The organism is Streptococcus mitis (assembly GCA_001560895.1).
Classification (GTDB): domain Bacteria; phylum Bacillota; class Bacilli; order Lactobacillales; family Streptococcaceae; genus Streptococcus; species Streptococcus mitis_Q.
In genome coordinates, this window is record CP014326.1 from 779,043 (window position 1) to 1,009,728 (window position 230,686).

The following is a 230,686-nucleotide window of genomic DNA, read 5'->3' on the forward strand; positions in this document are numbered from 1 at the left end:
AAAAAGCAGCGCAAGCCGAAAAAGCAGAAATCGCAGTAGATAAGAGCTTAACAGAAGCTGAGCGTAAAGAAAAAGAAAACGCAGTAGATACTAAGAAAGCAGAAGAAGAAGCTAAGATTACAGAAGCAGAAAACGCTGATAAAGTAGCCGAAGCTAAAACAGCAGGTGAAGCTGCAGTCAAAGCAGTGCACACACCAGGAAACTTAGATACTGTAAAAGAAGCAGCGAAAGCGGACTTAGAAAAAGCAGCGCAAGCCGAAAAAGCAGAAATCGCAGCAGATAAGAGCTTAACAGAAGCTGAGCGTAAAGAAAAAGAAAACGCAGTAGATACTAAGAAAGCCGAAGAAGAAGCTAAGATTACAGCAGCCGAAAACGCTGATAAAGTAGCCGAAGCAAAAACAGCAGGTGTAACAGCCATTAAAGGAGTGCACACACCAGGAAACTTAGATACTGTAAAAGAAGCAGCGAAAGCGGACTTAGAAAAAGCAGCGCAAGCCGAAAAAGCAGAAATCGCAGCAGATAAGAGCTTAACAGAAGCTGAGCGTAAAGAAAAAGAAAACGCAGTAGATACTAAGAAAGCAGAAGAAGAAGCTAAGATTACAGCGGCCGAAAACGCTGATAAAGTAGCCGAAGCAAAAACTGCAGGTGAAACAGCCATTAAAGGCGTGCACACACCAGGAAACTTAGATACTGTAAAAGAAGCAGCGAAAGCGGACTTAGAAAAAGCAGCGCAAGCCGAAAAAGCAGAAATCGCAGCAGATAAGAGCTTAACAGAAGCACAACGTACAGAAAAAGAAAAAGCAGTAGATACTAAGAAAGCAGAAGAAGAAGCTAAGATTACAGCAGCAGAAAACGCTGATAAAGTAGCCGAAGCAAAAACTGCAGGTGAAACAGCCATTAAAGGCGTGCACACACCAGGAAACTTAGATACTGTAAAAGAAGCAGCGAAAGCGGACTTAGAAAAAGCAGCGCAAGCCGAAAAAGCAGAAATCGCAGCAGATAAGAGCTTAACAGAAGCACAACGTACAGAAAAAGAAAAAGCAGTAGATACTAAGAAAGCAGAAGAAGAAGCTAAGATTACAGCAGCAGAAAACGCTGATAAAGTAGCCGAAGCTAAAACAGCAGGTGAAACAGCCATTAAAGGAGTGCACACACCAGGAAACTTAGACACTGTAAAAGAAGCAGCGAAAGCGGACTTAGAAAAAGCAGCGCAAGCCGAAAAAGCAGAAATCGCAGCAGATAAGAGCTTAACAGAAGCTGAGCGTAAAGAAAAAGAAACAGCAGTAGATACTAAGAAAGCCGAAGAAGAAGCTAAGATTACAGCAGCCGAAAACGCTGATAAAGTAGCCGAAGCTAAAACAGCAGGTGAAACAGCCATTAAAGGAGTGCACACACCAGGAAACTTAGACACTGTAAAAGAAGCAGCGAAAGCGGACTTAGAAAAAGCAGCGCAAGCCGAAAAAGCAGAAATCGCAGCAGATAAGAGCTTAACAGAAGCTGAGCGTAAAGAAAAAGAAACAGCAGTAGATACTAAGAAAGCAGAAGAAGAAGCTAAGATTACAGCAGCCGAAAACGCTGATAAAGTAGCCGAAGCTAAAACAGCAGGTGAAACAGCCATTAAAGGAGTGCACACACCAGGAAACTTAGACACTGTAAAAGAAGCAGCGAAAGCGGACTTAGAAAAAGCAGCGCAAGCCGAAAAAGCAGAAATCGCAGCAGATAAGAGCTTAACAGAAGCTGAGCGTAAAGAAAAAGAAACAGCAGTAGATACTAAGAAAGCCGAAGAAGAAGCTAAGATTACAGCAGCCGAAAACGCTGATAAAGTAGCCGAAGCTAAAACAGCAGGTGAAACAGCCATTAAAGGAGTGCACACACCAGGAAACTTAGACACTGTAAAAGAAGCAGCGAAAGCGGACTTAGAAAAAGCAGCGCAAGCCGAAAAAGCAGAAATCGCAGCAGATAAGAGCTTAACAGAAGCTGAGCGTAAAGAAAAAGAAACAGCAGTAGATACTAAGAAAGCCGAAGAAGAAGCTAAGATTACAGCAGCCGAAAACGCTGATAAAGTAGCCGAAGCTAAAACAGCAGGTGAAACAGCCATTAAAGGAGTGCACACACCAGGAAACTTAGACACTGTAAAAGAAGCAGCGAAAGCGGACTTAGAAAAAGCAGCGCAAGCCGAAAAAGCAGAAATCGCAGCAGATAAGAGCTTAACAGAAGCTGAGCGTAAAGAAAAAGAAACAGCAGTAGATACTAAGAAAGCCGAAGAAGAAGCTAAGATTACAGCAGCCGAAAACGCTGATAAAGTAGCCGAAGCTAAAACAGCAGGTGAAACAGCCATTAAAGGAGTGCACACACCAGGAAACTTAGACACTGTAAAAGAAGCAGCGAAAGCGGACTTAGAAAAAGCAGCGCAAGCCGAAAAAGCAGAAATCGCAGCAGATAAGAGCTTAACAGAAGCTGAGCGTAAAGAAAAAGAAACAGCAGTAGATACTAAGAAAGCAGAAGAAGAAGCTAAGATTACAGCAGCAGAAAACGCTGATAAAGTAGCCGAAGCTAAAACAGCAGGTGAAACAGCCATTAAAGGAGTGCACACACCAGGAAACTTAGACACTGTAAAAGAAGCAGCGAAAGCGGACTTAGAAAAAGCAGCGCAAGCCGAAAAAGCAGAAATCGCAGCAGATAAGAGCTTAACAGAAGCTGAGCGTAAAGAAAAAGAAACAGCAGTAGATACTAAGAAAGCAGAAGAAGAAGCTAAGATTACAGCAGCAGAAAACGCTGATAAAGTAGCCGAAGCTAAAACAGCAGGTGAAACAGCCATTAAAGGAGTGCACACACCAGGAAACTTAGACACTGTAAAAGAAGCAGCGAAAGCGGACTTAGAAAAAGCAGCGCAAGCCGAAAAAGCAGAAATCGCAGCAGATAAGAGCTTAACAGAAGCTGAGCGTAAAGAAAAAGAAACAGCAGTAGATACTAAGAAAGCAGAAGAAGAAGCTAAGATTACAGCAGCAGAAAACGCTGATAAAGTAGCCGAAGCTAAAACAGCAGGTGAAACAGCCATTAAAGGAGTGCACACACCAGGAAACTTAGACACTGTAAAAGAAGCAGCGAAAGCGGACTTAGAAAAAGCAGCGCAAGCCGAAAAAGCAGAAATCGCAGCAGATAAGAGCTTAACAGAAGCTGAGCGTAAAGAAAAAGAAACAGCAGTAGATACTAAGAAAGCCGAAGAAGAAGCTAAGATTACAGCAGCCGAAAACGCTGATAAAGTAGCCGAAGCTAAAACAGCAGGTGAAACAGCCATTAAAGGAGTGCACACACCAGGAAACTTAGACACTGTAAAAGAAGCAGCGAAAGCGGACTTAGAAAAAGCAGCGCAAGCCGAAAAAGCAGAAATCGCAGCAGATAAGAGCTTAACAGAAGCTGAGCGTAAAGAAAAAGAAACAGCAGTAGATACTAAGAAAGCAGAAGAAGAAGCTAAGATTACAGCAGCAGAAAACGCTGATAAAGTAGCCGAAGCTAAAACAGCAGGTGAAACAGCCATTAAAGGAGTGCACACACCAGGAAACTTAGACACTGTAAAAGAAGCAGCGAAAGCGGACTTAGAAAAAGCAGCGCAAGCCGAAAAAGCAGAAATCGCAGCAGATAAGAGCTTAACAGAAGCTGAGCGTAAAGAAAAAGAAACAGCAGTAGATACTAAGAAAGCCGAAGAAGAAGCTAAGATTACAGCAGCCGAAAACGCTGATAAAGTAGCCGAAGCTAAAACAGCAGGTGAAACAGCCATTAAAGGAGTGCACACACCAGGAAACTTAGACACTGTAAAAGAAGCAGCGAAAGCGGACTTAGAAAAAGCAGCGCAAGCCGAAAAAGCAGAAATCGCAGCAGATAAGAGCTTAACAGAAGCTGAGCGTAAAGAAAAAGAAACAGCAGTAGATACTAAGAAAGCCGAAGAAGAAGCTAAGATTACAGCAGCCGAAAACGCTGATAAAGTAGCCGAAGCTAAAACAGCAGGTGAAGCTGCAGTCAAAGCAGTACATGACAATGGTGACTTAGAAGCAAATAAAGAGAAAGCCCTAGAAGCCATCCAAACAGCGTCAGAAACTAAGATTGCGTCAATTGATAAGAATTCTAAATTGTCAGACGATGAAAAAGCAGCAGCTAAAGCCGAAGTAGCGAAAGCCGCTATCGCAGCCGTAAATGCTATCAATGAAGCGAAAGATCAAGATGGTGTAGACGGTGCTCAAACTACAGGAGTTAAAGCAATTAACGCAGTAACTCCAGTAGGCAAAGAGAAAGCCCTAGAAGCCATCCAAACAGCGTCAGAAACTAAGATTGCGTCAATTGATAAGAATTCTAAATTGTCAGACGATGAAAAAGCAGCAGCTAAAGCCGAAGTAGCGAAAGCCGCTATCGCAGCCGTAAATGCTATCAATGAAGCGAAAGATCAAGATGGTGTAGACGGTGCTCAAACTACAGGAGTTAAAGCCATTGAAGCAGTAACTCCAGTAGGCAAAGAGAAAGCCCTAGAAGCCATCCAAACAGCGTCAGAAACTAAGATTGCGTCAATTGATAAGAATGCTAAATTGTCAGACGATGAAAAAGCAGCAGCTAAAGCCGAAGTAGCGAAAGCCGCTATCGCAGCCGTAAATGCTATCAATGAAGCGAAAGATCAAGCAGGAGTAGACAGTGCTCAAACTACAGGAGTTAAAGTAATTAACGCAGTAACTCCAGTAGGCAAAGAGAAAGCCCTAGAAGCCATCCAAACAGCGTCAGAAACTAAGATTGCGTCAATTGATAAGAATTCTAAATTGTCAGACGATGAAAAAGCAGCAGCTAAAGCCGAAGTAGCGAAAGCCGCTATCGCAGCCGTAAATGCTATCAATGAAGCGAAAGATCAAGCAGGAGTAGACAGTGCTCAAACTACAGGAGTTAAAGCAATTAACGCAGTAACTCCAGTAGGTAAAGAGAAAGCCCTAGAAGCAATCCAAACAGCGTCAGAAGCTAAGATTGCGTCAATTGATAAGAATGCTAAATTGTCAGACGATGAAAAAGTAGCAGCTAAAGCCGAAGTAGCGAAAGTTGCCATCGCAGCCGTAAATGCTATCAATGAAGCGAAAGATCAAGCAGGAGTAGACAGTGCTCAAACTACAGGAGTTAAAGCAATTAACGCAGTAACTCCAGTAGGTAAAGAGAAAGCCCTAGAAGCAATCCAAACAGCGTCAGAAGCTAAAATTGCGTCAATTGATAAGAATGCTAAATTGTCAGACGATGAAAAAGCAGCAGCTAAAGCCGAAGTAGCGAAAGCCGCTATCGCAGCCGTAAATGCTATCAATGAAGCGAAAGATCAAGCAGGAGTAGACAGTGCTCAAACTACAGGAGTTAAAGCAATTAACGCAGTAACTCCAGTAGGTAAAGAGAAAGCCCTAGAAGCAATCCAAACAGCGTCAGAAGCTAAGATTGCGTCAATTGATAAGAATGCTAAATTGTCAGACGATGAAAAAGCAGCAGCTAAAGCCGAAGTAGCGAAAGCTGCCATCGCAGCCGTAAATGCTATCAATGAAGCGAAAGATCAAGATGGTGTAGACGGTGCTCAAACTACAGGAGTTAAAGCCATTGAAGCAGTAACTCCAGTAGGCAAAGAGAAAGCCCTAGAAGCCATCCAAACAGCGTCAGAAACTAAGATTGCGTCAATTGATAAGAATTCTAAATTGTCAGACGATGAAAAAGCAGCAGCTAAAGCCGAAGTAGCGAAAGCCGCTATCGCAGCCGTAAATGCTATCAATGAAGCGAAAGATCAAGATGGTGTAGATGGCGCTCAAACTACAGGAGTTAAAGCCATTGAAGCAGTAACTCCAGTAGGTAAAAGTATCACGGATGGCGAAGGCAACTTGATTACCCCACCAACTGTAGAAGTTCCAGCTTATACAGAACCAGTAGGAACAAGTAGTACGGATGGCGAAGGCAACTTGATTACCCCACCAACTGTAGAAGTCCCAGCCTATACAGATCCAGTCGGCACAAGTAGTACGGATGGCGAAGGCAACTTGATTACCCCACCAACTGTAGAAGCCCCAGCCTATACAGATTCAGTCGGCACAAGCAGTACGGATGGCGAAGGCAACTTGATTACCCCACCAACTGTAGAAGTTCCAGCCTATACAGATCCAGTAGGTACAACCAGTACAGCTGGCGAAGGCAACTTGATTACCCCACCAACTGTAGAAGTCCCAGCCTATACAGATCCAGTCGGCACAAGTAGTACGGATGGCGAAGGCAACTTGATTACCCCACCAACTGTAGAAGTCCCAGCCTATACAGATCCAGTCGGCACAAGTAGTACGGATGGCGAAGGCAACTTGATTACCCCACCAACTGTAGAAGTCCCAGCCTATACAGATTCAGTAGGCACAAGCAGTACAGATGGTGAAGGCAATGTTATTATTCCACCAACAGCAGAAGTCCCATCCTATACAGGTAGTGTGAATGGTATTTCAGAAGAAATGCCAGCTCAGCCACATAAGGACGGCAGTGCTAATGAAATGTCAGATAGAACTCCAATATCTGAAACTACAATAAATAAAGATCGACAACTTCCAAACACAGGTACAGCAGACTCTACAGTAACTATGGTAGCAGCTGCAGCAAGTGCAGTACTTGGACTTAGTCTTGCAGGCCGTCGTCGTAAAGAAGATGAAGAAGTATAATTTATATATGAATTAATCTAATTTTTTAGTACAATTTATATTTGATTTTATAGCTTATATAGAATTTCTTAAAAAATCTCCTAGTAGTCCATTGATTGCTAGGAGATTTTGGTTCTTTGTCAATTATATAGAGTATTGAAACTGGAATAGTAGGACATGACTTCTGAAGCATTGTTAGCAATTAATTTGACTTTCCTAATCTCTTTGTTCACATCTTATTTCAATATACTATAATTCCCCAATCAATTTGCTTATATTTTATTTCAATTTACTATACTTCTCTTCTATAATGAAAAATGCGATTATTAATTTTTACGAATAATATAGAAAAGGAGGGAAATCATGTTTGTTGCGAGAGATGCTAGGGGAGAGTTGGTAAATGTGTTAGAGGATAAGCTTGAGAAGCAGGCATACACCTGCCCAGCTTGTGGAGGTCAGCTCCGTTTGCGGCAAGGACCAAGTGTCCGAACCCATTTTGCCCATAACTCTTTAAAAGACTGTAATTATTCCTCTGAAAATGAAAGTCCAGAACACCTGTCCAATAAGGAATCCCTCTATCACTGGTTGAAAAAAGAGGCAGATGTACAATTAGAGTACCCGATTCCAGATCTTAAACAGATTGCGGATGTGTTTGTAAATGGTAGTCTAGCTTTAGAAGTCCAGTGTAGTCCCTTACCACAAAAACTTCTTAAAGAGCGCAGTGAGGGCTATCGTAGTCAGGGTTACCAAGTACTGTGGTTGCTGGGAGAAAAACTTTGGCTCAAGGAGCGATTGACTCGTCTACAACAAGCTTTTCTTTATTTCAGTCAAAATATGGGCTTTTATGTTTGGGAAGTAGACAAGGGAAAACAGGTTTTAAGGCTTAAATATCTCATTTACCAGGATCTCCGCGGTAAACTCTATTATCAGATCAAGGAATTTCCCTATGGTCAAGCTAGTTTATTGGAAATATTGCGTCTTCCCTATAAGAAACAAAAAATATCTCATTTTACAGTTTCTCAGGACAAGGACATTTCTCGCTATATTCGGCAACAGCTTTACTATCAAAATCCCTTTTGGATGAAAGAACAAGCAGAAGCCTATCAAAAGGGGGAAAATCTCCTGACTTATGGGCTAAAAGAATGGTATCCACAAATTCGACCATTAGTAGGTGAGTTTTGCCAAATTGAGAAGGACTTAACCAGCTATTATCAGTATTTTCAAACCTATTACCAAGAAAATCCTCAAAATGATTGGCAAAAGCTTTATCCACCAGCCTTTTATCAGCAATATTTCTTGAAAAATATGGTAGAATAGAAAGGATGGAGGAATCTAATGGTATTACAAAGAAATGAAATAAATGAAAAAGATACATGGGATCTATCAACGATCTACCCAACTGACCAGGCTTGGGAAGAAGCCTTAAAAGATTTAACAGAACAATTGGAGACAGTAGCCCAGTATGAAGGCCATCTCTTGGATAGTGCGGATAACCTACTAGAAATCACTGAATTTTCTCTTGAGATGGAACGCCAAATGGAGAAGCTTTACGTTTATGCACATATGAAGAATGACCAAGACACACGTGAAGCCAAGTACCAAGAGTACTATGCTAAGGCCATGACACTCTACAGCCAGCTAGACCAAGCCTTTTCATTCTATGAACCTGAATTTATGGAAATTAGTGAAAAGCAGTATGCTGACTTTTTAGAGGCTCAACCAAAATTGCAGGTTTATCAACACTATTTTGATAAGCTTTTGCAAGGCAAGGATCACGTTCTTTCACAACGTGAAGAAGAATTATTAGCTGGAGCTGGAGAAATCTTTGGTTCGGCAAGTGAAACCTTTGCGATTTTAGATAATGCAGATATCGTCTTTCCATTTGTTAAAGATGAAGATGGTAATGAAGTACAATTATCACATGGCGTTTATATGCGCTTGATGGAGTCTAAAAATCGTGAGGTACGCCGTGGTGCCTATCAAGCCCTTTATGCGACTTATGAACAATTCCAACATACCTATGCCAAAACCTTGCAAACAAATGTTAAGGTTCAAAACTACCGTGCCAAGGTTCGTCACTACAAGAGTGCTCGTCATGCAGCCCTAGCAGCGAATTTTGTTCCAGAGAGTGTTTATGACAATTTGGTAGCAGCAGTTCGCAAGCACTTGCCACTCTTGCATCGTTACCTTGAGCTTCGTTCAAAAATCTTGGGGATTTCAGACCTCAAGATGTACGATGTCTACACACCACTTTCATCTGTTGAATACAGTTTTACTTACCAAGAAGCCTTGAAAAAGGCAGAAGATGCCTTGGCAGTCTTGGGTGAGGATTACTTGAGCCGTGTTAAACGTGCCTTCAGTGAGCGTTGGATTGATGTTTACGAAAATCAAGGCAAGCGTTCAGGGGCCTACTCTGGTGGTTCTTACGATACCAATGCCTTTATGCTTCTTAACTGGCAGGACAATCTAGACAATCTCTTTACTCTTGTTCATGAAACAGGTCACAGTATGCATTCAAGCTATACTCGTGAAACGCAGCCTTATGTTTACGGAGATTATTCTATCTTCTTGGCTGAGATTGCCTCAACTACCAATGAGAATATCTTGACGGAGAAATTGTTGGAAGAAGTGGAAGACGACGCAACGCGCTTTGCTATTCTTAATAACTTCTTGGACGGTTTCCGTGGAACAGTTTTCCGACAAACTCAATTTGCTGAGTTTGAACACGCCATCCACCAAGCGGATCAAAATGGGGAAGTCTTGACAAGTGATTTCCTAAATAAACTCTATGCAGACTTGAACCAAGAGTATTATGGTTTGAGCAAGGAAGATAATCCTGAAATCCAATACGAGTGGGCACGTATTCCACACTTCTACTATAACTACTATGTATACCAATATTCAACAGGTTTTGCAGCAGCCTCAGCTTTGGCTGAAAAAATTGTTCATGGTAGTCAGGAAGACCGTGACCGTTATATTGATTATCTCAAGGCTGGTAAGTCTGACTACCCACTTAATGTCATGAGAAAAGCTGGTGTTGATATGGAGAAGGAAGACTACCTCAACGATGCCTTTGCAGTCTTTGAACGCCGTTTAAATGAGTTTGAAGCCCTTGTTGAAAAATTGGGATTGGCATAAGATGGTTGAATCGTATAGTAAAAATGCTAACCATAATATGCGTCGTCCTGTTGTTAAGGAAGAAATTGTAGACTTGATGCGCCAGCGTCAAAAGCAAGTCACAGGTTCTTTGAAAGAATTGGAAGATTTTGCCCGCAAGGAAAATATTCCCATTATTCCTCATGAAACGGTTGCTTACTTCCGTTTTCTTATGGAAACCATACAACCTAAAAACATTCTGGAAATTGGGACGGCTATCGGTTTTTCAGCTCTTTTAATGGCGGAACATGCACCAAATGCCAAGATTACAACCATTGACCGCAATCCAGAAATGATTGGTTTTGCCAAGGAAAATTTTGTTCAGTTTGACAGTCGCAAGCAAATCACGCTTTTAGAAGGAGATGCGGTAAATGTCTTATCTACACTGACAGAGTCCTATGATTTCGTCTTTATGGATTCAGCCAAGTCTAAATACATCGTCTTTCTGCCAGAAATCCTCAAACATTTGGAAGTTGGAGGTGTGGTTGTTTTGGATGACATTTTCCAAGGTGGTGATGTTGCCAAGGATATTATGGAAGTCCGTCGTGGCCAGCGAACTATTTATCGAGGCCTTCAAAGACTGTTTGACGCAACTTTAGATAATCCAGGACTCACCGCAACATTAGTCCCTCTGGGAGACGGTATTCTCATGCTTCGTAAAAATCTAGCAGATGTTCAATTGCCTGACAGCGAATGATTTTCAGAATAATTTAAGAAAATATAGTAAAATAGATAGGGTAACACTTATCTCAAAGGAGTAGACATGAAGAAAAAATTATTGGCAGGTGCCATTACACTATTATCAGTAGCAACTTTAGCAGCTTGTTCGAAAGGTTCAGAAGGAGCAGACCTTATCAGCATGAAAGGGGATGTCATCACAGAACATCAGTTTTATGAGCAAGTGAAGAGCAATCCTTCAGCTCAACAAGTGTTGTTGAACTTGACCATCCAAAAAGTATTTGAGAAACAATATGGTTCGGAAGTAGATGACAAAGAAGTCAACGATACTATTGCCGAAGAAGAAAAACAATATGGTGAGAACTACCAACGTGTTTTGTCACAAGCAGGCATGACTCTTGAAACACGTAAAGCTCAAATTCGTACAAGTAAATTGGTTGAGTTGGCAGTTAAGAAGGCAGCAGAGGCTGAATTGACAGATGATGCTTATAAGAAAGCCTTTGATGAATATACTCCAGATGTAACGGCTCAAATCATTCGTCTTGATAATGAGGATAAAGCGAAAGAAGTCCTCGAAAAAGCTAAGGCAAGTGGGGCAGATTTCGCTCAATTAGCAAAAGATAACTCAACTGATGAAAAAACCAAAGCAAACGGTGGAGAAATCACCTTTGACTCTGCTTCGACAGAAGTACCAGAACAAGTTAAGAAAGCAGCTTTCGCTTTAGATGTAAACGGTGTTTCTGATGTGATTACAGCCGCTGGTACACAAGCCTATAGCAGCCAATATTACATTGTAAAACTCACTAAGAAAACAGAAAAATCATCTAATCTTGATGACTACAAAGAAAAATTAAAAACTGTTATCTTGACTCAAAAACAAAATGATTCAACATTTGTTCAAAGCATTATCGGAAAAGAATTACAAGCAGCTAATATCAAGGTTAAAGACCAAGCCTTCCAAAATATCTTCACTCAATATATCGGTGGTGGAGATTCAAGCTCAAGTAGTTCATCAAAAGAATAAAAACAGAAAAGGGCCAAGTGCTCTTTTTCTTATGACAAAAATAGTCTATCTGATGGATAAGAGTTTTTTTCTTTCGGAAAAAATGGTATAATAGCAATCAAAACTAGAAAACAAACGGAATTTGGGAAGCAATTGTGTTGTTCTCATTAGAGTGGTGATACTATGAAGATTAGTAAAAGGCACCTATTAAATTATTCTATTCTAGTTCCTTACTTACTTTTATCTATTTTGGGCTTGATTGTGGTTTATTCGACAACCAGTGCTATTTTAATTCAAGAAGGCCAAAGTGCACTGCAATTGGTCCGAAGTCAGGGACTGTTTTGGATATTTAGTTTGATACTGATTGCCTTGATATACAAATTGAAACTGAATTTTTTAAGAAACGAACGTCTTTTATTTATCGTTATGTTCGTTGAGCTGATTCTATTAGCTATGGCTCGGATAATTGGTACGCCAGTCAATGGAGCCTATGGTTGGATTTCAGTAGGACCTTTGACCATTCAGCCAGCCGAATATTTGAAAATTATTATTATTTGGTATTTAGCAAACAGATTTTCCAAACAACAAGAGGATATAGCTGTTTATGATTTCCAAGTTTTAACACAAAATCAGTGGCTTCCTCGTGCGTTTAATGACTGGCGCTTTGTCCTCTTGGTATTGATTGGGAGCCTTGCTATTTTCCCAGATTTGGGGAATGCTTCTATCTTAGCTTTGGTTGCCTTGATTATGTATACAATTAGCGGAATCGCTTATAGATGGTTTCTTGCTTTTTTTGGAATTTTAGTCGGAATTTCTGCCCTATCCTTATCATTTATTTCTTTTATAGGGGTTGATAAGTTTTCAAAAGTTCCAGTATTTGGTTATGTTGCCAAGCGTTTCAGCGCCTATTTTAACCCTTTTGCCGATTTGGCAGGAGCAGGCCACCAACTTGCAAATTCCTACTTTGCCATGGTAAATGGTGGTTGGTTTGGTCTAGGTTTAGGAAATTCAATTGAAAAACGTGGCTATTTACCAGAGGCCCATACAGATTTTGTATTTTCAATTGTCATTGAAGAATTTGGCTTTGTGGGAGCCAGCTTGATTTTGTCACTTGTCTTTTTCCTTATTTTACGAATTATCCTGGTGGGAATTCGTGCTAAGAATCCCTTTAATTCTATGATGGCGATTGGAGTTGGGGGGATGATGTTGGTACAGGTCTTTGTTAATATCGGTGGAATTTCTGGTATTATTCCTTCAACAGGAGTTACCTTCCCCTTCTTATCGCAAGGAGGAAACAGTCTCCTAGTCTTATCTGTAGCCATCGCCTTTGTCTTAAATATTGATGCAAGTGAAAAGCGTGCTCAATTGTATGAGGAGTTAGAAGCTCACTCATCAAACTATATGTAGAGCTGATAGTGGAAAGGATTACCTATGTCTCTTCAAAAATTAGAAAACTATAGTAATAAAGCTGTCGTGCAAGAAGAAGTATTGATTTTAACAGAATTGTTAGAAGATATCACTAAAAACATGCTTGCCCCAGAGACTTTTGAAAAAATCATGCAGTTGAAAGAATTGTCAACTCAGGAAGATTATCAAGGCTTGAACCAATTGGTTACTAGCCTGACAAATGATGAAATGGCTTATATTTCACGCTATTTCTCTATCTTGCCTCTCTTGATTAATATTTCAGAAGACGTGGATTTGGCCTATGAAATCAACCACCAAAATAATATAGATCAAGATTATCTTGGTAAATTGTCAGCAACAATCAAAATGGTTGCAGAAAAAGAAAATGCGGTTGAAATTCTAGAACACTTGAATGTTGTCCCTGTTTTGACTGCCCATCCAACACAAGTACAACGTAAGAGTATGTTGGATTTGACCAACCATATCCATACCCTTTTGCGTAAGTATCGTGATGTAAAATTAGGCTTGATTAACAAGGAAAAATGGCATAATGATCTCCGTCGTTACATTGAGATTATCATGCAGACAGACATGATTCGTGAAAAGAAATTGAAAGTTACCAATGAAATCACGAATGTTATGGAATACTACAATAGTTCATTTCTGAAAGCTGTTCCTCATTTGACTGCTGAGTACAAGCGCCTGGCTAAAAAACATGGCTTGGAGTTGAAACATCCTAAACCAATTACCATGGGAATGTGGATTGGTGGAGACCGTGATGGGAATCCCTTTGTTACAGCAGATACATTGAAACAATCTGCCATGACACAGTGTGAAGTCATCATGAACTACTATGATGAAAAGATTTATCAGCTCTATCGTGAGTTCTCTCTCTCAACAAGTATTGTCAATGTCAGCAAGCAAGTCAGAGAAATGGCTTGTCAATCTAAGGATAATTCGATTTACCGCGAAAAAGAGCTGTATCGTCGTGCCCTGTTTGATATTCAATCAAAAATTCAAGCAACAAAAGCCTATCTGATTGAGGATAAGGAAATTGGGGCTCGCTATGAAACAGCCAATGATTTTTATAAGGACTTAATTACTATCCGTGATTCCCTCTTGGAAAACAAGGGTGAGGCACTAATTTCTGGTGATTTTGTTGAGTTAATTCAAGCAGTTGAAATTTTTGGTTTCTATTTGGCATCCATCGACATGCGTCAAGATTCAAGTGTTCATGAGGCCTGCGTAGCTGAACTTTTGAAATCAGCAGGAATTCATTCGCGTTATAGCGAACTAAGTGAAGAAGAAAAATGCCAGCTTCTCTTGAAAGAATTGGAGGAAGATCCACGTATTCTTTCTGCCACTCATGTTGAAAAATCAGAGTTACTTGAAAAAGAATTAGCAATCTTTAAGGCTGCTCGTAATTTGAAAGATAAGTTGGGTGATGATGTCATTCGTCAGACCATCATTTCACATGCAACCAGCGTATCAGACATGCTGGAATTGGCTATCTTGCTAAAAGAAGTAGGGCTAGTTGATAAAGAAAGAGCCCGTGTCCAAATCGTTCCTCTCTTTGAGACAATTGAGGACTTGGATCACTCAGAAGAAACTATGAGAGAATACCTTTCTCTTCCTCTTGCTAAGAAATGGATTGCTTCGCGCAATAACTACCAAGAAATCATGCTTGGCTACTCTGATAGTAATAAAGATGGTGGTTACCTTTCATCATGTTGGACTCTCTACAAGGCTCAACAACAATTGACTGCTATTGGAGATGAATTTGGCGTTAAGGTTACCTTCTTCCATGGCCGTGGTGGTACTGTTGGTCGTGGTGGTGGACCAACTTATGAAGCTATCACATCTCAACCGCTCAAGTCTATCAAGGATCGTATCCGTTTGACGGAGCAGGGTGAAGTAATTGGCAATAAATACGGTAATAAAGATGCTGCTTACTATAACCTTGAAATGTTGGTTTCTGCAGCCATTAACCGTATGATTACGCAGAAGAAGAGCGACACCAATACATCCAATCGCTATGAAGCTATTATGGATCAAGTAGTGAACCGTAGTTACGATATCTACCGTGATTTGGTCTTTGGTAATGATCATTTCTATGACTATTTCTTTGAGTCAAGTCCAATCAAGGCTATTTCAAGCTTTAATATTGGTTCTCGTCCAGCCGCTCGTAAGACCATTACTGAAATCGGTGGTTTGCGTGCTATCCCTTGGGTCTTCTCATGGTCACAAAGCCGTGTCATGTTCCCTGGCTGGTATGGTGTCGGATCAAGCTTCAAGGAATTTATCGATAAAAATCCAGAGAATATCGCTATTCTACGAGATATGTACCAAAATTGGCCTTTCTTCCAGTCACTTCTTTCAAATGTTGACATGGTCTTGTCAAAATCAAATATGAACATTGCTTTTGAATATGCCAAACTTTGCGAAGATGATCAAGTAAAAGCAATCTATGAGATTATTTTAAATGAATGGCAAGTTACCAAGGAAGTCATCTTGGCTATCGAAGGTTACGATGAACTCTTGGCTGAAAATCCATATCTAAAAGCAAGTTTGGATTACCGTATGCCTTACTTTAATATCCTTAACTATATCCAGTTGGAGTTGATTAAACGTCAACGCCGAGGAGAATTATCAAGCGACCAAGAAAAATTAATCCATACAACCATCAACGGAATTGCGACAGGATTGCGTAATTCAGGTTGATACCTATCAAGCTTCCTCTTTTCCACAGGGGAAGTTTTTGAATATTTCAAAAAAATACTCAAAGAGTCTTGACAAGTAATTGAAAAATGATATAATTTAAACATTCAGAAAAGTAATCATACAAACTTTTTAGAGAGTCTGTGGTAGCTGAAAACAGATAAGTGGTGATGATGAAAATTGGGCTGGATGTTATTTAGAATTTGAAATCATAAAAATTCGGTGAGCACACCTTATAGTGCATCTCGTAATTGCGAGACAGAGCGATAGGGAAATTCCCTATAATTGAGGTGGTACCGCGCATCGACGTCCTCACACAAGTTTTTGTGTGAGGACTTTTTTGATGGAGGTTAGTATGGAAAGAAAACGATGGCGTCGCTTGTTCAGATAAGTGAAGTAGTTTAAAGGAATTAAAAAGGAGAAATAGAATGAAAAATAAACGTTTAATTGGAATTATCGCTGCATTAGCAGTCTTAGTAGCAGGAAGCTTGATTTACTCTTCAATGAATAAACCAGAAGCTAAGAATGAGAAGACAGTTGCCAAAGTTGGTGTCCTCCAGTTTGTAAGCCATCCGTCTCTTGACTTGATTTATAAAGGGATTCAAGACGGACTTGCAGAAGAAGGCTATAAAGATGATCAGTTGAAAATTGACTTTATGAACTCAGAAGGTGATCAAAGTAAGGTTGCGACAATGAGTAAACAGTTGGTTGCAAACGGCAATGACTTGGTTGTCGGTATTGCAACACCAGCTGCTCAAGGATTGGCTAGTGCAACAAAAGACCTACCAGTTATCATGGCCGCGATTACAGACCCAATTGGTGCTAACTTGGTTAAAGATTTGAAAAAACCAGGTGGCAACATCACAGGAGTATCTGACCACAATCCAGCTCAACAACAAGTTGAACTCATCAAGGCTCTAACACCAAATGTGAAAACAATAGGAGCTCTTTACTCAAGTAGTGAAGACAATTCAAAAACACAGGTCGAAGAATTTAAGGCTTATGCTGAAAAAGCAGGTTTGACAGTAGAAACATTTGCAGTTCCTTCAACAAATGAAATTGCTTCAACACTTAACGTTATGACTAGCAAGGTCGATGCTATCTGGGTTCCAATTGATAACACCATTGCTTCAGCCTTCTCAACTGTTGTATCAAGCAACCAATCAGCTAAAAAACCAATTTACCCAAGCGCAACTGCCATGGTAGAAGCAGGTGGTTTGGCATCCGTTGTAGTTGACCAACATGATCTTGGTGTGGCAACTGGTAAAATGATTGCGCAAGTTTTGAAAGGTGCAAAACCAGCTGATACACCAGTCAATGTCTTTTCAACTGGTAAGTCAGTAATCAATAAAAAATTGGCACAAGAACTAGGTATTACTATTCCTGAATCTGTTCTAAAAGAAGCAGGACAAGTGATTGAATAATCTACAATGGAGGAGTTGGGGACATCTCCTCCAATTTTTTACAATAGAAATCATATAGAAAAGGTTAAGAAACAGATGATATTATCTATTATTTCTCAAGGATTTGTCTGGGCTATTTTAGGTCTGGGAATCTTTATGACATTTAGGATTTTAAACTTTCCAGATATGACGACAGAAGGTTCCTTCCCTCTTGGGGGAGCTGTTGCTGTCACTCTGATAACCAAAGGTGTAAATCCCTTTTTAGCGACACTTGTTGCTGTAGGAGCAGGTTGTTTGGCTGGAATGGCAGCAGGGCTTCTTTATACAAAAGGGAAGATTCCGACTTTACTTTCAGGGATTTTGGTGATGACTTCTTGTCACTCTATCATGCTCTTGATTATGGGACGTGCGAATTTAGGACTGCTTGGAACTAAGCAAATCCAGGATGTCTTACCTTTTGATTCAGACTTGAACCAACTCTTGATAGGTCTTATCTTTGTCAGTCTTGTCATTGCTCTCATGCTCTTTTTCTTGGACACCAAACTCGGACAAGCCTATATTGCTACAGGTGACAATCCTGATATGGCTAGAAGTTTCGGAATTCATACTGGGCGCATGGAGCTCATGGGCTTGGTCTTATCCAATGGTGTGATTGCCCTTGCAGGAGCTCTTATTGCCCAGCAAGAAGGCTATGCCGATGTATCTCGAGGAATCGGGGTTATCGTTGTGGGACTTGCAAGTTTGATTATTGGAGAAGTTATTTTCAAGAGTCTGAGTTTGGCAGAGCGTCTGCTTGCCATCGTTGTGGGTTCTATCGCCTATCAATTCTTAGTGTGGGCTGTCATCGCGCTTGGCTTTAATACAAGTTACCTTCGTTTATACAGTGCCTTGATTTTGGCAGTCTGCCTCATGATTCCAACATTTAAGCAAACAATCTTGAAAGGAGCCAAGTTAAGCAAATGACAGCAATTGTAGAATTAAAAAATGCAACCAAAGTTGTTAAAAATGGCTTTGATGAAGAAAAGATTATTTTAAATGATGTTTCTTTAGAAATTTTTGAACAGGATTTTATCACGATTTTAGGTGGAAATGGTGCTGGGAAATCGACCCTCTTTAACACCATTGCAGGAACCTTATCACTAACCAGTGGAACTATCCGTATTTTAGGTGAAGATGTTACCAAGTTTTCACCAGAGAAGAGAGCCAAGTATTTGTCTCGAGTCTTCCAAGATCCAAAGATGGGAACAGCTCCTCGTATGACGGTTGCTGAAAATCTCCTGATTGCAAAGTTTCGTGGTGAAAAGCGTGGATTGTTACCACGACGCTTGAATAGCTATAAGGATGAATTTCAGGCAACCATTGAAAAAGTAGGAAACGGTCTTGAGAAACACTTGAATACACCGATTGAGTTCTTATCAGGTGGCCAAAGACAGGCTTTGAGTCTCTTGATGGCAACCTTGAAGCGACCTGAATTACTCCTATTAGATGAGCATACTGCAGCCCTTGATCCAAAGACAAGTGTCGCTCTCATGGAGTTGACAGATGACTTTGTCAAGAAAGATCAGCTGACAGCACTTATGATTACTCACCATATGGAGGACGCGTTGAAGTACGGAAATCGTCTGATTGTCATGAAAGAAGGACGGATTATCCAAGATTTTACCCAAGAAGAAAAAGCAAAAATGAAAATCTCAGACTACTATCAATTATTTGAATAGATAAACTTTATTTTCATCAAAAAATAGAGAAGAAAAACTTAGAAGCGTTAAAGTGTTTCTGAGTTTTTTTAACTTTCTTTTCTATCTAGAAAAATAAGGCAAAGATAATTACGGAAAGCGTATGAAATGGTTTACTTTTTTTCTGAAATAAAGTATACTATATAAAGGAAACTATGATAACATGGAGGTATTGTGTATGGTTGACAAACAAGTCATTGAAGAAATCAAAAACAATGCCAACATTGTGGAAGTCATAGGAGATGTGATTTCTTTACAAAAGGCAGGACGGAACTATCTAGGGCTCTGTCCTTTTCATGGTGAAAAAACACCTTCTTTCAACGTTGTAGAGGATAAGCAGTTTTATCACTGTTTTGGTTGTGGTCGCTCAGGTGATGTCTTTAAATTCATCGAGGAGTACCAAGGGGTTCCCTTTATGGAGGCTGTCCAAATCTTAGGTCAGCGTGTTGGAATTGAGGTTGAAAAACCGCTTTATAGTGAGCAGAGGCCAGCCTCGCCTCACCAAGCTCTTTATGATATGCATGAAGATGCTGCCAAATTTTATCATGCTATTCTCATGACAACGACCATGGGGGAAGAGGCCAGAAACTACCTCTATCAGCGTGGTTTGACAGATGAAGTGCTCAAGCATTTTCGGATTGGTTTAGCACCTCCAGAACGAAACTATCTCTATCAGCGTTTGTCTGGTCAGTATCGTGAAGAGGATTTCCTGGATTCAGGGCTATTTTATCTCTCGGATGCCAATCAATTTGTAGACACCTTTCACAATCGCATTATGTTTCCCCTGACAAATGATCAGGGAAAGGTTATTGCCTTCTCAGGTCGTATCTGGCAGAAAACGGATTCACAAACTTCTAAGTATAAAAATAGCAGATCGACTGCAATTTTTAACAAAAGTTACGAATTATATCATATGGATAGGGCAAAAAAATCTTCTGGTAAAGCCAGTGAGATTTACCTCATGGAAGGGTTCATGGATGTCATTGCAGCCTATCGGGCTGGAATCGAAAATGCTGTGGCGTCTATGGGAACGGCCTTGAGTCATGAGCATGTTGAGCATCTGAAAAGGTTAACCAAGAAGTTAGTTCTGGTATACGATGGCGATAAGGCTGGACAAGCTGCGACATTGAAAGCCTTGGATGAAATTGGCGATATGCCTGTGCAAATCGTCAGTATGCCTGATAACTTGGATCCAGATGAGTATCTACAAAAAAATGGCCCAGAAGACTTGGCCTATCTATTAACGAAAACTCGTATTAGTCCCATTGAGTTCTACATTCACCATTATAAGCCTGAAAACAGTGAAAATCTGCAGGCTCAGATTGAGTTTATTGAAAAAATAACTCCCTTGATTGTTCAAGAAAAGTCTATCACTGCTCAAAATAGCTATATTCATATTTTAGCTGACAGTCTGGCGTCCTTTGATTATGCTCAGATTGAGCAGATTGTTAATGAGAGTCGACAGGCACAAAGACAGAATCGCATGGAAGGGATTTCCAGGCCGACGCCAATCACCATGCCTGTCACCAAGCAGTTATCGGCTATTATGAGGGCAGAAGCCCATCTACTTTATAGAATGATGGAATCCCCTCTTGTTTTGAATGATTACCGTTTGCGAGACGACTTTGCATTTGACACACCTGAATTTCAGCTCTTATATGATTTGCTTGGTCAGTATGGCAATCTTCCTCCAGAAGTTTTAGCAGAACAGACAGAGGAAGTTGAAAGAGCTTGGTATCAAGTCTTAGCTCAGGATTTACCTGCTGAGATGTCACCGCAGGAACTTAGTGAAGTAGAAATGACTCGAAACAAGGCTCTCTTGAATCAGGACAATATGAGAATCAAAAAGAAGGTGCAGGAAGCTAGCCATGTAGGAGATACCGACACAGCCTTAGAAGAATTGGAACGTTTAATTTCACAAAAGAGAAGAATGGAGTAACAATGGCAACAAAACAAAAAGAAGTAACAACATTTGACGTGCAAGTAGCAGAATTTATCCGTAATCATAAGCAAAAAGGGACAGCAACAGATGATGAAATCAATGCTAGTCTGGTGATTCCTTTTACCTTGGATGCTGATGGGATTGAAGATCTCTTGCAACGGATTCAGGATGCAGGGATTTCTATCACAGATAATGAAGGAAACCCAAGTGCGCGTGTTCTTAGCACTGAAGAAGAGCCAGAACTTAGCGATGAGGATTTGATTGGTTCAACTTCTGCTAAGGTCAATGACCCTGTCCGTATGTACTTGAAAGAAATCGGGGTCGTTCCTCTCTTGACCAATGAAGAGGAGAAAGAATTGGCACTGGCTGTTGAAGCTGGCGATATCGAAGCTAAACAACGCCTTGCGGAAGCCAACCTTCGTTTGGTTGTTTCCATCGCCAAACGCTATGTTGGCCGTGGTATGCAGTTCCTTGATTTGATTCAAGAAGGAAATATGGGCTTGATGAAGGCGGTTGACAAGTTTGACTATTCTAAAGGGTTCAAGTTCTCAACTTATGCAACTTGGTGGATTCGTCAGGCTATCACTCGTGCTATTGCGGATCAAGCTCGTACTATCCGTATCCCAGTCCACATGGTTGAAACCATTAATAAATTGGTTCGTGAACAGCGGAATCTCCTTCAAGAATTGGGACAAGATCCAACACCAGAGCAAATCGCTGAACGTATGGATATGACTCCTGACAAGGTACGTGAAATCTTGAAGATTGCCCAAGAACCAGTATCTCTTGAAACTCCAATCGGTGAAGAGGATGATAGCCACCTTGGGGACTTTATCGAAGATGAAGTGATTGAAAATCCAGTGGACTATACAACTCGTATTGTCTTGCGTGAGCAGTTGGATGAGGTCTTGGATACTCTTACAGACCGTGAAGAAAATGTTTTGCGTCTTCGTTTTGGGTTAGATGATGGTAAAATGCGTACCCTTGAAGATGTGGGTAAAGTCTTTAACGTGACTCGCGAGCGTATCCGTCAGATTGAAGCCAAGGCTTTGAGAAAACTACGTCAACCAAGTCGCAGCAAACCGCTTCGTGATTTTATTGAAGACTAAGAGTGAGGATAAACATGGCTTATACAGAAGAGCAAATTGAAAACATCAAAACACGAATTTTATCAGCCTTGGAAGAGGTTATTGACCCTGAGTTGGGAATCGATATTGTCAATCTTGGTTTGATCTATGAGATTCGTTTTGACGGTGATACAGGGCAAACAGAGATTGATATGACTTTGACAACTATGGGTTGTCCCCTAGCTGACCTTTTGACAGACCAGATTTATGATGCCATGACAGAGGTGCCAGAAGTAACGGATACTGAGGTCAAATTAGTCTGGTATCCAGCCTGGACCGTTGAAAAAATGAGTCGCTATGCCCGTATTGCCCTAGGCATTAAGTAAACATATAAAAGCATGTGAGAGACCGTTGGAAAAGCGAGGAAATTTACTCCTCTTTTCCTCTAGTCTCTCCTTTCTTTTGCTGATTTTATTCAAAGAAAATGATATAATAGTAGTTATGGAAAAAAAGAAATTACGCATCAATATGTTGAGTTCAAGTGAGAAAGTAGCAGGACAAGGAGTTTCAGGTGCCTACCGTGAATTGATTCGTCTTCTTCACCGTGATGCCAAGGACCAATTGATTGTTACAGAAAATCTTCCAATCGAGGCAGATGTGACTCACTTTCATACAATTGATTTCCCCTATTATTTATCAACATTCCAAAAGAAACGCTCAGGGAGAAAAATTGGCTATGTGCATTTTTTGCCTGATACACTTGAGGGGAGTTTGAAGATTCCATTTTTCTTAAAGGGAATTGTTAAACGTTATGTATTTTCTTTTTACAACCGGATGGAGCACTTAGTTGTGGTCAATCCTATGTTTATTGAGGATTTGGTGGCAGCTGGTATTCCACGTGAAAAAGTGACCTATATTCCTAATTTTGTCAACAAGGAAAAATGGCATCCTCTATCACAAGAAGAGATAGTCAGACTGCGAACAGAGCTAGGTCTTAGTGACAATCAGTTTATCGTAGTAGGTGCTGGTCAAGTTCAGAAACGCAAAGGAATTGATGATTTTATCCGTTTGGCTGAGGAATTGCCTCAGATTACCTTTATCTGGGCTGGTGGTTTCTCTTTTGGTGGTATGACAGATGGGTATGAACGCTATAAGAAAATGATGGATAATCCCCCTAAAAATTTGATGTTTCCAGGTATTGTATCGCCAGAGCGTATGCGCGAATTGTATGCCCTAGCGGATCTTTTCTTGTTACCTAGTTACAATGAGCTCTTTCCTATGACTATCCTAGAAGCTGCCAGTTGTGAAGCTCCTATTATGTTGCGTGATTTGGATCTCTATAAGGTGATTTTAGAGGGAAATTATAGGGCGACAGCAGATAGAGAAGAGATGAAAGAAGCTATTCTGGAATATCAAGCGAATCCTGCTGCCTTAAAAGATTTGAAAGAAAAAGCTAAGAATATTTCTAGAGAGTATTCTGAAGAGCATCTGTTGCAAATCTGGTTGGACTTTTATGAGAAACAAGCCGCTTTAGGGAGAAAGTAAAAAGTGAGGTAATCTATGCGAATTGGTTTATTTACAGATACCTATTTTCCTCAGGTTTCTGGTGTTGCGACCAGTATTCGAACTCTGAAAACAGAACTTGAAAAGCAGGGGCATGTTGTTTTTATCTTTACGACGACGGATAAGGATGTCAATCGCTATGAAGATTGGCAAATTATCCGCATTCCAAGTGTTCCTTTTTTTGCTTTTAAAGACCGTCGTTTTGCCTATCGAGGTTTCAGCAAGGCGCTTGAAATTGCTAAACAGTATCAACTGGATGTTATCCATACTCAGACAGAATTTTCTCTTGGCTTGTTGGGGATTTGGATTGCGCGTGAATTGGAAATTCCCGTCATTCATACCTATCACACCCAGTATGAAGACTATGTCCATTATATTGCCAAGGGGTTTCTGATTCGTCCGAGTATGGTCAAGTATCTGGTCAGAGGTTTCCTGCACGATGTGGATGGGGTTGTTTGCCCTAGTGAGATTGTTCGTGACTTGCTAGCTGACTATAAGGTCAAGATTGAAAAACGCGTCATTCCGACTGGGATTGAATTAGCCAAGTTTGAGCGTCCAGAAATTAAGCAGGAAAATTTGAAAGAACTGCGTAGTAAACTAGGGATTCAAGATGACGAACAGATGTTGCTGAGTCTTTCTAGAATTTCCTATGAAAAAAATATTCAAGCAGTATTGGCAGCCTTTGCAGAAGTTCTGAAAGAAGAAGACAAGGTCAAATTGGTGGTAGCGGGTGATGGTCCTTATCTGGATGACCTCAAAGAGCAAGCCCAGAAACTAGAGATTCAAGACTCCGTTATCTTTACAGGGATGATTGCTCCTAGTGAGACGGCTCTTTACTATAAGGCGGCAGATTTCTTCATCTCGGCATCGACAAGTGAAACGCAGGGTTTGACATACTTGGAAAGCTTAGCTAGTGGAACGCCTGTCATTGCTCACGGAAATCCTTATCTGGACAATCTTATCAGTGATAAAATGTTTGGAACCTTGTATTACGGTGAACATGATTTGGCTGGAGCTATTTTAGAGGCTCTAATTGCAACGCCAGATATGAATGAGCATACCTTATCAGAAAAACTATACGAGATTTCTGCTGAGAACTTTGGAAAACGGGTGCATGAATTTTATCTGGATGCCATTATTTCAAATAATTTCGAGAAAGATTTAGCCAAAGATGACACGGTCAGTCAGCGTATTTTTAAAACAGTTTTGTATCTACCGCAACAGGTGGTTGCTGTACCCGTAAAAGGCTCTAGACGGATGCTAAAGGCATCAAAAACACAGCTGATTAGCATGAGAGATTATTGGAAAGACCGTGAAGAATAGAAAGAGGAAAAGCTATGAAAAAACAATTAATGAGAAGTGGTCGTGATAAAAAGATTGCTGGTGTTTGTGCCGGGGTGGCCTATTATCTAGATATGGATCCGACTATTGTTCGAGTTATTTGGGGTGTCCTTGCTTGCTGTTACGGAGCTGGAATTGTAGCTTATATCATTTTATGGATTATTGCACCAGTAGCAAGTGACTATTGAAAACTAGCTCAATTCATGCTAAGATAATAGAAAATAGAATGTAACGAAGGAGATAAAAATGGCATTTGGAGATAATGGAAAACGTAAAAAAACTATGTTTGAGAAATTAACCTTGCTTATCGTGCTTATCATGTTAGTAGCAAGTATTTTGGGAATTTTTGCAACTGCAATTGGTGCCCTCAGTAATCTATAAAATAGATTCAAGAAAATTTTGTGACTGGGATTTCCCAGCCCTTTTTTAAAGTGAGAAGAAAAAATGAGTATGTTTTTAGATACAGCCAAGATCAAGGTCAAGGCTGGTAATGGTGGTGATGGCATGGTTGCCTTTCGCCGTGAAAAATATGTCCCTAATGGCGGTCCTTGGGGTGGTGATGGTGGTCGTGGAGGAAATGTGGTCTTCGTTGTAGACGAAGGTTTGCGTACCTTGATGGATTTCCGCTACAATCGTCATTTCAAGGCTGATTCTGGTGAAAAAGGAATGACCAAAGGGATGCATGGTCGTGGTGCAGAGGATCTTAGAGTTCGAGTACCACAAGGTACAACTGTTCGTGATGCAGAGACTGGCAAGATCTTGACAGATTTGATTGAACACGGTCAAGAATTTATTGTAGCCCACGGTGGTCGCGGTGGTCGTGGAAATATTCGCTTTGCGACACCAAAAAATCCTGCACCTGAAATCTCTGAAAATGGGGAACCAGGTCAGGAACGTGAGTTACAATTGGAACTAAAAATCTTGGCAGATGTTGGTTTGGTAGGTTTCCCATCTGTTGGGAAATCAACACTTTTAAGTGTTATTACCTCAGCTAAACCTAAAATTGGTGCCTACCACTTTACCACTATTGTGCCAAATTTAGGTATGGTTCGTACCCAATCAGGTGAATCCTTTGCAGTAGCTGATTTACCAGGTTTGATTGAAGGTGCTAGTCAAGGTGTTGGTTTGGGAACCCAGTTCCTCCGTCACATCGAGCGTACACGTGTCATACTTCACATCATTGATATGTCAGCTAGCGAAGGACGTGATCCTTATGAGGATTATCTTGCTATTAACAAGGAGTTGGAGTCATACAATCTTCGTCTCATGGAGCGTCCACAGATTATCGTAGCCAATAAGATGGATATGCCTGAGAGTCAGGAAAATCTTGCAGAATTTAAGAAAAAATTAGCTGAAAACTACGATGAATTTGAAGAGTTGCCAGCCATTTTCCCAATATCTGGTTTAACCAAGCAAGGGCTGGCAACGCTTTTGGATGCGACAGCTGAATTGTTAGATAAGACACCAGAATTCTTGCTCTACGACGAGTCAGATATGGAGGAAGAAGCTTACTACGGCTTTGACGAGGAAGAAAAAGCCTTTGAAATTAGCCGTGATGACGATGCGACATGGGTACTGTCTGGTGAAAAACTCATGAAACTCTTTAATATGACTAACTTTGATCGTGATGAATCTGTCATGAAATTTGCTCGTCAGCTTCGTGGTATGGGGGTTGATGAAGCCCTTCGTGCGCGTGGTGCTAAGGATGGGGACTTGGTCCGCATTGGTAAATTTGAGTTTGAATTTGTAGACTAGGAGACTGGCATGGGAGATAAACCGATATCTTTCCGAGATGCGGATGGTAATTTTGTTTCCGCCGCAGATGTTTGGAATGAAAAGAAATTGGAAGAACTATTTAATCGTCTCAATCCAAATCGTGCCCTGAGATTGGCACGAACTAAAAAAGACAATCCATCTTAAATACGTAAGATAAAACTCCAATTATCAGTCAAGTTAACTGTAACAAATAGAAGATAAGATCAAGAAAGGGCAAAATTTGTCCTTTCTTTTTGTATGCTTATACTCTTCGAAAATTTCTTCAAACGATGTCAGCGTCGCCTTACCGTACTCAAGTACAGCTTGCGGCTAGCTTCCTAGTTTGCTTTTTGATTTTAATTGAGTATCAGTTATAGTAGAGTGGAATAGAATATGGACAAATAGATTAGGGAATTCAAATCAAATGTCTAACAAGGCTCTAGAAGTTATGTTATTCTATTCTAGATTCAAAAAACTACACTTTTTCTGTTAAAAAAAGAATTTTTTTACAAAAATGATTGGTTATTTAGTTTATTTATGCTATAATAGGAACAATTATTTTTAGGAGGTGCTAGTATGTCTTATTTGTTTGAGATATTACCGAGTTTATTGAGCGGTGCAAGCATGACTTTACAGGTGTTTGCACTGGTCTTGATTTTTTCTATTCCTTTGGGCGTTTTGATTGCCTTTGCCTTGCAAGTCCATTGGAAGCTCCTCCATCATCTGATTAACATTTATATCTGGATTATGCGGGGCACACCCTTGCTCTTACAATTGATCTTTATCTATTATGTGCTCCCGAGTATTGGGATTCGTTTGGATCGCCTTCCTGCGGCCATTATTGCCTTTGTTCTAAATTATGCGGCTTACTTTGCTGAAATCTTCCGTGGGGGAATTGATACCATTCCTAAAGGTCAATATGAAGCTGCTAAGGTTTTGAAGTTTAGTCCCTTTGACACAGTTCGCTATATTATATTACCTCAGGTAACCAAGATTGTTCTTCCTAGCGTGTTTAATGAAGTTATGAGTTTGGTCAAGGATACCTCTCTGGTCTATGCTCTAGGTATTTCTGACCTTATCTTGGCTAGTCGAACAGCTGCCAACCGTGATGCTAGCCTGGTTCCTATGTTCTTGGCAGGAGCCATTTACTTGATTTTGATTGGTATTGTGACCATTCTTGCCAAAAAAGTTGAGAAGAAGTATAGTTACTATAGATAGGAGGCAACCATGTTAGAATTACGAAATATCAATAAGGGATTTGGTGAAAAGCAAATTTTGTCCAATTTTAGTTTAAGAATTCCTGAAAAGCAAATCCTGGCTATCGTTGGGCCTTCTGGTGGAGGTAAGACAACTCTCTTACGTATGCTTGCGGGTCTTGAAACCATTGATTCAGGGCAAATCTTTTATAATGGAGAACCTTTAGAACTGGATGAATTGGAGAAGCGGAATTTACTGGGATTTGTATTCCAAGATTTTCAACTGTTCCCTCATTTATCAGTTTTAGATAATTTGACCTTATCACCTGTGAAGACTATGGGGATGAAGCAGGAAGAGGCTGAGAAGAAGGCGCGAGGGCTTTTGGAACAGTTAGGACTGGCTGGTCATGCAGACGCCTATCCCTTCTCACTATCTGGTGGGCAAAAGCAACGGGTGGCCTTGGCGCGTGCTATGATGATTGACCCAGAAATCATTGGCTACGATGAACCAACTTCTGCTCTGGATCCAGAATTGCGCTTGGAAGTGGAAAAACTGATCTTGCAAAATAGGGAACTTGGCATGACCCAGATTGTCGTTACCCACGATTTACAGTTCGCTGAAAATATCGCAGATCAGATTCTCAAGGTTGAGCCCAAGTAGGAGGTGCCAATGACTAATAAGAAAATTGCTTTAGTATTGGTTTCTCTCCTGACACTCTTTTTAACAGCTTGTACTCAGAAGGCTAGTGATCCAAAGCAGGATAACTGGGATAAATATCAAGAGCAGGGGACTATTACTATTGGTTTTGATAATACCTTCGTACCTATGGGATTTGAAGAAAAGAATGGACAGTATACAGGCTTTGATATTGACTTAGCACAAGCTGTCTCTGAAAAATTGGGTTTTAAGGTGCAATTTCAGCCAATTGACTGGGATATGAAGGAGACGGAACTGCAAAATGGAACCATAGACGCCATCTGGAATGGTTATTCTGCGACTGATGAACGCCGAGAGAAAGTTGTCTTTAGCATTCCTTATATGGAAAATCAGCAGGTTTTGGTTGCTAAGAAAAGCCAGCAGATTCATTCGGTAGAGGATATGAAGGATAAGACCTTGGGAGCGCAAGCCGGTTCATCTGGTTATCTTGACTTTGAGGCCCAGCCAGATTTACTGAAAAATCGTGTCAAAGACCAGAAGGCTAATCAGTACCAGAGTTTTAATGAGGCCTTGATTGATTTGAAAAATGACCGGATTGATGCTTTGTTGATTGACCGAGTGTATGCTAATTACTATCTCCAGTCTGAAGGTATATTAAGTGATTACAATGTTTTTTCAGCAGGATTTGAAAGTGAATCTTTTGCGGTCGGAGTTAGACCTGCTGACAAAAGATTACTACAAGCTTTAAACCAAGCTTTTGTTCAACTTTACCAAGAAGGGAAGTTCCAAGAAATCAGCCAAAAATGGTTTGGAGAAGATGTAGCAACCAAAGAAGTGAAAAGTAGAGATTGAGTGTTACCTCAGTCTCTTTTTGCATCGAAAAATCCCCTAGCAAGTACCAGAGGATAAGGGATTATTTCATTGTTGGGAAGAGCAATACGTCACGGATAGTGGTTGTATCAGTAAGGAGCATGCAGAGACGGTCGATACCGATTCCCAAACCACCTGTTGGTGGCATACCGTATTCAAGAGCTTCAATGTAGTCATAGTCGATACCTGTCGCTTCATCGTCACCAAGTTCTTTAGCTTTAGCTTGGGCTTCGAAACGGCTAAGCTGATCGATTGGGTCGTTCAACTCAGTAAAGGCATTACCGTACTCCTTAGTCATGATAAAGAGCTCGAAACGATCAGTAAAGCGTTCGTCTTCAGGATTTTTCTTAGCAAGTGGAGATACAGCTACTGGATGTCCATAGACAAAGGTTGGTTGAATCAAGGTTTCTTCAACAAACTCTTCAAAGAAAGCATTGATGATGTGGCCAACTTCAGTGTAGTGTTTCTCAACTGGAACTTTCTTCTCAGCAGCGATAGCTTTAGCTTCTTCCAAAGTCATATCTTGCCAGAAGTCTACACCAGTAATTTCTTTGATAGCATCCACCATGTGAACACGTTTAAATGGTTCGTTAATCTTGATTTCAGTACCTTGGTAGTTAACCGGACCATCGCCCTTAACTGATTTAGCAGCGTGTTGGATAATGCCTTCAGTCAAGTCCATGATGTCTTGGAAGTCTGCATAAGCTTGGTAGACTTCGATAGAAGTAAATTCAGGGTTATGAGTGGCATCCATTCCCTCATTACGGAAGATACGGCCAATTTCATAGACGCGTTCCATACCACCAACGATAAGGCGTTTCAAGTGAAGCTCAGTCGCGATACGAAGTACCATGTCAATGTTTTGGGCATTGTGGTGGGTGATAAATGGACGGGCCGCCGCACCACCAGCTTCGTTGTGAAGAACAGGTGTTTCCACTTCAAGGAAACCTTTTTGGTCAAGGTAACGACGGATTTCAGAGATGATTTTTGAACGAGTGACAAAACGCTCAAAGCTTTCACGGTTAGAAATCAAGTCAAGGTAACGTTTACGGTAAATTGTTTCAACGTCTGTCAAACCGTGGAATTTCTCTGGAAGAGGACGAAGGGCCTTAGACAAGTGTGTAATGTGAGTCGCCTTGATAGAGAGTTCTCCCATATCTGTACGCATCACTTCACCTTCGACACCAAGGAAATCACCTAGGTCTGCTTTTTTGAAGATTTCGTAGTTTTCTTCACCGACAGCATCTTTACGTACGTAGATTTGGATTTGACCTTCGCGGTCTTGAAGGTGGGCAAAGCCAACTTTTCCTTTACCACGTTTAGTTACCAAGCGTCCTGCGATAGTAGCTGTTTCGTTTTTATCGTGTAATTGTTCTTTATCAAGGTCAGCAAATTTATCTTTTAATTCTTGTGAATTTGCAGTGCGTTCAAAGCGTTTTCCGAAAGGATCGATTCCTTGTTCACGAAGCGCAGCCATTTTTTCACGGCGAACGATCTGCTGGTCATTTAGTTCTTCCATATGTTCTGTTGACATGGGATCCTCCTAGTTTTACTCAAAATTGAATACGATGAGTCATTTTTGCGATACTTCTATTTTATCATAAATAAGCAAGAAATTCACGGATAATCTTTCAAAACTAAAAAGAACTTGACGCTATAATCAAGTCCTGTTATTGATAGGAAGTATCATTCCAAGTATCGAGAGTAAATGTTTCAAAATCATGGGTTTCTAGAATTGTCAGGCTGGCATTTGCTAGACCACCATCTTTACGAAGAAGTGGTTCTTGATAGCCTAGAAGAGTACGAAGACTGGCAGTAAGATTGGCACCGTGGCCGACAATTAGAATACGCTCAGCCGGACTATCTTTGAGTGATTTGATAAATTGGATGGTCCGTTGAGTTGTGCTATGGAGGGATTCAGCTTCAAACATTTGAGTGTCAAACTTGGCAAGATTCGTACGGAAAGCCTGGATTTGTTGCGGGTAAATAGCTTCCAAAGTTGCGATTTTCAAACCTTCTAATTTACCCAGCTGCCATTCACGGAGATTAGGAACGCATTTTAAAGGACAGGGAGTCTGGAGTTGACTTTGGATAATTTCGGCAGATTTGACTGCTCGAGGTAAATCACTTGCATAAATATGATCAAAAGGAATTTCCTTGAGATACTGACCAAGTTTTTTAAGGGTTTCAATAGATTCAGGAAGTAGGGGAGAACCGCCACTAGCACCTTGAAAGCGTCCTTCTTGGTTCCAGACCGTACGGCCGTGGCGGACAAAGTAGAGTTTCATTACTTGCTGTCCTCCAAAATATCTGCAAAGTCAGCCTTTACAAAGCTAGCTAAGTCTTGTGGTGCGACGATAATGCTGTGACCAACTTCCCCAGCAGAGACAATCATTTGATCCAAGTCTAGGGCAATCTTATCGATAAAAATGGGATAATTGTGTTTCTGACGAATACCGACAGGATTATTGGCTCCATGAATGTAACCTGTTGTTTTTTCTAAGTCCTTTTGTGGAATCATGCTCACTTTTTTATTGCCAGAAATTTTAGCTAATTTCTTTTCCGATAGGTGTTGAGTGATAGGTACAATTCCGATAATCGGTCCGGTCTTATCTCCTAAAAGAGCCAAGGTTTTGAAAATCTGATCTCGTTCATAATCTTTCGGAAGTTCTCCTTCCAGGGCATTGATTTGAATCCCTTGATGTGGGATACCTGCTTTGGACAGGATTTGTTCCACCAATGTTTTTTTGATTTTAACTTTTTTTGCCATTATTTATACTTATCCTCCAATTGGCTCATCCAAATACCAAGCCAGATTCCTAAAGCAAAGAAGAAGGCGATGATGACATAACCAACAAGTGAAATACCGGTATATTGAATGCTTTCAGCGTTTCCTGCATTTGGAATCAAGATCAAAAGAGTACTTGATAAGACGATTCCAATGATGAAATGATAGACGCGTGAGTGGTAGTTATTTAAGGCATAATCCATCAATTTTGAAAAAACGATGAGAGTGGCACCCGCCCCAATTCCAATCGGGAAGAAGGTTCCCAAGAGGTCAAAGGTTTTAAAACCAGTCAACATAGGAGCATAGAGTCCCAAAATCAAAAGTAGATTTGATGGACTGAGACCAGGAACCAATACTCCAAGAGCCAATAGTAGCCCTGCTAGGACGAAATTAAGAAAGCTGGCGCTTAAGGTTCCAACAACAAAATTTAAGGAATAGAGACCTAGTCCAGAAATGATAAAGGTGGCCCAGAACCAAGCTAAATCAATCTTGTCTCGGTCAGATTCTCGAGTTGATTCTTTTAGTAGGCTCGGAACAGTACCAATGATGGCCCCTGCAAAGCTCCATAAGACAAAGACCTGATAATTTTCAAGCAGGTATTCAATCGGATAAGAAAATAAGCCGATTCCCAGAAGCATACCGATGGCAACTGGAATAAAGTACAAAACATTTTCTTTAAAGTCTTTAAAGGGGTGGGCCAGAAAGCCAATCATTCGTTCATAAATCCCTAAGATTGCTGCTAGAACCCCTCCGGAAATTCCCGGTAGGATAAAACCAAGAGCAATCACAATCCCTTTAATAAGGCGTGCTAACCACGAGAGCATATTTTTCCTCCAACTATTTCTATTTCAAAAAATCCTTACTATATTGTATCACAATCAAACACAAAAGAAAAAGCAAATGATAAACAAATGCTTTTAAGGTTTTAAAAAGAGTTTTCTAAAAGTTTCTTCTTTGTTTTTTAAGGAAGAGATGACGTTGATATCTAAATCGTGGTCAAAGCCAGCAATTTTTCCTTTAGAAGTGTACTGGTGGATGTCGTAATCTAAGTCCGTATTAGGTTTGCTTTCGAAAAAGCCAGTATTTGAACCGTATGAAGGAATCCAAACAGAGGTAAACTTATCTGTATCAATACTGTGTTCTTCCATGAAGTAGACCCCAACGTAGATTCCGATATTTTTAGCACCTAGCGATTCTAGTTTTGCCCGAAAGGCTTCAACACCTTCGTTCATATTGGACATGGTTTTGTCTTCCACGTCTAGCCAATAGTAACTAGGAGTGTATGGTGAAGAGGCGTTATAAAATACTTCGGCAGCCTTTTCCATTTCTTGGACACTTTTTCCAGCTACAAAGGCATAGACCCCAACGGGTACATTTCGTTTTTGAAACTCGGTAATATGGGTCTTAAAGGCCTTATCTATCCCATTGATAAAGGAAGCATCGTTTTCTTTTAAAGACTGAGCGCCACTATGGACGCGAACGATAGCTCCAGAAATGTTTTGGGACAGAGTATCGTAATTAATTTCCTCAGGACGTTGCCAACCAGAAACATCAATTACTGGTTTATCTATATTATGTAGTGCTTGTGTCTGTACTTGGGCGATATTGGATTTTGTTTTTACAGGATGATCTTCAAAACGAGGGCGATTTAGGATTAAAATGAAAATTATAATCCCAAAAAAACCAAATAAAATAAGCGGATTAATTTTCTTTCTCATATCTCATAATTTTACCTTAAAAATGGGAAAAAATCAAAAAAAATACTCAAAAAATGGGTTAAGGAAAGGACTTTGGAGCATTTTTTCATTCAAGGGCGCGGAATGATTTGAAATATGGTATAATAAAAGGGAATTTCTAGAGAAAAGAGAAGATTATGTCAAATTATGCCATTATTTTAGCAGCGGGTAAAGGAACTCGCATGAAATCTGATTTGCCAAAAGTGTTGCACAAGGTTGCGGGTATTTCTATGCTGGAACATGTTTTCCGTAGTGTGGGAGCTATCCAACCTGAAAAGACAGTAACAGTTGTCGGACACAAGGCAGAATTGGTTGAGGAGGTCTTGGCTGGACAGACAGAATTTGTGACTCAATCTGAACAGTTAGGGACTGGCCATGCAGTTATGATGACAGAGCCTATCTTAGAAGGTTTGTCAGGTCACACCTTGGTCATCGCAGGAGATACTCCTTTAATCACAGGTGAAAGCTTGAAAAACTTGATTGATTTCCACATCAATCATAAAAATGTGGCCACTATCTTGACTGCTGAAACAGATAATCCTTTTGGATATGGACGAATTGTTCGTAATGACAATGCTGAGGTTCTTCGCATTGTTGAGCAGAAGGATGCTACAGATTTTGAAAAGCAAATCAAGGAAATCAATACTGGAACTTACGTCTTTGACAACGAGCGTTTGTTTGAGGCTTTGAAAAATATCAATACCAATAACGCTCAAGGCGAATACTATATTACAGATGTCATTGGCATTTTCCGTGAAGCTGGTGAAAAAGTTGGTGCTTATACTTTGAAAGATTTTGATGAGAGTCTTGGAGTCAACGACCGTGTAGCTCTTGCGACTGCTGAGTCAGTCATGCGTCGTCGCATCAATCATCAACACATGGTCAATGGTGTTAGCTTTGTCAATCCAGAAGCAGCTTATATCGATATTGATGTTGAGATTGCGCCTGAAGTTCAAATCGAAGCCAATGTTACCTTGAAAGGGCAAACGAAAATTGGTGCTGAGACTGTTTTGACAAACGGTACTTATGTAGTGGACAGCACTATCGGAGCAGGAGCTGTCATTACCAACTCTATGATTGAGGAAAGCAGTGTTGCAGAAGGCGTAACTGTCGGTCCGTATGCCCACATTCGTCCAGGTTCAAGTCTAGCTGCTCAAGTTCATATTGGCAATTTTGTTGAGGTTAAAGGGTCTTCAATCGGTGAAAATACCAAGGCTGGTCATTTGACTTATATCGGAAACTGTGAAGTGGGTAGCCACGTTAATTTCGGCGCAGGAACCATTACAGTCAACTATGACGGCAAAAACAAATACAAGACAGTCATTGGCAACAATGTCTTTGTTGGTTCAAATTCAACCATTATTGCGCCAGTTGAGTTAGGTGACAATTCCCTCGTTGGTGCTGGTTCAACTATTACCAAAGACGTTCCAGCAGATGCGATTGCTATTGGACGTGGTCGTCAGGTCAACAAAGATGAATATGCAACTCGCCTCCCTCATCATCCTAAGAATCAGTAGGAGTCTGTCATGGAATTTGAAGAAAAAACGCTTAGTCGAAAAGAAATCTATCAAGGCCCAATTTTTAAACTGGTTCAAGATCAGGTTGAATTACCCGAAGGCAAGGGGATTGCCCAACGCGATTTGATTTTCCACAATGGAGCTGTCTGTGTTTTAGCCGTAACGGATGAGCAAAAACTCATCTTGGTCAAGCAGTACCGCAAAGCTATCGAGGCTGTCTCTTACGAAATTCCAGCTGGAAAATTGGAAGTAGGAGAAAATACAGACCCTGTTGCAGCAGCCCTGCGTGAATTAGAGGAAGAAACAGCCTATACAGGGAAGTTAGAACTCTTGTACGATTTTTATTCAGCTATTGGCTTTTGTAATGAGAAGTTAAAACTGTACTTAGCAAGCGATTTGACAAAGGTGGAAAATCCGCGTCCGCAGGATGAAGACGAAACCTTGGAAGTCCTTGAAGTGAGTCTAGAAGAAGCTAAGGAATTGATCCAATCAGGTCATATTTGTGATGCCAAGACAATTATGGCTGTTCAGTATTGGGAATTGCACAAAAAATAGAGGAGGTCAGTATGGGTAAACCTTTATTAACGGATGAAATGATTGAAAGAGCTAATAGAGGCGAAAAAATTTCAGGTCCTCCTTTGCTAGATGATGAGGAGACAAAGATTTTACCAACTTCTTCTTCCCGTTTTGGTTATGCTAATCCTAAGGAACATGGTTTTAGCCAGGAAACCTTGAAGATTCAAGTCGAACCGTCTATTCATAAAAGCCGTCGCATTGAAAATACTAAGAGAAATGTCTTCAATTCTAAGTTAAATAAAATCTTATTTGCTGTCATCTTTCTCTTGATTTTGCTTGTCTTAGCAATGAAACTTTTGTAATAGAAAAGGAATTGAAATGAAAATAGGAATTATTGCGGCTATGCCAGAAGAACTGGCGTATCTGGTCCAGCATTTAGAAAATGCTAAGGAGCAAGTTGTTTTGGGGAATACCTATCACACAGGAAGCATTGCCTCTCATGAAGTCGTTCTTGTAGAAAGTGGAATAGGGAAGGTCATGTCTGCTATGAGTGTGGCGATTTTGGCTGATCATTTCCAAGTGGATGCTCTCATTAATACGGGCTCAGCTGGGGCAGTAGCAGAAGGTATTGCTGTCGGGGATGTTGTGATTGCTGACAAATTAGCCTATCATGACGTGGATGTCACAGCTTTTGGCTATGCTTATGGACAAATGGCGCAACAACCACTTTATTTCGAATCAGACAAAACCTTTGTTGCCAAAATCCAAGAGAGTTTATCTCAATTGGACCAGAATTGGCATCTTGGTTTGATTGCTACAGGAGATAGTTTTGTTGCAGGAAATGATAAGATAGAAGCGATTAAGTCCCATTTCCCAGAAGTTTTAGCTGTTGAAATGGAGGGAGCGGCTATTGCTCAGGCAGCGCATGCCCTTAATCTTCCAGTCTTAGTCATCCGTGCCATGAGTGACAATGCCAACCATGAAGCAAACATCTCTTTTGATGAGTTTATTATCGAAGCTGGACGTCGCTCTGCCCAAGTCTTACTAGCCTTTTTGAAGGCCTTAGATTAAGCGAAAATTTGACAGTTTTTCTAGCTTATGATAAGATTTAAGTAAAGAAAAGCTAGAAAACGTTTCAGAGGATATTATGAGTATTGAAATGACCGTCAGTGAGATTGCAGAGGTTTTAGGATTATCTCGCCAAGCAATCAATAACCGTGTCAAAGAATTACCAGAAGAAGACACAGATAAAAATGACAAAGGGGTAACAGTCGTTACCAGAAGTGGCTTGATTAAGCTAGAAGAAATCTATAAAAAAACGATTTTTGAAGATGAGCCTGTCAGTGAAGATGTCAAGCAACGTGAACTGATGGAGATTCTAGTGGATGAGAAGAACGCAGAAATTCTTCGTCTTTATGAACAATTAAAAGCAAAGGATCGTCAGTTATCAGAAAAAGACGAGCAGATGCGTATCAAAGACCGTCAGATTGCGGAGAAAGACAAACAACTCGATCAGCAGCAACAATTGACTCTTCAAGCCATGAAGGATCAAGAAAATCTTAAGCTAGAGCTGGACCAAGCAAAAGAAGAAGTCCAATCAACTAAGAAAGGCTTTTTTGCTCGTTTATTTGGAGGATAATCAAGGAGCTGTTTAGGTTATGTGCTAACCTAATGGCTTCTTTTATTTGTGAATAGTATAGTTGTTCAAATAAATAAGAAGATAGACAGTAGAGGAGAAGGATAGAATGGAACGATTAGAAGATTACATTGCTTTTGACTTAGAATTTAATCAGCACGAAGGACAAACACACTTGATTCAAGTTTCGGCAGTGCGTTTTAGAGATGGTCAGGAAATCGATGCCTATGATTCCTATGTTCATATAAGTGTGCCTTTAAAAAGCTTTATCAATGGTTTGACTGGGATTACGGCTGAGACCTTAAAAGATGCTCCTCCAGTGGAGAAAGTTATAAAAGATTTCCAAGAGTTTGTGGGTTCTTTACCGATGGTTGGATACAATGCTGCTAAAAGTGATTTGCCTATTCTAGCAGAGCATGGTTTAGACTACAGCCAGCAGTACAAGGTGGATTTGTATGATGAAGCTTTTGAACGTCGTAGTTCGGATTTACATGGTATTGCCAATCTCAAATTGCAAACCGTCGCCTCATTTCTTGGATTTCAAGGGCAGTCCCATAATAGCTTGGAGGATGCTCGGATGACGGCGCTTGTTTACGAGTCCTTTCTAGAGTCCGATCAAGCTAGAGAATTGTTAGGGACAGAAAGTAGCCTGTCGAACAATCCTTTTGGAGGCTTGGACTTGTCTCAATTATTTGACTAGGAGTGCCTATGAAACCTGAAAAACCTAAAAATCTAGGTTTTAAGCAGATATACTTTAATCTAGATAAAATACTTTTTCTCTTTTTCTTGATATTCATGATGATTGAGTTTGTCTGGTTACCACTTAATTCTTGGATTGCTGGACTGTTGCTCCGTCAGACAGGTTATCTCTTTCTTTCCTACAATAATATTTTTGCTATTATAAAGGGTTCTCCCTTTGTTAGTCTTGCTTTATTTGTTCTGGTAATCGTTAATTTACTAATCGCCTATTACCAGATAGGGCTTCTCTTTATCGGAGCTCGACACCTCCTCTATCATGAAAAGAGAACTCTGCTGGAGTACAGTCGCAAGGTCTTTCGTCAGAGTTTCTTATTCATGAGACAAGTGACGATTTCCAAAATGGCCTTTATCTTCTTTTATGTCATGATGCTTTTTCCATTGATTCGAAAGATTTTAAAGATTTATTATCTCAATAAAATTGTTATTCCTGATTTTATTGTGACATACTTTGAAGATAAGTATTGGCTGTTAGGATTAATTATTTTTATATTTGCTCAGATGATGTTTTATATTTCCGTTCGTTTAATGTTCGCTTTACCCCAGATTTTTTTTGATCGAAGAAGGGTTAAAGAGTCAATCAGTTATAGCTTGAAAAAAACGAAAAAACATTCTTGGTTTTATATCTGGAACTTATTTTGGATTGTCGTCAAAACCTACCTATTTTTCATTCTTTTATTGATTCCAATCTTAGCAGGTCAGGCACTGATGGATGGTCTGACCCATAAGGAATCTCTTGTTCTGGGAATTATCAACTTTGTCTTGATTAAGAATTTCCACTATATGGCCTTAACTTACTTTCTCATTAAGTTCGTTTCCTTCTTAACAGGAGAAGAACTAGAAATCACGCCAAGGAGAAAGAAAGATCACTGGATGAGATGGGGAGTGATGGGCTGTGCCGGTATTTTTTTCGCTCTTGAGGGTTATGTTTATTTGGAAGCTCCAGTTGCCAATAAACCTTTAGTTATTTCTCATAGAGGTGTCTCCAATAGGAATGGTGTGCAGAATACAGTTCAATCTTTAGAAAAAACAGCGCAGTTATCACCAGGCTTAGTTGAAATGGATGTCCAAGAAACCAAAGATGGCCAGTTTGTCATGATGCATGATGCTAATATTAAGAATTTGACAGGAGTCAATGCCAATCCTCAAGATTTAACCTTAGATGAATTAACCAAACTCGATATTTCGGAAAATGGCTATCACACCAAGGTGTCTAGTTTTGATGATTATCTTAACAAAGCCAATGAATTGCATCAAAAACTCCTCATTGAAATTAAAACCAGTCGAAAAGATAGTCCAGATATGATGAAACATTTTATGGACAAATATGGAGATGTTATTAAACGGAATAATCACCAAATGCAGTCCTTAGACTACCATGTTATTGACCAGGTGTTAGCCTATGACTCACAAATTCCAGTTTATTTCATCCTACCTTACAATAGTATTTTTCCAAGAACGAAAGCTACAGGTTACACCATGGAGTATTCTACCTTGGATGAAAATTTTGTCAACAAGCTTTGGAATACCGATCAGAAATTGTACGTGTGGACTATCAATAGTTCAGAGTCCTTTGATAAATCTGTTCATTTGGGAGCTGATGGCATGATAACAGATGACTTGGAAATGATTCAAGAACAAGTTACCATTGCCCAAGAAGACCCAGAGTATACGGATTTACTGTTCAAACAGGCCATGGAATTCTTTAATTTTTAGTGATCATAATCACCCGTCTAACGGGTGATTTGCGGGCTATCAGCTCAAAACCAGAGGCTGAGCAAAAACTCACCTTTAAGACAGAAAAAAACGAGCAACGTATCAGTTGGATATGCTCGTTTTTTCTGTTCTAGTTTATATAACAGATTGAATCTAGAGTGTACACCGTATATACTAAACATTTTTAGAAATTAATTAGAGTTTCTAAATCAATTTGTTTATATCTTATTTCAATCTATTATAATTAAAAAACAACAAAATAGAAACTAATATCTATGAAGTGGTTGAGATAGACTATTTATGTTAGATGTAAAGGCCTTACTAACTTCTGCATGAAGAAGGATTTCGAATATAAGGTAAATGAAAAATGGATCTTGCCCCCCTTTGGAGCAGATGAGAGAGTATTGTTGGCGCGTGCAGAGTTTATATTAGAGATAAATAAGTCATCACAACATAGCTAGGTTTCAATTATATGAGTATGAATCTCATAAAATTGGTCAAGAATCTACCCTCTAAAACATCAATTATATAAAAACACAGTCTCTCTTTGGCTTGATTGTGGTCAAGGCTGAAGTCACTGTGTAGTTTTATTTTTAAGTTAATTTTTTCTTAAATCATGTGCTTACTGAGGATTGCTTTTATTTTCTGAAGTTGGCGTCTTGCCCTGTTTTTCGTTTTCAGTAGCAGGTTTACTTGGAGCAGGAGTAGAGTCCTGAGTTGCTGTTTTATGCTCTTCTTTTTTCTCTTCCTTAACACTAGATTTTGGTGTTTCTTCTTGTTGTGTTTTTTCTTGAGTGGTGTTATTTTCCTTATTTGGACTAGTATTTTCCTGAGGGGATTCTTTTTGAATTTCTTTGACAATTGTTGTCTGGCTTGTCGTAGGTTCTTTTTTAGTATTTTTGTTATTATCCAAGGCGTTCATAATCGTGATACTCGCGGTAATCAAGCCAAGGATACTACCAATAGTAGCAACGGTTTTTTGGAAGACCGTAAAGCCTTTTTTGATGTGTTCTGTTTTTGGTTTTGAAGTTCTACGATAATTAGACATACATTCTCTCCTTTAATTAAAATTTATTATACCGCATTTCTTTAAAAAAATCTTAAAAAAAGAGGAATTGCCCTTTCTTGTCGCAGACTCTGTTTCATGATACAATAGAAGGAGTGATTTTAGAAAGCGTGAGAAAACATGATTTACTTTGATAATTCGGCGACGACCAAGCCTTATCCTGAAGCCCTTGAAACTTATATGCAGGTGGCTTCAAAAATTTTAGGAAATCCATCTAGTCTCCATCGTTTGGGAGACCAGGCAACACGAATCTTAAATGCTTCCCGCCAACAGATTGCCGATTTGATTGGCAAGAAAAGTGACGAAATCTTCTTTACCTCTGGTGGAACAGAAGGAGATAACTGGGTTATCAAGGGTGTGGCCTTTGAAAAAGCCCAGTTTGGCAAGCACATCATTGTATCAGCCATTGAACATCCAGCAGTCAAAGAGTCAGCCCTCTGGTTGAAATCTCAAGATTTTGAGATAGATTTTGCTCCAGTTGATGAGAAAGGATTTGTGGATGTAGAAGCTCTAGCAGATTTGATACGACCTGATACGACCCTTGTTTCCATCATGGCAGTAAACAATGAAATCGGCTCTATCCAGCCTATTAAGGCTATTTCAGAACTTTTGGAAGACAAGCCAACTATTTCCTTCCATGTTGATGCGGTTCAAGCACTTACCAAGATTCCAACTGAAAAATATTTGACAGAACGAGTGGATTTCGCGACCTTCTCGAGCCATAAGTTTCATGGTGTCCGTGGTGTTGGCTTTGTCTATATTAAGTCTGGCAAGAAGATTACGCCTCTTTTAACAGGTGGTGGCCAAGAGCGTGATTATCGTTCGACAACTGAAAATGTGGCAGGGATTGCAGCGACAGCTAAGGCCCTCCGTTTGTCTATGGAAAAGCTAGATATTTTTACAAGCAAAACTGAGCAGATGAAGGCAGTGATTCGCCAATCGCTTTTGGACTATCCGGATATATTTGTCTTCTCTGATGAGGAAGGCTTTACCCCTCATATCCTGACTTTTGGAATTAAGGGTGTTCGAGGTGAAGTCATCGTTCACGCCTTTGAAGACTATGATATTTTCATTTCCACAACCTCTGCTTGTTCGTCCAAGGCTGGTAAACCTGCAGGTACCTTGATTGCTATGGGGGTGGACAAAGATAAGGCCCAATCAGCTGTGCGTCTTAGCCTAGACCTTGAAAATGATATGAGTCAGGTAGAGCAGTTTTTGACCAAGTTAAAATTAATTTACAATCAAACTAGAAAAGTAAGATAGGAGCATTTATGCAGTATTCAGAAATTATGATTCGTTACGGAGAATTGTCAACCAAGCACAAAAATCGTATGCGTTTCATCAATAAACTTCGCAACAATATTTCAGACGTTTTGTCTATCTATCCCCAAGTAAAAGTAACAGCAGATCGTGATCGTGCCCATGCTTACCTCAATGGAGCTGATTACACAGCAGTAGCAGAATCGCTTAAGCAAGTCTTTGGAATTCAAAATTTTTCTCCCGTTTATAAAGTCGAAAAGTCTGTGGAAGTTCTTAAATCTGCTGTCCAAGAGATTATGAAAGAAACTTACAAGGAAGGGATGACATTTAAAATCACTGGTAAGCGTAGCGACCACACCTTTGAACTTGATAGTCGTGAACTCAATCAAACTCTTGGTAGTGCTGTTTTCGAGGCTATTCCAAACGTACAAGCTCAGATGAAAAATCCTGATATCAATCTTCAGGTGGAGATTCGTGAGGAGGCTGCCTATATTTCCTATGAAACTTTTCGTGGAGCAGGAGGATTACCTGTGGGAAGTTCTGGTAAAGGCATGCTCATGTTGTCGGGAGGGATTGATTCACCTGTGGCAGGTTATCTAGCTCTTAAACGAGGGGTAGATATTGAAGCCGTTCACTTTGCCAGCCCACCTTACACTAGTCCAGGTGCTCTCAAGAAAGCCCAAGATTTAACTCGTAAATTAACCAAGTTTGGGGGCAATATCCAGTTTATCGAAGTACCTTTCACAGAGATTCAAGAGGAAATCAAGGCTAAAGCTCCAGAAGCCTATCTTATGACCTTGACACGCCGTTTTATGATGCGGATTACTGATCGTATTCGTGAGGTGCGAAATGGTTTGGTTATCATCAATGGGGAAAGTCTTGGTCAAGTAGCTAGCCAGACCTTGGAAAGCATGCAGACTATCAACGCTGTGACCAGTACTCCAGTCATTCGTCCTGTGGTTACTATGGACAAATTGGAAATCATTGACATCGCTCAGGCAATCGATACCTTTGATATTTCTATCCAGCCTTTTGAAGACTGCTGTACGATTTTTGCACCTGACCGTCCTAAGACAAATCCTAAGATTAAAAATGCAGAGCAGTATGAAAAACGAATGGATGTTAAGGGCTTAGTTGAGCGAGCAGTAGCAGGGATTATGATCACTGAGATTACACCTCAAGCTGAAAAAGATGAAGTCGATGACTTAATTGACAATCTTCTCTAATCAGAAAATCCAAAAGAATTTAGAAAATTAAATGAAAAAGTTAGTTTTTAATCTAAATAAACAATAAACACTAGCTTAAAAATCATGACCACACAGTGATTTCGTCTTGAATGATTATCAAGTTGAAAGAAACACTGTGTGGTTTTTGAATAGTTTGTGCTTCAGAGATTAAATTCTCGGCTGATTTTTTGATATTTATAAAGATAAAACTCACCTCTGCTGAGACCTCTTACTGATCTTATATATGGATTCTATGTATGTCAAAACAAGTTCAGTTACTGAACAGATTGCACCAAACGATATAGGAGAATAATTTGAGTTTTTTATGTAATTTTTATATAGGATTCATTACGACAGATACCTTAGATTCTTTTTATTGAAGAAATTTTCTGAAAATTACAAAATATGCTTGCTATTTTAGAAAAATAGTGTAGAATAAAAGAAATAGGTTTTTAGAATAAGGAGTGGAATATGACAGTAACGATTGATTGGGAAAATCTCGGTTTTTCCTATATGAAATTACCTTATCGCTATATTGCTCATTTTAAAAATGGACAATGGAATCAAGGAGAGCTTACAGAGGATGCAACTTTGCATATTTCAGAGTCTTCTCCAAGTCTCCACTATGGTCAACAAGCCTTTGAAGGATTGAAAGCTTATCGTACTAAGGATGGTAGTATTCAACTTTTCCGTCCTGATGAAAATGCTAAACGCCTGCAGCGTACTTGTGACCGTCTTTTGATGCCACAAGTTCCGACAGACATGTTTGTAGAAGCTTGTAAGGCAGTTGTCCGCGCCAATGAAGAATACGTACCACCATATGGAACAGGTGGAACCCTTTATCTTCGTCCTCTTTTGATTGGTGTCGGAGATATTATTGGGGTTAAACCAGCAGAAGAGTACATTTTCACCATCTTTGCTATGCCAGTTGGAAATTACTTTAAAGGCGGTTTGGTTCCAACCAACTTCTTGATTCAGGATGAATACGACCGTGCCGCTCCAAATGGTACAGGTGCGGCTAAGGTTGGTGGAAACTATGCTGCCAGTCTCTTGCCAGGGAAATTGGCTAAATCGCGCCATTTCTCAGATGTTATCTATCTAGACCCTTCAACTCATACAAAGATTGAAGAAGTCGGTTCAGCTAACTTCTTTGGAATTACAGCTGACAATGAGTTTGTAACACCATTGAGTCCATCTATTTTGCCATCTATTACTAAGTATTCTTTGCTTTATTTGGCAGAACACCGCTTGGGCTTAACTCCTATTGAGGGGGATGTCCCAATTGATAACCTTGACCGTTTTGTAGAGGCAGGTGCCTGTGGTACAGCAGCGGTTATTTCTCCAATTGGAGGTATTCAACACGGTGATGATTTCCATGTATTCTATAGTGAAACAGAAGTAGGTCCTGTGACTCGTAAACTCTACGATGAATTGACAGGAATTCAGTTTGGTGATATTGAAGCGCCAGAAGGATGGATTGTAAAAGTAGATTAAAATTAACTAAAGGAGATTTTTTATGAAATCTAAAAAGTGGCTCTTAACAGCAGGAGTGGTCCTGAGCACAACAGCTCTTTTAGTAGCTTGTGGAAAAGCTGATAAAGAAGCAGATGCACCGACAACATTTTCATATGTCTATGCAGTAGATCCAGCATCTTTGGACTATAGTATAGCGACTCGTACATCTACAACAGATGTCATCGGGAACGTGGTTGATGGCTTGATGGAAAACGACCAGTACGGAAATGTTATTCCTTCCTTGGCTGAGGATTGGTCTGTGTCAAAAGATGGTTTGACTTATACCTACAAACTTCGTAAAGGAGTTAAATGGTACACTTCTGAAGGTGAAGAATATGCAGAAGTAACAGCCCATGACTTTGTAGCAGGATTGAAACACGTAGCTGACGGTAAGTCAGACGGTGTCTCTCTCATCCAAAATTCAATCAAGGGTTTGGATGCCTACATGACTGGTGAGACGAACGATTTCTCTACAGTTGGTGTCAAGGCCTTGGATGATTACACAGTCGAATATACCCTAAACAAACCAGAAAGTTTCTGGAACTCTAAAGTTACAACAGCGACGATGTTGCCTGTAAATGAAGAGTTTTTGAAGGCATCAGGCAAAGATTATGGAGCAGTTACTCCAGCAGGGATTCTCTACAATGGTCCTTATATCTTGAAGACTTTGACTTCTAAATCGTTGATTGAATACGAGAAAAATCCAAACTACTGGGATAAAGAAAAGGTAAAAATTGAGAAGATTAAATTGACCTACTACGATGGTTCAGATCAGGAATCCTTGATTCGTAGCTTCTCTTCTGGTGCTTATACGACAGCCCGTCTCTTCCCAAGTAGCTCAAACTTTGCTTCAACTTTGGAACAATACGGAGATAAAATCACTTATAGCCCACAGGATTCAAGTAGCTATTACTTCACATTTAACGTAAATCGTCAGTCATACAATAAAACTGCGAAAACAAGTGAAGAACAAAAAACTTCTACAAAAGAAGCGATGCTTAATAAGGACTTCCGTCAGGCTATCAACTTTGCCTTTAACCGCCATTCTTATGCTGCCCAGTTAAATGGTGAAGATGGGGCGGACAAGATTATTCGTAACAGTCTTGTTCCTGACAACTTTGTGCAAGCAGGTGGTAAGAACTTTGGTCAAATCGCTCAAGCAGAGTTGGTGAACTACGGTGACCAATGGAAAGGTGTTGAGCTAGTTGACGGTAAGGACTCTATCTACAATCCTGACAAGGCTAAAGCAGCGTTCGAAAAAGCTAAGAAAGACTTGGAATCTAAAGGGGTAACTTTCCCAATTCACTTGGATGTCCCAGTTGAACAAACAGATACCATCGCCGTTCAACAAAGCAACTCTTTCAAACAGTCAATCGAATCAACTCTTGGTGCTGAAAATGTTGTCATCGATGTTCTTCAAATGACAGATAATGAAAAGGAGACAATTACTTCACAAGCGCGTGTTCCTTCTCAAAAAGACTATGATTTGAACAGTACAGGATGGGCTCCAAGCTACCAAGACCCAGCATCTTATTTAACTATCATGGATCCTAAATCAGGTTCTGCTATGAAACACCTTGGTATTACTAAAGGAAAAGATAAGGATGTTGTAGCTAAGATTGGTTTGGATCAGTATAAGAAATTATTAGATGATGCGGATTCAGAAACTACTAATCTTGAAGAACGCTATGAAAAATATGCCAAGGCTCAAGCTTGGTTGACAGATAGTTCATTATTGATGCCAACAGCCTCATCTGGTGGTTCTCCAGTTGTAAGTAATGTTGTGCCATTCTCAAAACCATACTCACAAGTTGGTATTAAGGGTGACCCATATATCTTTAAAGGTATGAAATTGCAGAAAGATATCGTTACAACCAAAGAATATGAAGAAGCACTGAAAAAATGGCAAAAAGAAAAATTGGAATCAAACGGTAAATACCAAAAAGAACTAGAAAAACACATTAAATAAAGTAGAAAACTCTATATCAGACTTGGAATGATATAGAGTTTTTTCTTGCTAGTTTTAGGATTTTCTTGTAAAATAGAAAAAGTGAAGAGAGGTATGAAATGAGTAAGAAAGATAAAAAAATCGAAATTCAAGTAGCAGATGCAAAAGTTAATGTTGGTAAAGATAGTTTTGAAGGTTATACATTGACTATCGGTAAAAGAGTTATCGGAGAAATTGCCGAATTAGACGGACAATTTGCCATCATAAAGAATGGGAATGTCGATAGTTTTTATAAAAAATTGGAAAAAGCTGTGGAAATTTTGATTGAAAATTATAATTTAGCAAAATAAGTCTTGTTTTTTTGAAATTTTCATGATATAATAGTCCATGTTGATTGTAGGAGAGATAGCGAAGAGGCTAAACGCGGCGGACTGTAAATCCGCTCCTTCGGGTTCGGGGGTTCGAATCCCTCTCTCTCCATTTCATCAATGGGGTATAGCCAAGCGGTAAGGCAAGGGACTTTGACTCCCTCATGCGTTGGTTCGAATCCAGCTACCCCAGTTCTTAGGTAATGATCAAGATAAAAAGCAAAATATCTTAGGGTATTTTATTTTTATAATTGAAAGACGTGAACGATATGAACATGTCCTTGCGGGTGCTTAGGAAAAAAATTATAAGTATGTCAAGTTTAAGAAAAACTTGATTGTTGGAGGATTTTTTAGATGAACGAATTTGAAGATTTGCTAAATAGCGTTAGCCAAGTTGAGACTGGTGATGTTGTTAGTGCTGAAGTATTGACAGTTGATGCGACTCAAGCTAACGTTGCAATCTCTGGAACTGGTGTTGAAGGTGTCTTGACTCTTCGCGAATTGACAAACGATCGCGATGCAGATATCAATGACTTTGTTAAAGTAGGAGAAGTATTGGATGTTCTTGTACTTCGTCAAGTAGTTGGTAAAGATACTGATACAGTTACATACCTTGTATCTAAAAAACGCCTTGAAGCTCGCAAAGCATGGGATAAACTTGTTGGTCGCGAAGAAGAAGTTGTTACTGTTAAAGGAACTCGTGCCGTTAAAGGTGGACTTTCAGTAGAATTTGAAGGTGTTCGTGGATTTATCCCAGCTTCAATGTTGGATACTCGTTTCGTACGTAACACTGAGCGTTTTGTAGGTCAAGAATTTGATGCTAAAATCAAAGAAGTTGACGCTAAAGAAAACCGCTTCATCCTTTCACGTCGTGAAGTTGTTGAAGCAGCTACAGCAGCAGCTCGCGCGGAAGTATTCGGTAAATTGGCTGTTGGTGATGTAGTAACTGGTAAAGTTGCCCGTATCACAAGCTTCGGTGCTTTCATCGACCTTGGTGGTGTTGACGGATTGGTTCACTTGACTGAATTGTCACATGAACGTAACGTATCACCAAAATCAGTTGTAACTGTTGGTGAAGAAATTGAAGTGAAAATCCTTGATCTTAACGAAGAAGAAGGACGTGTATCACTTTCACTTAAGGCAACAACACCTGGACCATGGGATGGCGTTGAGCAAAAATTGGCTAAAGGTGATGTAGTAGAAGGAACAGTTAAACGTTTGACTGACTTCGGTGCATTTGTTGAAGTATTGCCAGGTATCGATGGACTTGTTCACGTATCACAAATTTCACACAAACGTATTGAAAATCCAAAAGAAGCTCTTAAAGTTGGTCAAGAAGTTCAAGTTAAAGTTCTTGAAGTTAACGCAGATGCAGAGCGCGTATCACTTTCTATCAAAGCTCTTGAAGAGCGTCCAGCTCAAGAAGAAGGACAAAAAGAAGAAAAACGTGCTGCTCGTCCACGTCGTCCAAAACGTCAAGAAAAACGTGATTTCGAACTTCCAGAAACACAAACAGGATTCTCAATGGCTGACTTGTTCGGTGATATCGAACTTTAATGGCTCTTTGTCAACTGTAGTGGGTTGAAGAAAAGCTAAGCTCGAGAAAGGACAAATTTCGTCCTTTCTTTTTTGATATTCAGAGCGATAAAAATCCGTTTTTTGAAGTTTTCAAAGTTCCGAAAACCAAAGGCATTGCGTTTGATAAGTTTGATGAGATTATTGGTTGCTTCTAATTTGGCATTAGAATAGGGTAACTGAAGGGCATTGACGATTTTCTCTTTGTCCTTTAGAAAGGTTTTAAAGACAGTCTTAAAAAGAGGATGAACTTTCTTTAGATTTTCCTCAATGAGTCCGAAAAATTTCTCCGGTTCCTTATTCTGAAAGTGAAAAAGCAAGAGTTGATAGAGATGATAGTGGTGTTTCAAGTCTTCTGAATAGCTCAAAAGCTTGTCAATAATCTCTTTATTGGTTAAGTGCATGCGAAAAGTAGGGCGATAAAATCGCTTATCACTCAGTTTACGGCTATCCTGTTGAATGAGTTTCCAGTAGCGCTTGATAGCCTTATATTCATGAGATTTTCGCTCAAATTGCTTCATGATTTGGACACGAACACGACTCATAGCACGGCTAAGATGTTGTACAATGTGGAAGCGATCTAGAACGATTTTGGCATACGGAAAAAGATGTTTAGCCAAGTCATAGTAAGGACTAAACATATCCATAGTAATGATTTTCACCTGACAACGAACAGAGCGATTGTAGCGCAGAAAATGATTTCTTATGATAGTTTGTGTTCTACCCTCAAGAACAGTGATAATATTGAGCTTATCAAAATCTTGAGCAATGAAACTCATCTTTCCCTTAGTGAAGGCATATTCGTCCCAGGACATAATCTCAGGGAGGTAAGAAAAATCAGACTTAAAACAGAAGTCATTGAGCTTGCGAATAACAGTTGAAGTTGAAATAGACAGCTGACGGGCAATATCGGTCATAGAAGTCTTCTCAATTAGCTTCTGGGCAATCTTTTGGTTGATGATACGAGGGATTTGGTGATTCTTCTTGACGAGAGAAGTCTCAGCTACCATCATTTTCGAGCAATGATAGCACTTGAATCGACGTTTTCTAAGGAGAATTCTAGTAGGCATACCAGTCGTTTCAAGGTAAGGAACCTTAGACGGTTTTTGGAAGTCATATTTCTTCATTTGACTTCCACACTCAGGACAAGATGGAGCGTCGTAGTCCAGTTTAGCGATGATTTCCTTGTGGGTATTCCTATTAATGACATCCATAATTTGGATATTTGGGTCTTTAATGTCTAGTAATTTTGTGATAAAATGTAATTGTTCCATAGGATTCTTTCTAATGATGGTTTGGTTGCTTTTCATTATAGATCTTATGGGACTTTTTTTCTACAACAAAATAGGCTCCATAATATCCATAGGGGATTTACCCACTACAAATATTATAGAGCCACTTTAATCAAATTGAAAATTCACAAAATCCTTTGTTTTCTAAACAAGGGATTTTTCTTTTGTCTGTAAGCCTTTTTTGATATAATAGTTCTATGTTAGAATCAGAAAAACAATCACGTTATCAAATGTTAAATGAAGAGCTCTCTTTTTTGTTGGAAGGTGAAACCAATGTTTTGGCTAATCTTTCCAACGCCAGTGCTCTTCTAAAATCACGTTTTCCTAATACCGTATTTGCAGGCTTTTATCTGTTCGATGGAAAGGAATTGGTTTTAGGTCCCTTCCAAGGAGGTGTTTCCTGCATCCGTATCTCACTAGGCAAAGGTGTTTGTGGTGAGGCAGCCCGCTTTCAGGAAACTGTTCTGGTTGGTGATGTAACAACTTATCCCAACTATATTTCTTGTGATAGTCGAGCTAAAAGTGAAATTGTTGTGCCAATGATGAAGAATGGTCAACTGCTCGGGGTTCTGGATCTGGATTCTTCAGAGATTGATGATTATGATGCTATGGATCGAGATTATTTGGAACAATTTGTCGCTATTTTGCTTGAAAAGACAGAATGGGACTTTACAATGTTTGGGGAGAAAGCCTAATGTATCAAGCACTTTATCGAAAATATAGAAGTCAAAACTTCTCCCAGTTGGTTGGACAGGAAGTTGTGGCTAAGACTCTTAAACAAGCAGTAGAGCAAGAGAAAATAAGTCACGCTTATCTTTTTTCTGGTCCTCGTGGAACGGGAAAAACCAGTGTAGCCAAGATTTTTGCCAAAGCTATGAACTGTCCAAATCAAGTGGGTGGTGAACCGTGTAATAACTGCTATATTTGTCAAGCAGTGACGGACGGTAGTTTAGAAGATGTCATTGAAATGGATGCGGCCTCTAATAATGGGGTTGATGAAATCCGTGAAATCCGTGATAAATCTACCTATGCTCCTAGTCTTGCCCGTTATAAGGTTTATATCATAGACGAGGTTCATATGCTGTCTACAGGGGCTTTTAATGCTCTCCTAAAGACGCTGGAAGAGCCCACACAGAATGTGGTCTTTATTTTAGCTACCACTGAATTGCACAAGATACCTGCCACTATTTTATCGCGTGTCCAACGATTTGAGTTTAAATCAATTAAGATACAGGATATTAAAGAACATATACATTATATATTAGAAAAAGAAAATATCAGTTCTGAACCAGAGGCTGTGGAAATCATTGCCAGACGCGCTGAAGGTGGGATGCGAGACGCCTTATCTATTTTGGATCAAGCCCTGAGTTTGACACAAGGAAATGAGCTGACGACTGCAATCTCTGAAGAAATTACTGGCACAATTAGTCTATCAGCCTTGGATGATTATGTGGCTGCCTTGTCTCAACAGAATGTTCCCAAGGCTTTGTCTTGCTTAAATCTTCTATTTGAGAATGGTAAGAGCATGACTCGTTTTGTGACCGATCTTTTGCACTATTTAAGAGACTTGTTAATTGTTCAAACAGGTGGAGAAAACACTCATCATAGTCCAGTTTTTGTAGAAAATTTGGCTCTTCCTCAGGAAAATCTGTTTGAAATGATTCGCTTAGCGACAGTTAGTTTAGCAGATATTAAGTCTAGTTTACAACCTAAAATCTATGCTGAAATGATGACCATTCGTTTAGCGGAGATTAAGCCGGAGCCAGCTCTTTCTGGTGCAGTTGAACATGAAATTTCTGCATTGAGACAGGAAGTTGCCCGTCTCAAACAAGAACTCGCCAATTTGGGAACCGTACCCAAGCCAACAAGTCCAGTACCTACCCGCCCAGCAGCAGGCAAGACAGTCTATCGTGTTGATCGCAATAAAGTGCAATCTATTTTACAAGAGGCCGTCGAAAATCCTGATTTAGCACGTCAAAATTTAATTCGCTTGCAGAATGCCTGGGGAGAGGTGATTGAAAGTCTAGGAGGCCCTGATAAGGCTCTACTAGTTGGTTCTCAACCGGTTGCGGCCAATGAACACCATGCTATTCTTGCTTTTGAATCTAATTTCAATGCTGGTCAAACCATGAAACGGGACAATCTCAACACTATGTTTGGCAACATTCTAAGTCAAGCAGCAGGTTTTTCACCTGAGATTTTAGCTATTTCTATGGAGGAATGGAAAGAAGTGCGTGCAGCCTTTTCAGCTAAAGCTAAATCTTCTCAAGCTGAAAAAGAAGCAGAAGAAAGTCTGATACCAGAAGGATTTGAATTTTTGGCTGATAAAGTGAAGGTAGAGGAAGACTAAAGAAAGATTTCATGATACAATAAGTTTATGAATAGACAACAATTTATTATCATCGCGCTGTTTACAGCTGCTGAGACCTATTTTTTCAATGAAGCCTGGATGACTGGTCGCTATATTATGGCAGCCTTTTGGGCCATTTTACTCTTTAGAAATTTTCGAGTCAGTTACTTGATGGGGAAAATAGTAGATGTCATTGACCAACACTTGAAGGGAAAAGACTAGTCCTCAGCTTCTAGACAAAATCAAAGCCTTTTAGGCTTTTTTTTGTTATACTATAAAAGTATATTTATTGACCTTTTACCGTGTTTTCTAGGGAAATCAAGTATGTTTCTAGTAAGTACTGTAAAGGCCTTGAAAAAGAAAGGAACTATCATGTCAGTATTAGAGATCAAAGATCTTCACGTTGAGATTGAAGGAAAAGAAATTTTAAAAGGGGTTAACCTGACCCTGAAAACAGGCGAAATCGCCGCTATCATGGGACCAAATGGTACTGGTAAATCAACTCTTTCAGCCGCTATCATGGGAAATCCAAACTATGAAGTAACCAAAGGTGAAGTTTTGTTTGATGGCGTAAACATCCTTGAGTTGGAAGTGGACGAGCGTGCGCGTATGGGACTTTTCCTTGCTATGCAATATCCGTCTGAAATTCCTGGAATTACTAACGCTGAGTTTCTTCGTGCCGCTATGAATGCGGGGAAAGAAGACGATGAGAAGATTTCAGTTCGTGAGTTCATCACTAAGCTAGACGAAAAAATGGAATTGCTTAACATGAAAGAAGAAATGGCAGAGCGTTACCTCAACGAAGGCTTCTCTGGTGGTGAGAAAAAACGTAATGAAATTCTTCAACTCTTGATGTTAGAACCAACATTTGCCCTTTTGGACGAGATTGACTCTGGTCTTGATATTGACGCTCTTAAAGTTGTTTCTAAAGGTGTTAATGCCATGCGTGGTGAAGGCTTTGGTGCTATGATTATCACTCACTACCAACGTCTTTTGAATTATATCACACCAGATGTGGTACACGTCATGATGGAAGGTCGTGTTGTCCTTTCTGGTGGTCCAGAATTGGCTGCGCGTTTGGAACGTGAAGGATACGCAAAATTAGCTGAAGAACTTGGTTACGACTACAAGGAAGAATTGTAATTCCCTCGTATCTTTTAGGAGAAGTAAATGACTAAAGAAAATATTAAACTTTTTTCAGAAATGCACGCTGAACCAAGCTGGTTGGCAGACCTCCGTCAAAAAGCTTTTGATAAGATTGAGAGTTTAGAATTACCAGTTATTGAGCGTGTCAAATTCCACCGTTGGAATCTGGGTGATGGAACGATTACAGAAAATGAGCCATCAGCAAATGTTCCAGATTTCACTGCACTAGATAATCACTTGAAGTTGGTGCAAGTAGGAACTCAAACTGTTTTTGAACAAATTCCAGTTGAGTTGGCTCAACAAGGAGTTGTATTTACAGACTTTCACTCAGCTTTAGAAGAAATTCCAGAACTCGTAGAAGAATTCTTCATGTCATCTGTTAAGTACGACGATGATAAATTAGCAGCTTACCATACAGCGTATTTCAACAGTGGTGCGGTTCTCTACATTCCAGATAATGTTGAAATTGCGGAACCAATCGAAGGAATTTTCTACCAAGATAGTGATAGCGATGTGCCGTTTAACAAGCATATTATAATTATCGCTGGTAAAAATTCTAAGATTAGTTATCTGGAACGTTTAGAGTCACGTGGCCAAGGAAGTGTCAAAGCAACTGCCAATATCACTGTGGAAGTGATTGCACGTTCTGGTGCGCAAGTGAAGTTTGCGGCTATCGACCGTCTAGGTGAAAATGTTACTGCCTACATTAGCCGTCGTGGTAAATTAGGCAACGATGCAAGCATTGACTGGGCGATTGGTGTTATGAACGAAGGAAACGTCGTTGCGGACTTTGATAGCGACTTGATTGGTAACGGTAGCCATGCGGATCTTAAAGTCGTAGCTCTTTCAAGTGGCCGTCAGGTGCAAGGAATTGATACTCGTGTAACCAACTATGGTTGCAACTCAATCGGAAATATCCTACAACATGGGGTTATTCTTGAAAAAGCAACCTTGACCTTCAATGGTATTGGCCACATTATCAAGGGTGCCAAGGGAGCAGATGCGCAACAAGAGAGCCGTGTTCTTATGCTTTCAGACCAAGCGCGTTCAGATGCCAATCCAATTCTTTTGATTGACGAAAATGATGTTACTGCAGGTCACGCAGCTTCTATCGGTCAGGTGGATCCAGAAGACATGTACTACCTCATGAGCCGTGGTTTAGATAAGGCAACTGCAGAACGTTTGGTTGTCCGTGGTTTCCTTGGCTCCGTTATCGTTGAGATTCCAGTCAAGGAAGTTCGTGATGAAATGATTGCAACTATCGAAGAAAAATTGTCAAAACGCTAAGGGGTAGCCTATGTTAGATGTAGAAGCGATTCGCAAGGATTTTCCAATTTTAGATCAGATTGTCAACGATGAACCACTGGTCTATCTGGACAATGCTGCGACGACACAAAAACCACTAGCAGTTCTGGAAACGATCAATCGCTACTATGAACAGGATAATGCCAATGTTCATCGTGGTGTTCATACCTTGGCAGAACGGGCGACAGCTTCTTATGAAGCTGCGCGTGAAACCATTCGTAAGTTTATCAATGCAGGGTCTACAAAGGAAGTTCTCTTTACCAGAGGAACGACAACCAGTCTTAACTGGGTTGCGCGTTATGCTGAGGAAGTCTTGACTGAGGGCGACCAGGTCTTGATTTCCGTCATGGAACACCATTCTAATATCATTCCTTGGCAGGAAGCTTGCCGCAAGACTGGAGCGGAGCTTGTCTATGCCTATATTAAGGATGGAGCTCTGGATATGGATGACTTGCGTTCTAAATTGACTGATAGAGTTAAGTTTGTCTCCCTTACTCACGCCTCAAATGTTCTGGGTGTGGTTAATCCAATCAAAGAATTTACTCAATTGGCCCACCAAGTTGGAGCCATTATGGTGGTGGATGGCGCTCAGTCTACGCCTCATATGAAGATTGATGTTCAGGACTTGGATGTAGACTTCTTTGCCTTCTCAGGTCACAAGATGGCTGGTCCGACAGGTATCGGTGTTCTGTACGGCAAAGAGAAGTATTTGGAACAAATGTCACCGGTGGAGTTTGGTGGTGAGATGATTGATTTTGTCTATGAGCAGTCTGCTAGTTGGAAGGAATTGCCTTGGAAATTCGAGGCAGGAACTCCCAATATGGCGGGTGCAATTGGACTAGCTGCTGCAGTAGATTATCTAGAAAAAATTGGCATGGATGTCATTGAAGCCCATGAACAAGAACTGATAGCCTACGTCTATCCAAAACTTCAGGCAATTGAGGGATTGACTATTTATGGTTCGCAGGACTTGGCTCAACGTTCGGGTGTTATTGCCTTTAACCTAGGCGATCTCCATCCTCACGATCTTGCGACTGCTTTGGATTATGAAGGAGTAGCTGTTCGTGCGGGCCACCACTGCGCCCAACCCTTGCTTCAGTATTTGGACGTCCCAGCAACAGCTCGCGCAAGTTTTTATATCTACAATACCAAGGCAGATTGCGATAAACTAGTCGATGCCTTGCTAAAGACAAAGGAGTTTTTCAATGGCACTTTCTAAACTAGATAGTCTCTATATGGCAGTGGTAGCGGACCATTCGAAAAATCCACATCATCAAGGAAAGTTAGAAGACGCTGAACAAATCAGTCTAAACAATCCAACCTGTGGGGATGTCATCAATCTCTCTGTCAAGTTTGATGCAGAGGAACGTTTGGAAGATATCGCTTTTCTAAACTCAGGTTGTACCATCTCAACTGCCTCTGCTAGTATGATGACAGATGCCGTTTTAGGAAAAACCAAACAAGAAATTTTAGAGCTTGCGACTATTTTTTCTGAAATGGTTCAAGGGCAGAAAGATGAACGCCAAGACCAACTCGGTGATGCAGCCTTCTTGTCAGGTGTTGCCAAATTCCCGCAACGGATTAAGTGTGCAACCTTGGCTTGGAACGCCCTTAAGAAAACAATTGAAGATCAAGAAAAACAGTAAGACAAGTTTCTTTTGTCTTATGAATCAGTAGAAATGAAGAATGAAAGAAAGGATATTATGGCTGAAGAAAGAGTAGAACCAAAACCAATTGACCTTGGTGAATATAAATTTGGTTTTCATGATGATGTAGAGCCTGTCCTATCGACAGGAAAAGGATTGAACGAAGATGTCATTCGCGAATTATCAGCTGCTAAGGGAGAACCTGAGTGGATGTTAGAATTCCGTTTGAAGTCTTATGAAACCTTCAAAAAAATGCCTATGCAAACTTGGGGAGCGGACTTGTCAGAGATTGACTTTGATGACTTGATTTACTATCAAAAACCATCTGACAAACCAGCTCGTTCTTGGGATGACGTTCCTGAAAAAATCAAAGAAACCTTTGAACGTATCGGTATTCCAGAAGCTGAACGTGCCTATCTAGCAGGGGCCTCTGCCCAGTACGAGTCAGAAGTGGTTTACCACAACATGAAGGAAGAGTTCCAGAAATTGGGGATTATCTTTACAGATACAGATTCTGCCCTCAAGGAATATCCAGACTTGTTTAAACAATACTTTGCCAAGTTGGTACCGCCGACTGATAACAAGTTGGCTGCACTCAACTCAGCAGTATGGTCTGGTGGAACCTTTATTTACGTACCAAAAGGGGTCAAGGTAGATATCCCACTTCAAACTTACTTCCGTATCAACAACGAAAATACAGGTCAGTTCGAACGTACCTTGATTATCGTTGATGAGGGAGCAAGTGTACACTACGTAGAAGGATGTACAGCACCAACATATTCAAGCAATAGCCTGCACGCGGCCATTGTAGAAATCTTTGCTTTGGATGGAGCTTATATGCGTTATACAACCATCCAAAACTGGTCTGACAACGTTTATAATTTGGTAACAAAACGTGCCAAAGCCTTGAAAGATGCGACGGTTGAGTGGATTGATGGAAACTTGGGTGCCAAAACAACTATGAAATACCCATCTGTTTACCTAGATGGAGAAGGGGCGCGTGGGACTATGCTTTCTATTGCCTTTGCCAATGCAGGGCAACATCAGGATACTGGTGCTAAGATGATCCACAATGCTCCACATACTAGCTCATCTATCGTGTCTAAATCAATCGCTAAAGGCGGCGGAAAGGTTGACTACCGTGGACAAGTAACCTTTAACAAAAACTCTAAGAAATCTGTCTCACACATCGAGTGTGACACCATTATTATGGATGACTTGTCAGCGTCAGATACTATTCCATTTAACGAAATCCACAACTCGCAAGTGGCTTTGGAACACGAAGCCAAGGTTTCTAAGATTTCAGAAGAACAACTCTATTACCTCATGAGCCGTGGATTGTCAGAATCTGAGGCAACAGAGATGATTGTCATGGGATTTGTAGAGCCCTTCACAAAAGAACTTCCAATGGAATACGCCGTTGAGCTGAACCGCTTGATTAGCTATGAAATGGAAGGGTCAGTTGGGTAAAATTTGATTCTAGGTTTACTCAAAATCAAGGACTTTGAAGATGAACTTGTAACAAAAAGAGACTGAGAAAAAATATTTTAAGAACAGAAAACGCATGATATCAGGTGCAGTTCAAAAAAACTTGATATTATGCGTTTTATTGTAGGAAGGTTTGTTGTGTTTTCTCATGAAATAGAGTTTTTCTAACCGATTTTGACTTTTAGTATACAATATATTGAAATAATATATAAACAAATCTATTAGGAAGATAAATGAATTTCTAAAAATCTTTTAGTAGTCATAGTGCACTATTCTAGTTTCAATAAACTATATTTTTGTGAGGACGAAGTAATACAATATATAAAATAGTCAGTTCAAGGCAGGATATAATGTCTAAGGAGTTACTAATGGCAAGTATGTCCTTTATTTTGATATTTTTCCTAATCCAACAGACACTTGCACTTTGAAACCCGTTCTCTAATCAATTCAAACACTATACTTATTCAAATATATCGTGCTCGATGCAGGTTATGGTAGCGAATAAAACTATGTTTTTATTTGTGAATGGTGAAAGATACTGCTTATTCCCTATACCATGTATCAGAAGGAATTAACTTAAAAGCATCAGACTAGCACAGATAACCTAATGAATTGGAAATATATTGAAAACAAAGATTAGTTTATAAGATTTGGAATCGTTTTCTGTCATAATCTTTCAGGAAAGTAGTTGCTAAAAGATCTAAAAATTGATAGAATAATGATTGTCTAAAAAATTTTAAGGAGAATCTATCAAATGGATTTCACATGGGCAATTAAATATGCCACTGAATTTTTGGCCACTGCTCTTTTGATCATTCTTGGAAATGGTGCAGTTGCCAACGTTGAACTTAAAGGTACGAAAGGTCACCAAAGTGGCTGGATCGTTATCGCTGTTGGTTACGGTATGGGGGTTATGATTCCTGCCTTGATGTTTGGTAACGTATCTGGAAACCACATCAACCCAGCCTTCACTCTTGGACTTGCAGTCAGCGGTCTATTCCCTTGGGCACAAGTTGCGCCTTATATCATCGCACAAGTTTTGGGTGCTATCTTTGGTCAAGCCTTGGTTGTGGCAACACATCGCCCATACTACTTGAAAACTGAAAATCCAAACAACATCTTGGGTACTTTCTCAACAATTTCAAGTTTGGATAATGGTTCAAAAGAATCACGCTTTGCAGCAACTGTTAATGGTTTTGTAAACGAGTTTGTTGGTTCATTTGTCCTTTTCTTTGCAGCGCTTGGTTTAACTAAAAACTTCTTTGGTGCTGAACTAGTGTCAAAAGCGCAAGCGGCTATCAATTCTCAAGTTGCTCAAGCAACTACTCAAGGTCAAACAATTCCTCAAGAACAAGTGACAGCAGCACTTGATCAAGCTAAAGAACAAGTAGCACCATTTATGACATCTGGTCTTGGAATTGCTCACTTGGCACTTGGATTCCTTGTTATGGCCTTGGTAACATCACTTGGTGGACCTACAGGACCTGCCTTGAACCCAGCCCGTGACTTGGGACCACGTCTCCTTCATGCTTTTCTTCCAAAATCAGTTCTTGGTGAGCACAAAGGCGATTCAAAATGGTGGTATTCTTGGGTACCAGTAGTAGCACCTATCGCAGCAGCAATTGCAGCAGTAGCTGTTTTCAAATTCCTTTACCTATAAGAAATTGAGTTCTCTATCCATTGTAATGGATTGAAGCAAAGATAAGATCTAGAAAGGGCAAATTTTGTCCTTTCTTTTTTGATATTGCGAATTGTAAAAAACTGTTTTTTGAAGTTGTCAAAGTTTCGAAAATAAAAGGTATTGCATTGGATAAGATTATTATTCTCTCCTAATTTTATGTTGGAACAAGGTAATTGAAGGGCGGTGATTATGAGGCTGGGACAAAAAGATTTTGATTTTAGGAATTCTTTATTATAAATTTTTAAAATCGATAGATTAGACAAAAAAGCGAACAATACAGAATTCTGAGTGTCAGATAACTCATTTTGTTCGCTTTTTATATTTAATGTTAGACTTTTGTCCTAGACCCAGCCTGAAAGCGAGGAAGAACTAGCTCTAGATTCTTCTCAATGAGTACGCAAAACCTTACTTTAGAAGTAAAAATGTAAGAGATTATAGTGGTGCTTTAATTCTTCTTAGTAACTCAAGAGTGTCTCTATAATCTCTTTAGTAGTTAAGCGCATACAAAAAGTAGGCGATACAATAGTTTACTGCTGTGCTGTTAGTAGAGGTTGATGATCATGTACTCATGAAATTTTTGATTAAATTGCTTCATGGTTTGGCATGACTTACAACTTGCCTTAAGTATTGAAGTAGAATAGTCTGGTGGACTGTTTTAGCCGGAATTTAGGAATATAATAACAAATGGTAAAAAGGATTAAGAATGATTTTAGCGTTTAGGACTTAGTATGAGAAAAAAAGTTTTCAATATCAAGCAGTTGTGATAAAATGTAATTGTCCCATAGGATTCTTTCTAATGATTGTTTGATTGCTTTTCATTATAGATTTTATGGGACTTTTTCTACATCAAAATAGGCTCCATAATATCTATAAGGGATTTACCCACTATAAATATTATAGAGCCTTTTTTATTAGAATGGCAATTTCCCGGCGAAAGCACCTAGTTTTTTCTTGGTAGTTTCATCGATTTGTTCAAGAGCAGAGTTGATAGCTTGAACAGTCATATCTGAAAGTGTTTCAAGGTCTTCTGGGTCAACGACAGCTGGATTGAAGTCAATGCTGACAACTTTCTTATCGCCAGTTAAGGTCGCTTGGACAAGATCTTGAGCAGATTTGCCAACAAATTGCATAGCAGCAAGTTCTGCTTGGCTTTGTTCCATTTGTTTTTGAAGTTTCTGTGCTTGACGCATCATATTTTGCATGTTCATCATGGTGATTTACTGTTTCCTTTTACAATTATTTTCTTTCCTATTTTATCAATTTTGAGGTTAAAAGTCTAATATTAGTTTAAATTTAAAACATTAAATTGTCTGAAAATTTATTGAAAAATGAGTGAAAACATGATATAATGAAACGTAAAATTAATTCAGGGAGCCTGAACCAATAGGAGTATACAATGAAAAAACTAGGTTTTGTCCTTTTATCTTCAGCCTTGCTATTGACTGCTTGTGCTAATAATCAATCTAAGCAAAGCAACACAAGTGATTCCTCTAAGGTGACAGCCTTGTCTGAAGACAAGCAAAAAATGCTTGATAAGGCCACAGCTGACTATAAGACTTTTGTGCAAGAGCAAATCGATAAACTGTTGACAGATACGGAAGGCTTTGTCAAACTGTTGAAAGAAGGCAAGTTAGAAGAGGCTAAGAAGGTTTATCCACTGATTCGTATGTCTTATGAGCGTTCAGAGCCGATTGCCGAGAGTTTTGGTGAGTCAGATGTCAAGATTGACTTCCGTTTGGCAGACTACATGGACGAAAACAAGACAGAGGAAGGTTGGTCAGGTTTCCACCGTATCGAACGTATCCTTTGGGAAGACAATACAACTAAAGGAACTGAAAGTTACGGCGATCAGTTGGTCAATGATATCAAGGAATTGAAAGCCAAGATTGCAACTGTAGATGTGGACTACAAGGTTATGTTGACTGGAGCAGTTGACTTGCTTAACGAAGTAGCGACAAGCAAGATTACAGGTGAAGAGGAAATTTATTCTCATACAGACTTGTATGACTTCCGTGCCAATATCGAAGGTGCTGAGAAGATTTTCCAACTCTTTAAACCTTTACTAGAAAAATCAGACGCTAACCTAGTTAAAGAATTGGAAGCAGATTTCAAGTCTGTTAATAGTTTGCTGGACAAACATATGACAGACAAGGAACACTACAAACTCTATACAGATTTGACAAAAGAAGATACCAAAGAATTGTCAGAAGCGGTGACAAAACTTGGTGAACCTCTATCACAAATGGGTAAATTTCTTAGTGGAGAATAAGAGTTATGACTGAAAAAGACGAAAAGTTTTTTGAAAAGAAAATGGACCGTCGAGAATTTCTAAAAAAAGCAGGGATTGGAGGGGCTGGTTTAGCGCTAGGGCTCTCTGGTGCTTCTGCTTTTTTCGCACCTAAGCTAGGAAGTCAGGAAAAAATCTCGTACGGAAATGAAAAAATTGCTTTTTATGGCAAGCATCAAGCTGGGATTAGTACGCCCATGCAAAAAAATATCTATTTTGTTGTCTTAGACTTGCATACGACGGATAAGGATAAGATTATCCAGTTGTTCAAGGATTGGACGGATTATAGTGCCAAATTGGTAGAGGGAGAATTGGTCAAAAAAGACGGCCAGAATACTCTCTTGCCTCCTAGCGATACTGGGGAAACAGTCGGGCTTAACCCGCATCGTTTGACCCTGACTTTTGGTGTCTCTGCCAGTTTCTTGAAAAAGATGAACTTGGAAAACAAGCGTCCTCAATTGTTCAGGGATTTACCGCCATTCCCTAAAGAGCAATTGCGTGAAAAATATACTGGTGGTGATATTGTCATCCAGGCCTGTGCAGATGATGAGCAGGTTGCCTTTCATGCGATTCGCAACCTCATCCGTAAGGGGAGAAATGCCGTGACCCTCCGTTGGAGTCAGTCTGGATTTGCAGCAATCGGGGATCGAATGGAGACTCCGCGTAACCTCTTTGGTTTTAAAGATGGAACAGCAAATCCAAGCAAGGAGAAAGACTTTGACCGCGTTATCTGGGCTGATAGTAAGGACTGGATGGAAAATGGTTCTTATATGGCAGTTCGTCGGATTCAGATGTTTTTAGAGACCTGGGACCGCACTAGTCTTGAAGAACAGGAAAATACCTTCGGTCGTTACAAGGAAAGTGGTGCCCCCTTTGGTAAGAAAAATGAATTTGATGAAGTGGATTTGAGTCTCTTACCTGATGATTCGCATGTTCGTTTGGCTAAGGAAGTGGACAAGCCACTTTTGCGTCGTTCTTATTCTTACTCTGATGGGATTGATGAAAAGACTGGCCAGTTCGATACGGGTTTGCTCTTCATTTCTTTCCAGAAGGATCCAGATAACTTTGTTAAGGTTCAAACCAATCTAGGTGCTACAGATAAGATGAATGAATACATTACTCACATCGGTAGTGGACTCTTTGCTTGCTTTGGTGGTGTGGAGAAAGGAGGCTACATTGGTCAGAAATTATTGGAAGGCTAGAAGCTGGTTATTGGTTTTAGTTCTGTCATTTTTAATTCTTTCCCCAGTAGGTGCCCAAGAAAGCTTGAGTTCTTACTTTGTAAAAATCACAGATGCTTCTAAAGCGGTCAAAAATGGGAATCAGTCTGAAGCCCAGAAACTCGTTCAGGAGATGGCAACAGACTTTGAAAGAGTAGAAGATAGCAATTCTGAGGCTGGTAAGGTTGTTAAGGAAAAGTTAGCTCAATCAGGCGAGATTACTGAAGACAAACTAACCGAAATATCTGCAGCCCTATTAGCCTTTGAAAAAGAACAAAATCCTGTTGACCTAGATGCGGAAAAGGAAAAGTTGGTAAACCGTCTAAGTCCTCGTTTTGAAGCCTTGGAACAAGCCATTGCCTCCAAAGATTTGGAAAAGGTTCGAGAAGCCTTTAAGAAAATGAATTCCACTTGGACCATCAATGAAAGTGTGGTTCGTGACAATAGTACAGCCCATTATGGCCGTGTTGAAACAGCTATTTCTTTCTTGCGTAGTAGTATGGAAACCGAGCCTACAGATTTTAACTCAATCCAGACTTCCTTTGAGAACTTAAAAAAGGCTATTGATGATTTTGTAACTGGAAAAGAAATAGCAGCAACATCTTCGGATTTGACTCTCAAAGACGGCATTGCCCTTTTGAAGAAGGCTTTGGAACAATTTCAAGCTGGTGATCAAGCATCAGGAGCCGCTAGTATGAAGGAATTCATCACTATCTGGCCAACAATTGAAGGTTCTGTTAGCACGACCAATCCTTCCCTCTATACTCGAGTGGAAAGTGAAAGCCCTGTGATTATGGTCAAGGGAAGTGAAAAGGAATACCAAGAAAAATTAGAAAAACTGATTGCAGATTTATCACAAATTGATACCAGTGCACGTTACAATGCCTTTGATGCTATGCTGATTCTCCTGAGAGAAGGTGTAGAGGCTCTTTTAATTGTCATGGCCTTGGTAACAACCTTGAAAGCAGCCAAGATGCGAAAGGGACTTAAGTGGGTTTATGGTGGTGCTATCACTGGAATTATGGCCAGTCTGGTCATTGCTTTCATCCTGCAAATTGCCTTTCCAGCAGTAACATCAGGTTCCAATCGTGAAATCATCGAAGGAGCAGTTGGGATTTTTGCAGTTGCTATGATGATTTTGATTGGAATCTGGCTTCACAGCAAATCCTCAGTCAAAAAATGGAATACCTTTATGGAGTCACAAATGGAAACGGTGACCAAGACAGGTTCCTTTATTTCCATGTTTGCTCTCAGTTTCCTAGCTGTTTTCCGTGAGGGAGCAGAAACCATTCTCTTTTATGTTGGAATTTTACCAAGGATTTCCAGTTTTGAATTTGTCTTGGGAATTTCACTTGCCTTGCTGATTCTAGTAATTATTGCCATCGTGATGAACAAGGCCAGTCAATTCTTCCTGCCACATAAGGTTTTCTTTATCTTGACATGGATAATTTATGCCTTAGCCTTTAAGATGCTTGGGGTTAGTATCCATGCTCTTCAGTTGACCAATATGGCACCAAATCACTTGCTGACAGGATTTCCAACAATCGACCTGCTTGGAATTTACCCAAGTTGGGAAGGTTTGATCAGTCAGCTAATCTTTATTATTATTATCTTGATTGTCACTTTCAGACAGGGTGAAGAATACGATGGATAGAAAAGAATTGACAATCGTTGAACATCTGGTAGAATTTAGAAAGAGATTATTGGAAGTGGTCATTTGTTTCTTTTTGGTATTCTGTGTCTCCTTGCTTTTCGCAGACCAGATTTACCAGTATGTGACCCAATCTTTTCAGCAAAAGTTGATTGTTTTAGGGCCAAATGATATTTTATGGATTTACATACGCTTAGCTAGTCTGATGGCCTTTACTATCACCCTACCTTACACGGTGTATCATATTTGGTCTTTCATTAAACCTGGTTTAAAGAAGGAAGAAGCTAGAGCTATTTTTGCTTATATTCCAGCTAGTTTCCTTTGTTTTCTAGTTGGACTGGCTTTTGGTTTTTACTTTGTAACACCAGCCTTACTTCAGGTTTTATTAGGGCTAGGAGAAGGACTATTTGAAACGCAGTTAACAGCCCAAAATTATCTGTCCTTTGTTTTTCAAACGACCTTGCCCTTGGCTCTGATTTTTGAATTGCCGGTTATCATTGCCTTTTTGACGTCGATTGGGCTCATTGGACCAGAATTGTTGATTGCTTATCGCCGATATGCTTATTTTATCTTATTGGTACTTGCAGTCATCTTGACACCAGCCGACTTTGTTAGTGATTTGGCAATGACTGCCCCCTTGATTTTACTCTATGAATTGAGTATTGCTATCAGCAAACACATTATGAAACGCAAGCAGAAAGGAGCGAGAAATGGGAATCTTACGTGATATCGGAGCACCAGGATTGATTATCATCGTTTTAGGAGCTCTCTTAATCTTTGGACCAAAACGATTGCCTGAACTAGGCGAATCAATTGGTAAAATGCTGTCCGAATTTAAAAAAGCAGTTAAAGGAACTGAAAATCAAGATAAAGAAGAGTAAATCTGGCCTAATTAAAAAACTTTGTACTCTGGTAACCATTGTGTGGCAATCGAGAGTGCAAAGTTTTTTTGAGGCTGGAACATGAAAACAGCAGTTAATTTCAAGAAACAAAAAAGAACAGCTGAAACTGTTCTTTTTATCATTATTTGAGACCGTATTTTTTGTTGAAACGATCCACGCGTCCATCTGCTTGAGTGAACTTTTGACGTCCAGTGTAGAATGGGTGTGAGTCTGATGAAATTTCCACACGGATCAATGGGTAAGTTTCGCCTTCGAACTCAACTGTTTCGTTAGAGCGTTTTGTTGAACCGCTAAGGAATTGGTAACCAGTAGTTGTGTCCATGAAGACAACTGGGCGATATTCTGGATGGATATCTTTTTTCATTTTGCAATATTTCCTTTCTGCCATGGTCTCTTTGCGAGCCATAGATTGTTACCATACTAGTCTATCAGATTCTGAAAAGTTTGGCAAGTATTTTATCAGTTTTTAAGCAAGTTTTTTAACTTTTGGTAGATGATTTCGTTTTCTTCTAGACTATAGGAATTGGCACCACTTGCTAGAGGGTGGCCTCCACCATCATGTTCTTTGGCAATTTCATTGATAGGATGGATTTTACTGCGTAAGCGAACGCGGTAGTGGCCATCAGTCTGTTCCACAAAAATTCCCCAAAGACTAACACTGTCAATGCGTCCAGGTGCACCCACGATAGCTGCAGTTTCAGCATCGGTCACATTGAATTGTTTCAAGATTTCTTGACTCAGGATAACTCGAGCTACACCATTTTCATCTACTTCCAGATGGTCGTAGATGTAGCCTTGAAGTTTAGCAATCTTGTAGCTCATAGTATCCATTTTACGAGTGAGAGCCGCAAAGTCAAAGTTCTGTTCTCTCAGATAGGCAGCAAGGCGAAGAGTCCGTGCAGTTGTAGAAGGGTAGAGGAAACGACCTGTATCACCAACAATTCCTGCAAAAAGTAGCTCAGCAGCTCGATCTGACAAGGCCAGATGGGTTGTTTCAGCAAATAGGGTAATCATCTCACTAGCGCTGCTTGAACTAGTATCCACCCAAGATAGGTCACCGTATACATCATCATTTGGATGGTGGTCAATCTTAATGAGAAAATCACCTTGACTATAGCGTTTATCATCGATTCGTGCAGTGTTAGCCGTATCACAGACGATGACAAGGGAGCCTTGGTAGGCACTATCTTCAACAGAATCCATTTCAGCCATCCAAGTAAGAGTTGGTTCATCAAAACCAACGGCTTTGATGGTTTTTTCGGGGAAATGATGTTCCAGTAAGGCTTTCAATCCCACCTGACTGCCTAAGGCATCAGGGTCTGGTTTCATATGGCGGTGAATGATAATCGTGTCGTATTCTTTGATTTTTTCTAAAATTTGATGGCAAATGTCCATAAATAACCTCAATTCTTTCTCATTTCATTGTAGCACAAGAATTTTTATTTTTAAAATGAAAAAGATGTGATATAATGGAGAAAGATAAATTGAGGAGGACGATATGGCATTAGCAAAAATTGTATTTGCCAGTATGACCGGTAATACCGAAGAAATTGCAGATATTGTAGCAGACAAATTACGTGACTTGGGCTTGGATGTTGATGTTGATGAATGTACAACTGTTGACGCTTCAGACTTCTTGGAAGCAGACATCGCTATCGTTGCGACCTATACTTACGGTGATGGAGAATTGCCAGATGAGATGATGGACTTCTACGAAGACTTAGCAGACCTCAACTTGAATGGCAAAATCTACGGAGTGGTTGGTTCAGGAGATACCTTCTACGATGAATTCTGTAAGGCTGTTGATGACTTTGACCGTGTCTTTGTGTCAACAGGAGCAGAAAAAGGTTCAGAGTGTGTTAAAGTTGATCTTTCTGCCGAGGAAGAAGATATCGAACGCTTGGAACAATTCGCAGAAGAATTGGCTGCTAAAGTAGGATAAGCATAAGAGTGCGCTGATGTAATCAATCAGTGCATTTTTCTTATCGTGAGTTGGGATTTTACTAGCCTATTTGGTGGCTTTTTGATACAATAATTCAAATAAAGGAGGAGACTGTATGGATTTAGATATTATTCGTCAAGAAATTGATCAAATCGACGACCAAATCGTAAAGCTCTTAGAAGAACGAATGCATTTGGTTGAGGGTGTAGTTGCTTATAAGAAAGCCTCAGGAAAACCGATTTTAGATACTAAGAGAGAAGAAGTTATTTTTGAAAAGGTTAGAAGTCGTGTAGAGGACAAGCGTTATCAGGAGACTATCGTCGCGACTTTTTCTGACATACTCAAACGTTCGCGTGATTACCAGGATCAAAACATCAAATGAAAAAAGAACAATTTTATCCGCTAGGAATTTTTCTAGCTGCCATGGTGGGTGGACTTGTCCGCTATCTGGTTTCTACTTGGTTACCAGCCAGTCCTGACTTTCCTTGGGGCACTCTCTTTGTCAACTATCTGGGAATTTTCTGCTTGGTTTATCTGGTAAAAGGCTATCTGGTCTATAAGGGTACTAGTAAGGGCTTAATTTTAGCGTTGGGGACGGGTTTTTGCGGAGGTTTAACAACCTTTTCTAGCTTCATGCTTGATGCTGTAAAACTGCTTGATACAGGGCGTTATCTTAGTTTGGTCCTGTATTTGCTTTTGAGCATCGGTGGAGGCCTGCTTTTGGCTTACTATTTGGGGAGGAAGAAATGGTAATCGTCTATCTTGCAATTGCTTGTGGTCTTGGAGCGCTCGTACGATATTTCTTTTCCCGCTATAATCAAACTTCTAAATTGCCACTCGGAACGCTTATAGCCAATCTTTTGGGTTGTTTTTTAATTGGATTATTCTACAATCATGTGGAGTCTAAGGAAGTCTATGCTATTCTAGCAACTGGATTTTGTGGAGGTTTGACAACTTTTTCGACTTTGAATGACGAACTCCAAAGGTTGCTAAGCGATAAGAAGGTATTTTATTCTTACCTGATTTTGACCTACCTAGGTGGTTTAGTTGCGATTTTTTTAGGAATTCTGCTATGTAAGTGTCTAGTGTTTTGAGATAAATAGAAAATATTGAACTAACGGAAAATCCGTTAGTTCTTTTTTGTATTTTGGGAGGAAAAATTATGAGACGAAAAAGTAAGGAGAGAATTTCAAGAGAGATGATAATCCAGTTTTTGATGAAGGAAACAGGTTCAACACGAAAAGAAATAATAGCAAGTATAGGAGAACTTGAGGCCTTTGGGTTGATAGGATTTACCATGAATGGTGACTTTAGACTGAAAGAGGTGTAATTTATGAAACAAATTCAGTTTATTAGTGCTAGCCATTACCAGACATCAGATCGCTTTTATGCCTTACCAAAGGTTTTGTTTGAAAATCCTATTTATGAGGATATGAGGTTAGATGCAAAAGTCGCTTATGCCATGCTTAAAGATAGACTAGATCTTTCTTTCAAGAATAATTGGATTGATGAGAATGGAAATATTTATCTGGTTTATTCCAACTCTAATTTGATGAAGATACTAAGTTGCTCGAAATCTACCCTATTAAGAATTAAAAAGCAACTCACAGAGTATGGATTAATTCATGAGGTTCAACAATCTACAAGTAAATCAGGAAATCTAGCTAACCGAATTTACCTTGGTCTCTTGCAAGATGACACCGTTGCTAGAATGGTTGATAAATCAGGTGACTCCAAATCTGATACTAGGGGGGTGTCAGATTTAGACCAGGGGGGTGTCAAAAAAACACCAGGGGGGTGTCAGATTTATACGGGCCTGGTGTCAAATTTAGACCCTAACGATACTGAATATAGTGAGACTAATAATAAAGACACTGAATTAGTTATTTATGAGGAGGACGAGGAGAGGTTCCCTAGAAATTCCCAAAATAATAAACAAGACAGACTTTCCAGAAAAGTTGATAAAGCTAGCAAGTATGATAAGGATTATATTTATGATTTAGTTTATTCTCAACTTTTAGAAGAAAATTACTCAGATACGATGGCAGCCTATATCATGATGCCATTTGAAGAACGCTATCGATATGCTTTAGAAAATATGCGATTTGCCCGTTCATCAGAAGTAATTGCTGAATATGTTTTTAATGGGTTACTTGCGATTTACAATAGTAACGCTCGAAAGTGTATTGAAAATCATTAAAAAAATTATTCAGAAAGTAATTTTTATATGTGATATCTGACCTGAGCAAGTCCTAAAACTACTCTTGTTCTTTGAAAATTGAATATCCCCACTGTCCCGATTAGCGCAGTCTAGGCATAAAAAGAAGAATAGGGGCGGTGTGTATCTAGAAAGTATATCTAGTGCTGACTGCATTATGTAAAGTCACGGTTGACTTGTCCCGTAAGACGAAAGAGTTTGCGATTTCTAAACTATAAATCGTGCGTAAAAAACACAGTAGAGATGCTACGGCATCAACTCGGCATGGCTGTAAATCAGCCTTTGATTCAAAAAGGAGGACAATATGAATCAAATAAAATCAACTAGTGAGGTTACACTCACTGACTTAAGACGACTAGGTTTGCAAGGTGATGTAACCGCACGGCTTGCAAGTGGTGAAGAAATGAAATTAACTAGTAAGTATGGTCTTATTCCAAAAAAAGGATATGTGGCAGGAAAACTTCAAACCGTTGAAATGATTGCAGAATACTCTAAAATCTATAGAGATATACGCACCATTAAACGTGGAGATATTTTAGTTGCCAGACGAATTAAGCAAGGTAATAAAACTATCTTACAACTAACCGGTAAAGGTTATCACCGACCTAGCGGTAAAATTTAACAGATAGAGTCCTCATCTATCTGTTTTGGGGAGCAAGGAACTGTTTCTTTGTTTCTGAAAGCAGATAGGTGATGTTATGAAAAGGTGAAGAAATGAGTATTATACAGATCATAGTTACAGCTATTCTTTTATCATCAGGGATTCTTGTATCTATGACTTTTATACCAAATAAATTGTCTGATAAAATCTTACGAAAACTAAAAGACTATTCAAATAAGCATTGTTTTAAATAGTATCAAAAAGGAGAAATCAAATGGAAATGATGAATGAAGTTAAGAAAGTTTTATTGGCTGGCGCAATCGTAACAGCAGCAGTTGGAGCAACGACTCAAGCTTCCGCTGAAGAATTAAAGCCTACAGAGCCAATTTCAGGGAGCCAACAGAAGAAAGCAACTAAAAAAACAGTTACAGAAACTGATGTTGCTATCTCCCAAGCAAATGTGGATCAGGCAAACACAGTTGTAAAAAAACATGAGGATATTGTAAACACAGCTCAAAATGAGGTGAACGATGCTGAGAAAGTAGTTGAAGAAGCTACAGAAGCTGTTACTCAAGCGGAGAAACTTGTCCAGGAAGCTACTCCTAAAAATATCCAGGATGCAAAAGAAGATGTTTCTGAAAAAGAGGTTGCTGAGAAGAAGGCTCAAAAAGAACTGTCCTCTGCTGAAGAGCAACAAAAGCTAGCTGAAAAGAATGTTACTGATCAGGAAGCAAATGTCAAAGAAGCTACTAGAAAACTTGTTGACAAAACAAAAGAAGTTACAGATGCAAAACAAATTGTAGTTGAAAAACAAGCTGTTTTAGACGGCACTGGAGTTTCAGGCATTGTTGCCAATGCTGAAGCAGCTAAGCGAAACTTAGAAATGAGCGAAGAAGCTGAATCACAAGCTCGAAAAGATTTGGTGACTGCTAAAAAAGCGGATGACCAACGTGCTTCTAAACTGAAACAGGCAGAAGCAGAGGTAATGAGTACTGAAGGAACTAGGTTGTTGAAAGCGAAGGAGCTAGATCAAGCAACCACTCAAGCTACTAACGCTGAAAATCAGTATCGAGTAGCTAAATATAATCTATCTAAGGCTCAAAGCATCCTGAATAGTTTGACAACAACCTCTATCACTTATCCTGCTGGCTATGTAGAAGCTTTAAAGGCTTACTTCAATAACCCCACTGAAGAAAATTCAAATAAGTTACAAGAAATTGCCAAGAAAGGAATGACTGCTGCTGGATTTAGCTCTCCAGATGGTGGTGAGACTTATTACGGCAATCCAACTTCTCCATTTAAGCAGAGTGAAGCAGATAAAAAGACTGTGATTGCTGATGTCAATCATTTGTCTGCTGAAGTTCAAGATGAACTTGCCATTTTCAATGCACATTTGATTAATGATTTCCGTCGATTGATGGGAACAGATGATATTCCAGTCTTAGTGAATCGAGATATGCAGAAAGTGGCACAGAAAGCAACTCAACTATCTACTAATCAGTACGGCCATGACCTAGATGCTTTGAATACTGTTGCGAAAGAAGTTGGTTTGAATCAAGGCAATCAAGGTCTGCTTGCTGAAAATATAGGCTTCCAAAATGCAAATGATGTAGTCACATTAGCTGATCTGAAACAACAGGCATACAACAACGTGGTTATGATGCTGTTTTATGATAAGCACGCTGATTGGGGCCATGCTTTAAACTTTGCAGGACTAGATCGTAAGTCAGTCACGCTACAATATATCGGTGTAGCAACTCGAAAGACAGATCTTGGTTTGATTGCGATGCACTATGTTGGAACAGATTCTAAAACAATTGATTTGCTGAAAAATGGTTTCCATCAAAATGTTAAAGTTGATACTAAGAACAATCTAGCTAGTCTTCAGGAAAGAATTCAAGAAGCTAGAAATTCTGTGGCACAGGTTCAGGATACTTATGATACTGCAAAAACGAATCATAAGGATGCTCAAGCTAGAAAAGAACAAGCACAGACAGAATATACTCAAGCAGAAGTTACTGCGCAAAATGCAGTGACTAATCGTAATGATATTCAGAATATTGCTTTAAAAACTCCTGAAGCAGAAGCTAAGTTAAAGAAGGCGGAGGCAAACCTTGAAAAAGCTGGTTTAGAAAACAAACAAGCGCAAGAGGCTCTGGAACAGTTGAATGCAGACGTACAAAACAAACGTGAAGTACTTGCGTTAGTTAAAGATAAACTAGCTGAAAAACAAACTGAATGGAAATCACTGAATGAAGCTTTGACTGCTGAGAAAGAGGCATTGATTACTAAACAAGGTGAACTTACTCGAATTAAAGAACTAATCCTCAATCGCCAAGCCTTACTTTCAGCATCAACGGAAGCCCTGAAAGCATCAAAAGAGCGAGTGGAAGTTTTGAAGAATGCCCCTCAGCTATTAGAAAAGGCAAAAGTTAATCTTGAAGCTGCTCAAGAAGTTTTGAAAGAAAAGAAATCAATTCTAGAGTTAGCACTAGCAAAACTAGAAACTGCAAAAGCAGAACAAAGAAAGGTATTAGAGGCTCATAAAGAGTTGTTGTCGGCTTATCGTGATTATCTGGAAGCACAACAAGAAATTGAGCATCAAAAAGAGTTGACTATTCAAAAAGCAAGCATTGAACAAGATGGAACTCATTCTACTCCAACAGTTCAAAATGGTAAGACTGCGAAGTATGTGCACGATCAAGTTGCAAAAGTCAAAGATCCAGTCTATCAAGCACCTGCTGCAAGATATGAATTACCTAAGACGGGGGAAAAATCTTCTAGTCATTGGCTCTTGGGGATGGTAACTATTTCACTTTTAAGTTTGTTGAAAATCAAACGAGAATCTAAGGAAAATTAAATTTATTAAAGTCATCAAGGTTTCTTGGTGACTTTTTGATTGGAGGAAAAATGATAATTGTATATTTTAGAGCAAGGGATCCATCAACTATATCCGAAAGAAAATATTCCAATGAACAATTAGAAAGGTGATACTATGAAAAAAACATTTAGCTATAGAAAATATGGGAAACGTTTATGTTCTGTAGCATTAGGACTCGTTGCAGTTGGGATTGTCGGTTCGGCAATGGCTCAAGCAGATGAATCTAAAAATGATTCTTCAGCTAAATCAGCTGTGACTGAAAAAACAGAGCAGAAGGATCCAGAATCTTCTGGGGTGGACGAAAAACAGGTTAACAATAATAAATCCGACAAATTCAAGGATTTGGAAAAGACCAAAATCGAAATTGAAAAGGTCAAGAAAGATGCGCCTAAGGTTAAAAATCCTAATCCAGAACCAGTTGATCCTAAACAACCTGATTTTTCTCCAGAACTAAAAACTATTGAAAATACAGTAGTAACTGGTGAAGATAAAGCAGGATCTAATGAGCTTCAGTTTAAGACAAAAGCTCCTACAAATACTAGTACAACAAATGAAATTGCTCCTCTTACGACTGTCCATGTATATGACTACTCTAGTTCTTATGCCGGTAAAGTAAAAGATTCACTTCGTTTGAGTAAGAAGATTATCGAGGCCAATAAGAACCCTCAAAGTCGTCATATCATTCAGCTTTACCCAGATAATTACGGTCAAACTTCATATCATGCAAGTACTAAAAAGGTTATGAACGACACTAAAGGAATTTCTTCAACTCTTCTAACAAAACAAGAAGCACTTGAAATTATTGATAACTTGTTGAAAATTAACGCACCATCAGAAAAAGATCCTACTTACCAAAACTATGGTCAATACTTCCAAGGTTTGGCAAATGCTCTAGGTTCACACCGTTACCTAGATGAGTCTGTAGATGTTGTTGTTCCATTTGAAGAGATTGTTGAAAAAATTACAAAACCTTCTGATACTGTATCTGTTATCCAATACACTGACGGTTGGATGGATAAAGGTAAACCAGAAGAAATGGACAAATCTTTCGCTGAGTGGGCTAAGAAACGTGCTAAAACATTTATGTCAGTTGTCAACCGTAACCAAGTTACGGATAACGACACTAACTCCATGCGTTCAATTGAGCAAATGAAAGAATTGGGTCATCCTAATATCTACGATATGACTGGTAAAGACAAGTCAATTTTAGATGCTGAAGTGGTTAAACAGTTTATGGAAACTGCTACTGTCAAAGTACAAACCTCTAAGGGCGCAGATCAAACAGCTCAAGTTGCCATCGGTGGAGATGGAATAAAAATCACTAAGGCTTTGTTAAAAGGTGGTAAAGTCAATAAAGAATTACCGGTCAAAGATGGGAAGGTTGATTTTTCAGAAAAACTACCTGATGGTGATTACTCAATTGTTTATAGCTTTACTGGAGAAGGTACTGCAACAGGTACAGTGTCATTAGATGGAAAAGAAGTAGCTAAGAAATCTGACTCTATCAAAAACGAAGGTGGAGCTGTTACTGCTGATTTCCGAACAGCGGACGGAAAAGAAATTCCTGGGCAAAGCGATATCACAATTATCGAAGCTGGTAAGGAGATTGGTAGTGAATGGAAGGCAACTGAAGTTAAGAAGGAACTGACTGTTGATGGTGAAACCTATGTATTGACTGGAGAACCTAAAGAATCTTCTGGAAAAGTTACTAAGGATACTGTTAAACTACATTATCTGTATGAAAAGAAACCAGCAGATAAAAAGGTTTATTCTTTAACAGTCAAGGTTCTGAATGCTTTAACGAATGAGCAGATTGATCAGGATATTCTTGTAGCTAAGGGATTCTCTGGGGATGATTATGATATCAAAGCTCCGACTGTTGATGGATTTGAAGTTACCCTTAAAGAAGGAGAAGAGAAAGGGAAGTTTGCTGAAAATGACCTTTTGCTGACTTACTTGGCACATGAAAAGGGCGAGGAAGTTAAAGCTATCTTTGTAAACGAAAAGGGTGAGGAACTCAAGAATTCTGAAGTTATTTCTAAAACTGGAGAGCTTGTAGGTAAAGACTGGAAATTTGATCGTGATGTTGAAACAGAAATTACAGTTAAAGATACAACTTATGTTTTGAAGGCAGTTCCGGAAGAATTGGAAGGGAAGGTTTCTTCGGATAAACAGACACTTAAGTTTGTTTATAAAGAAAAAGAGAAACCGGTTGAACCAAAGAAAACGGAAGAAAAAGCTGTTGAACCAAAGAAGGAAGAGCCTAAAAAACTTCCTAAAACTAGTGCTGTAAAGGATGTATTGAATGGGTAATAAAAAAGGAGAATGAATGAAATTTAATAATGAGACACGAGCTTTCGGTTCAATCCGAAAAACAAGACGATGGGGAACGTGTGGAGTAATTCTTGGTCTAGCTGCCTTAGGTTTGATGACTAGTCCAGTTAGAGCAGATGAACGAACTGAAAATCCAGCCACAAATGCTCCATATGCACAGACGAATCCAACGGTGGATTCTACAAACGACCAAGGTAGTGCAGAAAAATCAACAGGTTCTGTTGAAGTCACTGTTAACCGAGAAAAAGTAGAGTCAGCGGTATCTGCTGCTAAAGAAGCGGGTTTGACGGTTAAGGCAACTGAGGTTGATGGTGGTTTAGTTACTAACTCTGATGAGTTAGCTAAGAAAACTGCTGAGATTGAATCTAGTTACAACAAGCAAGCGACTACTATTGTAGAAGAGTCTAAGAAGTACAAAGAGGAAGTAGAAACTCGTACAGAAGAAATTAAAACGATTACTACTGAGAACAAGGAAAAGAAAGATTCTTATGACAAAGCTAAAGCTCAATATGATAAAGACTTGGCAGATGCTACTGCTAAAAACGCACAGATTGATAAAGACAATCAAGAAAAGAATGAGCGTTTGAAAGCGGAGAAAGATCGTGTAGCAAAAGAAAATGAGCGTATCAAACAAGAAAATGCTTTAGCTAAAACTAATTATGAGAAAGCTTTAGCAGATAAAGCTAAGCAAGATGATGATATTGATAAGGGAAATGCAGAAGCTAAGAAAGCTTACGAAGAAGCTCTAAAAACTTGGACCAATAACCAAAATCAGTCTGAGGCAGGTTTAACGAAATACAAAGAACAATTAGCTAAGTATGAAAAGGACTCAGCAGAATATAAACGAAAATTGGCAGAGTTACAAACACAACAAGTCCAAGGACGTACAAATGGGGTTACAATCTACGGTGAGTTTGACGAGTCTAAGCGTGGTTCATTAGATTACTATTCTAAGCTCACTGCAGTATTTGATGAAGACCCTACTCTTGAGGTAGTTGATGGTGCGCTTGGAGCTAACAAAAACACTACTATTACCTTAGATAAGAACCTTAGACTAGACCCAAATAGTTCAACCCCTCTCCATAATTGGATAAATGACTCAAGATATGGAGGTGCGCTTATTACAGGTATCGAACAGGGATCTGAGTTTACGCTACATAATGTTGGTCGTACTAAGTCAGGAAAAACGATTTCTGCTAAATTGACTTCTCGCTCTACCCCAGTCCCTGAACATAGGATAGAAGGTAGTGCAGAGACTTATACACGATTGGCTGTATGGTGGTACAAAGATGGTTCTACTGGACCTGTATCTCCAGTGGGTTTCAATCCATTTAATTACTTAAACGTTGAGTGGGATATCGCTTATTTCGATGAAGCCACTAATGAACCAATTAACTTGGGTACAATTGCTATTTATTCTGATCTTGATTATGGTCAAGCGGTTAGACATACTTATGGGGACAACAATGTTGGTATTGTAGTAAATCCTTGGGGATCTAAGGTAGAGGCTAATGTAGTCAGAGGAGAGACATACTGGCAAGGTGTCAAAACAGATGGTATTCATGATAGTGATGATCCTAGCGGTCTTAACCAGTGGAGAGCAGGTGAACCTTGGCTTGTTGGTGTAGACGATTTCCGAGGTACTCCTGAAGGAACTATCCTAAGTGTAGGTAAAGGTACTACTCACCACTTAACTTACTTAGCAAATGGTAAACGGTCTTTAGCTCCTTACACGGAGGCACAGTCACGTGCATATAGAGCTTATGTTCAAGATAATGACAGAACAGCGGGTAGAAAAATCTCCTCTGATTTGGAGATTTATGCAGCAGAATACGCCTTTCAACTTTGGGGTGGTCGCTCTGTCATTAATCAACTAGAGGAGCCGAAACCGCCGCTTAAACCAAGTGAATCTACAAAACCAAGACCTTTAGAACCTGAATATAAGGAGAAGAATAAGACTCCATTGACACCTCCTACGGAGAAACCTTTATTAGCCTCACCAAAAGATGAACCAGATACACCTCACGTTCCTACTCCGAGTGAACCTCCTAAACCAGATTTGAAACCTGTGCCAAATGAGGTCGCACCAAGAGAAGTTGAAGTTACTTACACTCGCTTGAGAACTACGCCTACTGTAGAAAAATTAGTTAAGAACTCTGCAGGTACAAATGTAAATAATTCATCAGTACCTAAGCTATCCGAAGTTGTTTGGGAACTGGAAACTAAGCCTCTTGCAGCAGACAGAAAAGAAACCACAATCTATGAGTTAACGGACAACTTACCTCAAGGCTATCTACTTGATTTAGCAAAAACTGTAGATCAAAACCAAGACTTTACTGTAACCTACGATAAAGATAAGCATCAGTTGAAAGGTTTACTTAAAGCTGAAGGTTTAGCGAAAGTAAATACTGATTTAAGTAAAGCCTATAAAGCCCCAGTTCTTAAGGTTTATGGTACAGTAACAAATGATGGTGCAACCTATAAGAATAATTTCCATTTGAACTTAAACAATGAGTTTGAGTCTTATTCAAATATTGTTAAGGTAACAACCCCAGGTAAACCGAACGATCCAGACAATCCGAATAACAATTTGATCAAACCTCTCAAACACAATCATAACAAGGATGGTGTTATTATTGATGGTAAAACAGTTCTAGCTGGTTCAACGAATTACTATCATATAACCTTGGATTATGATCAGTATAAAGGGATAAAGGCAGATCCATCTGCTATTCTAAAAGGCTTTGGTGCGATTGATGATTATCCAGAAGAGGCAGTGACTATTAATCAATCAGATATTCGTTATATTGATAGCGAAGGAAAAGAAGTTTCTGGTATTTCAGTGTATCAGTACAATTCTATTGAATCTGTTGATAATGATAAGGTTAAAGCCTTTCTAGATAGTTCTGAAATTAAGCCTAAGGGAGCTTTCCAAGTATTTTTAGTGGATGATCCAGAAGCTTATTTTAACCAATATATCAAAGCAGGCAAATCTGTTACAATTATTGATCCAATGGTAACTAAGGAAGAATTGCGAAATACAGGAAAATCATTTGAGAATACGGCTTACCAAGTTGATTTCGGTAACGGATATCAAACTGATACAGTTGTAAATAATGTTCCTACTGTTAAACCAAGCAAAAAGAATCTGAACAAGGCAGGTGTAGACATCGATGGGAAACAAGTCTTGGCAGGTTCTGTCAACTACTACAAGGTAACGGCAGATTATAGCCAATACAAGGGCATTGAAGTAGATAAAGACCGTATTGCCAAAGGGTTCTATATCGTTGATGATTACCCAGAAGAAGCTGTTACGATCAATCAAGACGGTGTTCAAGTAACCGATTCTAAGGGTCAAGTAGTTAAAGGTTTGAAAAAGGCTCTTTATGAGAGTCTAGATAAGGCACCATCAGGCGTACAAGAAGCTCTGAAGTCTAGCAATTTCACTCCGAAAGGAGCGATTCAAGTATTCGAGGCGGAGAATCCAGAGGAGTTCTACAAGACCTACGTTCAAACTGGAGAAGTTCTGACGATTACTAATCCAATGACTGTTAAGAAGGAATTGGGTCAAACAGGTGGTAAGTATGAGAATACAGCCTATCAGCTTGATTTTGGTTCAGCTTATATCACGGAAACAGTTGTAAATAATGTTCCTACTGTTAAACCAACTAAGAAGAATCTGAACAAAGCAGGCGTGAACATCGATGGGAAACAGGTCTTAGCAGGATCTGTAAACTACTACAAGGTGACGGCAGATTATAGCCAATACAAGGGCATCGAAGCAGATAAAGACCGTATTGGTAAAGGGTTCTATATCGTTGATGATTACCCAGAAGAAGCTGTTACTATCAATCAAGATGGTGTTCAAGTGACGGATTCTAAAGGTCAAGTTGTGAAAGGTTTGAAAAAGGCTCTTTATGAGAGTCTAGATAAGGCACCATCAGGTGTCCAAGAAGCCTTGAAGTCTAGCAATTTCACTCCAAAAGGGGCTATTCAAGTATTTGAGGCTGAGAATCCAGAGGAGTTCTACAAGACCTACGTGCAAGCTGGAGAAGTTCTGACGATTACCAACCCAATGACTGTTAAGAAGGAATTGGGTCAAACAGGTGGTAAGTATGAGAATACGGCTTATCAGCTTGATTTTGGTTCAGTTTATATCACGGAAACAGTTGTAAATAATGTTCCTACTGTTAAACCAACTAAGAAGAATCTGAACAAAGCAGGCGTGAACATCGATGGGAAACAGGTCTTAGCAGGATCTGTAAACTACTACAAGGTGACGGCAGATTATAGCCAATACAAGGGCATCGAAGCAGATAAAGACCGTATTGGTAAAGGGTTCTATATCGTTGATGATTACCCAGAAGAAGCTGTTACTATCAATCAAGATGGTGTTCAAGTGACGGATTCTAAAGGTCAAGTTGTGAAAGGCTTGAAGATGAGTCTTTATGATAGCCTGGATAAGGCACCATCAGGTGTCCAAGAAGCCTTGAAGTCTAGCAATTTCACTCCAAAAGGGGCTATTCAAGTATTTGAGGCTGAGAATCCAGAGGAGTTCTACAAGACCTACGTGCAAGCTGGAGAAGTTCTGACGATTACCAACCCAATGACTGTTAAGAAGGAATTGGGTCAAACAGGTGGTAAGTATGAGAATACGGCTTATCAGCTTGATTTTGGTTCAGCTTATATCACGGAAACAGTTGTAAATAATGTTCCAAAGATTGAACCGAAGAAAGATGTAGTGATCGACCATCTAAGCAAAGAAAGTTTGGATGGAAAAGAGGTCAAACTGAATCAAACATTTAATTACAAATTAGTTGGTTCCCTAGTGCCAAAAGATCGCTCAGAACAGTTATTTGAGTATAAATTTAGCGACGACTATGATGAAACACATGATGATTATCAGAGTGTCTATCAAGTGTTTACTGCTGTAGATTTTGAAACAAGTGACGGCCAAAAATTCAAAGTTGGTGATGAATTAACTAAGTTCACAAGTCAGGTAGTAGACAAGGCTAAAGGTAAAGTAGATATTAGCTTTGATGAAACTTTCTTGAAGTCAATTTTAGAGACATCAGAATTTCAAGCAGAAGTATATCTACAAATGACACGCATTCAGTCAGGAACAGTAGAAAATACTTACTATCATACTGTTAACGGTGTGGAGGTTGTTTCTAATACGGTTGTGACTCATACTCCAGAAGAACCAAAACCAGAAGAACCTAAAAAGGAAGAACCAAAACCAGAGCCAAAGCCGGAACCAAAACCAGAGCCAAAAACTCCTGAAGAAAATCCGCAGAAACCAGTAACTCAACCAGAACGAAGCTTGCCTTCGACAGGGGAGAAGGATTCTGCAGATTTACTTTTAGCTGCTCTAGCAATGGGAAGTGTTGCTACAGGCTTGCTCTACAGCAAGCGTAAGAAAAAAGAGGCTTAGAATACTCTAGGAACCTTTAAAATAAGCTATTTTTATGGTATAATAACGGTAAATCGTGGAGGAGTAGAGTTATGAAATTTGGGAGTGATTTTTCCTGGTTATGGGTAGCAATTATTAGGATTTTTACAGCTCCCTTTTATATCATTCTTTGGTGTATTAATGTTGTGAAGTCTGCTGTAGGTATGTTTTTATTCTGGATTATAGGAAAGATATGCCTGACACTTGTGTTACTTGCATTGTTAGCTGGTATACACTATCTTTTTAAAGAATCCAGTGAAAAATTTTTATCAGCTATTCTTGGATGGTACTATCCTAATATTATGGGGTGGTCCACTGAACCATGGATGACTTCTGGTCAAGTGTTTGAAGCTCCCAAAGGGGCAGTTAGTTTTTTCCCATATCCACATATTGAAGCTACCATTATGATAGTACTTACTCTTCTAGTAGCTACTGTTCGGACGATTTATCGTGAAGAATTTGATGAATTGTAAAAATAGTATTGTGTTTGGCACTGTAGAAATTTCTACAGTGCCTTTTGTTATAAAAAAAGAAATTAAAAGAGGTAAAACAAAATGGAAATTATTACAAAAATTATTACGGGTCTTGGTGTAGTTGGAACAATCACAGGTCTTATCTGGATCTGGAATGGTGCGGTCGATTATATTCAAGGAAGAAAGAACAAAGATAAGCAAAGGCAAGATGATGGGTCTGATTCTATGATTAATGGTGCATTTTTAGCTGTTGCTTCTGCTGGGATTGCGGCTGCAGTTGTTGCATCACTGTCTCAACTAAAATTTTAGGAGTAGCCTATGAATTTAGATATTAGAGAGCTGACAAGCTCTCTTTCTAGTTACAGCTCTGCGACAAACCAAGCTGTAAATATAATGGCTGATGCAGTCAGACCTATTGGGTATATCCTTTTAGGTCTTTTTTTCTGGTTTGAAATGGCATCGTGGTCACAAATGGTCAAGTCGAGGGGAGGTTCGCTAACCCAAAAGATCTGGTTAGAGGCTTTAATGAAATATTTATTTGCCTTAATCATGATCTCTGCCTCATCTCAAATTTGTGATGCCATTCTGGAATTACTTAATATTATTGTAAAGGTAATTGCGCATGTAACACCAACAGTCACAACGACAATTGATTCAAACATTTCTGGCGGAAAAGGTTGGTTTGAAAAACAAATTATTGGATTTGTTGGTTTTATTGTCGGTAAAGTTTCTAACATTATTCTAGGGATTATTGTTTTCCTACGTTACTTGGATTTGTATATGCTTAAAGCCATAGCTCCATTGTTAGTAGCGTTCTTTATGATGGATTCGTTGCGATCTGTTACGATTAACTTCCTGAAATACTTTGCAGCATCTGCCCTTATTGGTGTCATCCTAATTATTGTTTCTGTTGTATATGATTCGATTGTGGCAACAGATCTTCTCAAGGTTACGACTGCAGACAATGGTACTTGGGGAACGGCCTTTGCTTCAATTGCCAAGGGGGTTATCTATATCTTTGTAATGGTTGGCTCTAGTCGAAAAGCCAAGCAACTTTTAGGAGTATAATCCATGTTTAGAGAAATTAGAATTGATAAATGTTATGTTTTATGAAAGGAAACTAATTGAAAAAAATTGGATCAGAATTTTTAAGAGAATTTGAAAATGAGGACAAGCCAATTCTATTTGGCCTAACTATTAGAATGTTTGTTTTATACCTGTGTTTAATAATAGCTGTCTCAGGGACAATTGCTATTTACTTCTTTGGTTTACCTGATTGGTACATCTATCTTTGGGATGCTCTATTTGTCGTTCCTGGAGGAATGTACGGTACGGGAATGACTAAGCGAATGCGGATTAAAGAAAAAATCAATTTCTTTTTCCGAATCCAACAACGAACCTATGAGACAGAATTTGGAAAGGTAGGAATGTATACGAAAGATGAGTTTATTCAAAAGCAAAAGAGAAAAACTAGAAAACGCAGAAAAGAAAAGAATTGAGCGCTTGCGTCGTCAGATGAAACCTACGACACAAAATACCATCAATTATACGCTGCTCCATGAAGATGGATTAATGCACATTGCACGTGAGAAGTATTCTCGTAGCTTTATGCTGGGGGATGCTTCTTACTCTACAGCTCAACAAGATGAAAAAGAGAGCATCATTGATACAACGATGGATGCTCTTAATTCACTGGATGAGGGCAGTAACTATCAACTCTTAGTCATTAACCGTAGAGTATCGGATAATTCCTTGCAGAATATCTTGTTTGAGGAAACAAACGATGGCTACGATGACTATCGTGAAGAGCTAAATGAGATGATCAAGGAGCGATTTACGACACACGCTAACAACTTTGAGGTACATAAGTATGTGACCATTTCAACGAACGCTGATGATCGAAAACAAGCTCAGTTGTTACTACAAGATATTGGAGTTTCCCTGGGAACGCAATTTCAGGAATCCGATATTACATTTAAGGAAATGAATGGTTTGGATCGTCTAAAGGTCTTTTCTGAACTATTACGAGGAAACCCGTATGTCAATTTTGATTACAGAGAAATTGCCCTATCTGGGTTATCAACGAAATCATTTATTGCTCCAAACCGAATTGAGTTTCAAGAAAAACGGATGATTATTGATGATAGTTGGGCTAAGGTACTCTATGCTCACCGATATCCTAACTGGATGTCTGATCGTCTCATTCGTGATTTAACGACACTTGGATTTGAATTGGCTATTATTATTCATGCAGAACCCTATGAGAATGTTGAAATCTTAGAGAAGATTGACGATGCAGAAACAGATGCTGAAATTGGGAAGCTACGTTCTAAACGTAAGGCTGCTCAATCTGGTATCTTTGATGATGCAGTGGTTGCTGGTCGTGACCAAGAAATCTCAGAAGCTACCAAGAAGTGGCGAGATGAGATTACTGAGTATGATCAGAAAATCTTTTCTGGTTTGATTGCAGTGTATTTTAAGGCAGATAGCCAGGAGGAACTACAACGTAATGAGCAGAAGATTAAGCGTGCTGGACGGAAGCTAGGGGTAGAATTTGAAGATCTTTATTATTACCAGGAAGAGGCTCTAAATACGATTCTACCTATTGGAGAATGCTTCGTAAATGTGAAGAAGAATTTCATGAGAAAGATGACAACAGCTAATATTGCTACGCAAGTTCCTTTTACCAACGTGGACTTGAAGTCTGAAAGCTCACTCGCTCGCTACTATGGTCAAAATCAGTTATCAAACAATATCATTACACTAGATCGAAAACGTGATTTGAACACGGGTTCAGGAGTTGTGTTAGGTTCTTCAGGATCTGGTAAATCTACAACAATAAAGGGTGGAGAAGTTATTCCAACTTTACTGAAATATCCAGAAGACCGAGTTATCATCGTGGATCCCGAAGATGAATATTCTGATATTGGCCGTGCTTTCGGTGCTCAGATGGTGGATATTTCGATTGGTTCTAAAACACATATCAATCTTTTAGATTTACCAGACTTGGATCGTTTGGACGATGAGGATGACGATCCGATTGGAGATAAAGCAAACTTGTTGATGGGATTATTTGAATCGATTCTATCTGAGGTAACAGATGCACAGATTGGGATTATCGACCGGGTAACAGGTGTGACTTATGAGCGCTATTTGACAGATTATTTTACTCCAACGCTAAAAGAGTGGCATCAGGTATTGAAGGAACAACCAGAGCCAGAAGCTCAAGATTTAGCTTTGGCGGTAGAAACCTATACAACTGGTTCTCAGGATATTTTTGCTCACAATACAAACGTGGATCTTAATCATCGCTTTGTTATCTTTAATCTGAAGAAGTTGTCGCATAAATTGAAGCCGTTTGCTTTAATGGTTATTCAGGATTATATCTGGAATCAAATTGTAGAGAATCAAGGGAAATGTACTACATGGGTTTACTTTGATGAGATGCAGATTCTATTTAAAAATAAGGCTCAAGCAGACTTCTTTACTACGTTGTATTCACGGATTCGGAAATATGGTGCGATTCCAACAGGAATCACCCAGAACGTAGAAACGCTAGCTGCTGTTGAAGAAGGTCGGAAATTGCTCTCAAATAGTGAGTTTATGATTTTACTCAAACAAAAACCCCAAGATTTGGCTATCCTAAAAGAGATTGTCAATCTGACTGATAAACAGATTCGCTACTTATCGCGGCCAAAGGCTAAAGGTACTGGCTTAATCGTAGCTGGGCCAGTTGTAGTGCCATTTGAAAATCCAATACCAAAGAATACTAAGTTATATAACTTAGTCGCAACAGACGCTTAGGAGTCTCACTATGGATCAGGAGAAAGGCAGACCAAAAACAATCGGTCATAGGTTAGATCGAAAGCTAGAAAAAGTTCGTAAGAATTACCGAACGGTTCAACAAGATAGCGCAAAACAACTTACGAAGTTACAATCTCAGACTTACTCTAAACGTCAGTTGGTAAAGAAGAGTCGAAGCCAATTTCGAGCTTCTAAGAACAAGGTCAAGAAAATACAAAAAGAGTATAAGAGAATCCAAAAAGAGTACAAGAATATCCAGAAACAAGGAAGAAATCTTGGAAAAGAAGGAAAGGTACTTCGTCCAGAGGAAATTAAAAAGCAGGTTTTCCTTAAGCAGGAATTAGATAGAAACAATAAAAAACAGACATTCCTTAAGCAGGAATTGGATAAGGCGAAACTGGAGAAAAAAACTTCTAAAAGGACTTTTAAAGTCGCTCAAGAGGCTACTGGTGGTTCACGCAAGAAGAAGTTGCTCCGTGCTACTAAACAGGCTCTAGAACGATCAACCAGTCAACAGGCTAGCTCTGTTGCGCATCAGGATGATACACTATCAGATATAGCACGAGCTAAATATCGGTATCAGGATATTCAGATTCAAGGGAAACGAATCAAAACGATTGGGAAATATAGTGGTACACTTGGCCAAGGAATGGTTAAATCGAGCTATAGCTTTGGAAATAGAGCTTACAATAAGGCTAAAGGAAGAGGCTTCACTCGAACTCCAAGAGAATTTTCTTGGGAAGGAAAACTCTCTCGTCGTATTAAGGCCTATAAGCAACGCTTAGCTACTTCTAAAACAGGGAAAGTTGCTAAGAAAGCGAGGAAGTTCTACCGTGTAGGTTCTAAACCGCTTCAAGCTATTATCAAAAATCCATTTAGCTTAAAGGCTTATCTGATTGCTTTTGGTCTGCTTTTGTTTCTGGCTATACTTGGTATCGGTAGTTCAGGAATTACTCGTCAAGATGAATTTGATATGAATAATACCTGGTTGTATCTTTCAAAATTAGATCGTGAAAAATCGAATGACAAGGTAGATTATTGGACAAAAATTGACGATCCGCTTTTGTACTTGAATTATAAGTATGATGATATTTCAGATAAGCTTCGTATAGACGGGAATAAATATTTTTCACAACAGAATCGTGGAAAACTTTACTTAGATACCTTATGGAAGAATTTGAATGGGGATAAAGACAATCTTAAAACGATGGAAGAGCTTTATACCAAAAATAACCTCTATAAGCTTGATAAGGACGAGTTAGAGGAGTATAAAGAGCTCTTAGAAATTGCTAGAGATAGTGGAAAATATATGTTGCTTCAAGAACTAGATAATCCATTTTATACAGAAGAACAACCTGAATCGCAAGCACCGCTTCAGATTATTGAACGTTTTGGATATAAAACGAAGACGGAAGTTTTTAATGGATCTGTTTTGCAGGCCTCAGGAGGTCAGTCTCTGTTAGCTGTTTTAGATGGGAAAGTTGAAGTTAAGGGGAGTGACATAGAAATTAGTGATCAGGATTCCAAGTTTCTGTATAAGAACGTAGATACGATTCGCTATAAAACAGGTGATCATGTTAAATCTGGAGATATCATCGGGAAAGTAGCACCTGAAGGAAATCAAACTGTTTATTATCAAAAGCTAGAACCTGATCGTGCAAATAAGAAAGATAGAGATGGGAATATCAAGAAGAGCTGGACTTATGTCAATGTCGGTTTTTACTTCCAGCGTGTAGAATATACCCAAGCAACATCTGTTGTCAGTAATATTGAAACATCTGGAGATAAAGGAAGACGTGCAAGAGCTTTTGCGGATGCAATCAAAAAAAATATACCAGAAGCAACAGATGAAGGAATCGCAGCCATTTTGGGAGGATTTGATATTGAGAGTTCCATCACCTTTAAACGCTATGAAACAGACTTTCTAACCAATAATCAGTTCGATAAAGTTGCTAAAGAACCAACTGCAGAAAATCTAGTTGGTAACTGGGGAGCCTTTCAAGCTATGTACCCTACCTTGCCTCTAAATGAAAGAGGTTATCTAGTCAACGGTTTGCACTATATCGGGATTGGGATTGGTCAATTTACTGGCCCTCGTGCTCTTGCATTGTGGAATTTTGCAAAATCTGTGAATGGAGATATTTGGTCTGCAGAAGTCCAAACAAAATTTCTTCTGGAGGAAGATGATCCAACTAGACGTGCAGCATTCAGAAGAATTGTAACCTCAACAGGCTCCGTAGAAGCTCTTACGGAGGACTTTTTGAACGCTTGGTTAGGAGTCCCAGGAAACAAGCTATTAGAACGGCAATCTGCAGCCCGTCAATGGTTGAATTTCTTAAAAAATAAAGGAGGAGGTTCGACAGGTGTTTCTAGCAAGCAAGTTCCATCAGAATATAAAGATAAGCTACCTTATGGTCTACCTACCGATCAAGCAATTCTAGAGGGACAAGGTTATCCAGGTAATGCCTATGCACTAGGAAATTGTACTTGGTATGTCTATAACCGTTTTGCTCAGATTGGAATAGGAATTTATCCGTATTTAGGAAATGCCAATCAATGGGTTGATAGTGGTCAAGCTCAAGGATATGAAATTTCAACGACTCCTAAACCAGGTTCTGCAGTTGTATTCATGAACGGTGTAGCTGGAGCATCACCAATCTATGGTCACCTTGGATTCTGTGAGTACGTTAATAGTGATGGTAGCTTCTTAATGTCAGAAATGAACTTTACTGGTTTATACCTAATGAATTGGCGTACCCTGACACCGCAATCAGGCATCTATTTTGTTACCCCTAGATAAGAAAGGAAAAGAATGTATAATCAAAAGTTAATCAAAATGGTAAAGGGACTCTTTATGGGATTTGTTGCCGTTTTATGTATTGTATTGGGTTATTCTATTGCTCAAGTACAACAGAATTTGAGACAGAATAGTCAAATTCAGGAAGAGGCGAAGCAAAAAACAGAAGAGAACCAACAGGAACAACTATCTCTTACTGAACAGCAAGTCGAGGACTTTCTAATTGCTTACTATACCAAAAAGGATTTAGAAGAGAATCGTCCACGTTATAAGCCTTTTATGACCGATTCTATGTATCAGGAAACCATTCAAGAAGAACAAAAGCCAGTTAACCAGACCTATAAGGGGTATGTGGTTGACCAATCTTATGAATCAGGCTCTATCTACATTGATAAAACACATAAAGTTGCGTTGGCTCAGATTCAATATTCTAGCACAACCTTAGCAGAAAAAGATAATCGAGATTCTAAGGGGCTTACTGGTATCACTAAGGCTACCATTCGATTGACCTATGTAGAACAATCAGGTAAACTATTGGTCAATAAAATTGAGCCTATCGTCTTGACTGAAGCAAAGGGGCAAAGTATAGGTACCTATTCAGATACTAGCAGTTCAAGCTCGACTCCAGTATCCTCTACATCAACCACAACACCTACATCCTCTGAACAAACAACCGCAACCAGTAGTAACCAATAAGGAGAATTGAATGAATAAAAAAATAGAACAACTTGAAGCTAAGCTTGAGAGAGTTAGGAAAGATAAGAAAAAAGCACAACAACAAAAAGAAGCAGCAGATGAAAAAATCAAGAATTACATAAATCAAGAAAAAGATTTTGAAGCGCAGCTTTTTGTGGCACTATCAGAAGAAAGTGGCTTATCCTACCAGGAAATGAAGGAACTCATTCTTCCATCACAATCAAGTAACCAAGGAGTGAACCATGTATAAAATTATCAATCAACTGACTAATCAAGAGGAAACTTTTGAGTACCGAGATGAGTTGTTATCAAGGCTAGAAATCATCAATGAGCGAATGAAGAGTAATAAAATAAATGGAATCTATCGACTTTATTCTCTCAATTCTGAAGGTGAAATCCTACAAGAAGAAAGTCTTGAAATACCTTTTGTTGGAATCATTGATCAGTTGCTGGAAAATTTTGGTACGAGTGTTGGGAAGAAAAAGAAAGGTTTTCTTCATTTTTTAGCAAAACATAAAGAAAATACCTCCTTACCAGCCGAACGAGAAACCCAATCTCAACCAGAGCCTGAACTAGAAGAACTAACGTTAAAGAAAGAAGCAGACAGAAATCGACAAAGAATTGCTGAGCTAGTTTCTCAGAAGCCTCAAGATGAGGTTGGAGAAGATAATGTTACCTATTCTTCTAGTGAATGGACTACAGATCATTTCAGTAGATTAGATGAAAATGAGGAAGAACGAGTAGAGCCTTCACAAGATGAAAATACACAAGATGCAGCTACAGAAGAAGTAGTACCAGTTGTTGCAACATTTACTCAGAAAGAGAATAAAACGATTCCTGATCAAAAGGCTGAATCTTCCTTCTCTCTTTCTAATGCGACTACAGTAAATTTGCCTTCAGAGGTTATTGATAGCTTTGAGGCTCAGACGGTTACTTATAAGCAATCTATTAAAAATAAAATCAAATCTAACGAAGATTTTATCATGGAAGCCAATGAGGAAATTGCTCAGTGTCAAAATAGGATTGATGAGTTGAAACAACAGATTCTTGCGAAAGACTCTCAAGCTACTCAATTGAAAGATCTTTATTTCAAAATTGAAGAGGTGAGCTAAAATGGAACAAGAACAAGTGGTAGCCCAATTAGGACGGGCAACTCTTGTGACAGGAGAAATCATCTTAAAAGGCCTCTTTCTGGTGGGCTCTAAAGCAGTTGAAATTTATCAAGCCAGAGGAGAGAATGTAGTCTTTACTGGTGATACAGACTGGAATAAATTTATGGCAACGGCAGATGCTAAAGAAGTCCAGCAATTACTACATAATGAAGTCAATCTCGAGGCAGTTCGAAAAGAACTGGGCCAATACGGGATTGGCTTTTCTTTTTATACTCATCCAGATGGAAAGACAACCTTGGCTTTTAATGCAAAAGATAAAGGTGTTGTCGAACAAGCTTTTAAGGATGTCCTAGAAGGCATCACAAGAGATCCTAAAGGATTCAATGAGAGAAACCTTAAAAATGGGAAAACGACTTCTTTTGAGGAGAAATTGAAACATTTCAAAGCAGTTGAACAAGAGAAAATCAATTCCCTCCAGGTAAACATTCATACGAAGGAGTTTGTTCTTCCAGAAAATATCGAACCACAGATTGGAGGGAAAATGAAGTGATTACAGAAAAGAAGAAACGGAGATTTAGACCGTATTTGTTGTTAGGCATTGGTCTATTCTACCTCTTTCATTGGCTCTTTAAACTATGGCTGTTGGCACCTGATACAGACTCAGTAACGGATGTATTTGGTCTTGGGAAGTTTAACTGGATGAGCGATCATCTGAGCGATAAATCTTGGTTTGATTTTCAATTCACACCAACTTCTTTATTGATTGGTATGAGTGGGTTTTTGATTGCTTTTCTGTTGTATTTGAGAGTAACAGATACAGGTACATACAGGTATGGGGAGGAACATGGATCAGCTCGCTTTGCAACGAAAGAAGAGTTGGTGAGATTCCGAGATGAAGATCCTGAAAAGAATATGATCTTTACTCAAAATAGCCAGATGGGACTATTTAATAACCGATTGAGCTTTGAAAATCAGATTAATAAAAATATTTTGGTGTATGGTGGTACAGGGGATTCGAAGACTCGTAGTGCTGTAAAACCAAATATTTTACAAGGAAATTCTAGTTTTGTAACCACAGATACCAAAGGGATTTTGATTCATGAAACAGGGAAGTCTCTTATAGAAAAAGGCTATAAGATGAAGATTTTTGATTTGATTAGTTTCTTGAATTCAGATGGTTTCAATGTTTTTAGATATATTCATAATGAAATGGATATAGATCGAGTGGCAGAGGCTATTACAGAGTCTCTCAACAGAAATGGTCATGAGGGAGATCCTTTTTGGCCAGCAGCCAATAAACTCCTGATGCGTTCTCTAATTGGCTATCTTTATTTTGATGGTAAGCTCGATCACTATCTGCCTAATTTAGGGCAGGTTACAGATATGATTCGAGAATTGAGAAGAAATCATCCAGAAGCGGAGAGTCCTGTTGAATTGATGTTTGAAGACCTGGAGAGAAGGAGTCAAGGGAATTATGCTAGTAGACAGTGGGATCTATTCAATAAAAACTTTGATGGCCAAACACGGGCTTCTGTTTATGCTATCTTTGCAACAACCTTCTCAGTATTTGATCATGAGCAACTAAGAAAGATTATTGAAAAGGATACACTCGAGATTGAAAAATGGAATATTGAGAAAACAGCAGTTTTTATTCATATTCCAGAAGTGGATCCAGCTTACCAGTTCTTATCTGCCCTTCTTTTTAGTACCATTTTTGATGTGCTAATAAAAACTGCAGATGCAGTTATATTAGGTGAGCATCCAACAAAGACCAAGGAAGACTTATTGCATCTACAGGTGTGGGCGGATGAGTTTGGTCAGATTGGGAAGATTCCTAATTTACCACCAATTATCTCAGTTATTCGTTCTCGAGAGATTTCTATCAAGATGATGGTACAATCTCAAAGTCAGATTGAAGTATTATATGGTAAAGAAAATACGAAGACGATTATCAATAACTGTGGTGCTATTCTTTATTTAGGTTCAAATGACTTAGACACGCTTAAGTACCTATCTGAGCGATCAGGGAAGCAAACTTTGAATGATCAGAATTATAGTGAGAGCAGAGGAAGAAATGCCAGCAGTTCTAAGCAGAACTCTAAAATTGGTCGAGAACTGTTGACACCGCATGAGGTGGCAACGATTGGAACAACAGAAGCCTTACTCTTCCTATCCAAACAAAATGTCTTTCGAGATCAAAAATTTAACCTGGATACGCATCCAAGAGCTAATCTCCTAAGCAATGGCCCAAACGATGACAATTGGTATCGATATAAGCGCTATCTGAGTGATATTGATGAGTGGAAAGACCAGGTTGGGGAAGAAAATGTTATTCATATTGAGATTAAGGAAGTTTAGGAAGTTCCTCTTAAAGTCAGTTAGGAAAGAAAGGAAATCTAATGGAATTTTATGATTCTTATTGCGTTTTAATTGCTATAAATTGGGATCAGTATGTGTGGCTGCATCAGGAAGGCGAAAAAATAACCTGGCATGAAAATTTTGCTCATGCAGGTTTTTTTCGTGATTTTGATACAGCTAAAAGGGTAGCGGAAACTCATTTATTAGAAACTTTTGGAGCCATAGGCTTCTATAAGATTGTTGGTTTTTCTACAGACGAACTTGGCTATATAGAAACTAAGAACTAGATAGCACAATGTGTCTTAGTATTTTTTCATGAGGGATAGAAGCATTTATATAACTGTTTTTGTATTTTTTAAATGGCCCAAGATAATAAATAGTGAGTTCTTTCTTCTTTTTGTCAGCCTTTTTTAAAGTTTCTAGTCTTTGTTTGACTCCTTGTTGATTAGCTAGGCTCTCATTAATTATGAATGTTGGAGGTATTATTAAGTTGTCCATTTGGCAACTTTGTTTGATTCTAATTAAAAAATAAGAATCTTTTTCTTGATCAGCTTTAACGTATCGAACCGTAGCTTTTGCAAAGTAAACTTTTGTTTCATGCTCGTTGATGAGTGAGTTATTATCTAAATTTTGAAAGTACAAGTCAAGATTTAATTTGTTTCCTGAAGAATCTAAAAAGGTATATTTTTCTCCAGATTTAAACTCTTTATAAAGTTGAACCAGACGACTTAGAGATTTTACATGACTATTGAAGGTCTTTTCCGATATGTTATTAGAAGTAGTAGATTTTTTCGACCTTATTTCAGTTGAGACTTGTTCTTCTGTTTTTAATGAATTAGTTATTTCTGTAAATGTAGCTGTAACCAAATTAATATCTACTTTAACAGTATTTTTGTCCCGTTCAAATGTATAACTTTCTTCTATCGTTGTTTCCTGCGCCCGTTTCTCATATCGATTTTGTACTACGGGACAGTTGACTGAATGTACTTGGTCAAAGTTACTGGTTCGGAAATGTGGCTCCTTTGTATAAGGAGACTTACCAAAGTTTATTAGTGTAAGTCCAAATGGACAATTTTTGTCACACTGGAAATTATGCTTGTTTTTCAATATTTTATCTAAAGATAAATTGTAAGCATCCATTGGTTCAATATTGTGTTCTAATTCAATGCTGTATGCTTCGGGGTATGTATATGACATATCTTACCTCTTTCTTCTAATATTAAATTATCTCTTTCAGAGTTTATCTACCAACTATTATAACATTAAAACATATCACTTCAAAAATGAAAGGAAAAACTGTGAATACATTACCACAAAAACAATTTAAACGAATGAAGCGTGAAGTTGAGGAGGAGACTGCACGAGGGATTGGTTATTTTGAGGGGATTTTAGAACATATCCCTTCTTACCCTCTCTCTGAAGCAGTAAAAGAGTTAGCTTTATCTGGCTGGATTACTCCTCATACAGATGTCATCGATGTCCAGAATATGATTGTTACTGAATCTATAAAATGGATGAATTATCAAGATTTCAAAGAAGTTGCCCCCTACTTATTTTCATATCCTCAAGAGCAACGAGAGAAAGATTTATTGGTTCGACCAGTGAAGATCTCCAGAGAGTACTTTGAGGAATTACAAGTCAATGCAGAAGAATTATTTCACTTGAAACAAGACTTGCTTCAGGTTAATAATCAATTAGATGCTAAGATCCAGGAATTGGAGATGGATCAGCTACCGAATGGCGATCAGGTCATTGGAGTTGATCTAGAAGCTGAGGAGGTATTGTTACTACGAACTCCAGAAAATGCTCAGGTTGAGGAATGGGAGGTTCGTAAAGATGGCTTGATTACTGATTATCGTTCCAATCTTTCAGAATCAGCTCAAATTGTAGATGTTTTGTTTGAAATGAAGAATCCAGAGATTGATATGATTCTCTACGAAGAAGTAATCAACTATTCTAAGAAAACTTGGCCAGATTCAGAACCCATTCAACTTCCAGAAAATATCAAGGAACTGTTGAATCAAGAGGGTAAGCTTGATTCCTCATATTATCAAATAGCTCAGTTTGAAACATTAAAACAAGCTTATATTTATGGGATGATTTCACCTAGTTTTCAGGAGCGTTTCCCTCATTATTCAGATTTCGTTAGGAACTATGTAGAAGATAGAGAACAATATGAGTTTTTTAACTATGGTACAGAAGCCGTTTCACTAGCTCAGGAAATTCTAGTACCACGTTTAGGAGATATTAACCAAATTTTAGGAACGAATAATCAGGAGTTAATCGTTCAAGAGGTCACTGGATATTCTCAGGGTGAAAGCTGGGAACTAGCTTATTTACGGGATACAAAGACGGAAGATAGAGAATCCGTTCGGTTTTATCTTGAAAGTGAGATTGGAGCTTGGTATAAGGGAAGTTTGACAGAGTTGGCTGTTATCCGCTTTGATGATATTGATCTAGAGAAAGGATTTAATGGCCATCAGGAAGCAGTCTATCATATCGACGAGAACTTGTTAATTCATGATAAGCTAAAACAAGCCCAACTCCATTTTCCTGATTTAAACCGTTTTGTAGTAGCCAAAGAACTTGAGAAAGAACAGACACAAGATATAGTAGCAGAAAAAGAAGGGGCAGAATTTTCATTGTAGGGAGGTAACAGATGGCATTAAGCAAAGAGGAAGCCAAAAGATTATCTATTATTTCTGTTGCAGAGCAACTAGGCATAGAGTTAAAGCGTACAGGAAGCTATAGTTATACCTGGACGGAGCACGATTCATTTGTAATCGATACAAGGAAAAATGAATTTCACTGGAATTCAAGAACTGAATTTGGGGATGTCATTCAGTTAGTTCAATCCATAAAAGGAGTTTCTTACAAAGAAGCGATGCATTTTTTGGAAACTGGAGAATTTAAACAAGTTAATTCAGAAGCTCAGACGGCTTCAAAAGAGCCTTTTAGCTATCACTTGGAAAGATATGAGCGTCAGAATTTCAGCGCTTCTAGACGCTATTTGAAGGCACAGAGAGGCCTTTCAGATGATACGATTAACTTCTTTATTAGCCAAGGCAGTATAGCGGAAGCAATCCGAAAAAAAGGAGACTATTTTGAGCCTGTGATTGTCTTTAAGTATAAAGATAACACAGGCTTTTTAGCTGGAGCGAGTCTTCAGGGAATAGTAGAGAATCGGGAATACTATCCTGAACGTGGGCGCTTAAAACAAATTATGAGAAATTCAGACGGACAACTAGGCTTTTCAATTGATATTGGGAATCCTAAACGTTTAGTATTTGCGGAAGCTCCAATCGATCTAATGAGCTACTATGAGCTTCATAAAGATAGTCTTCAGGATGTCCGCTTAGTAGCTATGGATGGAGTAAAAGAAGGAATCATTAGTAGACGGTTTATGGAATTGTATGCAGAGATAAATGATAAATCCTATCAAGTCAATCATAATACCGGGAAAGCTCTAGAAGTAGTCGCTAGGACAACGAACTATTTTAAAGACGGTCAGCATCAGGATATGATTACCTTGGCTGTAGATAATGATATGGCTGGTCATAAATTTATAACTGGTCTGCAGGAAAAGGGGATTCCAGTACAGATTGCGATTCCCCCTATCCTTCAGAGAGACCAGGAGAAGGAAGATTGGAATGACTTTCTGAAGAGGGGGAATGAAGCTCCTACGGAGCTGGCGCATGTTTACACAGCAGATGAAAAGTCCTGGCATTACCAGGGCTTTTTTGAGAAGGAAATAGCTCTTACAAAAGCGCAAGAGCTAACTGCAGATGATGTAAAAGCTTTTGTGTCAGATAGGCAATTGACAAAGGAAGAAGTCCGTCAAGAATATCAAACAATCATTAATCAAGAAAGAGGGAGAAAAGATAGTATGTCGGAATCGTACGAGAATGAAACTAAGTATGAAGCAGAGGATGTACCAAGTAGTCCTAAAAAAGATGACGGATTCGTTATTCAACCAGAAGCACAGAATATAATTGATTCTGGAGAGGTCAAACAATGGGCTAAACATCCAAATATCTACTTTGTAAAAGGGCTACGTCAAGTAGCTTTAGAACTGACAGAAGAAGGAAAATTTGAACAATCATCTCAATATCTCCCTAATACGAAGGAGGAAAGAGAGGTGGTAAACAACTTGTTGTCCAAACAAAAAAAGCAATATGATCAGAGTTCTGAATTGAACATAGACACTAGTCATTTATCTCCCAAAGATGCAGAATGGCTGAGGCAGAACTGGCATAATATTAGCTTCTCAGTAGAACCTAAAAAACAGATGGTCATTGATGGAGATAAAACGGTAATCTATGAAAAGCCTTCCGATTCTGTTGGAGATACTTATGAAGCGCAAGAAGAAATTCAGAGCACAGAAAAAGCTCTTGAGACTTCTCAAGAGCAAACAAAGAAGACTGAGAACGAATTCGGGGATTTTTCTGAGATTTATCAGAAGGCAGCACCTCTACCTGAAGCGAAACAATCGCAACCTTTGGATGGCTCGTCACCGAACCAAACTCAGTCTCAATCTTTACTCCATTTTACTATATTGGATGCGGATAAGTCAATTTATAAACAGAATTATCACCCAATTAAAGCAAATGAATTACGAAAGTTGAATCGTTATGCACCTCAATTGCAACAGACAGCTAATTGGTATTTAAATACGCTAGCAGATAGTAAGGTGTACTATTTTTTTAAAGATGAAGAAGATATTAAAGTAGTATCTGTTTCTTTTTATAAAGAGAATTTCATGCACCTTACAGGAATTGCGCCAATAAAAGATGACCAAACCCCAGAACAAACACTACTTGATTTTGTGGAGGGAAGAGGGAGATTTGATAATATTATGATTGCTAATAGGGGAGCAGCATTTGAAAAACTACAAGTGTTACCTGACTTTGAAGCAATTATTGATGCAGGTTCTTTCTATTTTGATGATTTATCTCAAATTGAAAAATTCAATCGTATTGATTTATCTCAAGCAATCATGTCTGAGGATAAAGATTTGTTGCTTGCGCTAAGAGATATTGATGGGATTGGAGTTCCTGCTTCTTTGATGAAAGTAAAAGAAACATTATCATATGAGCTAGGAGGAAAAGAAAAGATAATTCTTGGTGTTTTTCGTGACCGCGACGGTCTAATCGAACAGCTATCGATCAACGAGGATTACATCAAGAATGATGGCAAAGAATTGCAATCGATTATAGAAAATGGCTTGTTTGAGGCAATTCAACCAAATGAGATTGACAAAAATAACTACAATGTCCGCCTTCAATGGGCAGAAAAGCATGATGGTGGGCCAAGTTTACTTTTTAGTGAAACAGAGTTAGTTGATTATCAGTCTTTTGCAACAGAGCTATATAAGCAGAATAATATCTATTACGAAAAGCATCATGCAAGTGTAAGTGATCGAATGAACCAGGTAGAAGGTGCTTCTTATACTCCTTTTACAAAGGTTCAATTTACTTTATACAGCCCTGATGGTGAACTGATTCAGGATGGTATCCGTTACAATATTGGTGAGGAGATTAACCCAATCGCTCATAAAGAAAGACTTGGTACACGAGAAATGAGAGAGCATCCAGAACTGATGAAGATAGATGGGGAATTATTTAATCAATATCATCTGGAGAGATTGGTGAGTGAACTAGATATTTCTCAGTTCAGTTACGCTTTGGAAGATACTCCTTATGCAGATCAACTATTATCTCAACTCCCTTATGGAGATTTAAAAAACAGTCCCATCGGATTTACAGATAGTAGTCAGGATAGTCGTCTAGGATTTATTTCTTTTGATGGAATGGATAGTGTTGAGGTAGTCAATTTATCTGCTTGGTTTGAGAAGTTAGGAGTTAGAGATTCGCCTCAAGAACAAGTAGCTCTTGTAGAAAAATGGCAAAAAGAAGTGAATGATTTATCAGAAAAAGTTGAACAAACTATTGCCAATGTTCGAGAAGAATTTGAAAAATTACAAGTCAAAGATTCGCAAGAGACACTAGATAATCCATATGAAAAAAATTATCAGTATAACCGAAAAGATGAGAGAGATCGTGATTTGGATGGTGATGGTATTTCCAATTCTGATGAGATGCTGCAGGGAACAGATCCATACAATAGTGCTTCTAACCTTCATCAAAAACAGGAAGATCGAGAAAGAAGGACAGATGCTGAAGCGGAAACTGGAGCGATTATCACCGATGCAATTGTTGCTAAAAGTTCAGAACAAACCATTTCCCAGTTAGTCGCAAATAAAGATACAAAAGCTTTAGCTGAACACTTGAAAGAAGGAATGAAGAACTATTTGGATTCAGAACAGTTTAAATCATTCTTGGATACGATGAGTAAGTTTCACAACTACTCACTCAACAATATTCATTTGCTGAAGATGCAAAATCCTAATGTTTCCCAAGTTGCAAGTTTTAATAAATGGAAAACGGATTTTGAAAGAACGGTTAAAAAGGGTTCTAAGGCTCTAAAAATTTGGGTTCCGTATCAAGTGAAAACTAAAATCTCTGCTAATCAAAAAGAGTTGAGTTTTTCTCCATCTGAGAATGAGATGGAAGAGAAGGAAGTCACAGTTACTCGATTTAAGTTAGGGAATGTCTTTGATGTTTCTCAAACAGAAGGAAAAGAATTACCAAAAGCAATTAATGAATTGACTGGTTCTGTCAAAGATTATGAAGATTTATATCGAGCAGCTAAAGCAGTTTCTATGGATAATCAGGTTTCTATCAGTTTTGAAGAAATTAAAAGAGAGGGCGCAAATGGTTATTACTCTCCAAATGAAAATCGAATAGTCATTTCAAAAGGATTGAAGGGGCAAGAACATATTCTAAAAACAATTTTTCATGAAATGGCTCACTCAGATTTACACAGAGGAACTAATGCACAATATGGGGACGACCAATATCGTAAGCAAGAATTACAAGCTGAAAGTGTAGCCTATGTCGTAGCTAATCATTTTGGTTTTGATACTAGTAGTTACAGTTTTGGATATTTAGCTATCTGGGCGAAGGATAAAAATGGCTTTGAAGATATGGTAGAACAACTGCAGATTGTTCAGAAAGAAGCAAAAAGTTTGATTGATCGGATGGATGCAAAGTTAGAACTGGTAAAAAATAAAAGCGTAAAGAAAGATAAATTTGCAGATAAACTTCAACAAGCAAAAGAAAAATCTGAGCAGTTAGGTAGTCAAAAGGCGGAGGCTGTAAAGCAGGTGGAAGAAAAAAAGTCCCTGAGCAGCCCTCGATAATGGAGGCATTAGTCCGTAGGAAGAAAAGCAAAAAAGGAGAAACGGAAGATGATTGAACATCTAAAACAAGAAACTTTTGATCTTTTAATGGAGATATTTTTTGAGGATGAGGCTACAGATTCGCCAAAAGTGAATGAAGTCAATCAGCACATTTCACGTAAAGAGTGTCTTTACATTCTTCGTAGAGATATGCGAATTAAAACAAACTATGAGCTAGAAGAAGTAGAAATGTATCCCATTGTACTTAAAGAAATTGAAGGGATGAGTGATGAACGATTTGAACAACTAAAAGACGAAATTCTTAAAATGGAGATGGTTGATACAATGGAGCTTCTACTGGAAGACTTAAAAGTTTAGTCAAACTTTTTCCTCGTGATAGGATAACATTCCTGCTTGCAGGGATTAGGGGATTGGGGATTTCCCCAAAGATTTAAAAAGTCAAGAATAGTCAGGGATGGCACCCTGACTAACTTTGACCTTTTTAAAAACAGCATTTGGGTACCCAAGTGCTAATCTTGCCAGAAGAAAAGGGGGCTAAGCCCCTCAAGCAAAATTGCCAGAATAGAGGTGAAGATTTTTTGAAAAATAAAGAAAAAAGAAAACGAATGATTCAGAAAAAAATTCGTTTAACGGAAGAAGAGGCACGGTTCATTTCAACAAAGGTTGCAGAATCCGGAATGACAAATTTTAATGCCTTTGCCCGAATTATGTTGATTATGGGTGAGGTCAAAATCTTAAATTTTGAAGAATTGAGAGAACTACGTAAGGAAATAAATCGGATAGGGGTCAATATAAATCAGGTCGCAAAAAAGGTAAACGAAGATGAACAGGCTAGTCTAAATGAATTGAGTCAGATTCTTGAATTGCAGAAACATTTGAAATATACAGTCAGCCAATTTATCCAAAAACAGGAAAATCAAACAAAGGAACAAGAGCGATGGTTGTAACAAAGGTTCTTCAGATAAAGGGTGTAGCTTCTTTAGGACGGTCTACAAAATATATTGAGGATGAAGCAAAGACGGTCGAGCTGACTGATACAAAAAGTTTAAATAATGCTTTACGCTATATCGAGAATCCATCTAAAACAAGTTTTTTAGAACAAGATGAACAGCTGGAATTTCCAGCAGTGGTCAAAGATGGCCGAGTAGTCAAACAACTTGTATCTACTTATGGAATTACAGATGCTAGCACAGCGACAGAAGAATTTCTTTTGACCAAAAAGAATGCGGCTCAACGAGCAGGGACAAAAGAGCTATCGGATATTCAAAATCCGAATCGAGTGTTGGCTCATCATATCATCCAATCATTTTCTCCTGAAGATGATTTGACTCCACAAGAAATTCATGAGATTGGTCGAAAAACGATTTTAGAATTAACTGGTGGACAACATGAATTTGTCATAGCGACTCACATGGATAAGGGACACATTCATAATCACATTATTTTCAATTCAACTAACTCTGTTACCTTAAACAAATTTCGTTGGCAGAAAAATACTGCTAGAAGTCTATTTAATATTTCCAATAAGTACGCTGACCTAGCTGGAGCTAAAATTCTCAAAGAGAGATTATGGACTAATCGAAAGACGTATCATGCTTACCGAAAGAAAAATTCATTTCGTTATGAAATTAAATCACGCATAGATTTTCTTTTGAAACACTCAACCTCTTTAGAGGATTTTAAAATCAAGGCACGAGCTTTAAATCTAATAGTTGATACTTCAGGGAAGGAAATAAAATATCGTTTAACTGACCAGGATCAAACCAGAAATGTTAGGGATCGAACTTTGTCAAAAAAAGGAAATTATTCTTTAGAGAAAGTTTCTGAGAGAGTGGTTGCTAACGAGGTGACCTTATCTGTCGATGAAATAAAATCCGAATATGAAAAAATGGTAGCAGAACGAGAAGATGATTTTGAAATGAGAATCACAGTTGAAGAATGGCAGGTGATGGAAGAAACAAAAAATGGAATCTATCTTGAAATGGAATTTGGGATTAGAAATAAGGGAACCATTCTTATTCCAGCTCATCAGATTGAAAAAGCAGAAGATGGCTCTTATGAAATTTTTATCAGAAAGAATGACTTCTACTATTTTGTTAATCCTGAACACGCTGATAAGAATCGGTACATGAAGGGAGAAACAGTCGCTTCCCAGTTGTCGTATGATAATGGAGAAATGATTGTCCGAAAAAATCCTAAAATCTCCAGTTTGGATCAGCTTGTTCGTGAATACAATTATCTATCTGCTCATGGAGTGACAGAAGGACAGCAATTTGATGAATTGTTAAATCGTTTTGAAGAGGAGCTAGAAGAAGTAGATAGCTTACTTGCTAAACTGGATCAACGATTGGGGGATCTTAATAAAATTCAGTCTGCATTTCTTGCATTGGAATCAAGCGATCCTCAGGAATCAACGTTAGCTATTTCCATTCTGAAAGATCTGAGAGTAGATCCTAGCACTCGAAAATCTGAAATCGATAAACTTGTTAAGGAGGTGACTTTTGAGCGCCAAGCTTTATATCAACGAGTAGAAACAATTACAAAAGATTATAAGTTACATCAAGACATTGAGAAAAATGTGGAACAGCGAAAGGAAAGAGAAACTTTTTTGTAAAATAATTATAAATATAATTATAAACATATTGACAAATATAATTATAATGGTATAATAGAAATATAGAAAAAGGGATGGAGAAATAGAATGAAGATTATCACATTTGCCGCTATCAAAGGCGGTGTTGGAAAAACAACTTTAACATTTAATTATGGGGAATGACTGGCTAAGAAAGGGCATAAAGTTCTCTTTATAGACTTAGACCATCAGTGTAATTTGACTCAGTGTTATAATATCTATGAGAGCAAGAATACAATTGCTAATGCTTTTAAAGGTGGCGATGTGTATATTAAGCAAGTCAAGGAAAATATTAGTCTAATTCCAGGTTCAGTTCAGCTTGACACGGTGGAAAGAGATCTGGAGAACAGTGATAAGAAAAATATGTTACTTTATCTTTGGCTAGAGGATAACTACGAAAAGAAGAAGTTGGATCAGTTTGACTATATCTTGATTGATTGTAGGCCAGATTTTGCGACAGCTACTAAAAATGCTGTTGCGGTCAGTCACGCAATCATTAGTCCTTTGACTCCTTCAGAGTTTGGTTATAATGCCAAATTCAATCTATCAACTCGGTTAGAAGCATTCAGAAAAGATGTAATTGACTATCGCACAAGAGAATCATACATTACTGCTGAGTTATATTTCTTAGCAAATATGATTCGACCAAACTATGGATCATCAAGAGAATTACTGGAGGCCCTTGGACTTGAAGCCAAAGAAAAGGGAACAGACAACCTTCTAGGGCTTGTACCAGCAAAAGAGCTATTCAATCATTCTACAATTGATAAGGTCTCTATTGCAGATATGAAGGAGAATCCTGAGCTTTATCAAAAACACAAAAAGTTTTTTACTGAGCTGGAGCAGACTTTTTCAAAAATTTATGATACAATATAATTATATTTATAAACACAAATACAATTATAAATATAATTAGAAGGAGATTGTCATGGCATTCACACCAAAAGAAAAAGAGATTTCGCAGATTATCGAAGCAACCCATCAACCTGAGCAGATTTCAGATGTAGCCAGCTTTGAAAGTTTTGAACGTAAGAAACAATTTCAGTTTACTTTGAAACCAAGCAATCGGAAAAAATTAGATGAGATTGCTAAAGCAGCTGGTGCAAAGTCTGCATCAGATTACCTTGATAAACTGATTGAAAACCTATCACTATAAATATAAATATAATTGTAATTATAATTTCAATCAAAAAACCTTTCCTTATAGGGAAGGTTTTTATCTTTGCTGACAAAAAATATTTGAACTCCTGAACTAAAATCTCTATACTTTTTTATTATGATTTTAGTTGGGAGTGTTTTTATTTTGGATACAAAAATTATTGATGAAAGAGAATTTGTAGAGAAATTTAAAGATAAAAATTTACAAGAATTTCATAAATTTGTAAGCGACTATGACAACTATATCGCACCCACAATGAGAGCTAGAGGGTACAAATTTGTAAACTATGCTGAGAGAACCGTTACTTTTACGTTTGGCCAGGTAACTTTTTCAAGAAGGCGCTGGTATAAGAATGGGAAATGTAGAATTCCAGTAGATGAGAAGTTAGGTCTAGAGAAACGTATTGCCTATTCCAAAGAATTGCTATATCAGATCACTAAACTAGCTACAATGTTACCATATCGGAAAGTAGTGGAAGTCATTGAACTAATGTACCAGGTTTATATCACTAAAGACACGGTGTTAAAAGCAATAAAGCTAGCAAGTCAGTTGTTAAATGAGAAAGAAGATTATCGATTCTATAGCGATGAAGTACCTGTCAAAAAAATTGAGACTCCTGTTATTTATCTTGAAGGAGATGGTGTCTGGATAAAGGTCAGTGGACGTGAAAAGGAACAACAGAATAAAGAGTTATCTCATTTTGTCATCCATACCGGAACGGAGGTGTACGGAAAGAGGAAAATTTTAAAAAATAAGGTCGAAATTGTGTCACCCAATAATCGAACAGCAAGAAAAAGAGTAGTAGATTATATTTATAATCATTTTAAAATTACGTCAGATACTCTACTTGTGACAAATTCAGATATGGGTCACGGATATACTCCACATTTATTTAAGGAAATATCACACGATCTAGGGATAAAGCATCATCAACATTTTTGGGATCGATACCATATAAACAAAGAAATAAAAAAGTTGGTCAAACCGTATTCTGTAGAGCTACTAGAGCAATTTATGAAAGCCATAGATAGCCATTGCAAGAAGACACTGAACACAGCTATTGATACACTAGAATCACTCGTCCTACTTAATCAGAACGAAAAGAAGATTGATACTTTTAAGGTTTTTAAGAATAGAATCCTTGGAAATTTTAAATATACGCAACCTCCTGAACAGAGGAATCTAGATACAGCAAGTTTAGGAATTATGGAAAGTCAGCATCGTAAAATCAGTTATCGGATGAAAAATAGAGGAATGTATTGGTCATTAAATCATGCAGATGCTATGTCCCATCTTATTTTGTTGTCTTACAATCAAGAACTCCGAGATTTATTTTTTGGTGATTGGAGAAATGAATATGAAAAATACCACTCAGAAGGAATGAGTAGTGCAAAAGTACGCAAAAAGATCGATCAAGCTCCAAGAAGTTTAGGGACGATTGTAAATTCTTCTTGGAAGGGCCGAAAACAGAGAGATAAACAACGATTTGCAGGCAAAAAAATCAATAAATAAAATGTCATAAACTCAGTAAACTCTTGACTTATAGTAATAAAAATTGTATAATAATTTTATCAATAAAAAAAGAGGCACGCAGCAACGTACCTCTCATAAAGATAAACAATTGGGTCTTGTTTATCAGTAAGATTAATACTATCAGAAATTTTAGTAGATGTCAAGGCTGAGCAAGTAAAATTGTTTAGCCTTGTTTTTACATTTCCGTTTTTGATGTATTTTTTTACTACCTCAAAAAAATAGACACAAACTTCTGCTATAAATTTCTTTACTTTTTTGTGGAAATTTGGTAAACTGTATCTTGTGTGTAATGGACGCACAAAAATACAGTTTATCCGCTGAGGAAGGTTCCTCAAGATTGACAAAGATAGGAGAAAAAAATGAATCCATTAATCCAAAGCTTGACTGAAGGTCAACTTCGTACAGATATCCCATCATTCCGTCCTGGTGACACTGTTCGTGTACACGCGAAAGTTGTCGAAGGTAACCGTGAACGTATCCAGATTTTTGAAGGTGTTGTTATCGCACGTAAAGGTGCTGGTATCTCAGAAAACTACACAGTTCGTAAAATCTCTAACGGTGTAGGTGTTGAGCGTATCTTCCCAATCCACACTCCACGTGTTGAAAAGATCGAAGTTGTTCGTTACGGTAAAGTACGTCGTGCGAAATTGTACTACTTGCGTGCTCTTCAAGGTAAAGCAGCTCGTATCAAAGAAATCCGTCGTTAATTCGACTAAAAAACTCTGCTTTTTCAGCAGAGTTTTTATCTAGCTCCCTTAGTTCAATGGATATAACAACTCCCTCCTAAGGAGTAGTTGCAGGTTCGATTCCTGCAGGGGGCATATAAACTATTGATTTTAATAGGTGTTTGAGGTGTTTCGCCCCAAATTCGCCCCTAATTACAAGAATTATATAAAGTGTTGACATAGGTTTGATAAGCAACCCCTAGAATTACTTTGACAAATTATCATGAATTATAAAATTTGGAGTACTAATGGTCGATAAAGATTTTTCTTTTGATAAGATAGAATCTATCTTAAACGGAACTAGCAATTTTTATATTTCTTCAAAAGAAGAATTGAATAAATGCTTAGATCATGTTGTTCAGTTGATTTCGGATTCATATGTTTTATATATAAATAATTCATATACCTCCTCCTCTTTTTTAGCTATTAGTGTGCTAGAAGAGGTTGGAAAAATTCAAATGGGAATATTTATTAAAGGTTCAGATTCCTATGTGAGAAAAGATAAATTAAGAGATCATAAGTCTAAACAAATTGTTGGAGCGAGCTACACTATTTGTATGGGCGAAAGGATTAAAAATGCAATTTCTAATGAAAATTTGGAAAAAATTTTTAAATTTATTTATTCTGGAGAATTGAAAGATTTAAGAGAACAAGTAATTTATTGTGATAGAAAAAATAACAATATCGTGACACCAAAAGATTTAATTACTCAAGAACTTGCAAGAAATCTACTTTTATTTGCGATAGAATCATTTGATGATAATCTGGTTGGATGGACAGATTACTCAATCGAGTTATCAAAGGAAACTGATTTATTTTTTGAAATTATTGCTAATTCTAAGATGAAATAGACAAAAAACCGCTCAGCTGAGTGGTTTTCGTTTATTCATCCCCTTTTACAGTACCCATGTACGGATGGCATGGGCAACGCCAGATTCATCATTAGATTTAGTGATGTATTTGGCGATTTTTTTGATTTCTGGATTTCCATTTTCCATGACAACGGGATTCCCAACGACTTCCAGCATGGCGCGGTCATTTTCTTCGTCACCGATAGCCATGGTTTCATCTTTGGTTAATCCGAGTTTTTCAGCTAGGTGAGTGATGGCTGAACCTTTGTCTACATTCTTTTTAAGGAGTTCGAGGTAGAAAGGAGCAGATTTGTTGATGGAGTAGCGCTCATAAAATTCTGCTGGAATTTTTTCAATCGCAGCATCGAGAATCTCAGGTTCATCGATGAACATACATTTGACAATTTCCTTGTCAGCCATTTCTTCAGGAGTGCGGTAAAAGATAGGCATGCTGACGAGGGTTGATTCGTGCACTGTGTATTTTCCGATATTGCGATTGGCAGTATAGATACCGTCCTTGGTAATAGCGTGCATGTGGACACCGAGCTTGCGACTGAGGAATTCCATATCCAGATAATCCTCATAGGTTAAGGATTCGCTGATAATTTCATGGCCTGTAGCAGTTTCTTGGACAAGGGCACCATTGAAGGTCACGACATAGTCACCCTCGTCCCTCAACTGCAAGTCGTCCAGAAGTTTGGCAACACCTGCGATAGGACGGCCAGTTGCAATGACGACTTTGACACCAGCTTCTTTGGCATCTTGGATGGCAGAAAAGACCTCAGGAGTGATTTCCTTTTGGCTGTTGACAAGGGTTCCGTCAATATCGACGGCAATTAGTTTAATACTCATAAATTTCCTCTTCTAGTTTTTATTTGGGGTAAAATGATCGTTCTCAATCAAGTGTAAAAATTGCTGGGTAATACTTGCGAAGATACTGTTTTGGTCTAACATTTCTTTCGGAAAATAGAAACGATTATCTCCGTGGCGACTTCCAGCAAGGGATTGGACGATAGGAGACAGGCTAGAGAGTTCTGCCAGTTCACCATTCTTTTGTAAAATTTCAATTTGTGTCCGTGGATTTTCAGATTCGGGACGATAGATATCATAAGGGAGGTCAAAGTTCTTATGAATGGCAGTATAGTAGTCTGGATCGAAGCCAATGTCCTCAACCAATTTTCTCATGCTAGCGAGTTGGTCTTGGTCCTCTTGTGAAAAGGTAATGGATTTAAAGACCTTGCGGTTGACAAAGCGTTGCGACAGGTCTGCAAGTATTTTGTCAGGACTGGTCATCCAGAGCTGGAAGTAGGTATTCATCACACCATCATCCAGAGCCAGATAGTCAGATAAATTCACATTTTTTTCAAAGAAAGGTAGGAGGTGTGGGCAAGTTCGTGCAAAGAAGTCTTTGTCCTCAGGATAGAGTTCCTTGGCGCGCTTGAGAAGATTCTGTAGGAGAACTTCCATGGCCCGTGTTGCTGGGTGGAAATAAACCTGCATGTACATCTGGTAACGACTGAGGACGTAGTCTTCGATGGCGTGCATGCCATTTCGCTGAAAGGCAATCCCATTTTCGATAGGACGAATGACCCGGAGGATGCGAGTCAGGTCAAATTCCCCATAAGATGCCCCTGTAAAATAGGAGTCGCGCAAGAGATAGTCCATACGGTCTGCATCAATCTGACTAGAAATGAGCTGCACGACCTGCTTATTAGGATAGGTGTGGTCGATGATACTGGCAACCTTTTCTGGAAAATCTGGCGCCACTTGTAGCAGGACTTGGTGAATTTCCGTCTCAGGACTTTGGATGATTTCCTGAGTAATGGCCTCATGATCGGTATCAAAAAGATGTTCAAAAGTATGGGAGTAGGCACCATGCCCAAGGTCATGGAGGAGAGCAGCGGTCATGGTGAGGAGTGATTCAGCAGGATTCCATTCTTCAGGATATTTTTCTTCAAAAATCTCCGTGATACGTCGTGCAATTTCATAGACTCCTAGACAGTGAGAGAAGCGACTATGTTCTCCACCGTGGAAGGTATAACTGGAAGTCCCAAGCTGTTTGATACGACGCAGACGTTGAAATTCTTTTGTATTAATCAAGTCATAGATGATTTGATTATTGACATGGATGTAGTTGTGAACTGGGTCACGGAATACTTTTTCGTTCATATGACCATTATAGCAAAATCCTGCTCTTTTTGGTAAAATAGTAGGACAAGAGAGAAGAAAGAGGACTTGATGTGAAGATTCGGATGCGAAATACGATTCAATTTGATGAACAGTTGGAAGTGATTGACCAACTCTATGATGTTGAAGTGCACGAAAAGGGAGATTATAGCTACCTGCTTTTTTATAATGAGGAAAAGGAAAAAGTAGTGATTAAATTTCATGGTCAAGAACTTGTGATGAGCCGATTTTCCAATCCCAAGACCATTATGCGCTTTCTAAAGGATAGCGATAGTTTAGCCTATATTCCTACACCTATGGGCATGCAGGAGTTTATCATCCAAACGAATCGTTATCAAGTGGATGGACAAAAGATCTATTTAGACTATCAATTACAAAATCAAGAGGGACAACTCTTTGCCAGCTATCACTTGGAAATTACTTGGGGTTAGTCTCTTGTCTTTTTCAAATTTACCTGACTATCTTCTTAGAGTGACTTCCTAGTGTGGTAGATTAGGCTATTTTTTGGTATAATAAAAGTTATGGAAATCGAAAAAACCAATCGTATGAATGCGCTCTTTGAATTTTATGCAGCGCTTTTGACAGACAAGCAAATGAACTACATAGAGCTCTACTACGCTGATGATTACAGCCTTGCCGAGATAGCTGAGGAGTTTGGAGTTAGTCGTCAGGCTGTCTATGACAATATCAAGCGAACAGAAAAGATTCTGGAAGATTATGAGATGAAATTGCACATGTACTCGGACTACATTGTCCGCAGTCAGATTTTTGATCAGATTTTGGAGCGCTATCCCAAGGATGACTTTCTGCAGGAGCAGATAGAAATTTTAACAAGCATTGATAATAGAGAATAAGAGGAAGAAAAATGGCATTTGAAAGTTTAACAGAACGTTTACAGAACGTCTTTAAAAATCTACGTAAAAAAGGAAAAATCTCTGAATCTGATGTCCAAGAGGCAACCAAAGAAATTCGCTTGGCCTTGCTTGAGGCCGACGTTGCCTTGCCTGTTGTAAAGGACTTTATCAAGAAAGTTCGTGAGCGTGCAGTCGGACATGAGGTCATTGATACCCTTAATCCAGCGCAACAGATTATTAAAATCGTTGATGAGGAACTGACAGCTGTTTTAGGTTCTGACACAGCGGAGATTATCAAGTCACCTAAGATTCCTACAATCATCATGATGGTTGGTTTGCAGGGCGCTGGTAAAACAACTTTTGCTGGTAAATTGGCCAACAAACTCAAGAAGGAAGAAAATGCTCGTCCATTGATGATTGCAGCGGATATCTATCGTCCAGCTGCCATTGATCAGCTTAAGACCTTGGGGCAACAAATTGATGTGCCTGTTTTTGCACTTGGGACAGAGGTTCCAGCTGTTGAGATTGTACGTCAAGGTTTGGAACAAGCCCAAGCCAATCACAACGACTATGTCTTGATTGATACGGCAGGTCGTTTGCAGATTGATGAGCTTTTGATGAATGAGCTTCGTGACGTGAAAGCCTTGGCTCAGCCAAATGAAATCCTGCTTGTCGTTGATGCCATGATTGGTCAAGAAGCGGCTAATGTTGCGCGTGAGTTCAATGCTCAGTTAGAAGTCACTGGGGTGATCCTTACTAAGATTGATGGGGATACTCGTGGTGGTGCGGCTCTATCTGTTCGTCATATTACTGGTAAACCAATCAAGTTCACTGGTACAGGTGAAAAGATTACGGACATTGAAACCTTCCACCCAGACCGTATGTCTAGCCGTATCCTTGGTATGGGGGATATGCTCACTCTGATTGAGAAAGCTTCTCAGGAATACGATGAGCAAAAAGCCCTTGAAATGGCTGAGAAGATGCGTGAAAACACCTTTGATTTCAATGATTTCATCGATCAGTTGGATCAGGTGCAAAACATGGGACCAATGGAAGACTTGCTCAAGATGATTCCAGGTATGGCCAACAATCCAGCCCTTCAAAATATGAAGGTGGATGAGCGTCAGATTGCGCGCAAACGTGCCATTGTGTCTTCTATGACGCCTGAAGAGCGTGAAAATCCAGATTTGTTAAATCCAAGCCGTCGCCGTCGTATCGCTGCAGGTTCTGGAAATACCTTTGTCGAAGTTAATAAATTCATCAAAGACTTTAACCAAGCTAAACAGCTTATGCAGGGTGTTATGTCTGGCGATATGAACAAGATGATGAAGCAAATGGGAATCAATCCAAACAACCTTCCAAAAAATATGCCAAATATGGGAGGAATGGATATGTCTGCCCTTGAAGGAATGATGGGACAAGGTGGTATGCCTGACTTGTCAGCTCTTGGTGGAGCAGGAATGCCAGATATGAGCCAGATGTTTGGTGGCGGACTCAAAGGTAAAATCGGTGAATTTGCCATGAAACAGTCTATGAAACGCATGGCTAACAAAATGAAAAAAGCAAAGAAGAAACGCAAGTAAGACAAAGGAAGGCCGCAGGGCTTTCCTTTTTTGGAAAGAAGAAAAAGGTCTATTTTGAATCTGCAAAGAATGATATAATAGTAGAAATAGTCTAACAGGGAGGAATTATGGAAATTGATAATAGATCAATTTGTCTTGGAGATGAGTTAAAGAAAGAATTGAAATCAGAAAGCCGAGTCAAGATTGCAGCAGCAACCTTTTCTATGTTTGCTTATCAGCAGTTGAAAGAGGAATTGGAGAATATTGAAGAGTTGAAATTTATTTTCACAAATCCGACTTTTGTAACAGATGAAACAAAAACAGATTTCCGTGAATATACGATACCCAAAAAAGAACGGGAACAATCGATCTTTGGTGGCAAGTATGAACTGAAATTGATGAATGAGCTGACCCAAAAAGCGATTGCTCGTGAATGTGCTGATTGGATCCGAAGAAAAGCGCAATTTAAGTCTATTAATATTGAAACAGATGAAATGCCAAATGGTATTCGAATTGAAAATGCGGATGATGTAGTGGCAGTAGATCGTTTGAAAAACTTTGATCGCAAAGAATTAGGATATGAGGTCTCTCTATTTAAAACGAGTAGAAACCTCTATCATGCACCACTTAGTTTAAATTATTTAGATGAATTTGATAATCTTTGGGAAGAAGAGGATTATTTTCGTGATGTTACTGAAGAGTTTTTGGAGAATTTAAACCTAGCTCACAAAGAACATTCACCTGAGTTCATTTACTATGTGATGCTATATAATTTATTCAATGAATTTTTAGAAGATATCAATGAAGACTTTTTACCAAATGAAGGGGTTGGTTATAAAGAAAGTAAGATTTGGGGGCTGTTATATGATTTCCAAAAGGATGCAGTGAAATCGATCATTTCTAAATTAGAAAAATTTAATGGATGTATTCTAGCGGATTCGGTTGGTCTAGGGAAGACTTATACAGCTTTAGCGGTCATGACTTATTATGCTTATCGAGGCAAACGTATTTTAGTACTTTGTCCTAAAAAGTTAGAAAATAACTGGAATATGTATCGTCATGATTATGTAAATAATCCAATTTATGATAGACATTTGCTTTATGATGTCCTTTATCATACAGACCTCAGTAGAGATAAAGGGCACTCTAATGGAATTGATTTGGCCTTAAATAATTGGCATACTTATGATTTGGTTGTCATTGATGAGTCCCATAATTTTAGAAATGGAGGCTCTAGCGAAAATGACTTATCCGAGGGGAGAGAAAATCGATACAGCCGTTTAATGAATCGCATCATAAAGTCCGGTGTCCCTACAAAGGTACTCATGCTATCAGCCACACCTGTTAATAATCGTTTTAATGATTTGAAAAATCAAATTGCTCTAGCCTATGAAGGTGATACGGATCAAATTGATAGTAAATTAGAAACCAAATCATCTATAAATGATATTTTCAGAAACGCTCAATCTGCTTATAATAAGTGGGCTGACCTACCTGCAGAAGAGAGAACAACAGATAAACTATTATCTACATTAGATTTTGATTTCTTTAAAGTACTAGATAGTGTAACAATAGCTAGAAGTAGAAAACATATTCGCGAATTTTATGATAGAGAAGCTATTGGGGAGTTTCCACAGCGCTTAAAACCTCTTAATTTTGAACCTGATTTAACAGTTTCAAATCTTGGGATTACCTATAAAAAATTATATCACTTGCTTGATAAACTACAGTTGACTATCTATCAACCTTCAATACATATCTACCCATCAAAGAGAGCTAAATACGATAAAAGTAAAGAAGGAAAAATGGGGAATTTAACTCAGTTTGGTCGTGAGTCTGGTATCAAAAAACTGATGATGATTAACCTGCTCAAACGTTTAGAAAGTTCTGTTGCAGCTTTTCGATATACTTTAATAGACGTTGTAAAAGATTATGTAGAAAAGACATTAAAGGCTATCGAGGAATATGAATTGACAGGCTTGGATTATCTATCTGTTGATCCGAACTTTGATGAAGATGATTTTGATTTGGAAGATAGTAATTTCGAGTTTTCTATCGGTAAGAAAAATCGGATTTCTCTACAAGATATGGATTATCGTAGTTGGAAGGTCGAGTTAGAACAAGATTTTGCAGTATTGACAGAGCTAGAAAATATAATCAGTAAAATAACACCACAAGAAGACCAAAAACTTCAGACTCTTTTTACCTTGATAGATGAGAAACTAAAAAATCCAATCAATGCTGGCAATAAAAAATTGATCATTTTCTCCGCATTTGCGACAACAACGAACTACCTTTATAAACATATTAGTCAGTATGTCTTGGATAAGTATGGTCTCTACACTGCTCAGATTTCAGGTACAAAAGGTTTTGCAACAACTCTGGAAACTAAAAATAAAGATCTCAATTCGTTACTAACTTATTTCTCTCCTAAATCAAAATCTCGTGATGTTCTGTTTCCTGGTGATGAGAGTGAGATTGATCTTTTAATCGCAACAGATGTGATTTCCGAAGGTCAAAACTTGCAAGATGCAGATATGATGGTTAATTACGATATCCATTGGAATCCTGTCCGTATTGTTCAACGATTTGGTCGTGTGGATCGAATTGGTAGTCGAAATAAATACATTCAATTGGTTAACTTTTGGCCGAACCTTGAGTTAGATGAGTATATAGATCTCAAGTCTAGGGTTGAATCTAGAATGAAGATTTCTGTCTTGACTTCAACAGCAGATGATAACGTTTTATCTAGTGAAGAAATAGAGGATAATAATTACCGAAGAAAACAATTAGAACGTCTTAGAGATGAAGTGGTCGATCTAGAGGAGATGAATGATGGTATTTCCATTATGGATTTAGGATTAGAAGATTATCGTATGGACCTTCTCAAGTATTTGGAAGAACATCCTGAGTTAGAAAGAGTTCCAAAAGGATTGCAAGCTATTTTACCTGCCTCCAATAAAGAATCAGAAGGTGTCATTTTCGTCCTAAAAAACAAAGAACAGTTAAAAGGAAAAAATAATCAGAATCAGCTTCACCCATATTATATCCTCTACATCAATAAAAATGGAGAATTACTGTTATCTCCATCTGAAAGCAAGAAAATATTAGAACACCTCAGTAGCATTTGTCGGGGTCAAAGTAAGCCATTAAGTCAAGTAGTAGACAAGTTTAATCGTCAAACAAAAGACGGTAAAGAAATGGTTGTTTATTCCGAATTGCTTCAAGAGGCAATTGATCAATTAATGGAACATGATCAGATTTCAACGATGGATGCCCTATTTAACTTTGGATCTGTTGATTTGATGAATACGAGCATTGAGGGAATGGATGATTTTGAGCTAATTTGTTTCTTCATATTGATGAAAGGAGATTCTGATGATTAAATTTCCATCCTATACAGCCTTATCAAAACCTCACCTTCTATATCGTCCTCATAAAAAGGGAAATAGTGATTTTTTTGATAATCTTAATGTTTCTGTAAAAGAAAAGAAAGAATTAAGAGAACAGATTAGAGCAATTCAAATTACTCATCAGATTGATACAAGTACCACTAATATTCCTGCTGGGAAAAAAGTGAAGCAAATCATGGTTTTAGAGATAGAACTCGAACAAATGGATGTTTCGTTCACTTTATTAGAACAGCTAGATATAAGATTAGGGATTTACACAGCTTTTGTATTAAAATATCCACAAGATCAAGAAGAACTTCTTATTCATTATAAAGAGCCTTTAAGTCAAGAAAAGGATGGCAAGCACTTTAAGATTGTTCGTCGCTTTCAGACGCGTGATGATGTAAGCATTGAATTTGAGGGAAATGATTTAGATGATGTCTATGAGAGTCTTGTAAAAGAAACTGGTAAGAAAGAGCTACAAGTTTTAGAAACAAGTAATCTTAGGAACTCTATTGATCTCAGTGACCAATTAGATAAATTAGAGAAAAAGGCTCAACAGTTAAAGAAAAAGATGTACTCTGAAAAATCAATGAGAAAACAAATAGAAATAAAAAGAGAATATCAGGCTACATTGAAAGAAATAGAAGCTTTAAAGAAGCAAAATTGACTGTAGGTTCTGGATAAGGAAAATCAGGATTTAGGATTACCAGATCATATATTAGGGCAATCATCAGATAAAGATTTTTATGTGATGATGATTTAAAATAATAAATATAAAGAAAAATCAGAAATTGAGATTAGGGAACTCTTTTGATTTCAACCTCTATTTTTGATAGAATGAAGCTGTAATTTATTAAAAATTAAGCAATACAAAAATAGGATAAGCCAACTTAATTTTTTTATAAAATTAAAATTACAAAAGCTTGACAAAGCTAAGAAAGGATACTACCATGAGCACAGCACAGCACAGCACACAGGTGAAAACTCTGGACTTGAGAAATTAAATCTCACTTCAAAAGATGTTTTTACAGATAATATTTCAAAAATTGGTCAACTTTTTCCTGAAGTTCTGACGGAAAAAAGGGATGAATACGGCAGATTACGTCCTGCGATTGACTTTGAGAAGCTAAAACAGTTTTTATCAGAGGAAATTGTGGATGGTCGAGAATCCTATGAGTTTACTTGGGTTGGAAAGCGTGAAGCTATCGCAGAAGCTGGGCGACTAACTACCAAAACCTTAAGACCAGATCTTGATGAAAGTGTTGACTTTGAAAACAGTGAAAATATCTTTATTACTGGGGATAATTTAGAAGTCTTGAAAATCTTACAAGAATCCTATCTAGGAAAAATCGATATGATTTATATCGATCCACCCTATAATACTGGAAAAGACTTTGTATACTCTGATAAGTTCCAAAAAACAGATGAAGAGTTGAAGGAAGAGATGGAACTTTTGGATGAAGAAGGACGCCAGGTCGTTGGGCTTACCAAAAATGAAAAAACTTCGGCTCGTTACCACTCAGACTGGCTCAATATGATGTATCCACGTCTCCGTCTAGCACGTAATCTCCTCAAGGATTCAGGTGTTATTTTTATCTCTATTGATGATAATGAACAAGCTAATCTGAAAGCTATCTGTGATGAGATATTTGGTGAAGAAAGTTATATTGGTGAAGCTATTTGGAAACGAAAGGTTTTTGATAATAATGATCACCTGCCTTCTCTTCATGAGTACGTAACAATATATTCTAAGGGTGAAAATGATAAATTTGATTTTAATCTTTTACCGAGAAGTGAGAAACAATTAGCACAATATAATCTTGATGATGGGGATGGAAAAGGGAAGTATAAATTAGAAAAACTAACAGCACCAACAGCTGGAGGTAGGTATTCAGTAGCAACAGACTTCATTATTGTTAATCCTAAAACGGGACAAGAGTATAGATCTAATACGGGGAATTGGCGATTTGGTAAAGAAACTATTAAAGAAATGATCAATCGTGAAGAAATTAATTTTGATAGTAGTCTTCCTAGATACAAATTATATCTAAATAAAGTTAAGGAAGGCGTCGCGCCAAATTCCTTCTGGGATGAACTGGAAAAGAATTTACACGCTGCAAAACAAATTCAGGAGTTATTTGGTATAAAAATGTTCGATACTCCGAAGCCGACTGGATTGATTAAACATATTTTAACAATATCAACAAAAAAAGATTCTGTTATCCTCGATTTCTTCGGTGGTTCTGGTACTACAGCTGATGCAGTCATGCAACTGAATGCTGAAGATGGTGGAAATCGTAAGTTTATCCTGTGTACGTTGGATGAGGAAGTAGCTGATAAGTCTGCTGCTAAAGAAGCAGGTTATGAAACCATTGACCAAATTTCACGTGAGCGGATTCGTCGTGCTGCTGCCAAGATTCAGGAGGAGCATCCAGAGTTGGTTGGCAAGCAAGATTTTGGTTTTAAAGCTTACAAACTAGATTCTTCTAATTTCAAAGATGTATCTGCCCGTCCAGACCAATTTGTTCAAACAGATCTTTTCGATAGTGTATCCAATATCAAGGAAGGACGTACTGGCCTTGACTTACTTTTCCAAGTTATGCTGACATGGGGAATGGAACTGTCACTAGCCATTGATATGGAGAAAGTAGCAGGAGCAGAAGTCTATGACGTAGATCAAGGATCACTCATGGCTTGTTTTGAAGATGAAATATCAGAAGAAGTTATCCGTCATATCGCTCAAGCACAACCACTCCGTGCCGTTTTCCGTGATAGCTCATTTGCCAATTCAGCAGATAAGATTAACGTAAGTGAAATCTTCAAAGAATTGTCACCTCATACAAAAGTGAAGGTGGTGTAGGATATGAGTTTTAATAAAAATGTCAAAAATAGTAATCTTGATAAGCTTGATGAAATGATTCAAGATGAAATTAGAAAACTAAAAATAGTTAGACGAGCTCGTATTTTGGCTAGTGAACGACTTGGGGGATATGCTAGTAAGTGGGACATGTATTTACTTTTGATGGCTATTTTATCTAGTGCCTTATTAGTTATTTCATTGATAGTTCCAAATGAAGGCTTGATAAAAAAAGTAGTTTCAGGATGTTTTTCCATGTATACAGTTATCATTCAATATTATGTGTCCACATTAAACTATAGAGAACGTGCTTTGAAATTCCATTATCACCATATAGAAATTAATAAACTTAAAGAATCACTTCAATGGTTATCTCTACAAGGTTATAATTTTAAAAAGAAGAATGCTAAATTTAAAGTTATAGTAGAAAAATATAATCTTATTCTTCAGCAACAAGAAAATCATAGTGAGTACGATTATCATAGAGCAAAGTGTAAAGAAATTAGACAGTTAGATTTTAGTATGGATAATATTTTTGTAAATATTCAACCGATTGTTATTATCTTATTTATTCTTAGTTACTTGTTCTTGGGAGGTATTTGCAATGAGATTACAATTTAAAAAACAACAATTCCAGTTGGATGCGGTTAGTGCCATTGCAGATTTATTTCAAGGGCAAGCCAAACATACTGGAGTTCAGTATATGGCGGATCCAGGTCGTCTCAAGTCAGATGAGGTAGATTTGGTTTTAGATGCTTATCGAAATGCACCGATTCAATTGAGTCAAACAAGTATACGAGAAAATGTTCATACTATGCAAACTCGTTATGGTTTGCGTCCTTCTGATAGTCTTTCTATTGATATGATTGCTGGAAGAGAAGCATATAATTTTTCAATAGAGATGGAGACGGGAACAGGGAAGACCTACACGTATATCCGTACAATTATGGAGTTGAATAAACGATATGGCTGGCTTAAGTTTGTTATTGTCGTTCCAAGTGTAGCCATTCGTGAAGGGGTTCTCAAGTCTCTTCAGATTATGTCAAGCCACTTTCAGATGGAGTATGGCAAACAACCACGCTATTTTGTCTACGATTCTTCACGTTTAGGTGATTTGGATAGTTTTGCCAATTCGTCAGACCTTCAAATCATGGTCATCAACTCTCAAGCCTTTAATGCGAAAGGGAAAGATGCGCGACGGATTCATTCTGAACAGGAAAGTTTCCGTTGGCGCCGTCCAATTGATGTCTTGGCAGCTATGAATCCGATTATGATTATTGATGAACCTCAGTCTGTTGAAGGGAAACAAACCAAGGAAAGACTAAAAGATTTCAAGCCATTGTTTACGCTACGTTATTCGGCTACCCATAAAGAAAAACATGATATGGTTTATAGATTGGATGCCATGGATGCTTATAATCAAAAATTAGTGAAGAAGATTGCGGTTAAGGCTATTGAGCAAACTGGGACGACTGGGACACAAGGCTATCTTTATCTACAAGAAATCATTCCACAAAAAACAGGAGCACCCAAAGCAAAAATTGAGTTTGAAGTAAAAACGCAGTCAGGTGTCAAAAGGAAATTGAAGGTGGTGGAAGAACTCTTTGATTTGTACGCTGAATCAGGGAATTTATCTGCTTATAAAGGAATGCCCCTTAGTCACTTTGATGCAAGAGAGAACAAACTTCAAGTTGGTGTGACGCAAGAACTTCATGTCGGTGAAGTGATAGGGGAAGTGGATGAGTCTAGCATCAGAAGAATTCAAATTCGAGAGACTATAAAAAGTCATATCGAAAAAGAAAGTAAACTGTACAATCGAAGAATTAAAGTATTATCCTTATTTTTCATCGATGAAGTGGCCAAGTATAAACAATATGATGAAAATAATGATGCCTATAATGGAGAATACGCTCAGATTTTTGAAGAAGAATATCGAAATCAAGTAAATCAGTTTATCCAAACACAGGAACCAACTCCTTATCGTAGATATTTGGAGGCTAATCTTGAAGGAAATTCAGTTCATGCTGGTTACTTTTCGGTAGATAAAGTGAAGAAGTCAGATAAGACCATTTTTGTGGACTATAAATCTGCCAGTGAAAAGAAGAACAATCTTTCAAATGACACTGATGCCTATGACTTAATTATGAAGGACAAGGAGCGTTTATTGAGCTTTGAAGAGCCAGTTCGTTTCCTCTTTTCTCACTCAGCTCTAAAAGAGGGGTGGGATAATCCAAATGTCTTTCAAATCTGTACTCTTAAGCAATCTTCAGCAGAGACTCGTAAACGTCAAGAAATCGGTCGTGGTATGCGTTTGGCAGTTGACCAAAATGGAATTCGTCAGGATTTTGAACTCTTAGGAAATGATGTTCATGAAATCAATAAACTGACAGTAATTGCAAATGAAAGTTATGATCAATTTGCTCGAAATCTACAAGAAGAAATCAAAGAACTCTTAGCAGATCGTCCTGCAAAAGTGGATGTTACTCTCTTTACGAATAAAGTTCTAACCAATCAAGAAGGACAAACAATACGTATTACCAAGGAACAAGCAGATGCTATTCATTTTGATTTGATCCGACAAGGCTATATAGATCGTGAAGGACAATTAACTACAGAATATTTTGCTGCAAAAGAAAATCATCAGTTACAACTGTCTGAAACGCTAGCAGGTTATGAGGATAATCTGGTAGAGATATTGGAGAGCGTTTATCATGCTGGACAGTATGAAATTGAAAATGCCAATCATTCAGTCATTCAGTTCTCAAATGAGGTCAATCAAGAAAATATTGCCCGAAAAGAGTTCTTAAATCTCTGGAAGCAAATCAATCGTAAGACGAGTTACCAAGTAGAGTTTGATGATGCGGAATTGGTAAAACATTCTGTTGACTATATCAATGAGAAATTAGTCGTTAGCAAACCAAGCTTTCATATAACTCAAGCAAGCGCTACTGAGATGAGTAAGGAAGAAGGACTCCATCTCACAGTAGCTGAGAATGATCGTCAGCAAGAATATCTAACGGATTCGCAGATTATGACCAAATATGATTTACTAGGGGAGATTGCTGATCAGACAGGATTAACACGTAGGTTGGTTGCGGAAATATTAAGTAAAATCTATGTCTACCAATTTGACAAGTTTAAACAGAATCCAGAAGAGTTTATTCTTAAGATTTCAAAGCTCATTAATGAACAAAAAGCAAGTCAAATTATCAAGCATATCCAGTATAATGTGCTAAATGAAGAGTATGATATGGACTTGTTTTATGACAATCCTGAAACTGCTAACAGATCAGATGATCACTTACTTGAATCCAAAAAAGGAATTTACAATTTTGTAAAAGTTGATTCAAATACGGAGAAGACCTTTAAAGAATCTTTGGAACAATACGAGGATGTTCGTGTTTATGTGAAGTTACCAGGGAAGTTCAGTATTGCTACTCCGCTTGGGAACTATAACCCTGACTGGGCAATTGCCTTCCGTGAAGGAAGTGTCAAGCATATCTATTTTGTTGCAGAAACGAAAGGCTCTATGTCTAGTCTTCAATTAAAACAAGCTGAGCAAGCAAAAATTGCCTGTGCGCGTGCTCACTTTAAAGCGTTAGCTCAAGCTGGATTGATTAATGACCAGCACATCTATGATGTGGTTTCAAGTTATGAGGAATTATTAAATATTGTAAGATAGGGAGGAAAAAGAAATGGAATTTGTTGTATATCGTAAGGGAAGAGAAGTAGCTGTTTTTCAACGTAGGAGCGATGCAGAGAGATATGTGCGCTCTAAAACTGGATTTTTTGGTGAACCAGATGCTTACTATCAGATTGAACAAAGAGGTTGTTATTTGACAGAAGCAGCTGTAACTTACAAGGGATTGGCAGATGACTGTGATGAATTGATGACTTTGCGAAAATTCAGGGATTCTTATCTAGCTTTTCAAGATGGTGGTCAGGAGGAAATTGAATCCTACTATAAGATGGCTCCTCAAATTGTTGCCAAGTTAGAGGAACATCCAAATCGTGAGGAAATACTAGAGTCTATCTGGGCAGAACTCGTATTGCCTTGTGTTTCCTTGATTAAAGCAGGAGAGGATCAAGCTTGCCATCAATTGTATAAAACATATACACTGGAACTGTCACAAAAAGTGGTCCAATAAAACGAGTAGAGTATAGGAAAAGAGTTCGGGTCTCGCTAACTTGTATAGTGAAGAGGTCCCCTATTCTATTTAGATCCCCAATACCAAAATAAACGTATCAAGCTAATTACAAACTCAACTTATATTGAAGATTTTATATGGGATAATGACGAATCAAAGGAAACAAATTTTCAAAATTGGCTTGCTGAGATGGTAGGAGTTTAAGGGGGTATTTTTACCCCTTGGGATTTACAGGATCACAAAAGAGAAAGAGAGATAAAAAGATAACATGAAAAGAGATAATGGCGATTTGAATTTGTTTAAATTTGTAGGATTTGGTGCTATAATATTTTGCCTATTTATGATTATAGGCTCAAGGTTTGTCACTGTTGGTCTAGAAGAACCTAAACCAGTACAAAAAGAACCATCAGAATACTTAAAGCAAGAGATACAGTTGGAAGATGCTAAAATACTTGGAAAGTTTTGGAATGATAAAGGGCATTTTATTGTGGTGTATAGAGATACTACAAAAGCCCCTGAAATCGTTGAGGTTGATGCTTCTGAGTGGGAGCTTATGGAAGTAGGTGTAAACTTTGTGACTGTTGGTGTAGGTAGCAAGGAAGAGACTAAAACAGTACAAAGGGAAAGCCTTGGATTTCAAGAAAGCAAGTTAAGGGCAAAATTAGAAGATGCTACTATTTTAGGCAAGTTTTGGAATAGTAAAGGTCACTTTATTGTAGTGTACAATGGTACTACAAAAGCCCCGGAAATCATTGAGGTTTATTTTTCTGAGTGGCAATATAGGAGAGTAGGGGAACGATATTAAACAGCGTTAGAGGGGATTTACTTACTTCTAAGTATCAAAAAAATGAGCACTTCCGTAATTGGAAATGCTCGTTTTTTGATATGTTTAGACTATTAGTCTTTATTTTCGTATGGCAAGATTAAGTTCAAGATGATTCCTGTCATGGCTGATAGGGCAGTACCTGAAAGTGTAACTGGACCAAGTTTAAGGATAGCTCCTCCAAGTCCAAGGACCAACATAGCACTTGCGATGATTAGGTTACGCATTTGACCAAAATCAACACGTTCTTTGATCAAAACTTTCAAACCGTTGCTGGCGATAACTCCATAGAGAAGGATTGACATACCACCAAGTACAGCATTTGGAATAGTTGAAATCAAGGCAGTGAATTTACCAAGGAAGCTCAGGGCAATCGCGATGAAGGCAGCGTTACGGATAACTGAGACAGAAGCGATACGAGTCATACCGATAACCCCTGTATTTTCTCCGTAAGTTGTATTGGCTGGTCCACCAAGGAAGGCAGAAACAGAAGTTGCGATACCGTCACCAAGAAGAGTACGGTGAAGACCTGGTTCTTTCAAGAATTGACGACCACAGATTTGACCCAAAACAGTATGGTCTCCAATATGTTCAGAAATGGTTACGATCGCGATTGGCAAGATAGCGATGGTTTCAGGACCGAAGTAAAGATTGTATTCTTTAAAGGCACCACCTGTGCTAAATGGCAAGTAGAAACCAGGAATTTCAAACCAGTTAGCTTTTAGAACTGGTGTGAAGTCAACCAAGCCAAGAGTTAGTGCGAAGAGGTAACCACCGATAATGGCAAAGAGGAATGGAATGATTCGTAGGAAGCCTTTTCCTTTTGTATTGATAAAGGCAGCAATCAAGAAAGTAACAACTGCTACAAGAGCATTTTTCCAATTCCCATCAGCTACAAGCCCCGCATTGGTAACAGCTGAACCTGCAAGTCCAAGACCGATAACGATGATCATAGGTCCGATGATGATTGGTGGCAAGAGTTTATCAATCCATTTTGTACCCGCAAATCGAACACTTGTAGCCACAAGGACATAGATAAAACCTGTAAGGATAACCCCTGTTTGTGCGGCTGATACATCCCCTCCTAGTTCCTTCATAGCTAGCGACATAGCTGTGATGAAGGCAAAAGAAGAACCTAGATAAACTGGAACTCTAAAACCAGTTGAAATCATGTAGATGAGTGTTCCAACACCTGAAGCAAAAAGGGCAACAGATACAGGCATTCCCAAAATCAATGGTACCAAGATGGTTGCACCGAACATGGCGAAAACGTGTTGGAAACTAAGGAGAATTCCTTTGCCAGCTGAAGGACGTTGGTCAACGTCTAGTAACAAATCAACAGTTGATTCTTGTTTCATATAAACCTCACTTTTGGGCATCAAAAAAGAGCCCATTATTTTACAGCAATAGGCCCTCAGAGTAAGACTTCTTTAAAATCTAGACTTTAAAGAGTTTTAAATATTTCTGCGTCTTCGTCACCTCACGGGATGACATTAAAAACCTTTGCTTGTGATAGTATAGCAAAAATTACAAACTTTGTAAATATTTTTTTACTAAAAAGTTTAAAGCGGGCGTTTGTTGGGCATGCCAGCCTTACGTGGATATTTATTTGGCGTTTCTTTTTTCTTTTCCACCACTGTGATATAACGCGGATCTCCATTAGGTAAGGCGTAGCTGAGATTGTCTTCGACCTTACTAAAAAGGAGGTTGAGGGCATTCTTAGCTTCTAATAACTCCTCAGGCGCATTGCTGGCCTTGAGTGCCAATAGTTTTCCGCTAACCTTAAGGTAGGGAATAGTCAATTCAGACAAAACCTGCATGCGGGCAACCGCACGAGCCGTTACAAAATCATATTGAGCACGGAAGTTCTTGTCTTGGGCAAAGTCTTCTGCACGTCCATGGTAGAAATGGACATCGTGCAAATCCAGTTCTTGAGCCAAGAGTTGGAGGAAGTTAATGCGCTTATTGAGTGAATCAATGATAGTCACATCTAACTGAGGATAGAGTATTTTCATTGGTAGACTAGGAAATCCCGCTCCAGCTCCAATATCAAGAAGTTTGATAGTTTCATTGGGAATCAAACCTTGAAGAATGGGTGCACTCGAATCGTAAAAATGTTTGAGATAGACTTCTTCCTTGTCTGTAATGGCTGTTAAATTAATCTTTTCATTCCACTCAACCAAGAGCTCAAAATAACGTTCAAATTGTTCTTTTTGCTGGTCCGAAAGTGGAAGATTCTGATCGGCAAGCAGGTTGTAAAATGTTTCTGGTTTCATAGTTATTTCCTTCTTTAGTATCATCTTATTTTACCACAATCATAAAAAATTTGATATACTGGTACTAATCTAAAAGTAGAAAGGACTTATATTATGACTTGGATTATTCTTGGAGTTTTGGCTCTTGTTGTTATTTTTGTGATTGTTAGCTATAACGGTTTGGTTAAGAATCGTATGCAAACAAAGGAGGCTTGGAGCCAGATTGATGTTCAGTTGAAACGTCGAAATGATCTCTTGCCAAACTTGATTGAAACTGTAAAAGGTTATGCCAAATATGAAGGTTCTACCCTTGAAAAGGTGGCAGAACTTCGCAATCAAGTTGCGGCAGCGACTTCACCAGCAGAAGCTATGAAAGCTAGTGATGCCCTCACTCGTCAGGTTTCAGGTATTTTTGCAGTTGCAGAAAGCTATCCAGATTTGAAAGCTAGTGCAAACTTTGTTAAATTGCAAGAGGAGTTGACAAACACAGAAAATAAAATTTCTTACTCTCGTCAACTCTATAACAGTGTTGTCAGCAACTACAATGTAAAATTAGAAACTTTCCCAAGCAATATTATCGCTGGAATGTTTGGCTTTAAAGCAGCAGATTTCCTTCAAACACCAGAAGAGGAAAAGGCAGTTCCTAAAGTTGATTTTAGCGGTTTAGGTGACTAAGATGTTGTTTGATCAAATTGCAAGCAATAAACGAAAAACCTGGATTTTGTTGCTGGTATTTTTCCTACTCTTAGCTCTCGTCGGCTATGCGGTTGGTTACCTCTTTATGCGATCCGGGCTTGGTGGTTTGGTTATCGCACTGATTATCGGCTTTATCTATGCCTTGTCCATGATTTTTCAATCGACAGAGATTGTCATGTCCATGAATGGAGCGCGTGAGGTAGATGAACAAACGGCACCAGACCTCTACCATGTAGTGGAAGATATGGCTATGGTCGCTCAGATTCCTATGCCCCGTGTTTTCATCATTGATGATCCAGCCTTAAATGCCTTTGCGACAGGTTCTAACCCCCAAAATGCGGCGGTTGCTGCGACGTCAGGTCTCCTAACTATCATGAATCGTGAAGAACTAGAAGCTGTTATGGGACATGAAGTCAGTCATATTCGTAACTACGATATTCGCATTTCGACTATTGCTGTTGCCCTTGCTAGTGCTATCACCATGCTTTCTAGTATGGCAGGTCGTATGATGTGGTGGGGTGGAGCAGGTCGCAGACGAAGTGACGATGACCGAGATGGAAATGGCTTAGAGATCATTATGCTAGTGGTTTCCCTCCTAGCTATTGTGCTGGCACCTCTCGCTGCAACCTTAGTGCAACTAGCTATTTCTCGTCAGAGGGAATTTCTAGCTGATGCTTCCAGTGTCGAGTTGACTCGTAATCCTCAAGGGATGATCAATGCTCTACGTAAGTTGGATAATAGTAAACCTATGAGTCGTCCTGTAGATGATGCCAGCAGTGCACTTTATATCAATGATCCCAAGAAAGGGGGAGGGTTCCAAAAACTATTTTATACCCACCCACCTATCTCAGAACGGATTGAGCGTTTGAAACATATGTAAAATTTGCCTATACAATACTAAAAAATGAGCATTCTCGTAGTTGGAGATGCTCATTTTCTTATATAATGAACTCAGAAATCAATTGGTTAGGATACAATTTATATTCTTCGAAAATCTCTTCAAACAGCATCAGCTTCGCCTTGCTGTACTTAAGTCCAGCCTGCGGCTAGCTTCCTAGTTTGCTATTTGATTTTCATTGAGTATTAGAATTTCTTTAGGAAACTTCGTTCAGAACACATGATATATCGAAGAAGGATCTAGACTCTATGCCAAATGGAAGATGGCAACTGATATTGTTTTTAGAAAATTAGAGAATATTTTTGGTGAGCTCAGAGTGTGTGTTAGAGACAACTAGACCAGCATAGTAGAGCTTGAATTCATTTTCACGAGCATGGATTTTACAAATCAGCTATTCAAAAACCACACAGTTGTTTTCAGCTTGATTGTGAGCAAAACTGAAATCACTATGCGGTTTTATTGAGAAGCTAGTTTTTGTTCAGCCTTTTTTATAGTCTATTTCGGAAAACTTCGTACATGAGGATGGCTGCAGCAACACTGGCATTGAGGCTTTGAACATGTCCATTCATAGGAATGGTAATCATTTCATCGACCTGTTTTTTGATGTTGCTAGAGATGCCTTTTCCTTCATTTCCGATGATGAGGACGATTTTCCCTTTTGTATTCCACTTGTGGCAAGGGGTACCGTTCATATCGGTTCCAAAGGTCCAGAATCCTTCATCCTTGAGTTTGTCTAGAGTTTGGCTTAGATTGGTCACTCGAGCAATTGGAACGTGCTCAATAGCACCTGTGGCCGTTTTAGCAACGACAGGAGTTACTCCGACAGCACGGTGCTTGGGAATGATGATACCTGAAACATTGGTCGCATCGGCTGTTCGTAAGATAGAACCCAGATTATGGGGATCGGTTAGACCATCTAGAATCAATAGAAGTGGATTTTCTTCTTGACGTGTTTTTGCAAGGATGTTATCCAGCTCGCTATAGGCAAATTCAGACACTCGTAGAACAAAACCTTGGTGGACAGCACCTTCAGTCATCTCAGAGAGGGATTTTTTTGAAGTCCAAGAAATGGACACCTTCTTTTCTGTAGCCAGTTCCTTGACTTTCTCAACATTCTTACCTCGGAGATCTTCTTGGAGGTAGAGTTTGTTGCCAGTGTTTGCGAGGAGAGCTTCGGTAACGGCGTGGACGCCATAGACAATATCATTTGTTTTCATGCCTCTATTATAACACAAAACCCCGTCTTGCAACGGGATTTTCTTTATTCAAGAATCAGTAAACCATCTTTAACTGCAAATGGGTCTTTTTCATTGATACGATCGTAAAACATGATACCGTTGATGTGGTCAATTTCATGCTGAACAACGATGGAGTTGTAACCTTTGAGTTTGATGCGGTGTTTTTCTCCATCCTTGTCAAAGTAGTCAACAGTAACGCGGGCATGGCGAACAACATAGCCAGGCACGTTGCGGTCAACAGACAGACAACCTTCTCCTTCACCAAGAGCAGCGTCTTGAACAGAGTGAGAGACGATTTTTGGATTGTACATAATGGCTTGCAAGTCGTAGGCTTCCTGTGGAGTTTCGCCTTCTTCGACAATATTAGGCACCAAAACAGCGATAATACGTTTTGAGATATCCAATTGAGGAGCAGCAAGTCCAACCCCACCGCGTAGCCCCATCTTTTCAGCCATGACAGGATCTTGGGAATGTTTGAGGAATTGCATCATCTTTTCGCCAAGGATGATTTCTTGGTCAGACAAGGGAAAAGTGACTTCCTCAGCAACCGCGCGTAGAGTTGGGTTCCCTTCGCGGATAATATCTTTCATATCAATTAAGTGAGCAGCTTTTGTAATACGTTCTATTGCAGACATTTTCTCTCCTTTCATTACCTCTACATGATATCACAAAATGACAAGGATTGAAAGTATTACAGCATTTAGGATTTACAGAAAATAGATAGGAAGTTCAATTCAATTGTGAAAGAAATACTTATCTGTGTTATAATAAAAAGAAAAGGCTTGCATTAGAAAGTAGGGAGAATAAAGATGCAAAGAAGACAAGATAGACATAAACGTGGACCAGTTTTTCATTTTGTGAGAGGCTTTGTAACCTTTTTTAGGAGTTATCGCAAGTGGAGCAATAAGGGATTTGTGGCGATACTCTTGCTAGCAGTTGCTTTATCAATGGGCTTGGTCTTGTTGTTTGAAAGCTTCCAAGGCATGCCTATGACCAGTCAAAAACGAGATACTACTTCTCAAGAAGGAACTAAGAAAAAGTCTCAGGAGCAGGAAGAGGAAAAAACTGCTAGAATTATGGCTCATGGTGATTTGCTTTATCATGATATTCTTTACTTTTCAGCAAAAAAGGATGATGGAACGTATGATTTTCATGAGAATTTTGAGTATGTGACACCTTGGCTTAAGCAAGCCGACTTAGCTATCGGTGACTTTGAAGGAACCATTAATAAGGATCATTATTTAGCAGGTTATCCTCTCTTTAATGCTCCTGCTGAAGTTATGGATGCCATTAAGGATGCAGGTTATCATGTGCTAGATTTGGCTCATAATCATATTTTGGATTCGCAAATTGAGGGAGTTATTTCAACGGCAAATGCTATCGAAAAAGCAGGAATAACACCAATTGGAGTTTATACGCATGAGCCACGTGATCAGGCTCCGCTGGTCATTAAGGAAGTGAATGGTATCAAGGTTGCACTTTTGGCTTATTCTTATGGATTTAATGGAATTGAGCAAAATATTTCTCAAGAGGATTATAATCACTATCTTTCAGATTTAGATGAGAATAAAATGAAGTCTGAAATTGAACGGGCGGAAAAGGAAGCAGATATCACCATTATCATGCCGCAAATGGGTGTTGAGTATCGCATAGAACCGACTGAAGAGCAAAAAGTTTTGTATCACAAGATGATTGATTGGGGAGCAGATATTATCTTTGGAGGTCATCCACACGTAGTTGAACCGTCTGAAATTGTTGAAAAAGATGGGGATAAGAAACTCATTATCTATTCAATGGGGAACTTCATTTCAAATCAACGCCTTGAGACCATGGAAGGTGTGGAAAATGCTAAGTGGACTGAACGTGGTGTTCTTATGGACGTGACTATTAAGAAGAAGGATGGAAAAACAATTATCGGAACAGCTAAAGCTCATCCTACTTGGGTTAATCGAACACCAAAGGGAACCTTTTCACCAGAAGGCTATCCTTTATATCATTATCAAACCTATATCTTAGAAGATTTTATCGAGGGTGGTAGTCATCGTGACCAGTTAGATGAAGCGACTAAGGAACGAATTGATACAGCCTATAAAGAAATGAACGAACATGTGGGATTGAAGTGGGACTAGCTTGAATCCAGAGGAAAGAAAATGATGATTAAAGTAATTGCGACAGATATGGATGGGACCTTGCTGGATGCTAGAGGCCAGCTTGATCTCCCACGATTGGAAAAGATTTTAGATCAGTTGGATCAAAGGGGTATTCGTTTTGTCATCGCGACGGGCAATGAAATTCACCGCATGAGGCAACTACTGGAGCACTTGGTCAATCGAGTGGTTCTGGTTGTTGCCAATGGTGCTCGTATTTTTGAAAATAATGAACTGATTCAGGCTCAGACTTGGGATGATGCCATTGTCGATAAGGCTTTGGTTCATTTCAATGGTCGAGCGTGTCAGGACCAGTTTGTTGTAACGGGGATGAAGGGTGGTTTCGTCAAGAAAGGTACGATTTTTACAGATCTTGAAAGTTTTATGACTCCAGAAATGATTGAAAAATTCTATCAACGGATGCATTTTGTGGATGAGTTAACCTCTGACCTCTTTGGTGGTGTTCTCAAGATGAGCATGGTTGTTGGTGAGGAGCGTTTGAGTTCGGTCTTGGCAGAGATTAATGACCTCTTTGATGGCCGTGTTCGGGCTGTTTCGAGTGGCTATGGTTGTATTGATATTCTCCAAGCTGGGATTCATAAAGCATGGGGCCTGGAAGAATTACTCAAGCGTTGGGATTTGAACTCCCAACAAATTATGGCTTTTGGTGACAGTGAAAATGACGTTGAAATGCTTGAAATGGCTGGGATTTCCTATGCGATGGAAAATGCTGACGATAAGGCCAAAGCTGTGGCGACTGCTTTAGCACCAGCCAACAGCCAAGGAGGAGTTTACCAAGTCTTGGAAAACTGGTTAGAAAAAGGGGAATGAAGTGGCAGTACAGTTATTAGAAAATTGGCTCCTAAAGGAACAAGAAAAAATCCAAACCAAGTATCGTCACTTAAATCAAGTTTCAGTTGTAGAGCCAGATATTCTTTTTATAGGGGATTCTATTGTCGAATATTATCCTCTGCAGGAGTTGTTTGGGACGGCAAAGACTATTGTTAATCGTGGAATTCGAGGATATCAGACAGGGCTGTTACTAGAGAATCTAGATGCGCATCTGTACGGTGGAGCAGTAGATAAAATTTTCCTTTTGATTGGGACAAATGATATCGGAAAAGATGTGCCTGTGAATGAGGCTCTCAATAATCTCGAAGCTATCATACAATCCATTGCTCGCGATTATCCATTGACTGAGATTAAAGTGCTTTCCATTTTGCCTGTCAATGAGGGAGAGGAGTACAAGCAGACAGTCTATATCCGCACGAATGAAAAGATACAGGAGTGGAATCAAGCCTATAAAGAGCTTGCTTCTGCCTACATGCAGGTGGAATTTGTTCCAGTATTTGATTGTTTGACAGACCAAGCAGGCCAACTCAAAAAAGACTACACTACTGACGGACTGCACCTCAGTATTGCGGGTTATCAGGTTTTGTCAAAAGCCTTGAAAGACTATCTTTTTTAGTTAGTTGATTTCCTTTTTGCATTTTTGAGTTAGATAAGGTATAATGGTTTTATTGTCTTTTGGGGTCGTTACGGATTCGACAGGCATTATGAGGCATATTTTGCGACTCGTGTGGCGACGTAAACGCTCAGTTAAATATAACTGCAAAAAATAACACTTCTTACGCTCTAGCTGCCTAAAAACCAGCAGGCGTGACCCGATTTGGATTTCTCGTGTTCAATGACAGGTCTTATTATTAGCGAGATACGATCAAGTCTTGTCTAGCGACTTGATAAGAGATTGATAGACTCGCAGTTTCTAGGCTTGAGTTATGTGTCGAGGGACTGTTAAACTAATACATAACCTATGGTTGTAGACAAATATGTTGGCAGGTGTTTGGACGTGGGTTCGACTCCCACCGGCTCCATTATTCCTTTGCATTCTTTCGCATTCCTTGGTAAAACGTTGTTAAATGAACTGCACCCCAAAAGTTAGACAGAAAAAATCTAACTTTTGGGGTGTTTTTATTATGAAATTAACTTATGATGATAAAGTTCAGATCTATGAACTTAGAAAACAAGGATATAGCATAGAGAAGCTTTCAAATAAATTTGGGATAAACAATTCTAATATTAGGTACATGATTAAATTGATTGATCGTTACGGAATAGAGTTCGTCAAAAAAGGAAAAAATCGTTACTATTCTCCTGATTTAAAGCAAGAAATGATTCATAAAGTCTTACATGAAGGCTGGACTAAAGATAGAGTTTCTCTTGAATACGGCCTCCCAAGTCGTACGATACTTCTTAATTGGCTAGCACAATACAAGAAAAACGGGTATACTATTGTTGAGAAAACAAGAGGGAGATCAACTAAAATGGGACGTAAACGGAAGAAAACTTGGGATGAAATGACAGAACTAGAGCGACTCCAAGAGGAGAATGAACGCTTACGTACTGAGGTGGCTTACTTAAAAAAGTTAAAAGAGCTGGAAGACAGGGACGAAACCATACAGCGAGAAAGGCAGAGACAATTAGAGAAATGGCTTCAGGAGGATTTCGACTAGATTTACTTCTTGAAGTGGCTCGTTTACCTCGCTCAACTTACTATTATCAGTTGAAGGAACTAGATGGGCTTGACAAAGATAAAGATCTTAAAGCTGAAATTCAAGCTATTTTTACTGAGCACAAAGGAAATTATGGCTATCGCCGAATAACTCTTGAATTGAGGAATCGTGGTCATATAGTAAACCATAAGAAGGTCCAACGTCTGATGAAAATCCTTGGTTTAAGTGCTCGAATTCGCCGTAAACGAAAGTATTCTTCCTACCAAGGAGAGATTGGCAAGAAAGCAGAGAATCTCATTCAACGCCAGTTTGAAGCATCGAGACCAATGGAAAAGTGTTATACGGATGTGACAGAGTTTGCCATTCCAAATAGCACGCAGAAATTGTATTTATCGCCTGTTTTAGATGGCTTTAACAGCGAAATTATTGCTTTTAATCTTTCTTGTTCTCCTAATTTAGAACAAGTAAAAACGATGTTGGAACAGGCCTTCACAGAGAAATACTACGAGAATACGATTCTCCATAGTGATCAAGGTTGGCAATACCAACACGATTCTTATCATCGGTTCCTAGAGAGTAAGGGAATTCAAGCATCCATGTCACGTAAGGGCAACAGCCCAGACAACGGTATGATGGAATCTTTCTTTGGCATTTTAAAATCCGAAATGTTTTATGGCCATGAGAAAAACTTTAAATCACTTAATCAATTGGAACAAGCCATTATAGACTATATCGATTACTACAACAACAAACGAATTAAGGTAAAACTAAAAGGACTTAGTCCTGTCCAATACAGAACTAAATCCTTTGCTTAAATTAATTGTCTAACTTTTGGGGGTCAGTACATAAATCAACGTTTTTTTATTATGTGACTATTAGTCTGTCTCGCTCCGTTAGGTGCGAGACAAAAAACCACCCGCTATGCGGGTGCGCGTCAAAGGTTATACCCAAAAAACTCCAAACGCGATACAATAAAGGTGTTCAAGCCAATTGTAAAGCGAAAGGAGAAAAATATGGCACAAAAGGCACATAGTTTATCACACACAAAGTGGATGTGTAAATATCACATTGTGTTCACCCCTAAGTATAGACGAAAAGTCATTTATAATCAATATCGAAGTAGTTTAGGCGAAATATTTCATCGCTTATATAGTTATAAAGGTGTTGAAATTATCGAGGGTCACTTAATGCCTGATCATGTACATATGTTAGTCAGTATTCCACCGAGGATAAGTGTTTCAAGTTTCATGGGGTATTTAAAAGGTAAAAGTGCACTCATGATGTTTGATAAACACGCCAATCTCAAGTATAAGTTTGGTAATCGGCATTTCTGGGCAGAAGGTTATTATGTAAGTACAGTAGGGCTTAATGAAGCCACAATTAAGAAATATATTCAAGATTAAAGAAATTATCTAGTGGATGATTTCTTCACGAGTATGAAAATTTGAGAACGAGTAAAGCATGATATAGCACTAGATAAATTGAGTGTAAAAGAATATGAGGATCCCTTTAGGGATAGTGGTAAGTAATACTAAAGCCTCTTTAAGAGGAAAGTGACAAGTCAAGAGCAATGAGGCTTGAACAAAGTGAAAGAGGCTGGGACAAAAAGATTTTGATTTTAGGAATTCTTTATTATAAATTTTTAAAATCGATAGATTAGACAAAAAAGCGAACAAGACAGAATTCTGAGTGTCAGATAACTCGTTTTGTTCGCTTTTTATATTTAATGTTAGACTTTTGTCCCAGCCTCTTTTTGCATGGTTGCGATAGTCTTGGTCAAATAGAATTGCTTAATAAACCATTTAGAAAGGCTATCCCATGCATATTCACTATAACACAAATCAAACAACTTTACCACTAGAAATCAGTTCTTTCTTGCCACAAGACCATCTCGTCTTTACTATTGAAAAAGTGGTAAATACCTTGGAAGATAGTCACTTCCATACCTTCTATCATGCCTTTGGTCGCCCGTCTTATCACCCTAAAATGCTTGTATCTGCTCTTCTATTTGCCTATTCACAAGGGATTTTCTCTGGTCGAAAAATTGAAAAAATGATGATTGAAAATCTGGCTATGCAGTACCTAACAGGACAGTTGGTTGTCAGCTACCGCACCATCAATCGTTTTCGTGTCGCTGAAGGGATGGAAGAACTCATTCGTGATCTTTTCATCGACCTCAATCTTCGTTTAAAAATGGAAGAGTTAGTGATCTTAGATTGTTTGTTTATTGACGGAACTAAGATTGAGGCCAATGCCAACAAGTATAGTTTTGTGTGGAAAAAAGCAACAGAGAAATTCTCCGCCAAACTTCAAGAACAGATACAGGTCTATTTTCAAGAAGAAATCACTCCCCTTATCCATCAAGCTATCGAACTGGATACACAAGAGCCTATCTCCTCAGAGCAGTTGATTGAATTCGCTCAAATCCTTGAAGAAGAATTGGAAAAACTGAACTAGGATATTGAGGAGACACCCGTTAAAGGAAAGGACGAACGTAAAACTCAACGTCGGAAACTCAAGAAAGTCTTGCGTAAAGTCAAGGATGATTTTTCAGTACGTACTGAAAAATATGAGAACTATCAAGAAACTTTTGAAGGACGTAACAGCTTTTCCAAAACAGATACAGACGCCACTTTTATGCGAATGAAAGAAGACCATATGAAAAATGGCCAACTCAAGGCTGCATATAATCTTCAAATCGCTACTGAAAATCAATTTGTTCTTCACTATGATGTCTTCTCAAATCCGACAGACACTAAGACTCTTCTCCCCTTCCTTGAAACCTATCCACATGACGTACAGACAGTTGTCGCAGATGCTGGATATGGAAGTGAAGAGAACCTCCTTCGTTTAGATGAAAAGCAGGTAAACCATCTGATTAAATATGCCATGTTTGACAAGGAACAGAAGAGAGGGTATAAACAGTCGGCTAGAAACTTAGCGAATTGGCACTATAATGACAAGGAGGATAGCTACACACATCCTGATGGCTGGTGCTATCGTTTTCACCATATCAAACATCAGAAAACACAGACGGACTTTCAACAGGAAATCAAGGTTTACTACGCTGATGAACCTGAATCAGCCCCTCAAAAGGGACTGTATATGAACGAACGCTATCAGTACTTGAAAGCTAAAGAATGTCAGGCGCTTTTATCTCCCCAAGGTAGACAGATTTTCGCTCAACGCAAGATTGATGTGGAACCTGTCTTTGGGCAGATAAAGGCTTGTTTGGGTTACAAGAAATGTAATCTGAGAGGGAAGCGTCAAGTGAGAATTGACATGGGATTGGTACTTATGGCCAATAACCTCCTAAAATACAATAAGAGAACGGCTCAAAATTAAAAGCTAGAGTTCCACAATTGGAAATCTCTAGCTTTTTTGTAGTCGAGAACTATTTTGTCTCAGGCTCTGGTAATTTGGGCTTATCGCCCTGGTTCAAACCACCCGTTTGACGGGTGGTCATGATTTTGAAGCGAGTTTTTGTCCAAACGCTAGAAAAGTTTATCCTTGAAGAATAAGGCTTTTTTACATTCTTAGTGTATTTCTTTTTTTAATTTCTGTCAAGCAACTATTTATTCTTAGTTGGAAAAGAAAAAGTCAACAATCGAGAATCGCTGATTTTTTTCTGTAAACCTAATTATGTGAGCCAAGGGGGAAACCTTGTTTCTGTATAACGATAATATCATTATTACTTCAAAAAGTTAATGCAGTCAAGTAATCACTTTGAAGCCTCAAATCTTAATTTTAAGTTTTCTTTAAGGAAAGTATATTATTCTGAAGAACTCTAAAATTTCACAGCTATTTATTAGTAATGACTACAGAATTCCTGGTTATTACTAGAAATGGGCTAGTTTCTTTGAATAATAGAACTGTCTAACCCTCCTATTCTAGAACGGGAGGTCCGGTATTTCTTTCATGATAGGACTAGATTGTGGTATAATAGAGAGAATAAGTTTTTTAGTAAGATGAAGGAGAAAAAAGATGATTTATGCAGGAATTCTTGCCGGTGGAACTGGCACACGCATGGGAATCAGTAACTTGCCAAAACAATTTTTAGAGCTAGGTGATCGACCTATTTTGATTCATACAATTGAAAAATTTGTCTTGGAACCAAGTATTGAAAAAATTGTAGTTGGGGTTCATGGAGACTGGGTTTCTCATGCAGAAGATCTTGTAGATAAATATCTTCCTCTTCATAAGGAACGTATCATCATTACAAAGGGTGGTGCTGACCGTAATACGAGTATTGAGAAAATCATTGAAGCCATTGATGCTTATCGTCCGCTTACTCCAGAGGACATCGTTGTTACCCACGATTCTGTTCGTCCATTTATTACGCTTCGCATGATTCAAGACAATATCAAACTTGCCCAAAATCATGATGCAGTGGATACAGTAGTAGAAGCGGTTGATACTATCGTTGAAAGTACCAATGGTCAATTCATTACAGATATTCCAAATCGTGCTCACCTCTATCAAGGACAAACACCTCAAACGTTCCGTTGCAAGGACTTCATGGACCTTTACGGTTCTCTCTCTGCTGAAGAGAAGGAAATCTTGACAGATGCATGTAAAATCTTTGTGATCAAAGGAAAAGATGTGGCCTTGGCTAAGGGGGAATACTCAAATCTAAAAATCACAACAGTGACAGATTTGAAGATTGCAAAAAGTATGATTGAGAAAGACTAGTGATATGATTAATCAAATTTATCAACTGACTAAACCTAAGTTTATCAACGTCAAATACCAAGAAGAGGATATTGACCAAGAGAATCATATCCTCATCCGCCCTAATTATATGGCGGTCTGTCATGCGGATCAGCGTTACTATCAAGGAAAACGGGATCCAAAGATTTTGAATAAAAAACTTCCAATGGCAATGATTCACGAGTCATGTGGAACCGTTATTTCTGATCCGACAGGAACCTATGAGGTTGGTCAAAAAGTCGTCATGATTCCCAATCAGCCTCCTATGCAGAGCGATGAAGAATTCTATGAGAACTACATGACAGGGACCCATTTCTTGTCTAGTGGATTTGATGGCTTTATGAGAGAGTTTGTTTCTCTCCCTAAAGACCGTGTGGTGGCTTATGATGCTATTGAAGACACGGTTGCAGCCATTACAGAGTTTGTCAGTGTCGGTATGCATGCCATGAATCGCTTATTGACCCTTGCTCATAGCAAGCGGGACCGAATCGCCGTTATCGGAGATGGAAGTTTAGCTTTTGTGGTTGCCAATATTATCAACTATACTCTACCAGAAGCAGAGATTGTGGTTATTGGTCGTCACTGGGAAAAATTGGAACTCTTCTCTTTTGCCAAAGAATGCTATATCACTGATAATATTCCCGAAGATTTGGCCTTTGACCATGCTTTTGAGTGTTGTGGTGGTGATGGTACTGGACCAGCTATTAATGACTTGATTCGCTACATTCGTCCTCAGGGAACGATTCTCATGATGGGTGTTAGCGAGTATAAAGTCAATCTCAATACACGCGATGCCCTAGAAAAGGGCTTGCTCTTGGTTGGTTCCTCTCGTTCTGGTCGCATTGATTTTGAAAATGCCATCCAAATGATGGAAGTCAAGAAATTTGCCAATCGTCTCAAAAATATCCTTTATCTAGAAGAACCTGTAAGAGAAATTAAAGATATTCACCGTGTCTTTGCAACCGATTTAAACACAGCCTTTAAAACTGTGTTTAAGTGGGAAGTATAAGTGCTGGAGGTTAATTGTGGAGAAAATCATTAAAGAAAAAATTTCTTCCCTACTTAGTCAAGAAGAGGAAGTCCTCAGTGTCGAACAACTGGGGGGAATGACCAATCAAAACTATTTGGCCAAAACAACAAATAAGCAATACATTGTTAAATTCTTTGGTAAAGGGACAGAAAAGCTGATCAATCGTCAAGATGAAAAGTACAATCTTGAACTACTAAAGGATTTAGACTTAGATGTAAAAAATTATCTTTTTGATATTGAAGCTGGTATCAAAGTAAATGAGTATATTCAATCTGCGATTACGCTTGATGCGACTTCAATTAAGACCAAATTTGATAAAATTGCTCCAATTTTACAAACCATTCATGCGTCTGGTAAGGAATTAAGGGGAGAATTTGCTCCGTTTGAAGAAATCAAAAAATACGAATCCTTTATTGAGGAAAAAATCCCTTATGCTAACTATGAAGCAGTTCGAGAAGAAGTCTTCTCCTTAGAAAAAAGATTGGCTGACTTAGGTGTCGATAGAAAATCTTGTCATATCGATTTGGTGCCTGAAAACTTTATCGAATCACCTCAAGGACGACTTTATCTGATTGACTGGGAATATTCATCCATGAACGATCCAATGTGGGATTTGGCTGCCCTCTTTTTAGAATCTGAATTCACTCGTCAAGAGGAAGAAGCCTTCTTGTCTCACTATGAGAGTGAGCAAACACCTGTCTCTCGTGAAAAGATTTCCATTTATAAAATTTTACAAGATGCTATTTGGAGTCTATGGACAGTCTATAAAGAAGAGCAAGGTGCAGATTTTGGTGATTATGGTGTGACTCGTTACCAAAGAGCTGTTAAAGGTCTGGCTAATTATGGAGGTTCAGATGAAAAATAAAAATGGAGTTTCTTTTGGTCTACTCTCAGGTATTTTCTGGGGTTTAGGTCTAACGATTAGTGCTTATATCTTTTCGATTTTTACTGACTTGTCGCCCTTTGTAGTGGCTGCTGCTCATGATTTTTTGAGCATCTTTATCTTACTAGCTTTTCTCTTGGTAAAAGAAGGAAAAGTTCGTCTCTCAATTTTCTTAAATATTCGCAATGTTAGTGTTATCATCGGAGCCTTGCTAGCAGGTCCTATCGGTATGCAGGCTAACCTTTATGCGGTTAAGTATATCGGAAGTTCCTTAGCGTCATCTGTATCGGCTATCTACCCTGCGATTTCAGTTTTATTAGCTTTCTTCTTTTTGAAGCACAAGATTTCGAAAAATACTGTATTTGGGATTGTCTTAATTATTGGAGGGATTATTGCCCAAACTTATAAGGTTGAACAGGTCAATTCCTTCTATATTGGTATTCTCTGTGCTTTAGTTTGTGCTATTGCATGGGGAAGTGAGAGTGTTCTTAGCTCTTTTGCCATGGAAAGTGAATTGAGTGAAATCGAAGCCCTCTTAATCCGTCAAGTAACTTCATTCTTGTCCTATCTTGTGATTGTGCTCTTCTCTCATCAGTCATTTGCAGAAGTGGCCAATGGACAATTGCTTGGTCTTATGATTGTCTTTGCAGCCTTTGATATGATTTCCTACTTGGCTTATTATATCGCTATCAATCGCTTGCAACCAGCCAAGGCCACAGGCTTGAATGTGAGCTATGTAGTATGGACAGTCTTGTTTGCAGTTGTTTTCTTGAGTGCACCGCTAGATATGCTGACCATTATTACGTCACTTGTCGTTATTGCTGGAGTTTATATTATTATTAAAGAATAAAGGAGATTCGTGTGAAAGCCATTATCTTAGCAGCGGGATTGGGAACTCGCTTGCGTCCTATGACTGAAAATACCCCTAAAGCCTTGGTTCAGGTTAATCAAAAACCCTTGATTGAATACCAAATTGAGTTTCTAAAAGAAAAAGGAATCAATGACATCATCATCATCGTTGGTTATCTTAAAGAACAATTTGATTACTTAAAAGAAAAATACGGTGTTTGCCTCGTTTTTAATGATAAATACGCTGAATACAATAACTTTTACTCTCTCTATCTTGTAAAAGAAGAATTAGCTAACAGCTATGTTATTGATGCAGATAACTATCTCTTTAAAAATATGTTCCGCAATGATTTGACACGTTCGACTTATTTTAGTGTTTATCGTGAAGATTGTACCAACGAATGGTTCTTGGTCTATGGAGATGACTACAAGGTTCAAGACATCATTGTTGATAGCAAGGCAGGTCGCATTCTTAGTGGTGTATCCTTCTGGGATGCTCCAACAGCAGAAAAGATTGTCAGCTTTATCGACAAGGCTTATGCGAGTGGTGAATTTGTTGATCTCTATTGGGACAATATGGTTAAGGATAATATCAAAGAGTTGGATGTCTATGTTGAAGAATTAGAAGGCAATAGCATCTATGAAATCGATAGTGTCCAAGACTATCATAAATTAGAAGAAATTCTTAAAAACGAAAATTAAAAATTCCAACATCTGGCTGAAATAGTCGGATGTTTTTTTGATTTTTTACGAATAAATAGATGAGTAGAAAAAGAAATGGAGTTATTTATGAAAATTACAAACTATCAAATCTATAAGTTAAAAAAATCAGGTTTGACCAATCAACAGGTTTTGAAAGTGCTAGAATACGGTGAAAATTTCGATCAAGAACTTTTGTTGGGTGATATTGCAGATATATCAGGTTGCCGAAATCCAGCTGTTTTTATGGAACGTTATTTTCAGATAGACGATGCGCATTTGGAGAAGGAGTTTCAAAAATTCCCATCTTTCTCTATTTTAGATGACTGTTATCCTTGGGACTTGAGTGAAATTTATGATGCTCCTGTGCTTTTATTTTACAAGGGAAATCTTGATCTCTTAAAATTTCCCAAAGTAGCGGTTGTGGGTAGTCGTGCTTGTAGCAAACAGGGAGCTAAGTCAGTTGAAAAAGTCATTCAGGGCTTGGAAAATGAACTGGTTATCGTCAGTGGCTTAGCCAAGGGTATCGATACAGCAGCCCATATGGCAGCTCTTCAGAATGGCGGAAAAACCATTGCAGTGATTGGAACAGGTCTGGATGTGTTTTATCCTAAAGCCAATAAACGCTTACAAGACTACATCGGCAATGATCATCTGGTTCTTAGTGAATATGGACCTGGTGAACAACCTCTGAAATTTCATTTTCCTGCCCGTAATCGCATTATTGCTGGACTTTGCCGAGGAGTGATTGTAGCAGAGGCTAAGATGCGCTCAGGTAGTCTTATTACCTGTGAGCGAGCAATGGAAGAAGGCCGCGATGTCTTTGCTATTCCTGGTAGCATTTTAGATGGACTATCAGACGGATGCCATCATTTGATTCAGGAAGGTGCAAAATTGGTCACTAGTGGTCAAGATGTGCTTGTGGAATTTGAATTTTAATACTCTTCGAAAATCTCTTCAAACCACGTCAGCTTCACCCTGCCGTACTCAAGTACAGCCTGCGGCTAGCTTCCTAGTTTACTCTTTGATTTTCATTGAGTATAAGAAGAAAGTCCGCTTACTGGACAAACTTTTCTTCTATATATAGTAGCTAAGTCTTGACAGTTATGGCAAAATGGTTTACACTTTATAAAGTTTATTACTTTGAAAAGGTGTGATACTGTGGCTACGGCAACAAAAAAGAAAAAATCAACAGTTAAAAAAAATCTAGTCATCGTGGAGTCGCCTGCTAAGGCGAAAACGATTGAGAAATATCTAGGCAGAAACTACAAGGTTTTAGCCAGTGTCGGGCATATCCGTGATTTGAAGAAATCCAGTATGTCCGTCGATATTGAAAATAATTATGAACCGCAATATATCAATATCCGAGGAAAAGGTCCTCTCATCAATGACTTGAAAAAAGAAGCTAAAAAAGCTAATAAAGTCTTTCTGGCGAGTGACCCGGACCGTGAAGGAGAAGCGATTTCTTGGCATTTGGCCCATATTCTCAACTTGGATGAAAATGATGCCAACCGTGTGGTGTTCAATGAAATTACCAAGGATGCGGTCAAAAATGCTTTTAAAGAACCGCGCAAGATTGATATGGACTTGGTCGATGCCCAACAGGCTCGTCGGGTCTTGGACCGCTTGGTAGGGTATTCGATTTCGCCTATTTTGTGGAAGAAGGTTAAGAAGGGCTTATCAGCAGGGCGCGTACAGTCCATTGCCCTTAAACTCATCATTGATCGTGAGAATGAAATAAATGCCTTCCAGCCAGAAGAATACTGGACAATTGATGCTGTTTTTAAAAAGGGAACCAAGCAATTCCAGGCTGCTTTCTATGGAGTAGATGGCAAAAAGTTAAAACTGACTAGCAACGATGATGTTAAGGAAGTTCTGTCTCGTCTGACTGGTAAAGATTTTTCAGTGGATCAGGTGGATAAGAAAGAGCGCAAACGCAATGCTCCTTTACCTTATACCACTTCATCTATGCAGATGGATGCGGCTAATAAAATCAATTTCCGTACTCGAAAGACCATGATGGTTGCCCAACAGCTCTATGAAGGGATTAATATTGGGTCTGGGGTGCAAGGTTTGATTACCTATATGCGTACCGATTCGACTCGTATCAGTCCAGTGGCACAGAACGAAGCAGCAAGCTTCATTACGGACCGTTTTGGTAGCAAGTACTCTAAGCATGGTAGCAAGGTCAAAAATGCTTCCGGTGCTCAGGATGCCCATGAGGCTATTCGCCCATCTAGTGTATTTAATACACCCGAAAGCATCGCTAAGTATCTGGACAAGGATCAGCTCAAGCTTTATACCCTTATCTGGAATCGTTTTGTGGCGAGCCAGATGACAGCTGCTGTCTTTGATACCATGGCTGTTAAATTGTCTCAAAATGGAGTTCAATTTGCTGCCAATGGTAGTCAGGTTAAGTTTGATGGTTATCTTGCCATTTATAATGATTCTGATAAGAATAAGATGTTACCAGATATGGCTGTTGGAGATATGGTCAAGCAGGTCAATAGCAAACCAGAGCAACATTTCACACAACCGCCTGCTCGTTATTCCGAAGCGACACTGATCAAGACCTTGGAGGAAAATGGGGTTGGCCGTCCGTCAACCTACGCACCAACCATTGAAACCATTCAGAAACGTTACTATGTTCGCCTTGCAGCCAAACGCTTTGAACCAACAGAGTTGGGAGAAATTGTTAACAAGCTCATCGTTGAATATTTCCCAGATATCGTAAACGTGACCTTCACAGCTGAAATGGAAGGCAAACTGGATGACGTAGAAGTCGGAAAAGAGCAGTGGCAACGTGTCATTGACGCCTTTTACAAACCATTCTCTAAAGAAGTCGCCAAGGCTGAAGAAGAAATGGAAAAAATCCAAATTAAGGATGAGCCAGCTGGATTTGACTGTGAAGTGTGTGGCAGTCCAATGGTTATTAAACTTGGTCGTTTTGGCAAGTTCTACGCTTGTAGCAATTTCCCAGATTGCCGTCATACCCAAGCAATCGTGAAAGAAATTGGTGTTGAGTGTCCAAGCTGTCATCAAGGTCAAATCATTGAGCGTAAAACCAAACGTAACCGACTTTTCTATGGTTGCAATCGCTATCCAGAATGTGAATTTACCTCTTGGGACAAGCCTGTTGGTCGTGACTGTCCAAAATGTGGCAATTTCCTTATGGAGAAAAAAGTTCGTGGTGGTGGCAAGCAGGTTGTTTGTAGCAATGGCGACTACGAAGAAGAAAAGATTAAATAAGAGGAGAGTCCTGAAAGTGAATTTCAGGCTCTTTTTGGTTAGAACTTGACAAAATTCATCATTGTATGCGAAACTAGAAGAAGATTATTTTAATTAGGAGAAGTTATGCGTCTTATTTATCTAATAATTGGTTTTTTATCACTGGCCTTGGCTATTGTTGGGGTTGTTTTGCCCTTGTTGCCTACAACACCTTTTCTTTTACTGTCTATTGCTTGTTTCTCCAGAAGTTCCAAGCGTTTCGAAGATTGGCTTTACCATACCAAGCTCTATCAAGCATATGTAGCTGATTTTCGGGAAACCAAGTCCATTGCGCGTGAACGTAAGAAAAAAATCATCGTATCTATCTACATCTTGATGGGAATTTCCATTTACTTTGCGCCTCTTTTGCCGGTCAAAATAGGTCTGGGAGCTTTGACCATCTTTATCACCTATTATCTCTTTAAGGTCATTCCAGACAAAGAATAAGTAAAATTTGTAACTATTTCCCTTGATAAAATTGAAAACATATTTACAACAATATGATATAATAAATTTAAAGTAATTTTCAAGGAGAATCAAATGATTTACGAATTTTGTGCTGAAAATGTGACCTTGCTTGAAAAAGCGATGCAGGCTGGAGCTCGCCGAATCGAACTCTGTGATAATCTAGTAGTTGGTGGAACAACACCTAGCTATGGAGTTACCAAGGCAGCGGTTGAACTGGCAGCTAACTACGATACGACCATTATGACTATGATTCGTCCACGTGGTGGCGATTTTGTCTATAATGATCTTGAAATAGCTATCATGCTAGAAGACATTCGATTGACTGCGCAGGCTGGAAGTCAAGGGGTTGTATTTGGGGTTTTAACTGCTGAGAAGAAGTTGGATAAAGCTAATCTGGAGAAGCTGATTGCTGCATCAAAAGGAATGGAAATTGTCTTCCACATGGCCTTTGATGAATTGAGTGATGAAGACCAGTTGGAGGCAATTGACTGGCTCAGTCAAGCTGGTGTCACCCGCATCCTGACTCGCGCTGGTGTATCTGGCGACTCTCTAGACAAACGTTTTGCTCACTATCACAGAATTTTAGAACATGCTAAAGATAAAATTGAAATTCTACCAGGTGGGGGGATTGACCTTGGCAACCGTCAGACCTTTATCGACCAGCTGGGTGTGACACAATTGCATGGAACCAAGGTTGTCTTTTAAAAAATAGAAAGGAACTGCTAGCTTTGGGTAGCAGTTTTCGCTTATGTTTGAAATTTTTAAATCCTATCAATTTAATCAAGAAAAGGCTCATGCTTATGGTTTTATAGAAAATAGTGGAGTCTGGACCTATAGTTTCCAGATTTTGGATGGAGACTTTGTCATGACTGTATCCATTACTGTTGATAATGTGAGCTTTCAAGTCTTTGACCAGGAAACGGGTGACCTCTATCCTCAAGTCCATATGGAAAGTATGAGAGGAAGTTTTGTCGGAAATGTCCGTGAGGCTTGTCTGGAGATTCTTTACCAGATTCGGAAGGCTTGTTTTGATGTGCAAGATTTTATCTATCCTCAGACTAAGCGAATCATGACTCAAGTTCAGGAAAAATATGGTAATCAGTTGGAGTATCTGTGGGAGAAATCGCCTGATACGGCAGTGTTAAGACATGAAGGCAATAAAAAGTGGTATGCTGTTTTGATGAAAATTTCTTGGAATAAGCTGGAAAAGGGCAGAGAAGGGCAAGTGGAAGCAGTCAATCTCAAACATGACCAAGTAGCTGATTTGCTTTCACACAAGGGCATTTATCCAGCCTTTCATATGAATAAGCGCTATTGGATAAGTGTGGCGCTTGATGATACTTTATCAGATGAAGAAGTACTGGAATTGATAGAAAGAAGTTGGAATTTAACTATTAAAAAATGAAACATTTCAAGAACTTTCAATTAGCAAAATATTCTTTACTGAAGAAATTTTCAGAAAATATTGGATTTTTTCTTGACATGTGTTTTTTCCTATGCTAAAATACTAAACAAGATATCAAACGAAGGAGAAAGTCAAACATGAAAACAGCTAAGTTTAATCAATTTGCTTTGTTGTTGAGGTACTCGGGCTAGTGCAAAAGCATTAGTCCTGTTTGGCTTACCAAGCGGGAGTGAATCAACATCTCGCTTGGAACTCCGAGCGAGATGTTTTTTTAAAACCGAATTTAGAAACGGGGAAATCTTATGAGAACAGTTGAATTTCTAGATACTAGCCTTCGAGATGGTGAGCAGACACCAGGTGTTAACTTTTCAATTAAAGAAAAAATTGCCATAGCAAGACAGCTGGAGAAATGGGGTATTTCAGCCATTGAAGCTGGTTTTCCGGCGGCTAGTCCAGACTCATTTACGGCAGTGCAGGAGATTGCTAAGGTCTTGAAGAAAACAGCGGTGACTGGTTTGGCACGTTCGGTCAAGTCTGATATCGATGCTTGTTATGAGGCCCTAAAGGATGCCAAGTATCCACAGGTTCACGTTTTTATTGCTACTAGTCCGATTCACCGCAAGTATAAGCTTAATAAGAGTAAGGAAGAGATTTTGGAAGCTATCAAGGAGCATGTTTCTTATGCCCGTTCTAAGTTTGAAGTGGTTGAATTCTCTCCTGAGGATGCGACCCGAACAGAGTTGGATTTCCTCTTGCAAGTTGTTCAAACTGCGGTAGATGCGGGGGCGTCTTATATCAATATCCCTGACACGGTTGGATTCACCACTCCAGAAGAGTACGGTGCTATCTTCAAACACCTGATTGAGAATGTTAAGACAGATCGTCAGATTGTCTATTCACCTCACTGCCACGATGACCTTGGAATGGCAGTTGCCAATAGCCTTGCCGCTGTCAAAAATGGGGCAGGACGTGTCGAAGGAACTATCAACGGTATTGGGGAGCGAGCAGGAAATGCTGCTTTGGAAGAAATTGCAGTGGCTCTCAATATTCGACAAAATTACTACCAAGCAGAGACCAGTATTGTTTTAAATGAAACCATCAATACTTCTGAAATGGTTTCTCGCTTCTCTGGTATTTCAGTTCCTAAAAACAAGGCCGTCGTTGGTGGCAATGCCTTTTCTCACGAATCTGGTATTCACCAAGACGGAGTCCTTAAAAATCCTCTTACTTATGAGATTATCACACCTGAATTGGTTGGAGTTAAGAGTAATAGCCTTCCACTTGGAAAATTGTCAGGTCGTCATGCCTTTGTTGAGAAACTAAGAGAACTGGCCCTAGATTTTACAGAAGAGGACATCAAACCACTCTTTGCTAAGTTCAAGACTCTGGCCGATAAGAAACAAGAAATCACAGATGCAGATATTCGTGCGCTGGTCGCTGGAACTATGGTTGAAAACCCAGAAGGCTTCCACTTTGATGATTTACAACTTCAAACTCATGCAGACAATGACATTGAAGCGCTCGTTAGCCTAGCCAATATGGATGATGAGAAGGTCGAATTTAATGCGACAGGGCAAGGCTCTGTTGAGGCAATCTTCAACGCTATCGACAAGTTCTTTAATCAATCCGTCCGCTTGGTGTCCTATACTATTGACGCTGTGACAGATGGAATTGATGCCCAAGCTCGGGTCTTGGTAACTGTTGAAAACAGAGATACAGAAACCATCTTTAATGCAGCAGGTCTTGATTTCGATGTACTGAAGGCTTCGGCTATTGCCTACATCAATGCTAATACATTTGTTCAAAAAGAGAATGCTGGTGAGATAGGGCACAGTGTTTCCTATCGTGACATGCCTAGTGTGTAAAGGAGAATGCTATGACAAAGAAAATAGTAGCTCTAGCAGGGGACGGAATTGGCCCAGAAATCATGGAGGCTGGTTTAGAAGTTCTGGAGGCTCTAGCTGAAAAAACAGGTTTTGACTATGAGATTGATAGACGACCTTTCGGAGGTGCAGGTATCGATGCTGCAGGGCATCCCTTACCTGATGAAACCCTCAAGGCATGTAGAGAAGCAGATGCCATTCTTCTAGCGGCTATCGGTAGTCCTCAGTATGATGGAGCAGCGGTTCGCCCTGAACAAGGTCTGCTAGCTCTCCGTAAGGAACTCAATCTCTATGCCAATATTCGCCCTGTAAAAATCTTTGACAGTCTTAAACATTTGTCACCACTCAAAGCAGAACGAATTGCTGGTGTAGACTTTGTCGTGGTGCGTGAGTTGACAGGCGGGATTTACTTTGGGGACCATATCCTTGAAGAGCGAAAAGCGCGTGATATCAACGACTATAGCTATGAGGAAGTGGAGCGGATTATTCGCAAGGCCTTTGAAATCGCAAGAAATCGCAGAAAAATCCTTACCAGCATCGATAAGCAAAATGTTTTAGCGACCTCAAAACTCTGGCGAAAAGTAGCTGAGGAAGTCGCGCAGGATTTTCCAGATGTAACCTTGGAGCACCAGCTAGTCGACTCAGCTGCCATGCTCATGATTACCAATCCTGCCAAGTTTGATGTTATCGTGACAGAGAATCTTTTCGGAGATATTCTATCTGATGAATCAAGCGTCTTATCTGGCACACTTGGAGTTATGCCATCAGCCAGTCATTCTGAAAAGGGTCCAAGCCTCTATGAACCCATTCATGGTTCAGCGCCTGATATTGCAGGACAAGGAATTGCTAATCCTATCTCCATGATTTTATCAGTGGCCATGATGTTGAGAGACAGTTTTGGACGTTATGAGGATGCAGAGCGTATCGAACGTGCAGTAGAAGCCAGTTTGGCAGCAGGAATTTTAACGAGAGATATAGGAGGTCAGGCTTCGACCAAGGAAATGACAGAAGCTATTATTGCAAGGTTATGAAGTTAGACGAAAAAATTACTCTTGCCCTCTTGATTTGGAATGTTATGGTTTTCTTGACTTATGGCATTGACAAATCTAAGGCAAGGAGAAGAGCATGGCGCATCCCAGAGAAAATCTTACTCATTTTAGCCTTTACTTGTGGTGGCTTTGGTGCCTGGCTAGCAGGAATCATTTTTCATCACAAGACTAGAAAATGGTACTTTAAAACAGTTTGGTTTCTCGGAATGGTGTCTACACTAGTAGCCTTATATTTTATTTGGAGGTAATGGATGGCAGGAAAATCGATTTTTGATAAATTATGGGACCGTCATGTCATCACAGGAGAAGAGGGGCAGCCCCAACTCATGTATGTGGACCAGCACTATATTCATGAAGTGACCAGTCCTCAGGCTTTTCAAGGACTGCGAGACGCAGGTCGCAGATTGAGACGACCAGACTTGACATTTGGAACCTTTGACCACAATGTCCCGACGATCAATATTTACGATATTCGAGATGTGATTTCTAAGGCTCAAATTGATAAACTGGCTGAAAATGTTGAGGAATTCGGGATCGAACATGCGGCCCATGGTTCTGAGAAACAAGGAATCGTTCATATGGTTGGTCCAGAGACAGGACGGACCCAACCAGGAAAATTCATCGTCTGTGGAGATAGCCATACGGCAACCCACGGGGCTTTCGGAGCTATCGCCTTTGGAATTGGGACCAGTGAAGTTGAGCATGTCTTTGCGACACAGACCATCTGGCAGGTCAAACCCAAGAAAATGCTGGTGGAATTCACTGGTGTTCCTCAAAAAGGAGTTTATTCTAAGGATTATATTCTCGCCTTGATTGCCAAGTATGGAGTTGCCTGTGGTGTTGGCTATGTGGTGGAATATCGTGGGCAAGCGATTGATGCACTAAGTATGGAAGAGCGAATGACCATCTGCAATATGTCCATCGAGTTTGGATCTAAGATGGGAATCATGAATCCAGATCAAACCACCTATGATTATCTCAAGGGACGCGAGTGTGTTCCAGAGGACTTCGAAGAGGCTGTGGCGGATTGGAAAACAATTGTCAGTGATGATGATGCTGTTTACGATAAAGTTATCCGGATGGATGTCTCAGACCTAGCTCCCATGGTGACTTGGGGGACCAATCCTGCTATGGGGGTTGACTTTGACAGTAGTTTCCCAGAAATTAAGGATATGAATGATGAGCGCGCCTACAATTACATGGACTTGGAGCCTGGTCAAAAGCCAGCTGATATTGAACTAGGATATATCTTTATTGGTTCATGTACCAATGCTCGTCTCAGTGATTTGCAACTGGCGGCTCGATTTGTCAAAGGAAAGAAAATTGCTCCTAATTTAACGGCTATCGTGGTTCCGGGCTCTCGTCCTGTGAAACGTGCTGCTGAGAAGTTGGGCTTGGACAAGGTCTTCCTAGATGCTGGCTTTGAGTGGAGAGACCCAGGTTGCTCTATGTGCCTAGGGATGAATCCTGACAAGGTTCCAGATGGTGTTCACTGTGCCTCAACCAGCAATCGAAACTTTGAAGACAGACAAGGTTTTGGCGCTAAGACCCATCTCTGCAGTCCAGCCATGGCAGCTGCAGCAGCTATTGCAGGGCGATTCGTAGATGTTCGGCAAATGCCAGAAGCCCAGTAAGGAGAGGATATGGAGAAATTTACAGTTTATACGGGAACGACCGTTCCTCTTATGAATGATAATATTGACACCGACCAAATCCTACCCAAGCAGTTTCTAAAGTTAATTGATAAAAAAGGCTTTGGTAAGTACCTCATGTATGCTTGGCGTTATCTGGATGATCTCTATACTGAGGATCCTGACTTTGTCTTTAACCGGCCTGAATATCGTAAAGCCAGTATTCTTATCTCAGGGGATAACTTTGGAGCAGGTTCTTCGAGGGAACATGCAGCTTGGGCCTTAGCAGACTATGGTTTTAAGGTCGTGATTGCAGGGTCTTTTGGGGATATTCATTACAATAATGAACTCAATAATGGCATGTTGCCCATTGTTCAGCCCAGAGAGGTTAGAGAGAAACTAGCCCACTTGAAACCAACTGATCAGGTAACTGTGGACTTGGAACAACAAAAAATCATCTCACCAGTTGGAGAATTCACTTTCGAAATCGATAGCGAGTGGAAACACAAGCTCTTAAATGGTTTGGATGATATCGGTATTACATTGCAGTATGAAGATTTGATTGCTGCTTATGAAAAACAACGACCAGCCTACTGGCAGGATTAGAAGAAAAATAGAAAAGGAAATAGAACTATGACAAAACACATTCAATGGAAGGGAACACTTTCACAAGAAGGCTATGATATTTTAAAAGGTGAGGGCGGATGTATCGTTTGTCCTACAAAAGTTGGCTACATCATCATGACTAGTGACAAGGCAGGACTTGAACGCAAGTTTGAAGCTAAAGAACGTAACCGTAATAAACCAGGAGTGGTTCTCTGTGGTAGCATGGATGAGCTTCGCGCTTTAGCACAACTCAACCCAGAAATTGAAGCTTTCTACCAAAAACATTGGGACGAAGATATTCTTCTCGGTTGCATCCTTCCTTGGAAACCAGAAGCCTTTGAAAAACTCAAAGCATACGGTGATGGCCGTGAAGAACTGATGACTGATGTGCGTGGAACGAGCTGTTTCGTTATCAAGTTTGGGAAAGCTGGTGAACAATTAGCTGCCAAACTTTGGGAAGAAGGCAAGATGGTCTATGCCTCATCTGCAAACCCATCTGGAAAAGGTAACCGTGGTAAGGTAGAAGGTATCGGAGAACGGATCGAAGGGGCAGTTGACCTTGTTATCGAGGCAGACGACTATGTAGCTTCTATCCAACCAGACAAAACGATTGAAACTCGCTACGAGCAAGGTGTGATGGTCTCTATGGTCGATAAAGACGGCAAACTCATCCCAGAACAAGGAGGAGCACGTTCAACTTCACCAGCACCAGTCGTTATCCGTAAAGGGCTTGACATTGATAAAATCATGATGCACCTGTCAGATACCTTTAACTCATGGGACTACCGTCAGGGTGAGTATTATTAGGATGTAGTAGAAGAAGTGGGGAGAAAATAATCTCTCCTCTTTCTTTTGTTGTTCATGCAACAAAATCCGAACAATATATTTCAATTTATAAAATGATTTGACAAAAACTGTACTTTAGTTTATAATAAATCAAGGAAACGTCGGAAAAAGGCGTAGAGATGCGCAAGCATAGGTAGGTCATTATAAAAGAAACGAGACATCGATATGTTAAATGAATTTCCAATTTTTGATTACGAAGATATTCAATTGATTCCAAATAAATGTGTTATTAAAAGCCGTGCAGAAGCGGATACAAGTGTCACTCTAGGAAATCACACCTTTAAACTACCTGTGGTGCCAGCTAATATGCAGACGATTTTAGATGAAAATGTATCAGAGCAACTGGCTAAAGGGGGTTACTTCTACATTATGCACCGTTTTGATGAAGCAGGACGCATTCCTTTTATCAAACGCATGCACGATCAAGGGCTCATTGCTTCTATTTCTGTCGGTGTTAAGGACTATGAGTATGATTTTGTTAGCCAGCTCAAGGCTGATGCTCCAGAATACATCACGATTGACATTGCTCATGGTCATGCAGATAGCGTGATTTCTATGATTCAACACATCAAGAAAGAATTGCCAGATACTTTTGTTATTGCTGGAAATGTTGGAACACCAGAAGCTGTGCGTGAATTGGAGAATGCTGGTGCGGATGCCACTAAGGTCGGAATCGGTCCTGGTAAGGTTTGTATCACCAAGGTTAAGACTGGTTTTGGTACAGGTGGTTGGCAGTTGGCTGCTCTACGCTGGTGTGCCAAGGCTGCACGTAAACCTATTATCGCTGATGGAGGGATTCGTACTCACGGCGATATTGCCAAGTCTATCCGTTTCGGTGCTAGCATGGTTATGATTGGTTCCCTCTTTGCAGGACATATCGAAAGTCCAGGAAAAACGATTGAAGTTGATGGTGAACAGTTCAAAGAATACTACGGTTCAGCTTCACAATATCAAAAAGGAGCCTACAAAAACGTGGAGGGCAAACGCATCTTGCTTCCTGCTAAAGGTCATTTGCAAGACACTTTAACTGAGATGGAACAAGACCTTCAAAGTGCCATTTCGTATGCGGGTGGACGTCAGGTTGCTGACCTTAAACACGTTGATTATGTGATCGTGAAAAACTCTATCTGGAATGGGGATGCTTCCCACTAAGACGGGCTATATGGCCAGAAAAAAACTTGTTATTAGAGCAAATTTCTGTTATAATAAAACAAGTTTCCACCCTTAGTGTAATGGATATCACGTAAGATTCCGGTTCTTGAGATGGGGGTTCGATTCCCTCAGGGTGGATGTAAATATCCTAAAAAAGCCTTTAAATAGGGCTTTTTATTTATCCTGCCTCAAATTTGCCACTAAAACTGAAAATCTCATTTCAATGAATACTCAAATCTCCTCCAGTCCCGTTTTAAAGTGACTCAGGGGGCTTTTTTTGATATAATAAAAAGGACTGTTATCAGTTAGAAAGAGGTTGGTATGAAAGAATTACAAACTGTACTAAAGAACCATTTTGCAATCGAATTTGCAGACAAAAAGTTACTGGAAACTGCCTTTACTCATACGAGTTATGCCAATGAGCACCGCCTCTTAAAAATTTCACACAATGAACGCTTGGAATTTTTAGGAGACGCTGTTCTACAGTTATTGATTTCAGAATATCTGTATAAAAAATATCCTAAAAAGCCTGAAGGGGACTTGTCTAAACTCCGTGCCATGATTGTCCGTGAGGAGAGTTTGGCTGGTTTTGCGCGTGACTGCCAGTTTGATCAGTTTATCAAGCTGGGTAAGGGAGAAGAAAAGTCTGGTGGGCGCAATCGTGATACCATTCTTGGTGATGCCTTCGAAGCCTTTCTTGGTGCCCTCCTTTTGGACAAGGATGTGGCCAAGGTCAAGGAATTTATCTACCAAGTCATGATTCCTAAGGTTGAAGCAGGCGAGTTTGAGATGATTACAGACTACAAAACCCATCTCCAAGAGTTACTTCAAGTCAATGGAGATGTGGCTATTCGTTATCAGGTGATTTCTGAAACGGGTCCTGCTCACGATAAGGTCTTTGATGTAGAAGTTCTTGTTGAAGGCAAGAGTATTGGTCAAGGTCAAGGTCGTTCTAAGAAATTAGCAGAGCAGGAAGCTGCCAAAAATGCCGTTGAGAAAGGGCTGGATTCATGTATTTAAAGGAAATCGAAATTCAGGGATTCAAGTCTTTTGCTGACAAGACCAAGGTCGTCTTTGACCAAGGTGTGACGGCAGTCGTTGGACCCAATGGATCTGGAAAGTCGAATATTACAGAAAGTCTACGTTGGGCCTTGGGGGAGTCTAGTGTCAAGAGTCTCCGTGGTGGTAAGATGCCAGATGTCATCTTTGCCGGAACAGAGAGTCGCAAACCGCTCAATTATGCTTCTGTAATTGTGACTCTGGATAATCATGACGGATTTATCAAGGACGCTGGTCAAGAAATCAGGGTAGAACGCCATATCTACCGTAGTGGAGATAGCGAATACAAGATTGATGGCAAGAAAGTCCGTCTGCGTGATATTCATGACCTTTTCTTGGATACAGGTTTGGGACGAGATTCCTTTTCTATCATTTCCCAAGGGAAGGTTGAGGAGATTTTCAACTCCAAGCCTGAAGAACGCCGTGCTATTTTCGAAGAAGCTGCAGGAGTTTTGAAATACAAGACTCGTAGAAAAGAAACAGAGAGTAAACTACAGCAAACTCAGGATAATCTAGACCGCTTAGAGGATATTATCTACGAGTTAGATAATCAAATCAAGCCTCTTGAGAAACAAGCTGAGAATGCCCGTAAGTTTCTAGACTTGGATGGTCAACGTAAGGCCATTTATTTAGATGTTTTGGTTGCTCAAATCAAGGATAATAAGGCTGAACTAGAGTCGACAGAAGAAGAGTTGGCTCAGGTTCAGGAATTCTTGACTAGTTATTACCAAAAGCGTGAAAAATTAGAAGAAGAAAATCAAACTCTTAAAAAGCAACGCCAAGATTTACAGGCTGAAATGTCCAAAGATCAGGGCAGTTTGATGGATTTGACCAGTCTGATTAGTGATTTAGAGAGAAAATTAGCCCTATCGAAACTAGAGTCCGAGCAAGTAGCCCTGAATCAACAGGAAGCACAAGCTCGTTTGGCTGCTTTGGAGGATAAGAGAAATGCTCTAAGTCAGGAAAAGGCTGAAAAAGAAGCTAACTTGGCACAATTAGAGGAAAATCTAGTCCAAAATAATCAAAAACTCAATCGATTAGAGGCTGAATTACTGGCTTTTTCAGATGATCCTGATCAGATGATTGAACTTCTACGTGAACGCTTTGTAGCTCTTTTACAAGAAGAAGCGGATGTCTCAAACCAGTTGACCCGTATCGAGAATGAGTTGGAAAATATCCGTCAGCTTTCTCAAAAACAAGCAGATCAACTAGAAAAGCTGAAAGAACAACTGGCTACAGCTAAAGAGAAGGCTAGTCAGCAAAAAGAAGAGCTTGAAACTGCCAAGGAGCAGGTTCAGAAATTATTGGCTAACTATCAAGTCTGTGCCAAGGAACAAGAGGAGCAGAAAACTTCCTATCAAACTCAACAAAGTCAACTCTTTGACCGTCTGGATAGTCTCAAAAACAAGCAGGCTAGAGCTCAAAGTTTGGAAAATATCCTGAGAAATCATAGTAACTTTTATGCAGGTGTCAAGAGTGTCCTCCAAGAAAAAGACCGTCTTGGTGGAATAATTGGGGCAGTCAGTGAGCACCTGACCTTTGATGTGTATTATCAAACTGCTCTAGAGATTGCACTTGGAGCCAGCAGTCAGCATATCATCGTAGAAGATGAGAACGCGGCAACCAAGGCGATTGATTTCCTTAAACGAAACAGAGCTGGTCGTGCAACCTTCCTTCCTTTAACGACTATCAAGGCGCGTACGATTTCTAGTCAGAATCAAGATGCTATCGCTTCAAGTCCAGGTTTCCTTGGGATGGCAGATGAGCTGGTTACTTTTAATACTAGGCTGGAAGCCATTTTCAAGAACTTGCTAGCTACGACGGCTATCTTTGATAATGTAGAACATGCGCGTGCGGCAGCTCGTCAAGTTCGTTATCAGGTTCGTATGGTAACTCTTGATGGAACGGAGTTGCGCACAGGTGGTTCCTATGCAGGTGGAGCTAATCGCCAGAATAATAGCATTTTCATCAAGCCAGAACTGGAGCAATTACAAAAAGAAATTGCTGAAGAAGAAGCAAGCTTGCGTAAAGATGAAGAGAGTTTGAAGAACTTGCAAGATGAGATGGCTAGATTGACTGAATCATTAGAAGCTATTAAATCTCAGGGAGAGCAGGCTCGTATTCAGGAGCAGGGCTTGTCCCTCGCTTATCAGCAGATTTGTCAGCAAGTTGAAGAGCTAGAAACTCTTTGGAAACTCCAAGAAGAGGAATTAAATCGTCTTTCTGACGGAGATTGGCAAGCGGATAAGGAAAAATGCCAAGAGCGCCTCACTACTATCTCCAGCGACAAGCAAAATCTGGAAGCTGAGATTGAAGAGATTAAGTCTAACAAAAACGCCATCCAAGAACGCTATCAAAACTTGCAGGAAGATGTAGCGCAAGCTCGCTTGCTTAAGACAGAACTGCAAGGGCAAAAACGTTATGAAGTAGCTGATATTGAGCGTTTAGGCAAGGAATTGGACAACCTGAATCTTGAGCAAGAGGAAATTCAGCGCCTTCTTCAAGAAAAGGTTGACAATCTTGAGAAAGTTGATACGGATTTGCTCAGTCAGCAGGCTGAAGAAGCTAAAACTCAGAAAGCAAACCTTCAACAAGGTTTGATTCGCAAGCAGTTTGAATTGGATGATATAGAAGGTCAGCTGGATGATATTGCCAGTCATTTGGATCAGGCCCGCCAGCAGAATGAGGAGTGGATTCGCAAGCAAACACGTGCTGAGGCTAAGAAAGAAAAGGTCAGTGAGCGCTTGCGTCATTTACAAAGTCAATTAACAGACCAGTACCAGATCAGCTATACTGAAGCTCTTGAAAAGGCGCATGAGTTGGAAAATCTCAATCTGGCAGAGCAAGAGGTTAAGGATTTGGAGAAAGCTATTCGCTCACTGGGGCCTGTCAATTTAGACGCTATTGAACAGTATGAAGAAGTCCACAACCGTCTGGATTTCCTAAATAGTCAGCGAGATGATATTTTGTCTGCGAAAAATCTGCTCCTTGAGACTATCACAGAGATGAATGATGAGGTTAAGGAACGCTTTAAATCAACCTTTGAGGCTATTCGTGAGTCCTTTAAAGTGACCTTCAAGCAGATGTTTGGCGGAGGTCAGGCTGACTTGATTTTGACTGAGGGAGACCTGCTGACAGCTGGGGTTGAGATTTCTGTCCAACCACCAGGTAAGAAAATTCAGTCTCTCAACCTCATGAGTGGTGGGGAAAAAGCCTTATCGGCTCTTGCTTTGCTTTTCTCTATCATTCGAGTTAAGACTATCCCGTTTGTTATCTTGGATGAAGTGGAGGCTGCGCTGGACGAAGCCAATGTCAAACGCTTTGGGGATTACCTAAACCGCTTTGACAAGGACAGCCAGTTTATCGTCGTAACCCACCGTAAGGGAACCATGGCAGCGGCCGATTCTATCTATGGAGTGACCATGCAAGAATCAGGTGTCTCAAAAATTGTTTCAGTTAAGTTAAAAGATTTAGAAAGTATTGAAGGATGACAATTAAACTAGTAGCAACGGATATGGACGGAACCTTCCTAGATGGGAGTGGGCGCTTTGATATGGACCGCCTCAAGTCTCTCTTAGCTTCCTACAAGGAAAAAGGGATTTACTTTGCGGTAGCTTCGGGTCGGGGATTTCTGTCTCTAGAAAAATTATTTGCTGATGTTCGTGATGACATTATTTTCATCGCGGAAAATGGCAGTTTGGTAGAATATCAAGGTCAGGACTTGTATGAAGCGACCATGTCTCGTGAGTTTTATCTATCAACTTTTGAAAAACTGAAAACGTCACCTTATGTAGATATCAATAAATTGCTATTGACGGGTAAGAAGGGCTCTTATGTGCTAGATACGGTTGATGAGACCTATTTGAAAGAGAGCCAGCACTATAATGAAAATATCCAAAAAGTAGCGAGTCTAGAAGATATTACAGATGACATTTTCAAATTTACGACCAACTTCACAGAAGAAACGTTGGAAGTTGGAGAAGCTTGGGTAAACGAAAACGTTCCTGGTGTTAAGGCCATGACAACTGGCTTTGAATCTATTGATATTGTTCTGGACTATGTCGATAAGGGAGTGGCCATTGTTGAATTGGCTAAAAAACTTGGTATCACGCTGGGTCAAGTTATGGCTTTTGGAGACAATCTAAATGACTTGCACATGATGCAGGTTGTGGGACATCCTGTAGCTCCTGAGAATGCACGACCAGAGATTTTAGAATTAGCAGAGACTGTGATTGGTCACCATAAAGACCAGTCGGTTATAGCTTATATGGAGGGCTTATAATGGCAGATATAAAATTGATTGCATTGGACTTGGACGGGACTTTGCTGACTACTGATAAAAGGCTGACGGATCGGACCAAGGCAACCTTGAAAGCTGCGCGTGATCGTGGTATCAAGGTCGTATTGACAACGGGCCGTCCTTTAAAAGCTATGGATTTCTTTCTCCATGAGCTAGGGACTGACGGCCACGAAGATGAGTATACCATTACTTTTAATGGTGGTTTGGTTCAGAAAAATACAGGTGAAATCCTTGATAAGACAGTCTTTTCATATGATGATGTGGCACGTTTGTATGAAGAAACAGAGAAATTGTCACTTCCTCTTGACGCCATCTCAGAAGGAACTGTTTATCAAATCCAATCGGACCAAGAAAGTCTTTATGCCAAATTCAATCCAGCTTTGACTTTTGTACCAGTTGACTTTGAAGACCTGTCTAGTCAAATGACCTACAACAAATGCGTGACTGCCTTTGCTCAAGAACCCTTGGATGCAGCCATTCAGAAGATTTCTCCAGAATTGTTTGACCAATATGAAATCTTTAAATCACGAGAAATGTTGCTAGAGTGGTCACCAAAGAATGTTCATAAAGCAACAGGTTTGGCAAAACTAATCAGCCATCTTGGAATCGACCAAAGCCAAGTCATGGCCTGTGGTGACGAGGCCAATGACCTCTCTATGATTGAATGGGCAGGGCTCGGTGTTGCCATGCAAAACGCTGTTCCTGAAGTCAAGGCAGTCGCAAATGTAGTGACTCCAATGACCAATGATGAGGAAGCTGTCGCCTGGGCTATCGAAGAATATGTGCTAAAGGAGAACTAAGATATGGGATTATTTGACCGTCTATTCGGAAAAAAAGAAGAACCTAAAATCGAAGAAGTTGTAAAAGAAGCTCTGGAAAATCTTGATTTGTCTGAAACTACTGAGCCTGCCCTTACAGAAGCTGAGGAAGTTTCTCAGGAAGAAGCAGAGGTTGAAATTGTTGAACAAGCTCTGCTCCAAGAAGAGGAAAATCAAGACAAAGTTGAAGAAAGTCTGGATTCAGAGCCAGCTGTAGAGGTTCATCAAGAAGAAATAGAAGAATTTCCACACTCAGAAGAAGTCACAGAAGAAGAGAATGCTGAGCTCATAGAAACTGTAGAAGAAAATAGTTCTGAAGTGCTTGAAGCACAAACGCCTCAGGTAGAAGAAACTGTTCAGGAAAAATATGACCGCAGTCTTAAGAAAACTCGTACAGGATTTGGTGCTCGTTTGAATGCCTTCTTTGCTAACTTCCGCTCTGTTGATGAAGAATTTTTCGAGGAACTGGAAGAACTGCTGATTATGAGTGACGTTGGTGTCCAGGTCGCTTCTAACTTAACAGAGGAGTTACGCTACGAAGCCAAGCTTGAAAACGCCAAGAAACCTGATGCACTTCGTCGTGTCATCATTGAGAAATTGGTTGAGCTTTATGAAAAGGATGGTAACTACGATGAAAGCATCCACTTCCAAGATGGCTTGACAGTCATGCTCTTTGTTGGTGTTAATGGTGTTGGGAAAACAACTTCTATTGGGAAACTAGCCCACCGCTACAAACAAGCTGGCAAGAAGGTCATGTTGGTTGCGGCAGATACCTTCCGTGCAGGAGCGGTAGCCCAGCTAGCTGAATGGGGTCGACGAGTAGATGTTCCAGTAGTGACTGGACCTGAAAAAGCTGACCCAGCCAGTGTAGTCTTTGATGGCATGGAACGTGCTGTGGCTGAAGGTATCGATATTCTTATGATTGATACTGCTGGTCGTCTACAAAATAAGGACAACCTTATGGCTGAGCTGGAAAAGATTGGTCGTATTATCAAACGTGTTGTACCAGAAGCACCCCATGAAACCTTCCTAGCATTAGATGCTTCAACAGGTCAAAATGCCCTGGTGCAGGCCAAAGAATTTTCAAAAATTACCCCTTTGACAGGAATTGTCTTGACTAAGATTGATGGAACTGCTCGAGGTGGTGTTGTTCTAGCTATTCGAGAAGAACTCAATATTCCTGTAAAATTGATTGGTTTTGGTGAAAAAATCGATGATATTGGAGAATTTAACTCAGAAAACTTTATGAAGGGTCTCTTGGAAGGCTTAATCTAATATTTTAATTTTTAAAAATGTGGAGATATATTTATGAAATATATTAGTTGGAATAAAATTACCAAAGTTAGCTTGACAGGTTTATTAATATGTGGGGCAACTTTATGTGAAAAAGCTCAAGCTGAAGAGAATTATAACTATTCAAGTGTAACGGAAAATTTGATTAATACTACTGTCGATGTTGACCCACCTGAATTTGTATCTCTAACTTCAGATAAGACAGAAGTGAGATCAGGTGAGCGTGTTAATTACACTCTAAAAGCACATGATAAGGGCAAATTAACTACCGCTACAATTGTTTTAAAAAATGATGAAAACGGGAAAATAAAAGCACTATATGCAGATTCTCCAACTTCAGATGGTACTTTCTCTTTTACCTTAGAAGTTGATGAAAAATTATCTAGTGGTATATGGAGGATAAATGGGATCACTTTACGAGATGATTCTGATAATTATGTAGATATAGATGGTGAAGATGCATTGGCACTATATAGTACACCTCTAAAAGTAGAAAATAATGTTACTGTCGATGTTACCCCGCCTGAATTTGTATCTCTAGCTTCAGATAAGACAGAAGTGAGGTCAGGTGAGCGTGTTAATTACACCCTAAAAGCAAAAGATAATGGCAAATTAACTACCGCTACAATTGTTTTAAAAAATGATAAAAACGGGAAAATAAAAGCACTATATGCAGATTCTCCAACTTCAGATGGTACTTTCTCTTTTACCTTAGAAGTTGATGAAAAATTATCTAGTGGTATATGGAGGATAAATGGGATCACTTTACGAGATGATTCTGATAATTATGTAGATATAGATGGTGAAGATGCATTGGCACTATATAGTACACCTCTAAAAGTAGAAAATAATGTTACTGTCGATGTTACCCCGCCTGAATTTGTATCTCTAGCTTCAGATAAGACAGAAGTGAGGTCAGGTGAGCGTGTTAATTACACCCTAAAAGCAAAAGATAACGGCAAATTAACTACCGCTACAATTGTTTTAAAAAATGATGAAAACGGGAAAATAAAAGCACTATATGCAGATTCTCCAACTTCAGATGGTACTTTCTCTTTTACCTTAGAAGTTGATGAAAAATTATCTAGTGGTATATGGAGGATAAATGGGATCACTTTACGAGATGATTCTGATAATTATGTAGATATAGATGGTGAAGACGCATTGGCACTATATAGTAAACCATTGAAAGTAGGTGAATCAAGTTTAAATAATGTTGCAAATAATCTTCAACCAGACACAGAAGCACCTAAATTAATTTCAATTAAGTTAAATCAGGCAAGCGCTACGGAACATGATGTTGTAACCTATACAGTAGATGCAAGCGATAATAGACAATTAGATTCAGCTTACTTGACAATTCGTTCAGTGTCTTCTCCTTCTAAGTATGAAATATTAACAGGCAAATTAAATAAAGAAGGTCAGTTTATTTTTAGGTATCAAGTAGATGAAAATAGTTTCCCAGGTGACTGGGAGATAAGTAGATTAGCTATTTATGACAAGGCAAAAAATATTTCAGAGTATGATTCTGAGAATATTCCTAAAGAATCTTCTCCGATTTTAACTATTTCAAGTAATCTTCAACCAGACACAGAAGCGCCTAAATTAATTTCAATTAAGTTAAATCAGGCAAGCGCTACGGAACATGATGTTGTAACCTATACAGTAGATGCAAGCGATAATAGACAATTAGATTCAGCTTACTTGACAATTCGTTCAGTGTCTTCTCCTTCTAAGTATGAAATATTAACAGGCAAATTAAATAAAGAAGGTCAGTTTATTTTTAGATATCAAGTAGATGAAAATAGTTTCCCAGGTGACTGGGAGATAAGTAGATTAGCTATTTATGACAAGGCAAAAAATATTTCAGAGTATAATTCTGAGAATTTACCTAAAGAATCTTCTCCGATTTTAACTATTTCAACTAATCTTCAACCAGACACAGAAGCACCTAAATTAATTTCAATTAAGTTAAATCAGACAAGCGCTACGGAACATGATGTTGTAACCTATACAGTAGATGCAAGCGATAATAGACAATTAGATTCAGCTTACTTGACAATTCGTTCAGTGTCTTCTCCTTCTAAGTATGAAATATTAACAGGCAAATTAAATAAAGAAGGTCAGTTTATTTTTAGATATCAAGTAGATGAAAATAGTTTCCCAGGTGACTGGGAGATAAGTAGATTAGCTATTTATGACAAGGCAAAAAATATTTCAGAGTATAATTCTGAGAATTTACCTAAAGAATCTTCTCCGATTCTAAGAGTAGCTAATAGAAGGGAAATTTCATCCCTAGATTCGATTAATAGTGAAAAAGAGTCAAAAAATGATGCTAATATATTACCAACAGACTCATTATCAAATAACCAGCCAATAGATGAAAGTGTAATTTCTGCTCAATCTACGGATAAGACTAGCAATGAAAATATAAATACTGCTCAATCTACGGATAAGACTGACAGTGAAAATTCAACTTCTGCTCAATCTACGGATAAGACTGACAATGAAAATATAAATACTGCTCAATCTACGGATAAGACTGACAGTGAAAATTCAACTTCTGCTCAATCTACGGATAAGACTGACAATGAAAATATAAATACTGCTCAATCTACGGATAAGACTGACAGTGAAAATTCAACTTCTGTTCAATCTACGGATAAGACTGACAGTGAAAATTCAACTTCTGTTCAATCTACGAATAAGACTAGCAATGAAAATTCAACTTCTGTTCAATCTACGGATAAGACTAGCAATGAAAATATAAATACTGTTCAATCTACGGACAAGACTGACAGTGAAAATTTAACTTCTGTTCAATCTACGGATAAGACTGACAGTGAAAATTCAACTTCTGTTCAATCTACGGATAAGACTAGCAATGAAAATATAAATACTGTTCAATCTACGGACAAGACTGACAGTGAAAATTTAACTTCTGTTCAATCTACGGATAAGACTGACAATGAAAATATAAATACTGCTCAATCTACGGATAAGACTGACAGTGAAAATTCAACTTCTGTTCAATCTACGGATAAGACTAGCAATGAAAATATAAATACTGTTCAATCTACGGACAAGACTGACAGTGAAAATTTAACTTCTGTTCAATCTACGGATAAGACTGACAGTGAAAATTCAACTTCTGTTCAATCTACGGATAAGACTAGCAATGAAAATATAAATACTGTTCAATCTACGGACAAGACTGACAGTGAAAATTTAACTTCTGTTCAATCTACGGATAAGACTGACAATGAAAATATAAATACTGCTCAATCTACGGATAAGACTGACAGTGAAAATTCAACTTCTATTCAATCTACGGATAAGACTGACAGTGAAAATTCAACTTCTGTTCAATCTACGGATAAGAATAATAGTGAAAGTATAAACATGGATTTATATGTTCAGGATGCATTACAAAATAATGGATTTAGTCCATATGGTGAAGGTAATTTGTTTGAAAATGCTAATTCTGATATGATTGAAAAAAATAATGAATTAAAGATTCATCAATATCCAAAAAGAATTGAAAGAAATTTGCCTAAAACAGGTAATAAATTATTTTCAGTTTTATCTATACTTGGTGCTATAAATTTGCTGTTAATTTTATTAAGAATATTAATGAAAACTTTATGAAAGGTCTCTTGGAAGGCTTAATCTAATCAGAAGCAAAAATCCTGCAAGGCATAAACTTGCAGGAAATTTTTTTATTCTAAACGACCATCTTGACGGTAGGCGATATCTGGTTGCCAAGTCCATTTGGCACCGAATTTTTCAAGTAAGTCAAAGCTAGCTTGAGGTCCCATGCTTCCAGCTTTATAGTCATGAAGTGGGGCACCATTTTCAGCCCAGAGCTCTTCGATACGGTCAATCAATTTCCATGAGGCACCAACTTCATCCCAGTGGCTAAAGTTAGTTGAGTTGTTATTTAAGACATCATAAATCAATTTCTCGTATGGTTCTGGAGAAGCACCAGTTGCGGTCGCATCTGTACGGTAATCAAGTGAGTTAGGAGCTAAGTTGAATTCTTCTCCTACCTGTTTCCCATTTAGGCTAAGAGAGAATCCTTCTGTTGGTTGGATATAGATGGTCAAAATGTTTGGAGCAAGTGGCTCACCAAAGATAGAATCCATTTGTTTAAAGACAATGTTGACATGAGTTCCTTTTTCAGTCAGACGTTTACCCGTACGGAAGAAGAAAGGAACACCACGGAATCGATCGCTGTCTACAAAGAAGGCACCAGACGCAAAGGTTTCAGTTGTTGATTCTGGATTAACATTTGGCTCGCTACGATAAGAGATGTATTTCATTCCATCAATCTTACCTGAACGGTATTGACCACGGATAAAGTGTTCTTTAAGCTCTTCATCTGTTGGATGATAGAGGTTTTTAAAGACCTTAATCTTCTCAGCGCGAATCTCGTCCTTTGTGAAGCTTGCTGGCTTGTCCATGGCAAGGAGAGAAAGGAGTTGTAGAGTGTGGTTTTGAACCATGTCACGGAGGGCACCAGATTCATCATAGTAGCCACCACGTTCTTCTACGCCTAAGCGCTCAGCAAAGGTAATTTGAACATTGTCGATAAAATCCTTGTTCCAAACGTTTTCAAAAATCAAGTTTGCAAAGCGAACTGCAAAGATACTTTGGATCATTTCCTTACCAAGATAATGGTCAATACGGAAAATTTGTTCTTCGTCAAATGTTGCTAGGAGCTCGTCATTCAACTTGCTTGCGCTTGCGTAATCTGTACCAAACGGTTTTTCAACGATTAAACGCTCAAAACCTTTACCGTCTACGATGTTTTCAGACTTGAGGTGTTTGGCAATAGTTCCAAAGAACTGAGGTGCCATAGACAAGAAGAAGAGCTTGTTGTCTTCAGCTTGGTACTTGTCATTTAGTTCAGCCTGCAATTGACGCAAAGAAATGTAGTGTTCTGTATCATTGACATCATGACTTTGATAGTAGAAGTGGCTAGCGAACTCTTGAGCCTGTTCGGTACTATCTGCCAAATCAAGGATAGATTCGACAACAACAGATTCAAAATATTCCTTGCTCCAAGGACGACGGGCAGTTCCAATAACTGCAAAGTGCTTGGAAAGATTGCCGGATTTATAAAGTCTAAAAAGGGAAGGGTAGAGCTTGCGTTTAGCCAGGTCTCCACTCGCACCGAAAATTGTAACAATAACCTTAGATGACATCTAGCTACCTAATTTCTATTTTTATTCCTAGTCTTGCTAGGTATGAGGAAATCTCATTTCATAAACTTAATTCTAACATAATTTTCCGAAAAATCAAAAAATCCAATACGAGATAGAAAAAAACTGCAAGGAAATCCTTACAGTTTAAGTTTAGACGTTTAAGACCTTGTCCAAGAACTCTTTCAGACGTGGGTGTTGAGGGTTATCAAAGATTTGATCAGGTGTTCCGTCTTCAAGGAATTCACCATCTGCAGTAAAGATAACGCGGTTGGCAACCTGACGAGCAAATCCCATCTCATGGGTTACGATAATCATGGTCATGCCTTGTTCAGCCAATTCCTTCATAACGTTTAGTACGTCTCCGACCATCTCAGGGTCAAGGGCAGAAGTTGGTTCATCAAAGAGCATGATGTCTGGATTCATTGCTAGTCCACGAGCGATGGCCACGCGTTGTTTTTGACCTCCTGATAGGCTATCTGGGTTAGCATTAGCTTTATCTGCTAGCCCAACTTTGTCAAGCAACTCCATTCCCAATTTCTCAGCTTCTTCCTTAGTCATCAACTTGTGCTCAATAGGAGCAAAGGTAATGTTGTCCAATACAGACATGTGTGGGAAGAGGTTGAAGTGTTGGAAAACCATTCCGATATTTTCACGGACGTGGTCAACGTTGGTAGTTTTTTCAGTTAAGTCATAACCGTTCACAGTGATGTGACCGCTAGTGACTTCTTCTAGAAGATTAAGGCTACGGAGGAAGGTTGACTTACCAGAACCTGAAGGACCGATGATACAAACAACATCTCCTTCATAGAACTTAGTCGTAATTCCTTTTAGGACCTTATTTTTTCCATATTGCTTATGTAAGTCATTTACATCAATTTTTAATTTTGCCATTAACGAATCCTCTTTTCTAAGCGTTTCGCTAGTCTAGTCAAAAGTGTGATAATTACAAGATAGAAGATAGCAAGGATTGCATACATCTTGAAACTTTGGTAGTTACGGGCAATGATAATTTTACCAGTTTGGAAGAGTTCAACCAAACCGATAGCAGATACGATGGTTGTATCTTTAAGAGCGATAACGAATTGGTTAACAAAGTTTGGCAACATCAATTTAGTTGCTTGTGGCAAGATAATCTTACGCATGGTTTTTCCATAAGAGATACCCAAGCTTCGGCTGGCTTCCATTTGACCAACTGGAACGGCCTGAATACCACCACGAACGATTTCAGCGATATAAGCGGCTGCATTGAGCGATAGGGCAATGGTACCAGCTACAAAGTCGTTAATTGGACTTTGTTGGCCTGTAATAGACTCAATGAAATTTGGAATTCCCCAGAAGATGAAGGCTGCAAGAATCATCAATGGAATACCACGGATAACGTCAACGAAAATCTCAGAGATCACACGAAGAGATTTGTATGGGCTAACGCTAAACATACCGAAGATAATCCCGATGACAATGGCAATAGCAAATGAGATAAGAGCTAGAGCAAGAGTGATGCCAAGACCGCTAAGGAGTTGTTTGTAGTTGTTTTGAAGCAAGCCCCAGATAGTTGTTTCGTCAACAGTGCTTGTTGAAGTAGTTGAAGATTCGCTAGCTAGGTATTTGTCAAGAATCTTTTGGAATTCACCGTTTGCTTTAAGGTTTGCAAGTCCGTTATTGAACATTTGTATCAATTCTGGATTTGCTCCTTTTTTAACAGCAAAGGCTGTTTCACCGATTGGAGTTCCAGCGATTGGAGTTTTCAATTTTTGACCTTGGCTGATAGAATATTTGAGAACAGGCTCATCATCCATAACGGCATCAATGGCACCAGTGTTTAAACTGTCATACATTGATGAACCGTCAGCGAAGGTTTTGATTTTGTAACCGTATTTGCTTTGATTTTCAGTTAGGAAGGTTTGAGAAGCAGTTCCGTTTTTAACACCGACTGTCTTTCCTTTCAAATCTTCATAAGAAGCAATGGTACTTGATTCTTTGACACCAAGGATAGTATTAGCAGTATAATATGATTCTGCGAAGTCAAAAGTTGCCTTACGAGCATCTGTGACAGACATACCAGCAATGATACCATCTGCTTGACCGGCTTGAACAGCACTGATAGCAGCATCAAAACCAGGGTTGGTGATTTCAATTTCAAAACCTTGGTCTTTAGCGATTGCCTTAATCAATTCCATATCAATACCAGTAAATTGGTTGCTTGAGTTTTGGAAAACAAAAGGTGCAAAAGAAGAATCGCTGGCAATGATGTATTTAGCCTTAACAGGAGTTGCTTTTAGACCAGCTGCAGTAGTTGTAGTTGGCACTGTTGAAGATGATGAAGCAGTCCATTTCTTGATGATTTTATCAAGACTACTATCTTTTTTCATTTCAGCTAAGGCTTGGTTAAATTCAGTAACCAGGTGCTCGTATTTGCTTCCTTTTTTAACACCGAAAGCAAAGCTACCTACAGCCTCACCATCCATTTCAATATGGAGGTCTTGCCCTTGGTTAATGGCATACTCGATAACAGGTTTATCATCCATCATAGCATCAATGGCACCAGCGCTTAAGCTGTTGTTCATCAAATCACTAGTGTCAAATGTTTTAATAGTAAAGCCGTATTTATCTTTAATCGTTTCTAGGAAACGTTGAGCGGCTGTTCCGTTTTTAACACCAACAGTTTTACCAGTTAATTGGTCGTACTTGCTAATCTTGTGTGCCTTTGTAGTTGCAATGACAACTTTTGTATCATAGTAAGTATCAGACATGGTGAAGACTTTTTCACGTTCTTTGGTCTTTGTCATCCCTGCCATGATAGCGTCAGCTTGACCAGCTTGAACTGCATTGACCGCTGCGTCAAATCCAGGATAGGACATCTGAATGTTCCAGCCTTTAATCTCAGCGACTTTGTTGATAATGTCAACATCAATTCCTTTATAAGTTTGATCTGAATCTTTAAACTCAAAAGGTGCATAGGCGGTATCAGATACAATCTTAATCGTCTCTGCTTTGGCAATACCTAATGAGAAAATTGGGAATAAAATTAGCAAAAATGCTAGAAATTTTTTCTTCATTTTTAGTCTCCTTTTTCGAATATTTTCCCATTATATCAGAAAAAGTAAAAAAAGGCAAATTTTTATATTTTTGTGTCAGAAAATATAACATTGATTATTTCTTTTCTTTCTTGAATTGCTACTATAAAGTGCTATAATAATAGTATATAATAGAAGAAAAGAGGACAGGGATATGAAGAACAAAAGAATATTCAAAGATTTCCAAGCCTCAAAAATGAGTTTAAACATTTACACAAGCCCCTTGTTAGCCTTTGTTTTTGTCTTCATAGGAGAGTTTGTGGCTTATACTTTATATGGTATTAGTTTGTTAGCTCTCCTCGGACTTGCTAGAAATTTTGGAGAAGCTGGTCAAGCTTTTGCTACCTTTTTACAAACCTTGCAGCAGAGCTTGATGGATAAAACAAGTGACTTTCGTTTAATTTTAGAATTGCTGGCCTTTGGTTTTATTCTCAACACTGTGTTCAGATGGACTAGAAAAGTTGAGAAAAGACCTATTCGAACTTTAGGATTTTATAAAGAAAATTTCCTCAGCAATCTCTTTAAAGGATTTTGCCTAGGCCTGGCACTTTTTCTTCTGACCTTGTTAGGTTTAGTGGCCGTGGGGCAATATCGTTTTGAGTCTATTCACTTAAATCCTTATTCGCTTTCCTTTGTTATTTTTACCATTCCGTTTTGGATTTTACAGGGGACAGCAGAAGAAGTGGTGGCCCGTGCTTGGCTCCTTCCTCAATTGGCCTCAAGAACCAATCTAAAACTTGCTGTTCTTATATCTAGCCTGTTCTTTACCCTGCTTCATATGGGCAATTCGGGTCTTACACCTTTATCTCTAGTGAATCTCTTCTTATTCGGAGTTGCCATGGCTCTTTACCTTCTCAAAACTGATACAGTTTGGGGTGTTGCAGGTATTCATGGAGCCTGGAATTTTGCTCAGGGCAATCTCTTTGGGATTTTAGTTAGTGGTCAACCATCAGGAACGTCTCTGATGACCTTTTTACCACAAGGTAATCAAGGCTGGCTATCAGGAGGATCTTTTGGGATTGAAGGTTCTATCATGACAAGTCTGGTCTTGTTACTTCTGATTTTCTATCTCGCTCATCAGTTAAAGAAAGAAAATGAAAGGATGTGACTTCGGTCCGTCCTTTTCTTCGTGAAAATGCTACAAGTATGCTAAAATAGGAATAGCACATCGAGAGAGGATTCTTATGATTAATCGCATTACAGACAATCAATTTAAACTAGTATCAAAATATGAACCATCAGGAGATCAACCCCAAGCTATCGAGCAGTTGGTTGACAATATCGAGGGGGGCGAAAAAGCTCAGATTCTCATGGGGGCGACTGGTACAGGAAAGACCTATACCATGAGTCAGGTCATTTCCAAAGTCAATAAACCCACTCTGGTCATCGCCCATAATAAGACTCTGGCTGGTCAGCTCTATGGAGAATTTAAGGAATTTTTCCCTGAAAATGCTGTTGAGTATTTTGTTTCCTACTATGACTATTATCAACCCGAGGCCTATGTGCCTTCGAGTGATACCTACATTGAGAAGGACAGCTCTGTTAACGATGAGATTGACAAACTCCGCCACTCAGCGACTTCGGCTCTTTTGGAGCGCAATGATGTCATTGTCGTAGCCTCAGTCTCTTGTATCTATGGTTTGGGTTCGCCCAAGGAATACGCTGACAGTGTCGTTAGTCTGCGTCCAGGTCTTGAAATTTCTCGTGATAAACTCTTGAATGATTTGGTTGATATCCAGTTTGAACGGAATGATATTGATTTCCAACGGGGAAGATTTCGTGTGCGTGGGGATGTGGTGGAGATTTTCCCAGCTTCTCGTGATGAACACGCTTTTCGAGTAGAATTTTTTGGAGACGAAATTGACCGTATCCGTGAGGTTGAGGCTTTGACAGGTCAGGTACTGGGAGAAGTGGATCATCTGGCGATTTTCCCAGCTACTCACTTTGTGACCAATGACGACCATATGGAAGTGGCCATTGCTAAAATTCAGACAGAGTTGGAGGAGCAGTTAGCTGTCTTTGAGAAGGAAGGCAAATTACTTGAAGCTCAGCGGTTGAAACAGCGAACAGAGTATGATATTGAGATGCTACGTGAGATGGGCTATACCAACGGTGTTGAAAACTATTCTCGCCACATGGATGGTCGTAGCGAAGGTGAGCCTCCTTATACGCTTATCGACTTCTTCCCAGATGATTTCTTGATTATGATTGATGAGAGTCATATGACTATGGGGCAGATCAAGGGCATGTACAATGGTGACCGTTCGCGTAAGGAAATGCTGGTTAATTATGGTTTCCGTTTGCCGTCAGCACTGGACAATCGTCCTCTCCGTCGTGAGGAGTTTGAAAGTCATGTGCATCAGATTGTTTACGTTTCAGCGACACCTGGTGACTATGAAAATGAACAGACCGAGACAGTGATTGAGCAAATCATTCGTCCGACAGGTCTTTTGGATCCTGAGGTGGAGGTCCGTCCGACTATGGGACAGATTGATGACCTATTGGGTGAAATCAATGCCCGTGTTGAAAAGAACGAGCGAACCTTTATCACCACCTTGACCAAGAAAATGGCAGAAGACTTGACCGACTACTTCAAGGAAATGGGTATCAAAGTCAAGTACATGCACTCGGATATCAAGACCTTGGAGCGTACTGAGATTATCCGCGACTTGCGTTTAGGAGTCTTTGACGTTTTGGTCGGAATCAATCTCCTCCGTGAAGGGATTGACGTTCCTGAAGTGAGCCTCGTAGCTATTCTTGATGCTGACAAGGAAGGATTCCTTCGAAACGAGCGTGGCCTAATCCAGACTATTGGACGTGCTGCCCGTAACAGCGAAGGGCATGTCATCATGTATGCGGACACGATGACTCAGTCTATGCAACGTGCCATTGATGAAACGGCCCGCCGTCGGAAAATTCAGATGGCTTATAATGAAGAGCATGGTATCGTGCCTCAGACAATCAAGAAAGAAATCCGTGACCTGATTGCCGTGACCAAGGCAGTTGCTAATGAAGAGGACAAGGAAGTCGACATCAATAGCCTCAATAAACAAGAACGTAAAGAACTAGTCAAGAAATTAGAAAAACAAATGCAAGAAGCTGTCGAAGTGCTTGACTTTGAATTGGCAGCTCAGATTCGTGATATGATGCTGGAAGTCAAGGCGTTGGATTAGAATAGTACTTAAAGGAGAAAATATGTCCCGTTCCCAATTAACGATTTTAACAAACATTTGTCTGATTGAAGACCTCGAAACTCAGCGCGTGGTGATGCAGTATCGCGCCCCTGAAAACAATCGCTGGTCTGGCTATGCCTTTCCAGGGGGCCATGTAGAAAATGGCGAGTCTTTCGCAGAGTCTGTCATTCGTGAAATCTATGAAGAAACAGGATTGACTATCCAAAATCCTCAACTGGTCGGCATTAAAAATTGGCCTCTGGATGCTGGTGGGCGCTACATTGTCTTTTGCTATAAGGCGACTGAGTTCTCTGGTACCCTTCGCTCTTCAGATGAAGGAGAAGTTTCTTGGGTGCAAAAAGACCAGATTCCAAACTTGGATCTGGCCTATGATATGTTACCTTTGATGGAAATGATGGAAGCTCCGGACAAATCTGAATTTTTCTACCCTCGCCGTACAGAAGATGATTGGGAGAAGAAAATCTTCTAGTCTTTTACTAAATAACCAAGTTGATCCAAGGCCTCCTCGATATAGTGGAGGTATTGTTGTGTTTCCTATCTAATAGTAATAGAAGATTTGGAAAACGTGTGATGCTTCTGTTATACTACCTGTTCGGTCACAATAGCCGTGAACTTTTTTACGAAAATCTATTGAATATACCATAAGAAGGTTATAACATATTGTGTACTGTTTTTGGTTCATTTTACTATAAATTGAATCATAAGACAAATAGAAAGCGCAGGGATGAAATCTTATCTTTGTTGCAGATGTGTTTTATTGGAGCGTTACATGAGTATAGAAATCACAGTGAAGAACAGTTCTTTATGCACTTTAAGCCTATTGAACGTGTAGCAAAATTGCGGCTTAATAATACTAAACTTTTGACAGGAATTTCTAGTGAGGCAAGAAAAAAATTAATAAAGGACTTCTTGGAGCAATTGTTTTTGTCTAATTTTGATAATACGTTTTTTGATGAAGAAACCTTTAATGAACTGGCTGGAGAACTAAACTCAACGTTAAAAAATATCCTTGAGAGAAAAAATCACAGACGCATAGTTCTAGCGCTAAGCAATATAATAAATAATTTGGATGATGGTGGTTCTACAAAATCAACCTTCTATAGAATAGATAGTAAAAGGATTCAGCAACTTGTCAAAATTAGGAACGATATAGCTCACGGCAATAAGTTTAATGTGTCACCTGACGATTTAGGCGATGTGGAGTATTTATCACGACAATTGATTACCTTAGCCTTTTTTGGAGTTAATTTTGAGCAAGTTTATTTAAGAAGCAAGAAATTTGGTAATGATTTGTGGTCATAATAGGAAGTAACTTATGGACTTAGATGTAAACAAAGAAACTATGACGATTATGGGAGTGAGTTTTGAGAATCGCATACCCAGATATATTTTAAATTAACATGTTCACAATAGTGAAAAACAAGCAATACACAGAGTGGAGGTGAAAATATCTGAAATTTGTTCAATCTTAATAGATTTTCTGATATTTTTCCGAAATTTATATTATAGAATTTAATTGAATCAAGAGATATCTCTTGAAAAATATTTTTCATTTATAAGAATGGGTTCTGGCATTAGTATAAATGATAGAAGGAGTTTAAGATGAAATACTGCAAACCAACATTTGAATCAATTGCAACTTTCAAAAAAGACACTAAAGGTCTATGGACTGGTAAGTTTCGTGATATCTTTGGTGGACGTGCAATTGTAAGAATTAGAATTGAGTTTTAAGCTTATAACTATGTATTATAATGGTAAATAATTTTGAATAAAGTATTTTGATATTCATTCCAGAACTACGAATATCAAGATGCTTTGTTTTTCTATTTCTGAGGTTGTTAATATATATGGTAAATAAGTATTTTTTTGAAAAATATTCTGATAAAAAAATAGTATTCCTTACTAAAAATTTATATAGAACCGTTTCTGGAGAGAATAAAAAAATCTATTGTTTAGAAGATTATGTCGAAGGAGTATGCTCAATTATAGAACAAAATGATATTAGTAGTTTTGAAGAAATAATATCAGTACTTCAAGATTATGTTACAAATGGTTTAATTATTGTTGAAATGGCTGAAAGAACATATATTATTTCACCTTATTTAGATTCAAGACTGTCTTGGTTTGAGAATAATAAGAATATAATTTTTAGTGATTCATCTGTAGAAATTGCAAAATATTTGAATTTAAAACTCTCTACGAAGCGTTTAGCGAGTCAATTTATTTTTGGACTTCCATATTATCCATTTCAAACAATTAGCCTCTGGGAAGAGCTAGTGAATATAAAACCTTTAAACTATTTAGAAATATCTGAAAAAGGTTGTTTAGAAAAAAGAGTTCCAAGTTATGAAGTAGACACAAAAGATTTTAATAAACTAATAATAAAAATAAAAGAGGAGTTTTTAAATAGCATTAATCATGATTTGAATATGAGAAATGAAGTGTCGAGTGATGTATCAGGAGGTGTTGATTCTGCAACTATTGCTTTTACATTGAATAAACTGATACCTGACTTCTCTATTTTGCATGCTGAATCAAGTACCACTGCTAATAGTGATACTAAATGGGCGACATTTATTGCAAAAAATCTTGGTAGGGAGTTGAAAAAGTTTGACTCAATAGAAATAACAGAAAAAAGATTTGCGATAGATGAAAAATATATCAATGATATTATGCCAAGTTCTCCGTTATTGTGGGCGGATTCAGAAGGATATTTGAAATCAGTGATTGGTTACCAGAAAGGTAGAAAACATCCGACTCACTTTCTAGGTATTGGTGGTGATGAATTATTTACACCGATGCCGTCTAATTCCTGGAATATTGTTCGTCAGGAAAATTTAGGTGGACTACTTTATGCTCTGAAATATAGTTTAATAATGAGAAGACCATTTTTTAGTTGCCTATTGGATTTGTTAGATAATAGAGGATATTCGGAAACTGTGATCAAAAATTTAGAAATTGTTTTCAACGAATCTTCTGCACCTATCAAGAGAGAACTGGGATGGGTGGATGGTTTACAAGTACCAGATTGGCTCAGTGAAAAATCCAAGCAAGAATCGCAAATTTTTTTAAACTCGTTATTATTTTCCAATTCTGAGCCAATAATATCTGATAGGACAGCATTCCAAATGATTCAATCCTTAATATTTCAAAAATCAGTACTGCGACAAATTCAATTAACCACTAATTCCATTTATTGGGCAACTCCATTTTTACATAAAAAATTAATAGAAATTTGTCTTCAAATTCCAGCAAAATATAAAGTTAGTTCAAAACTAACAAAACCGATATTGCAAAAAGCATTGAAGGGAATCGTACCAATTGAGGTTTTTAACAGGGGGTTCAAAGGGGATTATTCAGATGCCTTATATAGTGGATATAGAGAAGCAGTTCGTAAAAACTTCCACAATTTAGAACAGTTTGAATTAGTTAAAATGGGTATTGTTGATGTTGAGAAGTTAAAATTAGAGATGTCATTACCCGCGGGAAATCCGAGTAAAATTGATTATTTTGAAAAGTTATGTTCGGTAGAACGTTGGATACGGCAGATCAAATTATATATGAAGAACGAGTGAGGTTTACAATTATGTTTAATAAAGAATCGAAAAGTAGACTGAAAATAATAAAGCAAGATACTGGTGCAATTGTATTCGACAAAAATCAAGGGATATACTTTCAAACAAATGATGTAGGTGTCAAAATTTTAGAGTTACTATCTAAAAATGAAAGCGAAGAAGAAATTGTTAGCGCTATATCTGTTGCGTATTCCATTGAAATCGATGTTGCAAAACAAGATGTTAAAGATTTTATACAATCTCTAAAAAAAGGAGGGCTATAGATTATGGATATGCAACTCAATCAAGAGTCATACTCCTATGTTCAGCTAAAATACAGATTACTAGCACAAATAGCTTTACTGATTTCTTATCCGCTTACAAAGTTCTCTCCTAAAAGAATTGAACTTTTGATTAATAAGTTAAGTAATTCGAAACTATCTGCCACAGAAAATGAAGCAATATTAGCTCGTGATGCAATATGTACTGTAAGCCATAAGTGTAGGAATCAAGATGGATGCGTAAAAAGATCATTAGGAGTAATAATGTTTTTACTTCTTTTAAATAAACGTGCAAGTTGGTGTACTGGGTTTGCTATGAACCCCTTTAGATCTCATGCATGGGTGGAAGTAAACGGAAATCCAATTAAAGAGCTAGAAGAAGTATCATCGTATGAAAGAGTCGTGAAAACTCTAGATGATAAACATGAAGAGCGTAAACATATGATATCTGAAAATATAGAAAAAGTAGATGATACTATGACTAACGTAAAATTCCGTGATTTACTTGCTTTGATAGAAAATAAAAGAAAATATTTTTTAATCGTTTTATGTTTGGGAATACTTACGTCCATTTTAACGTTATTACAACCAGAACTTTTATCTAAAGTAATCTCTCAAAAGGGAGTAAATTTATTCAACAATCCAACAATATATATGCTTATAACTATTACCGTGGGTTCAACAATTATTTCCAGTTTGCAATATTACTTTTTACAATTAATGGGAGAAAGTGCAGTATTTCAATCAAGAAAAAATTTAATTATTCAATTTTTGAAACTTCCTATTTATAAATATAATGATCTATCTGCAGGAGACCTAATTAGTCGCTTTAGCAGTGATACAAGTAAACTAAGAGCAGGTATCATTCAATCAACCGTTGCTCTGACGAGTGGACTGTTCTTGAGTTTAGGTGCTATATTTACATTATTTCTAAAGGATACTTATCTTGCAATAATTACAATTATTTCTATAGCTTTATCATTCCTATTTATTTTATTGATGAGTAGTTTGATTCAAACGGCAAGTTATAAAGCTCATCAGGGTTTGGGGAACATGACAGCATACCTAAATAGGCTAATCATAGGGATTAGAACAATTCGGTCGACAAATGAAACGAATTCAGAATTATTTAAAATGTTATCTGAGGCACAAGAAGTAAAAAACTTGGGAATTGGAGTTGCAAGAGTGCAATCAATAATGACACCGATATCAAATTTTAGCTTGCAATTGTGTGGGATAATTATTTTGGGAATTGGAGGCTACCGTGTTTCTACTGGGCAAATGTCTATTGCAAATCTAACTTCTTTTATGCTATTAATGTATATCGCTATTTCACCAGTAGGACAAATATTTTCGTCAGTCACAACTATTTCAGAAGCTTTGGGAGCTTTAAGTAGAATTACTGAAATTATTGATCTTCCAAAAGAAGAAGATAATGATATCATTTTAAGTTTAGAATCTAAGTCAGACAGAAGCAAATCAATTGAATTTGTGAATGTAACTTTTTCATATGACTCTTACCAATTTCAAGATATTCAATCGGATGATAATTACATATTAAAGGACATTACTTTTGAAATAAATAGTGGAGATTACGTCAGCATTGTCGGTCCGTCTGGTGCGGGGAAAAGTACACTTCTTTACCTCATTGAAAGATTCTATGATACTACCAGTGGTGGTATAAAGATATTTGGACAAGATTTTCGAACAATGAGTCGTGAGACTTTACGTTCGAATATTTCATATGTTGAACAAAATTCACCATTAGTAGCTGGTACAATCTTAGAAAATCTAAAAATGGGTAATAGTAATGTAACGTATGATGAATGTTGTGACGCTTTAGAAAAAGTTGGTTTGGAGCATTTAATTCAAAGAGGTGCATCTGGGATTGAAAGCCCAATTAGTGAAGGAGGGTTCAATTTATCAGGAGGAGAAAGACAGAGATTGGCAATGGCAAGAGCAATACTTTCCGATGCAAAGATACTCTTGCTGGATGAGTTAACTTCGAATTTGGATAGTCTTAGTGAGAAGAAAATGAAGGAAGCAATCAAAAGTATGAGAGGTGAGAGAACCATAATAATGGTTGCTCATAGATTATCTACAATTTTAGATTCAGATGAAATCTTTGTTTTGGAACACGGAAGAATTGTAGGAAGTGGGACTCATATGGAGTTATTGGAATCTGTTCCATTATATAAAGAGCTGGCCAAAGAACAATTTTTAGTATAGGAGTATCGTATTATGACGAATAAGATTGAAATAAGAGATGTTACAAAAACTTATAAAGATGGAGATATATTAAAGAACGTATCCTTTACAGCTGAAGAGGGGGAAGTCACGGCCTTTTTGGGACCGAATGGTGCAGGAAAAAGTTCGACACTACGAATACTTTTGGGGCTGGATAGACCATCTTTAGGCACTGCTTTAATAGGAGGTAAGAAATATTGCGATATTGAACGTCCTCTTTTAACTGTAGGAGCTTCTTTTGATGGCGTAGGGGCTCCCAGTGATCGAACAGTTTTTCAACATTTGAAAATTGCTGCTGCTAGTAATGGAATAGATTTTTCCAGAATATCAGAGGTATTATCCATTACTGATATTGAACATAAAAGATATTCAAAAATAAGCAACCTTTCATTAGGAGAGGGTCAGAGGTTAGGTATTGCAACAGCGCTGTTGGGAAATCCCCAGTACCTAATTTTAGATGAACCTACAAATGGTTTAGATCCTAGTGGAATTAGATGGTTTAGAAATTTTATTAGAGAACAAGCAAGTACTGGCAAGACAGTATTGTTATCTTCACATATACTTTCAGAAGTAGAGGCGGTAACTGATAAGGTTGTTTTTATTGACAAAGGAAGTATCATAGCTTCGGGTACACTTCATAATATAATGAACGGATTTTATAATCTAGAAGATGTTTTCTTTCATTTAACAGGAGGTGACTATGATAAGTAGTATAAAAAGCCATAATATTTTATCAGAGCTATATAAAATTTTTTATAGCAGATCAACCCAAATAGTTTTACCAATTGTTTTTATTCTTCAGCCGTTATTGTCTTATATCAGTTCTAAACAAATTTTAACAGTTGGATTGAATGCAACACCTGAAACAAATAGTAGTTTAGCAGAATCAATACCTCCAATTGAGTATATTGGTTTTGATGCAATATTATTGGGCTTGTTTGCTATGATTATTTTAGGAGCAATTATTGGAAGTATGGAATATAAAAATAGTTCTTTACGTACCAGTTTGCTATTATGTTCAAATAAGGCAGTATTCTTTGTAATAAAATTTTTTGTTACAAGTGTATTTATTTTTGTTGTATCGTATGTTTCAATATATTTATCTATTGCAAGTGCACAGTTTGGTTTAGGGAGAGAGGGATTGAACCCTCTGATACTGAGTAATAATGTGTGGTACTTTATATTATTGGGGTCATTGTCGTGGTCGTTATTAACGGTATTATCCTATTCAATTGCTTTTTATTTTAAATCCTCACTTGGATCATTATTATTCTTACTACCACAAGTCTATAATTTAGGCAGTTTTCTTTCTGACAGAATTCAGCTTGCAAAGTATTTACCAGTATCTTTAGGTCAAGATTTAATTGCAACATCTCCTTTAAAAATCACAACACCAGGACGCAGTGTTTTATTTCTGAGTATTTGGGTGCTAGTAATTAGTAGTTTTGCATATTACAAATTTTTGAAAAAAGATGTAGGTAATGTTATATGAATTCTTTTAGAAGTGAGTATTTAAAGTTTATTTATAATAAATGGCTATTATTGATTGTATTAGCAACTATAATTTTAGTACCTTTGTTTGTTATTTTTTTACATGAAACTCCAAGTTATATAACCGAGGATTATGTTTTAACGCAAATCTTAGAAAGCTTCTATCTTGGACAAGCTGGAATTATTATTATTACAATACTATTTATAGGGCAAGAATTTAACGGTTCAACTTTAAGAAGCAGTTTATTAGCTAATCCAATACGTTGGAAATTCTTTTTTATAAAATTAATAGTAATATTATCAATATCTATATTAGTTTGGATTCTTGTTGCTTTCTGTATTATTTGCGTAGTGTATATTTTTTATGATCTATTAATTCCCTTACTTATTTATACCTTTACATTAAGAATAATATTGGTATCAATTGGTTTAATATTAATATGTTTTAGTTTAGTGCTTATAACAAGGAGTATAGTTGTTCCAATGGGGATGTCTTTGTCTTTTTTGTTGGGGTTGGGTCAAATGCTTCTGCAATTCAGCGATGCTTTTCTCTACTTCCCAATTATCTCCACTATGAATTCATTTTTGATGACTGAGAATCAATCTTATATACCTTATACAATAGGTGTTGCAATTCAATTTTTATGGGGGATTTTGCTGTTATCTGTTTCTATTTTGCTATTTTGGAAGAGAATAGTACGATAAAAATTTTGTATTTTGTGATATTATATAATTATGAAAGAAAAAAAAGTATATCAAATATTAGCAATTGATGATGATGAAAGCATTCTTCGTTTGATAAAGAATTCTTTAGAACGCTCGGAGTTTGAAGTTACGACGAGGCGAGAAGTAGGTAACATAGATATTTGTTCATTCATTGGCTTTGATTTAATTTTATTAGATATTATGATGTCGATTGATGGTTTAGAAATTTGTAAATCCATTCGAGAACAAATCGATGTACCGATAATTTTTGTAACAGCCAAGCAATTGGATAGTGACTTGGCTAGTGGAGTAAAAGCTGGTGCGGATGATTATATAAAAGGCTCTGTCACAACAAATGGTTGATTTTTGACGAGAAATAGCGTATAATAATAGTAAGAAACAGTACCACCGAAGGAGGTAATTGGATATGCCTACTATCAAAGACGCATTAGATATTATCGGTAAGTTGACTGTCGCAGAGCAGGAAAGCCTTAAAACAATGCTTTTAAGTCCTGCCTTTGTAAAGTCTTTGAATATTGAAGATTTCGTAGCAAAGGAACGCTTTGCAAATGGTCGTGTATGCCCTCTTTGTGGCTGTATCCATGTGGTTCGCAATGGTCATCGTAAAGATGGCACACAGCGATATGTATGTAAGGATTGTGGCAAGTCCTTCGTGATTGCTACGAACTCCATTGTGTCTGGTACAAGAAAAGACTTGTCCGTGTGGGAGCAGTACATTGATTGTATGATGAATGGCTTATCCATTCGTAAGACTGCTGTTGCTTGTGGGATTCACAGAAACACCGCATTCCTTTGGAGACACAAGATTTTGGATGCACTTCAGAATATGGCAGACGATGTTACCCTTGACGGCATTATTGAGGCTGACGAAACTTTTTTCGCCATCTCGTACAAGGGCAATCATAGCAAGAGTAAGACATTTGCTATGCCACGCAAGGCTCATAAGCGTGGTCATTCTACACATATCAGAGGCTTGTCCCAAGAAAAGGTATGTGTTCCTTGTGCGGTTAATAGGAATGGCTTGTCTATCTCCAAGATTACGAATACTGGTAGAGTTTCTACAAGAGATTTACATCATATTTATGATGGTAGGATTAAGACCAATTCCACTCTTGTTACGGACAAGATGAACTCCTATGTGAGATTTACAAATGCCAATGGCATTGACCTTGTGCAGTTAAAGACTGGCAAAGCCAAGAAAGGCATTTATAATATCCAACATATCAATAGCTACCATAGCCAGCTAAAGAGGTTTATGCGTGGCTTTAACGGTGTTTCTACCAAGTATCTGAACAACTATCTTGTGTGGAATAACCTTGTAAATTACGCCAAAGAAAGCGACATAGAGAAAAGGAACATCTTCTTAACTTTCGTTTTGGCAACATTGAAAACTGCTAAATGCAGAGATTTATCAAACAGACCAGCAGTTCCTCTGGTCGCCTAATTAGAATTTGTGGAGATGATAAGATGGTCAATATAACAGATGTAAAACAGATTCTTCAATTTGCAATAGATGCGGAGATTAAAGTCTTTCTTGATGGTGGCTGGGGTGTAGATGCTCTTCTTGGATATCAGTCAAGAGCCCATAATGATATTGACATTTTTGTAGAAAAGAACGATTATCAGAACTTTATAGAAATAATGAAAGCTAATGGCTTTTATGAGATTAAGATGGAATATACAACATTGAACCATACTGTATGGGAAGATTTGAAAAACAGAATTATTGATTTGCATTGTTTTGAATATACGGACGAAGGTGAAATTCTTTATGATGGGGATTGTTTTCCGGTAGAAACTTTTTCGGGTAAAGGAAGAATTGAGGAAATAGAGGTTTCCTGTATTGAACCATATAGTCAAGTAATGTTCCATCTGGGATACGAGTTTGATGAAAATGATGCACATGATGTGAAGTTATTGTGTGAGACACTTCATATCGAAATTCCAAATGAGTATAGATAACTGCAAATAACAGTTTGTAGGGGAGTTCTGATACTCCCCTATAAAAATGGCTATTTATCAACTGTTTGTTGTGACATAGCCATATAAAAAAACCATTTAGTATTACAGAATTAGTTGCTCGTGTTAGGATGCATATCCAAAGGGAGGAAAGAAATCGTAAAAATAATAAAGAAATATGCACAAAGAATTTGATAATTAATGTCAGCAATCAAGAAATCTTAATTGAAGAAGAGACTATATCATTGACAAAGCGAGAATTTACAATTTTATATACTTTAGCAAGTAACCCGAAGAGAGTATATTCCGTAGAGGAGCTCTATGAGAGAATATATCCGTCGGAATCAGATGCACAATTTCGTTCTATTGCTGAGTATATTTATCAAATTCGTTCAAAATTAAAACCATATTCAATTAATCCGATCAAGACACAGTGGGGAGGCGGATATAGTTGGAACGAAAATTAGATTTTAAGACTTTAGTAAAAAAGACGAAGTGGACGATTGTTAAACAATTTTGTTTGAATATAATTGTAGCTTATATTTTTCCTATATCAACTATTTCTATTGATATTCATTCAGAAACTCAGTCAATCGCTCGTGACTTGTTAGGGGTATTATTTAATGTTTTTTCATGGGTTTATATTTGTATATCTTTGATTATTATAGTTTCTATTAATATTAAAGCCTTGTTGACAAGAGTAAAGCAAGAAATGGAGATTGTTTATCATAGCAGTATATGGCTAACCTCTGTAAACGATTCATCTGATTTAACAATTCTTGAATTCATAGAGACAAATAGACACATTGAATTAATGCAACAAAGAATAAAAAATATGATTCAGGTAGAGAAAGACCAAAAGGCGGATATTCTCTTTAAAGTTTCAGCGATGGCACATGACTTGAAAACACCTTTGACTGTGATTAAAGGAAACTCGGAATTGTTGCAATTGGCACCTTTATCAGGTATTGACGTTCAATGTCTCAAGGATATTGAAAGAGCAAGTAACCAATTAAATAGCTATTTTAATCAGTTAATCAACTACTCTAAAACTTTTTACTCTGATCAGATTTCTTTTCATCAGTATCGTATCAGTAATTTATCCAAAATACTGGAACAAGAGTGTACATACCTTATTGGAGATAGCATTGACTACAAATATAGTACTAAGATAGACCGAGACTGTAATATTGAATTGGATTTAGATTTAATTATCCGTTCGGTGGCAAATATTGTTAATAATGCTATAGCTTATGCAGATGATGCTAAAAAGAAAATCAGAGTTACCTTTGAGTTAGCAGATAGCAATATTACCTTAAGTATTTGGAATAATGGTTCCAAATTTTCGGATGATGTTTTAGAAAATTTTGGAAAATTATTTTATCGAGAAGATACTAGCAGAAATTCACAATTTGAACATTTTGGAATAGGTTTGGCATTTGTAAAACAAGTAATGAGCATTCATTCAGGTGACATACAACTGCAAAATAAGGAAAATGGAGCTATGGTTAAATTAATTATTCCGATGAAAAGTAGTGACTATGTCTAGGCTTGAATATCGTAATTTTGAATACTATGAAGTTCAGAAAGTAAGTATATTAATAAAATTTATTTAAAAATCTCAACAATTAGCACTCATACCTGATTTATTCACATTTGAATATATCAGATGGGGTGCAAAATTATATTATTTTTTTAAAGCGCTTAAAAATTGTAAGGGTGGGTAAAAACTCAATTTCAGGAGAAAATGAAGTGAATATTTCCACACTAAAACGCATAGTATCAAGGTTTTCAACACTTGATACTATGCGTTTTATAATTTTAAATACTTTTTCCCCATCTTCTATGATATGTTATCCTTGATGGAAATGATGGAAGCTCCTGACAAGTCGGAGTTTTTCTACCGACACCGTACAGAAGATGGCTGGGAGAAAGAGATTTTTTAATCTTTTACTAAATAACCGAGCTTATCCAAGGCCTCCTCGATATAGTGGAGGTCTTGTTGTGTTTCGGCTTCGACTAGGTGGTAATGGATGCCATCTGTTAATTCAGACAGAGGTCTAAAATCAGAATGCTCGACTTGTTCTAGAAAATGTTGCACATCTCTGCGACAAGACAGTTTCAGCAAGGTTTCAATTTCTCCATAAACGGGATGGTCAATCAAGGTATTTTGAACACGTCCACCATTATCTACGATAGCAAGGAGTTCCTGCCCGATTTCTTCAACTTCATGTTTAACTTTGAAAAGTTTGTGGACGTATGGATTGACATCAACTTGCTTATAGACGTAGCCACGATTGGTAGATAGGATAGGAGCGCCATCGGCTCTCAAAATTGCAATGTCCTGGACAATGACCTGACGTGTGACATGAAAATGTTCAGCCAAACTTTGGCCATTGAGGGCTTTAGGAGCTTCTTTCAAGAGTTGGAGCAGGGCTTGTTTGCGATCTTTTGTCATAGTTCTTCCTTTTACCGGCGTTTTCGAAGCACTTTATAGACAGCTAGTGCTAATGTATAGTCTACCATACTATGGATAATTGTGCCAAATCCAACTAGCACAAATAGAACATAGAACATATTTTCTACATTGGTACCGGAAGTTGCGTAAAAAAGGACACAGGCTAATACTTCAGCAAGGGCATGAACGACAGCCAAAATAAAGTTGAAAATCCAGGAAGATTTTGCTTTATCTAGGGTATCGGGAAATTTCTGTAGGTAAAGAGCGCCCAAAGTCCCAAAAAAGATATGGGAAAAAGCCCGAAAAACGATAACCATAGGATAGCCAGCCATCAAAAATCCAAAACTAGAGGCTATGATGACAAAAACGGCCATCAAGGGAGACAGGAACATGGCAATAAAAATAGCGATGTGACTACCCAACGTATAGGAAGCAGGTGGAATGACAATCTTAAAGGGCATAACAATTGGAATCAAAATCGCAATAGCCGTTAAGAGGGCTGTCATTGTCATAAATTGTGTCTTTTTCCGTGTATTCATAAGAATCTCCTTTTTATCTGTATATACACTAGTATAGTACAATAAAGAAGACAATAAAGCAAGGATTTACTTAGGTTTATAGGTCATTTTTAGTTAGATATTGGTAAAAATTTCACTAAAAAAGAAAATACACAGAACAAAATCTCCACCTTCAGGTTTGAAAGTGGAGATTGTTTTTATTTCTTCAAGGTTTGTAGTCGTGGAACAATAGCTAAGGTCAGAACTGCGGAAATGACTAATTCAGCAATCGAATTTGTTGAGATAACGGTTGCTAGGAGTTTTTGGATATTACCATCAAAAACATTTCCAAAAAGGTAGAAAATTCCACCAAGTACAAAGACTGTGTTGGTAAGTGAACCAAGGGCACCAGCTAAAATCAGACCAGTCTTGTTTTTCATTAGTTTATAGACTAGATACGGAGTTAAACCAATCAAAATACGTGGGACGATGGCAATGATAGCTGAGTAGATGTTTCCGTTTGGTACAAATGGTGAGAAGAGATAGCTTGTAGGTAGAATCGTAATCGTATTAACTGTCAAGCTAAGAAGTCCCATCAAAAATCCAAGTGTAACCCCAACTCGTGGACCGTAGATAATGCTGGCAATAATGACAGGAATATGAACAATAGTCGGTTTGATTGGAAATGGAAAAAGGTTAAAGGCAAGCGAGCTCAGAAAGTGTATAACGAGCATGGTTGCAAAAAAGATAGCAATAGGTGCAATATTAGAGCGTTTTTTCATCGAGAGTTTCCTTTATTCTTTCTAAAATAATTGTGAGGTCAGCTAAAGCTCCTCGTCCGTGGTCTCCACAAGCTAGTAGGGATTCCTTAGGAGCAATCAGCTGATAGCCGTAGGTTTCTAATGTTTTCAGATTAGCCTGAGTTGCTGGATGGTCATACATTTTTGTATTCATCGCAGGAGCTATTAGTTTAGGAATATTTTGGGGCAAGGCTAGAGCTATGCTGGTTACCATGTTGTCAGCATAGCCATGGGCTAGCTTTGCAATTGTGTTAGCTGTTGCAGGGGCTACGATAAATAAATCTGCCTTTTTTCCAAGTTCGATATGATTAATCTGATGAGGATAGGGTTCCTTCATGACATCCAAGTGGACGGAATTCTGTGAGAGTACCTGTAGTGTCAAAGGTTGGATAAACTCTGTAGCAGCCTGAGTCATTAAGACAGTGACTTGATGACCTTGTTTTTTTAGAGAACTGACTAAATCTGCCGACTTGTAAGAGGCGATTGACCCCGTTACAGCCAAGAGAATGTTTGCCATAGCTTTCCTTTCTATGAATGATAGGCTTGAATTTTTTCAAGGAGGAGTTCTGCAATTTCTTCTTTAGTCTGAACTGCTTGAAGATGATCTTTCTCAATAAAGATAGCTCGGTGCTGATCTGCTGAGATTTGAGTGAGGTCATTTGCAATGATTAAGTCTGCTTGGTTCTTGATAAGACTTTTTCTGGCAATCTCGATGAGATAATCCTCAGAGACATCAACCAGCAGTTTGAAGCCAATCAGATGAATAGCAGGATTCCACTCCTTTACTAGAGAGATGACTTTGGGTGTTTTTTTAAGGAACAAAACCTGAATCTCGTCAGTTGAAGAAATCTTAGCCTGATGATTTTGCTTGCTTAAAAATTCTTCTAGATTGGAGCTAGCCTGAACTTCCTCAAGCCCCGTCATATAAACAGGAGTGTAATCGGACACAGCCATTGAATGAATCAAGACCTGATAATCCTGAACATGTTCTTGCATTTCTAGAAGAAGGTCCTTGGTATTGTTAATTTCTTGAATGCTTAGGTTGGGATGAGCTTCTGGCTTCAGAGCTCGTTTTGTCGTAATCAAACAAACTTCATGCCCAGCAGCAAGCAAGGTCTCTGTGATGATTTTCCCCAAGCGACCTGTAGAATGGTTAGTGATAGAGCGGACGCTGTCGATAGCTTCACTGGTACCGCCCGACGTAACTAAAATTTTCATAGCACTATTGTACACAAAAATAAACGGTAAGTAAAATGAAAGCGATAAATTTTGGTAAAAACGAAGATTTACTATAGTTTCAAACTATAAAGCCATATAAAATTTAAGAAAGGACTCTGAAAACCTCAAAAACAGGGATATTTACGAACGTTTAGAGAGTTTAAGGATGTTAAAAATCTTGTTTTGTGTTATAATGAATTATCATATAAGAGGTTAGAGGAGTTTTGAATGAAAACAGATATTGAAATCGCACAGAGTATTGAGTTGCAGCCAATCGTTGATGTTGTAGAGAAACTTGGTATTTCTTACGATGATTTGGAGTTGTATGGAAAGTACAAGGCTAAACTTAGCTTTGATAAAATTCGTGCAGTTGAGAGCAATCCAGTTGGGAAATTAATCTTGGTTACTGCCATCAACCCAACACCAGCAGGTGAAGGAAAATCAACTATTACCATTGGTCTAGCGGATGCCTTGAACAGGATTGGTAAGAAAACCATGATTGCTATTCGCGAACCATCTCTTGGCCCAGTAATGGGGATTAAGGGTGGTGCAGCTGGTGGTGGTTACGCCCAAGTGTTGCCAATGGAAGACATCAACCTCCACTTTACGGGAGACATGCATGCTATTACAACTGCTAACAATGCTCTTTCAGCATTGATTGATAACCACTTGCACCAAGGGAATGAGCTTGGAATTGACCAACGTCGTATCCTCTGGAAACGTGTTGTGGACTTGAACGATCGCGCCCTTCGTCATGTAACCGTTGGACTTGGTGGTCCTCTTAACGGTATTCCTCGTGAGGATGGCTTTGACATTACAGTTGCTTCTGAAATCATGGCTATTCTTTGCTTGGCAACGGACATCGAGGACTTGAAACGTCGTTTGGCGAATATCGTTATCGGTTATCGCTATGACCGTACCCCTGTTTCTGTAGGTGATTTGCAGGTTGAAGGTGCCTTGGCTTTGATTTTGAAAGATGCTATTAAGCCAAACTTGGTTCAAACAATTTACGGTACACCTGCTTTTGTACACGGTGGTCCATTTGCCAATATCGCTCATGGATGTAACTCAGTCTTGGCAACGACAACAGCCCTTCACTTGGCTGATTATACAGTTACTGAAGCTGGTTTTGGTGCGGACCTTGGTGCTGAGAAATTCCTTGATATCAAGACACCAAACTTGCCAACTTCTCCAGATGCAGTAGTCATTGTCGCAACCCTTCGTGCCCTTAAGATGAATGGTGGCGTGGCTAAAGACGCTTTGACAGAAGAAAACGTAGAAGCTGTTCGTACCGGTTTTGCTAACTTGAAACGCCACGTTGAAAATATCCGTAAGTTCGGTATTCCAGCAGTTGTTGCTATCAACGAATTTGTTTCTGATACAGAAGCTGAAATCGCAGCCTTGAAAGAACTCTGTGCCTCAATCGATGTTCCAGTTGAGTTGGCTAGTGTTTGGGCTGATGGTGCAGAAGGTGGAGTAGCTCTTGCTGAAACACTTGTCAAGACTATCGCTGAAAACCCAGCCAACTATACACGTCTTTATGACAATGACCTTTCTGTCCAAGAAAAGATTGAAAAGATTGTCACTGAAATCTACCGCGGTAGCAAAGTGAACTTTGAGAAGAAAGCCCGAACACAAATCGCTCAAATCGTTCAAAACGGTTGGGACAAATTGCCAATCTGTATGGCTAAAACTCAGTATAGTTTCTCAGATAATCCAAATGCACTTGGAGCACCTGAAAACTTTGAAATTACCATTCGTGAATTGGTGCCCAAATTAGGGGCAGGCTTTATCGTTGCCCTAACTGGTGATGTCATGACTATGCCAGGTCTTCCAAAACGACCAGCCGCTCTCAATATGGATGTTGAAAGTGACGGAACGGTTCTAGGCTTATTCTAATAGTTTAATTGAATTTAAATGAGTTTGGAAATACTATCCAAGCTCATTTTCTTATCTAGTTTTAAGGAATTGTCTTCATCTGATGAGATATTAGTCTTCTACACGCAATCAGTCTAGGTAAAGATATTTTCCCTGATTTCTGATATAATAGAAATATTGACTTCAAGAGTAAGGAAGAAAAGATGAACGCATTATTAAATGGAATGAATGACCGTCAGGCTGAGGCGGTGCAAACGACAGAAGGTCCCTTGTTGATCATGGCGGGGGCTGGTTCTGGAAAGACCCGAGTTTTGACTCACCGTATTGCTTATTTGATTGATGAAAAGCTGGTCAATCCTTGGAATATCTTGGCCATTACCTTTACTAATAAGGCTGCGCGTGAGATGAAAGAGCGTGCTTATAGCCTCAATCCAGCCACTCAGGACTGTTTGATTGCTACCTTCCACTCCATGTGTGTTCGTATTTTGCGCCGTGATGCGGACCATATTGGTTACAACCGCAATTTCACTATTGTCGATCCAGGGGAGCAGCGAACGCTCATGAAACGCATTCTCAAGCAATTAAACTTAGATCCGAAAAAATGGAATGAACGGAGCATCTTAGGGATTATTTCCAATGCCAAGAATGATTTGATTGATGATGTAGCTTATGCTGCCCAAGCTGGAGATATGTACACGCAAATCGTGGCCCAGTGTTATACAGCCTATCAGAAAGAGCTTCGTCAGTCAGAGTCGGTTGACTTTGATGATTTGATTATGTTGACCTTGCGTCTTTTTGATCAAAATCCTGATGTTTTGACTTATTACCAGCAAAAATTCCAATACATCCATGTTGATGAGTACCAAGATACCAACCATGCCCAGTACCAACTGGTCAAACTCTTAGCTTCGCGCTTTAAAAATATCTGTGTAGTTGGGGATGCGGACCAGTCTATCTACGGTTGGCGTGGTGCTGATATGCAGAATATCTTGGACTTCGAAAAGGATTATCCTCAAGCCAAGGTTGTCTTGTTGGAGGAAAATTACCGCTCAACCAAAACCATTCTCCAAGCGGCCAATGAGGTTATTAAAAATAATAAAAACCGCCGTCCTAAAAATCTCTGGACTCAAAATGCAGATGGGGAGCAAATCGTTTACTATCGTGCCAATGATGAACTGGATGAGGCTGTATTTGTAGCCAGAACCATTGATGAACTTAGTCGCAGTCAAAACTTCCTTCACAAGGATTTTGCAGTTCTCTATCGGACTAATGCGCAGTCTCGTACTATTGAGGAAGCCCTGCTCAAGTCCAATATTCCTTATACAATGGTTGGAGGAACCAAGTTCTACAGCCGTAAGGAAATCCGTGACATTATCGCTTATCTCAACCTCATTGCTAATTTGAGTGACAATATTAGTTTTGAACGTATTATTAACGAACCGAAGCGTGGAATTGGGCCAGGAACGGTTGAGAAAATCCGTGATTTTGCCAATATGCAAAACATGTCTATGCTAGATGCTTCAGCAAATATCATGTTGTCTGGTATCAAGGGGAAGGCGGCCCAATCTATCTGGGATTTTGCCAATATGATTCTTGATTTACGGGAGCAGTTGGACCAATTAACTATTACAGAGTTGGTTGAGGCGGTTCTAGAAAAAACAGGTTACATCGATATTCTTAATGCCCAAGCGACTCTAGAAAGCAAGGCTCGGGTTGAAAATATCGAAGAGTTCCTTTCTGTTACGAAAAACTTTGATGACACCTCTGATGTGCCAGAAGAGGAAACTGGTTTGGATAAACTGAGTCGTTTCTTAAATGACTTGGCCTTGATTGCGGATACAGATTCAGGAAGTCAGGAGACCTCAGAAGTGACCTTGATGACCCTGCATGCTGCTAAAGGTCTCGAGTTTCCAGTTGTCTTTTTGATTGGGATGGAAGAAAATGTCTTTCCTCTTAGCCGTGCAGCTGAAGATCAAGATGAATTAGAAGAAGAACGCCGTCTGGCCTATGTAGGTATCACGCGTGCAGAGAAAATTCTCTATCTGACAAATGCCAACTCGCGCCTGCTTTTTGGTCGTACCAACTACAACCGTCCGACTCGTTTTATTAACGAAATCAGCTCAGACTTACTTGAGTATCAAGGATTGGCCCGTCCAGCCAATACAAGCTTTAAGGCATCTTATAGCAGTGGTGGCTTTGCCTTCGGTCAAGGTATGAGTCTTGCCCAGGCTCTTCAAGACCGTAAACGCGGTGTGGCACCGAAAACTATTCAGTCAAGCGGTCTCCCATTTGGCCAATTTACAGCTGGTGCAAAATCAGCATCAAGCGAGGCAAATTGGTCCATTGGTGATGTTGCTCTCCACAAGAAATGGGGAGAGGGAACTGTTCTGGAAGTTTCAGGTAGCGGTGCTACGCAGGAATTGAAAATCAATTTCCCAGAAGTTGGTTTGAAAAAACTTTTAGCTAGTGTAGCACCAATTGAGAAAAAAATCTAATTTTTCATCCTTCTCACGAATAATAAAGTGAGGAGGATTTTTATGTACAGTATTTCATTCCAAGAAGATTCACTATTGCCAAGAGAAAGACTTGCCCAAGAAGGAGTGGAAGCGCTCAGTAACCAAGAGTTGCTAGCTATTTTACTCAGAACAGGAACACGTCAGGCCAGTGTTTTTGAAATTGCCCAGAAAGTCTTGAACAATCTTTCAAGCCTAACAGATTTGAAAAAAATGACCCTGCAGGAATTGCAGAGTCTATCTGGTATCGGGCGTGTTAAGGCCATAGAACTACAAGCTATGATTGAGCTGGGCCATCGTATTCACAAACATGAGACTGTTGAGATGGAAAGTATTCTCAGTAGCCAAAAGTTGGCCAAGAAGATGCAACAGGAATTGGGGGACAAAAAACAAGAGCACCTGGTGGCGCTCTATCTCAATACTCAAAATCAAATCATCCATCAACAGACCATTTTTATCGGCTCAGCTACTCGTAGTATTGCTGAACCAAGAGAGATTCTTCACTATGCAATCAAGCATATGGCGACTTCTCTCATCTTGGTCCACAATCATCCTTCAGGAGCGGTAGCCCCTAGCCGAAATGATGATCATGTCACTAAACTTGTCAAGGAAGCCTGCGACCTAATGGGAATTGTTCTCTTGGACCATTTGATTGTTTCTCACTCCAGTTATTTTAGCTATCGTGAAAAGACAGATTTAATCTAAAGTTCATTAACGATATAGTCAAAGAGGTTTTTATCTTTGGGACGATTTTCAAATAGAAATTCTGGATGCCACTGGACACCGAGAAAGGCAACATCATCCGTACTTATGACAGCTTCAATGATACCATCCTTAGGATCATGAGCCGCAATCTTTAAGTTGGGAGCTAAATCCTTGATACTCTGGTGGTGGAAGGAGTTGATATGGGAGATTTCTCCATAGATTTCTCGAAGAACAGTATCTGGTTCGGTTACCAAGCGCTGGGTTGTGTACTCGGCAGAACAATCCTGCCAGTGGTCTTCGATATCTTGATACAGAGTTCCACCCATGGCAACGTTAAAAAGCTGAGTACCACGGCAGACAGAGAAAATCGGTTTTTTCTGTTTAATAGCTTCCTTGATGAGGGCCAGTTCGAAGATATCTCTTTGAAGGTGGTAGTCATCGCTGTCAATGGTTTTTGGTTCACCATAAAATTTTGGATCAACGTTTTGCCCACCTGTCAAGATGAGCTTGTCAATCATACTGATATAGTGGCTAGCCATTTCTTGATCACCAATCGGTAGGATGATGGGAATCCCTCCAGCGTCTTTAACACCTTCCACAAAGCCTTTTGCTGCGTAGCTCATCATGATGTCATCATCTGGATGAGTTTTTTCGTTTCCGGTAATCCCAATAACTGGTTTTTTCATAAAATGATTTTCGCTTTCTAATCCTCTTTTCGCATGAAATAGAGGAGGGTTTGGAGTTCACTTGTCAAATCGACATATTGAACGACCACGTCTTTTGGTAAATGCAGATGGACTGGTGAAAAACTGAGAATTCCTTTCACGCCAGCATCCACCAAGAGATTGGCAACCTCTTGTGACTTAACGCTGGGAACAGTTAGGATAGCAGTCTTCACATCAGCATCCTTGATTTTGTCCTTGATTTGGGAAATTCCGTAAATAGGAATCCCATCAGGAGTTTGGGTATCGACTTCAGGATGGTCATCTAGATCAAAGGCCATGATAATCTTCATCTTGTTGCGCTCATGGAAGCGGTAGTGGAGAAGAGCGTGGCCCATATTTCCAATACCAACCAGCATGACATTGGTAATAGAGTTATCATTGAGCAAATCGGCAAAAAACGTCATCAGTTTTTTGACATCATAGCCAAAACCACGACGACCAAGTTCACCAAAATAGGAAAAATCACGACGTACGGTCGCTGAATCAATCCCAATAGCCTCTGCAATTTGTTTGGAGTTGGCACGTTCAATCTTTTCTGCATGAAATCTCTTAAAAATTCGATAGTAGAGAGAGAGTCTTTTCGCTGTAGCTTTTGGAATAGCAGACTGTTTATCTTTCACAAAATCACAACCTTTCTATTCTTCTATTTTATATAAACATTGTGAAAAAATCAACAAAAGCAAGAAAAAACTAAGAAAAATCTTAGTTTTGATGTAAAAATTCTGTATGTGATAGAAAACGGTAGAGGTCTCCGACCAGGCCTTGATAAACTTCTTGGCCCTTAAAGGTCAAAGAAGTCACATAAAGTGTATCTGGTAGGGTCACACAGCCTGACAAAGCTAGCATGAGTGCCTCATAATCTTCGTACTTTAGAGTCCGATCTACCTGATAGCTGTCTTTATAGGTTAGTTCAAACATATGAGACCTATCTTTCAGATTTTGTAAAGACACCACGTTCTACTAAACTATCCATGAGGAAGTAGAATTTTTCCTGATGAATGTGGTGCTCTTCTGATTTGAAAATATCAACCAGACGAAGACCAAACTTGTCAGTGATATTGATTTTAGCCCCTGTGAGCTCCTTGTTAATGATGATTTTTAGTTGGAAGCCTTCACCACTGTTTGGTACCTTTTCAAGTAGACGAGTCAGTTCATAGTTACCAACCTTTGTTTCCAAAAAAGTGTTGTCCTTGAGGGTGAATTTCTTAACAGAAGGGCTAAGAGTGTAGTCGTAACGACAATTTTTTAACTGAATGGTTTTTTCAAATGCCATATGGCTAACCTCCGATAATTTCTTTTAAGGTTTTTGCGAGGGTTTGCAGGTCTTCAACAGTGTTTTGTGGAGACAAACTGATGCGAACGGATTCTTTCAAACGTTCTGAATTTGCCCCGTACATGGCTTCGAGAACATGGCTGGATTGGACAATGCCAGCAGTGCAAGCTGAGCCAGTAGAGATTGAAATTCCAGCTAAATCTAGACGAAGGAGTAATAGGTCGTTTTTCTGACCAGGAAATCCAATATTGAGCACATAAGGAAGATGGTGTTGTCCTCTATTCAGGTAATACTGAACTCCCTCAAGCTCCGCAAGAAAGGCAGTTTCTAGATTTTGTACATGTTGAAAATGTTCTTCTTGCTTTTCTAGGTCTTCTTTTAGGGCTGCAACCATACCCACGATGGCAGCTAGATTTTCAGTCCCTGCACGTTTTTTCTGTTCTTGGTCTCCGCCATGGAGATAGGAATCAAAGTCCATGCTAGATGCGTAGAGAAAGCCGATTCCCTTAGGACCATGGAACTTGTGGGCAGAAGCAGTGAGAAAATCAATGCCCAATTCTTCTGGATGAATAGGGATTTTACCGATAGCCTGAACTGCATCAACATGATAGGCAGCGGGATGTTGCTTGAGTATTTGGCCAATTTCAGCAATGGGAAGTAGGTTTCCAGTCTCATTATTGGCAAACATGGTAGAAACCAAAATCGTATCGTCACGTAAGGACTCTTGAATTTGCTGGGCGGTGATTTCCTGATTTTTTGGCTGGATAATGGTTACTTCAAAACCGAAGTGTTGTACCAAGTAATCAATGGTTTCAAGGACAGCATGGTGCTCGATGGCAGTTGTGATGATATGTTTTCCTTGTTCTTGATGACGAAGGCAGTAGCCGATGATAGCAGTATTGTTGCCTTCGGTTCCACCGGAAGTGAAAAAGATATGTTGAGGTTTTGTTCCCAGTAATTGAGCTAGTTCCTGACGGGCTTCTCTCAAGAGTTTACCAGCTTGACGACCATGACCGTGAATACTAGAAGGATTGCCATGAGTTTCTTGCATCACCTTGGTCATAGCTGAAATAGCAACTGCTGACATAGGAGTCGTCGCAGCATTGTCCAAATAAATCAAAGAATCACCTTATTTCTTTTTGTTGTAGGCAAAGAGTGGGCTGACTGGTTTTCTTTCGTGAATACGGACGATAGCATCACCAATTAACTCACTAGCAGTAATGTAGCATACGTTTTTAGGAGTTTTTTCTTTTGTTGCTACTGAATCAGTCACAAGAATTTCTTTAATATTAGTATTATCAAGAAGTTCAGAAGCTCCTTCGACGAAGAGGCCGTGGCTAGAAACAGCATAAATTTCTGTAGCCCCTTCACGTTCAACGATTTTAGCAGCTTCAGAGAAGGTACGTCCTGTATTCAGAATATCATCAATCAAAATTGCTTTTTTACCTTCAACATCACCGATGATATAGCCTTCGTTGCGAGTTGCATCGTCTTGAGGGTAGTCGATAATGGCGATAGGAGCATCAAGATATTCAGCCAAGCTACGAGCACGTTTTACACCTGAATTTTTAGGGCTAACGACAACAACATCTGAGCCAAGGAGACCCTTATCGCAGTAATGTTTAGCAAATAGGGGAACTGTATAGAGGTTATCGACAGGAATATCAAAGAAGCCTTGAACCTGGACAGCATGCAAATCAAGCGTAAGGATACGGTCAACACCAGCCTTAACCAGCATATTAGCCACTAGTTTAGCTGTAAGTGGCTCACGAGGTGAAGCAATACGGTCTTGACGTGCATAGCCAAAATATGGAAGGACAACGTTGATACTGTGGGCACTTGCGCGAACACAAGCATCAACCATGATCAACAATTCCATTAGGTGGTTGTTAACAGGGAAACTTGTAGACTGGATGATGTAAACATCATAACCACGGACACTTTCTTCGATATTTACTTGGATTTCTCCGTCTGAAAATTGACGTGATGATAGTTTTCCAAGTGGGACACCAACAGCTTGGGCAATTTTCTGTGCAATCTCTTGGTTAGAGTTGAGTGCGAAAAGTTTCATGTTTTTTCTATCTGACATTATAGACCGTCCTCTGTAAACTTTTTAAATCCTAGCTATATCTGCCTAGCCTATATGAACTGGGATTTTTGTATTTTATCTTTTCTATTTTACCAAAAAATGGAGATTATTTCAGCTATTTTTCATGCTTTTGACAAATCGAACCAATTTTGATGGAGCTTTTTGATAAGCAATCTGATTTTCCTCTAAAAATTGTTGGAAATCCTGTTTGCCTTGCTCGTGATTTTCCACCTCAAGCTCTAATTCGTAATCTGTAATATCAAAGTACTGACTTTCATCCAGTGCCATGAGACCGATAGCTGTTTGCATTTCATAGCGAAGCGTTGTTAGACAACCAAGAACCTGCCATTTTTTACTTTGGATACCATGTTTCGCTAATTCATCCAGTACGAGCCCCTGAGGAAGTTCTTCCTTACTCAGATAGTTTTCAGCATCTGTTAGTCGCAATTTTTGGTTATATTCCATGTTTCCAACACTTTGCGGGACTTTGAGTGTCAATTCTGCCCAGTCTTCAAAGGTTCGAATGCGCATAGCGACTTTCTTTTCTCGTAGTTCAAAATCAGGCGTATCGATGTAGTAATTTTTTTGAAGAACAGGTGTGACACCTGTGAACTGGTCTTTTAGACGATCATATTCATCTTTTTTCAGTAGTGTTTTCAATTCAATTTCTAAATGTTTCATTTTTCTTACCTTTTCTTTATCTATGAAAGCGGATTTATGGTATAATAGCTTAGTATTTATTGTATATAAATCTGGAGAAAAAATCAAAGATATTTTTGAAGGATAATATGAGAACAAGGGAGAGTATATGACCTTAGAATGGGAAGAATTTCTAGATCCTTACATTCAAGCTGTTGGTGAGTTAAAGATTAAACTACGTGGTATTCGTAAGCAATATCGTAAACAAAATAAGCATTCTCCGATTGAGTTTGTGACTGGTCGAGTCAAGCCAATTGAAAGTATCAAGGAAAAAATGGCTCGACGTGGTATTACTTATGCGACCTTGGAACACGATTTACAGGATATTGCTGGTTTGCGTGTGATGGTCCAGTTTGTAGATGATGTCCAAGAAGTTGTGGCTATTTTGCGCAAGCGTCAGGATATGCGGATTATACAGGAGCGAGATTACATTACTCATCGAAAAGCATCAGGATACCGTTCCTATCACGTGGTAGTAGAATATACGGTTGATACTATCAATGGAGCCAAGACCATTTTGGCAGAAATTCAAATTCGTACTTTGGCCATGAATTTCTGGGCAACGATAGAACATTCTCTCAACTACAAGTACCAAGGGGATTTCCCAGAGGAGATTAAGAAGCGACTGGAAATTACATCCAAGATTGCCCATCAGCTAGATGAAGAAATGGGTAAAATTCGTGATGATATTCAAGAAGCTCAGGCACTTTTTGATCCTTTGAGTAGAAAATTAAATGATGGTGTAGGAAACAGTGACGATACAGATGAAGAATACAGGTAAACGAATTGACCTGATAGCTAATAGAAAACCGCAGAGTCAAAGGGTTTTGTATGAATTGCGAGATCGTTTGAAGAGGAATCAGTTTATACTCAATGATACCAATCCGGACATTGTCATCTCCATTGGTGGGGATGGTATGCTCTTGTCGGCTTTTCATAAGTACGAAAACCAGCTTGACAAGGTACGCTTTATCGGTGTTCACACTGGACATTTGGGCTTCTATACGGACTATCGTGATTTTGAATTGGACAAGCTAGTGACTAATTTGCAGCTAGATACAGGAGCAAGAGTTTCTTACCCAGTTCTGAATGTGAAGATCTTTCTTGAAAATGGTGAAGTGAAGATTTTTAGAGCATTAAATGAAGCCAGCATCCGCAGATCTGATCGAACTATGGTGGCGGATGTTGTGATCAACGGTGTTCCTTTTGAACGCTTTCGTGGAGATGGGCTAACAGTTTCGACACCGACTGGTAGTACAGCCTATAACAAGTCGCTTGGTGGAGCTGTTTTACATCCTACCATTGAAGCTCTTCAGTTGACGGAAATTGCCAGCCTTAATAATCGTGTCTATCGAACGCTGGGCTCTTCCATTATTGTTCCTAAGAAGGATAAGATTGAACTCATTCCAACGAGAAACGATTACCATACTATTTCGGTGGATAATAGTGTGTATTCCTTCCGCAATATTGAGCGTATTGAGTATCAAATCGACCATCATAAGATTCATTTTGTCGCGTCACCGAGTCACACCAGTTTCTGGAATCGTGTTAAGGATGCTTTCATCGGCGAGGTGGACGAATGAGGTTTGAATTTATCGCAGATGAGCATGTCAAGGTTAAGACCTTTTTGAAAAAGCACGAGGTTTCTAAGGGACTGCTGGCTAAGATTAAGTTTCGAGGCGGAGCTATTTTGGTCAATGATCAACCACAAAATGCGACGTATCTATTGGATATTGGAGACCGAGTTATCATCGATATTCCCGCTGAGGAAGGCTTTGAAACTCTAGAAGCTATCGAGCGCCCACTGGATATTCTCTATGAGGATGACCATTTTCTAGTCTTGAACAAACCCTATGGAGTGGCTTCTATTCCTAGTGTTAATCACTCTAATACCATTGCCAATTTTATCAAGGGATACTACGTCAAGCAAAATTATGAAAATCAGCAGGTTCACATTGTGACTAGGCTTGACCGAGATACTTCTGGCTTGATGCTTTTTGCCAAGCATGGCTATGCCCATGCACGACTAGACAAGCAGTTGCAGAAGAAGTCCATTGAGAAACGATACTTTGCCCTCGTTAAAGGAGATGGACATTTGGAGCCGGAAGGAGAAATTATTGCTCCGATTGCGCGTGATGAAGATTCCATTATCACCAGAAGAGTGGCTAAAGGTGGAAAGTATGCCCATACATCCTACAAGATTGTAGCTTCATATGGAAATATTCACTTGGTAGATATTCGTTTGCACACTGGACGAACCCACCAAATCCGAGTCCACTTTTCTTATATTGGTTTTCCTTTGTTGGGAGATGACTTGTATGGAGGTAGTCTGGACGACGGCATCCAACGTCAGGCACTGCATTGTCATTACCTATCCTTTTATCATCCTTTTCTAGAGCAAGACTTGCAGTTAGAAAGTCCCTTGCCGGATGATTTTAGCAGCCTAATTACCCAGTTATCAACTAATACTCTATAATAAAGTAATTCAGAGTATAATTTATTTTTTAAAGGAGAAAACTCATGGAAGTTTTTGAAAGTCTCAAAGCCAACCTTGTTGGTAAAAATGCTCGTATCGTTCTCCCTGAAGGGGAAGAACCTCGTATTCTTCAAGCGACTAAACGCTTGGTAAAAGAAACAGAAGTAATTCCTGTTTTGCTGGGAAATCCTGAAAAAATTAAAATTTATCTTGAAATTGAAGGAATCGAGGATGGTTATGAAGTCATCGACCCACAACACTACGATAAATTTGAAGAAATGGTTGCTGCTTTAGTGGAGCGTCGCAAGGGTAAAATGACTGAAGAAGAAGCACGTAAGGTGTTAGTTGAAGATGTCAACTATTTTGGTGTTATGTTGGTGTACTTGGGCTTGGTTGATGGAATGGTATCTGGAGCAATTCACTCAACAGCTTCAACAGTTCGCCCAGCTCTTCAGATCATCAAAACTCGCCCAAATGTAACGCGTACATCAGGTGCCTTCCTCATGGTTCGTGGTACGGAACGTTACCTATTTGGTGACTGTGCTATCAATATCAATCCTGATGCAGAAGCCTTGGCTGAAATTGCCATCAACTCAGCAATCACAGCTAAGATGTTTGGCATCGAACCTAAAATTGCTATGCTAAGCTATTCTACTAAAGGTTCAGGGTTTGGTGAAAGCGTTGACAAGGTCGTTGAAGCTACTAAAATTGCTCACGACTTGCGTCCTGACCTTGAAATCGATGGTGAGTTGCAATTTGATGCGGCCTTTGTTCCAGAAACTGCAGCTTTGAAAGCTCCTGGAAGTACAGTAGCTGGTCAAGCAAATGTCTTCATCTTCCCGGGTATCGAGGCAGGAAATATTGGTTACAAGATGGCCGAACGTCTTGGTGGCTTTGCGGCAGTAGGACCTGTTTTGCAAGGTTTGAACAAGCCAGTTAACGACCTTTCTCGTGGATGTAATGCAGATGATGTGTACAAGTTGACCCTTATCACAGCAGCTCAAGCAGTTCATCAATAAAGAGAAGCTGTACTAAATAATTCGTATTTATAATCAAAAAACGAGTCTGGGATAAAAAGATTTTGATTTTAGAAATTCTTTATTATAAAATTTAAAAATCGATATATTAGAAAAAAAGCGAACAAGACAGAAATCTGAGTGTCAGATAACTCGTTTTGTTCGCTTTTTATATTTAAGGTTAGACTTTTGTCCCAGACTCGCTTTATTATGAAAAAAGTTTATTAGATCTTATACTCATACTCAATGAAAATCAAAGAGCAAACTAGGAAGCTAGTCGCAGGTTGATCACAACACTGTTTTGAGGTTGCAGATAGAGCTGACGCGGTTTGAAGAGATTTTCGAAGAGTATTATTCCGGTATCGGATGTTGTCATTCAGACTTTGTTTTGATGTGAACTATGATTGAAACTAGTTTCAAATAATTTAGAACTTTTAACTATTTTTGAAAGTAAAATCTATTGTCTATTGTGAAGTCTAAAACTGAAAATATTTATTATATAATAAGGTTAAGATAAAATATGAAAGGAGTAAAATGTCTTTCATGACGTATTGCAAAGTTGAACTTTACGCTATGCAAGATTGTTTAAATTAAAAATAATGGAAATTCCCATTAAATAGTTTAGTTTCTTTTGGAATTGTCTAGTCCTAGTGGCTAAAAATTTTAAGTCAAAAAGAAAGCGCTTTACCGAATTAGAAAATGAGAGGTAAAATATGAATCAGAGACATTTTGATAGAAAACAACGATACGGAATTCGGAAATTTACAGTTGGAGCAGCTTCAGTAGTGATTGGAGCGGTTGTTTTTGGTGTTGCCCCTGCTTTGGCTCAAGAGGCACCATCAACGAATAGTGAAACAGCGGGGCAATCTTTGCCAGAATTGCCTAAGGAAGTAGAGACAGGAAATCTGACGAATCTCGATAAGAAACTCGCAGACAAATTGGTAACAGCAACGAATAAGGGAACTGAAGTGAGCCGTGAAGAGTTGCAAGCAAACCCAGGGTCTGAAAAAGCAGCAGAAACAGAAGCATCAAACGAAACTCCAGCTACAGAGAGTGAAGATGAGAAAGAAGATGGAAACATTCCTCGTGATTTTTATGCAAGAGAGTTAGAAAACGTCAACACTGTAGTAGAAAAAGAAGATGTTGAAACCAATCCTTCAAACGGTCAAAGAGTTGATATGAAGGAGGAACTTGACAAGCTTAAAAAACTTCAAAATGCGACCATTCATATGGAATTTAAGCCAGATGCGTCTGCTCCACGTTTTTATAACCTTTTTTCAGTTTCTAGTGATACCAAAGTAAATGAGTATTTCACCATGGCCATCCTTGATAATACAGCAATCGTTGAAGGTCGTGATGCAAATGGAAACCAATTCTATGGTGATTATAAAACTGCTCCTTTGAAGATTAAGCCAGGTGAGTGGAACTCTGTAACCTTTACAGTTGAAAGACCAAATGCAGATCAGCCAAAAGGTCAGGTTCGCGTCTATGTAAATGGTGTCTTGTCGCGCACAAGTCCTCAGTCTGGTCGTTTCATCAAAGATATGCCAGATGTCAACCAGGTGCAAATTGGGACAACCAAACGTACAGGCAAAAACTTCTGGGGTTCTAATCTTAAAGTCCGTAATCTAACGGTTTATGATCGTGCCCTTTCTCCAGAAGAAGTTAAAAAACGTAGCCAGCTTTTTGAAAGAGGAGAGTTGAAAAAGAAACTTCCTGAAGGAGCAAAAGTTACGGATAAGCTGGATGTTTTTGAAGGTGGTGAGAACCGCAAGCCGAATAAAGATGGTATCGCAAGCTACCGTATTCCAGCCCTACTTAAAACTGATAAGGGAACTTTGATTGCTGGAGCTGACGAAAGACGCTTGCATCACTCTGACTGGGGTGATATCGGTATGGTTGTTCGTCGTAGTGATGATAATGGGAAAACTTGGGGAGATAAAATCGTTATCTCAAATCCTCGTGATAATGAGAATGCCAGAAGAGCTCATGCAGGTTCACCAGTCAATATTGACATGGCTCTAGTCCAAGATCCGAAAACTAAGCGAATCTTCTCTATTTTTGATATGTTTGTAGAAGGTGAAGCAGTTAGAGATTTGCCAGGAAAAGCACCGCAAGCCTATGAGCAAATTGGGGATAAGGTTTACCAAGTTCTGTACAAAAAAGGTGAAGCAGGACATTATACAATCCGTGAAAATGGTGAGGTTTTTGATCCTGAAAATAGAAAGACCGAATACCGAGTTGTAGTGGATCCTAAGAAGCCAGCATACAGTGATAAGGGAGACCTTTACAAAGGTGAAGAACTTATCGGTAATGTCTACTTTGATTACAGCGACAAGAATATCTTTAGGGTTTCAAACACCAACTATCTTTGGATGTCTTATAGTGATGACGATGGTAAAACTTGGTCTGCACCAAAAGATATAACGTACGGTATTCGTAAGGACTGGATGCACTTCTTAGGTACTGGGCCTGGTACAGGTATTGCTTTGCACTCAGGTCCTCACAAAGGGCGACTTGTTATCCCTGCTTATACGACAAATAACGTATCCTATCTAGGTGGTTCTCAGTCTTCACGCGTTATTTACTCAGATGACCATGGTGAAACTTGGCATGCAGGTGAGGCAGTCAATGATAATCGTCCAGTAGGCAACCAAACGATTCATTCTTCAACTATGAATAATCCAAGTGCTCAAAATACGGAGTCAACTGTTGTTCAGTTGAATAATGGAGATCTCAAACTCTTCATGCGCGGATTGACAGGTGATCTTCAAGTTGCTACAAGTAAAGATGGTGGAGCAACTTGGGAAAAAGATGTGAAGCGCTATGCGGATGTCAAAGATGTCTATGTTCAAATGTCAGCTATTCATACTGTGCAAGAAGGTAAGGAATATATTATCCTCAGTAATGCAGGTGGACCTGGACGATACAATGGTTTGGTGCACGTAGCACGTGTGGAAGCGAATGGGGATCTAACTTGGATCAAGCACAATCCAATTCAAAGTGGTAAATTTGCTTATAACTCCTTACAAGATCTTGGAAATGGTGAATTTGGTTTGCTTTATGAGCATGCAACTGCCACTCAAAATGAATATACCTTGTCTTATAAGAAATTCAACTGGGATTTCTTAAGTAAGGATGGGATTGCTCCAACGAAAGCAACTGTGAAAAATGCTGTAGAGATGAGCAAAAATGTCATCGCTTTAGAATTCGATTCTGAAGTTTTGGTGAATCAGCCACCAGTTCTTAAATTGGCAAATGGAAATTTTGCGACCTTCTTGACTCAGTACGATTCAAAAACATTGCTATTTGCAGCTAGCAAGGAAGATATTGGTCAGGAAATTACAGAAATCATTGATGGTGCAATTGAGAGCATGCATAATTTGCCTGTAAGTCTTGAAGGTGCAGGAGTTCCTGGTGGAAAAAATGGTGCAAAAGCAGCAATTCATGAAGTTCCAGAGTTCACAGGTGCAGTCAATGGTGAAGGTACAGTTCATGAGGATCCAGCCTTTGAAGGTGGCATCAACGGTGAGGAAGCAGCCGTTCATGATGTGCCAGACTTCTCAGGTGGTGTGAACGGTGAAGTAGCCACTATTCATGAAGTTCCAGAGTTCACAGGTGGTATCAACGGCGAAGAAGCAGCTAAATTAGAACTTCCATCCTATGAGGGAGGCGCTAATGCAGTAGAAGCAGCCAAATCAGAAGTTCCATCTTATGAAGGAGGCGCTAATGCAGTAGAAGCAGCCAAATCAGAAGTTCCATCTTATGAAGGAGGCGCTAATGCAGTAGAAGCAGCCAAATCAGAAGTTCCATCTTATGAAGGTGGATTCCATGAAGCCCAGCCTGCTAGTTCGGATTTACCAACTCTTGCAGATGGTGTCAACGAGGCCGAAGCAGCAGTGCATAAGGTGACAGAATATAAGGCTGACCAGTCTACTGCAGTGCAGGCCATGCCACAAGAACATACTTATCAAGCGCCTGCGGCGCAGCAACATCTCCTGCCTAAAACAGGAAGTGAGGATAAGTCTAGTATTGCAATTGTAGGATTTGTAGGGATGTTTCTTGGCTTGTTGATGATAGGGAAAAAGAGAGAATAATAGAGAAGTTGAGAACTTAATTTTTTAAAAAATAAAAAGAGGTAATGGAAATAAAATTAGGTGCCGACTTGTAAAAGTTAGATTTTTTCTGTCTAATCTTTTAGGTATATATCATAAATCCTATCTCTTTTTATATTAATGGAACTTTATACTCATCTGTCCCTAGCCATAGACTATCACAAAATATAAAGTAAAAAAGTAGTAAAAACCATAAAAATTTTGTGTTTTTATTGTAATATAGTATATTTGGTATGATAAAAATTGGCTATTAGAAGCATTATTTTATCCAAGATAATGTAAGCGATTTCTAGATGTTTGTAATTGTCTAAATAAAGTGCTTATGGGAAGGAGTTTTTGAAAAGTATATAAACATAAGACTGTTACCAGTTAAAACTGGGCTCGGGCAGTAGCTGACTGCTCTAGAAGATTAGGAGTATTTGATGAAACAATATTTTTTAGAAAAAGGTAGAATCTTTAGTATTCGTAAACTGACTGTTGGTGTTGCTTCTGTAGCAGTCGGTCTTGCTTTTTTTGCATCTGGGAATGTTGAGGCTAGTGAACTTGTGACAGAACCGAAACTTGAAGTGGACGGTCAAGCAAAAGATACAGCAGATGTAGATCATGAAAAAGTAGAAGCGATAAAAGAAGAAGTAACTGAAAAAACAGAACCTGACATCGAGAAAGTGGCTAAGGAAGCCAAAACTACTGAAGTGGCTGGTGATGTACTCCCTGAAGAAATCTCTGATCGTGCTTATCCTGATACCTCAGTGAAACAAGTAGATACTTCAGCTATTGTTTCAGAAAGAGAAAGTCCACAAGTAGAGACTAAGAGTATATTGAAACCTACGGAAGTAGCTCCAACTGAAGGCGAAAAAGAAAATAGAGCCATTATCAATGGTGGGCAAGACCTTAAACGTATCAATTATGAAGGCCAGCCAGCTACCTCAGCTGCTATGGTTTATACAATTTTCAGTTCACCTTTAGCAGGTGGAGGTAGCCAACGTTATCTCAATTCTGGATCTGGAATCTTTGTAGCTCCAAATATTATGTTGACAGTAGCTCATAATTTCTTAGTCAAGGATGCGGATACCAATGCAGGTTCTATTCGTGGCGGTGATACTACTAAGTTTTATTACAATGTAGGTTCAAATACTGCTAAGAACAATTCTTTGCCAACTTCAGGAAATACGGTTTTGTTCAAGGAAAAGGATATTCATTTTTGGAATAAAGAAAAGTTTGGTGAAGGAATTAAGAATGATCTAGCTTTAGTAGTAGCACCAGTTCCACTTTCGATTGCAAGTCCAAATAAGGAAGCTACCTTTACTCCTCTTGCAGAACATCGTAACTATAAAGCTGGTGAACCAGTTAGTACCATAGGATATCCGACAGATTCCACTTCTCCAGAATTGAAGGAACCAATCATCCCTGGTCAGTTGTATAAGGCTGATGGTGTTGTTAAGGGTACTGAAAAGCTTGATGATAAAGGAGCAGTTGGCATCACTTATCGCCTGACTTCTGTTTCTGGTCTTTCTGGTGGTGGAATTATTAATGGTGATGGTAAAGTTATTGGAATTCACCAACATGGAACTGTTGATAATATGAATATCGCTGAAAAAGATCGCTTTGGAGGAGGACTTGTCCTATCGCCTGAACAACTAGCATGGGTCAAAGAAATCATTGATAAATATGGAGTCAAAGGCTGGTACCAAGGAGATAATGGTAATCGTTACTACTTTACTCCAGAAGGAGAAATGATTAGAAATAAGACAGCTGTTATTGGCAAAAATAAATACTCTTTCGATCAAAATGGTATTGCGACGCTTCTTGAAGGTGTTGACTATGGACGAGTTGTCGTTGAGCACCTAGACCAAAAAGATAATCCAGTCAAAGAAAACGATACTTTTGTTGAAAATACGGAAGTTGGAACTCAGTTTGACTATAACTATAAAACAGAAATTGAGAAAACTGACTTCTACAAGAAAAATAAAGAAAAATATGAGATTGTATCGATTGACGGAAAAGCTGTCAACAAGCAACTGAAAGATACTTGGGGAGAGGATTATAGTGTTGTGAGCAAGGCTCCTGCAGGAACTCGTGTCATTAAGGTTGTTTATAAAGTCAATAAAGGTTCCTTCGATCTTCGTTACCGCTTGAAAGGTACAGACCAAGAATTAGCGCCTGCAACTGTTGACAATAACGATGGTAAAGAATACGAAGTTTCCTTTGTTCATAGATTCCAAGCCAAAGAAATTACAGGCTACCGTGCAGTCAATGCAAGCCAAGAAGCAACAATCCAACATAAAGGAGTGAACCAAGTTATTTTTGAATACGAAAAAATAGAAGATCCAAAACCAGCAACTCCTGCGACTCCAGTAGTGGATCCAAAAGACGAAGAAACAGAAATTGGAAACTATGGACCACTGCCAAGTAAGGCTCAATTGGACTACCATAAGGAAGAATTGGCCGCCTTCATCCACTATGGAATGAATACCTACACTAACTCTGAATGGGGGAACGGTAGAGAAAATCCTCAAAACTTTAACCCAACTAACCTTGATACAGATCAGTGGATTAAGACCTTGAAGGATGCAGGATTTAAGCGAACAATCATGGTTGTAAAACACCACGACGGATTTGTGATTTATCCATCTAAATACACAGACCACACGGTAGCTGCTAGTCCATGGAAAAATGGTAAGGGAGATCTTCTCGAAGAAATCTCTAAATCAGCGACTAAATATAATATGAATATGGGTGTTTACCTATCACCATGGGATGCCAATAACCCTAAATATCATGTTTCAACTGAAAAAGAATACAACGAATACTATCTCAACCAACTGAAAGAAATCCTTGGCAATCCTAAATACGGAAACAATGGTAAATTTATCGAAGTATGGATGGACGGTGCGCGTGGTAGTGGAGCACAAAAAGTAACCTACACCTTTGACGAATGGTTCAAGTACATCAAAGAAGCTGAAGGAGATATCGCTATCTTCTCTGCTCAACCAACAAGTGTCCGTTGGATCGGTAATGAACGTGGTATCGCTGGAGATCCAGTTTGGCATAAGGTTAAGAAAGCTAAAATCACTGATGATGTGAAGAATGACTATCTCAACCATGGGGATCCAGAAGGGGATATGTACTCAGTTGGTGAAGCAGACGTTTCTATCCGTTCAGGTTGGTTCTACCATGACAATCAACAACCAAAATCAATCAAAGATTTGATGGATATCTACTTCAAGTCTGTTGGTCGTGGAACGCCACTTCTCCTCAATATTCCACCAAATAAAGAAGGTAAATTCGCAGATGCAGACGTGGCTCGCTTGAAAGAATTCCGAGCAACTTTGGATCAAATGTATGCGACTGACTTCGCCAAGGGAGCAACTGTAACTGCAAGCTCTACTCGTAAGAATCACTTGTATCAAGCAAGCCACCTAACAGATGGTAAGGATGATACTAGCTGGGCATTGTCAAATGATGCGAAGACAGGTGAATTTACAGTCGATCTTGGTCAAAAGAGACGCTTTGACGTAGTCGAACTCAAAGAAGATATCGCTAAAGGTCAGCGTATCTCTGGATTCAAGGTTGAAGTTGAACTCAATGGCCGTTGGGTACCATACGGTGAAGGATCAACTGTTGGTTATCGTCGCCTTATCCAAGGTCAACCAGTAGAAGCGCAAAAGATTCGTGTGACTATCACGAATTCACAAGCAACTCCTATTTTGACAAACTTCTCTGTTTATAAGACACCAAGTAGTATCGAAAAAACAGATGGCTATCCTCTAGGCTTGGATTACCATTCAAATACAACAGCTGATAAAGCGAATACAACCTGGTATGACGAATCTGAAGGTATCCGTGGTACATCCATGTGGACCAATAAAAAGGATGCTAGCGTAACCTACCGCTTCAATGGAACTAAGGCTTATGTCGTATCTACAGTGGATCCAAACCACGGTGAAATGTCAGTTTACGTGGATGGTCAAAAGGTTGCAGACGTACAAACTAATAATGCAGCTCGTAAACGTAGCCAGATGGTTTATGAAACAGATGACTTGGCTCCAGGTGAACATACCATCAAACTCGTTAACAAAACTGGCAAAGCTATTGCAACTGAAGGTATCTACACGCTAAATAATGCTGGTAAAGGTATGTTTGAGTTGAAAGAAACTACCTATGAAGTTCAAAAAGGCCAACCAGTTACTGTAACCATTAAACGTGTTGGTGGTAGCAAAGGAGCTGCAACAGTCCATGTCGTGACTGAACCAGGAACAGGGGTTCACGGTAAGGTTTATAAGGATACAACAGCTGATTTGACCTTCCAAGAAGGTGAAACAGAAAAGACTTTGACAATTCCGACAATTGACTTTACTGAGCAAGCTGATTCAATCTTTGACTTTAAAGTGAAAATGACAAGCGCATCAGATAATGCCTTGCTTGGATTTGCTTCAGAAGCAACTGTTCGAGTAATGAAGGCTGACTTACTTCAAAAAGACCAAGTCAGTCATGATGACCAGGCCAGTCAACTTGATTATAGCCCAGGTTGGCATCATGAAACCAATTCGGCAGGTAAATACCAAAATACTGAGTCTTGGGCATCCTTTGGTCGTTTGACTGAAGAGCAAAAGAAAAATGCTAGCGTAACAGCCTATTTCTATGGAACAGGTCTTGAAATTAAAGGTTTTGTTGATCCTGGACATGGTATCTACAAGGTTACTCTAGATGGTAAAGAACTTGAGTATCAAGATGGTCAAGGAAATGCTACTGATGTCAATGGTAAGAAGTACTTCAGTGGAACCGCAACTACACGTCAAGGTGATCAGACTCTTGTTCGTTTGGCTGGACTCGAAGAAGGTTGGCATGCTGTAACCTTGCAATTGGATCCAAAACGAAATGATACCTCTAGAAATATTGGTATTCAAGTTGATAAGTTCATCACTCGTGGAGAAGATAGCGCTCTTTATACCAAAGAAGAATTAGTTCAAGCTATGAAGAACTGGAAGGATGAGTTAGCTCAATTTGATCAGACAAGCTTAAAGAACACTCCAGAGGCTCGTGAAGCTTTTAAATCAAACTTAGATAAATTATCTGAACAACTTTCAGCAAGTCCTGCTAATGCTCAAGAAATTCTGAAAATAGCCACGGCCCTGCAAGCTATTCTTGATAAAGAAGAAAACTATGGAAAAGAAGATACTCCGACATCAGAGCAACCAGAAGAGCCTAACTACGACAAGGCCATGGCAAGTTTGGCAGAGGCTATTCAAAACAAGAGCAAGGAATTAGGTAGCGATAAAGAAGCCAAGAAGAAACTAGTTGAGTTGTCCGAACAAGCTCTTGCAGCTATCCAAGAAGCCAAGACACAAGATGCAGTAGATAAAGCCTTGCAAGCAGCTCTAACTTCTATCAACCAACTTCAAGCGACTCCGAAAGAGGAAGTGAAACCAGCCCAGCCAGAAGAGCCTAACTACGACAAGGCCATGGCAAGCTTGACAGAGGCTATCCAAAACAAGAGTAAGGAACTAGGCAGCGATAAAGAATCCAAGAAGAAACTAGTTGAGTTGTCAGAACAAGCTCTTACAGCTATCCAAGAAGCCAAGACACAAGATGCAGTAGATAAAGCCTTGCAAGCAGCTCTAACTTCTATTAATCAACTTCAGGCTACTCCGAAAGAGGAAGTGAAACCAGCCCAGCCAGAAGAGCCTAACTACGACAAGGCCATGGCAAGCTTGTCAGAGGCTATTCAAAACAAGAGCAAGGAACTAGGTAGCGATAAAGAAGCCAAGAAGAAACTAGTTGAGTTGTCAGAACAAGCTCTTACAGCTATCCAAGAGGCCAAGACACAAGATGCAGTAGATAAAGCCTTGCAAGCAGCTCTAACTTCTATTAATCAACTTCAGGCTACTCCGAAAGAGGAAGTGAAACCAGCCCAGCCAGAAGAGCCTAACTACGACAAGGCCATGGCAAGCTTGTCAGAGGCTATTCAAAACAAGAGCAAGGAACTAGGTAGCGATAAAGAAGCCAAGAAGAAACTAGTTGAGTTGTCAGAACAAGCTCTTGCAGCTATCCAAGAAGCCAAGACACAAGATGCAGTAGATAAAGCCTTGCAAGCAGCTCTAACTTCTATTAATCAACTTCAGGCTACTCCGAAAGAGGAAGTGAAACATTCCATAGTTCCAACGGATGGAGATAAGGAACTAGTTCAACCTCAACCAAGTCTTGAAGTAGTAGAAAAAGTAATTAACTTCAAGAAAGTTAAACAAGAAGATTCAAGTCTTCCAAAAGGTGAAACTCGAGTGACTCAGGTAGGTCGTGCAGGCAAGGAACGTATCTTGACTGAAGTAGCACCAGATGGAAGCCGTACTATAAAACTTCGTGAAGTTGTTGAAGTGGCGCAAGACGAAATTGTATTGGTCGGAACTAAGAAAGAAGAATCAGGTAAAATCGCATCATATGTTCATGAGGTTCCAGAGTTTACTGGTGGTGTGACTGATTCTGAAGCAGCTATTCACAATTTACCAGAGTTTACTGGTGGTGTGTCTGATTCTGAAGCAGCTATTCACAATTTACCAGAGTTTACTGGTGGTGTGACTGATTCTGAAGCAGCTATTCACAATTTACCAGAGTTTACTGGTGGTGTGACTGATTCTGAAGCAGCTATTCATAATTTACCAGAGTTTACTGGTGGTGTGACTGATTCTGAAGCAGCTATTCACAATTTACCAGAGTTTACTGGTGGTATGACTGGTTCTGAAGGAGTTCCTAGTGGAGAAGCTACAAGTCATCAAGAATCAGGATTTACTAGTGATGTAACTGACTCTGAAACAACTATGAATGAAATCGTAGATAAAAATGATGAGAAATCATATGTAGTTCCGCCTATGTTAGAAGATAAAACTTATCAGGCACCTGCAAATCGTCAAGAAGTTCTACCTAAAACAGGAAGTGAAGATGGTTCTGCTTTTGCATCTGTAGGAATTATAGGCATGTTCTTAGGAATGATTGGAATAGTCAAAAGAAAAAAAGATTAATTAATGTAAAATGTCCCTAAATAGTGTATTCGAATTGGATGCAAGAAGGTTGTAACAATTAGTTTTAGATTGTTTTCCTTGTATTAAGTGGAATATAATCAAGTAGACGAGAAAATTGAGAGATGACTAAAGGGTCAGGGAAAGAAGTCACTTCTAATACTTAATGAAAATCAAAGAGCAAACTAGGAAACTAGCCGCAGGCTGTACTTGAGTACAGCAAGGCGATGTTGACATGATTTGAAGAGATTTTCGAAGAGTATAAAATACTAAAACCGAGCATTTCCGTAGTTGGATATGCTCGGTTTTTTATCAATTATTTATAAGCTACGATACCAATGATGGTATCAACTGCACGTTCCATAGTCTGAAGGCTAACATATTCAAAACGTCCATGCATGTTTTCGCCACCAGCAAAGATATTTGGAGTTGGGATTCCCATAAAGGAAATTTTAGAGCCGTCTGTCCCGCCGCGAATTGGTTCAATAATAGGCGTGATACCCAAATCTTCCATAACGGCCTTAGCAATGGTAATTGGAGTCATATCTTTTTCAATGACTTCTTTCATATTGTAGTACTGGTCTGTCAGGTTTAGGGTGACACGGTCGCTACCAAGTTCTTGATTCATCTTATCAGCGATAGACTGCATAGCTGCTTTACGCGCTTCAAAGGCATCTTTTTCAAAATCACGAATGATGTAGCTTGCACGCGCCTCTTCGACACTACCTGTCACATCCATTAGATGGTAAAAACCTTGGTAGCCATCAGTTAATTCAGGTCGGTCATTCTCGGGAAGTTGATTATGGAAATCAATCGCTAGCTGAAGGGCGTTGACCATTTGCCCTTTTGCTGTACCAGGGTGGACATTACGACCTTGGAAATACAATTCAGCACCAGCTGCTGAGAAAGTTTCGTACTGAAGTTCACCTAGTGGTCCACCATCAACTGTGTAGGCAAAATCAACATCAAAATCTTCTGCATCAAATTTATTAGCACCAACACCGATTTCTTCATCTGGACCAAAACCAACACGAATCTCACAGTGTTTGATTTCAGGATGAGCATTTAGATATTCAATAGCAGTCATAATTTCAGCAATCCCTGATTTGTCATCAGCACCTAGCAAGGTTGTTCCGTCGGTTGTGATGAGTGTTTGTCCTGGATATTTTTCAAGACTTTTGAAGTCTGCTGGATCTAATTTAAAACCAGAATTCCCTAGTTCAATCACACCACCATCGTAGTTTTCAATTACCTGAGGATTGACTCCTTCGGCATTAAAATCAGCAGTATCCATGTGGGAGATGAAGCCAATTTTACGTGTTAAAGATGGATCATTGGCTGGCAAGGTTCCAATAGCAAAACCATTTGGTAGATAATAAACATTTTGCAGACCAACACGTTTCATTTCTGGGATCAGGATATTGGTTGCGAAATCAACCTGACTCTGCGTACTTGGAGTAGTAGTAGAGTGTTCATCAGAGCGCGTGTTGACCTTAACGTAGGTTAAAAAGCGGTCCAAGAGATTTGGATAAGTCATAAAAAACTCCTTTTGAATTCATTTTTTCCATTGTATCATAGAAAGAAGAGAAAAACAAAAGACAGAAGATTGAGAATGTCCCTATGTTAGCGTTTACTTATTGATGAATTAATGATAAAATAAACTTGATAAAAACATCACAAGGAAGCAGTTATGAAAAAAGCAATTTTAATGATGACCTTTGGTTCGCCAGAAGAGATTACCTTTGAAGGTGTAGCTGATTTTTTCACAAATATTCGTCGTGGAGTGAGACCCCAAGACCACGAGATTCAAACACTCTATGATAATTATGTACTTATTGGAGGTACGCCTCTGCAAAGAATTACTCGTGAAGAAGTTGCCTTGGTAGAAGCTAGACTGGGGAATGAGTATAGTGTCTATTTTGCCAATAAATTTTCCAGACCCTTTATTCCAGATGTGATTGGTCAGATGGAAGCAGACGGAATTGAGCAGTGTATTTGCCTGATTTTGGAGCCCCATTATTCTTTTTACTCTGTCATGGGCTATGAAAAATTTTTAGAAAGCAAACAAATTCAATTTTTGGTCATTAAGGACTGGTATCAGGAAGAAGCGCTCTTAAACTATTGGGCGGATGAAATTGGTAAGATTTTAAAAGCAGAAGTAAAGCAAGACAGCTTTAAAGTCATCTTTTCAGCCCATAGTGTGCCTATTTTTGCCTTGGACTTTGGTGATCCTTATATAGACCAAATTTTTGAAAATAGCAAGCTAGTTGCTGAAAAACTAGGCTTGAGTTCAGAACAATATACCAACACTTGGCAGAGTGAAAGTGATATCGGTATTCCATGGATTAAGCCAGATGTTTTGGAGTATCTAAGAGAACAGTCAGAACATCCAGAGCATTATATTTTTATACCTATTAGTTTTATCAGTGAGCACATTGAAGTTTTATTTGACAACGATGTAGAATGTTATGACTTGTGTCAAGAATTGGGTGTGAACTACCATCGTCCACCAATGCCAAATACAGATTCTCGCTTGATTGATGCTTTGGTCAATACAGTTAGAGCCAATGAAAATCAAGAGTTTAAGGAATTTCTCCCAGAAGAAGAAACTTTTGATGAATTAGTACCTTCAGATGAGACGAAAAACATTTTGGCTGAATCTCAAGATTTACAAATGCCAGAATTTGTGAAAAAACTGATTGAGAAAAAAGGTCGTGAAAATGTTAAGATGCCTTATTTGATCAAGAAAATGCTAGAGAAAGCAGGTAAGTTGCCGAAAGAGTAAAGAAAAAGGATTTAGCTTTGTGCTAGATCCTTTTAATCGATTATTTTTTCTCAAGAAGCGCTTTGATTTCTTGAAGTACTTCCAATTCAGTTGGAGCAGCTGGAGCTTCCTCAGCAGGTTCTTCTTTTTTAGTAAGGCTTTGAGCTTTTTCCATAGCTTTAATAACGAAGAAGAGAACAGTACCCACAACAAGGAAGTTGATAATAGCACTCAAGAATTTACCATATGTAACACCATTCCATGCAAGCTCAGCGATGTTCTGTACTTTCGCAGCTTCCAAGGCTGGGTTCAATAGGAGTGGAGTGATGATATCATTAACAAATGAAGTAACGATAGCACCAAAAGCAGAGGCAATGATCACACCGACAGCAAGGTCAACAACATTACCACGAAGCAAAAATGCTTTAAGATCTTTTAACATTTTCATTTTCCCTTTCAAAAAATTTTTACTCTTGATTATATATTAATTAAGAAGAGCATGCAAGATATATGCTCAAAAATTTTCTATTTTTTAAAAATAAAAACCTTACTAAAAATGTAATTAAGAATAATTATCAAGAATTGTGAAATAGCTGTTTCGATAGTATTAACCTTGTCTATATTATTATTTACAAATTGTCCAATAATATTAGGAAACTGGGTTACAAAGAGAAAAGTTAAAAATAAGTCTAAAAGAAAAGTAGAAAGGCGGGCAAGAGTAAATTTCACTAAACGTCTTGGCCAATTCTGCCTAGCCTGCTTAAATACAATCGTATCATTTGTGATAAAGGCAAAGAGGATACCAATAATATTTGCTAGGGCAGTAGCAAGGAGTTCTTTATGAGTTAGTTGATAAATGACTAATCGGGATAGAACAGAAATAAGAGTAGTCGCTATACCAAAAAAGAGATAGGACAAGAGCTCGTTCTTAAAGAAACTTTGAATATGATTTTTCATGTTCTTAGTATAGCATAAAGAGGACTATTGTGCTATACTAGTAAGGCTGAATAAATCAACCCTTGGTGCTTAGCTTCTTTCACCAAGCATATTACACGCGTACAACCGCCAAAGGAGAAAAGATGAAAAAATTAACTATTCGTGACGTAGCAGATATTGCAATCGTTGCTGCTATCTACGTCGTTTTGACTGTCACACCGCCTCTCAATGCCATTAGCTATGGCGCTTATCAGTTTCGTATTTCAGAAATGATGAATTTTATGGCTTTTTACAATCCTAAGTACATCATCGGAGTTACCATCGGTTGTATGATTGCTAATTTCTTTAGCTTCGGACTGCTAGATGTCTTTGTTGGTGGTGGATCAACCCTAGTATTCCTCAGTCTAGGTGTTTGGCTTTTTGCAAAATACAGCAAAGATTACCTCTTTAATGGATTAATTCGAAAAGATCATTTCTTCTTTTCAATCCTCTTTTCAATTTCCATGTTTACCATCGCTGCAGAGTTGAATATCGTAGCGCAATTACCATTTTTCCTTACTTGGTTTACAACAGGAGTTGGTGAATTTGCTTCATTGATTATTGGAGCGATTATCATTGGAAAAATTGGTCGTCGAATTGATTTAAGCAAATAGAAGAAGACAAGCTGGGTAGCCTTTACCTGGCTTTTTCTTATAGAAAATTTCTAAGGAAACTTGACAAGTTTTTCTGATTATAGTATACTTCTTAAGTAAGCTGATTTAGCTCAGTTGGCAGAGCGCATCCATGGTAAGGATGAGGTCGCCGGTTCAATCCCGGCAATTAGCATGATATGTATAGGGAAACTCTTGAATGCAAGAGTTTTTTGTTATACTCGATCGAAAAAATTTCTTATTGACAAAATCAAGTATCTCTAGTAATATAGAATATGCGATGAGTCGATAGGTAGTCTTCGGGCTACTATTGAGCATAAGGAGGTCATAACGCAGGAGCGGACCTTGATGAGTTGTGTGAACCTGCTCATCACATGAAGATGCCTCTTAGTCCCTGGTCTAGCGACCGGGGATTTTTATTTTCCAAAAAATGATGAAAAAGCTTTGCAATTCATGGAAAAAGTAGTATAATACATCTATTATAGAAATTTTTAGAAAATTCCGAAAGAGGTTATTTATGGGATATACAGTTGCTGTAGTCGGCGCGACAGGTGCTGTCGGTGCTCAGATGATAAAAATGTTGGAAGAATCAACACTTCCAATCGATAAAATCCGTTTACTTGCTTCTGCACGTTCAGCAGGCAAGACTTTGAAATTTAAAGACCAAGATATTACGATTGAAGAAACGACTGAAACAGCTTTTGAAGGAGTTGACATTGCTCTCTTTTCAGCAGGTGGTTCTACATCAGCTAAGTATGCACCATACGCAGTGAAAGCTGGAGCGGTGGTAGTTGATAACACATCTTATTTCCGTCAAAATCCAGATGTACCATTGGTTGTTCCAGAAGTAAATGCTCACGCACTTGATGCCCACAACGGGATTATTGCTTGCCCTAACTGTTCAACAATCCAAATGATGGTTGCGCTTGAGCCTGTTCGTCAAAAATGGGGCTTGGATCGTATCATCGTTTCAACTTACCAAGCAGTCTCTGGTGCTGGTATGGGAGCAATTCTTGAGACACAACGTGAACTTCGTGAAGTATTGAATGATGGAGTGAAACCACGTGATTTGCATGCGGAAATTTTGCCTTCAGGCGGTGACAAGAAACATTATCCTATTGCTTTTAACGCTCTTCCACAAATCGATGTTTTCACGGACAATGATTACACTTACGAAGAGATGAAGATGACTAAGGAAACTAAGAAAATCATGGAAGATGATAGCATTGCAGTTTCAGCAACGTGTGTGCGTATTCCAGTCTTGTCAGCTCACTCTGAGTCTGTTTACATCGAAACAAAAGAAGTGGCTCCAATCGAAGAAGTGAAAGCAGCTATCGCAGCCTTCCCAGGCGCTGTTCTTGAAGATGATGTAGCTCATCAAATCTATCCGCAAGCCATCAATGCAGTTGGTTCACGTGATACCTTTGTTGGTCGTATCCGTAAAGACTTAGATGCTGAAAAAGGAATTCATATGTGGGTTGTTTCAGATAACCTTCTCAAAGGTGCTGCTTGGAACTCAGTTCAGATTGCAGAAACTCTTCACGAACGTGGCTTGGTTCGTCCAACTGCCGAATTGAAGTTTGAATTAAAATAGTCATATAATTTAGGAGTTCAGATGAACTCCTTCTTTGAAATAGAGAGGTGTTTCTCATGTCTTATCAAGATTTAAAAGAGTGTAAAATCATCACAGCCTTTATTACCCCCTTCCACGAGGATGGTTCCATCAACTTTGATGCTATTCCAGCCTTGATTGAGCATTTATTGGACCATCATACGGATGGAATTCTTCTTGCTGGTACGACAGCTGAAAGTCCTACCTTGACTCACGATGAAGAGTTGGAGATTTTTACTGCTGTACAAAAAGTTGTTAATGGTCGGGTACCGCTTATTGCTGGTATCGGTACCAATGATACTCGTGATTCAATCGAGTTTGTCAAAGAAGTAGCAGAATTTGGTGGTTTTGCTGCTGGGCTTGCTATTGTGCCTTACTACAACAAACCTTCTCAAGAAGGAATGTATCAGCACTTTAAGGCTATTGCAGATGCTTCTGACCTACCAATTATTATCTATAACATTCCAGGGCGTGTAGTTGTCGAGTTGACTCCAGAAACCATGCTTCGCTTGGCTGACCATCCAAATATCATTGGGGTCAAAGAATGTACTAGCTTGGCCAATATGGCTTACTTGATTGAGCACAAGCCAGAAGAGTTCTTAGTCTATACTGGTGAGGATGGTGATGCTTTTCATGCCATGAACCTTGGTGCGGACGGGGTTATTTCTGTTGCATCTCATACAAATGGGGATGAAATGCACGAGATGTTTACGGCCATTGCAGAAAGCGATATGAAGAAAGCTGCAGCAATTCAGCGTAAATTCATTCCTAAGGTTAATGCCCTCTTCTCTTATCCAAGTCCTGCTCCAGTTAAGGCAGTTCTTAACTATATGGGATTTGAAGCTGGACCAACTCGTCTACCTCTTGTTCCAGCACCAGAAGAAGATGCCAAACGCATTATCAAGGTTGTCGTAGATGGTGACTACGAAGCGACTAAGGCAACTGTAACAGGTGTCTTAAGACCAGATTACTAATAAAGACAGTAAAATCCATGACCGCAAGAACGATCATGGATTTTACTTATTTTCCTAAACAGAATTGGCTAAAGAGCTGGGTTATGAGTTCATCAGGAGCAGCATCTCCAGTGATTTCACCGAGGATTTCCCAAGTACGAGTTAAATCCACTTGAAGTAAATCAACTGGCATACCTAGTTCAAGACCTTCATTAACAGCTTGTAGGCTTTCAACGGCCTTCTCAATTAGGGAAATGTGACGTGCGTTAGACAAGTAAGTAGCGTCTTGCTCAATCAAACCAGCATTTTCAAAGAAGAGGTTGTTAATGCGCTCTTCAATCTTATCGATGTTTTGGTTTTTAAGGACGGAAATACGGATGACGTCTTCAGGTAGTTCTGAAGTTTCAATCGCTTCAGGCAGGTCAGTTTTGTTAAGAAGAATAATGCGATTAGTCTCCTGACTGATTTCTAGGAGTTGGCGGTCTTGGGCGGTTAGTGGTTCACTGGCATTTAGCACCAGTAGAACCAAGTCAGCTTCCTTGAGGGCTTTTTTCGAACGCTCAACTCCGATTTGTTCCACGATGTCATCCGTTTCACGGATACCAGCTGTATCAATCAATTTGAGAGGAACACCATTGATGTTGACGTATTCTTCGATGACATCACGTGTTGTACCAGCAATATCTGTGACAATAGCCTTGTCCTCACGCAAGAGGTTGTTGAGAAGGCTTGATTTCCCAACGTTGGGGCGTCCGATGATGGCAGTGGAAATTCCTTCTCGAAGGATTTTACCTCGACGGGCTGTTCTAAGGAGATTGGTTAGTAATTGCTCAAACTCCATTGTCTTTTCTCGGACCACAGCAGTAGTCGCTTCTTCAACATCGTCATACTCAGGATAGTCGATATTAACCTCAACTTGGGCAAGTGTATTGAGGATTTCTTGACGGGTATTATTAATCAGCTCAGAAAGGGAACCGTCTAATTGTTTAACTGCAATGTTCATAGCCTTGTCTGTCTTAGCACGGATGATGTCCATAACGGCTTCAGCCTGAGTCAGGTCCACACGACCGTTTAAAAAGGCACGTTTGGTAAATTCACCAGGCTCAGCCAACCGAGCTCCTTCACGGATCGCTAGTTGGAGAATTTCATTGGTCACCGCAATCCCACCGTGGGTGTTAATCTCGATAATATCTTCACGAGTAAAGGTCTTTGGAGATTTCATAGCCCCAACCATAACCTCGTCCATGACTTTTCCTGTCTGAGGGTCAACGATGTGACCGTAGTTAAGGGTATGGCTAGCAACCTGACTCAAGTCTTTCCCTTTGAAAATCTTTTGTGCAATTTCAAAACTGTCTGTTCCGCTCAAGCGGACAATACCAATAGCTCCTTCACCTAGTGGAGTAGAGATAGCAGCGATGGTATCAAATTCACGTGTAATCATAATATTTCCTTTAGTTAATAGCTCTTTTCTTGGAATATTCCAAGTCTCTTTTCAAATTGTAACAAATTTAGACTATTTCTTCAATGGATGCTACTTGGAGATTGAAAAAGCCTAAGCAATTCTGCTTAAGCTAGCTTATTTGGTGCGCATTTCCCCTTGTGGGAAGTAAGTTCCTTCTGGCATGTCGTTGATGATGACATGGACAGCAGATTGAGGGGCTCCAGTGTTACGGACAACCGCTTCCGTTACTTCCTTAGCAAGAGCCTTCTTTTGCTCGAGCGTGCGTCCTTCAAATAAATCGATGCGTACAAATGGCATAATGGCTTCCTCCACTAGTTTTGATTTCTTCTATTTTACCACATTTTGCCGTTTAAAGCTTAAGAAAATTATGATATACTAGAATGTAGCAAAAATTTAGAAATGGACGTGAAGCAAGAAACATGGCACAGTTGTATTATCGTTATGGGACCATGAACTCAGGTAAGACGATTGAGATTCTCAAAGTGGCCTATAACTACGAGGAGCAGGGAAAAAGTGTTGTGATTATGACTTCAGCTCTGGATACTCGTGATGGTGTTGGCTATGTGTCGAGTCGTATTGGCATGAAACGCCCTGCCATTGCGATTGAGGAAACAACTGATATCTTCGGCTTTATCCGTGACTTACCAGAAACACCTTACTGTGTGCTGGTCGATGAAGCCCAGTTTCTCAAGCGTCACCATGTTTACGACCTAGCTCGTGTTGTTGATGAGTTAGACATACCTGTCATGGCTTTTGGTTTGAAAAATGACTTTCGAAATGAGTTGTTCGAAGGTTCCAAGTATCTCTTGCTCTTAGCAGACAAGATTGACGAAATAAAGACCATCTGCCAGTATTGCAAGAAAAAGGCGACTATGGTTTTGCGAACACAGGATGGACTGCCTGTTTACGATGGAGAACAGATCCAGATTGGCGGTAATGAAACCTATATCTCAGTTTGCCGTAAACATTATTTTGCGCCTGAAATCAATAAGGAGAATGAATAAAAATGAACATCTATGATCAACTACAAGCTGTAGAAGACCGTTATGAAGAATTAGGAGAGTTGCTCAGTGACCCAGATGTGGTTTCGGACACCAAGCGTTTCATGGAGCTTTCAAAAGAAGAAGCTTCAACTCGTGATACAGTAACAGCCTACCGTGAGTACAAACAAGTCCTCCAAAATATCGTCGATGCTGAAGAGATGATTAAGGAATCAGGTGGAGATGCTGACTTGGAAGAAATGGCCAAGCAAGAGCTCAAAGATGCCAAGGCTGAAAAAGAAGAATACGAAGAAAAACTGAAAATCTTGCTCCTTCCAAAGGATCCAAACGATGACAAGAACATCATCCTAGAAATCCGTGGTGCAGCTGGTGGAGACGAAGCAGCACTTTTCGCTGGTGACCTCCTAACCATGTACCAAAAATATGCGGAAGCCCAAGGCTGGCGCTTTGAAGTCATGGAGGCTTCTATGAATGGTGTCGGCGGTTTCAAAGAAGTGGTTGCCATGGTTTCAGGTCAGTCTGTTTACTCTAAACTTAAGTATGAGTCAGGTGCTCACCGTGTGCAACGTGTTCCTGTGACAGAAAGCCAAGGCCGTGTTCATACTTCAACAGCGACAGTTCTTGTTATGCCTGAAGTTGAAGAGGTTGAATACGATATTGATCCAAAAGACCTTCGTGTTGACATCTACCACGCATCAGGTGCTGGTGGACAGAACGTCAATAAGGTTGCGACTGCCGTTCGTATCGTTCACTTGCCAACCAATATCAAGGTTGAGATGCAGGAAGAACGTACCCAGCAGAAAAATCGTGAGAAGGCCATGAAAATCATCCGTGCGCGTGTTGCTGACCACTTTGCTCAGATTGCACAAGATGAACAAGACGCTGAGCGTAAGTCGACAATCGGTACTGGGGACCGTTCAGAACGGATTCGTACTTATAACTTCCCACAAAACCGTGTGACGGACCACCGTATCGGTTTAACCCTCCAAAAACTAGATACCATTTTGTCTGGTAAATTGGACGAAGTTGTGGATGCCTTGGTGCTTTATGACCAAACACAAAAATTAGAAGAATTAAACAAATAATGAAATTAGCTCAATTATTTTCAGATTTTGAAGAAGAATTGATAAGACAAGGAGAGGAAGCTGAAAGCCTCTCTTTTGTCTATCGTAGCCTGAAAAATCTCTCTTTTACAGACTTTGTTTTTGCTCTTCAGCAGGTAGTGACGGAAGAGGAAGAAGTATTTGTAAAAGGAATTTTCCAACAGTTAGCAACTCATAAACCGGCACAGTATATCATTGGTCATGCAGAATTCTTCGGAATGCAGTTAAAAGTTGATGAGCGAGTATTGATCCCTCGTCCAGAGACAGAGGAATTAGTCAAGCTTATCCTGGCTGAAAATTCTGAAGAAAATCTTAAGGTCCTAGATATCGGGACAGGTAGTGGAGCTATTGCTCTCGCTCTAGCAAAAAAAAGACCAGATTGGTCAGTGACAGCAGCAGATATTTCCCAAGATGCTTTAGATTTAGCTAACGAAAATGCTAAAAATCAAAATCTTCAAATATTTTTAAAAAAATCTGACTGTTTTACAGAAATTTCTGAAAAATATGATATAATTGTTTCCAATCCACCCTATATCTCTCGTGAAGATGAGTCAGAGGTCGGCTTGAATGTTTTGCATTCGGAGCCTCATCTAGCTCTCTTTGCAGACGAGGATGGCCTAGCTATTTACCGTAGAATTGCGGAAGATGCAAAAGACTATCTCAAAGATGGTGGTAAGATTTACCTTGAAATTGGTTACAAGCAAGGTCAAAGTGTTCCTGAACTTTTTAGGAAACATCTTCCTGAAAAAAGAGTTCGAACACTCAAGGACCAATTTGGTCAAGATAGGATGGTCGTGATTGATGATAGACAGGATTAGACAAGAGTTAGAAAAGGGTGGTGCAGTTGTCTTACCTACGGAGACAGTTTACGGTCTCTTTGCCAAGGCTCTAGACGAAGAAGCAGTTAACCATGTTTACCAACTCAAACGTCGTCCCAGAGACAAGGCACTCAATCTCAATATTGCCTCTTTAGAGGATATCTTGCATTTTTCAAAGAATCAGCCAACTTATCTTCAAAAACTTGTAGAGACCTTTTTACCAGGTCCCTTGACCATTATCCTTGAAGCCAATGACCGAGTTCCCTATTGGGTCAATTCTGACCTTGCAACTGTTGGATTTCGGATGCCGAGTCATCCCATTACCCTTGATTTGATTCGAGAGACAGGTCCCTTGATTGGGCCGTCTGCCAATATTTCAGGTCAGGCAAGTGGAGTGACCTTTGAACAAATTCTGAAGGATTTTGACCAAGAGGTTTTGGGTCTAGAAGACGATGCTTTTCTAACTGGACAGGATTCAACTATCGTGGACTTGTCTGGAGACAAGGTGAAAATCTTACGCCAAGGGGTCATTAAGCGAGAAGATATTCTTGCTAGGTTGCCAGAGATTTCTTTTGAGGAGGAATGAGATGCTAAGAGGTTTGCAAGAAACAGATGTGAAAGCGATATGTGAAATCAACCAAGAGGCTTTGGGCTATTCTTTTAGTCTAGAGGACACGGCTAGTCAACTAGCTAGACTATCTCAGAATTCACATCATTTCTTACTTGCTTATGAGGATGAAGCTAGTCATGCCTTGCTTGGATATGTCCACGCTGAAGTTTATGAATCCCTCTATTCCAAAGCAGGATTTAATATTTTAGCCTTAGCAGTCTCACCTCAAGCACAAGGTCAAGGTATTGGTAAAAGCTTATTACAAGGGTTGGAAGAAGAAGCAAAAAGACGTGGTTATGGGTTTATCCGCTTAAACTCTGCCGACCATCGTCTGGGTGCTCATGCATTTTATGAAAAAGTTGGTTATACTTGTGATAAAATGCAGAAACGGTTTATTCGTATCTTTTAGTTTGATTTTCTAATAAGAAAATTAAACTAATGGACTAGTCACACAATAAAGGAGAAGACCTATGATTTTTGACAAAGATGATTTTAAAGCATACGATGCTGATCTCTGGAATGCTATTGCCAAAGAAGAAGAACGACAACAAAACAACATTGAGTTGATTGCTTCGGAAAACGTAGTTTCCAAGGCTGTTATGGCAGCTCAAGGGTCTATCTTGACGAATAAATACGCCGAAGGTTACCCAGGTCGCCGTTACTATGGTGGGACTGATGTGGTAGACGTGGTAGAAACTCTAGCCATTGAACGCGCAAAAGAAATTTTTGGCGCTAAATTCGCTAATGTCCAACCTCACTCAGGAAGCCAAGCCAACTGTGCGGCTTACATGGCCTTGATTGAGCCAGGTGATACCGTTATGGGGATGGATTTGGCAGCAGGTGGACACTTGACCCACGGAGCTCCAGTTAGCTTCTCAGGTCAAACCTACAACTTTGTTTCTTACAGTGTTGACCCTGAAACGGAACTCTTGGATTTTGATGCTATCTTGAAACAAGCCCAAGAAGTAAAACCAAAATTGATCGTAGCAGGTGCTTCAGCCTATTCTCAAATTATCGACTTTTCAAAATTCCGTGAAATTGCTGATGCTGTTGGAGCTAAGCTCATGGTAGATATGGCCCATATTGCTGGTTTAGTGGCAGCTGGTCTTCACCCAAGCCCAGTGCCATACGCTCACATCACGACAACAACGACCCACAAAACCCTTCGTGGTCCTCGTGGCGGTTTGATTTTGACCAATGACGAAGAACTTGCTAAGAAAATCAATTCAGCTATTTTCCCAGGTATTCAGGGTGGTCCTTTGGAGCATGTTGTGGCTGCTAAGGCTGTTTCCTTCAAAGAAGTTTTGGATCCAGCCTTCAAGGAATATGCTGCTAATGTAATCAAAAACAGCAAGGCTATGGTAGATGTCTTCTTGCAAGACCCTGATTTCCGTATCATTTCTGGTGGGACTGAAAACCACCTCTTCCTAGTGGATGTTACTAAGGTTGTAGAAAACGGAAAAGTTGCTCAAAACTTGCTGGATGAAGTCAATATTACTCTAAATAAAAACTCAATTCCATACGAAACCTTGTCACCATTTAAGACAAGTGGTATTCGTATCGGATCTGCAGCCATTACTGCGCGTGGATTTGGTGAAGAAGAGAGTCGCAAAGTAGCTGAACTCATCATTAAAACCCTTAAGAATGCAGAAAATGAAGCTGTCTTAGAGGAAGTGAGAAGTGCAGTCAAAGAATTGACAGATGCCTTCCCATTATACGAGGACTAAAACTTTTATGGACATTTATATTAAGAAAGCCATTATTCACCAGTTCAGTCCGGATGATACCGAGCTGTTCCTAGCGGATAAGCTTCTCAATATTACTCCAAAAATCGAAGAATACCTGCGTAGAAAAATTGAACGTGTGTATTCAGATGAAGCCAAGACTGGGATTTTCGAAGAAGAAAATCCCTTCTTCAATCACATCACAGACGATTTGTTGGAGACATCAGTAACACTGGCTAATCTCTGGAAAGAGGAGTTCAACATTTCAGAAAATCTCAAGACCAATGACTTGATTTTTGTGCAATTTTCTAAAGAAGGTGTAGAACATTTTGCTTTCTTGAGAATTGCACTGCGTGAGACCTTGACCCACCTCGGAGGAGAAGTTGAGAATCCAATCAAGCTGACTCAGAATAACCTGCCTGGATTTGGAACAGGGGCTGATGAGGCCTTGGTGGTTAATCTTCAAAGTCGCAAGTACCATCTGATTGAAAAACGAATCAAGTACAACGGGGCTTTTTTGAACTATTTTTCAGAAAATCTTCTTGCCGTCGCTCCTAAGATTTCACCCAAGAAATCCATCAAGGAACTGGAAAAAACAGCCCAGAGAATTGCTGAATCTTTTAACACAGATGACTTTCAATTTCAATCCAAGGTTAAATCAGCAATTTTCAACAACCTAGAAGAAAGCAATGAATTGTCACCTGAAAAATTGGCTAACGACCTTTTTGATAACAACCTGACAGCTCGTTTGAGCTTTATTGACCAAGTCAAAGAAGCCGTACCAGAGCCAGTCCAGTTTGATGAAATTGATGCCAGTCGCCAATTAAAGAAATTTGAAAACCAAAAACTCTCCTTGTCAAATGGAATTGAGCTCATCGTTCCCAATAACGTCTATCAAGATGCTGAGTCTGTTGAGTTTATTCAAAATGACAATGGAACTTACTCTATCTTAATCAAAAATATCGAGGATATCCAAAGTAAATAATGTTTAAACGAATTCGAAGAGTGCTTGTACTAGCAGTCTTCCTTTTTGCTGGCTACAAAGTTTACCGTGTTCACCAAGATGTCAAGCAAGTCATGACCTATCAACCCATGGTGCGAGAAATCTTAAGTGAAAAAGACACTCCAGCAAACGAAGAGCTTGTGCTCGCTATGATTTATACTGAAACAAAAGGAAAAGAAGGCGATGTTATGCAGTCTAGTGAGTCTGCAAGTGGTTCCACTAACACCATCAATGATAATGCTTCTAGCATTCGGCAAGGCGTTCAAACTCTGACAGACAATCTGTATCTGGCTCAGAAGAAGGGTGTTGATGTCTGGACAGCTGTTCAAGCCTATAATTTTGGACCTTCCTATATCGATTTTATCGCCCAAAATGGCAAGGAAAATACCTTGGCTCTGGCCAAACAGTACTCTCGTGAGACTGTTGCTCCCTTGCTTGGCAATACCACAGGAAAGACTTATAGTTATATGCACCCCATTTCCATTTTTCACGGTGCTGAACTCTATGTAAATGGAGGAAACTATTATTATTCTAGACAGGTGCAACTCAACCTTTACATCATCAAATGTTTCACTCTCTTTTCTACATCTGGCTAGACCAGGTGTTTTTGTTATAAGTTTTCTTTAAGATAGATATATTACTCTAGAAAGGTAAAGGAGGGAATTCCCTATGAGAAAGAAACTCTTTCTGACCAGTGCTGCGGTCTTGTGGGCAGTAACAGCTATGAGTAGCGCCCATGCAGCAACAGATGTTCAAAAAGTTATCGATGAAACTTATGTTCAACCTGAATATGTTCTAGGTTCTTCACTATCTGAAGACCAAAAAAATCAAACTCTTAAAAAACTAGGCTACAATGCTTCAACAGACACCAAAGAACTCAAGACCATGACACCTGATGTCTATTCTAAAATCATGAATGTGGCAAATGACTCTAGCTTACAACTGTATTCATCAGCCAAAATTCAAAAACTAGGTGACAAGTCGCCACTTGAGGTCAAGATTGAAACACCAGAAAACATCACTAAGGTAACTCAGGATATGTACCGAAACGCAGCCGTAACCTTGGGTGTGGAACACGCCAAAATCACTGTTGCATCCCCCATTCCAGTTACAGGTGAGAGTGCTTTAGCAGGGATTTATTATTCGCTAGAAGCTAATGGAGCCAAGGTGCCGCAAGCCAACAAAGACTTGGCTCAAGAAGAGTTGAAGGCTTTGTCAGATATCAATGCTGAAAATAAGGACAAAACTGGCTATGATGCTAATAAATTAAACGTTGCCCTAGCCGATATCAAGTCAGGACTCGCCAAAGCTAAAGAAAGCAAGGGAAATCTGACAGAAGAAGATGTCCGCAAAATCGTTGAAGATACCTTGAAAAATTACAAACTTGATCAGGTCATAACAGGAAACCAGATCAATATCATCATCAATTTTGCTTTGAATCTCTCAAAGAGTGATATCCTCAGCAATGCAGACTTCACTAAAACCCTGAATGACCTTAAACAAAGCATCGTATCACAAGCTGGCGACAGTTTTAAAAATATTAACCTTAACTTTGATGCTGATAAGGCGCTAGAGGACGGCGGTAACTTCTTAAGCTCCCTCTGGCAAGCCCTTGTCAACTTCTTCAAGAGTTTTGGTTCTTAAGAAATTTCATGGTATAATAGATGGTAACCGTAACGTTGCCGTCTTTTTTGTCGGCCAATAGAAAGAGAAGAGAATGTTAAAGAAAAATGATATTGTAGAAGTTGAAATTGTTGACTTGACCCATGAAGGGGCAGGAGTTGCCAAGGTGGATGGTTTGGTCTTTTTTGTAGAGAATGCTTTACCAAGTGAAAAAATTCTCATGCGAGTCCTCAAGGTCAATAAAAGGATTGGATTTGGGAAGGTTGAAGAATACCTTGTCCAGTCGCCACACCGTAATCAAAATCTAGATCTGGCTTATCTGCGTTCAGGAATCGCAGACTTGGGTCATCTTGCTTATCCAGAACAGCTTAAGTTTAAAACCAAGCAAGTTAAGGACAGTCTCTACAAGATTGCTGGAATTGCAGATGTAGAGGTTACTGAAACGCTTGGCATGGAACATCCAGTCAAGTATCGCAACAAGGCTCAGGTGCCTGTTCGTCGTGTTAATGGTGTCTTGGAAACAGGATTTTTCCGTAAGAATTCCCATGACCTCATGCCTCTAGAAGATTTCTTTATCCAAGATCCTGTGATTGATGAGGTAGTTGTAGCCCTACGCGACTTGCTCCGTCGTTATGATTTGAAACCTTATGACGAAAAGGAACAGTCCGGCTTGGTTCGGAACCTTGTGGTGCGTCGTGGCCACTACTCAGGACAAATCATGGTGATTTTGGTGACAACTCGTCCTAAAGTTTTCCGAGTGGAGCAATTGATTGAACAACTAATCAAGCAGTTCCCTGAGATTGTGTCGGTTATGCAAAATATCAACGACCAAAACACCAATGCGATTTTTGGCAAGGAATGGCGTACGCTTTATGGTCAAGACTATATTACCGACCAAATGTTGGGAAATGACTACCAAATCGCTGGACCAGCATTTTACCAAGTCAATACTGAAATGGCTGAAAAACTTTATCAAACAGCCATTGACTTTGCTGAATTAAAAGAAGATGATGTGGTTATTGATGCCTACTCAGGAATTGGAACGATAGGTTTATCAGTCGCCAAGCACGTTAAGGAAGTCTATGGTGTTGAAGTGATTCCAGAGGCGGTTGAAAATAGCGAGAAGAATGCTCAACTGAACAATATTTCAAATGCTCACTATGTTTGCGATACAGCTGAAAATGCAATGAAAAATTGGCTCAAAGAAGGAATTCAACCAACCGTTATCTTGGTTGACCCACCACGCAAGGGCTTGACCGAAATCTTCATCAAAGCAAGCGCTCAAACAGGAGCAGACCGCATCGCCTATATCTCTTGTAATGTCGCAACCATGGCGCGTGATATCAAACTCTACCAAGAGTTGGGTTATGAGTTGAAGAAAGTCCAGCCGGTTGACTTATTCCCGCAAACGCATCATGTTGAGTGTGTAGCTTTACTTGTAAAAGCATAGAAAGCTTGGTATGAATCAATAATGAAAAGTCTTGATTGTAAGGCTTTTTTTTGTGTGTTTTTGTGATAGAATATAGGTAGTTATAATCGAGAGCAACTAAGAAGCAGTAAAAAAATATTATACGTAGAATAATCAAGATTAGGAAGATAAAATGACAGAAATTGATAAAAGGAATTTAAAAAATTATCTTTATTGTACATTTGGAATTACTTATATAGCTTGGGGGCTTCTTGCCATATTTACTCAATCTCATATTTTGGGATTAGAAACATTTATAGGAAGAATGTTACATATAGTAGGTGCACTTGGTCCAGCTATTGCAACTGGCTTTTATTTGAAAAGTAATAATATAAAATTTAAACATTTTGTATTTAATAAAAGAAAAAATAGTAGTATTTATTTCATTATTCATTTGTTAGTAATTTTGATACTATTTTCTGTATCTTCCTTGGAATTAAACGGAGTATCAATTTATCTAATGCCGCTATTCTTTATACAATTAATTTTTTTTGGTGGTGGACATGAAGAATTAGGATGGAGAGGTATATTACAACCGTTACTTGATAAAAAATATACTTATTGGCAATCTAATTTGATTGTAGGATCAATTTGGGGGATTTGGCATCTGCCTTTATGGTTTATAGTTGGAGAAAGTCATCAAGGATTTCCTTTTATTTTATTTTTTATATATACATTATTTTTAAGTTTTGTTTTAGGGCTTCTTTATCGTCAAACGAAATCTGTGGGATACTGTATATTATTTCATGCGTTCGCAAATTTGTTAAATCTCTATTTTGTGTTAAAAATTAATGTTATTTTTATTATCATTTTTATTGGTTATTTTATTTATACTATATTGGCGAGTAATAGGATTAGTAAGGAAACAACATTTTAAAATTTAGATCAGCATATCCATTATTGAATGTAACAATCGGTCTATCTAGATAATCGATGTTAAAGAATTTTCTGTTGTAATTTCAAGTGGAATGATGAATGTCGTTTCTTTTGAAACTGGCGAAAATCTTTCCGTTCCACAGTATCATTTTAAAATGATTTTCATTGCCTTTTGTTTATTAGTATAAAAGAAAAATATTACCACATGTTGAGTGTGTAAGCTTGTTGGAAAAACGTAGTTAATCCTCAAAAGGTTCCTCAAACCTTTTGAGTTCGCCCATGGGATAGGACTCGTAGAATGAGGAAAGGTACCGACGAAATGATACAGAAAGTCTTAACTGGTCAAGTGACGTGCTTATTTACATTAGCCTAATAATGAAAATGGAGAGATTATCGATGGTTATATTGAAATTGTACCAAAATGATTATTCTAAAGATTTAGTTGCGTTTGATTCCATAGAAGATGGGAAAGCCTTTGTAGCTCAAATCCCGGGATACACTCTGGAAACAGAAGATGGTTTTGAAGTGGAATATTTTAATCCTAAAAACATACCGGATTATATGGAAATTATTTTTAACGGAAATATTGTTCCTTTATCTAAATTTATGTTCGATCCTGAGGAAAATGTTGACATTATTTGGAAAGAAATCTCGAATCTATCCGAACCAAACGAAAAAGTAATTGAAGGCTATTCCAAAATCGATGCCTATGTTGTTAACAACGATGAAGTTAAAACCTATGTGGAAGCAAGAGAAGAGAACTATCG

At 39.0% G+C, this 230,686-nt stretch carries 195 protein-coding genes, 5 tRNA genes, 1 other RNA gene, 8 pseudogenes and 1 other annotated feature (2 of these 210 only partly in view); of the genes and pseudogenes, 171 read left to right on the plus strand and 38 right to left on the minus strand.

The window, feature by feature from the left end:
* The 22 genes from AXK38_03885 to AXK38_03990 all read left to right on the plus strand — a co-directional run.
* Positions 1 to 6,698, plus strand: partial view of a hypothetical protein gene (locus AXK38_03885; GenBank protein AMH88442.1) — the 3' portion only. 6,511 nt of this gene lie to the left of the window's left edge; only the last 6,698 of its 13,209 coding nucleotides appear in the window; the start codon falls outside the window, past its left edge; its stop codon occupies positions 6,696 to 6,698.
* 342 nt (positions 6,699 to 7,040) lie between these two features.
* Positions 7,041 to 7,994: a competence protein CoiA gene (locus AXK38_03890; GenBank protein ID AMH88443.1), complete on the plus strand. Its 954-nt coding sequence runs from the start codon at positions 7,041 to 7,043 to the stop codon at positions 7,992 to 7,994.
* 18 nt (positions 7,995 to 8,012) lie between these two features.
* The gene (locus AXK38_03895; protein AMH88444.1) at positions 8,013 to 9,815 is read left to right on the plus strand and encodes an oligopeptidase PepB; all 1,803 of its coding nucleotides are present in this window, start codon (positions 8,013 to 8,015) and stop codon (positions 9,813 to 9,815) included.
* A gap of 37 nt (positions 9,816 to 9,852) precedes the next feature.
* Positions 9,853 to 10,530: a methyltransferase gene (locus AXK38_03900; protein ID AMH89626.1), complete on the plus strand. Its 678-nt coding sequence runs from the start codon at positions 9,853 to 9,855 to the stop codon at positions 10,528 to 10,530.
* Positions 10,531 to 10,596: 66 nt separating this feature from the next.
* Positions 10,597 to 11,535, plus strand: a complete 939-nt coding sequence (locus AXK38_03905; GenBank protein AMH88445.1) for a foldase — start codon at positions 10,597 to 10,599, stop codon at positions 11,533 to 11,535.
* Between the two features lie 162 nt (positions 11,536 to 11,697).
* Positions 11,698 to 12,921: a cell division protein FtsW gene (locus AXK38_03910; GenBank protein AMH88446.1), complete on the plus strand. Its 1,224-nt coding sequence runs from the start codon at positions 11,698 to 11,700 to the stop codon at positions 12,919 to 12,921.
* A 24-nt stretch (positions 12,922 to 12,945) separates the two neighbouring features.
* Positions 12,946 to 15,642 carry a phosphoenolpyruvate carboxylase gene (locus tag AXK38_03915; GenBank protein ID AMH88447.1) on the plus strand — a complete coding sequence of 899 codons (2,697 nt, stop codon included), beginning with the start codon at positions 12,946 to 12,948 and terminating at the stop codon, positions 15,640 to 15,642.
* A gap of 425 nt (positions 15,643 to 16,067) precedes the next feature.
* A complete protein-coding gene (locus tag AXK38_03920; GenBank protein ID AMH88448.1) occupies positions 16,068 to 17,063 on the plus strand; it encodes a peptide ABC transporter substrate-binding protein in 996 nt (331 codons plus the stop codon).
* Between the two features lie 75 nt (positions 17,064 to 17,138).
* A complete protein-coding gene (locus AXK38_03925; GenBank protein AMH89627.1) occupies positions 17,139 to 18,005 on the plus strand; it encodes a branched-chain amino acid ABC transporter permease in 867 nt (288 codons plus the stop codon).
* A complete protein-coding gene (locus AXK38_03930) occupies positions 18,002 to 18,760 on the plus strand; it encodes a phosphonate ABC transporter ATP-binding protein (GenBank protein AMH88449.1) in 759 nt (252 codons plus the stop codon). Before AXK38_03925 ends, AXK38_03930 begins: the two co-directional genes overlap by 4 nt.
* A gap of 196 nt (positions 18,761 to 18,956) precedes the next feature.
* Positions 18,957 to 20,717, plus strand: coding sequence for a DNA primase (locus AXK38_03935; GenBank protein ID AMH88450.1), 1,761 nt, complete (start codon positions 18,957 to 18,959; stop codon positions 20,715 to 20,717).
* A 2-nt stretch (positions 20,718 to 20,719) separates the two neighbouring features.
* A complete protein-coding gene (locus tag AXK38_03940) occupies positions 20,720 to 21,829 on the plus strand; it encodes an RNA polymerase subunit sigma (protein AMH88451.1) in 1,110 nt (369 codons plus the stop codon).
* Between the two features lie 14 nt (positions 21,830 to 21,843).
* Positions 21,844 to 22,173: an aromatic ring hydroxylase gene (locus AXK38_03945; protein AMH88452.1), complete on the plus strand. Its 330-nt coding sequence runs from the start codon at positions 21,844 to 21,846 to the stop codon at positions 22,171 to 22,173.
* 115 nt (positions 22,174 to 22,288) lie between these two features.
* Entirely contained in the window at positions 22,289 to 23,332 is a 1,044-nt protein-coding gene (locus tag AXK38_03950; protein AMH88453.1) for a glycosyltransferase, read from the plus strand.
* A 15-nt stretch (positions 23,333 to 23,347) separates the two neighbouring features.
* A complete protein-coding gene (locus AXK38_03955; protein ID AMH88454.1) occupies positions 23,348 to 24,673 on the plus strand; it encodes a 1,2-diacylglycerol 3-glucosyltransferase in 1,326 nt (441 codons plus the stop codon).
* 29 nt (positions 24,674 to 24,702) lie between these two features.
* Entirely contained in the window at positions 24,703 to 24,879 is a 177-nt protein-coding gene (locus AXK38_03960) for a PspC family transcriptional regulator (protein ID AMH89628.1), read from the plus strand.
* A 58-nt stretch (positions 24,880 to 24,937) separates the two neighbouring features.
* Complete coding sequence (locus tag AXK38_03965; GenBank protein ID AMH88455.1) at positions 24,938 to 25,072, plus strand: hypothetical protein; 135 nt, start codon at positions 24,938 to 24,940, stop codon at positions 25,070 to 25,072.
* A 63-nt stretch (positions 25,073 to 25,135) separates the two neighbouring features.
* Positions 25,136 to 26,446 (plus strand): GTPase ObgE, encoded by a 1,311-nt coding sequence (gene obgE / locus AXK38_03970; protein ID AMH88456.1) that lies wholly within the window; start codon positions 25,136 to 25,138, stop codon positions 26,444 to 26,446.
* A 9-nt stretch (positions 26,447 to 26,455) separates the two neighbouring features.
* Positions 26,456 to 26,611, plus strand: a complete 156-nt coding sequence (locus AXK38_03975) for a hypothetical protein (protein ID AMH88457.1) — start codon at positions 26,456 to 26,458, stop codon at positions 26,609 to 26,611.
* A gap of 411 nt (positions 26,612 to 27,022) precedes the next feature.
* Entirely contained in the window at positions 27,023 to 27,664 is a 642-nt protein-coding gene (locus AXK38_03980; protein AMH88458.1) for an amino acid ABC transporter permease, read from the plus strand.
* 9 nt (positions 27,665 to 27,673) lie between these two features.
* Entirely contained in the window at positions 27,674 to 28,303 is a 630-nt protein-coding gene (locus tag AXK38_03985) for an amino acid ABC transporter ATP-binding protein (GenBank protein ID AMH88459.1), read from the plus strand.
* A gap of 9 nt (positions 28,304 to 28,312) precedes the next feature.
* The gene (locus AXK38_03990) at positions 28,313 to 29,152 is read left to right on the plus strand and encodes a glutamine ABC transporter substrate-binding protein (GenBank protein AMH88460.1); all 840 of its coding nucleotides are present in this window, start codon (positions 28,313 to 28,315) and stop codon (positions 29,150 to 29,152) included.
* Positions 29,153 to 29,213: 61 nt separating this feature from the next.
* Here the strand turns inward: AXK38_03990 and AXK38_03995 are convergent, their stop codons facing one another.
* The 5 genes from AXK38_03995 to AXK38_04015 form a co-directional block, all read right to left on the minus strand.
* Positions 29,214 to 30,704: a lysine--tRNA ligase gene (locus AXK38_03995; protein AMH88461.1), complete on the minus strand. Its 1,491-nt coding sequence runs from the start codon at positions 30,702 to 30,704 to the stop codon at positions 29,214 to 29,216.
* Positions 30,705 to 30,840: 136 nt separating this feature from the next.
* Positions 30,841 to 31,458, minus strand: a complete 618-nt coding sequence (locus AXK38_04000) for a phosphoglycerate mutase (protein AMH88462.1) — start codon at positions 31,456 to 31,458, stop codon at positions 30,841 to 30,843.
* Complete coding sequence (locus AXK38_04005; GenBank protein ID AMH88463.1) at positions 31,458 to 31,940, minus strand: aminoacyl-tRNA deacylase; 483 nt, start codon at positions 31,938 to 31,940, stop codon at positions 31,458 to 31,460. The genes AXK38_04000 and AXK38_04005 overlap by 1 nt, the downstream gene beginning before the upstream one ends.
* Positions 31,940 to 32,782: a hypothetical protein gene (locus AXK38_04010; protein ID AMH88464.1), complete on the minus strand. Its 843-nt coding sequence runs from the start codon at positions 32,780 to 32,782 to the stop codon at positions 31,940 to 31,942. Before AXK38_04010 ends, AXK38_04005 begins: the two co-directional genes overlap by 1 nt.
* 93 nt (positions 32,783 to 32,875) lie before the next feature.
* A complete protein-coding gene (locus tag AXK38_04015; protein ID AMH88465.1) occupies positions 32,876 to 33,676 on the minus strand; it encodes a glycosyl hydrolase family 25 in 801 nt (266 codons plus the stop codon).
* Positions 33,677 to 33,831: 155 nt separating this feature from the next.
* Here AXK38_04015 and glmU point away from each other — a divergent pair, with 155 nt between their 5' ends.
* The 7 genes from glmU to AXK38_04050 all read left to right on the plus strand — a co-directional run bounded on the left by glmU (position 33,832) and on the right by AXK38_04050 (position 39,835).
* The gene (glmU, locus tag AXK38_04020) at positions 33,832 to 35,211 is read left to right on the plus strand and encodes a bifunctional N-acetylglucosamine-1-phosphate uridyltransferase/glucosamine-1-phosphate acetyltransferase (protein ID AMH88466.1); all 1,380 of its coding nucleotides are present in this window, start codon (positions 33,832 to 33,834) and stop codon (positions 35,209 to 35,211) included.
* A 9-nt stretch (positions 35,212 to 35,220) separates the two neighbouring features.
* On the plus strand, positions 35,221 to 35,766 hold the full coding sequence (locus AXK38_04025; GenBank protein AMH88467.1) for an ADP-ribose pyrophosphatase: 546 nt from the start codon (positions 35,221 to 35,223) through the stop codon (positions 35,764 to 35,766).
* An 11-nt stretch (positions 35,767 to 35,777) separates the two neighbouring features.
* Complete coding sequence (locus AXK38_04030) at positions 35,778 to 36,089, plus strand: foldase (GenBank protein ID AMH88468.1); 312 nt, start codon at positions 35,778 to 35,780, stop codon at positions 36,087 to 36,089.
* A 16-nt stretch (positions 36,090 to 36,105) separates the two neighbouring features.
* Entirely contained in the window at positions 36,106 to 36,798 is a 693-nt protein-coding gene (locus AXK38_04035) for a 5'-methylthioadenosine nucleosidase (GenBank protein AMH88469.1), read from the plus strand.
* Positions 36,799 to 36,874: 76 nt separating this feature from the next.
* A complete protein-coding gene (locus AXK38_04040) occupies positions 36,875 to 37,366 on the plus strand; it encodes a hypothetical protein (GenBank protein AMH88470.1) in 492 nt (163 codons plus the stop codon).
* A 106-nt stretch (positions 37,367 to 37,472) separates the two neighbouring features.
* Positions 37,473 to 38,063, plus strand: a complete 591-nt coding sequence (locus tag AXK38_04045) for a DNA polymerase III subunit epsilon (protein AMH88471.1) — start codon at positions 37,473 to 37,475, stop codon at positions 38,061 to 38,063.
* Positions 38,064 to 38,071: 8 nt separating this feature from the next.
* Positions 38,072 to 39,835 carry a glycerophosphodiester phosphodiesterase gene (locus AXK38_04050; protein ID AMH88472.1) on the plus strand — a complete coding sequence of 588 codons (1,764 nt, stop codon included), beginning with the start codon at positions 38,072 to 38,074 and terminating at the stop codon, positions 39,833 to 39,835.
* 622 nt (positions 39,836 to 40,457) lie between these two features.
* Here the strand turns inward: AXK38_04050 and AXK38_04055 are convergent.
* Positions 40,458 to 40,883 (minus strand): hypothetical protein, encoded by a 426-nt coding sequence (locus tag AXK38_04055; protein AMH88473.1) that lies wholly within the window; start codon positions 40,881 to 40,883, stop codon positions 40,458 to 40,460.
* A gap of 138 nt (positions 40,884 to 41,021) precedes the next feature.
* On the opposite strand from AXK38_04055, the gene AXK38_04060 reads away from it, so the two are divergent.
* From AXK38_04060 to rpsA, 8 genes are all read left to right on the plus strand, one after another.
* The gene (locus AXK38_04060) at positions 41,022 to 42,164 is read left to right on the plus strand and encodes an aminotransferase V (GenBank protein AMH88474.1); all 1,143 of its coding nucleotides are present in this window, start codon (positions 41,022 to 41,024) and stop codon (positions 42,162 to 42,164) included.
* 8 nt (positions 42,165 to 42,172) lie between these two features.
* Positions 42,173 to 43,387, plus strand: a complete 1,215-nt coding sequence (locus tag AXK38_04065; protein AMH88475.1) for a thiamine biosynthesis protein ThiI — start codon at positions 42,173 to 42,175, stop codon at positions 43,385 to 43,387.
* Between the two features lie 471 nt (positions 43,388 to 43,858).
* Positions 43,859 to 44,881 carry a branched chain amino acid aminotransferase gene (locus AXK38_04070; protein ID AMH88476.1) on the plus strand — a complete coding sequence of 341 codons (1,023 nt, stop codon included), beginning with the start codon at positions 43,859 to 43,861 and terminating at the stop codon, positions 44,879 to 44,881.
* A gap of 22 nt (positions 44,882 to 44,903) precedes the next feature.
* Complete coding sequence (locus AXK38_04075; protein AMH88477.1) at positions 44,904 to 46,871, plus strand: peptide ABC transporter ATP-binding protein; 1,968 nt, start codon at positions 44,904 to 44,906, stop codon at positions 46,869 to 46,871.
* Positions 46,872 to 46,969: 98 nt separating this feature from the next.
* The gene (locus AXK38_04080) at positions 46,970 to 47,200 is read left to right on the plus strand and encodes a branched-chain amino acid aminotransferase (protein AMH88478.1); all 231 of its coding nucleotides are present in this window, start codon (positions 46,970 to 46,972) and stop codon (positions 47,198 to 47,200) included.
* Between the two features lie 49 nt (positions 47,201 to 47,249).
* Positions 47,250 to 47,330: transfer RNA gene (locus tag AXK38_04085), tRNA-Tyr, on the plus strand.
* Positions 47,331 to 47,339: 9 nt separating this feature from the next.
* Positions 47,340 to 47,411: transfer RNA gene (locus tag AXK38_04090), tRNA-Gln, on the plus strand.
* Between the two features lie 161 nt (positions 47,412 to 47,572).
* On the plus strand, positions 47,573 to 48,775 hold the full coding sequence (rpsA, locus tag AXK38_04095; GenBank protein AMH88479.1) for a 30S ribosomal protein S1: 1,203 nt from the start codon (positions 47,573 to 47,575) through the stop codon (positions 48,773 to 48,775).
* A gap of 35 nt (positions 48,776 to 48,810) precedes the next feature.
* On the opposite strand, the gene AXK38_04100 is transcribed toward rpsA, so the two are convergent.
* The gene (locus AXK38_04100; protein ID AMH89629.1) at positions 48,811 to 50,067 is read right to left on the minus strand and encodes a transposase; all 1,257 of its coding nucleotides are present in this window, start codon (positions 50,065 to 50,067) and stop codon (positions 48,811 to 48,813) included.
* Positions 50,068 to 50,282: 215 nt separating this feature from the next.
* Here AXK38_04100 and AXK38_04105 point away from each other — a divergent pair, with 215 nt between their 5' ends.
* The 9 genes from AXK38_04105 (at position 50,283) to AXK38_04145 (ending at position 59,680) form a co-directional block, all read left to right on the plus strand.
* A complete protein-coding gene (locus AXK38_04105) occupies positions 50,283 to 50,780 on the plus strand; it encodes a GAF domain-containing protein (protein AMH88480.1) in 498 nt (165 codons plus the stop codon).
* Positions 50,780 to 52,435 carry a DNA polymerase III subunit gamma/tau gene (locus tag AXK38_04110; protein ID AMH88481.1) on the plus strand — a complete coding sequence of 552 codons (1,656 nt, stop codon included), beginning with the start codon at positions 50,780 to 50,782 and terminating at the stop codon, positions 52,433 to 52,435. The genes AXK38_04105 and AXK38_04110 overlap by 1 nt, the downstream gene beginning before the upstream one ends.
* Before the next feature lie 27 nt (positions 52,436 to 52,462).
* Positions 52,463 to 52,657 (plus strand): hypothetical protein, encoded by a 195-nt coding sequence (locus AXK38_04115; protein ID AMH88482.1) that lies wholly within the window; start codon positions 52,463 to 52,465, stop codon positions 52,655 to 52,657.
* Between the two features lie 150 nt (positions 52,658 to 52,807).
* Positions 52,808 to 53,578 carry a Fe-S cluster assembly ATPase SufC gene (locus tag AXK38_04120; protein AMH89630.1) on the plus strand — a complete coding sequence of 257 codons (771 nt, stop codon included), beginning with the start codon at positions 52,808 to 52,810 and terminating at the stop codon, positions 53,576 to 53,578.
* A 27-nt stretch (positions 53,579 to 53,605) separates the two neighbouring features.
* Positions 53,606 to 54,868, plus strand: a complete 1,263-nt coding sequence (locus AXK38_04125) for a Fe-S cluster assembly protein SufD (protein AMH88483.1) — start codon at positions 53,606 to 53,608, stop codon at positions 54,866 to 54,868.
* Positions 54,869 to 54,878: 10 nt separating this feature from the next.
* Positions 54,879 to 56,105 (plus strand): cysteine desulfurase, encoded by a 1,227-nt coding sequence (locus tag AXK38_04130; protein ID AMH88484.1) that lies wholly within the window; start codon positions 54,879 to 54,881, stop codon positions 56,103 to 56,105.
* Positions 56,092 to 56,532 carry an iron-sulfur cluster assembly scaffold protein gene (locus AXK38_04135; GenBank protein AMH88485.1) on the plus strand — a complete coding sequence of 147 codons (441 nt, stop codon included), beginning with the start codon at positions 56,092 to 56,094 and terminating at the stop codon, positions 56,530 to 56,532. Before AXK38_04130 ends, AXK38_04135 begins: the two co-directional genes overlap by 14 nt.
* A 57-nt stretch (positions 56,533 to 56,589) precedes the next feature.
* Positions 56,590 to 58,002, plus strand: a complete 1,413-nt coding sequence (locus AXK38_04140) for a Fe-S cluster assembly protein SufB (protein AMH88486.1) — start codon at positions 56,590 to 56,592, stop codon at positions 58,000 to 58,002.
* Positions 58,003 to 58,774: 772 nt separating this feature from the next.
* Positions 58,775 to 59,680: an aquaporin gene (locus AXK38_04145; protein ID AMH88487.1), complete on the plus strand. Its 906-nt coding sequence runs from the start codon at positions 58,775 to 58,777 to the stop codon at positions 59,678 to 59,680.
* A gap of 932 nt (positions 59,681 to 60,612) precedes the next feature.
* Here the strand turns inward: AXK38_04145 and AXK38_04150 are convergent.
* On the minus strand, positions 60,613 to 60,912 hold the full coding sequence (locus AXK38_04150) for a nucleoid-associated protein (protein AMH88488.1): 300 nt from the start codon (positions 60,910 to 60,912) through the stop codon (positions 60,613 to 60,615).
* A gap of 185 nt (positions 60,913 to 61,097) precedes the next feature.
* Between AXK38_04150 and AXK38_04155 the strand changes: the two genes are divergently transcribed.
* From AXK38_04155 to AXK38_04175, 5 genes are read left to right on the plus strand one after another with little or no spacing between them, the layout of a single operon-like run.
* Positions 61,098 to 61,970 carry an iron ABC transporter substrate-binding protein gene (locus AXK38_04155; protein AMH88489.1) on the plus strand — a complete coding sequence of 291 codons (873 nt, stop codon included), beginning with the start codon at positions 61,098 to 61,100 and terminating at the stop codon, positions 61,968 to 61,970.
* A gap of 5 nt (positions 61,971 to 61,975) precedes the next feature.
* Positions 61,976 to 63,190 (plus strand): peroxidase, encoded by a 1,215-nt coding sequence (locus AXK38_04160; GenBank protein AMH88490.1) that lies wholly within the window; start codon positions 61,976 to 61,978, stop codon positions 63,188 to 63,190.
* Positions 63,165 to 64,862 (plus strand): FTR1 family iron permease, encoded by a 1,698-nt coding sequence (locus AXK38_04165; GenBank protein AMH88491.1) that lies wholly within the window; start codon positions 63,165 to 63,167, stop codon positions 64,860 to 64,862. The genes AXK38_04160 and AXK38_04165 overlap by 26 nt, the downstream gene beginning before the upstream one ends.
* Positions 64,855 to 65,586: a preprotein translocase subunit TatC gene (locus tag AXK38_04170; GenBank protein AMH88492.1), complete on the plus strand. Its 732-nt coding sequence runs from the start codon at positions 64,855 to 64,857 to the stop codon at positions 65,584 to 65,586. Before AXK38_04165 ends, AXK38_04170 begins: the two co-directional genes overlap by 8 nt.
* Positions 65,570 to 65,740 (plus strand): preprotein translocase subunit TatA, encoded by a 171-nt coding sequence (locus AXK38_04175; protein AMH88493.1) that lies wholly within the window; start codon positions 65,570 to 65,572, stop codon positions 65,738 to 65,740. The genes AXK38_04170 and AXK38_04175 overlap by 17 nt, the downstream gene beginning before the upstream one ends.
* A gap of 142 nt (positions 65,741 to 65,882) precedes the next feature.
* Here AXK38_04175 and AXK38_04180 read toward each other — a convergent pair whose 3' ends face one another.
* Both AXK38_04180 and AXK38_04185 read right to left on the minus strand, forming a co-directional pair.
* Entirely contained in the window at positions 65,883 to 66,125 is a 243-nt protein-coding gene (locus AXK38_04180) for a 50S ribosomal protein L31 (GenBank protein AMH88494.1), read from the minus strand.
* Positions 66,126 to 66,220: 95 nt separating this feature from the next.
* Complete coding sequence (locus AXK38_04185) at positions 66,221 to 67,156, minus strand: phosphoesterase (GenBank protein ID AMH88495.1); 936 nt, start codon at positions 67,154 to 67,156, stop codon at positions 66,221 to 66,223.
* Between the two features lie 103 nt (positions 67,157 to 67,259).
* Here AXK38_04185 and AXK38_04190 point away from each other — a divergent pair, with 103 nt between their 5' ends.
* The 21 genes from AXK38_04190 to AXK38_04290 all read left to right on the plus strand — a co-directional run bounded on the left by AXK38_04190 (position 67,260) and on the right by AXK38_04290 (position 92,716).
* A complete protein-coding gene (locus AXK38_04190; protein AMH88496.1) occupies positions 67,260 to 67,703 on the plus strand; it encodes a flavodoxin in 444 nt (147 codons plus the stop codon).
* A 115-nt stretch (positions 67,704 to 67,818) separates the two neighbouring features.
* Entirely contained in the window at positions 67,819 to 68,085 is a 267-nt protein-coding gene (locus AXK38_04195; protein AMH88497.1) for a hypothetical protein, read from the plus strand.
* Positions 68,082 to 68,456 carry a camphor resistance protein CrcB gene (locus tag AXK38_04200; GenBank protein AMH88498.1) on the plus strand — a complete coding sequence of 125 codons (375 nt, stop codon included), beginning with the start codon at positions 68,082 to 68,084 and terminating at the stop codon, positions 68,454 to 68,456. Before AXK38_04195 ends, AXK38_04200 begins: the two co-directional genes overlap by 4 nt.
* On the plus strand, positions 68,450 to 68,797 hold the full coding sequence (locus tag AXK38_04205; protein ID AMH88499.1) for a camphor resistance protein CrcB: 348 nt from the start codon (positions 68,450 to 68,452) through the stop codon (positions 68,795 to 68,797). The genes AXK38_04200 and AXK38_04205 overlap by 7 nt, the downstream gene beginning before the upstream one ends.
* A 239-nt stretch (positions 68,798 to 69,036) precedes the next feature.
* Positions 69,037 to 69,903, plus strand: coding sequence for a replication initiator protein (locus AXK38_04210; protein ID AMH88500.1), 867 nt, complete (start codon positions 69,037 to 69,039; stop codon positions 69,901 to 69,903).
* Positions 69,904 to 70,225: 322 nt separating this feature from the next.
* On the plus strand, positions 70,226 to 70,543 hold the full coding sequence (locus AXK38_04215; protein ID AMH88501.1) for a hypothetical protein: 318 nt from the start codon (positions 70,226 to 70,228) through the stop codon (positions 70,541 to 70,543).
* A 253-nt stretch (positions 70,544 to 70,796) separates the two neighbouring features.
* Positions 70,797 to 73,382: a hypothetical protein gene (locus AXK38_04220; GenBank protein AMH88502.1), complete on the plus strand. Its 2,586-nt coding sequence runs from the start codon at positions 70,797 to 70,799 to the stop codon at positions 73,380 to 73,382.
* 135 nt (positions 73,383 to 73,517) lie between these two features.
* On the plus strand, positions 73,518 to 75,716 hold the full coding sequence (locus AXK38_04225; GenBank protein AMH88503.1) for a hypothetical protein: 2,199 nt from the start codon (positions 73,518 to 73,520) through the stop codon (positions 75,714 to 75,716).
* A gap of 16 nt (positions 75,717 to 75,732) precedes the next feature.
* Positions 75,733 to 81,171 carry an adhesin gene (locus AXK38_04230; GenBank protein ID AMH88504.1) on the plus strand — a complete coding sequence of 1,813 codons (5,439 nt, stop codon included), beginning with the start codon at positions 75,733 to 75,735 and terminating at the stop codon, positions 81,169 to 81,171.
* 71 nt (positions 81,172 to 81,242) lie between these two features.
* The gene (locus AXK38_04235; protein ID AMH88505.1) at positions 81,243 to 81,662 is read left to right on the plus strand and encodes a hypothetical protein; all 420 of its coding nucleotides are present in this window, start codon (positions 81,243 to 81,245) and stop codon (positions 81,660 to 81,662) included.
* Positions 81,663 to 81,743: 81 nt separating this feature from the next.
* Positions 81,744 to 81,971: a hypothetical protein gene (locus AXK38_04240; GenBank protein AMH88506.1), complete on the plus strand. Its 228-nt coding sequence runs from the start codon at positions 81,744 to 81,746 to the stop codon at positions 81,969 to 81,971.
* A 9-nt stretch (positions 81,972 to 81,980) separates the two neighbouring features.
* A complete protein-coding gene (locus AXK38_04245) occupies positions 81,981 to 82,730 on the plus strand; it encodes a conjugal transfer protein TrbL (GenBank protein ID AMH88507.1) in 750 nt (249 codons plus the stop codon).
* Between the two features lie 56 nt (positions 82,731 to 82,786).
* A complete protein-coding gene (locus AXK38_04250; GenBank protein ID AMH88508.1) occupies positions 82,787 to 83,161 on the plus strand; it encodes a hypothetical protein in 375 nt (124 codons plus the stop codon).
* Positions 83,103 to 85,466 carry an AAA family ATPase gene (locus AXK38_04255; protein ID AMH88509.1) on the plus strand — a complete coding sequence of 788 codons (2,364 nt, stop codon included), beginning with the start codon at positions 83,103 to 83,105 and terminating at the stop codon, positions 85,464 to 85,466. The genes AXK38_04250 and AXK38_04255 overlap by 59 nt, the downstream gene beginning before the upstream one ends.
* A 10-nt stretch (positions 85,467 to 85,476) precedes the next feature.
* On the plus strand, positions 85,477 to 88,266 hold the full coding sequence (locus tag AXK38_04260) for a peptidase M23 (protein AMH88510.1): 2,790 nt from the start codon (positions 85,477 to 85,479) through the stop codon (positions 88,264 to 88,266).
* Positions 88,267 to 88,278: 12 nt separating this feature from the next.
* Positions 88,279 to 88,959: a hypothetical protein gene (locus AXK38_04265; protein AMH88511.1), complete on the plus strand. Its 681-nt coding sequence runs from the start codon at positions 88,279 to 88,281 to the stop codon at positions 88,957 to 88,959.
* Between the two features lie 10 nt (positions 88,960 to 88,969).
* A complete protein-coding gene (locus AXK38_04270) occupies positions 88,970 to 89,209 on the plus strand; it encodes a hypothetical protein (protein AMH88512.1) in 240 nt (79 codons plus the stop codon).
* Positions 89,202 to 90,071, plus strand: coding sequence for a hypothetical protein (locus tag AXK38_04275; protein ID AMH88513.1), 870 nt, complete (start codon positions 89,202 to 89,204; stop codon positions 90,069 to 90,071). Before AXK38_04270 ends, AXK38_04275 begins: the two co-directional genes overlap by 8 nt.
* Before the next feature lies 1 nt (position 90,072).
* The gene (locus tag AXK38_04280; protein AMH88514.1) at positions 90,073 to 90,621 is read left to right on the plus strand and encodes a hypothetical protein; all 549 of its coding nucleotides are present in this window, start codon (positions 90,073 to 90,075) and stop codon (positions 90,619 to 90,621) included.
* A complete protein-coding gene (locus AXK38_04285; protein ID AMH88515.1) occupies positions 90,618 to 92,429 on the plus strand; it encodes a conjugal transfer protein TraD in 1,812 nt (603 codons plus the stop codon). Before AXK38_04280 ends, AXK38_04285 begins: the two co-directional genes overlap by 4 nt.
* A gap of 41 nt (positions 92,430 to 92,470) precedes the next feature.
* Positions 92,471 to 92,716, plus strand: a complete 246-nt coding sequence (locus AXK38_04290) for a hypothetical protein (protein ID AMH88516.1) — start codon at positions 92,471 to 92,473, stop codon at positions 92,714 to 92,716.
* Here the strand turns inward: AXK38_04290 and AXK38_04295 are convergent.
* Positions 92,706 to 93,626, minus strand: coding sequence for a hypothetical protein (locus AXK38_04295; GenBank protein ID AMH88517.1), 921 nt, complete (start codon positions 93,624 to 93,626; stop codon positions 92,706 to 92,708). The two genes, AXK38_04290 and AXK38_04295, sit on opposite strands and share 11 nt — an antisense overlap.
* A gap of 101 nt (positions 93,627 to 93,727) precedes the next feature.
* Here AXK38_04295 and AXK38_04300 point away from each other — a divergent pair, with 101 nt between their 5' ends.
* The 11 genes and pseudogenes from AXK38_04300 (at position 93,728) to AXK38_04350 (ending at position 106,590) form a co-directional block, all read left to right on the plus strand.
* The gene (locus AXK38_04300; protein ID AMH88518.1) at positions 93,728 to 95,077 is read left to right on the plus strand and encodes a hypothetical protein; all 1,350 of its coding nucleotides are present in this window, start codon (positions 93,728 to 93,730) and stop codon (positions 95,075 to 95,077) included.
* Between the two features lie 11 nt (positions 95,078 to 95,088).
* Positions 95,089 to 99,690, plus strand: coding sequence for a hypothetical protein (locus AXK38_04305; protein ID AMH88519.1), 4,602 nt, complete (start codon positions 95,089 to 95,091; stop codon positions 99,688 to 99,690).
* 48 nt (positions 99,691 to 99,738) lie between these two features.
* Positions 99,739 to 100,047 carry a hypothetical protein gene (locus AXK38_04310; protein ID AMH88520.1) on the plus strand — a complete coding sequence of 103 codons (309 nt, stop codon included), beginning with the start codon at positions 99,739 to 99,741 and terminating at the stop codon, positions 100,045 to 100,047.
* Between the two features lie 221 nt (positions 100,048 to 100,268).
* Positions 100,269 to 100,637, plus strand: coding sequence for a mobilization protein (locus AXK38_04315; GenBank protein AMH89631.1), 369 nt, complete (start codon positions 100,269 to 100,271; stop codon positions 100,635 to 100,637).
* On the plus strand, positions 100,628 to 102,304 hold the full coding sequence (locus AXK38_04320) for a relaxase (GenBank protein AMH88521.1): 1,677 nt from the start codon (positions 100,628 to 100,630) through the stop codon (positions 102,302 to 102,304). Before AXK38_04315 ends, AXK38_04320 begins: the two co-directional genes overlap by 10 nt.
* 87 nt (positions 102,305 to 102,391) lie before the next feature.
* Positions 102,392 to 103,198, plus strand: a pseudogene (locus AXK38_04325) (peptide transporter).
* 52 nt (positions 103,199 to 103,250) lie between these two features.
* Positions 103,251 to 103,478 carry a hypothetical protein gene (locus AXK38_04330; GenBank protein AMH88522.1) on the plus strand — a complete coding sequence of 76 codons (228 nt, stop codon included), beginning with the start codon at positions 103,251 to 103,253 and terminating at the stop codon, positions 103,476 to 103,478.
* A gap of 147 nt (positions 103,479 to 103,625) precedes the next feature.
* A complete protein-coding gene (locus AXK38_04335) occupies positions 103,626 to 104,993 on the plus strand; it encodes a transposase (protein ID AMH88523.1) in 1,368 nt (455 codons plus the stop codon).
* A 380-nt stretch (positions 104,994 to 105,373) separates the two neighbouring features.
* Positions 105,374 to 105,721, plus strand: coding sequence for a 50S ribosomal protein L19 (gene rplS, locus AXK38_04340; GenBank protein AMH88524.1), 348 nt, complete (start codon positions 105,374 to 105,376; stop codon positions 105,719 to 105,721).
* A gap of 42 nt (positions 105,722 to 105,763) precedes the next feature.
* A tRNA-Arg gene (locus AXK38_04345) sits at positions 105,764 to 105,835 on the plus strand.
* 152 nt (positions 105,836 to 105,987) lie between these two features.
* The gene (locus AXK38_04350; GenBank protein AMH88525.1) at positions 105,988 to 106,590 is read left to right on the plus strand and encodes a hypothetical protein; all 603 of its coding nucleotides are present in this window, start codon (positions 105,988 to 105,990) and stop codon (positions 106,588 to 106,590) included.
* A gap of 45 nt (positions 106,591 to 106,635) precedes the next feature.
* On the opposite strand, the gene AXK38_04355 is transcribed toward AXK38_04350, so the two are convergent.
* Together AXK38_04355 and AXK38_04360 are read right to left on the minus strand one after the other, a co-directional pair.
* Positions 106,636 to 107,442 carry a sugar-phosphatase gene (locus AXK38_04355; GenBank protein AMH88526.1) on the minus strand — a complete coding sequence of 269 codons (807 nt, stop codon included), beginning with the start codon at positions 107,440 to 107,442 and terminating at the stop codon, positions 106,636 to 106,638.
* 12 nt (positions 107,443 to 107,454) lie between these two features.
* Positions 107,455 to 108,759 carry a phosphohydrolase gene (locus AXK38_04360; GenBank protein AMH88527.1) on the minus strand — a complete coding sequence of 435 codons (1,305 nt, stop codon included), beginning with the start codon at positions 108,757 to 108,759 and terminating at the stop codon, positions 107,455 to 107,457.
* A gap of 83 nt (positions 108,760 to 108,842) precedes the next feature.
* On the opposite strand from AXK38_04360, the gene AXK38_04365 reads away from it, so the two are divergent.
* From AXK38_04365 to AXK38_04410, 10 genes and pseudogenes are all read left to right on the plus strand, one after another.
* Positions 108,843 to 109,208, plus strand: a complete 366-nt coding sequence (locus AXK38_04365; protein AMH88528.1) for a hypothetical protein — start codon at positions 108,843 to 108,845, stop codon at positions 109,206 to 109,208.
* Between the two features lie 90 nt (positions 109,209 to 109,298).
* Positions 109,299 to 109,631 carry a DNA-binding protein gene (locus AXK38_04370; protein AMH88529.1) on the plus strand — a complete coding sequence of 111 codons (333 nt, stop codon included), beginning with the start codon at positions 109,299 to 109,301 and terminating at the stop codon, positions 109,629 to 109,631.
* Positions 109,632 to 109,642: 11 nt separating this feature from the next.
* Complete coding sequence (locus tag AXK38_04375; GenBank protein ID AMH88530.1) at positions 109,643 to 111,214, plus strand: signal recognition particle; 1,572 nt, start codon at positions 109,643 to 109,645, stop codon at positions 111,212 to 111,214.
* 107 nt (positions 111,215 to 111,321) lie between these two features.
* The gene (locus AXK38_04380) at positions 111,322 to 114,579 is read left to right on the plus strand and encodes a helicase (GenBank protein ID AMH88531.1); all 3,258 of its coding nucleotides are present in this window, start codon (positions 111,322 to 111,324) and stop codon (positions 114,577 to 114,579) included.
* Positions 114,572 to 115,255, plus strand: coding sequence for a hypothetical protein (locus AXK38_04385; GenBank protein AMH88532.1), 684 nt, complete (start codon positions 114,572 to 114,574; stop codon positions 115,253 to 115,255). Before AXK38_04380 ends, AXK38_04385 begins: the two co-directional genes overlap by 8 nt.
* A 486-nt stretch (positions 115,256 to 115,741) precedes the next feature.
* Positions 115,742 to 117,448, plus strand: coding sequence for a DNA methyltransferase (locus AXK38_04390; GenBank protein AMH88533.1), 1,707 nt, complete (start codon positions 115,742 to 115,744; stop codon positions 117,446 to 117,448).
* Positions 117,449 to 117,451: 3 nt separating this feature from the next.
* Positions 117,452 to 118,066 (plus strand): hypothetical protein, encoded by a 615-nt coding sequence (locus AXK38_04395; GenBank protein ID AMH88534.1) that lies wholly within the window; start codon positions 117,452 to 117,454, stop codon positions 118,064 to 118,066.
* The gene (locus AXK38_04400) at positions 118,050 to 121,127 is read left to right on the plus strand and encodes a DEAD/DEAH box helicase (protein ID AMH88535.1); all 3,078 of its coding nucleotides are present in this window, start codon (positions 118,050 to 118,052) and stop codon (positions 121,125 to 121,127) included. Before AXK38_04395 ends, AXK38_04400 begins: the two co-directional genes overlap by 17 nt.
* 13 nt (positions 121,128 to 121,140) lie before the next feature.
* The gene (locus AXK38_04405) at positions 121,141 to 121,593 is read left to right on the plus strand and encodes a hypothetical protein (protein ID AMH88536.1); all 453 of its coding nucleotides are present in this window, start codon (positions 121,141 to 121,143) and stop codon (positions 121,591 to 121,593) included.
* Positions 121,594 to 121,861: 268 nt separating this feature from the next.
* Positions 121,862 to 122,116, plus strand: a pseudogene (locus tag AXK38_04410) (hypothetical protein).
* A 374-nt stretch (positions 122,117 to 122,490) separates the two neighbouring features.
* Here the strand turns inward: AXK38_04410 and AXK38_04415 are convergent.
* Together AXK38_04415 and AXK38_04420 are read right to left on the minus strand one after the other, a co-directional pair.
* A complete protein-coding gene (locus tag AXK38_04415) occupies positions 122,491 to 123,774 on the minus strand; it encodes a uracil permease (protein AMH89632.1) in 1,284 nt (427 codons plus the stop codon).
* Between the two features lie 204 nt (positions 123,775 to 123,978).
* Positions 123,979 to 124,692 (minus strand): 16S rRNA (guanine(527)-N(7))-methyltransferase RsmG, encoded by a 714-nt coding sequence (locus tag AXK38_04420; GenBank protein AMH88537.1) that lies wholly within the window; start codon positions 124,690 to 124,692, stop codon positions 123,979 to 123,981.
* A 93-nt stretch (positions 124,693 to 124,785) separates the two neighbouring features.
* Between AXK38_04420 and AXK38_04425 the strand changes: the two genes are divergently transcribed.
* Positions 124,786 to 125,346, plus strand: coding sequence for a hypothetical protein (locus AXK38_04425; GenBank protein ID AMH88538.1), 561 nt, complete (start codon positions 124,786 to 124,788; stop codon positions 125,344 to 125,346).
* A 1-nt stretch (position 125,347) separates the two neighbouring features.
* A complete protein-coding gene (locus tag AXK38_04430; GenBank protein ID AMH88539.1) occupies positions 125,348 to 126,247 on the plus strand; it encodes a protease HtpX in 900 nt (299 codons plus the stop codon).
* Positions 126,248 to 126,753: 506 nt separating this feature from the next.
* On the opposite strand, the gene AXK38_04435 is transcribed toward AXK38_04430, so the two are convergent.
* The 3 genes and pseudogenes from AXK38_04435 to AXK38_04445 form a co-directional block, all read right to left on the minus strand.
* On the minus strand, positions 126,754 to 127,482 hold the full coding sequence (locus AXK38_04435) for an rRNA methyltransferase (GenBank protein AMH88540.1): 729 nt from the start codon (positions 127,480 to 127,482) through the stop codon (positions 126,754 to 126,756).
* 44 nt (positions 127,483 to 127,526) lie between these two features.
* Positions 127,527 to 128,138 (minus strand): peptide deformylase, encoded by a 612-nt coding sequence (locus AXK38_04440; protein ID AMH88541.1) that lies wholly within the window; start codon positions 128,136 to 128,138, stop codon positions 127,527 to 127,529.
* A gap of 314 nt (positions 128,139 to 128,452) precedes the next feature.
* A pseudogene (locus tag AXK38_04445) lies at positions 128,453 to 128,588 on the minus strand (hypothetical protein).
* 195 nt (positions 128,589 to 128,783) lie between these two features.
* Between AXK38_04445 and AXK38_04450 the strand changes: the two are divergent.
* From AXK38_04450 to AXK38_04620, 35 genes and pseudogenes are all read left to right on the plus strand, one after another.
* Positions 128,784 to 129,293 (plus strand): annotated as a pseudogene (locus AXK38_04450) (metallophosphatase).
* Between the two features lie 3 nt (positions 129,294 to 129,296).
* A complete protein-coding gene (locus AXK38_04455; GenBank protein ID AMH89633.1) occupies positions 129,297 to 129,632 on the plus strand; it encodes a poly-gamma-glutamate biosynthesis protein in 336 nt (111 codons plus the stop codon).
* A gap of 21 nt (positions 129,633 to 129,653) precedes the next feature.
* Positions 129,654 to 130,481 carry a haloacid dehalogenase gene (locus tag AXK38_04460; protein ID AMH88542.1) on the plus strand — a complete coding sequence of 276 codons (828 nt, stop codon included), beginning with the start codon at positions 129,654 to 129,656 and terminating at the stop codon, positions 130,479 to 130,481.
* 1 nt (position 130,482) lies between these two features.
* A complete protein-coding gene (locus tag AXK38_04465) occupies positions 130,483 to 131,118 on the plus strand; it encodes a 1-alkyl-2-acetylglycerophosphocholine esterase (GenBank protein AMH88543.1) in 636 nt (211 codons plus the stop codon).
* Between the two features lie 61 nt (positions 131,119 to 131,179).
* Positions 131,180 to 131,527: a transfer-messenger RNA gene (gene ssrA / locus AXK38_04470) on the plus strand.
* Between the two features lie 99 nt (positions 131,528 to 131,626).
* The gene (locus tag AXK38_04475; protein ID AMH88544.1) at positions 131,627 to 132,163 is read left to right on the plus strand and encodes a transposase; all 537 of its coding nucleotides are present in this window, start codon (positions 131,627 to 131,629) and stop codon (positions 132,161 to 132,163) included.
* Positions 132,139 to 132,978: an integrase gene (locus tag AXK38_04480; GenBank protein ID AMH88545.1), complete on the plus strand. Its 840-nt coding sequence runs from the start codon at positions 132,139 to 132,141 to the stop codon at positions 132,976 to 132,978. The genes AXK38_04475 and AXK38_04480 overlap by 25 nt, the downstream gene beginning before the upstream one ends.
* A 198-nt stretch (positions 132,979 to 133,176) precedes the next feature.
* Positions 133,177 to 133,566, plus strand: coding sequence for a transposase (locus tag AXK38_04485; protein ID AMH88546.1), 390 nt, complete (start codon positions 133,177 to 133,179; stop codon positions 133,564 to 133,566).
* Positions 133,567 to 133,981: 415 nt separating this feature from the next.
* Positions 133,982 to 134,215: pseudogene (locus AXK38_04490) on the plus strand (transposase).
* Entirely contained in the window at positions 134,216 to 134,620 is a 405-nt protein-coding gene (locus tag AXK38_04495) for a hypothetical protein (GenBank protein ID AMH89634.1), read from the plus strand.
* Positions 134,621 to 135,037: 417 nt separating this feature from the next.
* Positions 135,038 to 135,508: pseudogene (locus AXK38_04500) on the plus strand (transposase).
* A gap of 639 nt (positions 135,509 to 136,147) precedes the next feature.
* Positions 136,148 to 136,855: a 2-C-methyl-D-erythritol 4-phosphate cytidylyltransferase gene (locus AXK38_04505; GenBank protein ID AMH88547.1), complete on the plus strand. Its 708-nt coding sequence runs from the start codon at positions 136,148 to 136,150 to the stop codon at positions 136,853 to 136,855.
* Between the two features lie 4 nt (positions 136,856 to 136,859).
* A complete protein-coding gene (locus AXK38_04510) occupies positions 136,860 to 137,882 on the plus strand; it encodes a ribitol-5-phosphate dehydrogenase (GenBank protein ID AMH88548.1) in 1,023 nt (340 codons plus the stop codon).
* A 16-nt stretch (positions 137,883 to 137,898) separates the two neighbouring features.
* Positions 137,899 to 138,768: a choline kinase gene (locus AXK38_04515; protein ID AMH88549.1), complete on the plus strand. Its 870-nt coding sequence runs from the start codon at positions 137,899 to 137,901 to the stop codon at positions 138,766 to 138,768.
* Positions 138,758 to 139,636 (plus strand): hypothetical protein, encoded by an 879-nt coding sequence (locus tag AXK38_04520; GenBank protein AMH88550.1) that lies wholly within the window; start codon positions 138,758 to 138,760, stop codon positions 139,634 to 139,636. Before AXK38_04515 ends, AXK38_04520 begins: the two co-directional genes overlap by 11 nt.
* 11 nt (positions 139,637 to 139,647) lie before the next feature.
* Positions 139,648 to 140,337: a CTP--phosphocholine cytidylyltransferase gene (locus AXK38_04525; protein AMH88551.1), complete on the plus strand. Its 690-nt coding sequence runs from the start codon at positions 139,648 to 139,650 to the stop codon at positions 140,335 to 140,337.
* A gap of 87 nt (positions 140,338 to 140,424) precedes the next feature.
* Complete coding sequence (locus tag AXK38_04530; GenBank protein ID AMH88552.1) at positions 140,425 to 141,273, plus strand: DNA processing protein DprA; 849 nt, start codon at positions 140,425 to 140,427, stop codon at positions 141,271 to 141,273.
* 222 nt (positions 141,274 to 141,495) lie between these two features.
* Positions 141,496 to 143,583, plus strand: coding sequence for a DNA topoisomerase I (locus tag AXK38_04535; protein AMH88553.1), 2,088 nt, complete (start codon positions 141,496 to 141,498; stop codon positions 143,581 to 143,583).
* Between the two features lie 105 nt (positions 143,584 to 143,688).
* Complete coding sequence (locus tag AXK38_04540; GenBank protein AMH88554.1) at positions 143,689 to 144,048, plus strand: hypothetical protein; 360 nt, start codon at positions 143,689 to 143,691, stop codon at positions 144,046 to 144,048.
* Between the two features lie 93 nt (positions 144,049 to 144,141).
* A complete protein-coding gene (locus AXK38_04545) occupies positions 144,142 to 144,774 on the plus strand; it encodes a copper homeostasis protein CutC (protein AMH88555.1) in 633 nt (210 codons plus the stop codon).
* A gap of 43 nt (positions 144,775 to 144,817) precedes the next feature.
* On the plus strand, positions 144,818 to 145,474 hold the full coding sequence (locus AXK38_04550; protein ID AMH88556.1) for an MmcQ family protein: 657 nt from the start codon (positions 144,818 to 144,820) through the stop codon (positions 145,472 to 145,474).
* 302 nt (positions 145,475 to 145,776) lie between these two features.
* Positions 145,777 to 147,339 (plus strand): 2-isopropylmalate synthase, encoded by a 1,563-nt coding sequence (locus tag AXK38_04555; protein ID AMH88557.1) that lies wholly within the window; start codon positions 145,777 to 145,779, stop codon positions 147,337 to 147,339.
* Positions 147,340 to 147,350: 11 nt separating this feature from the next.
* Positions 147,351 to 148,388: a 3-isopropylmalate dehydrogenase gene (locus AXK38_04560; GenBank protein ID AMH88558.1), complete on the plus strand. Its 1,038-nt coding sequence runs from the start codon at positions 147,351 to 147,353 to the stop codon at positions 148,386 to 148,388.
* A complete protein-coding gene (locus AXK38_04565; GenBank protein ID AMH88559.1) occupies positions 148,385 to 148,654 on the plus strand; it encodes a hypothetical protein in 270 nt (89 codons plus the stop codon). The genes AXK38_04560 and AXK38_04565 overlap by 4 nt, the downstream gene beginning before the upstream one ends.
* A 3-nt stretch (positions 148,655 to 148,657) precedes the next feature.
* Positions 148,658 to 150,040, plus strand: coding sequence for an isopropylmalate isomerase (locus AXK38_04570; GenBank protein AMH88560.1), 1,383 nt, complete (start codon positions 148,658 to 148,660; stop codon positions 150,038 to 150,040).
* A gap of 9 nt (positions 150,041 to 150,049) precedes the next feature.
* Positions 150,050 to 150,643, plus strand: a complete 594-nt coding sequence (locus AXK38_04575) for an isopropylmalate isomerase (protein ID AMH88561.1) — start codon at positions 150,050 to 150,052, stop codon at positions 150,641 to 150,643.
* Positions 150,644 to 150,670: 27 nt separating this feature from the next.
* Positions 150,671 to 151,450 (plus strand): translation factor (SUA5), encoded by a 780-nt coding sequence (locus tag AXK38_04580; protein ID AMH88562.1) that lies wholly within the window; start codon positions 150,671 to 150,673, stop codon positions 151,448 to 151,450.
* Positions 151,451 to 151,654: 204 nt separating this feature from the next.
* On the plus strand, positions 151,655 to 152,641 hold the full coding sequence (locus AXK38_04585) for a guanosine monophosphate reductase (protein ID AMH88563.1): 987 nt from the start codon (positions 151,655 to 151,657) through the stop codon (positions 152,639 to 152,641).
* A 66-nt stretch (positions 152,642 to 152,707) separates the two neighbouring features.
* A tRNA-Arg gene (locus AXK38_04590) sits at positions 152,708 to 152,779 on the plus strand.
* 183 nt (positions 152,780 to 152,962) lie between these two features.
* Entirely contained in the window at positions 152,963 to 153,661 is a 699-nt protein-coding gene (locus tag AXK38_04595; GenBank protein AMH88564.1) for a ribonuclease III, read from the plus strand.
* Positions 153,652 to 157,191, plus strand: coding sequence for a chromosome segregation protein SMC (locus tag AXK38_04600; GenBank protein AMH88565.1), 3,540 nt, complete (start codon positions 153,652 to 153,654; stop codon positions 157,189 to 157,191). Before AXK38_04595 ends, AXK38_04600 begins: the two co-directional genes overlap by 10 nt.
* On the plus strand, positions 157,188 to 157,982 hold the full coding sequence (locus AXK38_04605; protein ID AMH88566.1) for a haloacid dehalogenase: 795 nt from the start codon (positions 157,188 to 157,190) through the stop codon (positions 157,980 to 157,982). The genes AXK38_04600 and AXK38_04605 overlap by 4 nt, the downstream gene beginning before the upstream one ends.
* Positions 157,982 to 158,800 carry a haloacid dehalogenase gene (locus tag AXK38_04610; protein AMH88567.1) on the plus strand — a complete coding sequence of 273 codons (819 nt, stop codon included), beginning with the start codon at positions 157,982 to 157,984 and terminating at the stop codon, positions 158,798 to 158,800. Before AXK38_04605 ends, AXK38_04610 begins: the two co-directional genes overlap by 1 nt.
* A 3-nt stretch (positions 158,801 to 158,803) precedes the next feature.
* Positions 158,804 to 160,093 (plus strand): cell division protein FtsY, encoded by a 1,290-nt coding sequence (locus AXK38_04615; GenBank protein AMH88568.1) that lies wholly within the window; start codon positions 158,804 to 158,806, stop codon positions 160,091 to 160,093.
* Between the two features lie 33 nt (positions 160,094 to 160,126).
* A complete protein-coding gene (locus tag AXK38_04620) occupies positions 160,127 to 163,759 on the plus strand; it encodes a hypothetical protein (protein ID AMH88569.1) in 3,633 nt (1,210 codons plus the stop codon).
* A 71-nt stretch (positions 163,760 to 163,830) separates the two neighbouring features.
* Here AXK38_04620 and AXK38_04625 read toward each other — a convergent pair whose 3' ends face one another.
* The 3 genes from AXK38_04625 to AXK38_04635 form a co-directional block, all read right to left on the minus strand.
* The gene (locus AXK38_04625) at positions 163,831 to 165,318 is read right to left on the minus strand and encodes a glucose-6-phosphate dehydrogenase (protein AMH88570.1); all 1,488 of its coding nucleotides are present in this window, start codon (positions 165,316 to 165,318) and stop codon (positions 163,831 to 163,833) included.
* Positions 165,319 to 165,468: 150 nt separating this feature from the next.
* Positions 165,469 to 166,209 carry a peptide ABC transporter ATP-binding protein gene (locus AXK38_04630; protein AMH88571.1) on the minus strand — a complete coding sequence of 247 codons (741 nt, stop codon included), beginning with the start codon at positions 166,207 to 166,209 and terminating at the stop codon, positions 165,469 to 165,471.
* Positions 166,209 to 168,374, minus strand: coding sequence for an amino acid ABC transporter permease (locus tag AXK38_04635; protein ID AMH88572.1), 2,166 nt, complete (start codon positions 168,372 to 168,374; stop codon positions 166,209 to 166,211). The genes AXK38_04630 and AXK38_04635 overlap by 1 nt, the downstream gene beginning before the upstream one ends.
* Before the next feature lie 172 nt (positions 168,375 to 168,546).
* On the opposite strand from AXK38_04635, the gene AXK38_04640 reads away from it, so the two are divergent.
* The 15 genes and pseudogenes from AXK38_04640 to AXK38_04710 all read left to right on the plus strand — a co-directional run bounded on the left by AXK38_04640 (position 168,547) and on the right by AXK38_04710 (position 183,393).
* Positions 168,547 to 169,500 carry a CAAX protease gene (locus tag AXK38_04640; protein AMH88573.1) on the plus strand — a complete coding sequence of 318 codons (954 nt, stop codon included), beginning with the start codon at positions 168,547 to 168,549 and terminating at the stop codon, positions 169,498 to 169,500.
* Positions 169,501 to 169,576: 76 nt separating this feature from the next.
* Complete coding sequence (locus AXK38_04645) at positions 169,577 to 171,565, plus strand: excinuclease ABC subunit B (GenBank protein AMH88574.1); 1,989 nt, start codon at positions 169,577 to 169,579, stop codon at positions 171,563 to 171,565.
* A gap of 22 nt (positions 171,566 to 171,587) precedes the next feature.
* Complete coding sequence (locus AXK38_04650; protein AMH88575.1) at positions 171,588 to 172,055, plus strand: NUDIX hydrolase; 468 nt, start codon at positions 171,588 to 171,590, stop codon at positions 172,053 to 172,055.
* 278 nt (positions 172,056 to 172,333) lie between these two features.
* On the plus strand, positions 172,334 to 172,888 hold the full coding sequence (locus AXK38_04655; protein ID AMH88576.1) for a hypothetical protein: 555 nt from the start codon (positions 172,334 to 172,336) through the stop codon (positions 172,886 to 172,888).
* 545 nt (positions 172,889 to 173,433) lie between these two features.
* A complete protein-coding gene (locus AXK38_04660) occupies positions 173,434 to 175,161 on the plus strand; it encodes an asparagine synthetase (protein ID AMH88577.1) in 1,728 nt (575 codons plus the stop codon).
* Positions 175,162 to 175,172: 11 nt separating this feature from the next.
* The gene (locus tag AXK38_04665; protein ID AMH89635.1) at positions 175,173 to 175,424 is read left to right on the plus strand and encodes a hypothetical protein; all 252 of its coding nucleotides are present in this window, start codon (positions 175,173 to 175,175) and stop codon (positions 175,422 to 175,424) included.
* 3 nt (positions 175,425 to 175,427) lie between these two features.
* Positions 175,428 to 177,650 carry an ABC transporter ATP-binding protein gene (locus AXK38_04670; protein ID AMH88578.1) on the plus strand — a complete coding sequence of 741 codons (2,223 nt, stop codon included), beginning with the start codon at positions 175,428 to 175,430 and terminating at the stop codon, positions 177,648 to 177,650.
* Positions 177,651 to 177,662: 12 nt separating this feature from the next.
* Positions 177,663 to 178,379, plus strand: a complete 717-nt coding sequence (locus AXK38_04675) for an ABC transporter (GenBank protein AMH88579.1) — start codon at positions 177,663 to 177,665, stop codon at positions 178,377 to 178,379.
* On the plus strand, positions 178,369 to 179,160 hold the full coding sequence (locus tag AXK38_04680) for a hypothetical protein (GenBank protein AMH88580.1): 792 nt from the start codon (positions 178,369 to 178,371) through the stop codon (positions 179,158 to 179,160). The genes AXK38_04675 and AXK38_04680 overlap by 11 nt, the downstream gene beginning before the upstream one ends.
* The gene (locus AXK38_04685) at positions 179,157 to 179,864 is read left to right on the plus strand and encodes a hypothetical protein (GenBank protein ID AMH88581.1); all 708 of its coding nucleotides are present in this window, start codon (positions 179,157 to 179,159) and stop codon (positions 179,862 to 179,864) included. Before AXK38_04680 ends, AXK38_04685 begins: the two co-directional genes overlap by 4 nt.
* A 30-nt stretch (positions 179,865 to 179,894) precedes the next feature.
* Positions 179,895 to 180,203, plus strand: a pseudogene (locus AXK38_04690) (two-component system response regulator).
* A gap of 88 nt (positions 180,204 to 180,291) precedes the next feature.
* Complete coding sequence (locus AXK38_04695; GenBank protein AMH88582.1) at positions 180,292 to 181,329, plus strand: transposase; 1,038 nt, start codon at positions 180,292 to 180,294, stop codon at positions 181,327 to 181,329.
* A 23-nt stretch (positions 181,330 to 181,352) separates the two neighbouring features.
* A complete protein-coding gene (locus tag AXK38_04700; protein ID AMH88583.1) occupies positions 181,353 to 181,847 on the plus strand; it encodes an aminoglycoside nucleotidyltransferase in 495 nt (164 codons plus the stop codon).
* An 80-nt stretch (positions 181,848 to 181,927) separates the two neighbouring features.
* Positions 181,928 to 182,311, plus strand: a pseudogene (locus tag AXK38_04705) (two-component system response regulator).
* The gene (locus AXK38_04710; GenBank protein AMH88584.1) at positions 182,296 to 183,393 is read left to right on the plus strand and encodes a histidine kinase; all 1,098 of its coding nucleotides are present in this window, start codon (positions 182,296 to 182,298) and stop codon (positions 183,391 to 183,393) included. Before AXK38_04705 ends, AXK38_04710 begins: the two are co-directional and overlap by 16 nt.
* Before the next feature lie 393 nt (positions 183,394 to 183,786).
* On the opposite strand, the gene AXK38_04715 is transcribed toward AXK38_04710, so the two are convergent.
* From AXK38_04715 to AXK38_04735, 5 genes are all read right to left on the minus strand, one after another.
* Entirely contained in the window at positions 183,787 to 184,302 is a 516-nt protein-coding gene (locus tag AXK38_04715; GenBank protein AMH88585.1) for a DNA-binding transcriptional regulator, read from the minus strand.
* Positions 184,303 to 184,313: 11 nt separating this feature from the next.
* Complete coding sequence (locus tag AXK38_04720) at positions 184,314 to 184,841, minus strand: hypothetical protein (GenBank protein AMH88586.1); 528 nt, start codon at positions 184,839 to 184,841, stop codon at positions 184,314 to 184,316.
* A gap of 176 nt (positions 184,842 to 185,017) precedes the next feature.
* Complete coding sequence (locus AXK38_04725) at positions 185,018 to 185,581, minus strand: pantothenic acid transporter pant (GenBank protein ID AMH88587.1); 564 nt, start codon at positions 185,579 to 185,581, stop codon at positions 185,018 to 185,020.
* Positions 185,565 to 186,116, minus strand: a complete 552-nt coding sequence (locus AXK38_04730; GenBank protein ID AMH88588.1) for a phosphopantothenoylcysteine decarboxylase — start codon at positions 186,114 to 186,116, stop codon at positions 185,565 to 185,567. Before AXK38_04730 ends, AXK38_04725 begins: the two co-directional genes overlap by 17 nt.
* 11 nt (positions 186,117 to 186,127) lie before the next feature.
* On the minus strand, positions 186,128 to 186,817 hold the full coding sequence (locus AXK38_04735) for a phosphopantothenate--cysteine ligase (protein ID AMH88589.1): 690 nt from the start codon (positions 186,815 to 186,817) through the stop codon (positions 186,128 to 186,130).
* Positions 186,818 to 187,045: 228 nt separating this feature from the next.
* Here AXK38_04735 and AXK38_04740 point away from each other — a divergent pair, with 228 nt between their 5' ends.
* The 3 genes from AXK38_04740 to AXK38_04750 all read left to right on the plus strand — a co-directional run bounded on the left by AXK38_04740 (position 187,046) and on the right by AXK38_04750 (position 191,913).
* A complete protein-coding gene (locus AXK38_04740; GenBank protein ID AMH88590.1) occupies positions 187,046 to 188,716 on the plus strand; it encodes a formate--tetrahydrofolate ligase in 1,671 nt (556 codons plus the stop codon).
* Positions 188,717 to 188,898: 182 nt separating this feature from the next.
* Positions 188,899 to 191,190 carry an ATP-dependent DNA helicase PcrA gene (locus AXK38_04745; protein ID AMH88591.1) on the plus strand — a complete coding sequence of 764 codons (2,292 nt, stop codon included), beginning with the start codon at positions 188,899 to 188,901 and terminating at the stop codon, positions 191,188 to 191,190.
* A gap of 42 nt (positions 191,191 to 191,232) precedes the next feature.
* A complete protein-coding gene (locus tag AXK38_04750) occupies positions 191,233 to 191,913 on the plus strand; it encodes a hypothetical protein (protein ID AMH88592.1) in 681 nt (226 codons plus the stop codon).
* Here AXK38_04750 and AXK38_04755 read toward each other — a convergent pair.
* The 7 genes from AXK38_04755 to AXK38_04785 all read right to left on the minus strand — a co-directional run bounded on the left by AXK38_04755 (position 191,910) and on the right by AXK38_04785 (position 196,681).
* Positions 191,910 to 192,599: a gamma-glutamyl hydrolase gene (locus AXK38_04755; protein ID AMH88593.1), complete on the minus strand. Its 690-nt coding sequence runs from the start codon at positions 192,597 to 192,599 to the stop codon at positions 191,910 to 191,912. The two genes, AXK38_04750 and AXK38_04755, sit on opposite strands and share 4 nt — an antisense overlap.
* A 17-nt stretch (positions 192,600 to 192,616) precedes the next feature.
* Positions 192,617 to 193,258 carry a redox-sensing transcriptional repressor Rex gene (locus AXK38_04760; GenBank protein ID AMH88594.1) on the minus strand — a complete coding sequence of 214 codons (642 nt, stop codon included), beginning with the start codon at positions 193,256 to 193,258 and terminating at the stop codon, positions 192,617 to 192,619.
* A gap of 82 nt (positions 193,259 to 193,340) precedes the next feature.
* Entirely contained in the window at positions 193,341 to 193,556 is a 216-nt protein-coding gene (locus AXK38_04765) for a DUF4649 domain-containing protein (protein ID AMH88595.1), read from the minus strand.
* Between the two features lie 7 nt (positions 193,557 to 193,563).
* A complete protein-coding gene (locus AXK38_04770) occupies positions 193,564 to 193,911 on the minus strand; it encodes a cysteine desulfurase (protein ID AMH88596.1) in 348 nt (115 codons plus the stop codon).
* 4 nt (positions 193,912 to 193,915) lie between these two features.
* Complete coding sequence (locus AXK38_04775) at positions 193,916 to 195,031, minus strand: cysteine desulfurase (GenBank protein ID AMH88597.1); 1,116 nt, start codon at positions 195,029 to 195,031, stop codon at positions 193,916 to 193,918.
* Between the two features lie 9 nt (positions 195,032 to 195,040).
* Positions 195,041 to 196,000: a ribose-phosphate pyrophosphokinase gene (locus AXK38_04780; protein AMH88598.1), complete on the minus strand. Its 960-nt coding sequence runs from the start codon at positions 195,998 to 196,000 to the stop codon at positions 195,041 to 195,043.
* 111 nt (positions 196,001 to 196,111) lie between these two features.
* A complete protein-coding gene (locus AXK38_04785; protein AMH88599.1) occupies positions 196,112 to 196,681 on the minus strand; it encodes an adenylate cyclase in 570 nt (189 codons plus the stop codon).
* Between the two features lie 127 nt (positions 196,682 to 196,808).
* Between AXK38_04785 and AXK38_04790 the strand changes: the two genes are divergently transcribed.
* From AXK38_04790 to AXK38_04815, 6 genes are all read left to right on the plus strand, one after another.
* A complete protein-coding gene (locus tag AXK38_04790; GenBank protein ID AMH88600.1) occupies positions 196,809 to 197,480 on the plus strand; it encodes a GTP pyrophosphokinase in 672 nt (223 codons plus the stop codon).
* The gene (locus tag AXK38_04795) at positions 197,464 to 198,282 is read left to right on the plus strand and encodes an NAD(+) kinase (protein AMH88601.1); all 819 of its coding nucleotides are present in this window, start codon (positions 197,464 to 197,466) and stop codon (positions 198,280 to 198,282) included. The genes AXK38_04790 and AXK38_04795 overlap by 17 nt, the downstream gene beginning before the upstream one ends.
* Positions 198,279 to 199,175, plus strand: coding sequence for an RNA pseudouridine synthase (locus AXK38_04800; GenBank protein AMH88602.1), 897 nt, complete (start codon positions 198,279 to 198,281; stop codon positions 199,173 to 199,175). The genes AXK38_04795 and AXK38_04800 overlap by 4 nt, the downstream gene beginning before the upstream one ends.
* Before the next feature lie 44 nt (positions 199,176 to 199,219).
* On the plus strand, positions 199,220 to 200,194 hold the full coding sequence (gene eutD, locus AXK38_04805) for a phosphotransacetylase (protein AMH88603.1): 975 nt from the start codon (positions 199,220 to 199,222) through the stop codon (positions 200,192 to 200,194).
* Positions 200,195 to 200,904: 710 nt separating this feature from the next.
* The gene (locus AXK38_04810; GenBank protein AMH88604.1) at positions 200,905 to 204,288 is read left to right on the plus strand and encodes a sialidase; all 3,384 of its coding nucleotides are present in this window, start codon (positions 200,905 to 200,907) and stop codon (positions 204,286 to 204,288) included.
* Positions 204,289 to 204,728: 440 nt separating this feature from the next.
* A complete protein-coding gene (locus tag AXK38_04815; protein ID AMH88605.1) occupies positions 204,729 to 211,319 on the plus strand; it encodes an alpha-L-fucosidase in 6,591 nt (2,196 codons plus the stop codon).
* Between the two features lie 313 nt (positions 211,320 to 211,632).
* On the opposite strand, the gene AXK38_04820 is transcribed toward AXK38_04815, so the two are convergent.
* A complete protein-coding gene (locus AXK38_04820; GenBank protein ID AMH88606.1) occupies positions 211,633 to 212,853 on the minus strand; it encodes a peptidase T in 1,221 nt (406 codons plus the stop codon).
* Between the two features lie 153 nt (positions 212,854 to 213,006).
* Here AXK38_04820 and AXK38_04825 point away from each other — a divergent pair, with 153 nt between their 5' ends.
* Positions 213,007 to 214,101 carry a ferrochelatase gene (locus AXK38_04825; GenBank protein AMH88607.1) on the plus strand — a complete coding sequence of 365 codons (1,095 nt, stop codon included), beginning with the start codon at positions 213,007 to 213,009 and terminating at the stop codon, positions 214,099 to 214,101.
* Between the two features lie 40 nt (positions 214,102 to 214,141).
* On the opposite strand, the gene AXK38_04830 is transcribed toward AXK38_04825, so the two are convergent.
* On the minus strand, positions 214,142 to 214,522 hold the full coding sequence (locus AXK38_04830; GenBank protein ID AMH88608.1) for a mechanosensitive ion channel protein MscL: 381 nt from the start codon (positions 214,520 to 214,522) through the stop codon (positions 214,142 to 214,144).
* Between the two features lie 83 nt (positions 214,523 to 214,605).
* Positions 214,606 to 215,037, minus strand: a complete 432-nt coding sequence (locus tag AXK38_04835; protein AMH88609.1) for a sugar translocase — start codon at positions 215,035 to 215,037, stop codon at positions 214,606 to 214,608.
* Between the two features lie 28 nt (positions 215,038 to 215,065).
* Positions 215,066 to 215,162, plus strand: a binding site (PreQ1 riboswitch class II).
* On the opposite strand from AXK38_04835, the gene AXK38_04840 reads away from it, so the two are divergent.
* The 4 genes from AXK38_04840 (at position 215,160) to AXK38_04855 (ending at position 218,252) form a co-directional block, all read left to right on the plus strand.
* The gene (locus tag AXK38_04840) at positions 215,160 to 215,669 is read left to right on the plus strand and encodes a queuosine transporter QueT (protein AMH88610.1); all 510 of its coding nucleotides are present in this window, start codon (positions 215,160 to 215,162) and stop codon (positions 215,667 to 215,669) included. It overlaps the preceding feature by 3 nt.
* A 99-nt stretch (positions 215,670 to 215,768) precedes the next feature.
* Positions 215,769 to 215,841, plus strand: a tRNA-Thr gene (locus AXK38_04845).
* 342 nt (positions 215,842 to 216,183) lie between these two features.
* Positions 216,184 to 217,260, plus strand: coding sequence for an aspartate-semialdehyde dehydrogenase (locus AXK38_04850; protein AMH88611.1), 1,077 nt, complete (start codon positions 216,184 to 216,186; stop codon positions 217,258 to 217,260).
* A 56-nt stretch (positions 217,261 to 217,316) separates the two neighbouring features.
* Entirely contained in the window at positions 217,317 to 218,252 is a 936-nt protein-coding gene (locus AXK38_04855) for a 4-hydroxy-tetrahydrodipicolinate synthase (GenBank protein AMH88612.1), read from the plus strand.
* 46 nt (positions 218,253 to 218,298) lie between these two features.
* Here AXK38_04855 and AXK38_04860 read toward each other — a convergent pair whose 3' ends face one another.
* Complete coding sequence (locus AXK38_04860; GenBank protein AMH88613.1) at positions 218,299 to 219,672, minus strand: tRNA modification GTPase MnmE; 1,374 nt, start codon at positions 219,670 to 219,672, stop codon at positions 218,299 to 218,301.
* Positions 219,673 to 219,807: 135 nt separating this feature from the next.
* Positions 219,808 to 219,990, minus strand: a complete 183-nt coding sequence (locus AXK38_04865; GenBank protein AMH88614.1) for a 4-oxalocrotonate tautomerase — start codon at positions 219,988 to 219,990, stop codon at positions 219,808 to 219,810.
* A gap of 122 nt (positions 219,991 to 220,112) precedes the next feature.
* Between AXK38_04865 and AXK38_04870 the strand changes: the two genes are divergently transcribed.
* The 12 genes from AXK38_04870 to AXK38_04925 all read left to right on the plus strand — a co-directional run.
* Positions 220,113 to 220,697 carry a thymidine kinase gene (locus AXK38_04870; protein ID AMH88615.1) on the plus strand — a complete coding sequence of 195 codons (585 nt, stop codon included), beginning with the start codon at positions 220,113 to 220,115 and terminating at the stop codon, positions 220,695 to 220,697.
* A 2-nt stretch (positions 220,698 to 220,699) separates the two neighbouring features.
* On the plus strand, positions 220,700 to 221,779 hold the full coding sequence (locus AXK38_04875) for a peptide chain release factor 1 (protein AMH88616.1): 1,080 nt from the start codon (positions 220,700 to 220,702) through the stop codon (positions 221,777 to 221,779).
* Positions 221,779 to 222,615, plus strand: coding sequence for a protein-(glutamine-N5) methyltransferase, release factor-specific (locus AXK38_04880; protein AMH88617.1), 837 nt, complete (start codon positions 221,779 to 221,781; stop codon positions 222,613 to 222,615). The genes AXK38_04875 and AXK38_04880 overlap by 1 nt, the downstream gene beginning before the upstream one ends.
* The gene (locus tag AXK38_04885) at positions 222,599 to 223,201 is read left to right on the plus strand and encodes a tRNA threonylcarbamoyl adenosine modification protein (GenBank protein ID AMH88618.1); all 603 of its coding nucleotides are present in this window, start codon (positions 222,599 to 222,601) and stop codon (positions 223,199 to 223,201) included. The genes AXK38_04880 and AXK38_04885 overlap by 17 nt, the downstream gene beginning before the upstream one ends.
* A 1-nt stretch (position 223,202) precedes the next feature.
* Positions 223,203 to 223,634 (plus strand): GNAT family acetyltransferase, encoded by a 432-nt coding sequence (locus AXK38_04890; GenBank protein AMH88619.1) that lies wholly within the window; start codon positions 223,203 to 223,205, stop codon positions 223,632 to 223,634.
* A 61-nt stretch (positions 223,635 to 223,695) separates the two neighbouring features.
* Positions 223,696 to 224,952, plus strand: coding sequence for a serine hydroxymethyltransferase (gene glyA, locus AXK38_04895; GenBank protein ID AMH88620.1), 1,257 nt, complete (start codon positions 223,696 to 223,698; stop codon positions 224,950 to 224,952).
* 7 nt (positions 224,953 to 224,959) lie between these two features.
* Positions 224,960 to 225,934 carry a nucleoid-associated bacterial family protein gene (locus AXK38_04900; protein AMH89636.1) on the plus strand — a complete coding sequence of 325 codons (975 nt, stop codon included), beginning with the start codon at positions 224,960 to 224,962 and terminating at the stop codon, positions 225,932 to 225,934.
* Entirely contained in the window at positions 225,934 to 226,548 is a 615-nt protein-coding gene (locus AXK38_04905) for a hypothetical protein (protein ID AMH88621.1), read from the plus strand. The genes AXK38_04900 and AXK38_04905 overlap by 1 nt, the downstream gene beginning before the upstream one ends.
* A gap of 73 nt (positions 226,549 to 226,621) precedes the next feature.
* Positions 226,622 to 227,596 carry a hypothetical protein gene (locus tag AXK38_04910; GenBank protein ID AMH88622.1) on the plus strand — a complete coding sequence of 325 codons (975 nt, stop codon included), beginning with the start codon at positions 226,622 to 226,624 and terminating at the stop codon, positions 227,594 to 227,596.
* A 73-nt stretch (positions 227,597 to 227,669) separates the two neighbouring features.
* A complete protein-coding gene (locus tag AXK38_04915) occupies positions 227,670 to 229,025 on the plus strand; it encodes an RNA methyltransferase (protein AMH88623.1) in 1,356 nt (451 codons plus the stop codon).
* 151 nt (positions 229,026 to 229,176) lie between these two features.
* Positions 229,177 to 229,920, plus strand: coding sequence for an abortive infection protein (locus tag AXK38_04920; protein ID AMH88624.1), 744 nt, complete (start codon positions 229,177 to 229,179; stop codon positions 229,918 to 229,920).
* A 395-nt stretch (positions 229,921 to 230,315) separates the two neighbouring features.
* Positions 230,316 to 230,686, plus strand: the 5' portion of a protein-coding gene (locus AXK38_04925; protein AMH88625.1) for a hypothetical protein. 196 nt of this gene lie beyond the right edge of the window; only the first 371 of its 567 coding nucleotides appear in the window; its start codon is at positions 230,316 to 230,318; its stop codon lies off the right edge, out of view.

Coding starts and splice junctions, on each gene's coding strand:
- AXK38_04570 (AMH88560.1), top strand. CDS start 148,658: ATGGCAGGAAAATCGATTTTTGATAAATTATGGGACCGTCATGTCATC.
- AXK38_04560 (AMH88558.1), top strand. CDS start 147,351: ATGACAAAGAAAATAGTAGCTCTAGCAGGGGACGGAATTGGCCCAGAA.
- AXK38_04755 (AMH88593.1), bottom strand. CDS start 192,599: ATGAAAAAACCAGTTATTGGGATTACCGGAAACGAAAAAACTCATCCA.
- AXK38_04540 (AMH88554.1), top strand. CDS start 143,689: ATGCGTCTTATTTATCTAATAATTGGTTTTTTATCACTGGCCTTGGCT.
- AXK38_03915 (AMH88447.1), top strand. CDS start 12,946: ATGTCTCTTCAAAAATTAGAAAACTATAGTAATAAAGCTGTCGTGCAA.
- AXK38_03980 (AMH88458.1), top strand. CDS start 27,023: ATGTCTTATTTGTTTGAGATATTACCGAGTTTATTGAGCGGTGCAAGC.
- AXK38_04130 (AMH88484.1), top strand. CDS start 54,879: ATGTTAGATGTAGAAGCGATTCGCAAGGATTTTCCAATTTTAGATCAG.
- AXK38_04260 (AMH88510.1), top strand. CDS start 85,477: ATGGATCAGGAGAAAGGCAGACCAAAAACAATCGGTCATAGGTTAGAT.
- AXK38_04740 (AMH88590.1), top strand. CDS start 187,046: ATGAAAACAGATATTGAAATCGCACAGAGTATTGAGTTGCAGCCAATC.
- AXK38_03945 (AMH88452.1), top strand. CDS start 21,844: ATGGCTTATACAGAAGAGCAAATTGAAAACATCAAAACACGAATTTTA.
- AXK38_04655 (AMH88576.1), top strand. CDS start 172,334: ATGTGTTTTATTGGAGCGTTACATGAGTATAGAAATCACAGTGAAGAA.
- AXK38_04720 (AMH88586.1), bottom strand. CDS start 184,841: ATGAATACACGGAAAAAGACACAATTTATGACAATGACAGCCCTCTTA.
- AXK38_04750 (AMH88592.1), top strand. CDS start 191,233: ATGTACAGTATTTCATTCCAAGAAGATTCACTATTGCCAAGAGAAAGA.
- AXK38_04205 (AMH88499.1), top strand. CDS start 68,450: ATGGTAATCGTCTATCTTGCAATTGCTTGTGGTCTTGGAGCGCTCGTA.
- AXK38_04005 (AMH88463.1), bottom strand. CDS start 31,940: ATGGCAAAAAAAGTTAAAATCAAAAAAACATTGGTGGAACAAATCCTG.
- AXK38_04080 (AMH88478.1), top strand. CDS start 46,970: ATGAGTAAGAAAGATAAAAAAATCGAAATTCAAGTAGCAGATGCAAAA.
- AXK38_04185 (AMH88495.1), bottom strand. CDS start 67,156: ATGGACATTTGCCATCAAATTTTAGAAAAAATCAAAGAATACGACACG.
- AXK38_04485 (AMH88546.1), top strand. CDS start 133,177: ATGGCACAAAAGGCACATAGTTTATCACACACAAAGTGGATGTGTAAA.
- AXK38_04350 (AMH88525.1), top strand. CDS start 105,988: ATGGTCGATAAAGATTTTTCTTTTGATAAGATAGAATCTATCTTAAAC.
- AXK38_04850 (AMH88611.1), top strand. CDS start 216,184: ATGGGATATACAGTTGCTGTAGTCGGCGCGACAGGTGCTGTCGGTGCT.
- AXK38_04475 (AMH88544.1), top strand. CDS start 131,627: ATGAAATTAACTTATGATGATAAAGTTCAGATCTATGAACTTAGAAAA.
- AXK38_03890 (AMH88443.1), top strand. CDS start 7,041: ATGTTTGTTGCGAGAGATGCTAGGGGAGAGTTGGTAAATGTGTTAGAG.
- AXK38_04625 (AMH88570.1), bottom strand. CDS start 165,318: ATGTCATCTAAGGTTATTGTTACAATTTTCGGTGCGAGTGGAGACCTG.
- AXK38_04065 (AMH88475.1), top strand. CDS start 42,173: ATGCAGTATTCAGAAATTATGATTCGTTACGGAGAATTGTCAACCAAG.
- AXK38_04245 (AMH88507.1), top strand. CDS start 81,981: ATGAATTTAGATATTAGAGAGCTGACAAGCTCTCTTTCTAGTTACAGC.
- AXK38_04045 (AMH88471.1), top strand. CDS start 37,473: ATGGAACGATTAGAAGATTACATTGCTTTTGACTTAGAATTTAATCAG.
- AXK38_04865 (AMH88614.1), bottom strand. CDS start 219,990: ATGCCATTTGTACGCATCGATTTATTTGAAGGACGCACGCTCGAGCAA.
- AXK38_04730 (AMH88588.1), bottom strand. CDS start 186,116: ATGGCAAACATTCTCTTGGCTGTAACGGGGTCAATCGCCTCTTACAAG.
- AXK38_04440 (AMH88541.1), bottom strand. CDS start 128,138: ATGTCTGCAATAGAACGTATTACAAAAGCTGCTCACTTAATTGATATG.
- AXK38_03920 (AMH88448.1), top strand. CDS start 16,068: ATGAAAAATAAACGTTTAATTGGAATTATCGCTGCATTAGCAGTCTTA.
- AXK38_04265 (AMH88511.1), top strand. CDS start 88,279: ATGTATAATCAAAAGTTAATCAAAATGGTAAAGGGACTCTTTATGGGA.
- AXK38_04715 (AMH88585.1), bottom strand. CDS start 184,302: ATGACAAAAGATCGCAAACAAGCCCTGCTCCAACTCTTGAAAGAAGCT.
- AXK38_04230 (AMH88504.1), top strand. CDS start 75,733: ATGAAATTTAATAATGAGACACGAGCTTTCGGTTCAATCCGAAAAACA.
- AXK38_04375 (AMH88530.1), top strand. CDS start 109,643: ATGGCATTTGAAAGTTTAACAGAACGTTTACAGAACGTCTTTAAAAAT.
- AXK38_04830 (AMH88608.1), bottom strand. CDS start 214,522: ATGTTAAAAGATCTTAAAGCATTTTTGCTTCGTGGTAATGTTGTTGAC.
- AXK38_04400 (AMH88535.1), top strand. CDS start 118,050: ATGAGATTACAATTTAAAAAACAACAATTCCAGTTGGATGCGGTTAGT.
- AXK38_04580 (AMH88562.1), top strand. CDS start 150,671: ATGACAAAACACATTCAATGGAAGGGAACACTTTCACAAGAAGGCTAT.
- AXK38_04060 (AMH88474.1), top strand. CDS start 41,022: ATGATTTACTTTGATAATTCGGCGACGACCAAGCCTTATCCTGAAGCC.
- AXK38_04225 (AMH88503.1), top strand. CDS start 73,518: ATGAAAAAAACATTTAGCTATAGAAAATATGGGAAACGTTTATGTTCT.
- AXK38_03935 (AMH88450.1), top strand. CDS start 18,957: ATGGTTGACAAACAAGTCATTGAAGAAATCAAAAACAATGCCAACATT.
- AXK38_04550 (AMH88556.1), top strand. CDS start 144,818: ATGTTTGAAATTTTTAAATCCTATCAATTTAATCAAGAAAAGGCTCAT.
- glyA (AMH88620.1), top strand. CDS start 223,696: ATGATTTTTGACAAAGATGATTTTAAAGCATACGATGCTGATCTCTGG.
- AXK38_04240 (AMH88506.1), top strand. CDS start 81,744: ATGGAAATTATTACAAAAATTATTACGGGTCTTGGTGTAGTTGGAACA.
- AXK38_04070 (AMH88476.1), top strand. CDS start 43,859: ATGACAGTAACGATTGATTGGGAAAATCTCGGTTTTTCCTATATGAAA.
- AXK38_04370 (AMH88529.1), top strand. CDS start 109,299: ATGGAAATCGAAAAAACCAATCGTATGAATGCGCTCTTTGAATTTTAT.
- AXK38_04510 (AMH88548.1), top strand. CDS start 136,860: ATGATTAATCAAATTTATCAACTGACTAAACCTAAGTTTATCAACGTC.
- AXK38_04160 (AMH88490.1), top strand. CDS start 61,976: ATGACTGAAAAAGACGAAAAGTTTTTTGAAAAGAAAATGGACCGTCGA.
- AXK38_03900 (AMH89626.1), top strand. CDS start 9,853: ATGCGTCGTCCTGTTGTTAAGGAAGAAATTGTAGACTTGATGCGCCAG.
- AXK38_04415 (AMH89632.1), bottom strand. CDS start 123,774: ATGAAACAAGAATCAACTGTTGATTTGTTACTAGACGTTGACCAACGT.
- AXK38_03990 (AMH88460.1), top strand. CDS start 28,313: ATGACTAATAAGAAAATTGCTTTAGTATTGGTTTCTCTCCTGACACTC.
- AXK38_04790 (AMH88600.1), top strand. CDS start 196,809: ATGACCTTAGAATGGGAAGAATTTCTAGATCCTTACATTCAAGCTGTT.
- AXK38_04810 (AMH88604.1), top strand. CDS start 200,905: ATGAATCAGAGACATTTTGATAGAAAACAACGATACGGAATTCGGAAA.
- AXK38_04595 (AMH88564.1), top strand. CDS start 152,963: ATGAAAGAATTACAAACTGTACTAAAGAACCATTTTGCAATCGAATTT.
- AXK38_04495 (AMH89634.1), top strand. CDS start 134,216: ATGATGATTGAAAATCTGGCTATGCAGTACCTAACAGGACAGTTGGTT.
- AXK38_04910 (AMH88622.1), top strand. CDS start 226,622: ATGAGAAAGAAACTCTTTCTGACCAGTGCTGCGGTCTTGTGGGCAGTA.
- AXK38_04455 (AMH89633.1), top strand. CDS start 129,297: ATGGGGAACTTCATTTCAAATCAACGCCTTGAGACCATGGAAGGTGTG.
- eutD (AMH88603.1), top strand. CDS start 199,220: ATGGAAGTTTTTGAAAGTCTCAAAGCCAACCTTGTTGGTAAAAATGCT.
- AXK38_04745 (AMH88591.1), top strand. CDS start 188,899: ATGAACGCATTATTAAATGGAATGAATGACCGTCAGGCTGAGGCGGTG.
- AXK38_04105 (AMH88480.1), top strand. CDS start 50,283: ATGTTAGAATCAGAAAAACAATCACGTTATCAAATGTTAAATGAAGAG.
- AXK38_04305 (AMH88519.1), top strand. CDS start 95,089: ATGGCATTAAGCAAAGAGGAAGCCAAAAGATTATCTATTATTTCTGTT.
- AXK38_04125 (AMH88483.1), top strand. CDS start 53,606: ATGACTAAAGAAAATATTAAACTTTTTTCAGAAATGCACGCTGAACCA.
- AXK38_04195 (AMH88497.1), top strand. CDS start 67,819: ATGGATTTAGATATTATTCGTCAAGAAATTGATCAAATCGACGACCAA.
- AXK38_04505 (AMH88547.1), top strand. CDS start 136,148: ATGATTTATGCAGGAATTCTTGCCGGTGGAACTGGCACACGCATGGGA.
- AXK38_04725 (AMH88587.1), bottom strand. CDS start 185,581: ATGAAAAAACGCTCTAATATTGCACCTATTGCTATCTTTTTTGCAACC.
- AXK38_04010 (AMH88464.1), bottom strand. CDS start 32,782: ATGCTCTCGTGGTTAGCACGCCTTATTAAAGGGATTGTGATTGCTCTT.
- AXK38_04585 (AMH88563.1), top strand. CDS start 151,655: ATGTTAAATGAATTTCCAATTTTTGATTACGAAGATATTCAATTGATT.
- rpsA (AMH88479.1), top strand. CDS start 47,573: ATGAACGAATTTGAAGATTTGCTAAATAGCGTTAGCCAAGTTGAGACT.
- AXK38_04860 (AMH88613.1), bottom strand. CDS start 219,672: ATGATTACACGTGAATTTGATACCATCGCTGCTATCTCTACTCCACTA.
- AXK38_04145 (AMH88487.1), top strand. CDS start 58,775: ATGGATTTCACATGGGCAATTAAATATGCCACTGAATTTTTGGCCACT.
- AXK38_04235 (AMH88505.1), top strand. CDS start 81,243: ATGAAATTTGGGAGTGATTTTTCCTGGTTATGGGTAGCAATTATTAGG.
- AXK38_04190 (AMH88496.1), top strand. CDS start 67,260: ATGGCATTAGCAAAAATTGTATTTGCCAGTATGACCGGTAATACCGAA.
- AXK38_04875 (AMH88616.1), top strand. CDS start 220,700: ATGAACATCTATGATCAACTACAAGCTGTAGAAGACCGTTATGAAGAA.
- AXK38_04735 (AMH88589.1), bottom strand. CDS start 186,817: ATGAAAATTTTAGTTACGTCGGGCGGTACCAGTGAAGCTATCGACAGC.
- AXK38_04075 (AMH88477.1), top strand. CDS start 44,904: ATGAAATCTAAAAAGTGGCTCTTAACAGCAGGAGTGGTCCTGAGCACA.
- AXK38_04840 (AMH88610.1), top strand. CDS start 215,160: ATGAAAAAATTAACTATTCGTGACGTAGCAGATATTGCAATCGTTGCT.
- AXK38_04640 (AMH88573.1), top strand. CDS start 168,547: ATGAAGAACAAAAGAATATTCAAAGATTTCCAAGCCTCAAAAATGAGT.
- obgE (AMH88456.1), top strand. CDS start 25,136: ATGAGTATGTTTTTAGATACAGCCAAGATCAAGGTCAAGGCTGGTAAT.
- AXK38_04360 (AMH88527.1), bottom strand. CDS start 108,759: ATGAACGAAAAAGTATTCCGTGACCCAGTTCACAACTACATCCATGTC.
- AXK38_04275 (AMH88513.1), top strand. CDS start 89,202: ATGTATAAAATTATCAATCAACTGACTAATCAAGAGGAAACTTTTGAG.
- AXK38_04695 (AMH88582.1), top strand. CDS start 180,292: ATGCCTACTATCAAAGACGCATTAGATATTATCGGTAAGTTGACTGTC.
- AXK38_04000 (AMH88462.1), bottom strand. CDS start 31,458: ATGAAACTCTACTTTGTCCGCCACGGCCGTACGGTCTGGAACCAAGAA.
- AXK38_04355 (AMH88526.1), bottom strand. CDS start 107,442: ATGAGTATTAAACTAATTGCCGTCGATATTGACGGAACCCTTGTCAAC.
- AXK38_03960 (AMH89628.1), top strand. CDS start 24,703: ATGAGAAGTGGTCGTGATAAAAAGATTGCTGGTGTTTGTGCCGGGGTG.
- AXK38_04270 (AMH88512.1), top strand. CDS start 88,970: ATGAATAAAAAAATAGAACAACTTGAAGCTAAGCTTGAGAGAGTTAGG.
- AXK38_04365 (AMH88528.1), top strand. CDS start 108,843: ATGCGAAATACGATTCAATTTGATGAACAGTTGGAAGTGATTGACCAA.
- AXK38_04700 (AMH88583.1), top strand. CDS start 181,353: ATGGTCAATATAACAGATGTAAAACAGATTCTTCAATTTGCAATAGAT.
- AXK38_04620 (AMH88569.1), top strand. CDS start 160,127: ATGAAATATATTAGTTGGAATAAAATTACCAAAGTTAGCTTGACAGGT.
- AXK38_04180 (AMH88494.1), bottom strand. CDS start 66,125: ATGAAAAAAGATATCCATCCAGAATATCGCCCAGTTGTCTTCATGGAC.
- AXK38_04405 (AMH88536.1), top strand. CDS start 121,141: ATGGAATTTGTTGTATATCGTAAGGGAAGAGAAGTAGCTGTTTTTCAA.
- AXK38_03985 (AMH88459.1), top strand. CDS start 27,674: ATGTTAGAATTACGAAATATCAATAAGGGATTTGGTGAAAAGCAAATT.
- AXK38_04685 (AMH88581.1), top strand. CDS start 179,157: ATGAATTCTTTTAGAAGTGAGTATTTAAAGTTTATTTATAATAAATGG.
- AXK38_04255 (AMH88509.1), top strand. CDS start 83,103: ATGAGTTTATTCAAAAGCAAAAGAGAAAAACTAGAAAACGCAGAAAAG.
- AXK38_04395 (AMH88534.1), top strand. CDS start 117,452: ATGAGTTTTAATAAAAATGTCAAAAATAGTAATCTTGATAAGCTTGAT.
- AXK38_04210 (AMH88500.1), top strand. CDS start 69,037: ATGAAACAAATTCAGTTTATTAGTGCTAGCCATTACCAGACATCAGAT.
- AXK38_04870 (AMH88615.1), top strand. CDS start 220,113: ATGGCACAGTTGTATTATCGTTATGGGACCATGAACTCAGGTAAGACG.
- AXK38_03910 (AMH88446.1), top strand. CDS start 11,698: ATGAAGATTAGTAAAAGGCACCTATTAAATTATTCTATTCTAGTTCCT.
- AXK38_04885 (AMH88618.1), top strand. CDS start 222,599: ATGATAGACAGGATTAGACAAGAGTTAGAAAAGGGTGGTGCAGTTGTC.
- AXK38_04615 (AMH88568.1), top strand. CDS start 158,804: ATGGGATTATTTGACCGTCTATTCGGAAAAAAAGAAGAACCTAAAATC.
- AXK38_04610 (AMH88567.1), top strand. CDS start 157,982: ATGGCAGATATAAAATTGATTGCATTGGACTTGGACGGGACTTTGCTG.
- AXK38_03925 (AMH89627.1), top strand. CDS start 17,139: ATGATATTATCTATTATTTCTCAAGGATTTGTCTGGGCTATTTTAGGT.
- AXK38_04170 (AMH88492.1), top strand. CDS start 64,855: ATGGATAGAAAAGAATTGACAATCGTTGAACATCTGGTAGAATTTAGA.
- AXK38_04380 (AMH88531.1), top strand. CDS start 111,322: ATGGAAATTGATAATAGATCAATTTGTCTTGGAGATGAGTTAAAGAAA.
- AXK38_04545 (AMH88555.1), top strand. CDS start 144,142: ATGATTTACGAATTTTGTGCTGAAAATGTGACCTTGCTTGAAAAAGCG.
- AXK38_04600 (AMH88565.1), top strand. CDS start 153,652: ATGTATTTAAAGGAAATCGAAATTCAGGGATTCAAGTCTTTTGCTGAC.
- AXK38_04320 (AMH88521.1), top strand. CDS start 100,628: ATGGTTGTAACAAAGGTTCTTCAGATAAAGGGTGTAGCTTCTTTAGGA.
- AXK38_04800 (AMH88602.1), top strand. CDS start 198,279: ATGAGGTTTGAATTTATCGCAGATGAGCATGTCAAGGTTAAGACCTTT.
- AXK38_04835 (AMH88609.1), bottom strand. CDS start 215,037: ATGAAAAATCATATTCAAAGTTTCTTTAAGAACGAGCTCTTGTCCTAT.
- AXK38_04155 (AMH88489.1), top strand. CDS start 61,098: ATGAAAAAACTAGGTTTTGTCCTTTTATCTTCAGCCTTGCTATTGACT.
- AXK38_04215 (AMH88501.1), top strand. CDS start 70,226: ATGAATCAAATAAAATCAACTAGTGAGGTTACACTCACTGACTTAAGA.
- AXK38_04200 (AMH88498.1), top strand. CDS start 68,082: ATGAAAAAAGAACAATTTTATCCGCTAGGAATTTTTCTAGCTGCCATG.
- AXK38_04915 (AMH88623.1), top strand. CDS start 227,670: ATGTTAAAGAAAAATGATATTGTAGAAGTTGAAATTGTTGACTTGACC.
- AXK38_04310 (AMH88520.1), top strand. CDS start 99,739: ATGATTGAACATCTAAAACAAGAAACTTTTGATCTTTTAATGGAGATA.
- AXK38_04460 (AMH88542.1), top strand. CDS start 129,654: ATGATGATTAAAGTAATTGCGACAGATATGGATGGGACCTTGCTGGAT.
- AXK38_04110 (AMH88481.1), top strand. CDS start 50,780: ATGTATCAAGCACTTTATCGAAAATATAGAAGTCAAAACTTCTCCCAG.
- AXK38_04890 (AMH88619.1), top strand. CDS start 223,203: ATGCTAAGAGGTTTGCAAGAAACAGATGTGAAAGCGATATGTGAAATC.
- AXK38_04140 (AMH88486.1), top strand. CDS start 56,590: ATGGCTGAAGAAAGAGTAGAACCAAAACCAATTGACCTTGGTGAATAT.
- AXK38_04480 (AMH88545.1), top strand. CDS start 132,139: ATGGCTTCAGGAGGATTTCGACTAGATTTACTTCTTGAAGTGGCTCGT.
- AXK38_04650 (AMH88575.1), top strand. CDS start 171,588: ATGTCCCGTTCCCAATTAACGATTTTAACAAACATTTGTCTGATTGAA.
- AXK38_04520 (AMH88550.1), top strand. CDS start 138,758: ATGAAAAATAAAAATGGAGTTTCTTTTGGTCTACTCTCAGGTATTTTC.
- AXK38_04575 (AMH88561.1), top strand. CDS start 150,050: ATGGAGAAATTTACAGTTTATACGGGAACGACCGTTCCTCTTATGAAT.
- AXK38_04035 (AMH88469.1), top strand. CDS start 36,106: ATGAAAATAGGAATTATTGCGGCTATGCCAGAAGAACTGGCGTATCTG.
- AXK38_04825 (AMH88607.1), top strand. CDS start 213,007: ATGAAAAAAGCAATTTTAATGATGACCTTTGGTTCGCCAGAAGAGATT.
- AXK38_04900 (AMH89636.1), top strand. CDS start 224,960: ATGGACATTTATATTAAGAAAGCCATTATTCACCAGTTCAGTCCGGAT.
- AXK38_04025 (AMH88467.1), top strand. CDS start 35,221: ATGGAATTTGAAGAAAAAACGCTTAGTCGAAAAGAAATCTATCAAGGC.
- AXK38_04680 (AMH88580.1), top strand. CDS start 178,369: ATGATAAGTAGTATAAAAAGCCATAATATTTTATCAGAGCTATATAAA.
- AXK38_03975 (AMH88457.1), top strand. CDS start 26,456: ATGGGAGATAAACCGATATCTTTCCGAGATGCGGATGGTAATTTTGTT.
- AXK38_04605 (AMH88566.1), top strand. CDS start 157,188: ATGACAATTAAACTAGTAGCAACGGATATGGACGGAACCTTCCTAGAT.
- AXK38_04175 (AMH88493.1), top strand. CDS start 65,570: ATGGGAATCTTACGTGATATCGGAGCACCAGGATTGATTATCATCGTT.
- AXK38_04635 (AMH88572.1), bottom strand. CDS start 168,374: ATGAAGAAAAAATTTCTAGCATTTTTGCTAATTTTATTCCCAATTTTC.
- AXK38_04785 (AMH88599.1), bottom strand. CDS start 196,681: ATGAAACATTTAGAAATTGAATTGAAAACACTACTGAAAAAAGATGAA.
- AXK38_04420 (AMH88537.1), bottom strand. CDS start 124,692: ATGAAACCAGAAACATTTTACAACCTGCTTGCCGATCAGAATCTTCCA.
- AXK38_04855 (AMH88612.1), top strand. CDS start 217,317: ATGTCTTATCAAGATTTAAAAGAGTGTAAAATCATCACAGCCTTTATT.
- AXK38_04055 (AMH88473.1), bottom strand. CDS start 40,883: ATGTCTAATTATCGTAGAACTTCAAAACCAAAAACAGAACACATCAAA.
- AXK38_03950 (AMH88453.1), top strand. CDS start 22,289: ATGGAAAAAAAGAAATTACGCATCAATATGTTGAGTTCAAGTGAGAAA.
- AXK38_04100 (AMH89629.1), bottom strand. CDS start 50,067: ATGGAACAATTACATTTTATCACAAAATTACTAGACATTAAAGACCCA.
- AXK38_04040 (AMH88470.1), top strand. CDS start 36,875: ATGAGTATTGAAATGACCGTCAGTGAGATTGCAGAGGTTTTAGGATTA.
- AXK38_04150 (AMH88488.1), bottom strand. CDS start 60,912: ATGATGAACATGCAAAATATGATGCGTCAAGCACAGAAACTTCAAAAA.
- AXK38_04435 (AMH88540.1), bottom strand. CDS start 127,482: ATGAAAACAAATGATATTGTCTATGGCGTCCACGCCGTTACCGAAGCT.
- AXK38_03895 (AMH88444.1), top strand. CDS start 8,013: ATGGTATTACAAAGAAATGAAATAAATGAAAAAGATACATGGGATCTA.
- AXK38_04795 (AMH88601.1), top strand. CDS start 197,464: ATGAAGAATACAGGTAAACGAATTGACCTGATAGCTAATAGAAAACCG.
- AXK38_03965 (AMH88455.1), top strand. CDS start 24,938: ATGGCATTTGGAGATAATGGAAAACGTAAAAAAACTATGTTTGAGAAA.
- AXK38_04665 (AMH89635.1), top strand. CDS start 175,173: ATGTTTAATAAAGAATCGAAAAGTAGACTGAAAATAATAAAGCAAGAT.
- AXK38_04675 (AMH88579.1), top strand. CDS start 177,663: ATGACGAATAAGATTGAAATAAGAGATGTTACAAAAACTTATAAAGAT.
- AXK38_04050 (AMH88472.1), top strand. CDS start 38,072: ATGAAACCTGAAAAACCTAAAAATCTAGGTTTTAAGCAGATATACTTT.
- AXK38_04330 (AMH88522.1), top strand. CDS start 103,251: ATGGCATTCACACCAAAAGAAAAAGAGATTTCGCAGATTATCGAAGCA.
- AXK38_04780 (AMH88598.1), bottom strand. CDS start 196,000: ATGTCAGATAGAAAAAACATGAAACTTTTCGCACTCAACTCTAACCAA.
- AXK38_04920 (AMH88624.1), top strand. CDS start 229,177: ATGACAGAAATTGATAAAAGGAATTTAAAAAATTATCTTTATTGTACA.
- AXK38_04565 (AMH88559.1), top strand. CDS start 148,385: ATGAAGTTAGACGAAAAAATTACTCTTGCCCTCTTGATTTGGAATGTT.
- AXK38_04030 (AMH88468.1), top strand. CDS start 35,778: ATGGGTAAACCTTTATTAACGGATGAAATGATTGAAAGAGCTAATAGA.
- AXK38_04220 (AMH88502.1), top strand. CDS start 70,797: ATGGAAATGATGAATGAAGTTAAGAAAGTTTTATTGGCTGGCGCAATC.
- AXK38_04385 (AMH88532.1), top strand. CDS start 114,572: ATGATTAAATTTCCATCCTATACAGCCTTATCAAAACCTCACCTTCTA.
- AXK38_04295 (AMH88517.1), bottom strand. CDS start 93,626: ATGTCATATACATACCCCGAAGCATACAGCATTGAATTAGAACACAAT.
- AXK38_04015 (AMH88465.1), bottom strand. CDS start 33,676: ATGAGAAAGAAAATTAATCCGCTTATTTTATTTGGTTTTTTTGGGATT.
- AXK38_03930 (AMH88449.1), top strand. CDS start 18,002: ATGACAGCAATTGTAGAATTAAAAAATGCAACCAAAGTTGTTAAAAAT.
- AXK38_04430 (AMH88539.1), top strand. CDS start 125,348: ATGTTGTTTGATCAAATTGCAAGCAATAAACGAAAAACCTGGATTTTG.
- AXK38_04880 (AMH88617.1), top strand. CDS start 221,779: ATGAAATTAGCTCAATTATTTTCAGATTTTGAAGAAGAATTGATAAGA.
- AXK38_04670 (AMH88578.1), top strand. CDS start 175,428: ATGGATATGCAACTCAATCAAGAGTCATACTCCTATGTTCAGCTAAAA.
- glmU (AMH88466.1), top strand. CDS start 33,832: ATGTCAAATTATGCCATTATTTTAGCAGCGGGTAAAGGAACTCGCATG.
- AXK38_03905 (AMH88445.1), top strand. CDS start 10,597: ATGAAGAAAAAATTATTGGCAGGTGCCATTACACTATTATCAGTAGCA.
- AXK38_04820 (AMH88606.1), bottom strand. CDS start 212,853: ATGACTTATCCAAATCTCTTGGACCGCTTTTTAACCTACGTTAAGGTC.
- AXK38_04555 (AMH88557.1), top strand. CDS start 145,777: ATGAGAACAGTTGAATTTCTAGATACTAGCCTTCGAGATGGTGAGCAG.
- AXK38_03995 (AMH88461.1), bottom strand. CDS start 30,704: ATGTCAACAGAACATATGGAAGAACTAAATGACCAGCAGATCGTTCGC.
- AXK38_04815 (AMH88605.1), top strand. CDS start 204,729: ATGAAACAATATTTTTTAGAAAAAGGTAGAATCTTTAGTATTCGTAAA.
- AXK38_04280 (AMH88514.1), top strand. CDS start 90,073: ATGGAACAAGAACAAGTGGTAGCCCAATTAGGACGGGCAACTCTTGTG.
- AXK38_04630 (AMH88571.1), bottom strand. CDS start 166,209: ATGGCAAAATTAAAAATTGATGTAAATGACTTACATAAGCAATATGGA.
- rplS (AMH88524.1), top strand. CDS start 105,374: ATGAATCCATTAATCCAAAGCTTGACTGAAGGTCAACTTCGTACAGAT.
- AXK38_03955 (AMH88454.1), top strand. CDS start 23,348: ATGCGAATTGGTTTATTTACAGATACCTATTTTCCTCAGGTTTCTGGT.
- AXK38_04645 (AMH88574.1), top strand. CDS start 169,577: ATGATTAATCGCATTACAGACAATCAATTTAAACTAGTATCAAAATAT.
- AXK38_04135 (AMH88485.1), top strand. CDS start 56,092: ATGGCACTTTCTAAACTAGATAGTCTCTATATGGCAGTGGTAGCGGAC.
- AXK38_04425 (AMH88538.1), top strand. CDS start 124,786: ATGACTTGGATTATTCTTGGAGTTTTGGCTCTTGTTGTTATTTTTGTG.
- AXK38_04770 (AMH88596.1), bottom strand. CDS start 193,911: ATGGCATTTGAAAAAACCATTCAGTTAAAAAATTGTCGTTACGACTAC.
- AXK38_04290 (AMH88516.1), top strand. CDS start 92,471: ATGGAATTTTATGATTCTTATTGCGTTTTAATTGCTATAAATTGGGAT.
- AXK38_04530 (AMH88552.1), top strand. CDS start 140,425: ATGAAAATTACAAACTATCAAATCTATAAGTTAAAAAAATCAGGTTTG.
- AXK38_04660 (AMH88577.1), top strand. CDS start 173,434: ATGGTAAATAAGTATTTTTTTGAAAAATATTCTGATAAAAAAATAGTA.
- AXK38_03940 (AMH88451.1), top strand. CDS start 20,720: ATGGCAACAAAACAAAAAGAAGTAACAACATTTGACGTGCAAGTAGCA.
- AXK38_04905 (AMH88621.1), top strand. CDS start 225,934: ATGTTTAAACGAATTCGAAGAGTGCTTGTACTAGCAGTCTTCCTTTTT.
- AXK38_04115 (AMH88482.1), top strand. CDS start 52,463: ATGAATAGACAACAATTTATTATCATCGCGCTGTTTACAGCTGCTGAG.
- AXK38_04765 (AMH88595.1), bottom strand. CDS start 193,556: ATGTTTGAACTAACCTATAAAGACAGCTATCAGGTAGATCGGACTCTA.
- AXK38_04120 (AMH89630.1), top strand. CDS start 52,808: ATGTCAGTATTAGAGATCAAAGATCTTCACGTTGAGATTGAAGGAAAA.